We start from the raw sequence: 230686 nt of genomic DNA, 5'->3' as shown, positions 1-230686 counted from the left end.
TAATTCCAACTTTTTTAAAGGATAATTTCTTTGCAAAGACTTTCAAAGGATCAAATGCTATAAAAGTTTGGGGAGAAAATTTTTCTTCCTATGAATTAAAAGGACCTGGAGCAGGGAAATTAGAAACTGCCGATGCAATTATCCGTGACCTTTTAAGAATTCTTTCAGCTAGAGAAATAAAAACATTTTATGATGGTACCAATTCCTATGATCTGGAAAATAATTGTCTTGGAAAATATTATCTGAGAACTTCTAAAATTTCTTCAAAATTAGAAGATTTAATCGATCAAGATGAAATTTTAGCTGGTGACCACCATATAATTACAAAAAAAACTAGTCTTGATAAGCTAGAGGCTGCTATTTTAGATCTTAACGAGGTATTTATTGCGAAAATAGAGGAGGAAATATGAAATTTTCATCGACAAGAAATTCAAATTTAAAAATTTCCTCAAAAGAAGCCATTATTAAAGGAATTTCTGATGATGGAGGACTATTTGTACCTGAGTTTTTCCCGGAATTTGACATAATGAAGCACTTGGATTTATCTTACACCGACCTTGCTCTTGAGATTTTATCGCTTTATCTTACAGATTTTGACAAGGATGAGCTTTTAGAGCTTATAGAAAAATCATACAGAAGTTTTGAGGATGAGATCGTAAAAGTTTCCTATCACAAAGATTACTATCTTGAACTTTTCCATGGAAAAACCTCTGCCTTTAAAGATTTTGCCCTTTGCCTTTTACCAAATTTATTGTCATATGCCAAAAGAACTCTAGGAATTAAGGAAAAGACTATAATTTTGACAGCTACATCCGGCGATACTGGAAAGGCTGCTCTTGAAGGATTTCATAATACTGAGGGAATAGACATCTTGGTTATTTATCCAACAGAAGGTGTAAGTGCAATTCAAAAAATGCAGATGGATACAACAGCTTCGCTAAATTCCAAAGTTATTTCTATTGATGGAAATTTTGACGATGCTCAAAGAGCTGTAAAAAAAATATTTAATGATAAAAAAATCAATGAAGAATTAAAAAAAGAAAATATCTATCTTTCTTCTGCAAATTCAATTAATATCGGAAGATTGCTGCCACAAATAGTTTATTATTTTTATTCATATGCCGATTTACTCAAAAATAACAAAATATCTAGTGGAGAAAAGATAAGTTATTGTGTGCCAACGGGTAATTTTGGCGATATTTTGGCTGGCTATTACGCAAAAAAGATGGGCCTGCCAATAAAAAAACTTGTAATTGCATCAAATGCAAATAATGTTCTAACAGACTTTTTTACAAGCGGAACTTACGATGCCAATAGAGCGCTTAAAAAGACAATTTCTCCATCAATGGATATCCTAGTTTCTTCAAACCTCGAAAGATTAATTTATCATAAATCTTCCGATGATCTTGTTAAAGAAAAGATGAAAGAGCTAAAAAATTCGAATATCTTTTCCTTTGATGGTGATTTTGACGAATTTTTTTGTGGCTATGCCAATGATGAAGAAACAAAAAAAACCATAGGAAAAGTTTATAAAGAAGAAGGCTATTTGATCGATCCCCACACGGCAGTCGCAAAAAATATCGTAGATAAATTAGGTCTAGAAAAAACTGTAATTTTATCAACAGCAAGTCCATACAAGTTTTCATCTTCAGTACTAAAAGCCCTTGGTGAAGAGATTTCAGCTGACGAATTTGAAAATATAAACATACTCTACGAAAAGACTAAAGTAAAAATTCCAAGTGAAATAAAAAAATTAAAAGATAAAAAAATTATTCATAATAATAAAATTTCAAAAAATGAAATAGAAACAGAAGTCTTAAAATTTGCAAAACGTGGCAAGCGAATTTCTGTGCCAGCAAGTTCAGCAAATCTTGGGCCAGGCTTTGATACACTTGGTCTTGGTATAGGATTATATAATACCTGTGAAATTAACTTAACAACTGACAAAGAAAGATTTAAAGACAATCTAAAAGAAAATTTAATCTATAAGGCTTACAAATACGCCTTTGATTACTACAAAGAAAAGATAATTCCAATAGAAATTGACCTTGATACCAATATCCCCCAATCACGAGGACTTGGGTCTTCTGCAGCTTGCATAGTAATGGGAATAATTGCTGCCTTTTCTCTAATGCAAAGAGATTTGAACAAAAAAGAAATCCTAAAACTCGCCAGCAAAATAGAAGGCCACCCAGATAATGTATCTCCAGCAATATTTGGAGGAGCAAATGCTTCAATACTTGCAGATGATAAAGTTTATGTGGAAAAATTTGAAATTTCAAATAATTTTAAATTTTTGGCAATAATTCCAGAATTTAAACTTCAAACAAAAGATGCAAGAAGCGCACTTCCTACAAATTACTGCAAGGAAGATGCGGTTTTCAACATCTCAAGAGTTTCAATGTTGATCTTGTCATTAATTTCTGGCGATGAAGAAAATTTAAAAATCGCCCTAGAAGATAAGATCCACCAGCCTTACAGATACAAACTCATTCCAGAAATAGAAAAAATCGAAAAAATTATCGAAGAATCAAAAGCTTTAGGCCACTATCTAAGCGGCGCTGGATCGACAATTATGGTAATTTTAAAATCAAAAGATCAGTCTTCTGAAAAAGAAATAAGAGAAAAATTAAAAAATCTATCAAATTCTTACAAGGTCCGAGCACTTGAAATCGATAAAAAAGGAGCATTTATAATTTAAAATAAAAAAGGTCTATTCGATGACCTTTTTTTCTATTGCAAAAACCCAAAATCGTTGATAATACTAGAAACCAATATTTGATTTTCTATAAAAAATATTGATTAATATGTCAAAGAATACTATAATATTTATATAAAGTGGATACTTGTATATTTTTTTGAAATTATAATGAATTAATAAGAAATTGTAAATGTAATAAGGAAGTAAGTTTAAAAATTTAAGAAAAAATTTTTGATTTTAAAGCTTAAGGGAGATTCTGACTTGATATTCGACCTTTTTAGTCGGATTTTCATAGCTTATAAATCTTTTCGTACAATAAAATCCATAAGAGAAAAAATTAGAAATTATATAAGAAATGATCAAATCTAATAAAAAAGAAAGGAGAGAAAAGCAAACTGTACTTAAAGTATAATTTTTGATCAATTCTTGTAATTGCAAAGTTTTCTTGATAATAACATAAATATATTTATAAAAAATTACTTATGTATATGCTTTGTTAAGAAAATATAATTTGAAATTTTATAGGATAATACAAATTTTAACAACATATATAAGTGTTTTTAGTTAGCATGATATAAGTAATTTTTTTCAATTAAAATCTCAGAAAAGCTAAAATTAAAACTTCTACTAAAGATATTTCATATGGTACTAGTTGACATTTCAAAACTTTACTAATTATAAATATAAAAAACTAAATTATGGAGGGCAAAATGAAGAACTTTTTTAAAAAACTGTTAGTATGGAATCTAGTCCTAATGATGGTTTTTTCTACTCCAATTGAGATTTTTGCACAGGTTAATTATAACGACCTTACTAAAGATAAGTCAGAAATCATAAACAAATTGGATCCTGTAAAACCTGCAAAGCCTAAAGAAGGTCAAAGCGCAGCAGATTTAATCAAAAATCCTGAACAGCCAAATATTTACACCTTACGTAAAGATTATAAGGTACAAAATGGAGAAAAATATAGAATAAACTACCAACCTTATATTGCAAGCGTAGGAGAGGCTGCTACAAAAGCAGAAAAAGATAAGGTAAACAAGGAAATTACACTTCCAGAGCTTGCAGGCTACGATAAATCACATCTTGATGATACTTACACAATAGATTACGATACTGTAAAAAATGCAGCAAAAGGTAAGAATGAATCTGGCAATGATGCCAATGGAAAAAGATACCAAGCAGAAGAATACTACAAATACAAAGCTAAGGCAAATAAAATCAAAGTAAAGCATGTATTTCAAGATCTTGAAGATTTTTCTAAGTACACAAATCCTGATGGAACCATTACACATTCTGATGGTACTAAGGGAACTTTGATTAAAAAAGGTGAAGATACACCAGAAGAAGCAACCGATGAAGAAATAAAAAAGCATGAGTTTATTACTTCCCAAAACGGTAATACTGGTTCAACAATGGAAGTAACAGCTTTGGAAGAAAAAGATAGAAAGGGTTTTGTTCCAGAAGCTGATTCTATTATTATGCAAGTTCCAGAAAATGCTGAGAACTTTGTACTAGAGTACCGCTACAATCGTGCCCACTACGATGTTAACTTTGACACAAAAGGCGGCACAGCTCTTCCAAATCGTACACTTTATTATGAACAAACAATTCCAAAAATTGATCAAAAGAGTATCCCTAAAAAAACAGGATGCGACTTCCTTGGTTGGATGCCGTCTGTGACACTAACAACAACAGATGGAAAAACATTTAATGCAAATGAAATAATTAAAGATGGAAGTGGCGATCTTATTGAAAACTTAGACGTAAATATCAAAATGCCTGCAGAAAAGATTACTTTTACAGCAGTATGGAAGGACAAGGAAAAGGCAGACTATGCTATCCAATTCTGGGCAGAAAAATCAGACCATGCAGATGGTGCAAGTCTAATGGATAAATATGACTTCATGGGTACTCGTGTTTATAAAGACCAAGACACAGGTATGAGGCCAGACCTTGATAACGTGTCTGTAAAAGACATAGTCTTTCCAGACCTAAACCAAGCCCGTCTAAATAAGATATGGGCTGGCGATAGATTTAATCGTGGCAAAGATCTTTATCTAAACAAGTTCTTTGTCTACAACCAAGATTTAACTCATGACCAAAACAAGGACCCTGAAAATGTAAACTTAGTTAAGTCTGTTGATGCAACAGGCAAGACTGTCTACAACATCTACTACGACAGACAAGTCTACGACCTATACTTTACTAAGTCCAATGCACAACCTGAAAAAAACACCATCTATCCTGAAATTTGGGGATACGATACGAAAAAAGGAGAATCTGTCATGTTAGGCGGTCCTGGTAAGCCATACCACTACAAGGCAAGATTCAATGAGATGATGTATAAGTGGCCAAATGATGCTAAGCAAACCAAGGGCTTCACACCTGGCTACCAAAGCTTTGGTTGGGGTCCAAACTATGATGATGCAAATTGGCCTCTTCATTTAGACACACCTCCTTATAGATTAAATGCCGATGAATTCTTGGACATGACTAACTACACCAAATGGGGCGGCTATACTAAGCACATAGATAAGGGCGATGGCACAACAATCGATTTAAATTGGTTCGATTATAAAATTCTTTCCTTTGGTATAAAACAGGATCATCCTTCTATCCCTCACCACATGGACTTTTGGATGGACGGCTTTAAGCCAGGAGAAACTATCATACGTTACGATCTTGTTAGAACTAAGGCGGATACTGCTGGCTTGCAATATGGCCACAGGTACCCTAAAGTTACAGGCTTTACCCCTCATGATTACGACCCTAAAAAAGCTTGGCCAGTAATAGAAGAGGGTAGTGAGGAAAATGGCCGTGTGAATGAAGAAGAAATTAATGACCTAAACGACGAGCGTGATGAAATCACACCTAACAATTGTGGGTCATACTACAACAACCAAGGGATCAAATTACCTATAGGTCAGTTGGACTTTATCCCCGCTTTCTATAGCGATCAAGACGATTTTGGAGATGTAAAAGAAGGTGGTCAAGAATTTACAGAAAATGGCTACCTACAATTCCATTACAAACGTAACAAGTATCCACTAAGGTTTAACTACGACCCAACTAAGATTAAGGACGATAGTGAATTTAATTCTACAAATCAATTAGACACTTTCTATGAATTTCCTTTAAAGGTTCTAAGCCCTAATTTAATAGATAATGACACAGAAAGAGAAGATAGGGAGTATTTCAAAGAAGACCCGAAAAACCTATTGGATAATCCGGAAAATTTACAAAAATTAGGCCTTACTGACCTTGTTTTCACAGATCCTAAAGATGGCAAGTTAAAAGTTAAAAGACCAGAAGGTCTTTCAGACCAAATGGTATTCAAGGGCTGGGCACTAGACCCTGCTGGCACAAAACTTATCTGGGAAAATCCTAAGGAAACAATGCCTACTCACCCACTTAACCTTTATGCTAAGTGGGGCGAGCCAGACTACCAATGGAAGGTAACCTTCGATCCAAACGGTGGAAACCTAAGATCTATTAAAGAAGAAAATTTAACCACAAGCCGCAAGACCATTCAAGTAGGCGACATAGTACAAGACGAAACTAAAACATTCCCTATAAAAGAAACAAACGATGGCGACAAGCAAGTATTTACAGTTGTTCAAAGACAAAAACTTGTAGAACCAAAATTTAAACCTACTAAAAAAGGTTACGACTTTATGGGTTGGGAAGTAATCCAATACAAAAAAGATGATAAGGGCGACTATACAGATGAAATCGACAACTCTTATAGAGAAACCTATAAGGTTCCAGAACTTTACTCTTTCGGCAACGATGTTGTAAGCCCAATTTATCTAAAAGCAATTTGGGTTCCAAACCAAAGAGTAGATGTAAAAATCGAACATTATTTCTTAGACGATGATTACAAATTAGATGAAAATGAAAAGCCTAATCCAAAGAAAGATACCCTTGAGGATAAGCGTTCTGGATATCTAGTAGCAGCAACTGGAGATAGACAAGACGATAAATACTTACTTGCTCCACATGATGAACTAGAGAAAAAATTAACAGGCGATTTGAAGACAGAATACGAAGATTATAATAAGCGAGTTGGCTTAAATAACTCTTTCTTCCAAACATTCAAAGTAGAGCCTGAAAAGATTTTAAATACAGAAACTAACAAATTGGAAGATAATCCAAAACTTAAAAACAACGTCTTTAAATTCTTCTACAGACCATTTAGACATAGAGAATACAAGGTCAACTATATAGATGAAAGATTTAAAGGAAACGCAAACGAAAAAGATGGTAAAATAATCGACCAAGAAATAGTTAAAAATGGTAACCGTCATTATGATGCAAGAAACTACAGACCTATACCAGGTTGGGTGCTAACAAGTGCCCCACAACAACAACTATTCTTTGATGTTAACGAAGACACAAACGAATTTTTAGGCATCAATGGAACAGGCAAAGATGAAATTACCTTCTATTATAAAGACGTTAGAGTAATCGACGTACCGAATAAAGATGACCCAGTACCAGATGGATATGTAAGAGTAACCTTTAAGGCAGACAAGGGTGGAGCATTTACCGACAAAGATGGAAAGAAAGTTACAGAACTTAACTACGATGTAATTAAGGGACTAAAATCAGACCTACTTCCAGTTCCTAATGAACTAAAAGAAGGCGAAAGCAAAGAAGCTGACAAATATTACATCAGGCCAGAAAATGGTAAGAAATTTACTAAATGGGACAATAGAGCTTTATTAAATGATAATACAATTATCAACGAAGCTTACACATTCACAGCTTACTTTGATTGGTCAGGACTAAGCGCAAGTGGACTAGTAAGAACAGAAGCCTACAAAGATCCTAATGGTAAATGGACAAACGACTTTGCTCCAAAGATTGAGGACTTAAAGAAACAACTTGTTTGGAAAGAAAAAGACCAAGAAAAACCACTACCAGCTGGAACTGAAATAAAATTCTTTGACGAAGATGGAAAAGAATTAAAAACAGATGAAGATGTATTTAAACTAGTAAATGAACAAAACAAAGCTGACAAAGACGAACTTGTTCGTACAGTAAATATCAAGGTAAAAGCTACATTCAAAGATGGAACAGAAGCTCAAGAACTTGAAATACCAGTAAAAATTTACAAGAATGTTTACGAAGCCCTTACAGGAACAGCAAAACCACTATTCCTAAAAGATGCAGAATCAAGCGATCTAAAAGATATTACTGGAGAATATGTAAAAGTAACAGTAGCTCCTACTGGAGATATGAACTCCAAGGACAACAAGGTTTACTATGTAAATCCAAAAGCTTGGGTAAGTATTCCAGAAGTTAAAGCTGATGGCTCATCAAGTTTTATAAATTGGACAGCTGATATAGTAAAACAAAATGATGACGGTAAGGAAAATGGCAACTATGACTTTGGAAAACGTCATAAATTTACAGAAGAAACAGTCATTAAACCAGTTGACGCTAAAGATGTTGTAGAGCAAACAGATCCAAATAAGAAACCACCTGTACCAAATTCATATGTAAAGGTAATAGTAAAGACAACAGATAAGGCAACAGATATAACAGTCTTCGAAAAGACATTCTGGGTTAACCCAAATAGACAAGTAGCTATAGACGTTAAAAACCCAACTGGTAAAACAATAACAACTGATACTACAAAATACACTATGAATTTCTCTAAGTGGGAAAGTGAAGAAAAAGATAGAACTTGGGAAGATAAGATAGTAGGAAAATTTGTAAAAGATACAACAATCATTGCAAAATATTCTATAAAAGCTGAAACAATCAAAGAATTACTACCAACTACTGACAAAGTTCACACCCCACAAGGAAAAACTCCAACAGTAGATGAAATCAAAGAAAAGATCACTCCTCCAGAAGGAAAAACTATTGCAAAAATTACAATTGTTAAAAATCCAGATGTAAATAATCCGGGAGAGAGTAAGGCAAAAGTAATCATTGAATACACTGACGGTTCAAAAGTTGGAACAAATGAAAAACCAGTAGAAGTACCAGTAGAAGTTCACAAGAACATAATTCCAGAAGAAAAACCTGGTAAGAGACCAGATGGTGCTCTTGAAAATTATGTAAAAGTAATCTTCAAAGCAGGTGAAGGCGGAAGCCTATCAGGCAACCTAGTTTACTATGTATCCCCAGAAGTTGAAGTAGATATGAAAGAATCTGCTGATAGTATTACAAAAACTCCAAATATTGGATTTATCAACGGAGATTGGGATACAAGCGAAAGTAAAAAATTAAAAGCAAAATTCACTGCTAAAGAAACTGAATTTACATTTAACTTTAAAAAATCTGCTGACATAGTAGAAAAAACCGATGACCCTAACCAAGAAATACCAAAAGGTTATGTTAAGGTTACATTCAAAACAGAAGATGCAAATAAGGGCAAGCTTGAAGGAGATAAAGAAGTAATAATTTACTATGTAAATCCAAAAGCTGGCATTAAGCTAAAAGTGTTAGGTAAAAATGAAACGCCTGTCGAAAAAGAACTAAAAGTTCCAGAAACACTTCCTGCAGAAAACTATGTATTTGATAAATGGCAAGAAAGCATCGATGAAGAAAATCCAATCACAGATGAAAAAATCCATGTAGCTATGTTCCAAGCTGGTCAAGTAACATTGACTTATAACAAAGGCGGAGCAGATGTAACTGGAGATTTACCAGCAAATGTAACAGCAAAATATGGAGCAACAGTCAGACTAGCAGGAGCTGGAAATCTTAAAAAACCAAACGCGAGTTTTGCAGGCTGGAAGTTAGATGAAGATGAGAAAATTTACCAACCAGGCGATCAAGTTACACTTGAAAAAGCAAGAACAGCAACAGCTCAATGGACAACATCTAAACATAAAGTAATCTTCAACTCAATGGGCGGAAGCGATGTTGATAGCCAAGAAGTTGCTCACCAAGGTACATTAGCAGAATTTACACCACCAACAAAGGATGGAAAAGTCTTTATGGGTTGGAAAGAAAAGGGCAAAGAAAGTCAAGAAGCTTACTTTGACCTAACAAGTCCAATAACAGAAGATAAAACACTAATTGCATTCTGGCAAGACCCAGTTCAAGAGATAAACGAGGGCGACCCTGTTGAAGAACAATTTATCAAAGTAACATTCAGCAAAGGTGAGCATGGAGACCTTAACGGTCAAAGAACTTACAAAGTTGCAAAAGATCTAAGCTTTGAAGATGCAGTTAAGAAAGGATTAAATGTTCCAACAATAACTCCAGATAAATATTACAAAGCAAAAGATGCAAACTCTGGATGGGATAAAGAACTTAAACTTCAAGGAAAAGACATTGAATTTATAGCACAATACGAGCCAGAAGCAGATGTTATACCGGTAGATCCTGATGTGACAGATGATAATCAAATAGAAAAAGAAAAACCTGAGGGAATGGTTCTAGTAACCTTCAAAGTATCTGATGATGACAAGTTATACATTCCAAACAATGATAAATACTATGTCAAAAAGAATACAGAAGTAAGGATACCAACACCAGTTGTATTGGAAAAGACCATTGATGCAATATTTAATGGCTGGCAAAAAGTAACACTAGTAGAAGAAACTCTTGATCCAGATGATACAGATCCAAAAGCAGAAAAATTCATATGGGTAAAACAATCATTTGATAAAGATACAATTATTAGTGATGAAAATGCAGAAGAAATTAAACTTTTGATTAAAAAACCTTTTGCAGGTGATAAGAGGATTTACATCCAACAAATGTCAGCTGATTCAATAGGCAAATTAGAGCTTATAAGAGATGGTGAAGTTATCGAAACAGTAACCAATTCTAAGTTTAGACGAAAATATGAAGTATTTAATCTAAGTGAGCCTTTACAATCTGGAGATGTAATCAGATATTGGCAAGAAAGTTCATCTAGAATATCAGACTCAACGGAAGACCTCATTGATTAACAGAAAGGAGTAGGTTAACAATAATGAAGAAAAAACTATTGTCAGGGATTTTAGCACTTATCTTTGTCATACAGATTTTTGTATTTGGCACAGCATACGCTAAAGGCAATGATCCTAATAACCCCAATCTAATAAAGATTGGAGAGTTAACGGCAAAGGATTATCCAAAAATAGACCCTGCAGACCTAGCAAAGCTAGGGAAAGAAAAAAAACAAAAGACATTTGGGAAAAGAGGAGGAGGGGCAACCCTCTTCTCCACTAAGTCCCCATACATCCAAGGTCAACAACCAGCTGACCCAGACAAGCCAAAGTATTGGGCAAATGTACAGGGAACACTTACAACAAGAGGAATAGATGGTAGTCCCTTTGATTGGGATAAGGTCCTAGGCAAAGGACAAAAGGTTAAGCTTTTATTTACCCAAACAAATGGCTATGTAATGACAGGTGTAACATATACTCTATTAGTAGATAAAGATGGAACCTATACTTGGAAAGGTAGTGATGGCAAGCCAACCTACCTACCTTTGTATGATGTAGATGGAAATCCCTACACCTATAATGTCCAAATACAAAGAAATTATAGCAAAGATATACAACTTATTGTCCAAGAATCTAATGGTACACCAAAAGCTAAATTCAGACCAGAAGGGGACAAACAAGTTGCAACCATATCTTTCCTAGATATTGAGATACGACAACTTGCTTCTACAAAATTTGTTTCAGAATGGAACACTGCCTTAGCAGAAGCAGACAGACCTCAAATTGAAGGATATTTTAAGGTAGATGATGAGACATACAATACTTTTAATTTTCCTAAAAATGATACGACAAGAACAATATTAAGAGAGAGTTTTTTGGAAAACTTTGTTGAAGATGAAGAAAATGAGACATGGCCTTTCATATCTGCTGAACTTGAAATTACTCCGCAAACTGTAGAGGTTAAAACTACTACAGCAGGCTTAACTTTTGAAGAAGCAGACGGAGTTAAAACTGTTACATCAGGTGACCATAAGTTCAAATACGACTTTACCTACGATGTTATAAACGGCGGAAAACTTACTATGACGGAAGTCATTCCGATAAATTTTGATGCCAATGGTGGTAAGTTTGAAAACTTCACAGCTCCTGATACAGAAACAACAATTGTAAAAGATGTTGACTACAAGGAAGATCTAACCGAAAAAGCAGAAGACCCAACAAGAGAGGGAAAAACATTCAAGGGTTGGTCAACAACAGTAGATGGAAAAATTCCAGCAACTGATGATGACTTTAAAAATATCACAGAAAAAAAGACCTTCTACGCTATTTGGGAAAATAACGATATAAAAGCAGAAGAACTAACTGTATCCGAATCGTTTAACAATGGAACAGAATATGTAAACGACTTTATTCCAAGCCTTGAGACTTTAAAAGGACAAGTAAAGATTAAGGATGCTAATGGAGTTTATCAAAAATTAAAAGATAGCGACAGCCTTCAAATATTAGATGATAGTGGAAATCCAATTGCTGATGATAATCTAAAAGATAATTTATACCAAAAATTAAAAGAAGATTCATCAACAGAAATTTCACGAAATATTACTTTAAAAGCAAAAGTGAATTTTGCCGATGGCACAAGCCAAGAAATAGAAATCCCTATCAAGGTTATAAAAAACATTTATGAAGGAACTTCTACAGGTGGAAAACCTAGCTATGTTCCAGATGATTATGTAAAAGTAACTGTCGACCCAACAGATAAGGCGACAAATTCACAAAAAGCTTACTACTACGTAAATCCAGCTGCCAAAGTCCCAGTACCTGGAGAAAATCCAGTAGGAAAAGACGACAATATATTTACTAAGTGGTTAATTGATGGAACAGAAACTGAATATAAATTTGCCGATAGACATCAATTTAGTGACGCAACTACAATTAAAGCCCAATATGAAAAAGAACAACAAGGCATAATCAACATTAAATATGTTGATGGGAATGGTAAAGAAATTAGTAGTGACTATCATATAGATGGAGTAGACTACCCTGAGACAAAAGAAGGGAAACTAGGCGATTATGCGAAAGAGGAAGATTTTCCTAAAAAAGGACCTGACTTTAAGGGATATTACTTTGTAAGCAGAGATTCTATTAAGGGTAAACATTATTATGATCCAGCTACTGATACAGTAACTTATACTTACGATAAAATAGTAACAACAGATGATAAGTCAAAATCATGGGTTTACTATGCTGTTATTTTTGATGCTAATGGCGGAAAGCTAGGAGATAAGGATAAAGTAACTGTATATGTTCGCTTTGATGGTAATAGTAATAATGTTGCGAATGTAACTTTTGCTGATGTTAGGAAAGAAGCAGAAAAAGCTGGACTTGCAACTAAAGAAGGCGCTGAATTTATAGAATGGCAAGACAAAAAAGTAGCTGGTGCAAAAGTTGCTGATGATTATGAAATTAAGGTTCCAGATTGGGATTGGGATACTTATCCTGAAAATGGTTATGCACCAGAAGTGTTCTATGCATCTTGGAATGAAAAAATAGAATATTCTATAGCAAAGGTCTGGGAAAATTCTACAAATCTTACACTTGCTGATTCTGATTATCCTACAATGAAATTTGCTCTTTATAGACAAGTTGAAGGTGGAAAAGAAGAAAAAGTAGCAGATGTAGAAGAAAAAGAAATTACAAAAGATACACTTAATGCTAAGTGGGAAGGACTTCCAAAGTCAGATCCAGAAGGCAAAGAATACAAGTACTTTGTAAAAGAAACTTTCAAAGAAAATGACATCAAGAATTACAACTGGATTCTTGGAGATGTAAAAACTTCTACCAATGAAAGTGGAGAAACTGTAAATACAATTACCAACAAATTAAGAACTGTCCCTGGAGATGGTGAAACTACAGATCCTAAGGAAAATTTTGTTGGGAAATTAACCATCAAAAAAGTTCTTGAAAATGAACCAGTAGAAGCGAAAGCATCAATGTCAATGATGCGTGCACCTAAAGCATCTGAACCATTGAAATTCAAATTTAAAGTAACTGGACCTTATGGTTATGTAAGTGAAGAATTTGAACTAGGAGCAAATGAAACAAAAACTCTAGAAAATTTACCTTTTGGTCAATATAAAGTTGAAGAAATAGATTCTAAGGGTTATACTCCTGACTATTCAAAAGAATTTGAAACCCTTACAAAGGATAGTCCAAAAGGACAAATCACAGTTACCAACAAGAATGAAAAATCAGATACAAATGAAAATATCATAAAAGTAACCGTCAATAAAGTTTGGTTTGGTGGAGGAGAAAAACCTGCCACTACAATTGAGCTTTGGAGAAAGGGTTATGGCTTAAATGGCAAAGAATTTGAAGAATATGTAGATAAATTTGAAACCACAGGTGGTGGCGAAAATTCTCAAAGCAAAGAATTTAAAGAACTTGCCAAACATGACCCAAGTGGAAAAGAATTTGATTACTATGCTAAAGAAGCAAATGTACCAAATGGCTACACAGCAACATATAGCGAAGATGGCCTAACAGTTACCAATAGTCTTGACATAATCAAAGACGATACACCAGATGATCAAACTGATAAACCAGATGGTTATGTAACAGTTACCTTTAAACCAGGAACTAATGGTAAGATTGATGGTGATACAAAAGATATTGTTTATTATGTAAATCCAAAAGCAGATCCTGTAAAAACCATGGCAGAGATTGCAGAGCCAAGTATCACTGCAAATACTGGATACAAGGTTGCAGAACCAAAATGGAAAGATGCTAGTGGAAATGCTTTAGATAAGGCAACTGAAATCACAAAAGATTTAACCTACACTGCTCAATACGAAAAATCTGATGATATCATTAAAGATCCAACTCCAGAAGATGATTCTGACAAACCAGAAGGTTATGTAACAGTAACATTTAAAGCTGGAACAAATGGTAAGATTGATGGTAATACAAAGGATATTGTTTACTATGTAAATCCAAATGCTGATCCTGTAAAAGTCATGGAAAACATTACTCCACCAACTATTACAGCCAACCAAGGATACAAAGTGGCAGATCCAAGCTGGAAAGATGCTAACGGAGATGCTTTAGATAAGGCAACACAAATCACAAAAGATTTAACCTACACAGCCCAATACGAAAAATATGCTGATGTAATTCCTGGCAAAGATCCAGATACAAACAAAGATAACGAAAAACCAGATGGCTTTGTAACAGTCAGATTCTTAACTAATAAAAATGGAACATTAACTGGTGAAACTATCTACTATGTAAATCCAAAAGCTGGAAAGAAGATGACCGATAAGGACATCAAAGCACCTAGCATAACAGCAAATGACGGATATGAGGTAGGAAGTCCAAAATGGAAACCTGATTTCACTAATGATGACTCAGAAATAAAAGAAGATAGAAACTATGTTGCAAACTATGATTCTTTAGGCAAAGCTGAAATTAATTACATTTCTATGGATACAAATATGGGAACTGTAAGTCCTGCTTTTGAAGAATTAAAAGATGGCGTAGATGTTGTTGGTTCAACAGCAACAGCCAAAGATGGCTACAAATTTGTTAAATGGACAGACACAAAAGGTACTACAGTTTCAACCGATGCAAAATTCCTACCAAGCAAGAAAGAAAGTGCAACCTATATAGCAATTTTCGAGAAAGAAGATACTACAGCTGATAAGGTTAAAAAATTATTTGACCTAGAAGGAGTAGATCTTGCAGCATTCGTAGGTGATGAACTTACTAATGACTTCTGGAAAGATGGAGTTAAGTCAACAGAAAAAACTACATCTACATTTACAGAAGAAGAAAAAACAGCAATTAGAGACGCTTTGAATAAGGCGACAGTTTCTGACAAGTCAGAAAGAAATACAGACCATGAAGTTTTATCTCCATCAAAGGGAACTTTGGAGATTAAATTTGCTGACGGTTCAGTACTAACAGTTTTACAAAAACTTTATGTTTACAATAACGGTTCAGACAAACCAAAAGATCCAAATCAACCAACTCCAAAAGATAGCCTTGAAGTAACTTATAAGGCAGGAGAAGGCGTAAAAGAATTTGCTGACAAAACTGTCTTGGTTAAAAAAGGAACTAAGGAAAAAGATCTTCCTGGCAAACCAGAAACAAAAGCAAAAGAAGGATACAAAGACCTTAAATGGACAGCAGATCCAGCAATTGATGAAACAAATGGCATCCAAGTAAATACAACTGTTTCAGCAAGTGCAGTAGTTGATAATGACTATGCGAAGATAGACTTCACAGTTAATAAATCTTGGCAAGATGAAGTAAATGACATGCCAACAATGAACTTCACCCTTTATAGAAAAATTGCTGGTGGAGAAGAAGAAAAAGTTGATGGCGTAGAAGTAAAAGAAATTACTCAAGAAACTACAAGTGCAACTTGGAAAGAACTTCCAAAGACAGATTCAAATGGCCATGAATATATTTATTCTGTAAAAGAAACATTTAAAGATACTAGTGATGTTAGAAATGACAACTGGATTCTTGGAGAAATGGAAGCTGATGAATCTGAAAATTCTATCACTAATAGACTAAAAACAATTCCAGGTGAAGTTGAAACTCCAAGCGAAGAAAATAATAGACTTGGAAAACTTACAATTACTAAGAAGATTGAAAGCAAACCTTTAACAAGCGCAATGTCAATGGCAAAAGCTCCAGCAGCTCCATTAGAATTTACCTTTAAACTAATAGATCCTTATGGAGATGTTGTAAAAGTAGATGGAAAAGATACCTTCACATTAAAAGCAGGTGAAACAAAAGAATTTGAGAACCTATTCTATGGAGACTACACAGTTGAAGAAATAGATGCCAAAGGCTTGACACCATTTGTTAAAGTTGGCGAAAGTGCAGAAAAGAAGAGTTCTACAGCAAAAGTTACTCTAACAATGACTAACAAAGAAGGCACAGTATTATTTACCAACAAGAATGTAATTCCAGATCCAAATCCAAATATTATTGAAGTTAAGGCTACAAAAATTTGGGTAAATGGACCAAGAACAGACCATAAAGCAATCGACCTAAAACTTTACAGACAAGTTGACGGTGGATCTAAAGAAGAAGTTACAGATGCGAAGTTAGATAAATCAGCAGATGTAAATGATACATCTAAGTTCAACTATGTATGGAAGAATCTTCCAAAAATCAACGATGATGGCAAGGAATACACCTACACAGTAGAAGAAGCAAATGTTACAGATGGTAAAGTAAAAGTTAATGGCAACACTTACCTAGTAAGCCAAGAAGGCAACACCATCACCAACACTTTCGTAGTTGCAAAAGATGATGTAAAAGCTACAAAAGTTTGGGAAGGTGATTTAAAAGCAGGTGAAGAAAGACCAACAACCTACTTCAAACTTTACAGAAAAATTGATGATTGCAAAGAATGCCAACCAGTAGAAAGTGCTGAAGTAAAAGAACTTAAAGCTGGAACTACAGAAGCAACTTGGGAAGACCAAGACCTAACTGATGAAAATGGCAACAAGTATATCTATTCAGTAAAAGAAGTAGATAAAGATGGAAAAGAAGCTACTCCTGAAGGTTATGTAAAAGTTGAAAATGGACTAACAGTTACAAATACCAAGATAGCTAAAGATGGTAAGCTTACTATCACTAAAAAGCTTGAAAATGAGCCAAAAAGAATGATGATGAGAGCTCCAAGTAATAATGATCCTATTAAATTCAAGTTTACAATTACTAAGCCAGATGGAAATAGCGAAGAATTTGAACTTAAAGCTGGCGAATCTAAGAGCTTTGAAGACTTAACTTACGGTAAGTACATTGTTAAAGAAACACAAACACAAGGTTATACTCCATACTTTGCTATCGGAGAAGGCGAACAAACACAAACTGAAAAGTTTGAAGTAACTGTAAATAGCAAGGAAGAAGTAAACTTAATTGTAACAAACAAAAACGTCATCAATCCAAATGATCTTACAGTTAGAGCAACAAAGATTTGGGTTGGCGGACCAAAATCTGATCACACAGCTGTAACACTTCAACTTCTAAGAACAAGTGCAAAAGCTGGCAGTGAGGAAGAAGATGTAAGCAAAGACTACAAAGTTGAAGCAAACAAAGATGAAACTTCAGATACCATAACCTATGTATGGAAAAACCTTCCTAACCATGACGGCGAAGGTTACAAATACACTTACAAAGTTAAGGAATTAGGAGTTGGCGAAGATAAGATATATAGAGTTGGAGATAACAATTATGTATCCAAGGTAGAGGATGATACAGAAAATACTTCTAACGAAACTACATCCTTTAAGATTACCAACACCTACCAAGTTCCACAAACTGATGATATAATCGCTAAGAAAATGTGGAAAGGCCTTCCAGAAGGAACAACAAAACCAATTGTTAAGTTCCAACTATATAGAAAGGCACAAGGTTCTTCTCTTGAAGAAAAAGTTGGAGAAGCTAGAGATCTTCAAAACGACCAAGTAAACTTTGGCAAAGAAGATAAGACAAACCAAAATGGTGTTGAATATATTTACTTTGTAAAAGAATTGGATGAAAATGGAGCTGAGTTTAAGAAAGAAAATTACAAAACAAGCTATGATGGCTTGACAGTTACTAACACTTACCAACAAAAACCAACTCCAGATCCAGGCACACCAGGCGGTGAAGACCCAGGAAAACCAGGCGGTGAAGACCCAGGAAAACCAGGTGGCGAAGAGCCAGGAAAACCAGGTGGCGAAGACCCAGGCACACCAGGCGGTGAAGACCCAGGAAAACCAGGTGGCGAAGAGCCAGGAAAACCAGGTGGCGAAGACCCAGGCACACCAGGCGGTGAAGACCCAGGCACACCAGGTGGCGAAGAGCCAGGAAAACCAGGTGGCGAAGACCCAGGCACACCAGGCGGTGAAGACCCAGGCACACCAGGCGGTGAAGACCCAGGAAAACCAGGTGGCGAAGACCCAGGCACACCAGGCGGTGAAGACCCAGGAAAACCAGGTGGCGAAGACCCAGGCACACCAGGCGGTGAAGACCCAGGAAAACCAGGTGGCGAAGACCCAGGCACACCAGGTGGCGAAGACCCAGGAAAACCAGGTGGCGAAGACCCAGGAAAACCAGGTGGCGAAGAACCAGGAGATAAACCAGGAAATGAACCAGAAAATGGAAACAAAGTGGTAATTCCTGATAAAACTGGTGTTAAGGACAAAAATCATCTAACTGATGAAGAAAAGAAAAAGATTATTGATAAGATTAAAAAGGTAAATCCAGATGTAGTAGATGTTGTAGTTGACAAAAAAGGAAATGCAACTCTAATCTATGAAAATGGTAAAAAACACACAATACCTTCTGATAAGCTTATCTATCAAATAAAGAAAGATAACAAGAAAGTAAGTTCTTCAAAAACAAAGAAGATGAAAGGAAATCCAAGAACATCCGTTTCATCTATCAGTGGAGTAGTAGCAACCCTACTAGCAGCAACTACTGGTTTGTTTGTTAGCAAGAAAAAAGATGAAGAAAAATAATCTACAATAATCCAAAATCAAAAGACTCAAGCCATGACTTGGGTCTTTTTGCTTGACGATTTTTAGGGGAATATAAACAATCTAAAGAATATAGGTTAAAAGAAATTTAAGAAAAATTACTTTTTATAAATAAGCAAAAATTCAAGGCCTTTAAGATTCAAAATACTAATAATTGGCTTCACATTATTATGCTTGATTAATTTTTTAATAAATATTATAATATTTATATAAAGTAATATTTGTATATTTTTTTATTCATAAGTAAATATAAGGCTCGAAATAACCATAGGGAGCCAATAAGTTAGAAACTTCTGGAAAAAATTTCACTTTAAAAGTCGAAGACTTTATAAAATCTAGCTTGATTTTTGAATTGTTGGGTCTGTCCTTGTGGGCTGGTCCATTTTTTTATAAAAAGACTATAAAATCACATAATTAAAAAAACTTTTGTTAATCACAGAGGCAAATATATAATTTTATAATAGTATTTATTAGCTTAATAGATATATATGAGAAAGGGGAAAAAATGAAAGAAAATAGCATGTTTAAACGATTTATGGCAATATTTGTATCATTAGCTATGATTTTGGGAATGATTCCAGCAAATGTTTTTGCTGATAATGACTTTGAAATGAGCCCACTTGATGTCCCAATCTCTACAAGAGATGCAGAAGGGGATATTGAAAGTGGTAACATAGCTAACAATGCTAGAAATGCTGTTCACGCTTTTGTTGGAGTCCAAACAGGAGGCGATTTAAACTGGGTGCTTTCAGATGTAACAGGTGAACAATTTCAACCCTTAGCTGGAATAAAAGGCTATTTTCAATGGTTTGAAAGAGGAGGATATGTATCTCCAGTTTATTCAGCTATTTCTGATGCCAACGGTAGGCTAAATATAGATTGTAAGCCATACGTTGCATCAGATGGAAAATTAATTAAATTTGATGCTGATCCTACTGTATCAGCTGGTTTTGAAAGATATAAATTTTGGGTAGAAAAAGATACAATTCCTGAAGGATATCAACTTCAATATGTAACAGGAAACCAAGTTATATTTCCCAATTCCGATCTTACCATCACTCAAGGTGGATCTGGTTCTAATGTAGCTAAAAATACTCATGAAAATTGGAAGATACTATTGATGGAAAAACCAAAGTCTTTTATGCATAAAACACCTAGTGAAAATTCTCCACAACAAAGTGGTGGCTATCAGGAAGGAAAGGTATCATGGGATTTTCAATCACCTGTTGGTGGTGTTCACTTTTCTAACGTTGCTAACCATACAGTTGGAGCAGAAGGTGTAACTGTTCGTGCTTCTTATCTATCCGACTATGCTATGAAACAAATTTATAGTGGCGAAACAGCGGCCAAGTTAAGCGTATCAAGAGAAGGTATTCGTGGTAAAGGTTGGACTGCAGCCCTAGAACGTCAACTTCAGGAGTGGATAAAAGAGCAAGTTCAAGCTGATCCTGAAAACTGGATTGCAGAAACTGTTACCGCTCAAACTGATGCCAATGGTGAGTATGTAATTCAATTTAAAGGCATTTGGGGAGATTTGATTAATAGAGATGCTGGACTTAAAGATTACACTTACAAGGTAGGTGATAAAGCAGGTGGAATTGCTATTGGAAATAAGTGGACTCAGGAACAAATTGATCGATTAGGTAAGCTAGCAGATAGTGCATCTGATGGTGTTTTTGCCCTAGGCGAACCTAAAAAGAACCAGATTAAGCATATTAACTACGATTGGATGTTCGTATCAATTGATAACGCCGAAAACCTACGTGTAATGACCCCTTACAACAACAACACATACGCAGCAATGAATAGTGATTGGGGTATTAACGCAGGTTGGTCAGTAGGTGCTGTAAGAACAGGTGTAACTAATGCTTTAACTGCGAAATTAAGATCAGATTTTGCTATCGCTTCACCAGAAATAGATTTTCACATAACTAACTACGATAGCAAGGCGAACACTGCGATTCCTGGCGATATAGCACAGACATCTACCGATGGACTTCCTTATAGCTATAATGGAAATCTTAAATATAGAATTTCTTGGTATGATGATAATGACAAATTAGTAAAAACAGGAACACCACAAATACCAACAGATTTAGGTGAGATTGACTCAGAACCATTTGATACCACGGGTGTAGAAAGAACGACGGAATTTACAGCGAAACTTTACAGATTGGATGAAAATGGTAAAGACGCAGAACTTATTGCTGTGGACTCTTTTACAGTAGAGGTAAGTCATCTGTTTATTTCACGTTACGATGAGGTTAATATTCCAAATCCAAAAGCTGGTGATAAAGAAATGAAAAATGCAAGATATTATGCAACAGACTTACCTAAAGATCTTAATATTACTTTAACAGATGGTACAATTACCGGTAAGGCAAAAACTTCTGGTGTATTTAAAGTAAACTTTAGAACGGTTTTACCAGATGAGTCAGGAGATATTGAAGGAACTAGAAATCGTTATATTGCAGTAACAGACTCACCACTTGCAAAAGGTGAAGTGGGTGTAGCTTATAGCCAAAAAGTTATACCAGAACCAACAAAAGATCCAAAAGAAAAAGACTACGTTTATCATATTAAAAGCGTAAATTTTCTTGATGGTAAAGAAATTGCTGGATTAGCTATAAATGGAGATACTGAAAATGGTTTTACCATTTCTGGAACTCCAACAGAAATAGCAAATGCAACAGAAGATGTTTTAAATGGTGATCCAGGTCCAAATGTTGAAGTTATCTATGATATTTACAAAATAAATGATCAGAATGAGCAAGTTTTGATGGTAAAAAACCACAAAGACCTTGTACCATTACTTATTGAGCCAGAAAGACTAAGATCTGACCCGGTTCAAAAGTATGATGAAGATACCGATAAGCAATATATCGAAGGGACTTTGCCAGAAGGAAAAACTCTACCAAATGGATCAACTGTTGAACTTGTCAAAAAAGTTGGCGATGATTATGTAAAAGTTGACGTGCCAGTTTCAACAGACAATAACAAACTAACAGTTGATGTTAAAAACAACAACATTGTTGATGGAGAAGTATATTATTTTGCAATAACACAACCAGGAAGAGATCCAGCTTATTCAAATAATCCAGTAAAAATCGACAAAAAAATTCCGACTTTAGGAGAATCTGGGAATGAAATTACTTTAGTTCAAGATATATATACTTACAAGGTAAAAATTTCTGCAAGTGCTAGTGACGATTCAGGCATACTAAGACTTTATGCCGAGGAAGATAAAGATTCTGGCTACTATGATAGTCAATCAAAAGAAAAAAGTGCAAATCTTACAGAAAAAATAGAAGATCAGCTAGCAAAAGAAAAGGAGTATAAAGTAACGGCAGTAGATAAGTTTGGCAACAAAAACATAGTCACACAAAATCTCCAGCCAAAAACGCAAAGTCTTGTAATAAATGCAGATAGACCAATTAGCGGTAAGAATTACATCTATGTTAAAGCTAATCCGGGGACAAAACTTAAAATAGAAGTTATAAACTTCGATAAGAGCAAAGCATTAACCATGACTTACACTCAACAATATCAAAGAGATAAAATACAACTTAATTCACTTACTCTAGCTAAGGGACAAAAGGTAAAAATAAGTGCATCTAATGCTACTAATAAAACAACCTTGACAGTTAGAGTAAGATAGTGGGTAAAAATGATATGGTCTTGAAAAATCTTAAGACCTTGGACTTTTTCAAATATTGAAAATTATATGAACCTTCATATCTGGCATTAGTAGCTGGACTTGGAGGTTCATTTTTTAAAAAAAAATTAGGTATAAAAATATCATAGTGGAAAAACCAAGGTCCTATAAAAACGTTTCCATAAGTTTTTATTTTATTATATAATGGTAGGAGAAAGGATTTTTGATTATGGAAAAATATTTGTGGGCTAAGAAAAATAGAGTTAACAATGCTCCTATGTGGTTGCCTTTAACGATGCATTTACAAGATTGTAGTTTAGTATGTGGACTTTTGTATGATCATTGGCTTTCTGATGGAGTTAAGGATTTTTTGATGGAATCTGTCGTTAGCGATATAGAGGATAAGGATGAACTTGTCAAAAATCTATGCAAGTTTTTGGGTGCAAGTCATGATATTGGAAAGGCAACGCCAATTTTTCAGGTTAAAAAATCATTTGATGGCGATTTTGAACTTGATAATTTAATTTTAGATAATCTTAAAAATGCTGGTTTTAAAGATCTTGATACTTATGCCATAGATCAGAAGGAAAATATAGGCCACAATATTAGTGGGCAATATTTTTTGTCAAATTTTGGTGTGAATTTTTGCCTAGCAAACATAGTTGGTGCCCACCATGGTAAACCTATCTCTGATAGTGAGTCTAAAGAATCTTCTTATTTTTCATCTAGTCTTTATCAAGTAGATAATACTAATTCTGATATAGCCATATTTTGGCAAAATTTACAAAAAAATATTTTTGATTGGGCAATTTCAGTCTCTAATTTTTCTAAAGCAGAAGATTTGCCCTTAGTTTCTCAGCCTGGCCAAGTTATTTTGTCTGGGCTTTTAATTATGGCAGACTGGATTGTTAGTAACGAAAGTTATTTTCCTTTAATTCCCATAGATCAACTTGAAACAGATTCCAGTCGAGTTGAAGAAGGTTTTAAAAAATGGCTTTATCAAAGGACAAGAACTTGGCAAGCAGATCCTTATTTTGACGATATTTACCAAAAAAGGTTTGATTTTATAAAAAAACCAAGAGATGCACAAAAAAAGATTTCCGAAGAGATTTCAAAAATTAATGAACCAGGGATTATTATAGAAGCGCCTATGGGCATGGGAAAAACAGAGACGGCTCTTGTTGCAGTTGAAGAACTTGCTCAAAAGACCAATCGCACTGGTATGTTTTTTGCCTTGCCTACTCAAGCTAGCTCAAATGGAATTTTCTCCCGTGTTAAAGGTTGGCTTAATCATATAGAAGGCGAAAAATCGCTTAGATTAATTCACGGCAAAGCTCAGCTTAACGAAGAGTTTTTAGATTTGCCAATTAGTAGAAATATCCACGGAGAAGATGAAGTTTCCGTAAATGAGTGGTTTTCTGGAAGAAAAGTAGCTATACTTGATGATTTTACTGTGGGAACTGTCGATCAAATTTTACTTGCAGCCTTAAAGCAAAAACACCTTATGCTAAGACATTTGGGTTTAGCAAATAAGGTGGTAGTTATAGATGAAGCACATGCGTACGATTCTTACATGAACGTTTATTTAAGCCAAGCCATAAGATGGTTGGGTGCTTACAAGGTACCGGTTGTAATCCTTTCTGCAACCCTTCCAATTTCAAAAAGAAATGCACTTTTAGAAGCCTATATGATTGGCGCAGACCTAGGTTATAGGAGATTAGTAAAGCCAGAAGGCTTTGAAACCAATGAGTCTTACCCACTTCTAACCTACAATGATGGAAAGACTATCAAACAATTTGCTGATTTTAAGAAAGAAGAAGGCACGAATTATCAAATTATTAAGAAAGCAAAAGATCAAAGCCAAGATATAGTTGGCCTAATAAAAGAACTTGCTCCAAATGGAGGAATTGTAGGAGTTATAGTAAATACAGTTAGAAAGGCTCAAGATTTTGCCAAAAAATGTATAGAAGAATTTAAAGCGGAAAATGTAGAAATCTTGCACTCGTCTTTTATAGCAACTGACAGATATCAAAAAGAAAAAGATCTTATAAATTCTATTGGCAAAGATGGCAAGAGACCAAGTTTTAAAATTGTAATTGGTACCCAAGTTATTGAGCAATCTCTTGATATAGATTTCGATATCTTAATTACAGATCTTGCTCCAATGGACTTAATTCTTCAAAGAATGGGAAGGCTTCACAGACATGAGAAAGCCAAAAGGCCAGAAAATCTTAAAAATCCAATAGTTTATGTCTTAAATTGCGGAGGCTATGATTTTGATAAGGGAAGTAGTTTTGTCTATTCGGAATATATTTTATTTAGGAGCGAATATTATCTGCCAGATAAAATTAATTTGCCAAATGACATTTCCCACTTAGTCCAGCTTGTTTATTCCGATGAGGATTTGGATTTAGAAGGAGATTTAAGAGCAAAATATGAGGATTATAAAAATAAAAATTTTATAGAAATTTTAAGAAAAGAATCTGAGGCTGAAGTTTATAGACTTACAAAACCTTTAAAAAAGATAGATGAAAGCAAAAATCTTTCGGATTTTCTAAAAAACTCTAACAAAATTGCCGAATCGTCAGATGTTAGAGCCTCCGCTTATGTGCGTGATAGTAATGATTCTATTGAAGTTATTGCTCTAAAGGCTTGTCAAGGAGGCTATGAATTTTTTGATAGACCAGGACTTTTAGATCCAAGTGACAATAAAACTGCCATGGAAATTGCAAAAAGAACTATAAAACTACCAAATTCAGTATATTACAGTAATGGTGGGTATATAATTGATAAGATAATAGAAGAGCTTGAGGATTATTATCTAGCAAATTTGTCCAGTTGGGATGAGCAAAGCTGGCTAAAAAATTCTCTTGGTATAATTTTTGATGAAAACAATGAATTTAGAATTTTGGATAAAATATTAAGCTACGATAAAAAATTTGGATTAATAGTAAAAAAGGAGGGAGAAAATGAGCGAATTTAATCTAATAGATGAGCCTTGGATATCGGTTGTAACTGACTATAAAGGAAATACTAAGCTTGTTGGACTAAAAGAATTTTTTAAAAATGCCCACACTTACATAGACCTTGCTGGAGAGATGCCGACTCAAGATTTTGCAGTAATGAGGTTTTTACTTGCAATTCTTCACACGGTTTTTTCGAGATATGATTCAAGTGGCAATCCATATGAAATGGTCAAATTAAATGATAAAATGCAGCAGATAGAAAAAATTTACGATGAAGATGAGGAAGATTATGAAGATTTGCTTATGGATACTTGGAAAAATCTATGGCAAGTAGGCGAATTTCCAGAAATAGTAGAAAAATATTTAGAAACTTGGCACGATAGATTTTATCTTTTTGATGGTAAATATCCTTTTTATCAGGTGACGAAAGATGAAATTAATGTTTCAAAGATTAGTAAAGCTAATCCTAGCATGACTTCTGGAAGAAATATAAATAGACTTATATCTGAAAGTGGAAACAAAGTTGCGATTTTTTCACCAAAATATGACAAAGATAATAATAAAGATATTCTAGATTATGATGAGCTTGCAAGATGGCTTATAACTTTCCAATCTTACACAAGTCTATCAGATAAGGTTATATTTGGCAAGGGAAAATATAGAGCTTCTAAGGGTTGGCTTTTTGACTTAGGGGGAGTTTATCTCTCATCAGATAATTTATATAAAACTTTGCTTTTAAATTTACTGCTGGTTAATAGTGTAGATACACAATACAATACAAATATTCAAAAACCTTGCTGGGAATATAGTCCTTTGGAAATAATAGATAAATATTTCAAATCGCCAATTATTGATAATATATCAGAGCTTTATACAAATTGGAGCAGAGCTATTTATATAAATGACCATAATCCTAATAATCCATTTGCTATGGGAATTGTAAAATTACCAGATATTTCGCACGAAGATAATTTTTTGGAGCCAATGACAGTGTGGAGATACAACAATTCAGGTCCAAATAAAGAAAAATTCACCCCAAAAAAGCACCAGCTACAAAAGTCTTTATGGAGATCGTTTGGTTTGATAACAAAAACTGAAGATGCTAATGAAGGAAACTTAAATACAGGAAAAAGAAAGCCTGGCATAATTGAGTGGCTCAATCACATTGAAGATTATATAGGAGATGAGCTTATTAACATAAATGCAGTAAGCATGGAAGATGATGGTAATGCAACCTCATGGCTTCCTACAAATGAAGTAGTTGATAGCTTATCTATTGAAGCAGATATTATCAATGATTTAAAGGATTATGGATGGGTTGTAAGAATTAATCAAACAATAGATAAAACAAAAGAAGTAGTTGACAAAATTTTTAGGTCATTTGTAATTGACATAAAAAAAATTAGAAATATAGAATCTTCTGACTATGTATCAAATTATATAGAATCAATGTATTTTGAATTGGATAAAGCTTTTAGAGACTGGCTTGTAAGCATTGATTATGAGGATAATAAAGATGAAAAGATAGAAATGTGGGAGATAGAATTAAAAAAACTTGTAATTAATGAAGCTTATAAAATCGTAGAAAACGCTGGTCTTAGAGATTTTATGGGAATTATTGAAAATGATTCTATAAAAAATATAGCTACGGCATTTAATGGTTTTATGGTACGAATTAATAAAAATTTAAAAGGAGATATCGATGGAAAATTCCAAATTAAAGCTTTACAGTGAAACGTCGAGGATTTTAAGAATTCTTGATAATTCAAGGGATAAGCCAAGTACAAGAGCAATCTTAGCCAACATTAGAAATTCGATTAACCAAGATTCATTAGCAAATATTGAAGCATTAAGCTTTGTTTTTCAGAATATTTCTGAGGATTTTTTGGGAGATAAGAAACGGTTAAATGATTATGAAAGAGCGATTGTTACAGCTGTTCAGATGTATGCTCTTCATCAACAAGGAAAAATTGATTCGGTATTAAAACTTGATTACAAGGATGGAGAAATTAGAGAAAATCTAAGTCATGCTTTAAGATCATTGAGGGGTGAAGATAGTAAAGCTATCGATAGAAGATTTAATGCCATGATTACATCTAGCAATTTTAGTGAACTTACCAACCACCTTAGACAAATGATAAAGCTTTTGAAAGCAAAATCAGATGCCAAGGTCGATTATGCAAGTCTTGCTGACGACTTGTATTGGTTTTTAAAAAATCAAAAAGACGGAGTAAAGATTAAATGGTCAAGATCATATTACAAATATAGAAAAAATGAAGGAGAAAATCAAAATGCAAAAAACAATTAATCAAAGACTATTTCTAGACATTCACGCTATCCAAACTATGCCACCAGCAAATATCAATAGAGACGACACAGGAAGTCCAAAGACTGCTCAATATGGTGGAGTTACAAGAGCAAGAGTTAGCTCTCAAAGCTTTAAAAGAGCTATGAGAAAATATTTTAACGATAATGGAGATATAGGGAATGTTGGAATTCGTTCTCTTGAAATTGTAAAGTACATAGCAAATAAAATAATTGATAAAGATGAATCAATATCTTTAGAAAATGCTATGGATATGGCTGAAAAAACCTTAAATGCTGCTAAAATTTCAACCAAAGACCAAAAAGCAAAGGCACTGTTTTTTATAAGCGATAAGCAAGCAGACAAACTTGCAAAGGCAACCATTGACCAAATTAGTGATAGAAAAATTCTGCAAGGTATTTTAAATGAAGATTGCTCTATTGATATAGCTTTGTTTGGTCGAATGGTTGCAGATGATCCCTCACTTAATGAAGATGCTTCATCTCAAGTGGCTCATGCAATCTCTACTCATGCTATCCAAAGTGAATTTGATTTCTTTACTGCTGTTGATGACCTAGCACCAGAAGATAATCAAGGCGCAGGTATGCTTGGCACAGTTGAATATAATTCGTCAACTCTCTACCGTTATGCCAATATTGCAATCCATGATTTTTATAGACAACTAGCTGATAAAGAAAACACCGTAAATGCAACAAAACTTTTCCTAGAAGCTTTTGTAAAATCAATGCCTACTGGGAAAATTAACACTTTTGCCAACCAAACCCTACCTCAAGCTGTAGTTGTAAGTTTAAGAACTGATAGACCTTTAAATATGGTAAGTGCTTTTGAAGAGCCAATCAAATCAGAAAATGGTTATGTAGAAAAATCTATTGAAAGACTTTTTTCTGAATATACAAAATACGATAAAATTCTTGATAAACCAATATTTACAGGCTATTTACTAGTAAATGACCAAAGAGTAAATGAAATCGGAAAGGCAGAAGAAAATTTAAAGGAATTAATAGCTGACTTAGAAACAGAACTTAATAAAAATTTAGAAGATTAGGTGATAGTTTTGAAAACTATATTATTAAGACTTAAAGGTCCCATGCAATCATGGGGCACTTCATCGCGTTTTGAAACTAGAACTAGCGATTATTATCCGTCAAAATCTGCAGTAATAGGGATAATAGCGGCAAGCCTTGGATATAGGCGAGATGAAGATGAAAAAATTCAAAAGTTAAATGATTTGGACTTTGCAGTTCGCATAGACCAAGAAGGAATTTTGCAAAAAGATTATCATATTGCAAGAAGTTATAAGGCTAATGGCAATATTGATAGAACTTATGTAACTAAGCGTTATTACATGGAAGATGCTGTTTTTGTTGTAGCAATTTCTAATGAAGATGATATTTGGATTGATGAAATCCTTAATGGTCTAAAATATCCGTATTTTCAAGTTTTCATGGGTAGACGTTCTTGTCCAATTCCAGCTGATTTTATAATCAAAACAAGTGATGAAGATCCAATCAAAGCTTTAGAAAACTTAGAATGGCAGGCAGCAGCTTGGTATAAAAATAAACACAAAAATTACCGAGCAGATATTTATGCAGATAAAGATTTAATCGTTGATAAAGAAGCTTGCAAAAGAAATGACAGAGTGATTTCTTTCTCTCAAAAAGAACGTAAATTTGCGCCGAGATTTGAAGTAAGAAAAAGCATAGAAATGGCAAGTGGTGAAGAAAAATCACTGGACTTTTTTGAAAGTATATAGGGGCGAAAAATGTATTTATCAAAAGTAGAAATAGATATAAATAATCGCAAAAAAATGAGAGATTTAAAACACCTTGGCTGCTATCATGGTTGGATTGAAGATTCTTTTCTAGAAGAGAGAGAAAAATCAACAGATAAACGCTCTAGAAAATTATGGAGAATAGATAAAGTTGATCAAAAATATTTTCTTTTGATTCTTAGTGAAAAAAAACCTGACTATGAAAAGCTTGAAAAATATGGATTTAAAAATTCTGCTACCAGCAAAGATTATGACCAATTTCTAGACTCTTTAGAAGAAGGCTTGAGAGCAAGATTTAGAATAAAACTTAATACAGTAAAATCTCATTCGGATAGAAATAAATACAAAAAACGTGGCAGAATCTTACCAGTTGCCTTAGATGAACTCGATTCATTTTTCCTTGAAAAAGCTTTAAAAAATGGCTTTGCTGTAAAAGATGATGAATTTGCCATAACAAATAGAGATGAAGAATTTTTTATGCATGGCGATGAAAAAGATAAGAAAAAATCCAAGCAAACCATTGTAAGTGCAACTTACGAGGGAATTTTGACAATCACCGATTTAGAAAAATTTAAGCAAGGGCTTGTAAATGGAATCGGCAAGAAAAAAGCTTATGGTTGTGGATTTTTGACCATAATTCCAATAAAATGAAAAAAATATCGGGTGCAAAAAAGACCCAATTAAACGAACTTCCAAGAATTTCCGATAGGGTAAGTTTTATATATGTAGAACATTCAAAAATCAACAGAATTGATAGTGCAATAACTGTTAGCGACTATCGAGGAATGGTAAATATTCCTTGCTCGATAATAGGACTTCTAATGCTAGGACCAGGCACAGAAATAAGTCATAGAGCTATGGAAATTTTGGGAGATGTTGGTACATCGGTTATTTGGGTAGGAGAAAGAGGAGTAAGATATTATGCTCATGGCAGAAGTCTTGCCCATTCAACAAAATTACTTGAAAAACAAGCAAAACTAGTTTCAAATACTAGAAATAGGCTTGATGTTGCAAGAAAAATGTACGCCATGCGATTTAAAAATGAAGATGTAAGCAAACTAACCATGCAACAACTTCGTGGCAGAGAAGGATCAAGGATTAGAAAAATTTATCGAGACCTATCCAAAAAATACCAAGTCCAATGGGATGGTAGAGATTATAAAATTGATGATTTCGATGCATCAAATGATGTCAACAAAGCACTTTCCTCAGCAAATGTTTGCTTATATGGACTTTGTCATAGCATAATAGTTGCCCTAGGAATGTGTCCTGGACTTGGCTTTGTCCATACCGGTCATGACAAATCTTTCGTTTATGATATAGCAGATTTGTATAAGGCAGATTTAACCATACCACTAGCATTTGAATTAGCTGCAAAAGAAGAAAAAGAAGATGAAATTTCAAAGCTTGCAAGATTAAAATTGCGAGATAAATTGGTCGATGGGAAAATAATGCAACAAATTGTCAAAGACTTACAATATCTAATGGATATTTCCGAAGATGAGGAAATTTCTTTGGATATAATAGAACTTTGGGATGATAAAAATGAAAATGCAAAATATGGAATAAGTTATAGAGAGTAAAAAATGCCACTTACAGTAATCACTTTGAAAAATTGCCCTCTCTCCCTAAGAGGAGATTTGACAAAATGGATGCAAGAAATATCAACTGGTGTATACATTGGAAATTTCAACAGCAAAGTCAGAGAGAAACTTCGGGAGCGTGTCGTTGATAGTGTTGGAATAGGCGAAGCAACCATGAGCTATGCATATAGAAATGAGATAGGATACAATTTCCAAACTCACAATTGCTCAAAAATACCAATAAATTTTGACGGGATACCACTAGTATTAAGCCCCCAAAAAATTTCTAGTGATAAATTAGAAACTAAGCACGGATTTTCCAAAGCTTCCAAAATGAGAAAAGCAAAGAAATATAATACTAAGGAAAAAACATCTAAAGAAAACAAAGAGCCCTATGTAATAATTGACCTAGAAACAAGCGGTCTTGACTCAATTAATGATCGAATAATAGAAATAGCTGCAATCAAAGTTTCCAAAGAAACTAAGCAATATAGCTGTTTTGTGAAACAAGATATAAAATTATCACAAACAATAAAAAATTTGACAGGAATAGATGAAGATCAACTAAAAAATGGCAAAGAAGAATCAAAAGCCATAAATGAGCTAGTAGAATTTGTCGGAAATTACCCAATAATTGGCTATAATATAAACTTTGACCTTAAATTTATTAACGAAGCATTAAAACGCCAATCAAAAAATAAAATACCAAACAAAACTTATGATCTAATGAAATATGTAAAAAATGAAAAAATCTTTCTAAATAATTATAAATTAGAAACGGTCTTAAAAGAATATGGGATAGAAGAAAAAGTACCACATAGAGCCTTGGCAGATGCAAAAATAATACAAAAGCTTTTAGACAAAGTAGATGAGTTGGCAAGTAAATTAAATTCATAAAGTGAATAAAAATTAGAACAAGCAGATCGTAAAATAAGCTAATAAGAGGGATTTTTTACTGTAATACCCGCACACGCGGGGATGATCCTAATTAATTCTAGTTTTTGGCAATATGGTTTTGGTAATACCCGCACACGCGGGGATGATCCTAACTCAAGTTGATGTAAGGCGACTTGATCAAAGTAATACCCGCACACGCGGGGATGATCCTGCAAGTTGGAATGAAAACACTTGTAAACCGTAGTAATACCCGCACACGCGGGGATGATCCTGCCAACAATCACTATTTGGGCGGGTAAAATTGGTAATACCCGCACACGCGGGGATGATCCTTTCGGACAAAGAATTAAATCTGTAATGATTCCGTAATACCCGCACACGCGGGGATGATCCTGGGATTTTATACTTTCACAATCCGGAACAAATGTAATACCCGCACACGCGGGGATGATCCTTTGCCTATCAATTTGCCCATCATTTTGAGAAAGTAATACCCGCACACGCGGGGATGATCCTAAATCGGTGAATACCCCCTAATTTTGAATATTGTAATACCCGCACACGCGGGGATGATCCTCCATATTCTTTTTTCTTTATTCTCGCTAATTCGTAATACCCGCACACGCGGGGATGATCCTCAAAACTAATGTCTAAAGAATTAAAAGGTGAAGTAATACCCGCACACGCGGGGATGATCCTCCATCTTGCTTTTTAGTTGCAAAACAATACTGGTAATACCCGCACACGCGGGGATGATCCTACAATCCAGATACCGAGGGCAGGACAAGGCTTGTAATACCCGCACACGCGGGGATGATCCTGAGGCTTCACTTGCTAATGAACAAGTTTTTGAGTAATACCCGCACACGCGGGGATGATCCTAATTGATGAATAATTTTTGTAAAAAAGATGATGTAATACCCGCACACGCGGGGATGATCCCTTCGCTTGAATCAAGGTCTATTACTGCGTGTGGTAATACCCGCACACGCGGGGATGATCCTATGACTGAAAAAACAAAAGATCGTATTAAAGAGTAATACCCGCACACGCGGGGATGATCCTAAAAAAGTTGATGAGATTTATACAAAATTAAAGTAATACCCGCACACGCGGGGATGATCCCATTTCTTCCATCGCTTTTTTATAAAAACCCTTGTAATACCCGCACACGCGGGGATGATCCTGATCCATACGGTGGGATTAATAGGAACTGTTTGTAATACCCGCACACGCGGGGATGATCCTGCGGATAAGCAGTTTATGAAGTTTATTGAGGAGTAATACCCGCACACGCGGGGATGATCCTAAAGATTTGATCAAAGATTTGGAAGATAGGAAGTAATACCCGCACACGCGGGGATGATCCTAAGCCACCCTGTCGCAGCAAAAAACAATGTCAGTAATACCCGCACACATAGGGGAGTGAATCCTTAAACGAAAGCTACTATGATGATGCAATTAATCTTTATTCTTTAGAATTCTTTGATGGCACTTTAGTAGATGTAGATGCAAGGGTTTTTGATGGAAAAGAAATTGATGAGTACTTTTTCGATGATGAAGAAAATTTCAACCTTGCTATAGAAGAAGGGGAGATTAGAGAATAATAAAAGGAGATATAAGATGACAGAAAAAAAGACAAGCGAAGCACAAAGGAGAGCTACTAAAAAATGGGAGGAAAACAATCCTGAAAGAAAAAGATATTTAAGATATAGATCTAATGCAAGAACTTTTGTAAGGCATTGGGCAACGCAAGAAGATTTTGAAGAATTAGAAGAAATATTCAAAGATAATATTAAAAAAAGATAAAGGAGAGTTTTATGTCCTTCTAATTTTGTATGTTGGCAACTAAAGCTGTTTACAGCTATTTAGAGAGGCACAAAGCAGGTAAATTACAAGCCTTGTTGGGATTACAACATGTGGTAAGCATTTATGCCCGCACACGCGGGCTTTATTTTACTTTAACTAGTTTAATTTTGATAGTTAAAAATCACATATAATTGAATTATACAAATGTTTACTATAGAAAGTTTAAAATCAATTTAATTAATCTTTTGTATAATTATTTTAATATATTGCAAACCCATTTTAATATTGTATAATTATATATTAATAAATATATAAATAGGTGGATTCAATATGAAAAAAGTTAAAAATAAAGGAAAAGTTATTTTTATTATAGGACTTATTGTTTTAGTTTTTTTGCTTGCTATATTAGGTCCATATAAGAATAGAATTTTACGATCTAGAACTTTTAGAAAATTTTATGATAGAATCGATTTTGCACTTGACACAAAGGAGCTAAAAATCCCTGAGGATGCTCTTTCATTTTCGGTTTATGACATAAATAATGACAAATATTTATTTTATGAAGGTGCTGGACAATTGCCTACTGTTGCAAGTTTGTCTAAACTTTTTGCCATTGATTATGCTATGACTAAGGTAAAACTGGATGATACTATTGAAGTTAATCAAGATATCTTAGACCTTGTTCCTAGTGACTCATCTTTAGCTGATTTAAAAGTTGGCAAATACACAACTAAGCAAATAATGCAAGCTATGCTTGTCCCATCTGGCAATGATGCTGCTTATGCTTTGGCATATAATATTGGCAAAAATGACCTGGGAGATGGTTATAGTGCAAAAGAATATGTGGATTATTTTGTAAAAAATCTCAGCCAATATTTAGCAAATGAGGGTTATAGTAAAACTCATTTGTTTGATCCGAGTGGATTTTCAACCCAGGCTGATACCAATTTAGATGATATTAATAGAGTGACTCTTAAACTTATTGATTATGATTTTGTCAAAGAATGTATGGGAGAAAGTTCCTTTACCATAAAAACTGACCAAGGAGATATTACTTGGAAAAATACTAATGAATTTTTGGATAAAAAATCAGCATTTTACAATGAAGATATCAAGGGTGTCAAAACTGGAACTATGGCTTCATCCTATAATCTAATTGCCTTGTATGAGAAAAATGGCGAGAAATATTTAATAACTTGTTTGGCATCTCATACAAATGAGGATAGATATAAGGCTGTCCAAGCTGCTATTAATTCGATAATAAATAAATGATTTCCTAGCTTTAATGCTAGGATTTTTTATAATTTAATTTCTGAAGAGTCTTTTTTTACCAAGTTTATCTTTAATTTTTGACTGGAAAGATAAATAATTATAAATTATTTTGTAAATAAATTTGACATTTAATTTTTTTGTGGTTATAATACTATTATCAATTAAAAGCGATGAAGTGGAAGAGTAATTGAGTATTATTTTTATAGAGAGGTATCAGTTGGTGAAAGATACTAAAATAAATTCAATGAATATCCCCACCAAGCCAAACGTCGATATGTAGACGCTTTCGGGTACTCCCGTTACAGAGTTAATCATTAACTTGATCTAAGTGCATCAAACGATGAAAAAGAGTGGTACCGCGGATGGTATATTATTATTAAATTTACCCTTCGTCTCTTTAGCCAAAAGGCAGAAGAGACGGAGGTTTTTTTTCTGCCAATATTAATACATTTAGGAGGAAATAAAAATGTTAAAAAGAAAGTTATTGGCTCTAGCCTTTGCGACAATGTTTACTTTTACAGCTTGTGGTAATGATACAAATGATAAGGCAAAAGAAGAATCAGATGTAATAAAATTAGGAAATTCTGGTCCACTAACAGGTCCTTTGTCAATTTATGGTATAACTACAGAAAATGGAATAAAACTTGCCATCGATGAAATCAACGAAGCAGGCGGAATTGACGGCAAAAAAATCGAATGGACAGGTCTTGACGATAAGGGAGAGATAACAGAAGCTGTTACAAATTATAACAAACTTATGGAAGATGGAGCTAATGCAATTTTAGGTGGCGTTCCATCAAAGCCTGCTCTAGCTATGGCGGAATCCGCAGCAAAAGATGAAATTGTTTATATAACCCCTACTGGAACTCAAGCAAATATAACAGAGGGTAAAGATAATGTATTTAGAACTTGCTTTACAGATCCTTTCCAAGGGGAAGTTTTAGCAAATCTTGCAAAAAACAATTTGAAGGCAACTAAAGTTGCTATCCTAAAAAATCAATCTTCAGATTATTCTATGGGAATTGCCGATGTATTTAAGCAAAAAGCAGAAGAAGATGGCATGGAAATTGTAGCTGATGAAGCTTATGGAGATAACGACACAGATTTCAAGGCTCAACTTACAAAAATAAAATCTTCTAACCCAGATGTTTTATTAATCCCTGATTATTATGAAAAAGTAGCTCTAATAGCCTCACAAGTTAGAGATGCAGGTATTGAATCAACTCTTATAGGTGCTGATGGTTGGGATGGAGTGCTTTCTGTAATGGATAAGTCATCTTATAAAGACATAGAGGGATCATATTTTTCTAATCAATTTTCATTAGATGATCCATCTGAGAAAAACCAAAATTTCATCAAAGCTTACAAGGAAAAATACAAAGATGGCCCTACAACTTTTGCAGCTGAAGGTTATGACACTGTTTACTTGTATAAACAAGCCGTAGAAGAAGCCAAAACTAGCAAATGGGATGAGGTTGTAAAAACATTAAAAGCTATCAAGTTTGAAGGAATCACTGGATCTTTTACTTTTGATGAAAACAACAACCCAATTAAGACAGCCAAAATTATAAAGATAGATGAAGGAAAATATAAATTCGACTCAGAAGTAGAAAGTGATAAGTAAGCAAATTTTGCCGATTATAATAATAAAAATACAAATTTAGGTATTATTATAAAAAAATCATTGACAAAGCCTATTTATGATACTATAATACAAACAAAGCAATGAAGTGGAGTAAGTATAAGAAATTTATTTTACAGAGAGGTATCGTAAGCTGGAAGATACTAAATAGACTCTTAGAAACTAGCCATCAAGCCAATCGTTGAAATAGTAGTAGGCGTTTTCGGGAACTCCCGTTACAGAGTTATTCATTAAATTGATTAGAGAGCATCAAATGATGAAGAAGAGTGGTACCGCGGAGATGGTTTTAAATATGTATAATAATACCCTTCGTCTCTTCTACCTATGGTAGGAAAGACGGAGGGTTTTTTCTACCAAATTTGGAGGAAAAAAATGAAAAACAAAATGAAACTTTTATCAATCGTACTTGCAGCATTTACAATTTTTACAGCTTGTGCCAATGGAGAGAATCAAAAATCAGAAGACGATTCGACAATTAAAATCGGCTCAACATTTCCACTTACAGGCCAATACTCAAATTATGGGACTTCGACCCTTAATGGAATACAAATGGCAATTGATGAAATTAATAAAAATGGTGGAATTAAGGGCAAAGAAATTAGCCTTGAATCTATGGATGACAAGGGCGAAATTACCGATTCTGTAACAAGTTATAACAAATTAGTTGAAGATGGAGTTAGTGCTATTATTGGAACTAATACTTCAACTCCGTCAAATGCAATAGCAGAAGCTTCTCAAAAAGATGTAATTCCAGTTATAACTCCTACTGGTACAGAAGAAAGTATTACAGCTGGAAAAGCAAATGTCTTTAGAGCTTGCTTTACCAATCCTTATCAAGGAAATCTATTGGCGATTTTTGCTAAAGATACCCTAAAAGCAAAAACTGCAGCAATTTTAGTTAATACTTCATCAGATTATTCAACAGGAATTGCCCAAGCTTTTGAAGATAAGGCCAAAGAACTTGGAATAGAAGTTTTGGCTAAGGAAAATTATGGAGATAATGATACAGATTTTAAAGCTCAATTGACATCAATTGCCAAAGTCAAGGCTGATGTTTTGCTTTTGCCAGAATATTATGAGAAATTAGCACTTATTACCCCTCAAGCAAGAGATGCAGGAATTACTTCTTACTTTTTGGGAGGCGATGGTTGGGATGGAATTATCAAAACAATGGATAAATCAAGTATGGATGTGATAGAAAAATCATATTTTACCAACCATTTCTCAATAGAAGATAAAGATAAAAAAGTAGCTGAATTTGTCAAAAATTATAAGGAATTTTACAAAGAAGATCCTACAGCTTTTTCTGCACTTGGCTATGACACAGTTTATATGATAAAAGAAGCTTTTGAAAAAGCATCTAGTGATTCTAATGAAGATAGGATAAAAGCACTAAAAGAACTAAATTTTGACGGTATAACTGGCAAATTTAGCTTTGATGAAAATAACAACCCTCAAAAAGCTGCCTCAATAATGAGAATAGAAAATGGAGAATATAGATTTGATTCTATTGTAAATCCAAGATAGGAGAAAATATGGATTTTATAAGTCAATTGTTTAATGGCTTGCAGCTAGGTAGTATTTACGCCCTAGTTGCTCTAGGCTATACTATGGTTTATGGTATAGCCAAATTAGTTAATTTTGCACACGGAGATATTATTATGGTTGGCTCCTATGTAATATCAATTTTTATACAAGCTATGGCTATAAGCCTTGGCCTACCTTTGTGGCTTAGCTTTATACCAGCTGTAATAGTTTGTACTCTGCTTGGAGTTACTATAGAAAGAGTTGCTTACAGACCTTTGAGAAATTCTTCTCCAGTTTCCTTGCTAATAACGACAATAGGGGTGAGTTTGTTTTTGCAAAATCTATTTGTAAAAATTTTCACATCTTCTGCAAGACCAATTCCAGCAATTTTTGATAATAAATCATTGGATTTTGGATCAGTTCACTTATCATTTGCAACTATAATTACTATAGTTTCAACGATTGTTTTAACTTACATTTTGCATTTGTTTATAAATAATACCAAAGAAGGCAAGTCAATGATTGCTGTTAGTGAAGATTATGGAGCAAGCGAGCTTGTTGGAATTAATGTAAACAAAGTTATGTCCATGACCTTTGCTATTGGTTCAGCTCTTGCAGGAATTGCATCACTTCTTTATGTATCAAGCTATCCTCAAATTCAACCTTTTATGGGTTCTATGCTTGGAATTAAAGCCTTTACGGCAGCAGTTCTCGGTGGAATAGGTTCAATTCCTGGAGCGGTTATTGGTGGACTTATTCTTGGGATGATAGAAGTTTTGACAAGAGCTTATTTATCAAGTGCTTATGCTGATGCGATTGTATTTATGGTTTTAATTTTGGTTTTATTGATCCAACCTAATGGCCTACTTGGTAAGATGGATAAGGAGAAAGTTTGATATGTCAAGAGAAAAAAGACTTTCATATATAATCTCAACTCTTCTAGTCTTAGCCTTATTTTTGATATTAGAAGTTTTGATAAGAGGAAAAATAATAAGCAGATATTGGGAAAGTATCCTTATTTTAATTTGTATCAATATAATAATGGCAACAAGCCTTAACCTTACCGTTGGTGTTTTAGGGCAAGTAAACTTAGGCCATGCTGGTTTTATGGCAATTGGAGCTTACACAGCTGGAATTTTTTTGAAAAGCACAAATATGAGTGGATTTTTAGGATTTTTAATTAGCTTAGTTCTAGCAGCTCTTGCATCTGGAATTTTTGGGGTTTTGATTGGACTTCCAATTTTAAGGTTAAGAGGAGATTATCTAGCAATTGTAACTTTGGCCTTTGGAGAAATTATTAGAGTTGTAATTGAAAATGTCGATATAACTGGTGGAGCTCAGGGTATGGCAGGAATACCAACAATAAAAAGCTTTGCTATATTTTTCTTTGTAACAGTTTTAACAATTGCAATGATTTTTACCTACGCTGACAGTAGACATGGTAGAGCTGTTTTGTCGATTAGAGATAATGAATTGGCAGCTGAAGCTTGCGGAATAAACATAACAAAATACAAGACTTTTGCCTTTACCCTATCTGCAGTTTTTGCAGGCATTGCTGGAGCCTTGTATGCACAAAGTATAGGAGTAATAGCAGCAAATATTTTTAACTATAACAAAAGCTTTGACTACTTGGTAATGGTAGTTCTTGGTGGAATTGGTTCAATAACAGGGGCTATGATCTCATCAGTTGGACTTACGATTTTGCCAGAAATTTTAAGACCTTTGGCTGAATGGAGAATGGTAATATATGCTGTAATCCTTATACTTGTAATGATTTTTAGGCCGCAAGGTTTGCTTGGTAGAAAAGAATTTTCTATAAGAAAATTTTTAAAGATGGATAAGTACGAAAAAGGAGATGTAGAAAATGACTGAAAATTTATTAACAGTAAAAAATGTTGGCATTTCCTTTGGAGGACTAAAGGCTGTAAATGATATAAATTTTACCATGAAAAAAGGAGAGCTTCTTGGCTTAATTGGACCAAATGGAGCAGGAAAAACCACCTTATTTAATATGCTTTCAGGAGTTTATACCCCAACTGAAGGAGAGATATTTCTTGAAGATAAAAAAATCAACGGACTAAGACCTGATAAGCTTTCTAAGGAAGGAATTGCGAGAACTTTTCAAAATATCAGACTTTTTGACAATCTTACAGTTCTTGATAATGTAAAACTTGCCATGAACCAATATATGGATTATGGAGTTTTAACTGGAATGTTTAGACTTCCTAAATATTGGAGCGAGGAAAAATCAGCCAGTAAAAAAGCGAGAGAAATCCTTGAGATTTTTGATCTAGAAAAATATTTCAGGGCCTTTGCAGGATCTCTTCCTTATGGAGCACAAAGAAAACTTGAAATAGCAAGAGCTATGGCAACTCGTCCTAAACTTTTGCTTTTAGATGAGCCAGCTGCAGGTATGAATGATACAGAAACAAAAGATTTGATGGAATCAATAAAGATGATAAGAGATAAAACGAATATTGGAATCTTGTTGATAGAGCATGATATGAATTTAGTTCTTGGCATATCCGAAGAATTGATAGTCCTTAACCATGGAGAAATTTTAGCAAAGGGCAAACCTAGCGATGTCATAAATAAACAAGAAGTTATAAGAGCATATCTAGGTAGTGAAAGGAATTAGCCTATGAGTTTATTAAAAGTAGAAGATTTAAACGTTTATTATGGAAATATTCACGCTCTAAAGGGAATTTCTTTGGAAGTTGAAAAAGGCGAAGTGGTTTCTCTTATTGGAGCAAATGGAGCTGGAAAAACCACAACTTTGCAAGCAATTTCTGGACTATTGCCAGTAAAAGCAGGCGATATCATTTTTAAAAACAATTCTATATTAAAACAAAAAGCTTTCAAAAGAACGAGAATGGGCATAGCTCAAGTCCCAGAAGGCAGGAGAATTTTTCAAGGGATTTCAGTAGAAGACAATCTAAAAATAGGGGCGATATCAGTAGATGCTAGTAGCGAAGATGACAAAATTGAAATGGATAAAATTTTCGAACTTTTTCCAGTATTAAAAGAAAGAAAAAAGCAAAAAGCTGGTACTCTTTCTGGTGGAGAACAGCAAATGCTAGCCATGGGCAGAGCCTTGATGCTAAGGCCTGAAGTATTGCTATTAGATGAACCTTCAATGGGACTTTCGCCTATATTTGTTGATAAAATATTTAAAACTATTGAAATATTAAAAGAGCAAAAAAGAACCATACTTTTGGTAGAACAAAATGCCAACCTTGCTCTAGAAATAGCAGATAGGGGCTATGTTTTGGAAACAGGAAAAATCGTAAAAGAAGGATCTGCAAAAGATCTTAGAACTGATCCTGACGTAAAAGCTGCATATCTTGGAATATAAGAAAAGCTAATCCTTAAATTGGATTAGCTTTTTATGTTTTATTGGTAATATTTTGCTTGAGCTTGATACAATCTTCGGTAGATATTATCATATTTCATAAGATTTTCATGGCTATCAAAGGCCATTATTTTTGCGTCGTCAACTACCAAAACTTTGTCGGTAAATCTTGAAGAACTCATTCTGTGAGATATAAATATGGCGGTTTTTCCCTTTGTCATTTGGTTAAAATGCTCATAAATTTTAGCTTCTGAAAGTGGGTCTAGGCTTGCAGTTGGTTCATCAAGTATTATCAAATCTGGATTTTGGTAAAGACATCTGCCGATGGCAAGTTTTTGCTTTTGACCTAGAGAAAAATCTGTCGCATCTTCGAAAATATCCTTGTCCAAATAAGTGTCAATTCCAGAATCTAAGCTTTGAATTCTTTCTTTTAAATCAAGATCTTCTAAAATCTTATCCATTTTTTCTTTTTGGTAAGCTTTATTGGCGATTATATTTTCTTTTATGGTAAAAGGCATGATTGAAAAATCTTGAAGAACTGCTGAAATTTTATCATATAGAGAAGATTTTTTGTATTCTTTGATATTAATTCCATTGTAGAGGATTTCTCCGTTATCAATTTCAAAAAATCTTAGTATTAATTTTACCATTGTTGTTTTTCCAGCATTATTCACACCGACAATTGAAATTTTTTCTCCCTTATTTATCTTAAAAGAAATATCATCTAATATTAGTCTATCGTTTCCCGGATAGGCAAAGGAAACATTTTTAAATTCCAAAGATTGGAAATCTTCTGCTAATTTTAGGCTTTTTTCATCTTCAATATCTAAGATCATAAATTCATATAGGGGTTCTAGATTTTTAAGACTTATTAGAAAACCAGCTGTTTCAGAAAATATTTCCTGGAAAGATTTCATGAAATTTTCGTTAGCAGAAATTATCACTGAAAATTCTCCAAAAGTTATTTGACTTCCGTAATTAGCTGATAGAGTTCTCATTGCCACATAAGCGTAGGAAACTAATCTTATTATGGATTCTAGGAAAATTTTTATGGCGTTCATATTAGTTTCATAGGAAAATTTCTCATGATATCTTGCCATCATTTTGTCAAGATAAGATTGGGTTTTATCGTAAATTAAGCCTCCTAAGTCAAAAACTCTTATATCTTTTTGCTGTGGCTTACCTGCCATTAGCGAGAAATAATATGAAAATCTCCTGTTAACAGCAACATTTCCTTGGTCAAATTCTTGAGTATATGATGACATTTTTTTGTCGACTAGGATTATTAGTATCGATATTATCATGGAAAAAGCTACCAAATAAGGAGAAAAGTTTATTATAATTATGGCTGTTGCAAGAATTGTAGTAAAGCCTTTGATTATTTCTGATAGGCAAGCTAATAATTGGTGCAAGGATCCAAAATTCAAGGCAGCATTGGCTCTTTCTTTTAGGTCAAGAACATTAGGATTTTCAATATTTTGATAGGTTAAATCCATGGCTTTTTTGCCAATTTCAAAGGAAATTGAATTATTGATTGCCATGCGTCTTACAAATTCTTTCATAGAAAATATTCTACTAAGAGTTGTAAGGATAAATTTTGCCAAAACTATTATAATAATTAATTTTACAAAATAAGGAAATTCCCTTGGATTGGTTAGTTGGTTAATAAATATCATAGGAACAAATACATTAACTATAGTGTTTATTGCTGGTATTATCGCATTTAATATGATAAGAACAATATATAAGGGATCGTTTTTTGCTATGAGCTTTAGTAAAAGCATCATGGATTTGTATTTATTTTTCATCTTTTTCCTCCTTATAATATTTTTTCTGACTATCAAACATTTCTTTATATAGGCCATTTTTAGCTAGAAGTTCCTCGTGGCTGCCAAATTCTTTGATTTTTCCACCATCTAAAAGCAAAATTTGATCGCAAAATCTTGTTGATGCGAGTCTATGGGAGATAAAAACCAAAGTCTTATCAGTAGATATTTCTTCTATTTGCTTATAAATTTTCTCTTCTGCTAGAGCATCAAGGCTTGCTGTTGGCTCATCCATAATAAGAGCGCTGGAATTTTCCTTGTATAAGGCACGAGCTATGGCAAGTTTTTGATTTTCTCCGCCAGAAAAAAGCGTTCCAGAATCATCTATATTTTTTGTCATCGGCGTATCAATTCCTTTTGGAAGTTGGTCAAGTTTATAAGAAAGTCCTGCATCATCCAAGGCTTTGATTACCCTATCTCTGTCGATATTTGTAGAACTTGCTGCCACATTTTCTGCAATTGTTACAGCTAAAGGCTCAACATTTTGCAAAACTGTCGCAAAAGCAGCAAATCTTTCTTTAAGATCAATCTCTTCGCTATCGATTCCATTTATATAAATTTTTCCAAAGCTAGGCTTATAAAGACCAAGAATTAGTGAAACTATGGTGGATTTGCCAGCTCCATTTACTCCAACTATGGCAATTTTTTCGCCTGGTTTAATCTTAAAAGATAAATTTTGCAAAACTTTTTTATCTGATAGAGGATAGGAAAATGAAACATCATCAAATTCTATTGAAACTGGTCCAGATATTTTTTTATCACCAGTGGTACTTTTTAGGTCAGCTCTAATCATGTCAAAGCCATCAGCCACATATAAGAGATTTGATTTAGTTTTGGCTATATTTACGACCAAGGAATTTAATACTCCAGCATAAACAGTAAGTGAAGTTATCATTAAAGTTAAGTTTTTAAGGCTTATAGTCTGATTAAATATTCTTTGTCCTAGAAAATAGAAAGTCAAAGCTTCAATTCCTACAAGCAAAATTGCAAGAACTGGAGAAAAATAAATTTCTGGCCTTACATATTTCCCGCAAATCTCATAAATATCCCTAATTAAAGGCTTAAAACCTTCTATAAAAGTATCTTTAAAAGAAAAAAGTCTTATATCTTTAGCAAAAGAAAAATCAGAAGCTTTGGAATAATATGAATCAATTTTTCTAGAAACTTTGTTACGCTCGCCCTCACGGTCGTGTCTATAAGAAGTCGTGTAATTTCTAATTATTAGTTGTAAAACTATTGAAACTAGGGCAAAGGCTAAGATCAATGGAGAAAGCTTTGCCATAATCACAGAAATGATTATAAATGACAAAAGACTTGATAAGAGTGGATACATATCGTGATATATGCCTTCAAGACCTGTGACATTATTAGAAAAAGATTCAAAGCCTTTGGTAAATTCAGCCATAAAAATCGAATTTTCTCCAAGAGAATAATCCATATCCATAATCTTAGAAGCTGCTTTTTCAAGAAATTCAAGCCTAACTCCCATATATTTGGCGTAAGTTTTGTATTCTATTTGATTTGAAATCATAGATGAGATAAAAACTATAAGTCCATAGGCTAAAATCGTTAAAAGCATGGATTTAAGGCTGGTATTATTTTCTATCAAATCTACCAAATAATACATAATAAAAGCTTGCAAAACTGGGACAATTCCATTAAAAATTGGATAAATTATTAGAGATAGTTTTATTTTAAGGTCCTTTTTAAATGGAGCGTAAGCGTATTTTAAAAGCTCTATAATTGATAATTTGTCCTTACGAAGATAATTTTTTATTGTATCTTCATTTGTCAAATATTCTCCCAAATTATACTTATTGGTCGTATTCATGGTCATCCTCCTTAATGTTTTTGGAAAATTCTCTTAAATTTTCTATTATTTTATCAAAACCTGATTTTTTAAGCTGGTAATAATACCTGCGACCTTTTTTATAAACTCTCAAAAGTCCTGCCGCGTGTAGTTGGTTTATATGGTAGGACAAAGTTGCAGGGGTTATATAAAGTTTATCTGAAAGTTCTTTGGCATAATAATCTGATTTATTAAGCAAATCTAAAATATCTATCCTCGTTTGATCTGAGATTATTTTTAGCTCATTACTAATATTAGTAAGTTTATTTTTCTCATCTTGGTTTTCATACATTTTCATTAAAATTCCAAATTTCATAAATGGTGGCATATCATCTGAATCCCAAAAAGTGAATGTAGATGAAAATGGCAATAAAAGTAGAATTGAAATCTCAATTTCCTGTGAGATATTCAAACAATCTTCAAAACCAACTTGCCTTGCAAATTCAAAAGCTCTTTTATAAGAAGTCTCCTCAAAATCTTTTAAATTTTGATCAAAAACTTCCTTGATTAGATAAAATTTGCTCTCAATAATTTTTCCTAATTTATTTACAAGAGGCAAAAGTCTTTGGTAAAGGTCAAAAGTATCTTTATAAGCTCTTATTAGCGTCATCATGTCCCTATCGGAATATTTTGCCTTTGCTATATAGGCCATAATATCTAAATCTTTTACCTGATTTTTGATCTTTTCATAAGAATTTACTTCCTTTTCGTTTAGGTCGAAAAAATCAATGTCTATGAGTTTATAAAAAAATAAGTCATAGGCTTTCTTAAAAGAATCATAAGAAAAATCATCGTCTTTTTCATCATCTAAATTCATAAAAACAATTGTGAGTAAAGGTAAGCAAGATTTATCATTTTTTTCATAAATTGAAAAAAGATCCACAATATCTTTGTTTTTATCGTCAAAAAATTCCTTGATTATTCCGACTGACTCGGTCCTAACTTCTCTTAGAAAATTCATATATTGAGGAAAGTCTGATAATCTTTCCTCGATTCTTACAATAATATTTTCGCTACCAGAAGTTTTAATCCAAGAATCTTGCCAGCTTATTGAAGAATTTTTGCTAGCGCCTAGAAATTTTATATAATCATAAATAAGAAAACCAGCTTCGCTAATGAAATTTGCTTTATAATTCAAATAAAAAATATTTTTTTCCATAAATCAATCCTTTCTTAGATAATCATCTAACTCTTCGAAATATTATTAGATATATATCTTAGTAATCTCATTATATAATGATTTCTGTCTAAATGCAACAATCAACACTTAGATTTATATCTAACTAATTATAATATCCTAAAGCAAGTGCCTTAAAGCTCTTGTAAATCTAATAATAAAAGATTTATAATAAGAAAAAAGGAGAATTTGCCATGTTTCTTAGTAAAAATTTATCGAATAAAATAGGAAAAGTATCAAAATTATTTTTTGTTTTAGTTTTTATCTTTTCCTTATCATCTTGTGATGACCAAGCTGTGAAATTTACAAAAATTGAAGAAAAAGAAGATTCTTTAGAAGATAACAACATCTGTAAGTTAAGAATGGGCGATGAAAATTTAGAAGATGAAGAAGTTGTTTTTTCCCAGACTCCAGTTACCTACAAGATCAATAATCTACAAAAAGACAGCATATTAGAATTAAGTTTAAATGCTTTTAAGGATGGAAAAGTCGAAAATTTATTTATTATTAATCTAGATATTTCAAATTCTGACATATTGAATTTTGATTTTACAAACAAAAAGCTGGATATTTATAAGATAAAAACTGGAAGAGATATCAAAATTTGTGATTGCCTTTATACAAGCTCTGTAAATCCTAAAACATTATCCACAATTAATTGGGCTGAAGATTTTTCTTTAGATTATGATAAGGAACAACTTTTATTTACTTATCTTACAACTGATAAAAATGAGCTTGCTGGTGCAAATCTTAAAGATGGGTCTATGGAAGAATATTTAAAAGAAAATCATGGTGTAGATGGAATTTATTTAAAAATTGCACTTAGAGAAGCAAATAAAAACTAATTTTAATCTCTTTTGTAAAATTATTTTAAATATCAAAAAGATTAGTAAATTCGGGTGAAATATTTGAATTTACTGTTATAATATACTTATGACTAAATTTATTATTACAACAAGTTTTGGCCTGGAATCTTTGGTAAAATGGCAACTAAAGGATATGGGCTATTATGATTTTATTGTTGAAGATGGAAAGATAATTCTTAATGCAGCTTTGAAGGATGTTTGCAAACTTAATTTATATCTTAGAGAAGCTGATAGAGTTTTTTTGCAAATAAAATCTTTTAAGGCTTTAGATTTTGATGAGCTTTTTGAAAATGTAAAGGCAATAGATTTTGCCGATTTCTTAGATAAGGATGATAATTTTATAGTAAATGCTAGAAGCTATAAATCCAAGCTTTTTTCCATAAGAACCATTCAATCTGTAACAGAAAAAGCCATTGTTGAATCCTTAAAAAGAAAATATAAGATTAATCATTTCAAGAAAAGTGGACCTAGAGTTTTATTTGAAATTATGATAGATAAGGATATGGTAAGCCTTGCAATTGATACTTCTGGAGATGGCCTTCACAAAAGAGGCTACAGAGAAGGCACAGTAAAAGCTCCTCTTCGTGAGAACTTAGCGGCAGGGCTTGTTGATTTGTCTTTTTACAAGGCTGATAGATTTTTATTTGATGGATTTTGTGGATCAGGAACTATACTTATTGAAGCTGCAAGAAAGGCTAGAAATATAGCAAGTGGCTTGGATAGGTCATTTGATTTTGAAAATTTCAAATTTATCGATCCGAAATTTATGAAAGAAGCCAAAAAAGAAGCCTTAGAAGCTATTGATTATAAGGCAAAATTAAATATCTTAGGTTCTGATATTTCTGGAAAAGCCATAAGCCTAGCTAAGCAAAATGCAATTAATGCAGGTGTTGGTGAGGATATTTCTTTTATAACAAGAGACATAAAAAATGTAGCCCTAAAAGATGATTATGGGATTATGATTTCAAATCCTCCTTATGGTGAAAGATTATCTTTGATGGATACAAAGGAAATTTATCAAAAAATCAACGATAAGTTTAGTAATTTAAAGACTTGGTCTTTATATTTTATAACTAGCGATGAAAAATTCGACAAAACATTTAAAAGAAAATTATCAAAAAAACGTAAATTGTATAATGGTGGACAAAAGGTTGATTTTTACCAATATTTTGGTGAAAAACCTAAAGTAAAATAATTTGGAGGGAAATTTGACTTCTGCTAATGACAGTAAGAATAAAAACACAATAAGAATAGTTACACTGATAATAGTTTTATTATTAGCTATATATTTAATAGGAGCAGCTATATTTACCAACATAGCTTTACCAAATACCTTTTTAAATGGTAGAGACATTTCCTATGCATCTAAAGCTAGTGCCTTGGAAAATGTACCTAACGACTTTCACTTAAATATCAAAGGTAGAGATGATAGGTCTTTACAAATAAAACCTGAAGATATAGATTATAAGATCGAATTACCAAAAAATGCAAAATTAGATCAAAATCCATTTTATTGGCCAATGTCTTATATAATTGGCAGAAAAGAAGTTTTTGATTTTGAAATTAAAAGCTTCTACAATAGTGAAAAACTTGATAAAATCATCAAAGATTCTTCTTTAATGAATGGAATTACAGAGCCAGAAGATGCCAAGCTTGAAATCAAAGATAAGACCTATGAAATAAAAAAAGAGGTAGAGGGTAATAAAATCTATAAAGATAAATTAGAAAAGGTCATTATTGACGGGATTAATACTGGAAAAAAAGAAATTGACCTAGATGATAGTTTTTACTATGCTCCAAAGATTAGATCTAATTCCAAAGAAATTAAAGATATTTTAGCTGACATAGAAAAATTAGTAAATATGACTATAAAATTTAATTTTAATGGTTTTGATTTAAAATTGGCAGGCGATTCACTAATTGATTTGATGGATTTTACCGATAATGGTTATGAACTTAACTACGATAAAGTCTTAGAATATGTAAATTATTTGGCAGATCAAACTAATACCTACGGCAAAAATAGAACTTTTAATGCTACAGGAATTGGTCAAATTACTGTAGGACCTGGAGTTTATGGTTTTAAATTAAATATTGAGGCTATGATTGATAAAATTTACCAACAAGTAAACCAAAGAAAAAGTGGAGAAATTGAGCCTGTTTATAGTAAGGCTGGCTTAACCCGTACATCTACCGGTGGAGATATTGGAGATACCTATATAGAAGTAGACTTATCTCGCCAATATTTGTGGTTTTACAAAAATGGTCAAGTTATTTTAGAATCTAATATAGTTTCAGGAATCCCTAGGGGAAATTGGGCTACAAACAAAGGCGTTGGCGCAATTTTGGAGAAAAATTACAAGGTTACCCTAAAGGGAGTAAATTTTGATAGAGAAAGTAAATACGAAACACCAGTAAGCTATTGGATGCCAATTGGTTGGGATGGAGAAGGCTTCCACGATGCACCTTGGAGAGGAGCTTTTGGAGGAAATATTTATACCTACAGTGGTTCTCACGGATGTTTGAATCTTCCACCTAGTGTTGCGAAATTTATTTTTCAAAATGCAGATTTTATGACACCAGTTGTGGTATATGAATCATCAACAAATTATTCTCCAGCTATGCTTTATTAAGGGAAAAAATGATTAAGATAGAAAATTTAACTTATGCATATCCATCAAGTGATGAAGAAAATAAAAAATTTGCCCTTGATGGATTAAATATAGATATAAATAAGGGTGAATTTGTGGCAATCTTAGGCCACAATGGATCAGGAAAATCAACTTTGGGAAAATTAATCAACGCTCAAATTGTACCAACATCTGGAGATATTTACGTTGATGGGATTAATGCCAAAGATCACGACAAGATATGGGATGTAAGAAAAAAATGTTCCATGGTTTTTCAAAATCCTGATAACCAGATGGTTGCGACAACTGTTGAAGAAGAAGTTGCTTTTGGAGTTGAAAATCTAAAAATTCCTAATCCAGAGCTTAGAAATCGTGTAGACAGTGCACTTAAACAAGTTGGAATGATAGATTATAAAAAAAGAAGTCCAGCCACACTTTCCGGCGGACAAAAACAAAGAGTTTCAATAGCTGGAGTAATAGCCATGCTATCTGACTATATAGTTTTTGACGAACCGACGGCAATGCTTGACCCACAAGGTCGAAAAGATGTTATAAAATTAGTAGAAGATCTAAATAAGAATTATGGCAAAACAATAATTTATATAACTCATTATATGGAAGAAGCGATAATCGCAGATAAGATAATAGTTTTAGATAAGGGCAAAAAAGCCTTAGAGGGAAGTGCCAAAGAAGTATTTAGTCAAGTAAAACGCATGAAAGATTTGGGTTTGTCAGTTCCTCAAGTTACAGAAGTTGCTTATGAATTAAGACTAAGAGGGGTAGATTTTAAACATCTACCTCTTAATATTGAGGAGTTTTTGCAAAGCATATGAATATAGAAATTAAAAATGTAGATTATATTTATAATCAAGGCTCTCCTGGAGAAGTTTACGCTCTAAAAAATATCAATCTAAATATAAAAAGCCATGAAATCATAGGTTTGATAGGTCAAACAGGATCTGGAAAATCAACCCTAGTCCAACTACTAAATGGACTATTAATTCCAACAAATGGCGAGGTTATTGTTGATGGCATATCCACCAAGGATAAGGATAAAAGAAGAGACATAAGATTTAAGGTAGGCCTTGTATTTCAATATCCAGAACATCAACTATTTGAGGAAACAATAGAAAAAGACATAGGCTTTGGTCCTAAAAATATGAAACTTTCGGAAGATGAAATTCAAAAAAGAGTTGAACTTGCTATGAATAAAGTTGGTCTTAACTATGAGAAATACAAGGATATTTCTCCATTTGAAATTTCTGGAGGCCAACAAAGAAGAGTAGCTCTTGCAGGAATTATTTCCATGAATCCAAAAGTTCTTGTTCTTGATGAACTAACAGCAGGCCTTGATCCAGTTGGACGTAAGGAAATATTTGCTGAAATTATGAATATTTACAACAATGACCCAGAGCTTACCATAGTTTTGGTTAGCCATTCTATGGAAGATGTTGCAAATTACGTAGACAGGGTAATTGTTTTAAATAAAGGTGAACTTTATAGCGATAATTCTACCTACGATACTTTTAACAAAGTAGATCTTGAAAGAATTGGTCTAGACATACCGCAAATTACAAAATTTATGAGAGCTTACAAAAAAAAGGGTCATGAAATAGCAGATGATATTTACACAATCGACGGTGCAGTAGAAGAATTGTCCAGATATTTGGGAGTTGAAAATGAATAAAATAAGTATTGGTCAATATTTACCCTATGATACTTTTATTCATAGATTAGATCCCAGGGTAAAAATTATAGGCATATTCGCCTTTATTATAACAATATTTTTTGTAGATAATTTAATAAACTTCATTCCATTCGTAATACTTGTAGGCCTGATGGTTCACATTGGAAAAATTCCTATAAAAAGTGTGGTAAAATCCTTAAAACCCTTAATTTTTATTATAGTTATTACAGCTGTAATAAATTTATTTACAACACCAGGAAATGTTTTATTAAAAGTTGGGCCATTAAATATCACAGATGAGGGGATATATAGAACGGCTTTTACTATGCTAAGACTTATTCTAATTATAATTTCCACATCAATTTTAACCTATACGACAAGTCCAATGGAGTTAACTTATGGTTTGGAAAAATTATTTTCGCCTTTGAAACGCTTTGGTTTTCCAGCAGGAGAGCTAGCTATGATGATTTCTATATCTTTAAGATTTATACCAACTCTTTTTGATGAAGCTAACAAAATCAAAATGGCGCAAATGGCAAGAGGTGCTGATTTTGAATCTGGAAATATCATAAATAGGGCGGTATCAATGGTTCCTCTTTTAGTTCCTTTGTTTCTAAATTCTTTTAACAGATCTGATGAATTGGCAACTGCCATGGAAGCAAGACTTTATAGGATTGGTGAAGAAAGAACTAAGCTTAATGAAATATTTATGGACAAAACTGATTATTTGACATTATTCTTGTTTTTGGGATTTTGTCTTGTAATTATTGTTTTAAGATATATATGATAAAAAATATTTTGCTAGAAATAGCCTATGATGGGAGCAATTTTCACGGCTATCAATCACAAAATGACCACAGAAACGTTGAAGATGAACTAAAAAAAGCAATCCATAAGATAACAGGTGAAAATAATAGGATAATTGCAGCTGGAAGAACTGACAAAGGAGTTCACGCTTTTTGCCAATATGTAAATTTTCTAACTGCAAGTAAGATAAATCCATCTTCTTTTAATTTTCATTTAGATCCCTATCTTCCAGATGATATTCTTGCAATTTCTGCTAAAGAAGTCGATTTAAATTTTCACGCAAGATTTTCTGCAAAAGATAAGACTTACAAGTATGTTATATGTAGGGATAAGATAATGCATCCAATATATAGAAATTATATGGAGCATATAACCTACAAACTTGATTTAGAAAAAATCAAAGAAGGTCTTGAAATTATAAAAGGAGAACACGATTTTAAGGCTTTTATGAGATCTGATAAGGATTTAGAAATAAATACAATTAGAAGTGTCGATGATTGCTATTTAGAAGAAGAAGGGTCAAAATTAATATTTTATTTTATGGCCAATAGTTTTTTGCACAATCAAGTGAGAATAATGGCAGGAAGTCTGATAGAACTTGGAAGATCAAGGATTAGCCTTGATGAATTTAAGGAATATTTCCTGCCGACAAACAAAAAAAGAGCAAATCCTACTTTAAGTCCAAATGGACTTTATCTTTGGAGAATAAATTATGAGTGAGACTAGTGAAAATAAGGTCAATCTATTAAGTGAAATTAAGGCAATTTTGCTAATGTTTTCGACAATTTCCTTATATTTTTTCTCAAAGGGGTCAAAAATTCTTATTTTGACTGGCTTTGTAAGTCTTGTAATATTTCTTTTATCGATTTATATTAGAAAAGAAAATCTGAAGTTTGCAAAAACTATATTTTATCTAGGACTTGCATTTAATAATATCACTTCAATAGGATTTTTGTTAGAAAAATACATATTTAAGAGGAAAACAAGTCAAGTTTATACTTATATTTACAAGGTTTTTACCACAAATGATAAAATTAATGAAAGATATATAATTTGGATTTTTGCCCTAACAAGTTTTTTAATGATTATGGAATATCATGCCAGAAAAGCCCAGAGGTAAGTTATGGAAGATAATAAAAATAAAGAAATAATAGATGAAAATTTAGACAATAATGACGAAGAAAAAATAAGAATTCAAGCAAAAAATTATAAAAAATTTTTTAGTATAAGAAAAAAGAAAAATATTGCAATACTTGTGATTGTCGCAATTATCGCAATAGTTGGACTATTTTATTTTAATAAGCATGAAGCAGCAAAGAATAATAATCCTGCAACAAGCAAAATAATAGATGAAAATTCTTATAATGGTTCAAATATTATGAGAGTTGATTTAAGTCAGATTAAAAAAATTAATATCGATCTAAAAACTGCCGATTTAAGAATACAAAAATCAACAACAAATCCTTATGTGGAATACACTCACCTTTACAGAGGAGATGAAAACCAATATACTCTTGATGTTTCTTATGAAAAGGGAGAATTAAAGCTTAAAAGCAATATAGTTGGCAAAGAGCTTAATATGAAAAACAAAACTCAAATAGTTCGTATTTTCCTACCATCTGATAAGGCAATTGATGAAATCAAAGCAAATATTGGAGCTGGAGATGTGAAGATAACCGATCTTGAAGTTAGAGATTTGGATTTGAATGTAAAAAGTGGCAATATTAGTTTTGAAAATTCGTTTTTTGGCGGCAATGTTTCTAACCAAGCAGGCGATATTAGCCTTGTCAAAACAGAATTATTAAATACAAAACTTGCCACAAATGTTGGAGATATAATTATAGAAGATGGAAAACTTGGGCCAAGATCTGATTTTTCTACTCAAACTGGCAATATTATAATAAAATCAACTGATAGCCTTGATAATTACAATGTAAGAGCAAGCTTAGATATAGGTAATTTTATCTTTGGTAATGTTTCTTATAGAAATATAAAAGATGGTTTTACTAAGGATAATAAAGTTGAAAAAGATATTTCTCTAAAGACCAAGGTAGGAAACATAGTCTTTAACAAAGGCGAGGGAGCTATCTTGGAAAAAGAAGAATATATTACCAACAAACCAAAGAAAAAAGAAGAATCAAAATACGATTATATAAATGTCGAAGACGATGAAGAAAATCAAGATTCTAATGACTCTTTGACACCTTCAAATAATCAAGGCACAAATTAAAATGGAGAAGAAATAATTAGCTTCTAAGGAAGTTAATTATTTTTTTTAGCACTATGGAAAAAAACTTATTAAAAGAAAATTTAAAAAAATACTTTGGCTTTGACTCTTTTAGGTCTGGTCAAGAGGAAATAATAGAAAATATTTTGGCAAAAAAAGATGTATTGGGAGTTTTGCCAACTGGAGGAGGCAAATCTATTTGCTATCAATTGCCGGCACTTATGATGGAAGGGACTGCTCTTGTAATTTCCCCCTTAATTTCACTAATGAAAGATCAGGTTGATTCCCTTTGTCAAGATGGGATTAGGGCAAGCTTTATAAATTCCAGCCAATCTTTTGACCAATATGTAAATAGCCTAAAAGAATTGGAAAATGGACAAATTAAAATTTTATATATTTCACCAGAAAGATTAGAAAATGAATTTTTCAGAGAATTTATCAAAAAAATAAAAATTTCCTTTTTGGCAGTAGACGAAGCTCATTGCATAAGCCAATGGGGTCATGACTTTAGGCCTTCTTATAAATTAATACCAGAAATTTACGAATTTTTGCCAAATATTCCCAAAGCTGCTTTTACTGCAACTGCGACCAAAGAAGTTAGAGATGACATTATAAACAATCTAAAATTAGCAGATCCTTTTGTAAAAGTTACAGGCTTTGATAGGGAAAATCTTAGATTTATGGTAAAAAAACCCAAGGATAAATTAAGCTTTATCAAAGATTATTTAGAAAATCACGAAGATGATTCTGGGATAATTTATGCAGCAACAAGGAAAAAAGTAGATAGTATTTATAAATTTATAAAAAATTTGGGCTTTGATGTAAGCAAATACCATGCAGGTCTAAGTGAAAAAACTAGGAACAAAAGCCAAGATGATTTTATTTTTGAAAGAAAAAAGATAATTGTTGCAACCAACGCCTTTGGCATGGGCATTGATAAGAGCAATGTTAGATACGTAATCCATTTTAATATGCCAAAAGATATTGAATCCTACTACCAAGAAGCTGGTAGAGCAGGTAGGGATGGGGAAGCTAGCGATTGTATTTTGCTCTATAATTCTCAAGATATAATTTTAAACAAATTTCTCATAAATCAAACTAATAATCCGAAATTTAAAAAATACCAGCTGGAAAAATTGCAAATTATTATAAATTATGTCAATACAACTTCTTGTCTAAGGTCTTTTATTTTGGAATATTTTGGCGAGAAAGCCCCTAAAACTTGCAATAATTGTTCAAATTGCTTGGGAGATGTTGAAAAAGTCGATGCAAGTATCGATAGCCAAAAGATATTATCCACTATATATAGACTTGACCAAAGATATGGACAAAATACTATTATCGACTGTCTAAGAGGAAAAAACAACAAAAATTCAAGAGAAAAAAATTTGAAAGATATTTCAACTTTTGGCCTTATGAAGGAAAGTTCTGATAAGTATATCAAAGATCTGATAGGAGTATTGGTAGCTGATGGCTTTATAAAAGTTTCAGGAATGACTTATCCAATACTAAAACTTACAGAAAAATCCAAGGATATTTTATTTGACGGGGCGAAAATTTATATTAATAATGTAAAAGAAGATAGGCAAAAAGAAGAATTAGCTAATAGTAATAACTTGGAGAAAATTTACGACGATAAACTCTTTATTCATTTAAAAAAAGTGAGACTAGATCTTTCAAGAAAAAGAAATATCCCGCCTTTTATAATTTTTTCCGATGCTTCACTAAAAGAAATGGCTACAATAAAGCCAAAAAACAAGGAAGAATTTTTAAGAGTAAAAGGAGTTGGGGATAAAAAATTAATCCAGTACGGGGATATATTTATAAAAGAGATAAAAGAATTTTGAGTAAATAAAATTTACGTTAAAAATGGCCAAGCACCAACAAAGTGCTTAGCCATTTTATTTTACAACAAATATATACCTTTATTTGATAGTAATTTCCTATCCTCATCTGGCCAATAGGAAACTTGAACTTCGCCTATATGAGCTTTTTGTAAGAAAAACATACAAATTCTTGATTGGCCAATTCCTCCGCCGATTGTAAGTGGAAGCTCGCCATCCAAAAGCATTCTGTGATAATCGTATTTTAATCTTTCCAAATTTCCGGAAAGTTTTAGCTGTTCATTTAGCCTACTAGGATTTACTCTAATGCCCATGGAGGATAATTCTAATTGGTCATCTAAAACTTCATCATAGACGATAATATCTCCATTTAAAAGCCAATCGTCATAATCTGGAGCTCTATTATCGTGTTTTTCTCCGTTGCTTAAAGTTGTTCCAATTTGCATAAGGAAAATTGCTCCAAATTCCTTAACGGCAAGCCTTTCTCTTTCTTCTGGAGTTTTGTCTGGATATCTTTGCAGAAGTTCTTCGCTTGTAATAAAAGTAATTTGATCTTTTAATAGTTTTCTTCTAGTAGGAACTAGGGTCGATAAATACTCATCTAAAGATTTTAGCGTCCTATAAATAATATTAACTATTTTTTTTAGAAACTCCTCGTTTCTATCACTTTCGTCAATAATCAATTCCCAATCCCATTGGTCAACATAAAATGAGTGTGTATTATCGGGAATTTCACATCTTCTGATGGCGTTCATATCTGTATATAAACCTTCGTGCATCTTAAAATTATAATTTTTAAGGGCATAGCGTTTCCATTTTGCAAGAGAATGGACTATTTCTAACTCTTGGTTATTGGCGTTTGGAAGATCAAAAATAACCGGACCCTCATAGCCATTTAAATTATCATTTAGTCCAGAATTGTGGGAAACAAACAAGGGAGCAGAAACTCTCTTTAAGTTTAAATTGTTTGCCAAATTTATTTGAAAATAATCTTTTATTTCTTTTATCAATAATTGTGTAGTATACAAATCCTTATCAGATTTATATCCATTTGGAATTTTAATTCTTGTCATATAACCTCTTTAACTTTTATTTTACTAATAAATTATAATTTTATAATAGCTTATGTCAAGAATTAAGGACAAAAACAGCAAAAGTTACAATATATTTTTAAAATAGTCAATATATATAAAAAATATTTATCTCATTTGTATTAAAATGGAATTATGATTTCATTAAGAAATTAATATTTTATTTTAGGAGAAAAAATGGATAAATCTTATTCGAATTTATTTACTTATGATAAAGATGTTAGCTTAAAACAATCTTTACCACTTGCTTTTGAGCATTTGATAGCTATGATTGCAGGTTGTATTGCTCCAACCCTTATTTTTGCAGGAGCTGCAGGTCTTGATAATAGCGATTCAATTTTGTTAGTTCAAATGTCTTTGATAGGATCAGCACTTACAACCCTACTTATTTTGTATGGGCCAATTAAGCTTGTCGGTAGCAAACTTCCTATGATTTATGGAGTTAGTTTTTCTTATGTTTCGACAATGATAGCCTTATCAGGACAATTTCAAACTTTAGGACCTAGAAATATTGTTGCGATTGTTCTTGGAGCTCAGCTTATAGCTTCAATAGTTTCTTTAGTTTTTGGTTACGCTCTAAAATATGTTTTGCCATATTTTCCACCACTTGTAGCTGGAACGGTAGTTTTATCAATAGGACTCTCACTTTATCCAGTGGCTCTAAATTACATGGGCGGTGGAGGAGATCTAAGCATGGCTGGTTGGGGATCTTGGCAGTATTGGTTTATAGCTGCCGTTACACTATTGACCAATATTATTTTTACTCATTTTGGCAAAGGAATGATTTCTTTAGCATCTGTGCTATTGTCAATGGTAGTTGGCTATGTTTTAGCATTTTTTATGGGATATGTAGATTTATCTCCTGTAGCAAATGCGGGATGGTTTTCGATTGCAACACCACTACATTTTGGTATAAGGTTTGAAGGATCTGCCATAGCTGCTTTTATTATTATTTTTATAGTTACTTGTATAGAGGGAATTGGGGATATGAACTCAACAACTGTAGGTGGAATGAATAGACCTGCAACAAGCGATGAAATTCGTGGCGGAATAATTGGATTTTCTGTTGCAAATATTATTGGATCTTTCATAGGAACTTTGCCAACTGCAACTTTTTCACAAAATGCAGGAATTGTATCAATAAATAAAGTTATTAACAAAAAAGTCTTTATATCAGCATCAATAATGATTTTAATAGCAGGTCTTGTACCAAAATTTTCATCACTTTTACTTACAATTCCTTTCCCAGTTATAGGTGGAGCTACAATTTCTGTATTTGCAGCTATAACAATGAATGGAATTAGAATGATAACAAGCCAACCACTTTCTATGAGAAATACTTATATAGTAGGAGTTTCTGTTGCCATAGGCTTTGGTTTTACACAAGTAGTTACAGCAGCTCACAATGCTGGAGTAACTTTTATGCCACAATCCTTAGAAGTAGCAATAGGCTCATCACCAGTAGTTTTGACAACTATATTTGCATTTTTCATGAATCTATTAATTCCAGAAAAGGAAGAAGATAAGTAATTTTTACATGCCTAAGTCTAGAATAAAAAAAGATTAGATAATTTATGTAAATGTAAAATTTTACATAAACTTTACAAAAGCTTTAATCAATTTATATATATGAATTGTAAACTACAATAAGAAAGAAAAAAATAAATCAAACTATAAGGAGATTTTATGAAAATCAAAAATTCAAAAATTATTGTAGCAGCACTTTCATTAGGATTGATTCTTAGTGCTTGTGGAAACAACGATGCTAAAACAGAAAATAAAGAAGAAAAACCAGCAACAGAATCAACAGATACAACAACTGAAGATACAAAAGCTGACGATACTAAAACTGAAGATGCAAAAACTGAAGATGCAAAAACTGAAGATACAGCTAACGCAGAAGATTATGATTTTGCAGTAGTATCAAGAGAAGAAGGCTCAGGAACAAGAGGAGCTTTCATCGAATTAGTTGGTCTTGAAGAAAAGAAAGATGATGGAAGCAAAGAAGATCATACAACAGTTGATGCTATAGTACAAAATTCAACAAATGGTGTTATGACAGCAGTAGCTCAAGATTCAAAAGCAATAGGTTATATTTCTTTAGGTTCACTAAATGATACAATTAAAGCTGTTAAAGTTGAAGGCGTTGAAGCAACAGAAGAAAACATTGTAAAAGGTGATTACAAAATTTCTAGACCATTTAACCTTGCTTACAAAGAAGATAAGATTGATGATTTGGCAAAAGATTTCTTAGTATATTGCATGTCTACTGAAGCTCAAAAAATCGTAACAGATGAAGGATATATAGCAATTAAGGATGCTAAAGAATATAGCAAAACTGAAGGACTAAAAGGAACACTAACAGTAGCAGGTTCAACATCAGTAACTCCTCTAATGGAAAAATTCAAAGAAGCTTATGAAGCACTAAATCCAGATGTAACAATAGAAATTCAATCTAACGGTTCTTCTGCAGGTATTGAAGCTTGTATAGATGATGTAGCTCATATTGCTATGGCAAGTAGAGAATTAAAAGATGAAGAAAAAGAACAACTTAAAGCAGAAGTAATTGCTACAGATGGTATAGCAGTAGTAGTTAACAAAGAAAGCAAAGTTGAAGATCTAACAATGGATCAATTAAAACAAATCTTTGCTGGAGAAATTAAAAATACTGGAGAATTAAAATAAAAAAATGAAAAGTTTTAAGGAAAGATTTGGAGAAATCTTATTCCTTATATCAGCAGCAATGTCCGTAGTACTTATTGCCTTAATCATATTCTTCATCTTTAGAGCTGGATTTGATTTTATAAGTAAATACGGACTTGTTCCGTTTATAACAGGAGATAAATGGGCTCCCATAGCAAAGCCGGCAAGTTTCGGAATTTTGCCAATGATTGTAGGATCAATTATTGTAACAGTAGTATCAACCATCATAGCACTGCCTTTTGGTTTGGCTGTTTCAATATTTATGGCCTATTATGCTGATAAAAGTTATAAGTTTCTCAAAGCATTAGTAAATTTATTAGCAGCAATACCATCAGTAGTTTATGGATTTTTTGCTATGGTAGTATTAGCACCAATCGTTAGTAATGGTTTGCATATTAAAGATCAATACAATATGTTTACAGCTTCATTATTACTTAGCATAATGATCTTACCTACTATGGTAAATATATCAGAAAACTCTCTTCGTCAAGTACCAAAATCTTTTTATCATGGATCATTGGCCTTGGGAGCAACAAAAGAAGAAACCATCCATCACGTTATGGTACCTTATGCAAAAAGTGGAATTTTCTCATCAATAATTCTTGCCATAGGACGAGCTATTGGTGAAACAATGGCAGTATATTTAGTAGTTGGTAACCAACCAAGAATGCCTCTTTCAATCTTTCAAGGAGCTAGAACACTTACAACAAATATAGTCCTTGAAATGGGCTACGCATCAGGAATGCACAGACAATCCCTAATAGCAACTGGTATGGTTCTATTCTTCTTTATATTATTGATCAATATTATCTTTAATATCATAAGAGATAGAAGTAAGAAAAAATTATAATTAAACTAGGAGCATATTATGACAAAAGCTTATAAATTTTTTGTGTGGATTTTCACAATATTGGCATATACTTTTGCTGGGATAATTATAATTTATATCTTATTTGAAGGTATACCGAATATTTCACCGTCACTTTTTGAATGGAAATACACATCTACCAATGTTTCGGTAATGCCAGCATTAATATCAACCTTGTTTACAATTATATTAACTTTGCTAATAACTTTGCCTATAGGTATTTTTACAGCAATTTATCTATCTAACTATGCAAAAAATAAAATTTTTATAAAGGCAATTAGATTTGCAACCGAGATCTTATCTTCTATACCATCTATTGTATATGGACTATTTGGTTATTTATTCTTTGTGAAAACTCTTAGTTTAAATTACTCACTAATAGCTGGTTGTTTAACTTTGGCGATAATGATTTTGCCTACTATTATTAGAACGACAGAAGAAGCAATATTAACAGTTAATCCTTTACAAGCCCACGCTTCCTTAGCTTTAGGGGCAACCAAGATACAAACCATATTTAAAGTTGTAATACCAGAAGCAATGGATGGAATTTTAGGCGGTATATTTCTATCTACCGGTAGAATAGTTGGAGAATCCGCAGCCCTAATTTATACTATGGGCAGCCAACCTTCCATACCAAAGACAATAGGAAACTCTGCAAGAACACTAGCTGTACACATGTTTATGCTTTCTTCAGAAGGATTTCATGTAAATGAAGCTTATGCTACAGCGGTATTACTATTGGTATTTGTTATTCTAATTAACTGGATATCTAGTAAAATAACCAAGTCTTTAGTAAAATAGAAAATGATATAGGAGATAAAATGGAAAATAAAACTTTGAATACATCGACAGCAAACGTTGTTGATAAAACAAGTGAAAATAATAAAAAATCAGTCCATACTTTAGATAGGAAAAATGAGTTTTCAGATCTTGAAACTTCAATATTAGTAAAAGATTTAGATTTATTCTATGGAGATTTCCAAGCTCTAAAAAAAGTAAATATGGATATAAAAAAAGGTCAAGTAACAGCCTTTATAGGACCCTCAGGATGTGGTAAATCAACAACTTTAAAATGTTTTAATAGGATGAATGATCTTGTTGATGATTGCAAAATTGAAGGCCTTATAGAAATCAACGGCAATGATATATACAAAAAAGATGTAAATGTAGTTAAACTTCGTAGAAATGTGGGAATGGTTTTTCAATCTCCAAACCCTTTTTCAAAATCAGTCTATGATAACTTAACTTATGGACCAAAGCTTGACGGGATAAAGGATAAAGATACTTTAGATGAAATTGTTGAAACTTCCCTAAAGCAAGCATCTATTTGGGATGAAGTTAAAGATAAGTTAGATCAAAATGCCCTATCTTTTTCGGGAGGACAACAACAAAGAATTTGCATAGCAAGAACTCTTTCTGTAAAGCCACAAATCATACTAATGGATGAGCCAACTTCTGCCCTAGATCCTATATCTACAGCTGCAATTGAAGATTTGATGGATAGTTTAAAAAGCAAGTATACCATAGTTATAGTAACCCATAATATGCAACAAGCAGCTCGTATTTCTGATCAAACTGCATTTTTCTTAACTGGAGAAGTTATTGAAATGGATGCAACAAAAAAGATTTTTGAAGATCCAAGAGATAAAAGAACTGAAGATTATATTACAGGAAGGTTTGGTTGATACTATGAGAAATAGATACAATAACGATTTAAATTCACTAAAAGAGATGGATAAGGAGCTTATGGAGCTAATTATCCTATGCTATGACAAAATTGATCTATATTTGGAAAATAATAATAATAGAAATCTTAAAGAAGTCATCGATCTAGATAATGACATAACAATGAATGCTTCTGAAATAGAAAGATTTTGCTTTGAATTACTAGCCTTACAACAACCAGTTGCGAGCGATTTAAGATTTTTACAAATGAGTATAAAACTTGCCAGCACCTACAAAAGAATGGCAAGTCATCTTTCCCAAGCTTCTAATATAATGCTTGAGTACAAACTTGATGACAAAGAAGAAGATTTTATTAAAAGATTCTTAGCCAATCAAAAGAAAATGGCAAAAGATTCAATAACAAGTTTTGTTACTATAGACAATGATTTGGCCTTAAAATCCATAGAAGATGATGAAGTTAACAATCATTTGTTTGTTGAAGCTATAAATTATATAGCAGAATTAAATAAGCAAAACTCAATCGATGCGATTGAATTATCTGAGAAAGTCTTATTGTATAAATATTTTGAAAGACTAGGAGATCGCTTGGCAAGAGTTGGAGATTTGGCAACGAGGTTATAAATGATATATGTAGTAGAGGATGATAAGTCAATTAGAAATCTAATAGAATACGCATTAAGCGAAAAATCCTACCAGGTAAAAACTTTTGCTGATGGCCTAGATATAGTTGATGTTGTAAGAGAAAATGCTCCTGAGCTTATTATTCTTGATATAATGCTTCCTGGTAAAGATGGAATTGAAATTCTAAATGAAATTAGAGAATTTTCTGACATTCCAATAATTCTATTAACTGCAAGAACTGATGAATTTGATAAGGTAATGGGCCTAGAATCTGGTGCTGATGATTATATAACCAAGCCATTTTCGGTTCTTGAACTCTTATCAAGGGTAAAGGCGATTTTAAGACGTTCAGCAAAAAAAGACACTGATCATATTAACTACAACAACATAAGTTTAAACACCAAAAAAAGAACCGTAAAAGTTGACGGTAAGTTGATAGATTTAACATATAAAGAATTTGAAATGCTCTTGTTTTTGATGAATAATATAGGTAATGTAATAACACGAGAAGATTTTTTATTAAAAATCTGGGGCTATGATTACGAAGGTGAAACAAGAACAGTTGATGTTCATATAGCATCTTTAAGAAGCAAATTATTAGATGCTGGAAAATTAATCAAGACTGTTAGAAATTTAGGCTACAAATTTGGAGAAATATGAAAAATCTAGTAAGTAAAAAAATGAAAACTCTTTTAGTAATAGGGCTAATCTTTTCATTTTTGATCAGCAGTTTTTTTCAAGTAAAAAATAAAAAAGATGCTCAAAGTAATTTTTGTGAAAATACTTTGAGTTTTCTTTTACCTAGAGAAACTAGTGCTGATTTTATATCAACTTTAGAACAATTTAATAAAACTTCAAAGATCTATAAATTAGTTTATGTAAACGAAAACAAAAATATTTACTATAATCCTGAGAAATTAAATATGGGTAGGATAGTAAATAATTTTGAGGCAAAAAAAGAAGAATCTCCATACCAAAAACTAAAAACAAATCAAGGTTTTTTGACATATAGGCTTACTTATATAGGTAAAAACGAGGGCATATTAGCAATTACAAGAATTTATAATTTAAGCTTTTACTTTTCTTTGCCAATGTTTTTATGTTTTTTATTTCTTGGATTTGTAATGTTTATTTATATAGACGATAAGATTGATAGTGATATAGATAATTATTTTGAAGCTCTTAAAATCTATAATATTAGAAATAATATAAGTGATAAAAGATATACGGATCTTGTAGATATATTTAATCCCTACATTCAAAGAATTGATGATTTGAAAGAAGAAAAATCAAGTCTTTACGAAAGACTTAGTGGTTTTATAAATATTACTAGCAATATGAAAGAGGGCTTTATTCTCTTTGATGATTTGGGCAATATTGAACTTATCAATGATTCTGCAAAAAGATATTTATCTGTTGATAAAAATACTAAGCTTTATGACCTTATAGGAGATAGAGAATATGTCTTAGCCTTAAAAGAGTCACTAATACTAAAAAGAAGTAAGCATCTTGATATAAAAATAAATGGATATTATTTGCGTATTTATATAGATCCATTAATAAGTGCTAGAAAAAAATCTATATCTATGATAATTGTTGACAACAGTAAAGACAAGATGGCAGAACAAATGCGTAGAGAATTTTCAGCAAATGTTAGTCATGAGCTAAAAAGTCCTTTGGCATCTATAAATGGTTATGCAGAGCTTATAGGCAGTGGCTTGGCAAAAGATGAAGATATAAAAAAATTTGCCAATATCATTTATGAAGAGGGAAACAGGCTTTTACAAATAATAGATGATATACTTAAAATTTCAAAGCTTGATGAAGAAGATTTTGATAAAGATTATAAAGAAGTTGATATTTCAGAAGTTGTAACAGCAACAATAGAAAAATTTAAGAGCATAAGCAACAAAAAAAATATAGAAATAACAAATAAAATAAGTTCTTTTAGGATATTAACATCAAAATATTTATTCTATGACCTAGTATCAAATATATATGAAAATGCCATAAAATATAACAAATTTTCAGGAAAAATAATAGTATATTACAAACTAGAAGAAAATCACTATGATCTCATAATAGAAGATACGGGAATTGGAATTGAAGAAGCAGATAAAGAAAGAATTTTCGAAAGATTCTTTGTTGTGGATAAATCAAGAAAAAGAAATCAAAAATCAACCGGCCTTGGCCTATCTATTGTAAAGCACATTTGCTTACATTTAGGATATGAAATAAAAATTGTCTCTAAAATTGGCCAAGGGAGTAAGTTCATAATCCAAATTCCACTAAAAGAAAATGATTAATGTTTAGTCTATTAGCAAAAAATTATTTAATTGCTAGTAGGCTTTTTTTTTGATACAATTTAAAGAGAGTAGGAGGCGAAAATGAAAGTTACAATTTGTTCGTGTGCCAGATGCACTGCAGCAGGGAATGAATTTTTATACGATTCAGTTAATTTGGTAAAAGAAGATCTAAAAATTGCTTTTGAAATGGAAAATTTGGGGAATCCACCAGAAATTGACATAGAATATAAAAACATAATGAATGAGTGTGAGAATCCAGAAAGATCTGCACCTTTCGCAAAAATTGATGATACATATTACAAAAAAGCAAAACCTGAAGTTTTGATGGAACATATTTTTAATGAATGTAATCCTAAAAATAAGAAATAATTAATGAGGTTACTTTATGAAAGAATCCTATATAGACATACTAAATATTAGAAGAATGGCTTTTGAGCATATAGCAAAAATTGCTTATGAAAATAAGCCTATAACAGATATTGCCCTAGAAGTTTATAATATCTTGCCAGGAGAATCTGCAACATATAGGGAAAATATTTTTAGAGAAAGAGCAGTAATGGGCGAAAGACTTAGAATGGGAATAGGTCTTGATGCAAGAACTGCTGATAAAACAGACGCTGTTACAGAAGGACTTGATCAAATGGATGTAAATGAAAGAATTTATAATCCGCCTTTGGTAAGCGTAATAAAAATAGCTTGCGAGGCTTGTCCAGAAAACAAGGTAACAGTTACTGACCAATGCAAGGCCTGTATAGGACATCCTTGCGTAAATGTTTGTCCAAAAAACGCTGTAACTTTCACCGCTAAAGGCTCAATAATAGATCAAGAAAAATGTATCAAGTGTGGCAAATGCGTAGATGCTTGTCCATATAATGCTATAAATCATCAAAAAAGACCTTGTGCTGAAAGTTGTGGAGTAAAAGCTATAAAATCTGATGCTCTTGGCAGAGCAGATATAGATGAAGAAAAATGTGTTGCTTGTGGTAGATGCATAAGCACTTGTCCTTTTGGTGCAATTTCAGATAAATCAGAAATATATCAACTAATAAAGGCAATTCAAGCAGATAAACATATTTATGCGATTTTGGCACCTTCTTTTGTAGGCCAATTTGGTGTAAATGTTAGTCCTGAACAAATCAAAGAAGCTATAAAACTTTTAGGTTTTAGGGATGTTATAGAAGTCGGTCTTGGAGCTGATTTAACTACTATGAATGAAGCTCATGAATATCTTGAAAAAGTTCCAAGTGGAGAATTTCCTTTTATGGGAACTAGCTGTTGTTTTTCATGGAAAATGATGGTTAGAAATCAATTTCCAGAAATAAATGAATATATATCAGAATCATCAACTCCAATGATTTATACAGGTCTACAGCTAAAAAAACGAGATCCTGAATCAAAAGTTGTATTCATAGGTCCTTGTATTTCTAAAAAACTTGAAGCTTTAGAAAAAGAAGTAGCTGAAGTAATTGATTTTGTAATAACTTATGAAGAACTTTTAGGAATGTTTTTGGCAAAAGGCATAGAACCATCAGAAATAGAAATTTCTGATAAGATGATGGATGCATCAGAAACAGGAAGAGCTTATGCAGTAAGCGGTGGAGTTGCCGATGCTGTAGAAAAAAGAGCCAAAGAAATAAATCCAGATATCAAATTGGATATAGAAAAAGCTGAAGGCCTACATGAGTGTTTTAAGCTTGCACAAATGGCAAAATTTGGCAAAATGAACGGAAAATTAATAGAAGGAATGGCTTGTAGTGGTGGTTGTGTTGGAGGACCTGGAGTTGTTAGGTCAGAAACAAAAACTGCCAAAGAAGTAAGAGCCTTTGCTAAAAAATCTGATTTCAAATCTCCTGCTGATAATATAAATATTCCAGAAGCTGACAGACCAGATGATAAAAAACTTCAAAAAAATTAGATAAATAATAAGATAAATAAAGAAGGTGCCAAAAATGAAATTAAAAAATAAATCATTAATAATATTCCTATCTCTCGCTTTGATAGGATGCGCTAATCAAAATTCAAATAAAGCTGACCAAAGCAATAATGAAGTTAAACAAGAAGAAAGTAAAGAAGAAGAAAAAGTAGAGCAAAAAGAAACTGCTGATACTACAGAAGATCAAAAAGAGGAAACTACTGATCAAGAAGCTAAGCACTATGATGTAAACCTTGCCATGCTTGCTGGTCCAACAAGTGCTGGTGCCATAAATATGGTAGAAGAATCCAAAAATGGTGAAGGGACTTTTAGCTTTAACGAATCAGTAGATGGAGCACCAGATGCAGTAATTCCAAAAATAGTTTCTGGAGAAGTTGACAGTGCAATAATTCCTCCAAATTTAGCAGCAGCTCTTTATAACAAAACCCAAGGCAAAATCAAAGTTTTAGCTATCAATAATCTAGGTGTTTTGTATATTGTAGAAAGTCCTGATATGAACATAAATAGCCTTGATGATTTAGTAAAAAGTGGCGAAACTTTATATGCATCAGCAAAAGGTGCAACTCCAGATATAGCAATACAGGAAGTTTTAAAAGCAAATGGCTATGGTGAAGATGATCTTAAGATAGAATTTTTATCTGAAGCTAGTGAAGTTGCCCAAAAAATGATAGCAAAAGAAGCTAAAGTGGCTTTGCTTCCAGAACCAATGGTTACAAAGGTATTGATGAAATTAGAAGGTTCAAAAGTTGCAATTGATATAAATGATTTATATGAAAAAGCAACCGGTTCACCACTTATTTCTGCTGTATTAGTAGCAAGAAGCGAATATTTAGAAACTATAGATGCAGATAAATTGTTAGAAACTTATAAGGCATCAATTGAAAAAGCAAATTCCGATGTAGAAGCTACAGCAAAATTACTAGGCAAATATGACATAATGCCAGAAGAAGTTGCAAAAAATGCCTTACCAAAGCTTGCTTTAAAATATATAGCAGGCGAAGAAATGAAAACTATGATGGAAAAACACTTAAAAGATTTATATGATTTTAATCCTAAATTAGTGGGTGGATCTTTACCAGAAGATGACTTCTATTACACAAAATAAGTTAAAAAAAATTATAATAGCCATAATTTGGATAATAATTTGGCAAATACTTGCAAGTTTGATCAATGAGGAGATACTTTTACCATCTCCTCTTGTTGTATTTAATAGATTTTTGCAATTAATAAGAGAAAAAGAATTTTATATAAGTCTATTTAATTCGACAAGTAAAATCTTATTTGGATTTGTAATTTCAATAATAGGAGGAATTTTGCTAGCTTATTTTTCCTACAAAGTTAATTTTTTTTACGATTTTATAAATCCAATAATTAGAATTCTTAGGTCAACGCCGATAGCAAGTATAGTTTTGTTTCTACTTTTTTGGATAAATAAAAAATACTTATCAATTTATATAGGCTTTATAATGGCTATGCCAATTATTTTTCAAAATGTTTATACTGGATTAAATACTATAGACAAAAAACTTTTACAAATGGCTGATATCTATCAAATAGGAGAGCTTAAAAGAATTAAATATATCTATAAAGTAAAGATAAAACCATTTTTATCATCAAGTCTAATAACCATATCGGGCTTAATATTTAAGGCTGGAGTTTCAGCTGAACTAATAGCCCTAACCGATAACTCCATAGGTAAAAATCTTTACAATTCAAAAATTTATTTGGATATGCCATCTTTATTTGCTTGGACAATTTCAATTATTCTTATAGCAATTTTTGTAGAAAAATTATTAAGACACTTTTTGGAGGCAAAAGATGATTGAATTTGTAAATGTTAGCAAAAGTTACGATAAAAAAATCATCGAAAATCTTTCTTTTAAAATAAAGCAGGGCGAAAATTTTGGATTTTTTGGAAAATCTGGCATAGGAAAAACTACCATAATAAATATGATATTAGGAATTGCAAAGCCGGATTTTGGGGAAATTTATAACGATTATAAAAAAATGTCCGTAGTTTTTCAGGAAAATAGATTAGTAGATGAAATTTCTGCAATTGATAATCTAAAAATGCTTACAAATGATAAAAATTTGGCTATTGATGTTTTAGAAAAATTTGCTATAAAAGATTATAGACAAGTTGTCAAAAAATTAAGCGGAGGAACCCAAAGAAGGCTTAGCTTAGCAAGAGCCTTTCTTTACAAAGGAGAGATTTTGATCTTAGATGAGCCTTTTACAGGGATTGATGATACTAATAAAGCTAAAATCATTAAACTTTTTAAAGAAGAATTTAAGGGAAAATCTATAATTTTAGTTTCCCACAATAATGATGATTTTAAAACCTTTGAAATTTTTGATAAAAATATAATTTTTTTGTAAAATGTTGTAAATGAGAAATTAATAGATATAATAAAAAGACAAAACAAAAAGTGAGGTTTTTATGGGTCAAACGACGTTTATGTTGATGCTTATAACAATTATTTCCAAAATATTTGGTTTTGTTAGAGAAGCTGTTATGGCATCATATATTGGGGCAGGAGATCTAAAATCAATATATACAACAGCCAATACCCTACCAGTAGTTGTGGCAAATTTCATAGCTGTCGGCATAATTTCAGGATTTATTCCCATTTACAATAGAGCAAAAAACGAAGCTGGTATAAAAGAAGCTGAGGAATTTACTTCAAATATTTTTAATATTTTGATGTTATTTGGCACGATTGCTGTGATAATTGGTATTATTTTCGCCAGACCTTTTGCAAAAATTCTTTCTCTTGATCTTAGCGGTCAATGGCTAGATCTTGCAACAGATTATACTAGAATAATGATGCTTGCAGTTTATGCTTATCTTTATTCCGCAGTTTTTAGGGGATACTTAAACATTAAGGGTGATTTCTTTAATCCAGCCATAACCGGTATTATAATGAACATTATAATAATTATTTTTACAGTTCTAACGGGGATAACTGGCAATTATTATTTGTTAATTATCGGTGGTTTATTGGGAAATGTTCTTCAATATATTTTCTTTCCAAGAGCAGCAAGAAAGAGTGGTTACAAGCACAAAAAGATAATCGATTTTTCAAATAAATATGTAAGATATTTGATGATTATTGCAATTCCTGTAATAATTTCATCAGCTGCTGGAGAAATATCTATTATTGTAGATAATTCTATGGCGTCAGCTTTTTTTGGCAAAGCTTCTATAGCAAAAATATTTTATGCCAAAACCATGCTAACATTAATTACTGGAGTTATTACAGTTTCAATAACAACAGCTCTATTTCCAAAAATTGCCGAACTTGGTCAAGCTGGAAAAATTGAATCGATGAAAAAAACAATTTCATCAGCTGTTGTAACAACTATGCTTTTGGTAATTCCTGCAACTATTGGCATGATGGTTTTAGCAAATCCTATAATAGAATTGGTTTATCAAAGAAAAGCTTTTAGCGCAGAAGATACAATAGCAGTTGCAAGCCTAATGTTTTCTTATGCACCATTTGTTATTTTCCAATCACTAACGGATGTTGTGGATAGAGGATTTTACTCAGTAGGAGATTCCAAAACTCCAGTTATTATAGTAGTAATTCAACAAGTTATAAATATAGCCTTAAATATAATTTTGATACAATTTTTCGCTATTAACGGCCTAGCTTACGCAACAGTTATTTCAACAATAATTGGTTCGGCTCTTATGATCTATAAATTTAGGGATAATTTTGGAAGCTTTAAATTCAAAACTACAGTGATTTCTATTTTTAAGATTAGCCTTGCAACTTTTGTCATGGCTCTTGTTGCAAATAAAATGTATAACTTGCTTTCACCAATTATGGTCCATGTTCTTGCAATCCTAATATCTATAGCTCTTGCAGCCTTAGTTTATGCAATAATAATTGTGCTTGCAAGAATTAGCGAAGTTATGGATTTGATAAATGTAATTTACCATAAATATTTTAGAAAAAGAAAAGCGAGAAAACATTTATATTCAAACAATAAATCTGCAAAATCTCGAAAAAATAATAAAGAAAAATAAAAAGATGCTAGAAAATGAATTGACTTTTTTGATAAGAGGTCAGTTCATTTTTTTGCATCTTTAATTATTAAGAATCTCATTTTTTATAAAAATTGAAACTATTTTTGAAAAGTTTTCTAATTTTGTTATTCTCACAAAATCTTTGTTGTATATAAGCTTTGCATTTTTGACATCTTCATCTTCGCCTGTAAAGACTGCAAGTATTGAAATTCCATCATTTTTTAGATTTCTTATTTCAAAAGCCGTATCATCTACGGCGATTTTTCCCTGATATTGGTCTTTTTCCTTTAGTTTTTTGGTATTGATATTAGATCTCTTGTCGTTGGGTTTGCCATCTGAAAGAATTATTAGAATATTTTTTGTATCGCTTTCTTTTTTGATCAATTCATGGATAGTTTTAAAAGCAAATCCATCTCTGTTGGATCCTGCTGCATAGAAATTATAAATTTCTAAATTTTTATTTTTTTCCTTATAATCTCTATACAAATTAAAAACAGTATGATCTCTAAGACTTGAAAAGCCCATAATTCTAATTGGTATTCCAACTTTGTCCATTGATTTTCCTATTATGTAGGCTTGATTTGCAAGAATTTCCTGTCTTTGTATTTGACTGGCTGATGAGTCTATTAATAAATCGATTTTAAATTTATTTACCTTATCTAATTCTTGGTTCTTAAATACATCGTAGTCGTTAAGAATTGGGGCTTTCCAAACTTTGCTAGAATCAATTGCTCCATAATTTTTCCTAACATCAACAAAATCTTCATAAGTCATAAGAGAATTTTTGATGGCAAGGCTAAGTTCGTTGATATTTCTATTGTTGATGGCAAAATTATCTTCTATATAGCTTTTGTTTTTGTCAAATTGCTTCTTTCGATTTTTTTTGTAAAATTTTGCATTAGCTTTGTCGGAATATTCTCCCTTAGTAAAATATAATTTTTTGCCAGAATGTATGCCTTTTGCAACAGTTTTTTCAATGGCGTTAAGCTTTTCTTTGGCTAAAATTGATTTGCCAAAAAAATCTTCTATAAATTGATCTGAGGAATGGTAATTATCATCAGAAGAATTTAAAAACAAGAGATTTTTATCCAGATCTTTTTTCTTTTCTGCAAGATAAATATTTCCGGTAAATTCTGCTGAACCAATGGCAAATTGCTCTCTTATCAAATCTTCAGAAAATTCCTTGGATTTTTCGCTATCCTTAAAATCTTTAGCCTTATTTTCCTTTACCATCTCTTCAAAAAGGCCTTGGTCTTTTTTGCCTCTTTCAAATTTGAAATGACTTTTAAAAACCTTATTTAGCTTATCTATTAGGATATTTGTGTCGGTGGTATTTATTTTAAAAATTTCCCTATAAATTTCTCTAAATAAAGCTCCTTCAATAATCGGCTTTCCAAAAACTTTGCCATAATAAGCTTTTTCAATTTGTTCTTTTAGATTATTTGGCTGGTGGTAGCTATATTTTCTAAGTTTTTTTCTTGCATAATCTTTTTTAAAATCTTCAATTACCAAATTTTCTTTGGCTAATTCTTTGTAGGAAATTTCTTCTATTAGCAAATTTGTTATAAAGACAAAGTCCTCATAAAATGGATTATCTTTTTTTAGATATGCGAAAAAGGAATCTAGCATTTTGAGATCGAAAGTCTTAATAATAAAGCCCTGTATCATATTTTTGTAGACTTCGTTCATGGGATAAGTTTTTTGGGGAGTAAATTTATAATTGTGCGAAAAATCCCAAATTATATTAAATTCTCTTATTTTGTCCCTTTGGTCAGTCATTAAAAATGCTCTCTTTTATTTGACTTGGAATTTTTGTTTTTATGGTATCAATTACAATTTCTCTTTCAAATTCATCAAAAGATTTGTTGGCAATGCCCATAAGGATTGCATCATAAGGATTTAATCCTATTTGCATAGTTTCAATGGCAGAAATTAGTCCGCGAAGATCGACAGATTTTGTTGAAATTTCGTTGTTTTCACTTTTAAATTGTAGAGAAATAAACATATCTATAAAGGCTTTTCTGTATTCTTCTTTAAGATTTGTAAAAGTATCTGCCAAAAGTTTGTCAAGATTTTCTTTTGTTATATTTGGCATATGAATTATCATAAATCTTGATGCTAAAGCTTCGTTTACTTCGCGAGTTCCTACATAACCATAGTTCATAGTTGCAATAAATCTGGTATTTGGATCTAATTTTATTTTTTCATAGCCTGGCAAATCTATAATTCTTCTATGGTCAAGACTTGCGTGAAGAACAGAAATCGCTTCATTTTTTGCCATATTTATCTCATCTAAAACTGCAAAACCACCACGTGTGCTTGCTTCATAAATTGGACCTTTTCTAAAAGTAACTTGGTTATCTTTGAAAGTATCAGCTCCTATAAGTGATGAAAAATCTGTATTTACATGAAAAGATACATTCCATGAAGGTCTAGCAAAAAGATAGGATAAATTTTCTGCCAAAACATTTTTTCCAGTAGCCTTTGCCCCTGTTAGCAAAATATTTTTACCAGCAAGTAAAGCTGAAATAGATTCTTCTAAAACTTCTTTGCCATAATACTTAAACTCTGGTTTTATAACTCTAGGATCATCAAAAAGTCCATTTTCTTTTCTATATATTTCTAATTTTTCAATTAATTTATTATCGACATTTTGTTTTTGTAAATATTCAATCATCAGTACTCCTTTAAGCTTATATATTATACAATTTATAAAATATTTTTCGACTTGACAAAGTCCGTAAATAGACTATATTATTATAGTTATTATTTTGGAGGACCATTAATGAATGATAAATCATGTCAAATTTTTAATATATTTGCTCTTTTAAAAAAATTAGGAGCTTTAAATAAAGAAAGAGTCGGTCAATTTGGCTTAAACCATTATGAGGTTTTTATTTTATACGATATTTACGAAAATAAAGTCATTAGTCAAAAAGATTTGGTAGAAAAACTAAAGGCTCCCAAGCAAACTATAAACTCTATAGTTATGAGCCTAAAGGAAAGAGATCTTTTGACCATGGTTTCAGACGAAAATGACAAAAGACAAAAAAATATGACTCTGACTGATAAGGGTAAGGAAGAAATCAATAAAATTTCCTCATATTTATCAAAATCTGATAAGGAAATTTATAATTATTTGGGCAAAGATAAAATAAGAGAAATTGAAAATAACCTAAATGAACTTATAAAAGCATTAGAAACGAATATAAAAAAGGAGGGAATATGAACAGATTAATAGAATTTAATAAGGCTTTTTCCTATATTAATAATTATCTAGGCAAATATAGGAAAAATAGAAATATTTCTATGCTTATGACTGTATTAGAAACAGTTTTTGAATTGCTAATACCAGCAGTCATGGGAATTATTTTAAATAAAGTAATTTATCAAAAAGATCCAAAAGAAGCTATAAAATATGGACTTATAATAATTATCTTGTCAGCTCTTGCTATGTTTACCGGTATGCAGGCTTCAAAAAATGCTGGTTTGACTTCAACTGGACTTACAGATAATGTAAGAAAAGCAGAATTTAGAAAAATTCAAGAATTTTCCTTTGAAGATTTTGAATTTTTTGGGGTACATTCGCTCATCACAAGAATTACTAACGACATGCAACAAATAGCTCAATCATCTTTTATGACCACTCGTTTTGTTATAAAAACTCTAGTTATGGCGATAGTTTCCTTTAGTCTTGCCTTTAAGACTAGTAGAAAATTATCCATGATTTTCTTATTTATAATGCCAATTTTAGTTATTATCGTTATAACAATTGCATCAAAAGCTATTCCCAAATTTAGGAAATTTAGAAAGCAATACGATAAGCTAAATCAAGTTGTAGAAGAAAATCTAAATAATATGCGTGTTGTTAAAGCTTTTGTAAGAAAAAAATATGAGATAGAAAAATTTGGCATAGCCAACGAAGAAATGTTTAGATTGTCAGATTCTTCTCAAGGATTAATGAGTTTTATATTTCCATCCGCCAATTCTATTTTGTACCTAACTTTTATAGGCCTAACATATTTTGGTGGAATAGAAATCATCAAAGGCAATCTTGGCGTGGGAGATCTTGTAAGCTTTAATATGTATGCGATGATGCTTTTAGGCTCCTTAATCGGACTTTCTATGGTATTGACTATGCTTATGAGTGCATCTCCATCTGTAATACGAGTAAAGGAAGTTTTAACTCGTGAAATTTCTATGGATAATGATGATAAGATCGAGGGTCTTAGACTTGCTGATGGTTCTGTTGACTTTACAAATGTAAGTTTTAAATATGAAAAAGATAGCGAAACTTATCAGCTAAAAGATATTAATCTTCATATCAAATCGGGCGAAGTAATAGGAATTTTAGGTCCAACAGGTTCGTCAAAATCAACTCTTGTCCAACTAATCCCAAGACTTTATGATATAACAGAAGGAAATCTTAAAGTTGGAGGCAATGATATTAAGGATTATGACCTAAAAGTTTTGAGAGATGAAGTTTCGATAGTTTTACAAAAAAACACGCTTTTTAGCGGAACAATTGAAGATAATATTAGATGGGGAGATTCTGATGCTGATTTTGATGAGATTTTAGCAATGGCAAAAATTGCCCAAGCAGATGAATTTATTAAAGAAAGAGCCGATGGCTATCAATCAGTTTTGGGACAAAAGGGAACTGGAGTTTCTGGTGGACAAAAACAAAGACTTACAATAGCAAGATCTCTACTAAAAAAACCAAAAATTCTAATACTTGATAACTCAACTTCAGCTGTCGATACCAAAACTGAAGCAAAATTGTTGGAAGGCTTTAAGAATTTAGACCACAATATGACACAGATAATAATCTCCCAAAGATTATCTTCTTTTGAAAATGCAGATAGAATCGTGGTTATGGATGATGGAAGAATTTCTGATATAGGTAGTCACGATGAACTTTACCAAAGATCAGAGATTTACAAGATGACTTATGATATTCAACACAAAGGAGGGGAAGATGAGTAAAAAAATCGACGATGTTAAAGTAGATGAAATTCAAATTAGCAAAGATAAACATCAAAAAAATTTGGATATAAATGCTCTAAAAAGACTTTTTTCTTATCTTTTTGTTCATAAATGGCAATTAGCTCTTGTCTTTGTTTGTGTAATTGCATCTGCTATTACGCAAGTTATTGGAATTTCGATGATGCAGCCAATAATAGATAATTATATATTAAAATCTGATATTAGTGGACTTAAAACTGCTGTAATAAATATGGCCTTGGTGTATCTAATTTCAACCATAACAACCTTTATCTACACAAGACTTATGATAAGAATTGGCGAAAGATCCATTAGAAATTTGAGAAATGATCTTTTTATAAAAATTCAAAAAATGCCAATAAACTTTTTTGACACTAACCAGCACGGGCAAATAATGAGTAGATTTACCAACGATACGGATATTTTATCGCAATCCTTATCCTCAACTTTGCCAACTCTGATAAGATCGCTTTTGATGTTTATAGGAACTATAATTGTTATGGTTAAATTATCTTTAATCCTTACAATTGTAATGTTTGCTGGTCTTGTGATTATGATTTTTGTCTTAAAAAACATAGTAGGAAGAACTGGTAAATTATTTAACGAAGCTCAAAAAAATGTATCGATCCTAAACGGCTTTGACGAAGAAATGCTTTCAGGACAAAAAGTCATAAAAGTTTTTAACAAAGAAGAAGATGCAATAAAAGAATTTGATGAAAAAAGCGAAAATTTAAGATTTACAATGGCAGAGGCTATGATAAATGCAGGAAAACTTATGCCTTTTTTGGTAAATTCCATAAATATTATGTATGCAATAATAGCAATAGTTGGCGTAATTATGGCCATAAATGGAAATCTAACAATAGGAGTTTTGGCTACATTTTTAACTAACGCTCGCCAATTGCAAAATCCTATAGCTAACGTTTCTCAACAAGCAAATGCTGTATTTTCTGCAATGGCAGGAGCAAGTCGTATCTTTGAAATTATCGATATGCCAATTGAAAAAGATAGTGGTTATATAGAACTTGCCCATGTAAAAGTAGATGAAGATGGCAATGCAAGTCCTTGCTCTGCTGATAGATGCTATGCTTGGAAATGGGAAGAAGATGGAAAAACAATTTATAAAGAACTAGAAGGAAGAATAGATTTTGAGCACGTAGACTTTTCCTACAATGGCAAGGATAAGATCCTAAAAGATGTAACATTTTATGCAAATCCGGGCGAAAAAATTGCCTTTGTAGGATCTACCGGTGCTGGTAAAACCACAATTACAAACGTAATTACAAGATTTTATGAAATTGATAGTGGCTCTATAAAAATTGACGGAATTGATATAAGAAATATCAAAAAAGATCATCTAAGGAAAGCTTTTGGCATGGTACTTCAAGATGTAAATTTATTTACCGAAACCATCAGCGAAAATATAAGATATGGAAAACTCAGTGCAAGCGAAAATGAAATAAAAGATGCTGCAAAACTAGCTGGAGCAGATTCCTTTATCCATAGGCTACCAGAAACTTACCAAACAGAAATTTATGGAGATGGTTCGTCATTATCAGATGGACAAAATCAATTAATTTCCATATCAAGAGCTGCCATTGCAGATCCTCCAATGCTAATTTTGGATGAGGCAACTAGCTCAATTGATACATCAACAGAAATCAAAGTAACCAAGGCTATGGATAATTTGATGGAAGGTTCAACATCAATTGTAATTGCTCACAGACTTTCAACCATACAAAATGCCGATGTGATAATGGTTATGGAAGATGGAAGAATTATCGAAAGAGGAAGTCACGACCAACTTATAAAAGAAAAAGGAACTTACTACGGTCTATATACTGGTGCCTTAGAATTGGACTAAAATTGAATTTAACAAAAATAATGTATTATCGATTAAAAGATATTACATTATTTTTTTGTAAATAATAGTAAATAGTTTACCTTCTAAAGAGTAGAAAAAAGAAAAGTATCTAAAAAATATACATAGATATATTGAAATATCTCTATGTATATGATATAGTAATAAAGAGGTAATTTATGATGGCGAAAAATTATAATATTTATATAGATATTTCAAAAAAATTAAAAGTTTTATCAGATCCAAAACGTCTACAAATAGTAGATATGCTTTCTTGTGGAGAACTTTGTGCTTGTCAGATTCTAGAAAAATTTGATATTACACAGCCGACTTTATCAGCGGATATGAAAAAATTAGAAGATTGTCAAATAGTAATTAGTAGAAGAGATGGGAAGAATGTATTTTATTCTCTTAATCTTGACACATTAAATGAAATTGAAGCTTCTCTTGAAGAAATATTTAAAGATAGTCCTGATTGTATATGCCATGAGAAAGGTAAAATAAGGCTTTAAATCTTACAATACATATAGAAATATTTGTATATATCTATTTAAATAATTGTCATTAGTATAAAAATTAAAAGTAGGAGGAACTTATGAAAAAAATAAGACTTTATGAAAGAGCTATGTGTTGTCCGACTGGACTTTGTGGGCCTGTCCTTGATCCAGAATTAATAAGAATTTCTGTAGCTATAGATAATATGACTAAAAACAAGGTCGATATCGATAGATACAACCTATCAAGCTTTCCAGATAAATTTGCAAAAAACGAAAAAATCAAAGAGCAATTAAAAGAAAAAGGTAAATATGCACTTCCGATTACAACTGTTGACGATGAAATAGTTATGACTGGCAGATATTTGACAAATGAAGAATTTGCAGAAATTTCAGGAATTTCTGTGGATTTAATTTCCAAAAAAGATGAAGAAGATGCTTGTAAATGTGAAGATGGAGAAACTTGTGACTGCGAAGATGGCGAAACTTGTGACTGCGAGAATGGAGAAAGTAAAAATAGCTCTGATAGCAAGCCATCTTGTTGTTAAGTATTAGAAAGAGTAAGATAATGAATAATTTTAATCCTAGCGATATCAAACTAACTAAGTATTTATTTTTTACAGGAAAAGGAGGAGTTGGTAAAACTTCCATAGCATCAGCTACAGCAGCTAATCTTGCTGATAATGGTAAAAAAGTTCTTTTGATAAGTACTGACCCAGCTTCAAACTTAGAAGATATATTCAAAGTAAAATTAACTAGTAAAGCTAAAGAAATTGAAGAAATAAAGGGACTTTTTGTGGCAAATCTTGATCCAATAGAATCAGCAGCAGAATATAGGGAAAGTGTTATAGCTCCTTATCGTGGAGTATTGCCAGATTTTGCTGTAGAAAATATGAATGAGCAATTATCTGGATCTTGTACTGTTGAAATTGCAGCCTTTAATGAGTTTTCAAAATTTATAACAGATCTTGATATGCAAAAGGAATTTGATCATATAATTTTCGATACTGCACCAACAGGGCATACTTTAAGAATGCTACAATTACCATCTGCTTGGACTAACTTTATTAGCGAAAGCACCCATGGTGCATCTTGCCTTGGTCAACTTGCAGGTTTGGAAGATAAAAAAGAGATGTATAAAACCGCTGTAGATACTTTAGCTAACGGAGAAATGACAAGGCTAGTTCTAGTTACAAGACCTGAAATAGGCCCAATAAATGAGGCGGAAAGAGCATCAAAAGAGCTAAAAAATATTGGTATTAACAATCAAATTTTAATAATTAATGGAGTTTTAACATCCTTTGATGATGAAATTTCTAATTCACTTTACCAAAAGCAAAAGCAAGCTATGGAAAATATGTCTGATTACCTAAAAAGCATAGAAACATATAGCCTTGCCCTAAGATCATACAATATAAGTGGTATAGAAAAAATTAGAAATTTATTTACCAGGGATGATTACCAAGAAGACGAGCAAAAATTAGATGCAAAGTCTATCAAAAAATTAAAAGATGTTATTTCTGACCTATATTCGACCAATAAAAAGATAATATTTACTATGGGTAAGGGTGGCGTTGGAAAAACCACCGTTGCTGCAGCAATTGCTCTAGGCTTATCAGAAAAAGGAAAAAAAGTTCATTTATCCACAACAGACCCTGCTGATCATTTAAGATATGTAATTAAAGAAAATGAAAATATTTCCATGAGTCATATAGATGAACAGTTAGAACTTAAAAAATATCAAGAAGAAGTCCTCTCTAAGGCTAGAGAAACTATGTCCAAAGAAGATCTAGAATACGTAATGGAAGATTTAAGATCCCCGTGTACGCAAGAAATTGCTGTTTTTAGAGCATTTGCAGAAATTGTCGAAAAATCTGAAGATGAAATTGTAATCATTGATACAGCTCCAACTGGCCATACTCTTTTATTATTAGATTCAACAGATAGCTATAACAAAGAAATTGAAAGATCCAATGGAGAAGTTCCAGAAGCAACTAAGAAATTATTGCCAAAATTAAGAGATAAGAACTTAACTGAGGTAATAATTGTTACACTTGCAGAACCAACCCCATATTATGAAGCTTATAGGCTTGAAGAAGATCTAAAAAGAGCAAATATAAATAGCAAATGGTGGGTAATTAACTCATCCTTGTATCTAACAAATTCGACAAATAAAATATTATCATCAAAAGCCAACGAAGAAATCAAGTGGATAAACAAAATTGACCAACACACCAAGGGAAATTTTGCTGTTATTTCATGGCTAAAAGAAGAGATAAAAGATGATAATTTAAAAAAACTTATAGATTAAAAAACCCAAAAAAGTGGTTGAAGTAAAATCATTATTTTACTCTAGCCACTTTTTTAATAAAGTCAAATAAGTTGCTCCTGCTTATTAAAGAAATTTTTATAACCTAAATGCAAGAAAACAAAGACGCAAATACTGACAGAACTCAATATCGCTGTCATTATTGCTATTTGATATCTAATTGCAATTAGAGGTGAAACTCCACCTAAAATCTGCCCTGTCATCATTCCTGGCAAAGAAATTATGCCAATATTTTTTATGGAATTTAAGGTTGGAGTGATGGCAGTGTCAAAAGATTTTTGTATAAATTTATCCATGGCTATACGAGGACTTGCTCCAAGCATTAAAGATCCCTCAATTTTGGATTTATTATTTTCACTTGCATCTAAAAGACCGTTTAATGCCAAATTTATTCCTGTCATCGAATTTCCAATAATCATTCCACCAAGAGGAATTAGATATTGAGGATTATAAATTGGTTTTGGCCTAATAACAACTAATAGAAAAAATATTAGGGTAAAAACTGTTCCAGAAATTTGCGCAATAGCTATAGTTTTTTTAAGTTTACTATTTAACCTATCTTTCTTAGGTGAAATTATATTAAAAACAGCAAAACTTTCCATGAGTAAAATCAACAAAGTTGACAGAACTATAGAAGAACTGTCAAAGACATAAACAAGTATAAAACCTGCTATAAAAAGCTGAATAGTCATTCTTATTGTTCCAACTATGATATCCTTATTTCTATTGATGCCATTTAATGAAGTTAACAAAAGTGCGATTGCAGTAAATATATAAGTTAAAATTAATTGCTGGTTACTTAAATTTATTACAGAATTATTCATGGCTAACTTCTCCATCTACAATTTTTATTATCCTATCGGAATATTTTTTTGAAATTTCGCTAGAATGGGTTACATAAATGATAGTTTTATCTTCTCTTTTTGCCATATCAACCATGGTGGCAATTACAAAATCTTCAGTAATATCATCAAGAGCTGAAGATGGTTCATCAAGTAAATAAATTTGAGAATCTAAAAGCATAAGTCTTGCAATTGAGACTCTCTGACATTCGCCACCAGAAAGATTTTCCATATCGGTAGATAAACTTTTATCTAATTTTACAGAAGCCAAAGCCTTATTTAGAATTTCATCGCTTACTGGATCTTTATCTTGAAATTTTCTACCAATTAATAAATTATCTCTTATACTCCCTTTAAAAGTAAGAGGATTTTGGGCGAGCATTGGAACTCTACGCCTGTAAGAAACAGGATCGATATTTGCAATATCTTTGCCATTATAAGTTATATAACCTGAACTTGGGGATATGAGTTTATTTATAAGCTTTAGCATGGTAGACTTCCCAGAGCCACTAGGACCAATAATGCAAGTAACTTCATTTTGATTAATTCGTAAATTATCTATTTTAATGATGTCTTTAAAAGTGACATCATGAAATTCAAACATAAAAACCTCCAAAAAAATTATTTCACAATAAAAATATTATACCATATAATAAATTGTAGAATCTTAAAGAAAAGAATATTTGACAAAAAAGAAATATAGATTTAAAATATTAAAGTAATCGAAAAAAAACAAAGAATAAATTATAAAAAAACTTTACAAAACAATTTTTCTAATGTATAATAACAAATGTATTTGCGGATGTGGCTCAGTGGTAGAGCATCGCCTTGCCAAGGCGAGGGTCGCGAGTTCGAATCTCGTCATCCGCTCCAAGTCACTTGTAGTGTTTTAAATGCGAAGCATTTAAAATCTTCGAGATGAGCGAAGTGAATCCGAAGAACTAAGCGAAAGAAGCACGAGCTTCTTGAGCGCATTGTGTGCTGTGTTTTAAATGCGAAGCATTTAAAATCTGTAAGATGAGCGAAGCGAATCCGAAGAACTAAGCGAAAGAAGCACGGGCTTCTTGAGCGCATATTTTGCTATTAATTATTTAATGCGATACTAATCGCCAGATCCATGTATTGGTACTTGGTGATTTTTTTAATATCCGGCGCCATAGCCAAGTGGTAAGGCAGAGGTCTGCAACACCTTTACCCCCAGTTCAAATCTGGGTGGCGCCTCCAACCCTGCTCTCCTTTGGAGAGCTTTTTTTATAGGAGTTTTTATGCTTATTATCAGTCATAAATCAAGAGTTGAATTTGTGAAATTTTTAGAAGAAAACAATTTAACTTATATAAAGACAATAGATAATCCAAATTTAGATAAGAGGATAGCAGATCATCCAGATTTATCCATTTTTATTGTGAATAAAGATACAATTTTTATCGATAATAGTGTAAAATATGAATATAGAAAACGTTTGTTAGATAAAAATATCATTCCTGGGGAGTCCGTTTGCAAATCTTATCCAGAAGATGCTATTTACAACATTTATATGGCTGATAGCTATTATATTCACAATGATTTTACTGAAAAGAATATATCTTTGTATATGAAAGCTCATAATATCAAGCATTTATATGTCAAACAAGGCTACAGCAGATGTTCTATTATTCCTTTGGGTGAAAAAATTTTAACAAGTGATTTTGGAATTTATAAATCTTTGAAAGATAAAATAGAAGTTATTTTGCTTGAAAAAGAAAAAATTGAACTTGATGGTTTTGATCATGGATTTATCGGTGGATGCTGCGGATTTTTTGATAATACCTTAATTTTTAATGGGAATATTGAAAAGCTAAATAGTTTTGAAATTATTAAAAATGAGGCAGATAAATCAAAAATTAAGTTACTTTATCCAAAATCATGCGATTTGTTGGACACTGGATCTATATTATGTTGCTAAGCGTTATCTTAGCTATTCTATTAAGGAGTTTAAATTATGGAAGTTGTTATTGTTGGCTTTGCTCTTTTCTCTTTATTTTTTGGCGCTGGAAATTTGATATTTCCTCCATTTTTGGGAAAAATTTACGGTTCAAATTGGTTAATTGCAAGCCTTGGTTTTATTTTAACTGGAGTTGGTCTTGCATCAATTGCTATTTTTTCCATGGCTAAAAAATCTGGAGATATAAAAGTTTTTACTGAAGTTGCTGGCAAAAAATTAGGATATACAATAACCTTAATTATTGCTTTGACAATCGGACCATTGGGAGCAATACCAAGAACTGGCGCTACTAGTGGCGAGGTTATTATAGCAAGTGGCATTGATATTTCTTATGCTTTGTTTATACTTTTGTTCTTTGGATTAGCTTTAACTTTAATTTTAACTGATAGTAAAATTATCGATATCATCGGCAAATATTTAACTCCTAGTCTTTTAATGGTTCTTATGATTATGATTGTTGCAGGCATTATAAATCCTATAGGTTCTTTTATAAAATCTGATATAAGTAAGGCTAATACCTTTACAAATTCTGCTATCGAAGGTTACAACACCATGGATGCTCTTGCTTCTATTGCTTTTGCTCCAATTATAATAAAATCTTTAATTGATAAGGGCTGTAAGGAAAATATTTTAAGAAAGACAGTGCAAGCTACGCTAATAGCTGCTGCCAGTTTGATTTTAGTTTATATATCACTTACATATTTGGGAGCAAGTTGCTCTTTAGTTTATCAAGATATTGATTCTAGAGTTGAACTTTTAATAAAAATTGCTAATTCTACCTTGGGTTCTTTTGGCAAATATATCCTATCTGCTATAATCGTTTTGGCTTGTTTTACAACAGCTGTTGGACTAATAAGCTCCATTTCTGAAATATTACATAAGGATTTTTTAAAGATAAGTTATAAAACTTTTGCCATTACAATAACTTTAATATCCATAATTTTATCCTTGGTTGGAGTTGATAAGATAGTTAATTACACATCACCACTTTTGACTTTTATCTATCCAATTGTAATACTTATGATAATATTTAACTTAAGTAATCCAAAGATGACTGAGAAATACAGACATATGAATTTTGCTATTGTAGGAATTATATCGTTTATCCAATCCTTGATATCCTACATAGCTATGGCAAACGAAAATCTTGCTAAAAATTTTTCTAAGATTATTTCATTTTTACCTTTTTATGATTATGGATTTCCATGGATTGTGCCATTTTTGATAATCTTTGTAATTGGTCTATTTATGTCGTCAAATCAAAAGAAATGTGAATCTTTATAATGTTAGAAAAATTTTGTGTTATAATAAATTAAAGTATGGAGGATTAGATGGAAATTATAAAACCTACTACTATAGCTGGAATTATGGAACTTTTACCAGAAGAGCAAGTAGTCTTTGATCAAATAAAAAATACGATAGAAAACACCTTTGCGGAATTTGGATTTGCAAACATTGACACACCGCTTATAGAAAAAAACGAAATTCTTTTTGCTAAAGGCGGTGGCGAAACACAAAAACAAATATTTGAAATTGCAAGCGAATCAAAAGATATGAGCCTAAGATTTGACCTAACAGTTCCCTTAGCTCGTTATGTATCTGAACATTTTTCAGATCTTAATTTTCCATTTAAGCGCTATCAAATTGGAAAAGTTTATCGTGGAGAGCGCAACCAAAAGGGAAGATACAAGGAATTTTATCAAGCAGATATTGATATAATTGGCAACAACGACCTATCAATCTACAACGATGCTATGCTTGCAAAAGTAATATTTGAAGCCTTTAGCAGGCTAAACTTACCAGAAGTTACCTTTCACATAAACAACAGAAAATTATTAAATGGATTTTTTGAATCTTTAGAAATAGCTGATACAACTGAAATTTTACGAACAATAGATAAAAAAGATAAAATTGGACTAGAAAAAACTAAATCTTATCTTGAAGAAATAGTTGGAGAAGAAAAATCCACACAAATTTTAGAATTTCTAGAAAATAAATTAGAAGGTCTAGAATTGTTGGAAGATCTTGAAAAATTCGAAGCAAATGAAAAATATAAATTAGGTATATCTGAGATAATAACAGTTTACCAATATATGCTCTACCTAGATATCCCAAAAGAAAATATAAAAATCGACTTAAGCATCACTCGTGGCTTAGATTACTATACATCGACAGTTTATGAAACATTTATAAATGGCTATGAATCAATAGGTTCAGTTTGCTCTGGCGGAAGATATGAAAATTTGGCAAGCAATTTTTCAAAGCAAAATCTTCCGGGAGTTGGAATGTCAATTGGACTAACTAGACTCTTTTACCAACTTCAAGAACTAGGAATTGTCGATAAAAAAGCGAAAACTACTGAAAAAATAATCATCCTTCCAATGGATGAAAAATACAATTTTTACGCAATAGATCTTTTAAAAAAATTAAAAGCAGCAGGTAAAAACGCTGATATTTATTTTGAAAGTGGAAAATTTAAAAAGAAAATTGCATATGCCGATAAAATAAATGCCAAATATGCTCTTATAATCGGTGAAGATGAAGCAAATAATAAGGAAATCACAATAAAAGACTTATCAAAATCAGACCAACAAACAATAAAATTCGACCAAATAGAAGAATATTTTACCAATAACTAAAAATATGACTTTTTGTTAAACGATTAATGCTTAACAAGAAGTCTTTTTTTAACAAAAGTTTTCCTTATCATTCTATTTTATTATCCGTATTATAAAAAAATTCTTATAAAATGATTTACCAAAATAAATTAAATTGATAACAATCACTAATAACAATATATTATTGTAAATAGATTAACAATATAGAACTAAAAAAGATAAATAATTTTTTGACAAAGTCACTATTTTGCAATATAATAGATGTGAAAGTCGTAAAGATGAAAAGATTTTATGTAAGGAGATAGTATGGATTTTAGTGTAGACAATACTCACAAAATGCTAAGAGATATGTATAGAGACTTTGCAACTCGTGAAGTTGAACCTCTTGCAGCAACTATTGATGAAGAAGAAAGACCACCATATGAAAACATTCCCAAAATGCGCGATGCAGGCTTATTTGGAATTCCAATTTCTAAAGAAAATGGTGGAGAAGGTGGAGATTATTTAGGATATGTAATGGCTGTTGAAGAAATTTCAAAAGCTTGTGCATCTTCTGGTGTAATAATTTCAGCTCACACTTCTCTTTGTGCATGGCCAATCGAAACTTATGGAACAGAAGAACAAAAAGAAAAATATCTAAAGAAACTAGCTTCAGGAGAACACATTGGAGCTTTTGCTTTGACTGAACCAATGGCTGGTACTGATGCTTCAATGCAACAAACAACAGCTCACTTAACAGAAGATGGAAAAAGTTATATACTTAATGGTTCAAAGATATTTATAACCAACGCAACATTGGCTGATACTTTTATAATCATCGCAATGACCGACAAATCACAAGGAACTCACGGAATTTCAGCATTTATAGTTGAAAAAGATACTCCGGGATTTACAGTTGGTTTACCTGAGAAAAAAATGGGAATCCATGGTTCACTAACTTGCGAACTTATTTTTGAAGATTGCAAAATTCCTGCAGAAAACCTACTTGGCAAAGAAGGTAAAGGCTTTAAAATTGCCATGACAACACTTGATGGTGGACGTATTGGGGTTGCTGCACAAGCTCTTGGTATAGCTCAAGGTGCATTAGATAAGACAATTGAATATGTTAAGGAAAGAGAACAATTTGGTAGACCTTTGGCAAAATTCCAAAATACACAATTCCAACTTGCTAACTTAGCAAATCAAATTGAAGCAGCAAGACTATTAGTTTACAAAGCAGCAAATGACAAAGATTGTGGTAGACCTTACTCAGTAAGCGCAGCCCATGCTAAATTATTTGCAGCAGAAACTGCTATGAACGTAACAACAAAATGCGTACAACTTTATGGTGGATATGGTTATACTAGAGATTACCCAGTAGAACGTATGATGCGTGATGCAAAGATCACAGAAATTTACGAAGGAACATCAGAAGTTCAAAGAATGGTAATAAGTGGAAGCTTATTTAGATAATAGGAGTTTAAAGTGAATATTATAGTTTTAATTAAACAAGTACCAGATACCAATGAAGTAAAAATTGATCAAGAAACAGGAAGAATTATGAGAGAAGGTCTTCCTTCAATCATAAATCCTGATGACAAAGCTGGTATTGAAGAGGCATTAAAGATAAAAGAAGAAAACGGAGCACACATAACCGTTTTATCAATGGGACCTCCACAAGCAGCAGAAGCTCTAAAAGAAGCTTACGCTATGGGCGCAGATGATGTAATATTGTTAACTGATAGAGCTTTTGGTGGAGCTGACACATGGGCAACATCAACTGCACTTGCAGCAGCAATAAATTCTTTGGATTATGATTTGATAATTGCAGGTCGTCAAGCAATCGATGGAGATACAGCTCAAGTAGGACCACAAACTGCAGAACACCTTGGAATCCCATCTATTTCTTATGTAGAAGATGTAAAAGAAATAACAGAAGATAGCATAACAGTTCAAAGACAATTTGAAGATAGATATCAAATAATCAAAGCGAAATTCCCAGTACTAATCACAACTTTAGGTGAAATGAACAGCCCAAGATATATGAGAGTATCAAGAATTTATGATGTTAACAGAGAAGATTTAGTAAAAACTTGGACTGTTGATGACATAGAAGTTGATAGAACTAACATTGGTTTACAAGGTTCTCCAACAAGAGTTAAAAAATCATTTACCAAGGGAGCTAAACAAGCTGGTAAAGTATTTGATGTAAACGCACAAGATGGCGCTACTATCATAGTTGATAAGTTAGCCGAAGAATTTTTGATTTAAGGAGTTTTTAATGAGCGAATATAAAAATGTATTGGTAGTTTGCGAACAAAGAGATGGCAATCTACAAAGCGTGTCATTAGAACTAATCGGTAAAGCGCGCGAATTAGCAGATAAATTAAATGAAGAAGTAATAGCAGTAATAGCAGGCAGCAAGGTAGAAGGATTAACAAGAGATTTAATCGAACATGGTGCTGACAAGGTTTATTATGTAGAAGATAAAATTCTTGAAAAATATATAACAGAACCTTATGTAAAGACAATGAGCACAATAATCAAAGATTTAAAACCTCAAATCGTTTTATTTGGTGCATCATCAATAGGCCGTGACTTAGCTCCAAGAGTTTCAGCAAGAATTGGTTGTGGACTAACAGCAGACTGTACAAAACTAGAAATTGATGAAGAAACTGGTCTATTAAATATGACTCGTCCAACTTTTGGTGGTAATCTACTAGCTACAATTCAATCTCCAGAAGCTCGTCCTCAAATGTCAACAGTAAGACCAGGCGTTATGCCAAAACAAGAAGATGACAAAACTAGAACTGGTGAAGTTAAAAAATATGATATAACATTTGAAGATAAAGATATCAATGTCGATATAATCGAAGAAAAAGTTGCTGATAAGAAAAAAATCAAAATTGAAGATGCAGATGTACTAATCTCAGTAGGTCGTGGTATCGGTTCAGCAGAAAATATGAAACTTGCTTATGAATTAGCAGAAGTTTTAGAAGGCGAAGTTTCTTCATCAAGAGCTGTAGTTGATTCAGGATGGCTTGAAAAAGACCGTCAAGTAGGTCAAACTGGTAAGACTGTAAGACCAAATTTATATATTGCCTTAGGTATATCAGGAGCTATCCAACACTTAGCTGGTATGGAAGAATCAGATCTAATAGTAGCGATTAACAAAAACCCAGATGCAAACATCTTTAACGTAGCAGATGTCGGAATAATTGGCGATATAAACGAAGTTGTTCCAGAACTAATTAAGAAAATAAAAGCTGCAAAAGCTAAAAAATATTAATAAACAAGAGCGAGCATTATAAAATAATTTTATAATGCTCCTTGTCTAAAAACATTTTCATAATTTTTGATAAATTGGGTATTAGATTAATGGAGGAAAATATGAGCTATAAAACTATAAGCTATGAAGTTAACGAGAACATTGGTAAACTAACCATTAACAGACCAGAAGCTTTAAATGCACTAAATTCTGAAGTTTTAGATGAATTAGACCTTCTTTTAGAAGAAATCAAAAAAGATAAGGATCTAAGATGCTTAATAATTACAGGTGCAGGCAGAAGCTTTGTAGCAGGCGCTGACATTAAAGAAATGAGCGAATTAAGTCCAATAGAAGCTAACAAATTTGGCAAAAAGGGCATAGGAGTATTTAGAAAAATCGAAAAACTTCCAATGCCTGTAATAGCAGCAGTAAATGGATTTGCCCTAGGTGGTGGCTGTGAACTTGCAATGGCTTGCGATATAAGAATTGCATCCAAAAAAGCTTTATTTGGTCAACCAGAAGTTGGTCTTGGAATTATGCCAGGATTTGGCGGAAGTCAAAGACTTCAAAGACTAGTAGGCCAAGGATGGGCAAAATATCTAATCCTATCAGCAGAAAATATAAAAGCTGATAAGGCTTTAGAAATTGGTTTAGTACAAGATGTAGTAGAAGTAGAAGAATTAGAAGAAAGAGTAAATAGCTTAGCTAAAGCTATAGCTAGCAAAGCTCCAATAGCTGTAAAACTTGCAAAAGAAGCAATCAATACAGGAGCTCAAGTTGATATAGATTCTGCTTTAAGAATCGAAGAATTGGCTTTTGGATTAACATTTTCAACAGAAGATATGAAAAAAGGAACACAAGCTTTTATCAACAAAGAAAAATGCGAATTTGAAAATAAATAAGGAGATATTCATGAAAATTGGTGTAATCGGTGCAGGCACAATGGGTGCTGGAATTGCTGAAATAATGAGCAAAAAATATGAAGTAGTAGTAAGAGATATTTCTGATGAATTTATCGAAAAAGGTAAAAAAACTATAACAAAATCTTTAGAAAAATCAGTTGCAAAAGAAAGAATAACAGCTGAACAAAAAGACGAATACCTTGGAAGAATCAAATTTACAACAGATGTAAAAGATGTAGCAGATTGTGATTTAGTAGTTGAAGCAGCAAGCGAAAATCCAAAAATCAAAAAATCTATCTTTGAAGAATTATGTCAAATTTGCAAAGAAGATACAATTCTTGCTTCAAACACATCTTCAATTTCTATCACAGAAATAGCAGCAGCAACACACAGACCTGATAAAGTAATAGGAATGCATTTCTTTAACCCAGCTACAGTTATGAAACTTGTAGAAGTTATCAAAGGAATCACAACAAGCGAAGAAACAGTTAAAAAAGTTATAGAAATCACAGAAGAAATAGGCAAAACACCAGTAGAAGTAAATGAAGCTCCTGGATTTGTAGTAAATAGAATTCTAATTCCAATGATATCTGAAGGTATCTATTGCCTACAAGAAGGACTTGCAAGCCCTGAAGGTATTGATACAGCAATGAAACTTGGTGCAAACCACCCAATGGGACCTCTAGCACTAGCTGATTTAATCGGTCTAGATATAGTTTTAAACATCATGGACTATCTAAAAGATACAATTGGTTCAGATAAATACGCAGCTCCAGTTTTATTAAGACAAAAAGTAGCAGCAGGCGAACTTGGAAGAAAAACTGGTAAAGGTTTCTACGATTATAGTAAATAAAAATAAATAAAAGAAAGGATATCAAATGACAAGAAAAGTAGTAATAGCAAGTGCAGCAAGAACGCCAGTAGGTTCATACGGCGGAGCATTCAAAACAGTATCAGCTAGAGAACTAGGTGCAGTAGCAGCTAAAGAAGCAATCAAAAGAGCAGGCATCAAACCAGAAGATATAGACGAATCAATCCTAGGTTGTGTACTACAAGCAGGCAATGGCCAAAACATCGCTCGTCAAATCGCACTAGATGCAGGTATTCCAATAGAAAAACCAGCAATGACACTAAACATCGTTTGTGGTTCAGGACTAAGATCAGTATCACTAGCAGCACAAATGATTATAGCTGGCGATTGTGATGTAGTATTAGCAGGTGGTACAGAATCAATGTCACAAGCTCCATACCTACTAACAGACGAAAGATGGGGAGCAAGAATGGGAGACAAAAAAGTTGTCGATGAAATGATCAAAGACGGTCTTTGGGACGCATTCAATGACTACCACATGGGAGTAACAGCAGAAAACATCGCTGAAAAATTTGGCCTAACAAGAGAAGAACAAGACGAACTAGCTGCAACAAGCCAACAAAGAGCAGCAAAAGCTAGAGCAGAAGGAAGATTCAAAGACGAAATCGTTCCAGTAGAAGTTAAAGGTAGAAAAGGCAAAGTAACAGTTGTTGATACTGATGAATATATCAAAGAAGGTGTTACAACTGAAAGCATTTCAGGACTAAAACCTGCCTTCATCAAAGACGGTACAGTAACAGCAGCAAACGCATCAGGAATCAACGACGGTGCAGCAGCTCTAGTAGTAATGAGTGAAGAAAAAGCTAAAGAACTAGGAGTAACACCACTAGCAACAATCGTATCATACGCAACAGAAGGTGTTGATCCAAAAATCATGGGTACAGGCCCAATCCCAACAGTAAGAAAAGCTCTAGAAAAAGCTAATCTAACACTAGAAGACATTGACCTAATCGAAGCAAACGAAGCATTCGCAGCACAAGCCCTATCAGTAATCAAAGAACTAGGTCTAAACACAGACATAGTAAACGTAAACGGTGGAGCTATAGCAATCGGTCACCCAGTAGGAGCATCAGGAGCAAGAATCCTTACAACACTACTATACGAAATGCAAAAGAGAGACTCTAAAAAAGGTATCGCAACACTTTGTATAGGTGGCGGTATGGGAACTGCTGTAGTAGTAGAAAGAGAATAATAAAACACACAAAAAAAACTAACCCTTAAGTTAAAATTTAGCTTAAGGGTTAAATTTTTTTGCTAAATCCTAAGATTTTTCATAAGTAAAGTTAATAAGAAAATCAATTGGACTTACATTTCTTATAAAAAATACTGGAAATAAGGAAATTCTTAGAATTATTGATTTTCTTCAAAGTTTGTAGATAAAATTCTTGGGGTTTTTAAATTGTTTGCTAGAAATTCGATTATCTTTAAATCCTCATAGGCCTTTGGATTATTTTCCTTGATAAAATTAATAATGTCGATCATCCAAACCACTACATATTTTGAAAGGTAAAAGCCTTGTATCCCGTTGGTAAGAATTGATCTTCTACCATTTATTACAATATCATTTCTAATTTCTTTAAAATAATCTGTAAAATAGTAATTTGCCTTAGGATCAATAATTACATTTTCTATTATACTAGTTAGAGCATTTATATATTGATTATCCATTTGATTAATTATAAATTCTATGTTATTTTCCTTATTTAAAAAAACATCCTCAGCTGGATTATAGTTAGCATAATATTTTCTGTAATTTTCTATAGAAAAACCTTGAAAGAAATTCGGGTACAAAGCATAGGGAAATTTTGATTTTTCTATAGAATTTTTTAAAAATTCAAGCTCATAACGACCATTATCAAAAGAAGCTATTAGTATGGGTGATAAAGTAACAAGAAGCCTTAATCTCTTATATTCCAAATCATTTGGGAAAATCACCTTTACATAATCTTTGTTTTTTTCTATTTCTAATGTCATTGTATCACATCAAAAAAGCTTGCACCGTTAGCTTTTGCTAAGTCTTGGGCTTTAATTTTTAGACTGTGGCCAACTTTGCCAGCAGATACTTTTATAAAATCCATTTGCAATGCAGAATCATCAATTACAACTGGATAATCTTTTTTCATGGCAAGAGAAGTTGTTGCTCCTCTTTCATAACCAATTTTTGATTTTAAATCTTTAAGTGGGAGCATTTCAAGATTTTTCACCCCAACAGCCGCACTTGCTTTTTTAAAATCTATACTTTCTGCTCCCGGTATTACAAAAATATAAATTTCTCCATTATTTGCAATTGTCGCTAAAGTTTTAAAAATTGTTGAAATATCAGTATGAGTTTTTTCGGATAAATCCACTGATGATACAAAATCTCCTTGAAATTCATAGTCAATATGCTCATAGTTAATTTTTAATTTATCTAAGGCTCTCATAGCATTAGTTTTTAATTTTTTCATATAATCACTTCCTATTTTGTAATTATACTACTATTTTTATAATTTCTAATCTAGGATTTAGCTTAAAGAGCAATGAAAATTGATCGAAATTACTTTGTTAATAAATCTATAAAAGATAATTATATTATTTTTTTATGATTTTATGGTATAATACTATAATTAATGGGTCTATTCCAAAGGGGGTTTTATGGAAAAAATTGCGATACTAGTAGATAGTGCAAGTGATATAAGTCAAGAATTAGCAAAAAGACTTAATATATACACCCTATCCTTATATGTAAATTTGGATGGAGAATACCTAAAAGATAGAATTGACATATCTTCTGATGAATTTTACGAATGGATAAGAAGAAATAATTGTTTACCAAAAACATCAGCACCATCTCCAGGAGATGTTATCAATTTATACGAAAAGATCAAAGCAGATGGTTACGAAAAAGTCCTTGTAATTACAATAGGTTCGAAGTTTTCCAGTAGCCATAGCTTGTTAAGTACAAACAAGATTGAGGGCTTAGAAACCTATGTTTTTGATAGTGGAAATCTTACTATGGCAGAAGGCTTTTTTGCTATATATGCTGATAATTTAATAAAAAAAGGATTATCTTTTGAGGAAATAATTGCAAAACTAAATGAGAAAAAAGATAAATCTTTTGTATTTTTTACAATAGATTCTTTTAAATATATAGTTGAAGGTGGAAGAGTTCCAAAAACTTTTGGGAAAATTGGAGATGCACTTTCAGTTAAACCAATTATAAGTGTAAATCCTTTAGAATCCGCCTTTAAGCTTGTAAAAATTGCTCGTGGTGAAAAAAAGGTTCTTAATGAACTTAGAAAATTTGCCGAAAATGAAATCGAAAACGTCAAAGATTATTATATGTTTTTAGGTCATGGTGGCTATCAAGAAGGTATTAGTAAATTGGAAGAAAAATTATCAGATATTATTGCTGGTGCCAAAGAATGTTTTAAAGTTCAAATTTCTCCAACACTAGGAGCAAATACAGGTCCTGGTTTATATGGATTTGGTATATTTAAGATTGATTAGAGATTTAAGATTGTAATAAGCTTAGAAAATAAAAGAATAAAAAGCTTATGACTTGTTTTTTACTTGACAAGTTAAAGTTATAATAGTAATATATATTACGTAGACAACAAAGAAGTACCCAATACTCACCTGCCGATTAAGATTTGTAGGTTAATAAATTTTTATTTAAAATTTGAACGGGTACTTTGTGCCCGCTTTTTTTATGAAATTATACATGGAGGTATAACTATAAAAGATTTAAGAATAAATGATGAAATTAGAGCTGACCAAGTTAGGTTAATAGATGAAAATGGTAACCAGATTGGTATCACTTCTTTAAATGATGCCTTAGATAGAGCTGATGAAAAACGCTTGGATTTAGTTTTGATGAGCCCTAACGCAAAACCACCTGTTACCAGGATCATGGACTATGGTAAGTTTAAATATGATCAAGAGAAAAAAGAAAAAGAAAATAAGAAAAAACAAAAAAACGCTCAACTAAAAGAGACGAGATTTTCTTTAAACATTGAAGATAATGATTTGCAAACTAAAGCAAACCAATCAATAAAATTCTTAAACAACGGGGATAAAGTAAAAGTTTCTATTAGATTTAGAGGTCGTGAGCTTGGACGTAAAGAACCAGGCTATGAATTGATGGATAAATTTACCCAAATGATAGGTGATGTAGGTGTAGTTGACAAGAAACCTAAAATGGAAGGTAGATCTCTAGTAATGTTTTTAGAACCAAATACAGATAAGGAGTAAAAAATGGCTAACAAAAATAAAACAAAAAGAGCAGCTGCTAAAAGATTTAAAGTTACTGGAAGTGGAAAGATAGTAAGAATGAAAGCTTACAAAAGCCACAAGACAGCTCAAAAATCACCAGCTAGAAAAAGAAGACTAAGAAAAGCTACTACAGTATCTAGTGCTAATTTATCAAATGTTAAAAAATTACTTGGAATGTAATAGGAGGTTAAGAAAAAATGGCAAGAGTAAAAAGAGGAGTAAACGCTAAAAAAAGACACAAGAAAGTATTAAAACAAGCTAAGGGATATTACGGTTCCAAAAGCCTTCTATATAGAACAGCCAACCAAGCTGTAATGAAATCACTAAGCTATGCTTACATTGGTCGTAAACATAGAAAAAGAGATTTTAGAAAACTTTGGATTGCAAGAATCAATGCTGCTGCTAGAATAAATGGAACAAGCTATTCTAAACTTATGGGCAACCTTAAAAAAGCAAACATCGACATCAATAGAAAAATGCTTGCTGAATTAGCAGTTGAAAATCCAGCAGAATTTAGCAAATTAGTAGAATTAGCTAACAAAAACGCTTAATAAAATTAGATGATTATAACTTCAAGTGATAATCAAAAATATAAATATATATCAAAGCTAAAAAGCAAAAAGTTTAGAGATAAGGAAAATTCCTTTATCATAGAATCAAAAAAATTAGTGGAAGAGGCAATCTCTTCTGCTGATGTTGATTTTATTTTTTTAAGCGAAGACAATAAGGATTATGAAAGTAATTTAGAAAAAATAGTTTTCTCAAACAATCTTTTTAATAAATTAACAAATCTTGTAAATCCCGATGGTTTTGCAGCAGTGGTCAAAAAACCAAGGCAAAAAGATATAAAAAGCAAGAAAGTCCTAATGTTAGATCAAATTAACGATCCTGGAAATATGGGAACCATAATAAGATCGGCAGAAGCTTTTGGATTTTCTGATATAATTTTACTTGCTAATACTTGTGATATATACAATGAAAAAACTTTAAGAGCCTCAATGGGCTCTATATTTAGATTAAATTTTGTCTACAAAAATATAGATGAAATTAAAAGTTTAAAAGAAAAATATAAGATTGTATCTGCTGATATGAGTGGGTATGATATTAATGAATTTAAAAGTGATGAAGATTTGATTTTAGCTATTGGAAATGAAGCAAATGGCTTATCTGATGAAGTAAGAAATCTTACCGATATCTTTGTAAAAATTCCTATGCAAGGGAAAATTGAATCTTTAAATGCGGCAATAGCTGCAAGCATAATAATGAATAAATTAAGCTAATGATTCGAAAAAAAGTTTGGCTATCCTTATACAGAAAGAAGGGTTGATGAGAGCCTTTTAAGTAACGGTCAAATAATTCATCGATGAAGCAAGATGTGAAATTAAGTAGCTGAAACGTCTAGTCTGCGTTAAAAGACCAAAGAGCGGATTTTATTTAAAATCAATTAAGGTGGTACCGCAGATTAAATGTTTCTATATTCTGTCCTTTTAGGATGGAATTTTTTTATACAAAATTTTAGGAGGAAATTATGGAAGAAAACTTAAAAGAACTCATTGCTAAGGCAATCCATGAAATAGATTTAAGTTTAAATCTAAAAGAGCTTGAAAAACTTAGAGTAAAATACCTTGGAAAAAAAGGATTAATAACAGATTTAAAGAAAAATATAGCAAAATTGCCAAAAGAGGAAAAACCACAAGCAGGAAAACTAATCAACCAAGCTAGTGTAAAAATAGAAGAAGCTTTGGAAGATAAGACAAAGGCTATAAGAGAAAAACTACTTGAAGAAAAAATAGAAGAAGAAAAAATTGATGTTACAGCACATTTTGATAGAAAAACTAGTGGACACCTTGCTCTTATCAATCAAACCTTAGAAGACTTGGAAGCAATCTTTCAAAATATGGGTTTTGATGTAGTTGAGGGACCAGAAATTGATACAGTAAAAAACGTCTTTGATGACTTAAATTCACCTGCAGATCATCCTGCAAGATCAACTTCAGATACATTTTATATTACACATAATGTTCTCCTAAGACCACATACTTCTTCAATGCAAATTAGAGTAATGAATGAGGGCAAACTTCCAATAAAAATGGTATCAGCAGGAAGAGTTTTTAGAAACGACGAAGTTGATGCAACACATTCACCAATGTTTCACCAATTGGAATGTCTAGTTGTAGATGAAAATGTTTCAATGGCAAATCTTAAAGCTACTCTTGAAACTTTTATCAAAGAAATGTTTGGAGATGACATAAAATTAAGATATCGTCCTCATCATTTCCCATTTACAGAACCATCCTTGGAAGTAGATGCAACTTGTCCGATTTGTAAAGGTAAGGGCTGCCCTGCTTGTGGAAATACAGGTTGGTCAATGGAACTTTTGGGTGGAGGAATGGTTCATCCAAATGTTTTGGAAGCTTGCGGTATCGATAGCGAAAAATACACTGGCTTTGCCTTTGGACTTGGGGTAGATAGGATAGCTATGGTTAAATATGGACTTGATGATATCAGATTACTCTATGATAATGACAAGAGATTTTTAGAACAATTTTAGGAGAAATTATGTTAGTACCTTTAATTTGGCAAAATGATTATGTAAAAATTAGCGAAGATATAAAGACAATTACAGATAGACTTTCTGAAACTGGAAGTCACGTTGAAGAAGTTACAAGAAAAACAAGCGATTTAAAAGGCGTTGTTTTAGGAAAAATTATTAAACAAGAAAAACATCCAAATGCAGACAGGCTAAAAGTTTTAACTATTGATATAGGTGAAGAAAATCCGACAACAATAATAACTGCAGCAAAAAACACAAATGAGGGCGATAAAGTATTTGTAATAAAAAGTGGAACGACCCTAGATAATGGAAATCATATTGGCGATCATGATTTTTTTGGAATAAATTCATCTGGCATGCTAACAAGTTATGGGGAACTCGGCTATGACGATAGCGTAATTCCTAAAGAATTTAGAGATGGGGTAATTATAATTGATGATGATTACAAATTGGGAAGTTCTGTTAGTGAAGTATTATCTTCAAATTCTCCAGTTATAGAATATGAAATAACTCCAAATAGACCAGATTGTCTTTCAATTATAGGCATGGCAAGAGAAAGTGCGGCAAGTTTTGGAGAAAAAATAAGCCTTCCAGAAATTAATTACCAAAATAATGATGAAGATATAAAAGAATTTGCCAATGGTGTAGAAATATTAAGCAAATCATGCAATAGATTTACAGGAAGAGTCGTAAAAGATGTGAAAATTGGCAAATCTCCACAGTGGTTACAAAATTATCTAATCTTAGCAGGCATGCGCCCAATAAATAACATCGTAGATATTACAAATTTTGTAATGCTTGAAACTGGTCAACCACTTCACGCTTACGATTTGGACAAGCTTGCTGGCAAAAAAATCATCGTAAGAGATGCAAAAGATGGTGAAATCTTAAAAACCTTAGATGGAGAAGAAAGAAAACTTGATTCTTCGATGCTAGTTATTGCTGATGAAGATAAGGTAATTGGCTTAGCTGGAATCATGGGTGGATTTGATACAGAAGTAACTAATGAAAGTAAAAATATTTTGTTAGAAGCTGCAAATTTCAACTCTACAAATATCAGAGAAAGTTCAAAGAAATTAGGAATTCGTAGTGAAGCATCAAGCAGATTTGAAAAAGGCATTGCCATAGAAATGGCAGACTTTGCGTCAAGGCGAGCTATGAAACTAATTGAAGATCTTAAAATCGGCGAAATTATCGGTGGATCTTTTGATGAGGGTGATAAAAAAAGCAAAGAAAAAGAAGTAGAACTTAGAATTTCAAGACTTAACGCCCTAACTGGTGTAGACTTTACAATGGATCAAGCAATTAAAAATCTAGAACTTTTGGAATTTGAGGTAGAAAAAATCGATGAAGATAAAATTTTGGCAAAAGTTCCATATTTTAGATTGGATATTGATATAGAAGCAGACCTAATAGAAGAAGTTGTAAGACTTTATGGCATGGGAAAAATTGAATCAAAACCATTAAAATCAACCCTACAAAGAGGAATTCGCTGCAAGGCTCGTTTATTACGCGATGATCTAAAAAATGAACTAAAGGGCCAAAAATTCATGGAGATAACAACTTATTCATTTATTTCTCCAAAAGAATTTGATAGAATGCAAGTGGATGAAAATTCCAAATTAAGAGATTATATAAGCTTAATAAATCCTTTGGGCGAAGATTTTTCCGTAATGAGAACCACCCAAATACCAAATATGCTAGATGTAATTAGCAAAAATATCAACAGAGGTGCAAAAGATTTAAGCTTATTTGAATTAGGCAAAACTTTTGAAAAAACAGAAGAAAAATTGCCAAAAGAAAATGACACATTAACCATGGGACTTATTGGAGCTTATGATTTCTACGATATGAAAGATTACTTCGAAGAAGTTATGAAAAATGTGGGATTTGAAGGATTTTCTTACAAGAAAAATGAAAACTTAAAGAGTTTTCACAAAGGAAGATGTGCAGATATTTATTTTGATGGTGAAAAAATCGGCCTTATAGGAGAAATTTCTTATGATTTAAGAGATATCTATGGAATTAGCAAAGGTTGTTTAATCCTTGAAGTAAATCTTTCAATGATAGGGGATAAGAGAATTACAGATAGAAAGTATAAGCCTCTTCCAAAATATCCTGCTATAAGCCGTGATTATGCATTTGTAACAAATAGAGATATGGAAGTTGAATTTATCGAAGAAACTTTCAAAAACAAGGGCAGTGATTTGATTTCTCAAATAGAATTATTTGATATTTATACTGGAGATCAAATTGAAAAAGACAAAAAATCCGTTGCTTATAAGGTAACTTATAGGTCAAATGATAAAACTTTAAAAGAGGAAGATATAAAGGATATAGAAGAAGAAATTTTAGAAAATCTTTCTAAGTCTGATGTTATTTTACGTAGTTAGGAGCAAAAATGTCCGTAAATAAAATTATAGTAAAAATAGATGGTATAAGCTACACCCTATTAACAGAGGAAAATGAAGATCAAATTAAAAAGATAGCAAAATTTGTAGAAAAAAAGATAGAAGAAGTCAAATCTGATCGTTTAAGCCACGAAAGAGAGTTGGTCTTAGCATCTTTAAATATAGCAAATGATCTTTACAAACTTTATGACGATCAAAAAAACTTTGAAGAAGAAACAAAAGAAGCTAGAGAAAATTATCCAAAGCTAAAAGATGATTATAAAAATGTTATAGATAAAAATAATGATTTGCTCATAAAAATTAACGACCTTAATAAAGAAAATTTAGAACTTAAAGACAAGGTTGACAACCTAAAAAGAGAAATTAATTCTTTTGATCAAGCAGACAAAAATCTCGATAAATTAAGATCTGAAATAAAAAGACTCCAGAATGAATTAATAAGCTTAAAAGCTGAAAATGAGAAATTCAAGGAATCTCTTTAATGAAAAACCCTGAAATTTTGGCACCAGTTGGCAATTTGTCCATGCTTTATGGGGCGATTGCCGCTAACGCCGATAGTTTTTATCTTGGACTTGATGATTTTTCTGCCAGAGCTTATGCAGAAAATTTTACAATAGAAAATATTGAGGAAATAATTGATTACATCCATCTTTTTGGTAAAAAAATTTATATTACCATTAATACCTTGATTAAAGATTTTGAAATGGAAAAAGTAATTTCAAATATTGAAAAACTTTACCAATATGGTGTGGATGGACTTATAATTCAAGATATTGGACTTTTTTCTATAATAAAAGACAAATTTCCAAATCTAAAATTACACGCTTCAACACAGATGGCTGTAAGAGACTATTATGGCGCGAAATATCTTTCTTCTATTGGCTTTGATAGAATTGTAATTGCTCGTGAATGTCCCATAGAAGAAATTAAGAAAATCAAAAGTCTTCCCGTAGAAATTGAAGTTTTTGTTCATGGTTCTTTGTGCGTTTCATATTCTGGGGAATGCCTTATGAGTTCGTATTTTGGAGGGCGTTCTGCAAATAGAGGAAGATGCGCTGGTCCTTGTAGGCAAAAATACCAGCTGATTTCAGAAGGAAAAAAATTACCTTATGATTATTATTTGAATATGAAAGATCTAAACACTATCGATAAGTTAGATGAGCTTATAGAATTAGAAGTAGATTCCATAAAAATTGAAGGCAGAATGAAAACTCCTGAATATGTCCATAGTGTGGTAAAAAATTATAGATCAAAAATAGATGAAAATTTTTATAATGAAGATGAATTATCTGATTCTTCAAATAGGCAATTTACCCAAGGTTTTATTTTTGGTCAAAAAAATGATTATATAAGCTTAAAAGATAGTAATAAGCATAGAATAGTTGGCAAAGTCCAAAGTGATAAGGGGAAAAAATATTTTATAAGTAATTCAACTCTAGAAAAAGAAGATATCTTAGAAATTACAACTGATAAGGGGAAAAAACTACCCTTTACAACTACTAAAACTTATAAGAAAAACGAAAAAATCTTCCTTGAAAAATATAAGGATGCCCTAGTTGGATCAAATGTCTTTCTATTAAACTCGAAAAAATTGTCAAATACTTTAAAGGATGACTTAAATTCTTATAGAAATTTGCCAGTAAACATTTATTTTAAAGCAAATATTGGAGAATATCCACAAATTACATTAACTTATAAGGATATTAGTGCAAGCTACAAAGGCGATAGCAAAGTTGAAAAAGCAGAAAAAATCGCCGTAAATAAGGAAGATATAAAAGAAAATCTAGGAAAATTCACCGATGAAATTTTTTGTCCAACAAAGATTGCAATAGACATTGATGAAAATATTTTTATAAGAAAAAAAGATATCAACCAATGCCGTAGATCAGTCATAAAACTCTTAGAAAATGAGATTTTAAAAGCTTACAAAAGAAAACCTGTAAAAATTTCTTTACCAGACATAAAAAATGGAAATATAGGAAAAAGAGAGAGAAATATTGAATTATTAACCAACGATATCTCTCCAGAATTGTTAAAAGATTTTGATAATATATATCTAAGAACCTACGATAAAAAATACCAGGGAAATAATATATATTTAATTTTGGATTCACATGAGGATTATGAAATTGACAAACTTATTGATTATATCAAAGAAAATGAGATAAAAGGTGTAATTTTCAACAATTATAGAGATCTAAATTTCATAAAAGACTTTAGAGAAAATAATATAGAAATTAGAATTGGCAGATATTTAAACGTTTTTAATTCTTATAGCTTTGATTTTTATGGGAAATTTGCCCAAAGAATTTGTTCAAGTGTTGAAAATGATCTTACAAATATCAATAAAAATAGTAAAATTTTTCCAGTCGAAGCTCTTGTTTATGGGAGAATTGAGCTTATGACTATGAAACATTGTCCATTTTCTCTTATAAAAAAATGCCAACTAAAGGGCTGTGAAACTTGCAAATTTAACAATGCTTACATTAAATCTTTTGATGATCATTATCTAAAAGTCATACGCTATGGAAATTATTCCAAAATTTATCCAAAGGAAATTCAAAATTACAAGAGAGATAAATTTGCTAAAGAAGTGTCATTTTTATATTCTGTTATGAGTGATGAGGATATTTTAAATATAGAAAATACAAGGATAAAAAACTCTTATGAGAAAGGAGTTATTTAATGGATGATAGAACTTTAGAAGTGCTTGAATATTCTAAAATTTTACAAAGTCTATCCAACGAAGCTCGTTCACAAATAGTAAAAGAAAAAATATTAAAGCTAAAACCAATGACGGATTTTAGAGAAATTTCTAATGAATTAGAATATACTAGCCAAATGTTAAAAGTTATTAGTAGATTTGGCAATATCGATATATTTGGCCTTTACGATTTTACGGATCTTATAACTTATGTAAGGAAAAAAGGAATCTTAGAAACCTATGAATTACTAAGGGTAGGCGACTTATTGAGAGCTTGCGAGTATCTAAAAGAATATGGCAAAAATATTGAAGAGCCATATATAAAAGATCTTTTTTACAGAATTTCAACTAATGATTTTATCAGAAATGAAATAGAAAGATCTATTTTAAGCGAAGATGAGATTGCCGACAACGCCTCAGTGGATTTAAAAAACATTAGACGCCAAAAAGATAAAAAAGAAGCTGAAATCAAGGCAAAGCTTAATTCTTATATCACTAACCAAAGATATGATGATGTCTTGCAAGATAAAGTTGTATCAATTAGAGATGGCAGATATGTTGTTCCAGTAAAAACCAACAAAAAATCCATAATCGGTGGAATTATTCACGACAAATCATCAAGCGGAAACACCTTATTTGTAGAACCTCAAGCAATAGTTGAACTTAATAATAACCTTAGAGATTTAGAGCTAAAAGAAGAAGACGAAATTAGGAGAATTTTAGATAGACTTTCAAGATTTGTCGAAGGATTTGACTTAGAAATTTTGGAAAATCAAAAAATATTATCAAGAATAGATTTCTTATCAGCTAAAGTAAAATACGCCTTGCAAAATGAACATACAAGACCTAATATAAATGATAAAAAAATCATCAATTTAAAAGGAGCTCGCCACCCTTTGCTAAAAGGAAAAGTTGTACCTATTGATGTGGCAATTGGTGGAGATTATCACACCCTAATTATTACTGGTCCTAACACTGGGGGCAAAACAGTCTCCCTAAAAACAGTTGGATTAATTACTCTTATGGCACAATCGGGTTTTTTTATTCCTGCAGAAGAAGAATCTTTGGTAAATATTTTCGATGATATATTTGTTGATATTGGAGATACTCAATCAATAGAAATGAGCCTTTCAACTTTTTCGGCATCTCTTACAAATATCGTTAATATCCTAAAAAAAGTTAGTAAAAACTCTTTAGTTCTCCTTGATGAAATTGGATCTGGAACCGATCCAACAGAAGGAGCATCCCTTGCCATTTCTATTTTGGAAAGACTAAGAGAAGATGAAATCATGACTTTTGCAACAACCCATTATAGCGAGCTAAAATATTACGCTGTGGAAACTAAAGGAGTTATGAACGCATCAGTAGAATTTGATGTAAATACTCTTTCCCCAACTTTTAAACTAGTGATAGGAACTCCTGGAAAGTCAAATGCCTTTGAGATTTCAAAAAGACTTGGCTTAGATGAAAAAATCTTAAAAAACGCACAAAGCCTTCTTACAGAAGATACAAAAAATGTCAACAAAATGCTTGAAAGAATCGAAAAAGACAAAAGCTCTCTTGAAGAAAAAAATAGAGAGATTGACATTTACAAAGAACAAATTCAACAAACAAGGCTTAAACTAAAAGAAAAATCAGAAGAAATTGAAAAACAAAAAGAAGAAATAATCAGAAAAGCAGAAGATAGGGCAAATGAGATTTTAGAAAAAGCAAATAAAGAATCTCAAGAAATGCTAAAAGAAGCCAAAAAATCCAAAAATGCAAACACTTCAGATATAGACAGAACTTTAAATAATATTAGAAATAGATATAAAGATAATATCATCGAAAGAAAAGATAAGTCTTTAAAAATGAAAAAATCTAATAAAGTTCCAGATGATCTAAAGATAGGAGATATAGTAATAATAGCTGGCCTTGATGAAAAAGCAGAAGTCATAAGTTTACCAGACAATAAGGGTAATATAAAAGTGCAAATGGGCATTCTAAAAATGGATGCAAACATTAAAAATCTAACAAGAATTTCAAGGCCCGATTCAACTAGAAAAAATGTCAAGAAAGTGTATAATGCAAAGAAAGTAGCAAACTTTTCTCCTACACTAGATTTAAGGGGACAAAGACTTGAAGAAGCTTTAATAAATGTAGATAAATATCTTGACGATGCTATGTTAACTGGCCTAGATGAAGTAAAAATCATCCACGGCATGGGCACAGGTGCCCTTAGAAGCGGAGTTACCGATTATCTAAAAAATAGTAGGTCTATAAAATCATACAGAACGGGAAATGATAAAGAAGGTGGCTTTGGCGTTACCATAGTCAGTCTTAAATAAAAGGAGATAAATTTATGAAAGATCAAAAAGAATTAATTGCAAAAAAATTAGAAAGCTTAAACATAGGCTTATCTTATGATGAAATTTATAATTTAATTGAAATTCCACCACAAGATGATATGGGAGATTATTCTTTCCCATGCTTTTCACTTGCAAAAATCAAAAGAAAAAATCCAGCACAAATAGCAAGCGAACTAAAAGAAGAAATTGGCGAAATTGAAACTATTGAAAAAATTGAAGTTTTAAACGCTTATATTAACTTTTTTGCAGACAAAAGTTTTATCCAAAACCAAATACTAAATGAAGTTTTAGAAGAAAAAGAAAATTATGGTAAAAAACAAATTGGTACAGGCAAAAATGTTACAATAGACTTCTCTGCTCCAAATATTGCAAAGCCATTTCACATTGGTCATATAAGATCAACTGTAATTGGAGATGCTATCAGAAATATTTATAAAGCCCTAGGATATAACACAATTGGCATCAATTATATAGGAGATTATGGAACACAATTTGGTGTAATGATAGCAGCTTATAAACTTTGGGGAGATAAAGAAGCAATCGATGCTGATCCGATAAATGAATTATTAAAACTTTATGTAAGATACAACTCAGAAGCTGAAGATGATCCTTCTATGATGGATGCTGCTCGTGCTGAATTTAGAAACCTTGAAGAAGGACAAGAAGAAGCGGTAGAACTTTGGCAATGGTTTAAAGATTTATCATTAAAAGAATTTGATAGAGTATATGAAATACTCGATATAAAATTTGACAATTATCACGGTGAAAGCTACAACGCAAAGGCAGAACCAAGAGTAATAAAAGAACTTAAAGATAAGAAATTGTTAGTTGAGAGCGAAGGGGCTCAAATAATGGATCTTTCTGATGAAGATCTTCCACCAGCAATAATACTAAAATCCAACGGTTCAAGCGCTTATATTACAAGAGATATAGCAACAGCAGAAAACCGTGACATGGAATACGGTTATTACAAAAACCTATATGTAGTTGCAAGCCAACAAAACCTCCATTTTCAACAGTTAAGGAAAATATTAAAGAAAATGGGACATGATTATTGGGAAAAATGTATCCACATACCATTTGGATTAGTATCGATGAAAGATAAAACCTTATCAACACGTAGAGGCCATGTAATATTCCTAGAAGATGTTTTAAACAAGGCAATTGAAAAGACCAAAGAAATCATGGTTGAGCGTAATGCAGATATTGATGATATTGATAAAACAGCTCAAATAGTTGGAATTGGTGCTGTAAAATTCCAAGAATTATACAACAATAGAATCAAAGATTACGTATTTAACTGGGATAACCTACTAAACTTCAACGGTGAAACAGGACCTTATGTACAATACACATACGCTCGTGCAAAATCTGTTTTGAGAAAAGCTGGTAAAGAAGAATTTGAAAAAATGAATTTCTCCAAATTAAACACAGCTGAAGAAATGGCATTAATTAAATCAATAGGATTGTTTGAAGATGCTTTGATAAAAGCTCACGATAAATATGAACCATCAATGGTCTCAAGAGCAATTATGGATATTGCCAAAAACTTCAATAAATTCTATAACGCTCACCAAATAAATGTTGAAGATGAACAATTGCAAAATGAAAGATTAGCATTAACCTATGCAGCAGCCATAGTTATAAAAGAAGGATTGGCTCTACTTGGAATAAAGACTGTTGAGAAAATGTAATGAATGATAGATTTAAGGACTTTTTTGAAGTAACTGGCAAAGCTTTAAAAGAAAGCTTTGCTAAGTTAAATAAAGTTTATATAGCGTTTATTGTTATTTTGATTAGGGCCTTTTATCAAAATTATCGATTCACAGGTATGTTTTCTAGATCAATGGCTGGCGGTCTTTTAAATTATTTTATAGACGCAGCCATGCTTTGCTTTGTAGCTCAAGCGCTTAGATCCATAATTGTCTATGGAAATTCCGGGAAAAAATCCATAGGAAATTCCTTAAGCAATTTCTTAAATCCAATTTTAAGAACGGTTTTTTATACCTACCTTTTGCAAATGATGATAGGAACTTTCCAAAGTGGATTTTCATTTAGCTTATATATGTTATTGCTAGTTGGTTTTGAAATTTTATTTTCAGCTATGTTAGAAGAAGTTTACATAAATGGCAAAGCAGGTATTGATGCTATCAAATCATCAGCTAAGTTTGTATGTGATAACATAATTCCTTATGGTTTATTTTCACTAATATTTATAATTATAGAAGTTTATTTCTCCTATAATTTTACTTTTCAACTAGCTTTTGGTTTGGAAAAAGCAGCATATATTTTATTGTTTGCAATTATTCAGTTGTTTTTCTATGTTGTTAGAGGTCATATGTTTAAATATCTAAACGATCACCCATATCGTCAAAGAAAGTTTATGAGATCATAAGATGACTTTAGATAATTATTTTAAAAAATTTTCTAAGAATTTGGCTTATTTGGAACTTAAAGATTCGTCTAATTTCCAAATGTTAAAAGGCATTTCATTGCCCGTTTATATTGATGAAGTAAAAGAAGGTATTTTATCGGGATCTATGGAAGAAGAGATCAAAGTTCAAAATTTTTTTGATGGAATGATTATAAATTTAGCCATAGATCCTGATTTTATCTACAATGACAAATACAAGTTGATTTTAGACAAATATATCGATGATTTTGCCAAATATACGACTAATCAAGCTCTACAAGCAAAAGATAGGATAAAAGCAATACTTCTCTTAAGAGGTGGATTTTTATTAAATCCTCTAGATTCTTATAATTCTTATCTTTATGCTAGAAATCTTTGGCCACTAGCATTTGAAATAAGCGAAGATTACAAAGACGAATTTATAAAAAAATCCATAGAAATTCTTGAAGATATTATAAAAAGAAATGAAAATTTTGCCCCATCCTATTTTGAATTAGGAAATATTTATGCGAATTTAGGAAGATACATTAAAGCTAAAAGTTATTATAACAAAGCTTTGCAAAAAACTGACTCCATAGAAGCGATTGATGAAATTAGAGATAAAATAAGTGAAATTGAAGATAATGCTCAAATAGAAGAAGCCTTGTATTTCATAGGCAAAAGCAGATATGATGAAGCAATAAGGACACTTACTCACCTTTTATCAAATGCCAAAAGAGCAGATGCCTACTATTATTTGGGAGTTTCCTACCAAAACATTGGTCAATATGAAAACTCTATAATGGCTTTTGAAAATGCAATAGATCTTGGGGGAAATTTTAGAGAGCTTTATAATGATTATGCAATTTCTTTGTATCTAGAGCAGAACCTTCAACAAGCTTTAGAAGTGATAGATAAGGGATTAAAATTATATCCATCTGATCCAAGACTTAGCTATAACAAAATACAAATAAATTTGGTATTAGGAAATCTTAATCAAGCTCAAAAAGATATAGAAGAGCTTCTTAGCTTTGATGATCTAAGCGATGAAATAGGAGAAAATTTATCAATAATAAAAGAACAATTTAAAATTTAAAGACCTTGCGAGGTCTTTTTTAATGAGGAATTATGATAATAATAAGAAACATAATACAAGAAAGTGACGATCCCATAAAACTAAAGAAAAAAATAGGTAAACTTATAAAAAGAGATGACTTTTCCTATGAAATTTATAGAAAATCCATCGATTCAAGAAAAGGAATAAAATATAATTTTCAGGTTTTGGTTGATTTAAAGCTTTCAGAAAAAGAAGTAAAAAAAATAAAAAATTCTGAAATATACGAGGTCAAGGATTTAGAAATAAAGATTAATAATCCTCCAAAAGAAGTAAGTATCGTTGGCACTGGACCTGCTGGACTATTTTGTGCTTATGTTTTAGCGCAAAACAAGGTAAAAGTGAAAGTTTACGAAAGAGGAGAGGAAATAAAAGATAGGATAAAAACTATCGAAAATTTCAAAAATGGCGGAAAATTAAACACAGAAAGTAACATTCAATTTGGAGAAGGAGGAGCTGGGACCTATTCAGATGGGAAACTTACAGCAAGATCCAAAGATCCAAGAGTGAGATATGTTCTAGAAACTTTCCACAAAAATGGCGCACCGGATGAAATTCTAATCGACAATAAGGCTCATATAGGAACTGATCTGCTAAGAGATGTCATAACAAATATGAGAAAAGAAATAATAAAAAATGGTGGTGAATTTTACTTTTCCCATAGATTTGATGACATAAACATAAAATCAGATGAAGTAGAAAATATAATCATAAATGGAAAAGAAAAACAAAGCGAAGCCTATGTACTAGCTCTAGGAAACTCAGCAAGAGATACATTTGAAATGCTAAGTCAAAAAATTCAAATGGAAAATAAAAATTTTGCCGTTGGATTAAGAATTGAACACAAAAGACAAACAATAAATAAAGCTCAATATAATGGAAAAGAAACTGATAATCAGGGGAAATTACTACCTCAAGCTTCCTACAACTTAACCTACAATAACAAAGAAATGAACCTATCAGCCTATACATTTTGTATGTGTCCAGGGGGATATGTAGTAAACGCAAGTAGTGAAGAGGAAAAACTTTGCGTAAATGGCATGAGTTACCACGATAGAGATGGTGAAAATTCAAACTCCGCAATAATTGTTACAATAGATGAAAAAATCTATGGAAACAAAATTTTAGACGGTATGAAATTTCAAAGAGAAATAGAAAATAGAACCTACAAAATAGGAAATGGAAAAGTCCCAGTTCAAAGATTCGCTGATTACAAGAAAAATACTCCAACAGGAAAATTAGGTCAAATTAAGCCATCAGTACAAAGCCCATATACATTAGCAAATTTAAGAGGAATATATCCAAAAGAAATTGAAGAAATGATAATAGAAGCAATAGAATCAATGGGAGAAAAAATCAAAGGATTTAACGATGATGATGCAATTTTATCAGCAGCAGAAACCAGATCATCATCCCCAATAAGAATGCTTAGAGACGAAAACAACAAATCCTTGGGAATAAATAACTTATATGTAATCGGTGAGGGAAGTGGCTACTCTGGAGGAATAGTATCATCAGCAATTGATGGTATAAAAACAGCTCAATTTATATTAGAAAAAGAATAAAAAACCTTTGACATAATAGAAAATAAAGCGTATTATAATATAAGTCACTACAAAAATTTGTAAGCTAAGTAAAACTTTTGTAAAAAAATGCAAAAAAGATTTGACAAGCGAACAAAATAGTAGTAGACTATAAAAGTCGGTTCCCAAAGAACCGCAAAGAACCGGATATTAGAATATATCCAAAAACATAATATCAATGATTATAAAAAAATATAATCAACCTTAAATAAACAAATTTAAACCAAGTTGATTTCTAAAACAAAATCACGCATTGATTAAATCAGTGTAAATGAAAGAGCTTGAATCAAAAGCTCTCATATAAATTTTCATGAGAGTTTGATCCTGGCTCAGGATAAACGCTGGCGGCGTGCATAACACATGCAAGTCGAACGATGAAACTCATTTGAATTCTTCGGAATGAAAATAAGTGGATTAGTGGCGAACGGGTGAGTAACACGTGAGTAACCTGCCTTAGAGATGGGGATAGCCTTAGGAAACTGAGAATAATACCCAATAACATAAAGCGATCGCATGATAGCCTTATCAAAGAATCTCGCTCTAAGATGGACTTGCGTCTGATTAGCTAGTTGGTAAGATAAAAGCCTACCAAGGCAACGATCAGTAGCCGGCTTGAGAGAGTGTACGGCCACATTGGGACTGAGACACGGCCCAGACTCCTACGGGAGGCAGCAGTGGGGAATTTTGCACAATGGGGGAAACCCTGATGCAGCGACGCCGCGTGATTTAGAAGGCCTTCGGGTTGTAAAAATCTTTTGTATAGGAAGAAAATGACAGTACTATACGAATAAGGTCCGGCTAAATACGTGCCAGCAGCCGCGGTAATACGTATGGACCAAGCGTTGTCCGGAATCATTGGGCGTAAAGGGTACGTAGGCGGTTAAATAAGTTAGAAGTGAAATCCCATAGCTCAACTATAGTAAGCTTCTAAAACTGTATAACTTGAGAAATGAAAGGGAAAGTGGAATTCCTAGTGTAGCGGTGAAATGCGCAGATATTAGGAGGAATACCGGTGGCGAAGGCGACTTTCTGGTCATATTCTGACGCTGAGGTACGAAAGCGTGGGTAGCAAACAGGATTAGATACCCTGGTAGTCCACGCCGTAAACGATGAGTGTTAGGTGTCTGGAGTAAATCTGGGTGCCGCAGCTAACGCAATAAACACTCCGCCTGGGGAGTACGCACGCAAGTGTGAAACTCAAAGGAATTGACGGGGACCCGCACAAGCAGCGGAGCATGTGGTTTAATTCGAAGCAACGCGAAAAACCTTACCAAGTCTTGACATAATACGGAGGGTAATAGAGATATTATCTTATGGCTTCGGCCAACTGTATTACAGGTGGTGCATGGTTGTCGTCAGCTCGTGTCGTGAGATGTTGGGTTAAGTCCCATAACGAGCGCAACCCTTATGGCTAGTTACCATCATTAAGTTGGGGACTCTAGCAATACTGCCGGTGACAAACCGGAGGAAGGTGGGGATGACGTCAAATCATCATGCCCTATATGACTTGGGCTACACACGTGCTACAATGGCAGGAACAGAGAGCAGCGAAATTGCAAAATCAAGCGAACCTCAAAAAGCCTGTCCCAGTTCGGATTGATCTCTGCAACTCGAGATCATGAAGTTGGAGTTGCTAGTAATCGCGAATCAGCATGTCGCGGTGAATGCGTTCCCGGGTCTTGTACACACCGCCCGTCACACCATGGGAGTTGGCAATACCCGAAGCCTGTGAGCAAACCGTTAAGGATGCAGCAGTCGAAGGTAGGGTCAGTAACTGGGGTGAAGTCGTAACAAGGTAGCCGTATCGGAAGGTGCGGCTGGATCACCTCCTTTCTAAGGAAGAGCTAGCGGCAAGCCGCTAGCTTTCGAGAATGACAGGTTATTCTCAAAAATTAGAAAAGAAAAATAATCATTGATATTACATGGGGGTATAGCTCAGCTGGGAGAGCACCTGCCTTGCACGCAGGGGGTCAAGAGTTCGAATCTCTTTACCTCCACCAACTAGTTAAAAAGGAAACTAATTAACTAGAAAACCGAACCACTCAGAAATGAGAAAAAACTAAATAGCAAACAATATTTCCAGTCAAGAAACAAAGGGCTCAAGGTGGATGCCTTGGCACATGAAGGCGAAGAAGGACGTAAGTGAACGAAAACTAGGGAAAGCTCACAAAAAGCCATAACCCCTAGGTCTCCGAATGGGGAAACCCGTCTAATGAAGAATTAGACATCATAAGATAAACACATAGTCTTATGAAGCAAGACCCTGCGAACTGAAACATCTAAGTAGCAGGAGGAAAAGAAAGAAAACTCGATTTTCCAAGTAGCGGCGAGCGAAAAGAAAACAGCCCAACCCAATAAGAAATAAGTTTTTTAGTCAAATCATTTGGGAAAATGAACCAAAGAAAGTGAAAGTCTTGTAGACGAAAGAAAGCATATTTTTGGGAGCAAGTAGCAGTGAACACGAGGAATTTGCTGTGAAGATAGGGGGCCCATCCCCTAAGGCTAAATACTAACATGTGACCGATAGCGAACAAGTACCGTGAGGGAAAGGTGAAAAGAACCCCGCAAGGGGAGTGAAATAGAACCTGAAACCTTAAGCCTACAATCAGACAGAGATCAAAAGATTGATGTCGTACCTTTTGTAGAATGGGCCAGCGAGTTATCATATCAAGCAAGATTAAGCATTTAAGATGTGAAGTCAAAGCGAAAGCGAGTCTTAACAGGGCGAAAGTTTAATATGATAGACCCGAAACCGGGTGATCTAGCCATGGTCAGAGTGAAGGTGAAGTAAAATTCACTGGAGGCTCGAACCGGGTGCGGTTTAAAACGCATCGGATGAACTGTGGCTAGGGGCGAAAAACCAAACGAACCCGGAGATAGCTGGTTCTCCTCGAAATAGCTTTAGGGCTAGCCTATGATCAAAGATTTAAGGAGGTAGAGCACTGAATGGCCTAGGGCGGTTACCGTACCAAAGCCTATCAAACTCCGAATGCCAAAAAATCAAATCATGGAGTCAGACTTAGAGGGATAAGCTCCTAAGTCGAAAGGGAAACAGCCCAGACCGACAGCTAAGGTCCCAAAATCTGGATTAAGTGGAAAAGGATGTGAACCTACTAAGACAACCAGGACGTTGGCTTAGAAGCAGCCATACATTTAAAGAATGCGTAATAGCTCACTGGTCAAGTGGGTTTGCGCCGAAAATAAACGGGGCTAAAATCCAGTACCGAAGCTTCGGATTGATAGAGAATTTAAATCTATCTCATAAAAAGGAAACCATAAAAAAAGGCAAAAGAAAACTTAACTAGGAAATATAAAAAAACAATCAAGATAAACGAGTTATAAAAAAATACGCAAATATCAAACACAAAGATAAAGGTAAGTTGTAAACTCAATTATCACCGAAAAACAGACATACAAAAGTATGAACCTGGTAAAAGAATTCCAAAACCGAAAACATGGTTACTTATGAATAGATTTAAACTCTCTATCAGTGGTAGAGGAGCATTGTATAAGCGAAGAAGCCAAAGTGAAAACAAAAGTGGAGCCTATACAAGAGAGAATGCTGGCATGAGTAGCGAGAAGGAGAGTGAGAATCTCTCCCGTCGAAACCCTAAGGACTCCTGAGCAAGGCTCGTCCCCTCAGGGAAAGTCGGGACCTAAGGCAAGGCCGAAAGGCGTAGCCGATGGACAACAGGTTTAAAATCCTGTACCGCTTAAAGTCGTAAAAGAGATGTGATGACGCAAGAGGACACACTAGCTGCCTGATGGATGGCAGTCTAAACACAAAGGCTTTTCAGTAGGCAAATCCGCTGATCAGCAGCCAATGTGCGATAGGCATCGAAAACACAAGTAGAGAAATAGTTAAATTCAAATTGCCAAGAAAAGTCACTATCAAGACCAAAGCGCCCGTACCAAAACCGACACAGGTAGGGAGGTAGAGAATACCAAGACGCGCGGAAGAACCTTTGTTAAGGAACTCGGCAAAATATCCCCGTAAGTTCGCAAGAAGGGGAGCCAGAGCGATCTGGCCACAGAAACCAGGCCCAAGCGACTGTTTACCAAAAACACAAGTTTCTGCAAAATCGCAAGATGAAGTATAGGAGCTGACACCTGCCCGGTGCTGGAAGGTTAAGGGGAAGAGTTAGTCGTAAGACGAAGCTTAGAACTTAAGCCCCAGTAAACGGCGGCCGTAACTATAACGGTCCTAAGGTAGCGAAATTCCTTGTCGGGTAAGTTCCGACCCGCACGAAAGGTGTAACGATTTGGGCACTGTCTCAACAAAGGATCCGGTGAAATTGTAGTAGTCGTGAAGATGCGACTTACCCACGCTAGGACGGAAAGACCCCGTGGAGCTTTACTGTAGGCTGATATTGGATTTTGAGATTAGACGTACAGGATAGTTGGGAGACAATGAAACCTGCACGCCAGTGTAGGCGAAGTCACCCTTGGGATACCAACCCTCTAATATCAAAATTCTAACAATAACCCATGAAGCTGGGCATTGGACATTGTCAGTTGGGCAGTTTGACTGGGGCGGTCGCCTCCCAAAAAGTAACGGAGGCGTTCAAAGGTTCGCTCAGAATGGACGGAAACCATTCGCAGAGTACAAAGGCACAAGCGAGCTTAACTGCGAGATAAACAAATCAAGCAGAGTAGAAATACGGACTTAGTGATCCGGTGGTTCCGAATGGAAGGGCCATCGCTCAACGGATAAAAGCTACCCCGGGGATAACAGGCTTATCTCCCCCAAGAGTCCACATCGACGGGGAGGTTTGGCACCTCGATGTCGGCTCGTCTCATCCTGGGGCTGAAGTAGGTCCCAAGGGTTGGGCTGTTCGCCCATTAAAGAGGCACGCGAGCTGGGTTCAGAACGTCGTGAGACAGTTCGGTCCCTATCCAGCGTGGGCGTAAGAAATTTGCGAGGAGCTGTCCCTAGTACGAGAGGACCGGGATGGACATACCACTGGTGCACCAGTTGTTTCGCCAGAAGCATAGCTGGGTAGCTAAGTATGGAATTGATAAGTACTGAAAGCATCTAAGTACGAAGCAACCCTCAAGATAAGATTTCTCAAAGAAGGTAAAGAAAATACCTTAGATAGGTCCAAGGTGTAAGTACAGTAATGTATTAAGCTAAAGGATACTAACCATTAAAACTTGACTGGAAATATTGCTTGCTATCTAGAAGGTTCAAAAAACAAACCGAAACTAAAAGTTGACAGGTCGGAGCTTTGACAAATCAAAGATTTGAAACAGCTCGACATCTGACCTACCAGCAATTTACTTCGTAAATTGGGTTAGGGTCATGAATATAGTGGCGATAGCGCTGGGGATACACCTGTAACCATACCGAACACAGAAGTTAAGCCCAACAACGCCGATGGTACTCGGAGGGAAGCCTCCCGGTAGAGTAGGAAGCTGCTAAACAAATTAAACTGATACATGAGTATCAGTTTTTTTGTGTCTTTTTTTGCGGTTTGCATTTTCACATTGTAACTATTAAAATGTAAGTAATGCCATTTATAATTAGTTAATTTGTGAGGTGACAGGTAGTGAAATTTAATAAGAAAAAATTCATATTTATTTTAGCAATAATTACATTATTAGCTTTTATGATTGCTCGAAACTCTAGTAACTCAAATCTTCCTGATTCAAAGCATCAAATTTATCTTTACGGTGAGTTGCATGGCGAAAAGGAGATTATGGATAAAGAATTAGAGATTTGGAGTGATTATTACAAGAATTATGGTTTTAGGCATTTATTTATTGAAGATTCTTACGCAGGTGCAGCGTTTTTAAATATGTGGATGAAAGAAGATGATGATAGAATTCTTGATTTTATTTATGATAATTTAAAAGGAACTTTAGCTCATAATCCATATTATAAAAAGCATTTAAAAAAAATTAAGGAAAATTGTCCAGAGACTATTTTTCATGGAACTGACGTAGACCATCAATATATGACTACTGGTAATGCTTACCTTAGGTATCTTAGAGATAATGGTAAGCTAGACTCTTATGAGTACAAGATTTGTAAAGAAAATAATAATCAGGGGTTTAAATTTTACATGGAAAATGATGATGATTATAGGGAAAATATGATGGTTAAAAATTTTGTTAGGGAATATGAAAAATTAGATGATAAGAGAATTATGGGAATTTATGGTGGTTATCATTTAGGTCTTAATCAAAAAGCTCCTAATAGCAATGCTCCGCCAATGGCGATTCAATTAAAGGAAAAATATGGGGACATTATATATACTGAAAATTTGTATGATCCCAATTCCTTAGATTCTAATAGGAATTAATGGATTCTACTTTTGAAAATTTTATAATTTCAGAAAATAATCTTATAAACTTGCAAAATTTTAAAAATAAAGTTTAAATATAAGATATACAATAGAAAGGTAGATTATGAAAAAGCTTTATAGAAATATAATTGTGTTAGGATTAGTCGCAGGTTTTTTTTGTCCAAGTATTTCCTATGCTGACGATATTGTAAAATATGACGATAGCAATCTTGATGAAATTTTGGATAAATACGATATAGACTATGACAAAAGCGCAGTTAACGAAAGAATAAAAAATTATAAGCAAGATCCTAATAAGGATATTGTTCCTGATTATAAAGTTACTGATGTTAAGGTTGAGGAGAGAATTGTTGAAACTCCCGATGGTGGTATTAAAATTGTAAAAGAAGAAAAAGAAGAAATCAAAGATGTATCTCCATCTCCACTTTATTCAAAAAGTCCTGTTTATAAAAGAGTTGTAGATATTTCTGAGCATCAAAATCCTGGCCATATTAATTATGACAAATTTGCCAAAGATATCGATGGAGCAATTCTTAGGACTTCAATTATGGATGCAGAAACTCTTAGAATAAGAAGGGACTTGTATGTTGAAAAACATTACCAGGAACTTAATAAAAGAAATGTTCCTCTAGGTTTTTACCATTATTCAAGGGCGATTAATGCTGCTGAAGGTATTAGAGAAGCGGAATTTGTCTATGATGTTATAAAAGATAAAAATGTATCTATGCCTGTTTATATTGATATTGAAGATGACAAAAGACAAGTAAAGGCAAGTAAAGGTGAGATTTCAGAGGCAGCAGAAGCTTTTATCATGACCATGAAAAGGCATGGATTTGTGGCAGGAATTTATTCTTATCCTTGGTTTGCAGATAAGTATTTGACCAAAGATATAAGAAATAATAATGAATTTTGGGTGGCTGATCTTAGCTCAAAAGACTTTGCAAATTATAAATCAAGTGATTTTGATGCTTGGCAATTTTCCTACCAAAGTAGAGTAGACGGCTACAAATACGATGTCGATATGAGCGTTCACTACAAAGATTATCCATATATCATAAAAGGAAAATCTAGAAAACCTCTAAATATTTTAATCGATGAGATTTTGGCAGGCAAATGGGGCGTTGGAGCTGATAGACAAAAAAGATTGACTTATGCAGGTTACGATTATAAAGTGATTCAAGCTGCTGTAAATGATAGATTATTATTAGCAAAAAAATAGGAGGAAAAATGGCAGAGTTAAAGTTTGATATAGTAGAAAATTTGGGAGTACTTTCAACAAATGCAAAAGGTTGGACAAAAGAGCTAAATCTTGTAAGCTGGAATGAAAGGGCACCAAAATATGATATTCGCGATTGGAATGAAGATCATAGCAGAATGAGCAAGGGAGTTACTCTTACTAAGGAAGAAGCAGAAGTTTTAAAACATATACTAGCTGACGAGGAATTTAATTAATAGTTTAAAGAAAGCTTTTAGCCTTGCAAAAGACTGAACTTTCGACTAGCAATTTTTGATTATGGCTAGTAAAAAGAAATAGATTATAAATATGTCTCTGGAAATTTCCAGAGCTTATTTTTTTGTAAAATTTTTAAATAATAGAATAAACTGCTTAGAAATAGTATAATTTGACAAGATAGAAGGTGAATATGATTTATTTTGATTATGCAGCAACTGCAATAAAAAGAGAAGAAATTTTAAAATATATATGGGAAAATAAAGAAGAATTTGATGGAAATCCAGATAGCTTGCACGCAAAAGGCAGAGCCAGCAAAAAAATCTTAGAGGAATCTAGAGAAAAAATCGCCCAATCAATAGGAACAGATCCTAAGAACGTGATATTTACATCAGGAGCAAGCGAAAGCAATAACACAGTTTTAAGTCAATTTAAAAATTCAAAAATTATAACAAGTGCAATTGAGCACGATTCTATATTAAAGGCAATTGATAAAGAAAATTCAATTTTCTTAGCTGCTAATGAATATGGAATAATTTCACTTGAGGATTTAAAAAATAAAATTACAGAAGATACAAAGCTTGTTAGCATCATGTATGTCAATAATGAAAGTGGAGCTATTCAACCAGTTAAAGAAATTGGAGAATTCCTTAAAGATAAGGATATTTGTTTTCATGTAGATGCTGTCCAAGCTTATGGACATCTTGACATTGATGTAAATGAGATAGGATGTGATTTTCTATCGCTTTCAGGCCATAAAATTGGTGGCTTAAACGGTTTTGGCATACTTTATAGTAGAAAAAATATTAATCCTTTTATAAAAGGTGGCGAACAAGAGAAAAATCGCAGAGCTGGAACTTCTTTTGTGGCTGGAGCTTATGCAATGGCAGAAAGTTTTCCAAAGACAATCAAAGAAAGAGAAAAAATAAGAGAAGTTAAAACATATTTTATAGAAAAACTTGAAAAATCAAAGATTAATTATCAGATAAATGGATCTATGGAAAATTCATCTGACCATATTTTAAATATTTATTTTAAAGATTATAAGTCTGATTTTTTGTTAACGTATTTAGATATGCAAGGAATTTGTGCATCAGCCGGCTCTGCTTGTAGAGCGGGAAGCTTCTTGCCAAGCCATGTCATAACAAATATGTACGATGAAGATAGAGCAAGACATTCTATAAGATTTTCTTTTGGTTATACAAATACCAAAGAAGAAGTCGATAAGGCCATAGAAGTTTTGGAAGGATTAAATAATGAAGGATAAAAAAGATACAAAAGTTGTAGTTGGTATAAGCGGCGGAGTAGATTCATCTGTGGCTGCTCTATTGCTAAAAGAAGAAGGCTACGACGTTGTTGGAATTTTTATGAAAAATTGGGATGAAACAGATGAAAATGGAGTTTGTACAGCAGAAGAAGACTACGAAGATGCTGTAAAAATTGCCAATCAAATAGGAATTCCGTATTATGCAATAAATTTTGAAAAAGAATATTACGATAGAGTATTTACTTATTTTTTGGATGAATACAAAAAAGGCAGAACTCCAAATCCTGATATAATGTGCAATAAAGAAATAAAATTTAAGGCCTTTTTATCTTATGCAAAAAAATTGGGAGCAGATTATATAGCAACTGGCCACTATGCAAGAGTTGATAGGTCAACGGATGAAACTATAATGCTTAGAGGTCTTGATAATAACAAAGATCAGACATATTTTTTAAGCCAATTATCGCAAGATCAAATCAAAGATGTTCTATTTCCAGTAGGAAATCTTCAAAAGTCTGAAGTAAGAGATATTGCCCACAAATACAAATTAGCGACAGCTGATAAGAAAGATTCCACAGGAATTTGTTTTATAGGAGAAAGAAATTTCAACGAATTTTTATCCAATTATTTACCAGCCAAGCCTGGAAATATTGTGGATACAAAGGGAAATATTTTGGGCAAACACGATGGATTAATGTATCATACAATCGGTCAAAGAAGAGGACTTGGCATAGGTGGTGATGGAGAAGCTTGGTTTGTTTGTGGCAAGGATTTAGACAAAAACGAACTAATTGTCTGCCAAGGAGCAAATAATCCATTATTATTTTCAAATAGACTTCTAGCAAGCGAATTTTCAACCTTTAGCAATAAAAAACTTAAAGGAGAATTTGCCTGCACTGCCAAATTTAGATATAGGCAAAAAGATATAAATGCCAAAGTAAAAATTCTTGACAAAGATCATGTTGAAGTAACATACGACCCAACAAAAGCAGTAACTCCAGGTCAAGCAGCAGTTTTTTACCAAGGAGAAATTTGCCTAGGCTCTGCTATAATTGATGAAGTCTATAATGGTGAAAAGAAACTAAAAGTTTAATAAAATAAAAACAAGTAAAAACTATATGGTAATTATTAGAAATTTTAAAAAATTTAAAAAAATAATTATTATATAGTTTTTTTCAACAAAATTTATACAAATTTAACATCATCTTTGCTAATATATCATATAGGAGGATATTATGAACAAAAAATTAGTAATAACAAGCCTTGTCCTAGCATTAGCTATGACAAATTTAAGCCAAGCAATGGCAGATGATGTAAAAGATGACGCAAAAAAAGACACAAAAATAGAAGAAATAGTAAACAAAAAAGATGAAAAAGTCACAGAAACCTATGTTGTAAAAGAAATCAAAGATGATTATGTAATTCTTAATAAAAAAGGCTTAGACGATGACCTTTATCAAGTAGAAAAAAATAAATTTGATAAGATAAAACTAGAAAAAGGTAAAGAATTAGACATTACAAGTGATGGAAATATCTTGATGTCAAATCCTGCTCAATTTTCAAAAATTTACGAAATTAAAGAAGTAAAAAAAGAAGATGAAAAACTTCCAGAAGAAAAAATTACCGACCAATATCTAGTAAAAGAAGTTAATGAACAAGGAGTAATTGTAGAAAAAATTGGATCTGAATCAGAAAAATACATGGTGGAGAAAAAATATTTCAAAGGCGAAGTTAAAGTTGGAGAAAAATATAATATTACCCATAACGATATTGTAATGACTTCAAATCCTGCAATCTTTAACAAAATTTACGATGTAGAAAAAATTGAAGAAAAAATTAAAGAAACTGCAACAATTACAAATATTTATAAGGTTAAAGAAGTAAATGAACAAGGAGTAACACTATCTTACTACAGCAAGGAAGATGGCTCTGAACTTATGAAAAATAGTGAAGACCTATATACAGTAGCTAAAAAAGAATTCAAAGATCAAGTTAAAGTTGGCGATAAATATAAAATCACTCACTCTGATGAAATTCTAACAAGCGATCCTGCTCAATTTGCAAAAATCACTAAAATAGAAAAGGTAAAAGAAGCAAAAGCTCCTGAAAATAAAAAACCAGAAGAAAAGAACAAAAACAACAATAAAGAAAACAAAGAAAATAAGAAAAACTCAAAAGAAAACAAAGAAAACAAAAAGCCAGAACAAAAAACCAATGAAAAAGCAAAAACTGCAAATAAAAACCCTAAAACAGGTGTAGAATCAATGCTTTTACCATTAGGAATATTAATCTCATCAGCAGTAGCTTACAAGAAAAGTAAGAATAATTAAAAAAAAGACTAGCTAGGAAATTAAGGTGACCCCACAAAGTTGGACCTAATACCAGAGTTAGAACTAAACTAGCCCTGGTATTTCTTTGTCCTATCCTACCCCTAGGGGTAGGAAATTTTTATGCTGCATTCTTCTTTCTGTATTCTATTGGTGATAAGTATCCTAATTTTTCTTTTATTCTTTCTTCGTTGTAATATTTTATGAAATCTTCAATTGTTTGTTTTAAGTGCTCGTATGAATAGAATTTATTTCCGTAATATATTTCTTGTTTTAATATCCCAAAGAAATTTTCCATTGGTGAGTTGTCTAAGCAATTTCCTTTTCTTGACATGGATTGAGTGATGTCATTTTCTTCTAGTTTTGATGTGTATTGCTTTACTTGGTATGCCCAGCCTTGATCAGAGTGGAATATTCTTTTTTCTTTATTTTTATTAGTTACCTCTATTGCTTTGTCTAAGGCTTTTAAGATTGGTTCTATTGTTGGGTGTTTTGATATTTCATAGCTAAGTATTTCACTGTTGTACATATCTAGGTATGGGTTTAGATAGAGTTTCTTTATTTGATATGTTCCTGTTTTATCTTTTTCTAAATACTTAAATTCTGTTGTGTCTGTTGTTATTTGTGTGTATGGTGTTTCCACTTTAAAGTTTCTTTTTATTTTGTTGTCTGATATTTTTCCTACCTGTCCTTTGTAGGATGAGTATTTTCTTGTTTTTCTTGAATAGCTTTTTACTTGAAGTTTTAACTTTTGAACTAATCGTTGTACTTTCTTTTTGTTTATTATCAGTCCTGATCTTTTTAACATTGCTGTTATTCTTCTGTAGCCGTAGTTTGGATTGTCTTTTCTTATTTTAAGTATTTTCTTTTCTAATTCTAGATCTTTATTTGGTTTATTTAAGCGTTTTTGCCAATACATGTATGTTGATTTGGCAATGTTAAAGTATTTTAACAAGTCTTTTAGTTTGTATTTATCTCTTAAGACTTTGATTGTTTCAGCAATTGTCTTATTTCTGTATCTGTCATTTGAGACAATTCTATCTTTTTTTTTATTGCATCATTTTCTAATTGAAGCCAATAGTTTTCTTCTTCTAATTTCTTTATCTTTTCTTTTAGTTGTGCTTGTGTTAATGATTCATTTTCTAAATTAGTTATGTTTGCTGATGATTCTATTTTAGTGTCTTTTGATCTCTTTGGGGATTTTGGCATTTTTGAAGGTCTTCCTCTCTTTTTAGATCTAAGTCCTTCAATTCCTTTTTCTCTATATTCATTGACCCATCGGGTGATTATTGATGGATTATTGATTTTAAGATTGTTTGCTAGGCTTTGATAGGACATTTCTCCTGTTAAGTACAAGTTTACTACATTTAACTTGAATTCCAAAGTATATTGTGTATTTTTTCTTTTTACTTTTAGTCCTTCATAGCCTTGTGATTTGTATGCATTTACCCAGCTTTTCACTACGCTTTCTGATGGTATGCAATATTTGTCTGATAAAGATTTATATGAGATGTTTGATTCTAAATATTCTTTTACTACTTTCATTTTGAATTCTGTGCTATATTTTGCCATTAAAAAACTGACCTCCGTTAGTTAGTTTTTAGGTCTAACTTTTGGGGGTCAGTTCAAATTCTAGCTAGTTTTTTAATCCTAAAATGAAAAATATTAGATTTCAATTTCCAAAACTATTGGAGTATGATCTTGGCGATCTCCAGAATCTATCATATCAGATCTTTTTATTCTATCTTTGATTCTTTCGCTTACTAAGAAATAATCTATCCTCCAGCCAGAATTGTTGATTTTACTTGTCTTTACTCTTTGAGCCCACCAGGTGTATTTATCTTTAACATCTCCATTTACATATCTAAATGTATCGATAAAACCCTTTGCCAAAAGATTTGTAAATCCTTGTCTTTCCTCATCGGTAAAGCCTGCTGAAAAATGATTATTGTCAGGATGAGCAAGGTCAATTTCTCTATGAGCAACGTTAAAATCTCCAGCTGATATTACTGGCTTATTTTTATCCAAAGTTGAAAGATATTGTGCAAATTTCTCATCCCATATTTGCCTAAGGTCTAATCTTTTTAGCTCATTACCAGCATTTGGTGTATAGACTTGGTTAAAATAAAAATCTTCAAATTCTAAAGTTACAATTCTTCCTTCAAGGTCCATGGTATCAGGTGCATCGATTTCTGGAAAACTTTCCATGCACTTTAAATCTTTTTTATAAAGCGTCATACAACCCGCATAGGATTTGCGAGCGCCTTCTCTGCTTGTAACATGAACGTAATCGTAGGCTGGGAAAAATTCTTCAAGCTTTGCCTTATGTTTTTTGTTTAGGCCTGTTTGAGGAATTTTGGTTTCTTGTATAGCTATAAGATCTGGATCTTCATCTATTATTGTTTTTATGACATCACGAGTCATAATAGCCCTATTTGAATCGCTGGTAAGGGCAGCATTAAGCGAATCTATATTCCACGAAATAAATTTCAAATTAATCTCCTTTAAAATACTCTTTATAATAACTATAAAATTTTTATTTATAAATTCAAGCTAAGTCTTTCTTTGCTATAAAATTATGTAGAAATTATGGATTTTTTATCTAAATTTGTATAAATTTTGTCATAGCAGGGTATAATACTTGTAAGAAAGAGTTAAGGAGGATATTATGAACAAAAAAGTTTTAGCCTTAGGTCTTAGTATGGCATTTGTTCTATCAATTGGAAATAATGCTTATGCAAAAGAAAATAAAAATAATGTTGCTTTAACAAGTCAACAAAAAGAAGAAACTCATAAATATATTTATGAAGTAATAAAAATCAAAGATAAGGAAATTACTTTACTTTATCAAGGAGAGAAAAAAGATGACGAAATGATAATCGTTGAACTTGATAAAGATACTAATTTAACACTTGAAAAATCTTTCTTTGAAGATGACCTAGCAATCCATGATCAATACGAAATCACAAGCAAAAAAACTCTTTCTGATCTAGATGGCAAAGAAATTAAAAAAGAAGATCTTAAATTGGTAAAAAAATATGAAAAACCAACTAATATGGATATTTCAAAGCTACCTGCCAATACTGAAAAGATGGATTTTATAGCAAAAGAAGTAAAGGGAGATAAAGAATCAGGATTTTCTGTAATTATAGCAGAAATAGCAAATGATAAAAACCTATATTCTTTATCAAGCGATAACTTAAGAGATGAAAATGTAAAAGTTGGAGATAAATATAGAATTTATTGGGATGGAATAACACTTGAATCCTATCCAGCTCAATTTGGTACGATTTATAGGGTTGAGAAATTAGACAAAGAAGAAAATGAAGAAAAAACCACTTTGGAATTTGAAATTTCTGAAATAGATAAAGAAAATAAAGTTGCGACAATTTTTGAAGTTGGAAATAAATCAAATCTATTTTCAATTGAAGTTAAAGATTTAAAAGATGACAGTGCAAAAATTGGCAATAGATATAAAATAACCTGGGATGGTACAGCAACAAAATCAATTCCAGCACAATTTGGCAAAATTTTTGAAGTTACTAAAACTTTTGATAGTGTCAAGGAAAATATTGTAACAAGAGAATTTGAACTTGTAGATATTACTGAAAGTAAAGATGGCAAGGACGCAAATCTAAAAGATATCAAAGCGACTGGTAATATTTATCTATTAAGTTTAGATGAATTAAAAGATAAATATCCAAAAATCGGAGATAGATATCTGATAACTTTTAACGATGTTTATGATAAAACATTTGACGATATCAAAAAAATAGAAAAATGGATAAAGAAAGAATCAAACACAAATTTAGAAGAGCTTAACAAAGCAATTGAAAAAGCAGATAATATCCTTATTGGAGATGGAAGCTATACAAAAAAGAGCGTTGAGAGATTCCAAAATGCTTTTGAAAATGCCAAAGCTCTAGTAAAAAAATCTAATCTAAGTCAAGAAGAAGTAGATAAGGCTACAAAAGAATTAAATGATTCAATAAGTGGACTAAAAGAAAAATCAGGAGTAATAACTCGTGAATTTGTACTAAGCGAAATTTTTGATAAGAGTGGAAAAAAAGCTCGTCTAAGAGATATAGAATACAAAGATAAGGAATTTACAACTAATTTTGAAAGCTTAGGGGATAAAAACGCCAAAGTTGGCGACCATTTTATGGTAACCATAGGCAAGGTAGATCCAGATGAAGTTCCATATCAAATGGGTCAAATTACAAAAATAGAAAAGAAAGTTATCAAAAAAGAAGTTAAAAATAAAAAAGCAAAGAAACTAATTGGTTTTGGTAATCCAAAAACAGGAATATTCCCAGTAGCACCATTAGTACTTGTAATAGCAGGTGCAGGCTTAGCACTAAAAAAGAAAAAATAAAAAACTTGAGTATTTAAAAGTCAATTGACAAAATAATATAAATAAGTTTACTATCAGAGATAGGAATCCTATCTCTGATTTTTTTGGGAAATTTAAATAAAAATATTAAAATTTTTCTTAGAAAACCATTAATTGTTTCAAAACTAATTAGATTAAATGATGGTTTATATTTTTATCTTTATGGAATAATCAAATATTATAACTTTGTAATGAGATGGTAAAACTTATGTTAAATATTTGAAATTAACAGATTTTTCTATTAAAATTTATGTATTTTTGTTATAATTTATATTGAGGTTACAATGATAAGAAAATGTTACGCAAAAATAAATTTAACTTTAGATTCTTTGTATAAAAGAGATGATGGTTACCACGAAATTGATAGCATCATGACAAAGATTAATATATTTGATGAGTTGTTAATAAGTAAAAATTCTACAGGAGAATTTAACTATTCATCAAATATAGAAAATATTTGTCCCTTAGAAGAAAATTTAATTTACAAGGTCTGGGATTTATTAAAAGATAGGACAGACAATCCAGGAATTGACCTGATGCTATCAAAAAATATTCCTATTGCTGCGGGACTTGCAGGCGGATCTACTGACGCAGCTGAAATGATAAAAGCTTTAGATGAGCTTTGGGATCTAAATTTGTCTTTAGATTTTAAAAAAGAGCTCGCAAAAAAACTAGGAGCTGACATAAGTTTTTTCCTAACTAAGTCACCAGCAAGAGCAAGGGGAATTGGCGAAATTATTAGTCCTTTTACTAATAATTTACAAATGAAAGCTCTAATAATTAATGATGGGACTAAAATCTCTTCAAAGGATATTTACAAGAATATTTCAGATTATGGAATAATAGATAATGATAATATAGTAAAAAGATTAGAAGAAGGAGATGAGAAAGTCATAAAAGAATTTAAAAATGTCATGGAAGATGAGGTTTTTAGACTTTTCCCTCACTTATCTGAAATTAAAAATGAGCTTGGTAATTATGGAGCCTTAAATGCTCTTGTTTCAGGAAGTGGAGCAAGCATTTTTGGGATTTTTACTGATGATATGAAGCTTAACAATGCTTATTTAAAACTTAAAGATAAGTATGATTTTGTAGAAAAGGTGGAATTTATTAATGACTAATATAGGCATTTTTGATTCAGGACTTGGCGGACTTACTGTTCTAAAAGAATTAATAAAGCAAAAAAATGCAAATTATTTTTATTTTGGCGATAGTTTAAGAGCCCCTTATGGAAATAGAGATGAAAAGCAAATAATAGAATTTTCTGACCAAATTGTAAATTATTTGGAAAACTTCAATATAGATTATTATGTAATCGCTTGCAATACCATGTCTATTACTTCGACAAAATTTCTAACTGACAAGTACAAAAAAAAGTTTTATCCAATCACAGATGGTGGTATGATTGGTGCAAAAAATTTTGACGGAGATTTTCTAGTACTTGGCACGAAAAAAACTATAGATAGTCATTTTTATAAAAATAATATAGAAAAATTGACAGGATCTAAGGTTTATGAAGTAGCTGCAGTTAAGTTAGTAGATTTCATAGAAAATGGAATAATTTCTGGAGATGAATTAGATGATATTTTAAGAGAATATTTAGAAATTGCCAATGAGAAAAAAATAGCTAATATTATTCTTGCTTGCACTCATTATCCAATCATAGAAGATTCTATAAGAAAAAATTTGGCTTATAAGGCTAATATAATTAATCCAGCTAATCATTTTGCTTATATTTTGGACAAGGGTGAAAATTCTTCAAGCAAAATAAAAATAATTATGAGTAAAATTGATAAAAATACTAAAAATATGATAGATATGGTAATTGATAGAGATTACCAGTTGTTAATTAAGGAGTTATAAATGATATATGCAGTTATAGATATAGGTTCAAATACTGTTAGACTTTCAGTATATAAGGTAAATGGTGAAGAAGTTTTAAATCTTTTTAATGAAAAAGAACAAGCATCCCTTAGATCTTATGTAAAAAATGGAGCTTTAAGCGATAAGGGAATTGAGAGACTTTTGGGAGTATTAAAGAAATTTAAAACTGTTGTGGATCATTTTGGTGATATTGACGAGCTTCATCCTTTTGCCACCGCAACTATAAGAGATGCCACAAATAGAGTGGAAATCCTTAAAACTGTTAAGGATAAATTAGACCTTGATATAGAAATACTAAGCGAAGAAGAAGAGGCGAAATTTGCTTTTATTGGTGCAAGCTCTTCTGTTGGAGTTACAAGAGGAGTTCTTACAGACATAGGCGGTGGCTCATCTGAAATTGTAATAATAGACCAAAGCAAAGTCATAAAATCAAGTTCCATTTCAATTGGATCACTTTCAGGATTTAACGATTTTGTAAATGGCTTATTTATGAATAAGGATGAGAAAAAATTAATTGATGAGGAAATAAAATCTTTATTAGAAAAGAAAAAAGTATATAGAGAAAGTCATGATCTCTTATGTGCAGTAGGTGGATCTGCCAGAGCAAGTCTATTATTTTATAACGAATACTACAAGCTAGATCCCTACAATACTACCATGCAAAGCAACAAATTTTGCCAAATGTTAAAAGAAATCATAGAAAAAGAACCAAGAGAAATTTTGGATTTGATTCTTGAAATAAAACCTGACAGAGTCCATACACTTCTTCCAGGAATGGCAATTTTAAATAGAATTGCAAAATATTTTTCATGTAAAGAAATAAGCGTAAGTCAAACTGGTGTAAGAGAAGGGTATGTATATAACAAACTAATAGAAAGGAATAAATAAGAAGAATGAATGACATATCTTTTACGCAAAATCGAGAATTATCATGGCTAAAATTTAACCAAAGAGTTTTGGAAGAAGCCAGTGACAAAGATGTTCCAGTCCTTGAAAGATTAAAATTTTTTTCTATATTTGATACAAATCTAGAAGAATTTTTCATGGTTAGAGTAGGAAGCCTTACTCATTTTAGGAAATTAAAACAAAAACCAGTAGATAACAAGTCAGGCATGACAAGTGAAGAACAAATTGATGCCATACTAAGAGAATGTTTGGACTTATATAGAAAAAAAGACCAAGTTTTTGATCAAATTGTCGATGAATTAAAAGTAAATGGAATTAATTTACTAAAAGTTTCCGAATTAAGCGAAAAAGATAAGAAAAATGTTGAATTTTATTTCAAAAGCAAGATTGAACCTATATTAAATTTTCAAATAATTGATAGAGTTCATCCTTTCCCAAGACTTCCAAATCTTGCCTTAACGGTATTCTTTTCTTTAAGAAAAGTAAAAGATGAGGTTAGCAAAGAAATTGGAATAATCCATGTTCCAGATAAGATAAAAAGATATCTAAAAATAAATGATACATCTTTTGTTTTCATAGAAGATATCATAAAAGAATATGGCTATCAAGTCTTTGATGGTTACAAAGTTGAAAAAGAATATCTAATTTCACTAACTAGAAATACTGATATTGACTATGATGCCGATGATTATGAAATGGATCAAGACTTTAGAGAATATATGGAAAAGCAGCTTAAAAAAAGAAAAAGACTGCAACCAGTTCGACTTGAAGTTGATACAGACTTAGATGATCAATCAATTGAATTTTTGATGGAACAATTTAAACTAGATAAGAAAAATATTTTTGTAAACAAATCACCCATGCAAGCAGGATTTATCTTTTCCCTATTGAGCGATTTGCCAGAAAATATAGTAAAAAAATACTCATACAATCCATTTTCTCCAACAAATTCACCAATGGTAAATAAAAACGAAAAAATGATCGATCAAATCAACAAAAAAGATATCTTCTTGTCATTTCCATATGAATCAATGGAGCCTGTTATTAGACTTTTAAATGAAGCAGCTTGTGATGATTCAGTAGTATCTATAAAAATAACCTTATACAGAATCGCCCATGAAAGTGAAATTGCCAAGGCTTTGATAAAAGCAAGCGAAAATGGTAAAGATGTAACAGTCCTAATGGAATTAAGAGCAAGATTTGATGAAGATAACAACATTTTCTGGTCATCAAAATTAGAAGATGCGGGTTGTAAAATTCTTTACGGTTTTGATGCCTACAAAACTCATTCCAAAGTTTGCCTAATTACAAGAGTAGACAAAGATGGAAATATAAACTATATTACCCAGGCTGCAACTGGAAATTACAACGAAAAAACAGCAAAACTATATACGGATTTTTCTCTAATGACTGCAAGTGGTGCAATTGGACAAGACGCCAAAGAATTATTTGATAATATCGCTTTAGGGAATCTTGATGGGGATTACTCAAATCTTATGGTAAGTCCAAAAAGCATGCAAGAAGGATTGGCAAAGCTTATAGATGAGCAAATTGAAAATCAGAAAAATTTTTCCAACGGCTACATTAGAATAAAAGTAAACTCCATTTCTGATAGAAAAATCATAGATAAATTGTCAGCTGCATCAAACGAGGGTGTAAAAATCGATATGCTAGTAAGAGGAATTTGTTGTATATTACCAAATATCAAAAACAAGACTGAAAATATAAATATTTATCAAATAGTTGGAAGATTTTTAGAACATTCTAGAGTCTATCAGTTTGGTCAAGGAGAAGATTGTAAATTATTTATATCATCTGCGGATTTCATGACAAGAAATATAAGAAATAGGATGGAAGTAGCCTTGCCAGTTTACGACACTGAGATCAAGCAAAGAATTTTAAATTATTTAGATATAATGATTTCAGACGATGTAAAAATTAGAAAATTATTGGCAAATGGCTCTTATACCAAAGTTCAAAATATAAACAATATTAACGCTCAGGAAAAATTAATAAATATTGCCAAAAAACATGAAATCGAATCAAAAGAAAAAGAATTGGTAAAAAAAGTAGTCAGAAAAAGAGAAAATACATCAAAAATAAATTCTGATAGCAAAGAAATTAATAGTGAAGGTAAGAAAAATTTCTTGCAAAAATTATTAGATTTTTTCAAAAAATAAGATAAAAAAAAATAATATTAAAAAAATTAGCCTTTTTGGCTATTTTTTTTGTAAAAATGTTAGATTTTAGCCAAAAAAGCACTAGTATTCTTTATCAATTAATGTTATAATGTAAATAGCAAGTAAAGTAATTATTGAAAATAAAATTGAGATATATTTTATAATAATTATTTTCTTCTTTCCCACAGACTTACTGATATAAAAATGCAAAATCGAAATAATTGAAATAAATGAATAGGAATTTTATATGTCTAATATAGGTATCAGAGAAAAAAAGAGAAAAAACGAACGCAGAAGAAAAGCAAGAAACAAAAAGATTTTTAGTAGAAGTGTATTGGCTGCCTTAGCTATGGCTGGAATTTTCCATTTTGGCTTTAATAATCCTAAGGATCAATTTCAAATTGAAAGACCGGTGGAATATAGACAAGCATCTGGAAGCATTAATAATATAATTGAAGAAGCTCATGAAAATACAACAGAGATGGATGCTCATGTGGCAACTCAAATAGGCTTTGATGATGCAAAAGTAGATGAAAAATTACAAGTTGCTGATGATATGTATTCTGATAATTTAAAGGAATATTTATTATGTACAAAAACTCAATACGCTTACCAGTATCCAAATGATTACTCAAAAACAGAAAAGTTTATTAAAGAGGGTACTTATGTAGCAAGCTACGGCACAGAAAATGGTTTTACTAAAATCAAAATCAATGATGCCTATTATTATGTGAATAAATTTGGCCTATCTAAACTTGATAGTGGTAGGCAGATAAAAATCATTAACGGCTTAGTTTATGTTAGTGAAGAATATCCATTGCCTGAAGATTTTGATCCAGGGGTAGATAAGACAGCAAAAAGAGCTTTTGAAACCATGCGACAAGATATGGAAAGAGAAGGGCTTGATATAAAAATTGCATCTGATTATAGATCTTATGATCTTGAAAGAAAGATGTATGATGCAGGTGAAATAGAAAGTACAGTACCTGGATGCAATGAACACCAACTAGGTTGTGCCTTTGATTTCTTTACAGAAGGAACAAAATATAACGACAAATTTGAAAAAACCGCTGAATACAAATGGTTAAGTGAAAATGCCTACAAATATGGATTTATTGAAAGATATCCATCTGGAAAAGAAGATAAAACAAACCATGTTGCTTACTCATGGCATTTTAGATTTGTTGGAGTTGCAAATGCAAAAGAAATCTATGAAAATGATCTAACTTTAGAGGAGTATCTAAAAATTTATTAAATTAAAATATTAAATTTTGGATAAATAAAATTTTAAGGAGTTAAAATGAAAGAAATTAACACTAAAAAAGCACCAGCTGCAATAGGACCATACGTTCAAGCAATATCTACGGACAATTTAGTATTTACATCTGGTCAACTACCACTAAATCCAGAAACTGGAGAATTAGTAACAGAAATAAAATCAGCTACTAAGCAAGCTCTTGAAAATATAAAAGCTATACTAGAAGAAGCTGGAACAAGCATGGATAAAGTTATTAAATGTACAGTTTTTTTAGCTGATATTAATGATTTTGCAGCAGTAAATGAAGTTTATGGTCAATATTTTACTGATCACAAACCAGCAAGATCTGCTATACAAGTAGGAGCTTTGCCAAAAGGTGGAATTTTAGAAATCGAAGCTATAGCAAGTTTATAAGAAAAATAAATTATCGGCAGTGAAAATTCTTCATTGCCGTTTTTTTAATTTAGCAAGGAGGATTAATGGATTATAATTTTGATCAAGTAATTGACAGATCTAATACAAATGCCAAAAAATTTGAAGCTTACAAAGAAGGGGTCTTTCACGATTCTCAAATAAAATTACCTTTTAAGGATGAAGAGCTTATTCAATTTTGGATAGCAGATATGGAATTTGCCGTTGCACCAGAAATAAAAGAAGCTCTAGAAGACAGAATTGCAAAGAAAATTTTTGGTTATACTGTAAATAATGATACAAGACTTTATGACGCTTTAAGCAAATGGTGTAAAGAAAGATATGATTTTACTTTCCAAAAAGATGAATTAGTATTATCAAATGGCGTTGTCGATGCCTTGATAAAATTAGTAGGCTATATACTAAAAGATGATGAAAAAGTACTAATTACTAGTCCTTCTTATAGCCAATTTGCCAATGCCGCAAAGTTAAATGGCAAAGAATTTATCACAAGCCCTCTTCTAAAAGACGATAAGGGAAATTATTTCTTAGATTTTGATGATTTGGATAAAAAAATGGCAAGAGATGATGTGAGCTTATTTATTTTTTGTAATCCTCATAATCCTACTGGCAGAGCTTGGACAAATGATGAACTTACTAAACTAAAAGATTTAATAGAAAAATATGATATTTTTGTTATATCTGATGAAATTCATTGCGATCTAAGAAGAAAAGAAACCATAGCTCATATTCCTTTGGGAAAAGTTATGCCGACTTATGATAAGTTAGTAACTTGCATGTCAGCTTCAAAATCATTTAATATAGCTGGTTTAGCTGAATCTTGCATTATTATTAGGAACAAAGATTTACTTAAAAAATGGAATTTCTATAATAATAACAAAGTTAATCCATTAAGTCATGAAGCAATAATAGCAGCTTATAGCAAAGGCGGATCTTGGCTAAAGGCTTTGAATGCTTACTTGGATAAAAACTTTGAATTTCTTTACGAATTTTTTGATAAAAATATTTCTAAAGCTATTGTCACAAAAGCAGAAACAACTTATTTAGCTTGGGTAGATTTCAAAGAATATTTTGCTTATGACGAAAACTTAGAAGAATTTTTTGCCAAAGAAGCTGGAGTAATTATCGAAGCAGACAAGGCTTTTGTTAGCGATGCAAATAGAATGGTTAGAATTAATTTAGCTTGTCCAAAGTCCTATCTGGAAACTGGTTTAGAAAAAATGGCAGAGGCTTTAAAAAATAAAATCGACCAATAATTATAGGTAAAATTTAGCTAATAATTATTGGCAAGGAGTGTATGATGAATTTAGGGAAAATAGTTGATAATCAAAGAGAATATTTTTATTCTGGTCAGACAAAAACAAAAGACTTTAGGAAAGACAATCTATATAAATTAAAAGCGATAATCAAAAGATACGAAGAGATTATTTTGCAAGCTTTAAAAAATGATTTGGGCAAGTCTAATTTTGAAGCATACTCAACAGAGCTAATGATGGTCTATGGTGAAATAGATTTGGCCATAAAGAATTTAGATAAGTGGATGAGTCCAATCCATGAAAAAACTCCGATTTTTTCTATGCCTGCAAAATCATACACGCTTCATGAACCACTTGGAGTAACATTAATTTTATCTCCATGGAATTATCCATTTTCACTTGCTATCGACCCATTAGTTGAAGCGGTGGCTGCCGGAAATACTGTTATTTTAAAAACAAGTAGGAAATCCAAAGAAACTTCAAAAGTTATAAGGGAAATGATAAATAGTAATTTTAAGAATTCCTACATTTATGTAGTGGATAATGAAGAAGTGACTTATGATGAGCTTCTATCTTATAAATATGATCATATATTTTATACAGGTGGGAGCAAAGTTGGCAAGATAATTATGGAAAAAGCCAGCAAAAATCTTTCAAAAGTGACCTTGGAATTAGGAGGAAAATCTCCAGTAATAGTTGAAAAGGATGCTAATATCAATTTGGCGGCAAGATCAATTGCTTGGGGTAATACTGTAAATGCAGGTCAAACTTGCGTTTCTCCAGATTATATTTTAGTTCACGCAGCCGTTAAGGATAAATTTATCAGACAGCTTGAAGAAAGTTTAATTAATTTTTATGGAAATGATCCTTTAACTTGCGAAGATTATCCTAAGATAATAAATCAAGATCATCTAAAAAGGCTTCTAGAATTAATAGAAAATCAAGATGTAATTTTTGGTGGATCCTATAATTTGCAAAAGAGAAAACTTGCTCCAACCATAGTAGATAATGTAGATTTTGATAACAAACTTATGGAAGAAGAAATCTTCGGACCTATATTTCCTATAATTACCTACGAAAATCTCAATGAAATTTTATACAAAATAAAAAGACTTGCTAAACCACTTGCTTTTTACCTATTTACCAAAGATGATAGAATCAAAGAAAAAGTTATGTATAATATGGAATTTGGTAATGGAATGGTAAATGATACCTTAATGGTAGTTTCAAATCCTAATCTAGAATTTGGCGGAGTTGAATATAGCGGTCAGGGGGGATATCATGGATATTCAGGATTTACAAATTTCTCTAATAAAAAATCCATTATGATTGCATCAGATAATTTTGATAATAAAATTAAATATCCGCCATATAAAAACTCAAAAGTTAAGTTATTAAAAAAATTATAAAATAAAAAGATCTTTGATAAGGAATAAGGTGACCCCACAAAGTTGGACCTAATACCAGAGTTAGAACTAAACTAGCCCTGGTATTTCTTTGTCCTATCCTACCCCTAGGGGTAGGAAATTTTTATGCTGCATTCTTCTTTCTGTATTCTATTGGTGATAAGTATCCTAATTTTTCTTTTATTCTTTCTTCGTTGTAATATTTTATGAAATCTTCAATTGTTTGTTTTAAGTGCTCGTATGAATAGAATTTATTTCCGTAATATATTTCTTGTTTTAATATCCCAAAGAAATTTTCCATTGGTGAGTTGTCTAAGCAATTTCCTTTTCTTGACATGGATTGAGTGATGTCATTTTCTTCTAGTTTTGATGTGTATTGCTTTACTTGGTATGCCCAGCCTTGATCAGAGTGGAATATTCTTTTTTCTTTATTTTTATTAGTTACCTCTATTGCTTTGTCTAAGGCTTTTAAGATTGGTTCTATTGTTGGGTGTTTTGATATTTCATAGCTAAGTATTTCACTGTTGTACATATCTAGGTATGGGTTTAGATAGAGTTTCTTTATTTGATATGTTCCTGTTTTATCTTTTTCTAAATACTTAAATTCTGTTGTGTCTGTTGTTATTTGTGTGTATGGTGTTTCCACTTTAAAGTTTCTTTTTATTTTGTTGTCTGATATTTTTCCTACCTGTCCTTTGTAGGATGAGTATTTTCTTGTTTTTCTTGAATAGCTTTTTACTTGAAGTTTTAACTTTTGAACTAATCGTTGTACTTTCTTTTTGTTTATTATCAGTCCTGATCTTTTTAACATTGCTGTTATTCTTCTGTAGCCGTAGTTTGGATTGTCTTTTCTTATTTTAAGTATTTTCTTTTCTAATTCTAGATCTTTATTTGGTTTATTTAAGCGTTTTTGCCAATACATGTATGTTGATTTGGCAATGTTAAAGTATTTTAACAAGTCTTTTAGTTTGTATTTATCTCTTAAGACTTTGATTGTTTCAGCAATTGTCTTATTTCTGTATCTGTCATTTGAGACAATTCTATCTTTTTTTTTATTGCATCATTTTCTAATTGAAGCCAATAGTTTTCTTCTTCTAATTTCTTTATCTTTTCTTTTAGTTGTGCTTGTGTTAATGATTCATTTTCTAAATTAGTTATGTTTGCTGATGATTCTATTTTAGTGTCTTTTGATCTCTTTGGGGATTTTGGCATTTTTGAAGGTCTTCCTCTCTTTTTAGATCTAAGTCCTTCAATTCCTTTTTCTCTATATTCATTGACCCATCGGGTGATTATTGATGGATTATTGATTTTAAGATTGTTTGCTAGGCTTTGATAGGACATTTCTCCTGTTAAGTACAAGTTTACTACATTTAACTTGAATTCCAAAGTATATTGTGTATTTTTTCTTTTTACTTTTAGTCCTTCATAGCCTTGTGATTTGTATGCATTTACCCAGCTTTTCACTACGCTTTCTGATGGTATGCAATATTTGTCTGATAAAGATTTATATGAGATGTTTGATTCTAAATATTCTTTTACTACTTTCATTTTGAATTCTGTGCTATATTTTGCCATTAAAAAACTGACCTCCGTTAGTTAGTTTTTAGGTCTAACTTTTGGGGGTCAGTTCAGAAGTCTTATCAAAGATTTTTTTATATTAATTCATTTTAGATTCAAAAATTAAGAGTCCACAAATATTACATTCTGTGGACTCTTAATTTTATAAATTATGTTCCTACATTTTATCTAAATCTTCTTTTATAGCCTTGGCTAAATCTTTTATTTCTTCGACTTGTTGATCTTTAACAGATGAATTAATTAAAACATCTTCACCTATATAGGTGTGTTTGCCAGCTTCTAGAAGTTCTTTTGAAACTTTAAGGCTTGTACCGCCCCAAGACCAGTTGTTCAAGAAAGCTATGTGTCTATTTTTGTAACCAGTACCAACTAATTCTTCTAAGAAAGCTCCCATTTTATAATATAAACCAGAATTGTAATTTATTGGTGCGAAAACTGCATGGGAATATTTGTGGCAAGCAGAAATTATATATGAAGGATCTGTGTTTGAAACATCATAAATTTCTATTTCTTCATTTACTCCAAGCTCAGCCAACTCTTTGGCTAAAATGTCACAAGCTTGCTCTGTATCGCCATACATACTTGCAAAAACAATAACTACACCTTTTTCTTCTGGAGTAAAAGTTGACCATTTATTATATTTTTCCATGATAAAATCAATTGATTCTTTATCATCATAAACTGGACCATGGAGTGGTAAAATAGCACTAACTTCCAAATCGTGAACTTTTTTAAATAGAGCTTGAACTTGATTGCCAAATTTACCTACTATATTAACATAATATCTACGAGCTTCATCTAACCAATTTCCTCTGTGGATAATATTTTTTGCCTTCAAATGTCCATCAATCGCATTAAAAGCGCCAAAAGCATCAGCTGTAAATAATAATTTATCGGTTGATTCATAGCTCATCATAACCTCTGGCCAGTGAACCATAGGAGCAAAGACAAATTTAAGCTTGTGCTTACCTAGATCTATTTCATCGCCTTCTTTTACTTCATAATATCTATCTTTGAAAGCATCGTTGTAAAATTGTTCATAAAATTTAAAAGTTTTTGCATTGCCAACAAATTTTGCATTTGGATATTTATTCAAAACAAAGTCAATATTTCTGCAATGATCTGGTTCCATATGGTGTATTACTAGGTAGTCAAGATCTTCACCGTCAAGGGCTTTTTCAATATTTTCTAAATAAGCTCTGGTAAAGGCAGCTTCAACGCTATCTAGCAAAACATTTTTTTTATCCTTAATTAAATATGAGTTGTAAGCCACGCCTTTTGTAAGTGGAAACATATTTTCAAATCTATCTATTCGACGATCGTTAACACCTACATAAAAAACATTATCGGTAATTTCTCTAATATTGTTCATTTTTCCTCCCTAATTCAATTTGTATTTTTATTTATTATACTTCATTGCCTATTTATATTAAAGATTTTTGTTAACTTTATTTCAAATAAAAGCCTCTTAAAATATTTGTGGTAAAATCATCTTAAGAGGTGAGAATTTGAAAAAGAATTTAAAAATCAGATCAACTAACTTCAAAGTTGCTCTTGGAGATGTAAATAAAAATAAAGAAACTATAAAAGAAATAATAAAAAAAGCCGACCAAGATAAGGTTGATATCTTATCTTTGCCAGAATTAAGCCTTACTGGAGCAAGTTTATATGATGGATATTTAGATCTTGTAGACTCATGCGAAAAAGCGCTTATAGAATTGTTGGAATTTTCAAAAGACTATAAAATAATATTTACTTTGGGATTTCCTTTTTCTTACAATAACAAATTATATAATTCAATTGCCTTAATTTTAGCTGGCGAACTATTATATATTTATACCAAGAAAAATCTATCAGTTCTAGAAAAAAATATTTTTGCCAATGATTTGGAAGATGATGTAATTATAAATATTTTGGATAGTTGGCCAGATTTTAATCCTAGCTGGGCAACCATCAATCAATTGCCAATAGGAATTACAATTGGCGAAGATGAACTTTTACCAATTCCTAGAAGCTTAAGATATAAAGAAAAAGCAGAATGTTCAAGACAAATAATTCTTCATCCTTCAGCAGATCCTAAATTTGCCCTAAAAGATGAAAAAATTTCAAAGGCAGTTGAATTTTTGTCAAAAGATTTAACCTACATCCACACATCTCAAGGCCTAGGAGAAAGCTCAACAGATTTTGTTTATTCTGGCTTAAACATTATTGCAAATGATGGGGAAATAATCAAAAGCTCAAACAATAAAGAAGTTGATTATGTGGGAAGATTTAGCCTTGAAGTTGACGAAGAAAGTTTATTTTATAAAAAATTTGATAATCCAATAGAAAAAAAAGAAAAATTCCCTTATTTACCTGTCTATGAAAAAAGAGATCAATATATAAATGATGTTTTAGAAATTGGGGCAAGTGGATTATTAAGCAGGCTGAATCATATCGGTATAAAAGATGTATTTCTTGGTGTTTCTGGAGGATTAGATTCAACGATGGTACTTCTTACTATTGTCCACGCATTTAAAAAAGAAAATTTAGACTTTAAAGGAATACACTGTTATACCATGCCAGCTTTTGGAACAAGCCATAGAACTAAATCTAACGCCTACAGACTTTGCGAATCTCTTGGTCTAACTTTAAAGGAAATAGATATTAGCGAGGCTGTCAAAATTCACCTAAGAGATATTGGTCATGATGGAGTGACAGCTGACAGTGCTTATGAAAACGCTCAAGCAAGAGAGAGGACTCAAGTACTTTTTGATCTTGCCAATATGGGAAATGGAATTGTAATTGGAACTGGCGATTTATCTGAAAATATGCAAGGCTTTGCAACCTACAATGGAGATCATATGAGTAATTATTCATTAAATGCAAGTCTAATGAAAACAGAAATTAGATATATTATAGAAGCAATTGCAAATGACACCGAAAATATAAAACTAAAAGAAGTTTTGATGGATATTATCGATACTCCAGTTTCTCCAGAATTAATAAATGAAAGTAAAGATCAAATTAGCCAAAAAACAGAAGATATTATAGGACCTTATGAGCTAATAGACTTTTTTATCTATGAACATTTGACTTATCATTTAAGTGCAAAAGAAATTTTGGAAGATACTTATAGCGCTTTTTCGGACAAATACGACTTGGATACAATTAAAAAATGGTTAGATTCATATTTTAAAAGATTTACGACTAGTCAATTTAAACGCTCTGCTACTGTAGATGGCGCAAATATAACAGGTAGAAGTTTTAGTCCAAGAGCTGGATTTAAAATTCCATCAGATATGGCCTATAAATCTTATATAGAGGATTTAGATGAATAAAAATACAAAAAAGAAAATTGGACTTGGACTAGCGCTAGCTGGCCTAAGTCTAGCTTTATATATAGACAATCAATGTTTTGTCGCTAAGGAAAATAAAGTTCTCCTACAAAGTCCAAAAATTTCAAGCCCTATAAAAATCACACAAATTTCTGACTTTCATTCTAATGCTCTTAAAAATTTAGACGAAGTTATGGAAAAAATCGGAAAATTTGATCCGGATTTTATAGTTCTTACTGGGGATATTCTAGATTATGGAGAAGATAGGAAGATTGAAAGGTCTCTTTATTTTTTGAAAAATCTTTCAAAATTAAAGAAAAAAATCTTCTATATTACCGGCAATCACGAAGAAGCCGGTCCAAAACTTGATTTATTTATAAAAGAAATGGAAAAACTTGGAATTAAATATTTAGACAATGATGGAGAATATTTGGAAGTTTCAGGTCAAAAAATTTATCTTTATGGAACAAGTATGTTTAACTTTTCCTATGAAAATTACCAAGGAAATGAAAATTCTATAAATATTTTATTAACACATTTTTCCAAAAAATTCAGAGAAAATTATAAGGAGAATATTGATTTTGTATTTTCTGGTCACACTCATGGCGGTCAAGTAAGATTTCCAATAATCGGTGGAATTATTAGTCCTGGCGAGGGATTTTTGCCAAATTATGACAAGGGAGTTTACACTTACAAAAATTCGACCATCCATATAGATAGCGGTCTTGGAAACACATTTTTGCCACTAAGATTTTTAGATCAAATCCAGTATAGTAATATCATACTTGCGCCAGTAGTTTAATGGCAAAATAAAGGTGTCCGAAGCCAAAGATGGGGGTTCGATTCCCTCCTGGCGTGCCAATTCTTATAAATATGTATGATTATCCAAAAATCATATAATAATTTTTAAAGGAGATAGAATTTTGGATATAAAATACCAAGACATAAATATCAGAAATGCAAATCCAGATGATTCAAACCAATTGGCTAAATGGTGGAATGATGGCAAAGTTATGGCTCATGCTGGTTTCCCTTTGGGATTAAATACAAGTGCAGAAAAAATTTCGAAGCAACTTTTAAATGATAGTGATGAGAAAAAAAGAACTCTAATTATAGAATATAAAAATTTGCCAATAGGAGAAATGAATTATAAATATCAAGGTGATTTTGTTTATGACATAGGAATAAAAATATGTGAATTTCAATATCAGGATAAGGGTTTGGGAAGAATTATTTTAAGCCTATTTATTGATCAGTTATTTAAAATGGATGCAAGGCTTATTACTCTAGATACAAATTTAGTTAACAAAAGAGCCCAGCATGTCTATGAAAAGCTAGGTTTTAAAGAAAAATCTATTTCTTACAATTCTTTCAAAGATCAATTAGGAAAGCTAAATTCTGTAGTTTATTATGAACTAAGGAAAGATGATTTTTGCAATCTTGCTAGCAAATTAAACTTTAAAAGCAGATAATGAATCAATGCTTTACTGAATAAAAATACATAAATATTATAGTGAATTAATAATGCTTAGAAAATCATTTGAAAATATTATAATTTAATTATTTATGTTATAATATAAGAAGAATTAAGAAATTAAGCTTAATCTACTTAGAAAAAATATCGACTTATATATAAAGGAAGGAAAGCTTATGAAAAGCAAAAATAAAAGTACAAGTTATTTTAATGAAAAAAAGTCATCTATATTAAAAGAAGAAAGAAAATATAAGGGCAAAAAACTTTCAGTTTGCGTAATTTCCTTAGCGATTTTCTACTCTTTTTCATTTTTGCCTAAAGAAGCTTTTGCAAGTGATGAAATAAATCTAGAAGATAATCAAGTTTACTACAATGAAGATTTTAATGAAGAATTAAATGAAATTCTTGGAATAAATTTTCTTAAAAATTACTCAGAAGATGGGACATTAATGAAAAAAGAGTCTAAGAATTTAGAGGAAGAAACTAAAGATAATATAAAAAATGAAGAAGTAAAATCAGGAAAAAATGATAAGGAAGAAGCTGATAATCATGAAACTTCTGATGCATTAGAAAATGAAACAGAAGAAAAAAATACTACAGAAACTGATGAAGAAGAAAGCACTGAAAGCAAATCTTCTGATGAAAATAAGACTAAAGAAGAAAAATCTCCAAAAACACAAAAACTCACAAATAAAAATTATAAAAATAAGAATGTATTAAAAACAAAAGCAAAAGTTAAAAAAGTTCAGACAAAAACAAGTAAGAAAGATATTATAAGAACAGAAATACCGAAAACGGTAATAGCAGGTAAAAATGCCAAAACAGGAATATCTTCTCAAATAGCTAGCATAGTAACATTATTTTCAACAACAGCTGGCTTTGCGTTTTTAAGAAAAAAAGAAAAGTAATAGATTAGAATTAGACTGCGAATAATTATGCAGTCTTTTTTCTTGGAATTTTTAATAAATAAGCCTAAGATATACAAATATTGGAAAGACTTTTTACTAACTGCTATAATTATATTATGAAACTTAAAGCATATGAAAAAATTAGAGTTGATAAATATATTTCGGATGAATTTGAAGAAATTCCTCGTGAAAAAATAAAAAATTTTATCAAAGATAATAAAATAAAAGTAAATAATAAAAATATTAAGCCTTCTTACAAATTGGAAGAGGAAGATGAGATTGATATAGATGATGAGCTTTTTGAGGTTGTAGAAATAAAGCCTGAACCTATGGATATTAATGTCATTTATGAAAATGACGACTATGCAATTATCGATAAAAATACTAATGTCATTGTCCACCCTGCAGGAAATATCGTAAGTGGAACTTTGGTAAATGGCTTACTTTATAAATATGGCTATGAGGGGCTATCTCATATTGGTGGAGATGATAGGCCTGGCATAGTCCACAGACTTGATAAAGATACGACAGGGCTTATGGTTATTGCAAAAAATAATGAATCATATAAATATCTTAAAGATCTTTTTGAAAGAAGACAAGTTTACAAAGAATATTTGGCTATAGTTTTTGGAAATTTTGACAAAAAATCTGGAAGAATAGAAACTTTTATGGATAGGGATAAAAATAATCGCAGAAAAATGGCGGTTAGTAAATCTGGCCGAATTGCAATTTCCGAATATGAAGTTTTAAAAGAAGTGGATGGCTATTCCTTGGTAAAAATTCACCTTATAACAGGGCGCACTCATCAGATAAGAGTTCACATGACTTATCTAAATCATCCTTTATTGGGCGATCCAGTTTATGGAAATGTCAAGCACAATTTTAATCTAGACCATCAATTGCTTCATTGCAGAAAACTTGCCTTTACAGACAAAGATGGAAAAGAAGTTTCTTATAACGCTAAAGCTCATGATAGCTTTTTAAAATATCAAAATATTTTAGGACTTGGAGAATAATATGTATTCTAAATCAAACACCTGTAGTCTACTTGGACTAACGGGAAATCTTGTAGAAGTTGAAAGCGATATAACATCAGGCTTGCCGGCTTTTCTAATTGTTGGTTTGCCAGATTCATCGATAAAAGAATCCAAAGAAAGAGTTAGGGTTGCTATTGTCAACTCAGGTTATAAATTTCCACTTGGTAGAATTACGGTTAATCTCTCACCAGCAGACCTAAAAAAAGAAGGAACTCAATTGGATTTGCCAATTGCAATTTCACTTTTATCCTCAATGGGAGTTATTAATTACGATCACGATGAATATATATTCTTAGGAGAATTGGCCTTAGATGGTAGAATCGCCCCAATTAGAGGAGCCTTAGCTATGGTTATAGCTATGAGAGAACTTGGTTTTAGGAAATTTATAATTGCAGATGAAAACAAGGATGAATGCGCAATAATCAACGATGTTGAAATTTATCATTTCAAAAATTTAAACGATATTGTAAGTTTTTTAAACAAGGAAAAAGACCTTATCCCTCATAAACTAGATTTATCAAAAATCGACGATGATATCCACTTTGATTATGACTTTAAGGATATAAAAGGTCAAGAAAGCCTAAAAAGAGCCTTGCAAATAGCAGCAGCTGGCAACCACAATCTATTGATGATTGGGCCTCCTGGATCTGGCAAAACTTTTTCTGCAAAACATCTGCCGACGATTTTACCTGATATGAGTTTTGATGAAAAAGTAGAAGTAACTAAAATTTATTCGATAATGGGCTTATTAGATAGGGGCAAACTTGTAAATCAAAGACCCTTTAGGTCACCTCACCACAGCGCAAGCGAAGTTGCGCTAATAGGAGGAGGTCATTCAATCCCAAAGCCTGGAGAAATTTCTCTAGCTCATAGAGGAGTTTTATTTTTAGATGAATTTCCAGAATTTGATAAAAAAACCATAGAATCTTTAAGAGAGCCAATAGAAAATCACGAGATAAATATTTCCAGAGCTCAAGCAAGTCTAAAATATCCTTCAGATTTTATATTGATAGCCGCAATGAATCCTTGTCCTTGTGGCAATTTTGGCAATCCCTTAAAAGAATGTACTTGTTCACAAAATGAGATTAGACGTTATCTAAATAAGATTTCTGCGCCTATATTGGATAGAATTGATATTCATATAGAAGTTGATCCTGTAAAATACGAGGATTTGAAAGATACTTCTTATTCAAAATCATCAGATGAATTAAAAAAAGAAGTGGAAATTGCAAGAAACATTCAAAAAGATCGCTATAAAAATGAAAAGATAAATACAAATTCACAGCTTAGCACAGCTTTGATGAAAAAATACATAAAACTAAGTCCAGAAGTTGAAAAGCTAGCAAAGCTTGCCTTTAACAAATACAATTTTTCTGTAAGAAGTTTTAACAAAATTTTAAAAATGGCAAGGACTATCGCCGACCTTGACCAAGCCAAAGATATCAGCGAAAAACACCTTTTAGAAGCAGTTAGATACAGGTCGCTTGGTGGGAAATATTGGAGTAATTAATGCTAGATCAAAGAGAAATTCGTAATAATATTGATAAGTTTGTATATGATTTGATAGATTATACTTTAGCTAATGATGCAAGTGACATTCATATTGAACCAGAAGAATCTTATGCTAGAATTAGGCTTAGAATTGATGGAAGATTGGTTGAGATTTTAAGAATAAACAAAGAAAATTATCAAATGCTCATTACAAAGATCAAATTAATGGCAAATATGGACATAGCTGAGCATAGAAGGCCCCAAGATCAAAGTTTAAAGCTTAAAGGCTTTGACATGATAGATTTTAGAGTTTCTTCAATTGGGACAATAAATGGAGAAAAACTTGTAATAAGAGTTCTAAGCGTCTTTTCTTTTGAAAAAAGAGCAAACTTGTTGGGGTTTTCTGAAACTTCAAAAGAAATTTTGCAAAAAGCCATAAAAAATAAGTCTGGTATGATAATTTTTTCTGGACCAACAGGCTCTGGAAAATCTACTTCTCTTTATGCACTTTTAAATAAGCTAAATAATGATAATGACAATATAATTACCATTGAAGATCCAGTTGAATACAATATTTGTGGGATAAATCAAATAAATATCAACGAAAAAATCGATTTTACTTTTGCTAATGCTCTAAGGTCGATTCTTCGCCAAGATCCAGACATAATTATGGTTGGAGAAATAAGAGATAAAGAAACTGCTCAAATTGCTATAAGAGCTGCAATTACTGGACATTTGGTACTTACAACTCTACATACTAATAATGCTCTATCATCAATAATTAGGTTAAAGGACTTGGGAATTGCTGATTATCTCTTATCTTCAGCCATAAATGCACTAGCAAGTCAAAGGTTAGTAAGAAAACTTTGCTCTTGCAAGAAAGAAGATACAATGACAGACTTGGAATATCAAATAGCTAGAAAATACATGGATATTCCAAGAGATACAAAAATTTATAGACCAAATGGTTGTCCAAATTGTATGGACGGATACAAGGGAAGGGAAGCAATAGAAGAAGTTTTTTTAATAACAGATGAATTTCGAGATCTTATTAGAGAAGGCAAAATCGACTTGGTAAGTCTAAATACTTACGCAGAAAAAAATCAATTTAAAAGTATGGCTTACAATGGACTTGGCAAAGTTTTTGATGGTAGGACAAGCTTTGAAGAAATTATGAGAGTAATTTATGATCAGATATAAGGAAAATATATTAATCATAGTCAATAGAATTTTTATTATATAAGCTTATTATTGTATGTAAGAGTTTTTTACAAAAACAATAGTATTAGTGAACTCTGATCTTATTTATATTTGGGAATGTGGTTTAATGTATGGTTGCAAAAATTATGTTTTATGAAATTAGAAATAGAAAAGATTATGAATTACTTATACTTAACATAAAGACTAAAATTTTACAAAAAGATCAATCTGACCTTGATATATGTAGATAGCTATGAATATATATTAAAAAAATAATCTATTTTATTGTTAAAATGCAAAGATATAAAATAGACCATGTTGTAAAGTGATTTAACATATTAACTAGAAATAAATTATTGACAAAATACAAAGTTTGCTGTACAATTAAAATAAATAAATGGTTATTAGGCAATAATCATGGCAAACGTTTGCATAATAGTCCGTCGCTTTTTCACGTATTGTATTAAGTTACTATTTTTAAGATTTAATTTTAAAGGAGATAGTTATGAAAAAAGTGGTTAAGTTTGTATTTGGATTACTTATGATAGTAGTTATTTTTATGAAAGCTACAAAAGTAAACGCCGAAGACTTAAAGTCGGATAATATTAGATTTTCTATTGATAATTATGACGAAGATGAGGTTGACATTATCTATTATAATCAGGGGAACAAGAGAATATGTGATATAAAAGATAAGGAAAGTGGAAAATTAATTGAAACAGCTTCTTTAGAACCTGATTTTCTAAAAATGTTTATTCAAAGAAAAATGCCTAAAGAAGGTATGCTTTGGGTAGGACCTCATACTTTTAGAGAATCAAGATCTTTTGGAAGGACTACTGTACAGATAAGTATTCCTGTAGAATTATACAATGAAGGTTCATTTAGACAAATTAATTATATAGGAAATCCATATTTAGGAATAACTAACAGTATTACTACAACTAAGATAGAATCCAGTTCATGTTCAGCCTGGGGCAAAAATAATAGACTACCTGCGACTACAATGTTTTATGCTTATTATGGAACATTAGTTGCAGAAGTTAGTGGTTCTGCATCTACAGGAATTTCAGCAGAGTTACTAGGATCAGGTTTTTCATTTTCTCATACAATAGGAACAACGAAATATTATAGAAGACCAATAAATGATTCTGGAACATTTAATTTATACCAGACAAGTGCTATTGTAAGATAAAAAAAAGAGATCAATTATTGCAAATGTTACGGGCATACTTCTTGGCATGGTTTTTATATTATCAGGAATTTCTAAGAACTATGTCAAAGATAATGTAAATAAATTTTTTATAGTGCTTGGAATATTTGTTGTGCTAATCTATATAAAATTTTTTTACGATGATTGGAAAAATAATAAATATAAATGAAAGTTGATAAATTCATTAAGAGTAGATAATTCTGCTCTTATTTTTTGATTTATTATAAGTAATTTCAAAAAATGGTATAATATGCTTAGATTGTTTATTTTGAGGAAATTATGGAAGATAAAAATATACCAAAACATGTGGCGATAATTTTAGACGGCAATGGTCGCTGGGCAAAAAATAAAGGCAAACCTAGAACTTTTGGTCACAAACGTGGAGCAGAAAATGTAGTTGATATAGCAATTCATGCCAAAAATTGCGGAGTAAAATATTTAACCTTGTATGCTTTTTCTACTGAAAATTGGAAAAGACCAGCAAGCGAGGTTGATTATTTGATGAAACTTTTGATAAGCTTTGTCGAAAAAAAACTTGCTGAGCTTATGGATAATGACTGCAAGTTAAATTTCTTAGGAGATTTAGAAGCTTTACCAAGCCCAACAAAAAAAGCCTGCAAACTTGCTTTGGATAAAACAAAAAACAATAAATCTTTATTTATAAATATAGCCCTAAATTATGGGGGACAAGCTGAAATCGTTCATGCAGTAAAATCTATTATAGATAAGGGATATGAAAGCTTTGAAATTACAGAGGATTTGATAAAAGAAAATCTTTATACTAAGGATATTCCGGATCCAGATTTGTTAATTAGACCTGGTGGAGAGCTAAGAATTTCAAATTTTTTGATTTATCAAATAGCTTATAGTGAGCTTTATTTTACCGATTGCCTATGGCCAGATTTTACAAGTGATGAATTTGATAAGGCGATAGAAGCTTACAAAAAAAGAAATAGAAGATTTGGAGATATCAAATGAATCTTTTACTTAGAACTTTTGGTGGGGTAATTATACTTTTTATTATGCTTATAATTACCTTTTTTGGCCACAATACTCTTAGTTTGGGTGTTGCCATATTTTCTTTGATTGCCATAAAAGAAATGGCCAACGCTTTTAATAAAAAAGGAATATTTCCCCCATGGGGACTTCTAATGGTATGCGATTTGCTCATAATTTCTGGGGCTTATCTTCTAAGCACTGAAATTTACACACTTGCCATTATTTTCTCAATATTTTTGGTTTTGGTTTATATGATTTTTAATACCAAAAACACCATAGAAGATGTTTTTACAAGCTTATTTATCTTAATGTATGTCCCTGTGCTTATGGGAAATATTATAAGAATAGTTGATGATAGATATGTATGGCTTTTGTATCTAACCAGTTGGGGATCTGATACTTTCGCCTATCTTGTAGGATCTACAATCGGCAAACACAAAGTAAAATCAATCGCTCATATTAGCCCAAACAAAACCATCGAAGGAGCTGTTGGCGGAATTTTGGGAGCAGTTATTTTAAATTGTATCTATGTGAAATATTCTTCACTTAATATAGAATTAATATATGTTATTGTATTTTCAATTGTAGGATCTTTTTTATCAGAAATTGGAGATTTGATAGCATCCTTTATAAAAAGACAAACTGGAATAAAAGATTTTGGCGACCTAATACCAGGTCATGGTGGGATTATGGATAGATTTGATTCAATGATTTTCATAGCGCCACTTTTATATCTCTTTTCCATTATTTAAGGAGTTTAAATGAAAACAGTTATTATAGCCATAATTATGTTCTTGCTTTTGGTGACAATCCACGAGTTCGGGCATTTTATAGTGGCGAAATTATCAGGAATAAAAGTAAATGAATTTGCAGTTGGCATGGGGCCTGCGATTTATTCAAAAGAAAAAGGGGAAACCTTATATTCTCTAAGGATCTTGCCAATCGGAGGCTATTGTGCCATGGAAGGTGAAGATGAATCTTCATCAGATCCAAGAAGTTATGACAATGCGCCAGCTTTTAAGAGATTTCTAACAATCCTTGCAGGACCTTTTATGAATTTATTATTAGCAGCAATTATTTTTTCTGTAGTCATTTTTAATACAGGAACTGCAAGCACAAAAGTTGGAGGATTTTCTGAAAATTCAAAGGCAAAAGAAGCTGGAATTGAAATTGGCGATCAAATACTAAAAGTAAATGATGAAAAAATTTCTGAATTTGCCGATATTTCAAAAATTTTGTCCAAATTTTATGAAGAAAACGTCAAAGATTTGCCGGTAGAAGTTTTAGTAAAAAGAAATGATGAGGAAAAATCTTTTACCGTAAAACCTTATTTTGAAAAAAATACAGCCTTTCTTGGTGTAAGCTCCAAGCTAAGAGATGTGGGATTTTTTGAATCTATAGGCCTTGGCTTTAAGGAAATGAATAAGAATGTAAAAATGATTTTTTCTATTTTGGGCAATTTATTTACAGGAAAATTATCAGTTAAAGCTTTAAGCGGACCAGTAGGAGTTGTAAAAGAAATAGGAAATCAAGCCAATAATGGACTTATGAATCTCTTGTATTTTTTGGCATATATTAGTGTTAACCTTGGAGTTTTTAACCTAATACCATTTCCAGCTTTGGATGGTTCAAAACTTGTGACAAATCTTTATGAGATGATAACAAAGAAGAAAGTTAATAAGAAAATCGAAGAAAAAGTAACTATTGTTGGTTTTGTAATACTTTTAGGTCTAATATTATTAGTTACTATAAAAGATGTTTTTACACTTTTTTAAGGAGATGTAATGAGAAAAAAAACTAGACAAATTTTTGTAGGAGATGTTGGAATTGGAGCTAACTCTCCTATTTCTATCCAATCAATGACAACATTTAAAACAAGCGATATAGAAAATGTTGTAAAACAAATTAATGACTTAGAAAAAGCAGGCTGCGACATATCAAGATCTGCCATAAATGATATGGATGATGCTAAAGCAATTTCAAAAATAAAGGAGATGACAAATCTTCCTTTTGTGGCAGATATACAATTTGATTATAAATTAGCCTTGGCAGCAGTGGAAAATGGTTGCGACTGTTTAAGATATAATCCAGGAAACATCGGCTCTTCTGATAAGGTAAAAGAAATAGTAGAAGCTTGCAAAAATAGGAATATTCCAATAAGAATTGGGGTTAATTCCGGGTCAATTTCCAAAGAAATAATCGATAAATTTCATGGAGTAAATGCAGATAGCCTTGTGGCAAGTGCCATGGAAGAGATAAAAATTTTGGAAGATATGGACTTTTACGATATCAAAATTTCTGTAAAATCTTCTGATGTAAATACCATGATCGATGCTTACAGAAAATTATCAGCTCTTTGCGATTATCCTTTGCATTTGGGAGTAACAGAAGCTGGACCTTTGTACCAAGCTTTAGTCAAATCCTCAATCGGAATTGGATCTTTGTTAAAAGATGGAATTGGAGATACCATAAGAGTTTCAATAACAGGAGATCCAATAGAAGAAGTAAAAGCTGCAAAAGCAATCCTAAAAGCCCTAAATTTAAGAAGCGATGGACTTGATATAGTTTCTTGTCCAACTTGCTCTAGAACAAGTGTAGATTTGGAAAAAATCGTAGAAGAAGTTGAAAAAAAGACCGAAGACCTAAAAATAAATGCAAAAGTTGCAATAATGGGCTGTCCAGTCAACGGTCCAGGGGAATCAAAAGAAGCAGATTATGGGATATCTGCTGCAAATGGTATGGGATTCCTTTTTAAAAATGGCAAGACTATAAAAAAAGTAAAAGAAGAAGAAATTGTCGATACGCTTGTAGATGTATTAAAAGAAAGCAATCTAAATGAAAATTGATTTATATAAATTTATTGAAATAAAGGAAAATGAATATTTTATAAGCTCTGCTATTTATAATAAAAATAAAAACGAGCTTAAATTATCAATAGAATCAACAAATGAAAATCTTGATGATGAGCTTATAAAAAATCTAGAAGCTTATTTTTCTTATTTGACATTAATAATCGATTATAAAAATGAAGAAAATAATATTTCAAATAAAGAAAAAGAAGAAATTAGCTTAAATCCAGCTAAAAATCCTGATAGCTATGAAAAAAGCAAGGAAATTTCTCCTAAGGAAGATACTTATCAAAACTTCTTAGCAAGCAAAGAAGAAGATTTAAGAAATAGGATAAGTAAAGCCATTAATAAAAAGAAAAAAGAAGAAAAAAAAGAAGATTGCAAAAAAGATACTCTTAAATTTGGCAGAAAAATCAAAGACGATGTAATTTCAATATCAGATATTTATGATAAAAAAGGTCTAGGAGTTGTTCTTATAGGAAAAGTTTTTGCCCTTGATGTTTTTGAAACCAAAAATCATTCTTTTATCTACACTTTTGACCTTGAAGATGAAACTGATGCCATAAGTTGTAAGATTTTTGCAAGTGAGAAAACAAATTCCAAACTAAAAAATCTCAAAGAAGGAATTGGCGTAAAAGTTCAAGGGGTTCTTAATTACGATGACTATGCCCATGATGAAGTTTTTACCATAAATTCCTTAGAAGAAACACAATTAAGCAAAAAAATTGACACGGCAGATGAAAAAAGAATTGAACTTCAACTTCATAGCAAAATGACCAACTTAGATGGTTTTGTCGATAATGTTGATATTGTAAATGTATTAAAAGATTGGGATTGGGATGCTATTGGAATTACTGACACCGAAACTTTGCAAGGCTTACCAGATTTATATGAAGCTATCAAAAAAACTGGCAAAAAAATGCTTCCTGGCGCAGAATTGCTCTTAGTAGAAGATGAACTAAGAATTTTAACGAATTTATCGGAAAGAGAAGTCCCTGAAATTAATGACATAAAAGATCAAGAATTTATTGTTTTTGACTTAGAAACTACTGGTTTGTCAAGATTTGCTGATAAGATCACAGAAATTGGCGCTGTCAGAATAAAAAACGGAGAGATCACAGAAACTTTCAATGAATTAGTAAATCCAGAAAAATTAATTCCAGAAAAAGTCACAGAATTAACTGGCATAACTAACGAAATGGTTATGGACAAGGCAAAAATTGACCAAGCTTTGCCGAGATTTTTAGATTTTGCAAAAGATGCAATTTTAGTTGGACAAAATTCTGACTTTGATATTGGTTTTGTAAGAGAAAATGCCCACAATTTAGGAATAGAATTTAAACCAATATATATGGATACTTTGCCTATGGCTCGTTGTTTATTTGAAGACATGAGTAGATTTTCTCTTGATAAAATCGCCAGAAAATTAAATATTCCAGCCTTTAACCATCACAGAGCAAGCGATGATGCAAGAGCTACAGGTCAAATCTTTATAAAAATGTTTAAGATGATCGTAAAAGATGGAATTAATCTTTCTAATATTAATAGTTTTTCTACGAATTATCCAAAGGCAAAACATGAGAATTTTTCTGCTATAGTTTTTGCTAAAGATGAAATCGGTTTAAAAAACCTCTACAAACTTATTTCAAAATCAAGGATGGAAAACTTTGACAAAGAAGCAAGAACTCCAATTTCTCTTCTTAAAGAATTTAGAGAAGGATTGCTTGTAGGAAGTGGAGGCCATGAAGGGATTTTATTTAACTATTTATTAAATGATTATCCAAGAAGGAAAATCGAAGAGCTTTTTGAATTTTTTGACTTTTTCCAAGTCGAGCCTTTGGGAATATTTGCCGATGAAGTTAGCAAAGGGCATATAAGAAATTTTGAACAGGTAAAAGAAATCAATAAAAAAATAATAAATTTAGCTAAAAATAGCGGCAAATTAGCTGTGGCAACTGGAGGTGTAAGATACCTAAGAGCAGAGGATTACATGCTTAGAAATATCTTACATAAGGGTCAATACTTTAGATACCACGAAAATAAGCCTTTATATTATCTAAGAACAACTAAGGAAATGCTTGAGGGATTTTCTTATTTGGATGATGATTTGGCAAAAGAAATTGTCATCGACAACCCTAAAAAAATCGCAGGATCTATCAAGGACATAAGGCCAATTCCACCTGGAACTTTCCCACCAAAAATTGAAGGCTCTGAAGAAAAACTTAGGGAAACTTGTTTCAATAAGGCAAGGGAAATTTATGGAGATCCTCTGCCAAAAATTGTAGAAGAAAGATTAGAAAAAGAACTTAATTCGATTATTTCCAATGGTTATGCAGTTTTATATATCATCGCAAAAAAATTAGTTGGCAAATCCAATGAAGATGGATATTTGGTTGGATCGAGAGGTTCTGTAGGATCATCTTTTGCAGCAACTATGTCTGGAATTACTGAAGTAAATCCTTTATCTCCTCATTACGTTTGCCCAAAATGTAAATACAGCGAATTTTTTGAAGAAGATAGATTGGGAGCTGGAATTGATTATCCTGACAAAACTTGTCCAAAATGCGGTAGTCCACTAAACAAAGATGGTCACAACATTCCATTTGAAGTTTTCTTAGGCTTTGAGGGAGATAAGGAACCTGATATAGATCTTAATTTTGCAGGAGAATATCAACCTACAATTCATAAATATACCGAAGAATTATTTGGAGAGGGGAAAGTATTTAGGGCTGGAACAATTGGAGCTATCCAAGATAATACGGCCTTTGGTTATATAAAAAAATATAGCGAAGAATACAAGGAAGAATTTACCAACGCTCAAATAAGAAAACTTCAAAGAGGGCTAAAGGATGTAAAAAGAACCACAGGTCAGCATCCTGGAGGACTTATAATAGTGCCAAATGACATAGATATTTTTGACATAACGCCTATCCAATATCCAGCAGATGACCCAATTGGAGATATAAAAACAACACATTTTACCTACAATATGATGCATGAAACTTTGTTAAAACTTGACCTTCTAGGTCACGATGTTCCAAGTATAATTCGTGCCTTGCAAGATTTAACAGGAACAGATCCTTTAAAAATAAAAATGGGCGATCCAAAAGTTATGGACATATTTTCAAGCACCAAAGAGCTAAATATAAAGCATGATTTCTCAAATAACGAGATAGGAACTTTGGGAATACCAGAATTTGGAACAAATTTTGTAAGAGGAATGCTTAAAGAAACTTATCCAAGGAAATTTTCAGAAATGACCCGCATTTCTGGTCTATCCCACGGAACTGACGTGTGGAATAATAACGCAAAAGATTTGATAACAAGTCATACTGCAAATTTTGATGAAATCATCTCAACTCGTGATGATATTATGAACTCTCTTATTCAAAAAGGTCTTGATAAGAAAAAATCTTTCCAAATAATGGAAATAGTTAGAAAAGGTAGGTCTTTATCAGAAGAACAGCTTGATTATATGAGAGAAAATAAAGTGCCAGAATGGTATATAGAATCATGTCTAAAGATAAAATATCTTTTCCCGAAAGCTCATGCAGTTGCATATTGTCTAATGAGTTATCGTATAGCTTATTACAAAGTTTATTATCCAGAAGCTTTTTACGCAACATATTTTAACACAAAAGTTAATGACTTTGTATATTCTATTATAATAAATGGACTTCAATCTATCCAAAGCACGCTTAATAGCTACAAAGACAGATTTGATTTAACAGCTCGTGATGAAAATATTAGAAAAGTTTTAGAGGTTGCTGAAGAAATGTATGCAAGAGATATACAAATTGACAAGGCCGATTTGTACAAATCAGACAGCAGAAAATTCATCCTAAGCGACAAAAAAGGCCATATTTTGCCACCTTTATCTGCAGTAGATAATGTTTCAGAAGCCATGGCAATTGATATAGTAAATGAAAGAGAAAAAAGCGAATTTATTTCAGTTGAAGACTTAAATCAAAGAACTTCACTAAACAAAAATGCCATGGAATCATTAAAAACTTTCGGCATCATAGATGGTATGGGAGAAGAAAATCAAATGAGTTTATTTGATGGATTCTTTTAATAAATGAAACTACTAATTAAATATTAGTAGTTTTTTTATTTGTATATTGACTTTTATTATAATTGGTGTTATATTATACATATAACATATATAAATTAAAATTAGGAGCAAATTATGGAAAAAGATAAAAGAAAAGGTCTGATAATTACATTATTAATCATTCAATCTATAGTTTTTGCAATTTTGACAAGTTTTTATCTTGACTATAAATATAAAGAAAATTTTTCTAATATTGCCAAAGAATATAAGGAGATTTCTTTAAATAATATAGAATTTGATAAAAATAAGGCTGTTGGAGACTATTTGGAGCGATTTTTATCAGAAAAAAATGCTATTTTCTTAAAGCAAAAAGATGATTATGATTATGCGGGCAAAAAATTAGTGCACGTAACTTACATTAGCGGAGACTATGAAGGAAGAAAAGCTGATCTAAATTTATCGTTTTTGAACCAAAAATATGCAAGTGATCAAAGCTTTAAAAAATTAAAAGAAGAAGGTGGCACTATAGGATTGTTAAATAGCGATTATGCAATGATTGAGAAGACACCAAAATTTATTATGGGAGATTCTTACGGATTTGTAAATCTCATTGGAATGGGTAGAATACAAGGCTTTAATGGGAAATATAAAGCAATCGGCTTAGATGATGATGATGTCAAAGAATTTTACGAGAAAATTTCAGAAATTACTGGAAAATCTATAGATGATATCAAAAATCAAACAGGTGGCATGGCAGCAATGGGCGAGAATATTCCTTTTTCATTTTTGGCTATCTATCTTGTCGTAAGTCTTGTAATTTTGGCTATGTTAATAATTATTACAGTTTCTAAACTAGAAGACATGGGAGTTTATCTGCTTCAAGGCTGGTCAAAGAGCGAATACATAAAAAGCATTTATGGTCCGATAAATAAAATCGCCTACATTTTACCGATTTTATTTATTCCTTACGGATTTATATTGTGTATGGGGAGCTTTAAAACTTTAAAATACTATGGCATTTTCCTACTAGCAGGACTTTTAAATTTACTTATGTTTTTAATTTTTGAATTTTTGGTTTCTTTGATACTTAGGACAGTTAAACTAATTGCTGCCATGCATGGAAGAATTAGCAAAAAAGGGCTGCTTGCTTTTGGAATATTTTTGTATATTTTGGTAAATGTTTCAACAAGCTTCTTATCTTTAATGGGCATTGATAAATCAGTCTCAGAGCTATTTGACCAAATAGAAACGAAAAATAGCTGGGAAGAAGTTTCTGATTATTATGTAAATACAACGTTTTTTATTGGCAATGATTATATGAATCCTCAAAATGGAGAAACTCCAACTTTAGACAATGATTTTATAGATTTTTATAAATCAATTGCTGGCAAAGATGGAGTAAAAACTATTCACACTGAATTTTATAGGGGAGAAAATTATGAAATGTTTAAAAATGCGAATGTTTATAATTATCCACCAAATTTCTCCTTTGTAGAATTTAAGGCTGACAAAAATTATATAAGCGAAGATATGGGGATAGAAATTACAAATGAGATGACGGATTTTGCCAAAAATGGATATAGAGTGTATTTAATCCCAAAAACTTTTACAAAAGATCAAAAAGAACAATTAGAAAAATATTTTACCGAAGATGATATAAAGAAAAATCAAGAATTTGCTGACAAAGATTCCTATGACTTCCCTAAAATAAAAGGAGCAAAATTCTTTACTTATGAAAATGACAGAGAATATTTTGCCTTTCCAACTGATATTGAGGACGATAGATACGAGGATAAATTTCCACTAAAGACTAATGAAGCTGTTATTTCATTAATCACTCCAGAAAATATCCTTTATTTTGAGGCTAAGTCCTTGCTAGGAGGAGGCGAAACTAATTCGACAATTAAGCTAAATCAAAAAGCTTACGATAAGTATATAAATAAAGATTATTACAAAAAATTTAATTTAGACGATAATATGCCAGAATTTGTAAAGATTAAAGATCTTATTACTGGAATGATAAAAAGCCTTGCACAAAGTATTGGAACTTTCGTATTAATTGCCATGCTATTTTCTGCTATGTGCATATTGATTTTACTTACATTGATAAATCTTTATAGGGAAATTTATTTAGAAGAAGTAAATATCAAAAAATTCCTAGGCTATGACAACAAAAAAATCTATAAGCCACTTTGGCTGGTAATAATTATTGCAAGCTTGATAAATTTATCTATAGCCATAATAAGTCAATCTATTTTTGGCTTTATTCTAGCCCTAATAATTGGAGCTATGCAAATCATATTTATGACAAAACTAACAAAAAGAAATCAATTTAATCTATTAGTAGAATTTTTGAAATAGGAGCAAGTATGAAACATTTACAAATAAAAAATATATCAAAATCATTTGGCAAGAAAAAAATAATCGACAACTTATCTTTAGACCTAGAAAAAAACGAGATTCTTGCCATAGTTGGCAAAAGTGGTTCTGGCAAATCAACCTTATTAAATATGATTGGACTTTTAGAAGAATACGATAGCGGAGAAATTTTACTAAAAGGAAAACCACTTCCAAATATTAATAGCAAAGAAGCAACCCTTATAAGAAGAAATGAAATTAACTATGTATTTCAAACAAACGCTCTTGTTAGCTCAAAAAGTGTAAAAGATAATCTTTTAATTGCCATGGAATATGTTAAAAAATCCAAAGAAGAAAAAGATAAGGATATTAAAGAGATCTTAGAAAAACTAGAAATCTTAGATTTGTTAGATCAAAAAATTAATACCATATCCGGTGGAGAAGCCCAAAGGGTTGCCATAGCGAGATGCGTATTAAAGCCTGGAGATTTGATATTGGCAGATGAACCAACAGGATCCCTTGATCCAAAAATGAGCGATGAAGTCTTTAAATTACTTTTAAGTTTAAGAGATCTTTACGATAAAACCATAATAATTGTAAGCCACGATATGAAATTAGCAAATAATTGCGATAGGATAATCGACATTGACAAGTAAAATGAGGTTAAAATTCAAAAAGTTATTGAGATTTCAATTGAATTGTTAAAAAAAGACAAGTATAATAAATTTAGTTAAAAGAGTGGGAGATTTTCCGCTCTTTTATATTGTATTAGCAAGGGATGGTAAGATGGATTTAATTAACAAACTTAAAGAAAGCTTTGAAGAAGATATAAATACACTTGGATATGAACTTTGCGACATAGAATTTAAGGGTGGAAAAGATGGGAAAATCCTAACTTTTTATATCTATGATGAAGATGGAATAACTATTGAAGATTGTGAAAAAGTAAGTAATTTCATTGATGAGAAACTTGACGAGCTTGATTTAATCAAATCTAGCTACTATCTGGAGGTATCAAGTCAAGATTTGTCAAGACCACTAAAAACTGACAGAGATTTGATTAGAAATTACAAGGAATTACTGAGAGTTAAGCTAAAAAATGGGAATAGTTTTTTAGGACATATCGAAGAAATTAACGATGATGATTTACTTTTTAGCCTAGAAAAATCAAATGAAGAAAAAAAATCAGTGCCAAGAGAAGAAATTAAGCAAATAAACATTGAAATTGTTTTTTAAGGAGAATTGATGAATGAAGATTTCATGCTAGCCCTAGACGAGCTAGAGAAGGAAAAAAACATCGATAAAGAAATAATACTTGATGCCCTTGAAAAGGCTCTAGTTAAAAGTTATCAAAAAAACTACGACAACGCAGAAAATGTGGATGTAGTTATAGATAAAGAAACTGGAAATATAGAAGTATTTGCCCTAAAAGATGTTGTTGAGAACGTGGATAATAGAGTAAATGAGATTTCTTTAAAAGATGCTAAAGAAATTGATAAAAATTTAGAAATTGGAGATGTGGCAAGAATAAAAATTGCTCCTAAAAATTTCGGAAGAGTAGCAGCTCAAACTGCAAGAAATATAGTAATCCAAAAAATCAGAGATGCACAAAGAGATTCTGTCTATGGTGAATACGTGGATAGAGAAAATGAAATGATCACAGGAACAATCCAAAGAGAAGATAAATTCAATGTTTATGTAAATCTTGACAAAATTGAGGGAGTGGTTCCAGTAAAAGAACAAGTTGCAGGCGAAAAATATATAGCAAACGAAAGAATGAAATTTCTTATAAAAGATGTAAGAAGTTCCTCAAAAGAACCTCAAATAATTCTTTCACGTGCAAGTGAAAATCTAGTAACAAGACTTTTTGAACTTGAAGTTCCAGAAATTACAGATGGAATCATCGAAATATATTCCATAGCAAGAGAAGCTGGAAGCAGGACAAAAATAGCAGTATTTTCAAATGATGATGGCATAGACGCTGTTGGAGCTTGCATAGGATATAAAGGCATTCGTGTAAATTCTATTGTAGAAGAATTACAAAATGAAAAAATAGATATAATTAATTATGACAAGGACATCAAAAAATTCATTTCAAATGCCTTATCACCTGCGGATATAGTAGAAGTTTTGGTAAATGAAAACAAAAAACAATCCTTAGTAGTAGTAAACGAATATCAACTTTCCCTAGCTATAGGCAAGGAAGGTCAAAATGCAAGGCTCGCTGCAAGATTAACCGGTTGGAAAATAGACATAAAATCAAAAGAAGATTTTGATAAGATGAATAAAGATGAAATTGACCAACTACTAGGATTAGTAGAAAATTCTGATAGCAAAGATAAAGAAGAAATATTATCCGAAGAAGATGAATTTATATTAGAAAATAATGATGAAAATAGCTTGGGTAATGAGGAAGAAAACGAAGACCTTGATTTAGAGGAATTAGAATAAATGACAAAAACTAAAAAGATTCCACAAAGAAAATGTATTGCTTGTGGGAAGCTTTATGACAAAAAAGATCTCCTTAGAATAGTAAACAATAAGGAGCTTGGAATTGTAATAGATGAAACAGGAAAACTTAACGGTAGAGGAGCCTATATTTGCAAAGATAAGGCTTGTCTAGAAGATGTTAAGAAGAATAATAAGCTTAATCGAGTATTCAAACAAAAGATTGATGACAAACTTTATGAGGAGATAGAAGCTTATGAAATAAAGTAAGGGGTAGAATATGGCTAACAAAATGAGAGTGTACGAACTAGCAAAGAAACATGGTATGCCAGCAAAAGAAATGGTTAAATTTCTAAATGATGAGTTTGGACTTGATATCAAATCTCATATGTCAAGTGTAAGTGGCGAAAATTTAGAAATAATCAATGAATATTTCAAAGAAGAAAAAGAAGATAAAAATAAGAAAGATGACACAGCTAACAAAGATCTAGAAAAAGGCCATAAAAACGAGAAAAAAGCCAAAAAACCAAGTATGAAGAATAATAAAAAAATACAAGATTTTATAGACGATGTAGACGAATTAGATGATTACGACGATGAACTTGTCATAACCAAAGAAAAATTTACAAAGTCAAATAAAAACACCAAACAAAAAAAATCTGACCAAGCAAAAGGTTTTTTAAATGAGGACTTTAACAAGGTTAAGAAAAACAGGAAGAAAAAAACTAAGAAATCAAAAGGAACAAAAACTATAAATCAGTCAAATAACAACAAAGATAAAAATTCAAAAATAGAAATACCAGAAGTCATAAACGTAGGTCAATTTGCAGAAAAAATTGGTGAAAGCGCCAACGCCATAATTGGAAAACTAATTCAATTAGGAATAATGGCAGGATTAAATGATCCTATTGATTTTGAACAAGCTGAACTAGTAGCCATAGATTTTGGTAAAGAAATTAGCCTTGAGCAAGAATATTCAGCAGTTGAAGAGCAAGAGATAGATCTTGATTATGAAGATAAAGAAAGTGATCTTATAACAAGAGCACCAGTTGTTTCAGTAATGGGCCATGTTGACCATGGTAAAACATCAATACTTGATCGCATAAGAGATAGCCATGTCACAAGAGGTGAAGCTGGTGGAATAACCCAACATATAGGAGCTTATTGCGTAAATCTAGATGCAGGAGCTATAACATTTCTTGATACACCAGGCCATGAAGCCTTCACAGAAATGAGAATGAGAGGAGCTCAATCTACAGATATAGCTATTCTTGTAGTAGCAGCAGATGATGGAGTTATGCCTCAAACTGTCGAAGCAATAAACCATGCCAAAGCAGCAAATATTCCAATAGTTGTGGCAGTAAATAAATGCGATAAAGAAGAAGCTGATCCTAACAGAGTAAAACAAGAATTAATGGAATATGGATTAGTATCTGAAGATTGGGGCGGAGATACAATTACAGTAAATGTATCTGCTAAAACTGGTCAAGGCATTGATGAGCTATTAGAAATGGTCTTATTAGTAGCAGAAATGAAAGAGCTAAAGGCAAATCCTAATAGAAATGCAGTAGGACTAATAATTGAGGCTCAATTAGATAAGGCTCGTGGTCCAGTTGCAACAGTTCTAGTTCAAAAAGGAACTTTGCATGAAGGAGATTATGTTCTAACTGGATCATCTTCAGGAAGAATCCGTGCAATGTTTGACTCAAAAGGTGAACAAATCAAAGAAGCTGGTCCTTCAATCCCAGTTCAAATTTTAGGCTTATCCGATGTTGCAGAAGCTGGAGATAAATTATTTGCAGTTGAAGATGAAAAAATAGCTCGTTCTTATGCAGCAAAAGCTAGCGAACAAAAAAGAGAAGAAAGACTTATGGCAAAAGGCGCAAGCCTAGAAGAACTTTCTGGAGAAGCAACCGAAGGAAAACTTAAAGATCTAAATATAATAGTAAAAACAGATGTTAAAGGAACAGTTGATGCTGTAAGCCAATCATTAATCAAACTTTCAAACGATGAGGTCAAGGTAACAGTAGTAGCTGGAGCTGTAGGTGGAATTACAGAATCAGATGTATTATTAGCTCAAGCATCAAATGCTATAATTATAGGCTTTAACGTTCGTCCAACCCAAGGAGCAATGGAAAGAGCCAAAGATAATAACATTGAAATTAGAACCTATAGCGTAATATATGAAGCAATTGAAGATGTAGAAAAAGCTATCAAGGGAATGCTAGATCCAGAATTTAGCGAAGAAATTTTAGGTCGTGCTGAAGTTCGTGATACTTTCAAAGTTCCATCAGTAGGAACCATAGCAGGAGTTATGGTAACAAATGGAACAATTCCAAGAAGAGCAAAAATCAGACTACTTAGAGATAATGTAGTGATATTTGATGGCGATATTTCATCAATGAAAAGATTTAAAGATGACGCCAAAGAATTAGCTTCAGGCTATGAGGGCGGAATTGGACTAAATAGATTTAATGATATCAAAGTAGGAGATGAAATGGAAGCCTACGAGATAGTTGAAAAAGAGAGAATATAATGAAAAAAATTAGAACTGAAAGAATAGGAGCTGAAGTTCAAAAAGAATTATCCAAAATAATTCGTGATGACTTAAATGATCCAAGACTTTCTGACATAGCAAGTATTTCAGTAACAGAAGTTAATGTTACAAACGACCTATCCTATGCAGATTGTTATATATCAGTCCTTGGAGATAAGGATAAAAAAGATGATGTAATGGATGCCATAAACCAAGCCAAAGGTTACATCAAGATGCTAATAGGAGATCGTATGAGACTTAGATCAATGCCAGAATTTCGTTTTAAACTTGATAAATCCATAGAATATGGTGCATACATGGATAAACTAATAGCAGAAACAATCGAAAAAGACGAAAGGTCTCATAGAGAAGATGAAAATTAATAATGAAAAATTATTAAAATTAAAAGAATTAATCGATCAGGCAGAAACAATAGCTATAGCTTCTCACGTAAATCCTGATGGAGATAATATAGGCTCATCATTGGCATTTGCAAGATCTCTAAGAAATTATGGCAAAAAATGTGATGTCATTGGCCATGATGAGATAGACAATTATCTTAAATTTTTGCCTGATCTTAAATACTATTCAAAGGATTATAAAGATTCTTATGATTTATTTTTGATTTTGGATTGCTCAGAGATAAATAGGATAGGAAAGGCTGTTTCCATAGCAGAAAATTCTAAAAAAACAGCAGTTATTGACCACCACGTTGGAGGGAAAATCCAATCTGATCTAAACATAATAGTTGATGATTCACCAGCTACTTGCGAGCTAGTCTATGAAATAATTGATAGATTAGATTTTCCATTAGATGAAATAACAGCTACCTTATTATTTGCTGGCATAGTTACAGATACTGGAAGATTTATGTATGCCGATGTAAGTGAAAATACCTTCAATATTGCAGGCAAACTTTCAACAAAAGGTGCTGATATGCAATTTGTTTACAAAAATCTTTACCAATCAAAGCCAATAAATGTGATGAAATTTGAAAATGAAATGATTTCAAATGCTGAATTTTTTGACGATAAAGTTTTTTCCCTAGCTAGCATAGACCTTGTAGAAAAACACAAGGTTCAAATGGGAGATGCAGAAAATGTGGTAAATACTCTTCGTGATCTAGAAGGAATTGAAATATCAATGCTTTTGAAAGAATATGGAGAAAATGAATATAAAATCTCACTACGCTCAAAAGATGTAGATGTTTCTAAAACAGCTCGTGAAAACGGAGGCGGTGGTCACATTAGAGCAAGTGGATTTTCAATATTTGAAGAAAATTTAGAAAAAGCTAAGCAAAAAGCCTTGGAAATATTAAAAAATATAGATGATTAGTGGAATTTTAAATATAAATAAAGAAAAAGGAATATCATCAAATAAGTGTGTAAGTTTAGTAAAAAAAGCCCTCGATACAAAAAAAGTAGGACATACTGGCACACTTGATTTGGAAGCTAGTGGAGTTTTGCCAATTGTCATAGGCAAGGCCACAAGAGTTTCCGATTTTCTGATGGATGAGAAAAAAGAATACATCACTGAAGCAATTTTTGGCAAAAAAACTGATACTTTAGATTATTCCGGCAAAATTATTAATAAATCTCAAGTGGTTTTTGATAAAAATACCTTGCTAGAAAAAATGCAGGAATTCAAAGGGCAAATAAGGCAAATTCCTCCCATGTATTCGGCCATAAAAATAAATGGCGAAAAAATGTACGATTTGGCAAGAAAAGGCATAGAAGTTGAAAGAAAAGAAAGAATCGTTACAATTTACGATTTTATGCTAGAGGATTTTTCCTTTCCTCAAGCGACTTTTAAAATAACTTGCTCAAAGGGAACCTACATTAGAACCTTAATCGATGATTTGGGAGAAAGCCTTGGTTCTTTTGCCTATGTAAATAGCCTAATTCGCAGCAAAGTTGGGGATTTTTATATAGAAAATTCCATAAAATCAGAAGATTTGCTAAATATTGACAAAGAAGAAATAATTAAAAAAATAAAGCCAGTAGACTTTGCCCTAAAAGCTTACAAAGAAATAATTTTGGATAAAGCTTACCTCAGACAAGCGACAAATGGAATGACCATGAAGATTGATAAAATTTATTCTGACGATTTATTAAGAGTCTATGTTGAAGATGAATTTATTGGTCTTGGTAAAAATTTTAAGAGTAATAATCAGTATTTTCTAAAAATGGAGAAAGTATTTTATGAGAAATAATATAAAAGTAATTGACCTTGATAAGGGACTAACTGATGTAAACCCCAAAGTAGTATCACTTGGAAATTTTGATGGAATCCACAAGGGCCATCAAAAACTTATGAAAAAAAACATTGAAATTTCAAAAAAATATAAGCTAAATTCATCAGTTTTGCTATTTAAAGAAAATACTAGAAAAACCTTAAAAGATCAAGATGAATATCTTACAAGCCTTGATGATAAAATTGAAATCTTATCTAATATGGGCATCGATAATTTTTGCATAATCGAATTTAACGATATATTTAGGTCTCTTTCACCAAGAGAATTTGTAGAAGAAATTCTTTACAAAAAGCTTAATACCAAGGTTGTTGTAGTAGGCGATGACTATCATTTTGGCAAAAACGCCAAGGGCAATGTCGATACCTTAAAATCTTATGAAGATACATTTGATATCAAAACAGAAGTCATAGAATTTGCTTATGATAATGGCACAAAAATTTCATCAAGATCCATAAGAGAATTTATAAAAGCTGGAAATATCGAAAAAGCAAATAGCTATCTGGCAAGGCATTACCAAATTAGAGGCAGTGTAATTTATGGCCACCAAAGAGGTAGAAATATGAATTTTCCAACAGCTAATTTGAAATTATCCTATAATTACCTAATTCCTATTGATGGAGTTTACCTAACACAGGCAAATGTTAGAGGCAAAAAATACTTTGCATTGACAAATATTGGAACAAACCCTACTTTTGAAAACAAGGAAAGAAAAATAGAAACATATATATTGGATTTTAATGAAAATATCTATGGCGAAAATATTTCAATTGAGTTTTTGGAATTTTTCAGAGGAGATTTTAAATTTAATAGCGTAGATGAATTAATAAATCAAATGAATAAAGATAAAAAGATGGCCTATGAACGTATAAAAAATAAGTATTTGTAAACTTTACAAATGCTTTTTTTATTGGTATAATTACATAGGTACCTAGGCTTGGTAATTGAAACCTCGACTTTTGCAAGGCCTAAGGCAAATGTTAATTAGGAGGAAATTATGTTAACTACAGAAAAGAAACAAGAATTAATCAAAGAATACCAATTAGAAGAAGGAGATACAGGATCTCCAGAAGTACAAATAGCTATTTTAAGCTATAGAATCAAAGAACTAACTGAACACTTAAAAGCTAATCCAAAAGATCACTCATCAAGAAGAGGACTTTTCAAAATGATTAGACGTAGAAGAGGATTACTAAACTACTTAAAAGATAGAGATATCGACAGATATAGATTAATTATCGAAAGAGTAGGAATAAGAGGTTAATTATTGGCGGGGATTACCCGCCTTATTTTTTAGGGAGAAATTATGGAAAAAAATTATAAGTATAGTTCAAGCCATGGATTTAATCTTGACGTAACTATAGGAAAATTTGCAGAACAAGCCAATGGAGAATGTTATATTAGAAGTGGAGATACATCACTTTTAGTAACAGCAGTGGCAAGCGAAAAACCAAGAGAGGGAATAGACTTTTTCCCACTTATTTGTGATTTTCAAGAAAAGTTATATGCTGTAGGCAAAATCCCTGGAGGATTTTTGAAAAGAGAGGGCAAAGCAAGTGATGAAGCGACATTGATATCCCGTCAAATGGATAGACCACTTCGTCCACTTTTCCCTGAAAATTATTACAATGATGTTCAAGTTATAGCAACTGTTTTGTCAATGGATGAAGATAATCTTCCAGATTGCCTATCAACTATAGGTGCAAGCATTGCCCTTGGAATATCAGATATACCTTTTTATGGACCAGTAGCTGCAGTTTCTGTTGGATTTGTAGATGGTAAATTTATTATTAATCCAAATGAAAAAGAAAGAGAAAATTCAAAACTAGATCTTACAGTTGCAGGAAGCAAAGATGCTATAAATATGGTTGAAGCTGGAGCAAATGAACTTACAGAAGAGCAAATGCTTGAAGCTATGCTTTTAGCTCATGAAGAAATAGGTCATATTTGCGAATTTACTCAAAGCATAATAGATGAAATTGGCAAGGAAAAAAATCTTGTTGAAGTCATAGTACCATCTGAACTTGAAGAAAAAATCATAGCAGAATATCAAGAAGATGTGAAAAATTCCATTAGAACAACTGATAAAATGCAAAGGGAAGATGCGATTACTAATATAGAAAATCAAGCTAGGGAAAAATTCTTAGAAGAATATCCAGAAAGCGAAGATGAAATTCACAGAGTTATAGATGATATAATGAAAAAAGAAGTTCGTCGTATGATTTCAATTGATAAAATTAGACCTGATGGTAGAGCTATGAAAGAAATTAGACCACTTTCAGCTGAAGTAGGAACTTTACCAAGAGTTCACGGTTCAGGTTTATTTAAAAGAGGTCAAACTCAAGTTTTATCAGTAGTAACCTTAGGTTCCCCAGCAGATGTACAAGTAATTGATGGCTTAAACAGAAAAGAAATTACAAAAAGATATATGCATCAATATAATTTCCCACCATTTTCAGTTGGAGATATCAAACCTCTTAGAGCTCCAGGAAGAAGAGAAATTGGCCATGGTCGCCTTGCAGAAAGAGCATTAATTCCAGTATTGCCAGATGAAAGTGACTTCCCATATACAATAAGAGTTGTATCTGAAGTTTTATCTTCAAATGGTTCAAGTTCCCAAGCATCAATTTGTGGATCAACCTTATCACTTATGGATGCAGGAGTTCCAATCAAAAAACCAGTAGCAGGAATTGCCATGGGTCTTATAAAAGAAGAAAATTCAATTTCTATACTAACAGATATTCAAGGCCTTGAAGATCATTTGGGAGATATGGATTTCAAAGTTGCAGGAACTCGTGATGGAATCACAGCCCTACAAATGGATATGAAAATTTCTGGTATAAGCCGTGAAATTTTGCAAGAATCTTTAGCAAATGCCAAAGAAGCTAGAATGCAAATCCTAGATTTGATAGAAAATACCATAAAAGCACCCAGAGCTGACATATCAGAATATGCACCAAGATTATTTACCATAGATATAGATCCAGAAAAAGTTCGTGATGTAATCGGTTCTGGCGGAAAGACAATTAACAAAATCATCGATGAAACTGGAGTAACAATAGATACAGAAGATAATGGTCATATAACAGTTGCATCAACTGACGGAGCTAGTGGTAAAAGAGCAATCGAAATGATAAAATCAATCGTAACAGATCCAAAAGCAGGGGATATTTACACAGGTAAAGTTACAAGAATAATGAATTTTGGAGCCTTTGTAGAAATTGCAATTGGCAAAGAGGGTTTATTACACATTTCACAAATCGATCATAAGAGAGTTGATAAAGTTGAAGATGTCCTAAAAATTGGAGATGAAGTGACAGTAAAAGTTACAGAAATTGACAGACAAGGAAGAATAAACTTATCAAGAAAAGCTCTAATAGAAAATAAAGATAAAGAAGATTTCAAGGATAATAAAAGAAACAGGAAACAAGAAGCTTGGCCAGCAGATGAAGATCCAAGAAAACACGATAAATAAAAAATAAGTCGGTAAGAATATTAATTTCTTATCGATTTTTTTATTTGAAAGCTTATATTAAAGTATCTTTAAGTTCTTGTAAAATTTTTGTTAAGTCTAAAATATTGCAAAAAATCATGCTATAATTTTATTAGGAGGAGCCTATGGAAAATATAATTGAAGTTAGAGGACTTGTTAAATCTTATAAAAAACTAAAAGCTGTTGATAATTTAGATTTAGATGTAAAAAAAGGAAAAATTTTAGGTTTACTAGGCCCTAACGGTTCAGGAAAATCTACAACTATAAATTGTATGCTTGCTTTACTTAGTAAAGATAGTGGATCTATCAAGATTTATGGCAAGGAAATGACTCCAGAATCTTACGATATCAAGGAAAAAATCGGTGTAGTTTTTCAAGATGTGGGAGTTTATGATGAATTAAGTGTATATGAAAATATTGATTATTTTTGTGGTCTTTACATAAAAGATAAGAAAAAGAGAAAAGAGCTAATCGATGAAACTATTGATCTTGTGGGCCTTAATGATTTCCTAAAATTTAAACCAAAAGAACTTTCTGGTGGACTTTTAAGAAGGCTAAATATAGCTTGCGGCATAGCTCACAAACCTGAAATAATAATATTTGACGAGCCAACTGTAGCAGTTGATCCCCAATCAAGAAATAATATTTTGGAAGGCATAAAAAAATTAAACGAAAAGGGCGCAACAGTAATTTACACATCACATTACATGGATGAAGTTGAAGAACTTTGCGATGACATAGTTATAATCGATAGGGGAAAAGTTATAGCCAAAGGAACTTCTGAGAGCTTAAAGGATTTAATTGAAGTTAATGAGAAAGTTTCATTTGCTAGTGAAATTATAAATGAAGATGTTATTGAAAAAATTAGAGCCATCGATAGTCTGATAGGTATAGAAAAGAAAGACGAATTTTACCATTTAAGTTTTACTCATGGTAAGGATAATTTGATAAAACTTATAAACATCTTAAATGAAAATTCTATAAATTATGATAGCTTATCAAGCGAATCACCTTCTTTAAATGACGTATTTTTATCATTAACAGGCAAAGAATTGAGGGATTAATATGTTTTTTCATGAATTTAAAAAGACATTAAAAGTATTTTTGCGCCAAAAAGCAATGATTTTTTGGGCTCTAATCTTTCCTCTAGTTTTGGGAGTGTTTTTTAAACTTGCTTTAGGCAATGTTAAGGATTCCAATAATTTTGAAGCAATTAAAGTTGGAGTAAATGAAAGCTTGCTTGATGATGAGTATTTTAAAAATTTTACCGATCAAATGAAAGATGAGGACTTACTTGATCCAATATCAGCTAAAGATGAGAAAATCTTAGATCAAGATGATATAAGCGCCTACATTGATAAAAAAGATAAGGTCATTTTAAAGAAAAATGGCGTTAGAGAAAGTATTCTTGTAAATATTCTTAAATATTATAATATGAATGAAAATATGGTAAGAACCATTATGGAAAAAGACCCAACTACTGATCTTTCAAATCTTTTTACCGATAAGACACATATAGAAAGTGGAAATCCAAATAAAGACATGGATCCAACGATGACATTTTTCTTTGCACTAATTGGTTTTCAAATTATTTATGGATATGCTTGGGGACTTTCTATAATCTTCCAATATGAGGCAAATTTGACCACCATAGCAAAAAGAAATGCCATATCACCTCTAAACAAAAAGATAAGCCTTTTGTCATCAATGTGTGTGGGATTTTTATTAAACTTTTTTATTGCCCTATTTACAATGGTGGTTTTTAATAAGATTTTGGGCGTAGATTTTTCAAATAAATTACCCCAATTATTATTAATTGTAGCCATAGGATCTCTTACAGGTGTTAGCCTTGGTATGGTAATAGGTTCTTGCAATAAGGCAAATATTGATACAAAAATTGGTATAGGTTTAGCTATATCTTTACTATTGTCCTTTTTGGCTGGTATGATGGTCGCTGAAATTAAAATAATTATTTCTGAAAAAGCTCCTTTGATAAATAAACTTAATCCAGTAGCATTAATCAGTGATGGAATATATTCCTTGTATTATTACGATAATTTGGATAGGTACTACAACAACCTTATTTGGCTAATAGGAGTGACCATAGTACTTGTGCTATTAACTTATATATTTACTCGAGGTAAGCAATATGATAGTCTTTAAAAATTATTTTAAAATACTAAAAAGCCACAAGAAATCGTTAATAATTTACGCAATAATATTTTTCGTATTCATGTTCATATTTGCAGAATCTGGTGATCCAATAAGTAAATATACATCAACGAAATTACCTATATATGTAAAAGATGAGTCTAATACAGAAATCTCAAAAGCTGTGGTAAATTTTATTGACGAAAACCATACTTTAGTTGATGTAGACGAAGACTTACTTGATGACAAGCTATTTTTAGAACAGATAGTCTGCGCTATAAATATACCAAAGGATTTTGAAAAAAATCACAAGTTGAAATTTAAAGAAGTTTACAATGACTCATACACGCTTTTTGCAAAAAATGATTTAGATTCTTTTATTAATCAGATCGAAACTTTTGAGAAAGCAGGATTTTCCACAAGCGAAGCAATAAAAAATACAGAAGATAATTTTAAGAAAAATATCGATGTAAAAGTTAATAGCCTTAGCAAAAATTACAAAAAAGATAGTCCATTTTATTTCCAAATGATGGCCTATATTATTATGAGTCAGATAATTCTTATAGTTGGAACTATTAACCTAACTTATAATAAAGACCAAACAAAAAAGAGAAATTTAATTTCACCAATGAAAAAATCTACCCAGGATTTTCAGTTGATTTTAGGGCATATTGTATCAGGATTTGCAATATGGTTAATATATGTTTTACTGTATTGTTTCTATTTTAAAGATTTTTCTTTTTCTAGACAAATTGTACAAATGATGGCAAATGCTCTCCTTTTTACAGCCACCATAGTTTGCTTTGCCGTACTTGTTTCAAAACTTGCAAAAAATGAAAATACCATAACAGGAATTATGAACGTATTTTCATTGGGATCGTCATTTCTTACAGGAATATTTGTTCCTCAAGAACTTTTGGGTGACTTTGCCATAAAATTAGGAAAAATATTTCCGGCCTTTTATTATATTTCAAATATAAAAGACATCATGAGTAAAGGTGATTATTCATTTTTTAATATGAATAGCTTAGTATTATTCGGATTTTCCATTGTTTTCATAATACTAACGATTATAACTAAGCCTAATTTGGAAAAAGCTTAATATGATTTTCAAAGAGCAGCTGGAAGATCTGGCTGCTTTTTTCTTTAAAGGTTTCTTTTTTTGGCAGGATAATATATAATTTATAAGGAGGGACATATGACAAATAGTAAAAATAACAACAGAGTAAGAAAAAAATCAACGGGAAAACCTCCTAAGAATATGAAAAATAAGAAAAGACAATTTGTCTTTGACATTAACGTTCTATCGCTTATCATGATGGCCTTATCAATTTTCCTATTTATCTTTATATTATCAGCAAATACTGGAAAGCTTGGCCTAGCCATTAGTGGTGGATTTACGACGGCTTTTGGCAAATATTGCCTAGTGATACCAGTGGTTATTTTCATAAGCTTTTTATTTGCTTATAGGGATAGATATCTTTCTAATATCAAAGAATTTTTATTGCTATATTTTTTTATACTTATAATGTTTGCTTATCTATCTAAAGAATTTGTAAGATATGATTTGGGATGGACAATTGATTATAATAGGGTTCATGCTAGCGAAGGTGGAGGCATTGTCGGAGGATTCTTATCATTTTATCTGGTAAGTTTCATTGGTACTTTGGGAGTAAAGATCCTATTTTGGATAAGTTTATTTTTGTTTGTTGTTGGAATTAGTCCAATAACTTACAGGCAATTTTTCGTAAAATTGAGAGATTTTATTAAATTAATTGTAAATAAAATCAAAACATTTTCCGATAACAAAAAGCAAAAAAGAAGAGATAAAAAATCCAAAAAAGAAAAATCTAGTGAAAAACCAAAAACTATAGAAGATGATAAGATAAATCTGGATCAAATTATTGGAGAAAGCAAAAAACAAAAAAAAGATATATTTGCAGACGATAATTTTGATGACATCAATATCTTTAAACCAGTTCCAATGCTAGATTTAGACGATGACTCAAAAAATGAAATAGATATCAAAGATTATAAATCAAAGCAAATAGAAATCAAAGATATAGACCAAGCTACAAAAAAAGATTTCGACTCTTACAACTATCCTACTAGCAATTTATTAACTGACAGATCAAATGAGGGGGTTGTCGATAGAGATGAAATAAAAAACAAGGCAAGAGCTATTGAAGAAACTCTTGAAAGTTTTGGGATTTTAGCAAAAGTTGTTCAAATAGACGTTGGGCCAACTGTAACTTGCTATGAAATAAAACCTCAAAGAGGTGTAAAAGTTTCAAGAATCTTAAACCTATCAGATGATTTGGCACTTTCTTTGGCGACAAGTGGGATTAGAATACTTGCACCAATTCCTGGCAAAAGTCATGTGGGAATAGAAGTACCAAATCGCAGCAAGGAGGTAGTTGGATTTAAGGAGATTATTTCAAGCGCTGATTTTATAAATTCCAAAAGTGAAATTCCCTTTGCCATGGGTAAATCCATAGCAGGTGATCCAATTGTTTCAGCCATAGAAAAAATGCCCCATCTTTTGGTATCAGGAGCAACAGGCTCAGGAAAATCCGTTTGTATAAACACAATAATAATGAGTATACTCTACAAACATTCTCCAGAAGAAGTAAAACTTTTAATGATCGATCCAAAAGTTGTGGAATTATCTGTTTATAATGGCATTCCACATTTAATAATGCCAGTAATTACAGATCCTAAAAAAGCCAGCTCTTCATTATTTTGGGCAATTGGAGAAATGGAAAAAAGATACAAGGCTTTTCAAAAATATCATGTTAGAGATATCAAAGGTTATAAGGAAAAAGCTAAATTTGACGAATCCATGGAAAATTTGCCGTATATAGTCGTAATAATTGACGAGCTTGCAGACCTTATGATGACCGCAGCAAGTGAGGTTGAGGATTATATAATGCGTTTGGCACAAAAGTCTCGTGCTTGTGGAATACATTTGGTAATAGCAACTCAAAGACCAACAGTAGATGTTGTTACAGGAACTATTAAGGCCAATATTCCATCAAGAATTTCCTTTGCAGTTACAAGTCAAACCGATTCAAGGACAATTCTCGATCAGGCAGGTGCAGAAAAATTATTGGGCAAGGGCGATATGCTTTACCAATCAAGCGATTCTATGAGACCACTAAGAATTCAAGGAGCCTTTATTTCTGATAAAGAAGTTTTGAAAGTTGTACAATACATTAAAGAAGACAAAGAAGCTTCTTATAATAAAGAGGCAATTGAAACAGTTGAGGAAAATTCAAAAGTAAAAGAAATTGATGATGAAGATGAACTCTTAGATGAAGCTATACAAATCATAATAGATGAAAATACAGCATCTGTTTCACTTTTGCAAAGAAAGCTTAGAATTGGTTATGCCAGAGCTGGAAGAATCATCGATCAATTGGAAGCAAAGGGTCTTGTAGGCCCTTACGAAGGAAGCAAACCTCGTAAAGTTTTGGTAGATAGGAGTTATTTTGAAGGAGGAAAAAGATGAATATAGCAAATAAAGTTACTTTGATAAGATTGTTTTTGATCCCTGTTTTCTTGGTATTGTTTTATAGTTGTGGCAGAACTTATAATGTTGCTGCTTTAATTTTTATCATTGCATCTTTAACCGATGCTGTTGATGGACATCTTGCAAGAAGCCGTAATATTGTAACGACCTTTGGTAAATTTGTGGATCCTCTAGTAGATAAACTTTTGACCATGGCAGCCTTTGTAGTTTTGGTAGGAGATAATACTTTACCATCATGGGCAGTTATAGTAATAATCGCTCGTGAACTTGCAATTACAGGTTTTAGAACCCTTGCAGCTGACCAAGGAATAACAATTGCAGCAAGTAAATGGGGCAAATTAAAAACAACCAGCCAAATGATAGCTTTAGTTTTACTTTTATTAAATAATACTACATTAAATAGCATAGGTATCTACGTTTTCTACCTTGCAGTAGTACTTACAATAATTTCAGGTTACGATTATATAATTAAAAATAAACAAGTTTTGGACTTAGAAAATATATAGGAGATAAATGTGGCAAAAAAAGAAAAAAATTATTCAGATGATAAACAAAAAGCTTTAGATCAAGCCTTTACAGCCATAGAAAAAAAATATGGCAAAGGCGCAATAATGAAAATGGGCGATAGACCCCATGTTTCAGTTTCAGCAATTCCAACTGGAGCAATAAATTTAGATGTTGCCCTTGGAGTAGGTGGTATACCAAGGGGAAGAGTGATCGAAGTTTATGGTCCAGAATCTTCTGGTAAAACAACACTTGCTTTACACATAATAGCTGAAGATCAAAAAGAAGGCAATACTTGTGCCTTTATAGATGCAGAACACGCTATGGATGCAGAATACGCAAGAAATCTTGGAGTTGATATAGATAATCTAATCTTATCTCAACCAGACACTGGAGAGCAAGGTTTGGATATAGCAGAGCATTTAGTTCGCTCTCAAGCAGTGGATTTAATAGTTATTGACTCTGTTGCAGCCCTTGTTCCAAAAGCTGAAATAGAAGGAGAAATGGGAGCAAGTCATGTAGGACTTCAAGCTAGACTTATGAGTCAGGCTCTAAGAAGACTTACAGGTTCAATTTCAAAGACAAATACAACTGTATTATTTATAAACCAACTAAGAGATAAGGTTGGAGTATCATACGGTTCCCCAGAAACTACGACAGGTGGACGTGCCTTGAAATTTTATTCTTCAGTAAGACTTGATATAAGAAGAATTAAAACCATTACAGAAGGTGATAATTCTATAGGTTCACGCACTAGAGTAAAAATTGTAAAAAATAAAGTTGCACCACCATTTAAAGTTGTGGAATTTGACATAATGTATGGTCAAGGAATTTCAAAATCTGGAATTATCCTAGATACAGCAGTAGAAGAAGGAATTATCGATAAAGCTGGAAGCTGGTTTTCTTATGGGGATGAAAAACTAGGTCAAGGAAGAGAAAAAGTAAAAACCTACCTAGAGGAAAATACAGATATTATGAATGAAATTGAAGAAAAAATTAGAGCAAAATTAACAGAAGATCCAAGTGCTATCCATTCAGCAAGTGATGATGAAGAAGAGATACAAAGTTCTGATGACTAGTAGAATAAAACTGGAGTTTATAAAATAAACTTCAGTTTTTTAAATTGATTTTAAATTTAGAACATTAAGGATAATTTTTTAAAAATTATAATTGTTATTGGAGATTAGCGATTTATTTTACTATTATATAATTTGATAAAATTAAAATTGTAAATATTTATTTAATCTGTTAAAAATTTTCAAAATAGGTTATAATTTATAGTAAGTAGGAGGGGATTTTGCAAAAATTTAAAAGAATTGTATTAAAACTAAGTGGTGAAGCACTTGCTGGATCCAAAGGTTTTGGATTTGATGATGAAGTAATAGAAAAAATTTGCATAGCAATAAAGGAAACTTATATGCTAGGAGTTGAAATAGCAATAGTTGTAGGCGGTGGAAACTTTTGGCGTGGTAGAAGTGGAAATTTTATAGACAGAGCAAGTTCTGATAATATAGGAATGCTTGGAACTGTTATGAATGGACTTAGAATTCAAGGCACCTTAGAAGAAATGGGACTTGAAACAAGACTAATGACTGCTATTTCAATGACAGAAGTTGCAGAACCTTATATTAGAAGAAGAGCTGTAAGACACCTTGAAAAAGGAAGAATCGTTATCTTTTCTGCTGGAACTGGCCTTCCATATTTTTCAACCGACACAACAGCAAGTTTAAGAGCTTTAGAAATCAATGCTGATGTTATTTTGCTAGGAAAAACTGGCACCGATGGCATCTATGATAAGGACCCAAATGTCTATGACGATGCCATAAAATATGACAAATTGACATATAAAGAGATTTTACAAAAAGAAATCAAAATCATGGACACAACAGCTTCAAGTCTTGCTATGGACAATAGCATGCCACTTATAGCTTTTGGAATTGACGATCCAGAAAACTTGGTTAGAATATTTAAAGATGAAAAACCAATAGGAACAATTGTAAAGGAGAAATTTTAATGAATTACGATCAAATTAAAAAATTCGCTGAAAAAGAAATGCAAGCAGCAGTTTCATCTTTTGATGATAGAATTGCAACTATAAAAGCTGGTAGAGCTACTGACGCTATCTTAGATGGCATAACTTTTAATTATTTTGGAGTTGACACACCAATCAATCAAGCTGCAACAATATCTATTCCTGAAGCTAGATTATTAGTAATTAAGCCATGGGATAGAAAAAATATCGCACCAATAGAAAACGCTATCAATAAAGCAAATATAGGCATCAATCCACAAAATGATGGAGAAGTAATAAGACTTCCATTCCCAATTCTAACAGAAGAAAGACGTAAGGAATATACAAAAGAAGTTAATAAATATGCAGAAGAAGCAAAAATTTCTATAAGAAATAAAAGACGTGATGCTATGGATGAAGTCAAAAAAAGTGAAAAAGCTGATGAAATCACAGAAGATGATAAATTTTCATTAGAAGAAGAACTTCAAAAAATCACTGATAAATTTATTAAAGAAATAGAAACTTTAGCTGAAAAGAAAAATAAAGAACTTCTTTCTGTATAAAAGTGAAATCTTCAAAAAACAATAATTTAAAATCAATACTCAATAAGGATATTATTCCTGCCAGAATTGATGGCAGGATAATCTCCTTATTTTTAAAGCAGTTATCTATTTTAATTAGCTCAGGCATTGGTCTTGATAAAGCTCTAAAAATAATAGAAAATCAGCAAATTGACAAAAAATTAAGCCTTGCCCTAGATAAAATAAATAAAGATTTAGAAAGAGGCTTGACCATAGACCAAGCTTTTTCAAATAATGAAAATTATTTTAACCCCATGGTTGTCGCTTTTATCAAAAGTGGGGAAGAAAGTGGAAATTTTGCAAAAATACTTGACGAATTATCTTTTTACATGAACGAGGAGAGCAAAAACAAATCGATTATCAAACAAGCTATGGCTTATCCTATAATTCTTTTATTTGTAATGATTTTGATCGTAGCTATAGTTGTAAATTTTGTTTTGCCTACTTTTCAAAATGTATTTGAGAAAAATGGTCAACAATTACCAATAGCGACCAGAGCTTTAATAGATATTTCAAACTTTATCAAAAATTATGGATTTTTGATAGTACTTTTTCTGCTAATTTTGACTCTTTCTCTATTAATTCTTAGAAAAGATGAGCAAAGTAAGCTAAAATTGGATGAATTTGCCTATAAATTTTTAGCTTTTAAGAAATTAAGGCAAACAAAATTGGAATATCAAGTATCAAAACTACTTTACATACTCAGATCTGGGGATATTGAAATCAAAAAAAGCTTATTTATGATAGAAAAATCTTTCAAAAATGAATACGTAAAAGAAAATATTAGAAATATTACAAATGAAATAAGTCAAGGAAAGACTTTGTCAAAAAGTATTACTGACAAAGATATTTTTTCTTCCTTGTTTAAATCTATGGTTGAAATTGGAGAAAATAGCGGAAATTTGCTAGAAACTCTTAAAAAATCGAGCGAGTATTTTTCTAATGATTACATATATAAATTAAAAAAATTAGCAGATTTGGCTGAGCCTGTGATGGTTATAATAATGAGTATTTTGGTTGGCTTTGTGGTTTTTGCTATTGCCATACCAATATTTGATTCTATAAATACCATCGGTCTATAGGAGAGATTATGAAAAGTAAAAAGAAAAAAGGATTTACATTAATTGAACTTGTAATTGTTATAGCAATTATCGGAGTTTTGGCAGCAATTGCCATTCCAAGATATAATAACGTTAGGGAAAAAGCTGCAAATACAGCCCATAATGCCAATGTGCAAATGCTAAAATCAGCAGCTATTTTAAAGCAAAGTGAGATAAATGATGCCAGTACTTCTATCACATGGACAAAAGATAGTCACGATGGCAATACCTACCTAGAAAAATGGCCGGAAATTCCTGCCGGCGCTGATACACCTAAAGAAATTAAAGAATATACCGTAACAATAACCAAAGATACCATCGATGTAAAACCTGTCGAAGTACCAATAAAATGAGAAAAATAAAGTGTTAATTAATATTTTTATATTTGCCCTAGGAGCCATTTTTGGCTCTTTTTGCAATTGTTTTATAAGTAGAAAAATTAAAAATCAAAGTATAATCTATCCACCAAGTCATTGTGATTTTTGCAATCATAGGCTAAAAATCAGGGAGAAAATTCCCCTAATAAGTTTTCTTATATTAAAAGGAAGATGCAATTATTGTAAGAAAAAAATTCCTATCGACAATTTTATTATGGAAATAACTTGTGGAATTATCGGAATTTTATTTTTTGATGCAAATAATTTTCTAAGGTCGATTTTACTGATATTTGCCCTATATTTATCCTTAGTTATCGCCATAATAGATCTAAAAAGCTTTGATATTTACATAAATCAGATTGGAATTTTGGCACTTATAGGATTGGCTTATCGATTTTTATACCTAAAATTTGATTTGGATTTTATTCTCATAAGTCTAGCCTTTAGCGCAATTTACTTTGTAATTTATAAAATTTTTGACAAAAGTCTTGGAAATGGTGATATATATTTTTACCTTGCCTTGTTTTTATTTATAGAAAATATTGAAATTATTTATTTTATTCTCTACTCAATATGGCTTGGAGCAATTTTTGGCATAATTATCGGTATTAAATATAAAAATATGAAAATCAAAATTCCCTTTTGCATCTATATTTTTCTAGCTTTTTTAATCGTCATGGTAAAATTAAGGATATTTTCATGAAAAAGAAGGGCTTTACTTTAATAGAATTAATAGTGGTTTTATTTATAATGTCAATCATTATTGGGGTTGCAAGCATTAGATTTAATGTTATTGATAAAATTAAGGCAAATATGGAACTCCAAACACTTATTAATGATGTAGACTATGCTAAAATGAAGGCAATTGCAACAGGACAAACTACTTATATAAAATTTGGAAAAGATAGTTACATTGTAAAAATCCATGATACATTTATTGAGGATAAGATTTTTAGGCAACTAGATTATATTACTTTCTTACATTTTTCAACTAGCAACGATGGTAATTTGATAGAATTTAATTCAAATGGAAGTGTAACTTATCCTGGTACTGTAAGCATTAATGTTAGTGATAAAGCTGGTAATACGAAAAATTACGAGTTAGTCGTTATCGTAGGAGGTGGACATGCTAGAATTAGAGAAGAACAAAAAAGGATTCACACTTATTGAAATTATTGTTACCTTAGGATTTTTAGCTTTGATTGCAGCAATGCTATTACCATCTATAAATAATCTTATGACAGCGTCTAAAAAAGAAAAAGAAGCTAGCAAAATAATTTATTCCCTAGAAAGTGCTATAGAAAACGAAAAATCTAAAGATATAGAAGATAAGGAATATGGACACTCAATAAAAAATTATAATGGTTATGAAATAGATATCATCAGAAGTTATTATGGAGAAAATTTAGATAAAATTGAGGTTAAATATAAAAATTATAAACTTGATCTAATTGAGGTAGTTAATGAAGAAAAATGGCTTTACTCTAATTGAACTTTTGGCGAGCCTTGCGATAGTAAGTATAATCGCAATTGTTATCACATCAATATTTTCTATTAGTTTAAAGTCAATCGATAAAAGTTTTGAAGAAGAAATTACATATAAAGAATCAACTTTTTGTATGCTTTACTTAGAAAATATTGTTAGATCTGCCTATAGTCTTGAAATTATTGAAGGAAATGATGAAAATAATCTAAAAGCTTACGTGGTTAGTGATTCAGGAGAAATAATATCTAGTAAATTTAGAATAAAAAATCGAGATGGAATTAACTATCTTGAGGAATATCACGATAATTTATCTAACAAAAGTGAGAAAGGTTCTTGGATAAAAATTGGCATATGCCAAAATTTATATTTAAATTATAATCCTAACAAAAAATCAGTGCATATTATTTTAAATGATGATAGTGCAAGCGATAGGTATGAAAGCATCATTTATGTGGGTGATAGATTATGAAAAAAGGATTTATTTCTATAGTTACTCTGATGATTTTACTTATTCTTAGTTTAACGTTAAATTTTTTATACCAGCAAAATATAAGTACAAGTGAGTATTCAAAAGATTTATATAATAAGAAAAAAGCGCAATATTTAGCGGAATCTATAATAAATGTTTACCTAGAAAATAATCATGATAAAATTAATGGATTGATTGAAGAAGATTATAAAAATTTTGGAAAATCAGATATAGAAGGAAAGGATTATAAACCATATACATATACTAGAAAAATAATACCTTGCGAAGAAATTATTAATCCTTATGAACATTTAGGAATTGATAGATCAATAATCTATGATGATGAATTATATAATATCAAATTGACATTTGTAGATAGAATTGATAGTCAGAAGATTAAAAAACTTTATATGCTGAGTAACGATAGTTGGATTAAAGTGGGGAATAGTTCTGCATTGTCAGAAATTTACTTTAAAGTTTTGGAAAATAGCGAAATAGAGGATGATTATAAAATAGAAATCGCTTTTAGACGCACATATTAGTTTTTTATATAAAAAGTTTTGGTATAATAGATATAGAAAGTCAAATAAAAAGGAGTTTAAATGAAAATTTTAGTAATTAATTGTGGATCTTCATCACTAAAATATCAATTATTTGATATGGAAAATGAAGAAGTTTTAGTAAAAGGACTTGTTGAAAGAATTGGCATCGAAGGAAGTCGTCTTGTTCAAAAGAAAAATGGCGATGAATTTATAATAGAAGAGCCAATGGAAAATCATACTCAAGCTGTAGGACACGTATTTGATGCCCTTGTAGATAGCGAAAATGGTGTTTTATCAAGCCTAGATGAAATCGATGCTGTTGGACATAGATTCGTTCATGGTGGAGAAAAAATGACAAAATCTGCCCTAATTGACGATGAAGTTAAAGAAGCTATAAATGAAGCAGCAAAATTTGCTCCACTTCACAATCCTGCAAACTTAATGGGACTTAAAGCTTGTGAAGAATTGCTTCCAAATGTGCCAAATGTAGCAGTATTTGATACAGCTTTCCATCAAACTATGCCAGCAAAAACTTTCCTTTATGGAATCGACTACAAATACTATGAACAAGAAGCAATTAGAAAATACGGCTTCCATGGAACAAGCCACAATTATATAACAAAAAGAGCAGCTGATCTTTTAGGCAAAGATTTAAGCCAAACAAATATAATTTCAGCTCACTTAGGAAATGGTTCATCAATTACAGCTGTAAAAGAAGGAAAATCTTTTGATACAACAATGGGACTTACTCCACTTGAAGGACTTGTAATGGGAACAAGATCAGGGGACTTAGATCCAACAGTTGTAACATATATCGAAGAAAAAGAAAACTTATCTCCTTCACAAATGAATGATCTTTTAAACAAAAAATCTGGAGTTCTTGGAGTATCTGGAGTAAGCTCTGACTTTAGAGATCTAGAAGAAGCTGCTAATAATGGCAACCAAAGAGCTCAATATGCTCTAGATATGTTTACAACTCGTGCAAAAAGATATATAGCTGGATATATGGCAGAAATTGAAAGATGCGATGCCATAGTATTTACAGGTGGAATCGGAGAAAACTCAATAGAACTTAGAGAAGAAATGATGAAAGGCTTTGAACAATTTGGTATAAAAATTGATAAAGAAGCTAACGAAGTTCGTGGTGGTGAACATATAATTTCAACCGAGGATTCAAAAGTTAAAGTTATGGTTGTTGCTACAAACGAAGAGTTGATGATTGCAAGAGATACACAAAATTTAGTTAAATAAATTCCTTGACAATATTTGATATAGAATATATAATATTAAAGATTGCTAAAACTGATAAGAGGAGGTGTAAGGATGGCAGTACCAAAGAGAAGAACATCAAAAACAAGAAAAAATAAAAGAAGAGCCTCAGCTTATACTTTGAATAGATCAAATTTTGTTGAGTGTCCAAATTGTCATGAGCCAAAGCTTCAACACAGAGTTTGCCCAAACTGTGGAGAATACAAAGGCCAAGCAATATTTGACGAACAATAAGATAGTGTTTTACACTATCTTTTTTAGTACCTAAAAGAGGACTTATGAAAATACTAATTGATACATTTGGAGCAGATGCTGGATATAAGATAACAATTGATGGAGCCATAAAAGCTTTAGAAAAAAGGAAATTTACTCCAGTATTTGTAGGAAATGAAGAAAATATTAAAGAATATATAAATTCAAGGATTTCTGATTATGAAATAATTCATACAGATAATTTTATATCAAATAATGAAGATCCTGTAAGAGCCATTAGAAGCAAAAAAGACGCCTCAATTGTCATAGCCTATAACAAATTAAAAGAAGAAGGCTATGACGGACTTATTTCAGCTGGATCAACTGGAGGATTATTAGCTGGTGGTCTATTTATTGGAGGAAGAATTAAGGGCATAAAAAGAGCTTGTCTTGCAGTAAGCTTACCTTCACTAAAAGAGGAGATAACTTTGTTGATGGATTCTGGAGCAAATATGGATTGCAAAGCTGAGATGCTTTATGAATTTGCCTTAATGGGCAAAGTTTTCTTGGAAAATGTAATGAATGTTGATAATCCAAAGATTTCACTATTAAATGTTGGTCTTGAAGAACATAAAGGCAATAAGCTTACAAAAGAAACTTACGGACTATTAAAAGAATCCGACCTAAATTTCATAGGCAATATCGAATCCAGAGATTTATTTACATCAAAAAGCAATATTATTCTTGCAGATGGTTTTGATGGAAATATTGCGCTTAAAACTGCAGAAGGTGTTTTGAAATTATTTGGCAAAGAATTAAAAAATATACTATATAAATCTAGCAAAAACAAAATTGCCGGAGCTTTAATAAAAAACGACCTAAAAAATCTAACAGAGAAATTTAGTGCAGATGAAGTTGGTGGAGCACCTTTATTAGGGGTAAAATCCTATGTATACAAGGCTCATGGCAACGCCAACGAAACAGCCTTTTCCAATGGAATTTTGGGACTAATGGATTATATAGACAAGGATGTAATAAGTAAAATTGAAGGAGAATTAAATGATTAGAGATGAATTAATACAATTAGCAAATGAAAATTTAGATATTGATTTATCAGATGTTCAAATGAATACAAAATTATCTGATCTTGATATCGATTCAATAGATATGTTAGATTTCATTATGCTATTAGAAGAAAAATACAATATCGAATTTGCTGAAGATGAACTTGATGAAATTGAAACCCTAGGCGATATAGCCGAGCTAATAGAAAGCAAAAATTGATGGAATTATCAAAAGATAGACTTAAACAAATTAGTGAATTTGAAGAAAGGATCGGCTACACTTTCAATGATAAAAAATTGATTGATGTAGCCTTTACTCATTCTTCTTATATCAACGAGTCAAGAAAACAATCTTTGAGCAATGAAAGATTGGAATTTCTTGGAGATAGTATTTTAGATATGATAGTAAGCGAAGTTTTATTTACCCATTACAGCAACAAACCAGAAGGTTGGCTTACAAAAACTAGATCAAGACTTGTCTGTACAGATTCTTTTGCTAAAGCTTGTGAAAAATACGATCTAACAAAATATCTAAGATTCGGTAAAGGTGAGAAAAAACAAGGTGGCAAACTAAAAAAGCACGTCAAAGCTGATACATTTGAGGCTGTTTGTGCAGCAATTTACTTGGACTCTTCCTACGAATTTCTATTTAAATTTATAATAGAAAGATTTAAAGATGAGGCACTAGAAGTAATAGAAGATGAGAGTATCTTTAATGATTACAAGACTAAACTTCAAGAATATTACAATTCTCATGGCAAAAAGGCTCTAAATTATGAATTGGTAGATGAAAAGGGACCTGAACATGATAAAACTTTTACCATGGCAGTAAAAGATGGTAAAAAAGTTTTAGCCCTAGGCCTTGGCAAAAATAAGAAAAATGCCCAACAAGATGCCGCAAAAAACGCACTTGAGGTCATAAAAAATGTCTAAAAAAGAATATATAATCCCAATATTTATACCTTTTTTGGGTTGCCCTCACGATTGTGCCTTTTGTAATCAGATCAAAATTACCAATTACAAAGATACCATGGATAAAAGTAAGCTTAGATTGGAAATTGAAAAAAACTTATCATATTTTAAAGATGAGGAAAAATTAAAAGAGATTGCTTTTTTTGGTGGGTCATTTACAGGACTTAGCGAAGAAGTTATGGTTGGATATTTAGAAATTGCAAGCCAATACAAGAAGAAGGGAATTATTGATAGAATCAGACTTTCAACTAGGCCTGATTATATAAATAATTCAATTCTTGATTTATTAAAGAAATATTCTGTCGACATTATCGAACTTGGCATTCAATCGCTTGATCAAGAAGTTTTAGATAATAACGACAGAGGTCATAGTGTTGATGATAGTATTTATGCATCAAAATTAATAAAAGAATATGGTTTTTCTCTTGGCCATCAAATAATGCCAGGATTATTTACAGATACTTTTGAAAAGTCAATTGATACGGCTATCAAATCTATAAAATTAAAACCTGATATGGTAAGGATTTATCCAACTCTTGTAATAAAAGATACCAAGCTATCTAATCTTTATAAGGCTGGTATTTATCAGCCGCTTAGCCTTGATAGTGGTATTGAAATAGCAAGTGAACTTGCAATTTTATACAAATATTCAAAAATTCCAATAATTAGAATTGGTTTACAACCAACAGAAAACATCAACTACGGCAAAGATGTAATAGCAGGACCTTTTCATCCAGCCATTAGGCAATTAGTCGAGGCAAATATTTACAGAAAATATCTAGAATTTTTGATAGAAAAATATAAAATCTCAGATGAAATTCTTATAGCTTGTAAAGATCAAGATATTTCTTTGATAGCAGGCAATAAAAAAGCTAACAAAACATATTTTTATAAAAAATATGGAATTAATATCAAATTCCAATCCAAGGATGATGAAAAGTATTTATCCTTTGCAGGAAATAAAATTGATTTTGATATAGATAATTTTATAAATTCTTATGTACAAGAAAACTATGGTGGTGATTTACTATTAGATTAGAAAAAATTGAGCTAAAAGGATTCAAATCTTTTGCAGAAAAAACAACAATAACTTTTGACAATCAAATAACTGCTATAGTTGGACCAAATGGTTCTGGCAAATCAAACATTTCTGATGCAATAAGGTGGGTTTTGGGCGAACAATCTGCCAAATCACTTCGTGGCGGCAAGATGAATGATGTGATTTTTCAAGGAAGTGAGAACAAAAATCCTCTAAACTTAGCAGAAGTCAATCTTACATTTTCAAATTCCGACAAAGTTTTAGATATAGCTTATGACAAAGTGGTAATAGGCAGGAGAATTTATAGGGATGGAGAAAATGAATACAAAATAAATGGCAAAAAAGTTAGACTTAAAGATGTAAAGGAACTTTTTTTAGATACTGGAATTGGCAAAGAAGGTTACACCCTAATTGGCCAGGGCAGGATTGATGAAATAATAAGCTCATCAAATTTGGAAAGAAGAGCTATATTTGAAGAAGCAAGTGGAATTGCCAAGCACAAATATAGAAGAGATGAGGCAAGTAAGAAACTTATAAAAGTAAGTGAAGATTTGGAGCTTATTGAATATGAAAGATCCTATAAGGAAAAAGATCTAGAAAAACTGAAAAATGAGGCAGATAATTACAATCAGTGGGCTAAATTAAGCGAAGATTTAAATTTCAAATCCTACAATTATTTTTCAAACAAATCAATAAAATTAAAAGATCAAATTTCAAAAACAAAAAATCTTTCAGAAGATTTTGATAAAAAAATCCTGGCGAAAACCGCTCTTATTGAAGAAACAAGAGAAAAACTTGCTCCCTTTACTCAAACAAACGAAAAGAGCAAAAAAACCATAGAAGAATTAGAAAATTCTATAAAAATCAAAGAAAGAGAAATAGAAAAAAATAAAAATAAACTAGATTTAAATAAGCAAAAGCTTTCCTATACACAAAAAGATTTTGATAGACTAAGCCAAAGTAATGATCAAAATACTAATAAACTTTCAAACTTAGAAGCTCAGCTAGAAAAAGAAAAAGAAAATTTATCTGAGAAAAATTCTTACAGAGAAATTTTATCTAAAAATATCAAAGAAAACGAAGATCAATTAATAAAAATAAATAAGAATATAGAATCTTTAAAAGTAAAATCAAAAGATATTAATGATAAACTTGATTTAATTAATCCAAAAATTTATGATTATGAAATCAATATCAAGACTAAAGAAATTTTAGATGAGAAATTTAGTAAGGAAAAAGAAGAAAATCTTTTAAAACTTGCAAAATTAAATGAGATTTTAGAAGAAACAAATAGAGAAATTGACGATTTAAATAAGAAAAAAATAGACCTTGTAAATATTAATGAATCATTAAGCCAAAAAATTTTCAAATTAGACCAAGACCTTAAAACAAATGATGAAGATGTCAAAGATTGCGAAAATGATCTAAGCAAAAACGAAATCGATCTAAAAATTGCTATAAATAATTATAAATTTAATAAAAATCTTATAGATAGAAATGAGGGATATTTTTATTCAGTTAGCGAATTTTTAAATAAAACTAAGGCCAATAATCTTAATAATCTTTATGAAGATACACTTGCAAATCTTATCACCATAAAAAGTGGCTATGAAGATATACTAGATAAACTTTTGGGCAATGCCCTACAAAATGTAGTTAGTAGAACAAAAGATGAAACTCGTGATTTAATTAAATTTATCAACCAAAATCATTTAGGTCAGGTAACTTTTTTGCCCATAGATTCTATATTTGCTAGCAAAAAAGAAAAACCAAATCACAAAGAAGTAATAGCCATGGCCTATGAACTGGTAGATTATGAGAATAGATTATCAAATATAATAAATCATTTTTTGGGATCAACGGTAGTTGTAAAAAATATCGATGATGCGACAAGCCTATCAAAAAAAATTAAGGGCTATAGGATTATCACACTTGATTTGGATATTATAAATGCCTGGGGTTCAATGGCCTCTGGTTCAAATAAAAATAAAAAAAATCAAAATTCAATTATTAATAGAAATAAAAAGTTAGAAGATAGCAAAGATGAAGTAGTAAGTCTAAAAAGAGAAAGAATTGCTATTGAAAGTAAACTAAAAATAATCAAAGATAAAAAGTTAGAAAATGAAGATTCTCTAGAAAAAATCAAAAGCAAATTTTATAAAAACAAAGAAGAAATAAGTAAATTTACCAATGATATTTCCAATTTAAACTACAAAGTAGAAAATATCCTAGGACAAAAAAATGAATTAACTGATAAATTAGAAGAAAAAAGTTCTCAAATTAATCAAGACGAAATCAACTTATTATACCAAGAAAAAGATGAGTATAATAAAAATTTACTAGAAATAAATAATTCTTTGGAAAATTTAAGTCAAGAAAAAACTGACCTGGATAAAAATCTTATCAAAGAAAAAAATGACTTGGAAATAGCTAATAGAGATATTAATATGCTAAATAATACCATCGGCAAAATAAAAGATGATATTAACAATATTAATAATAGTCTAAAAATAGAAGAAAAGATAAGAGAAGAAAATAAAAAATTAATAGAAGATATCCATTTTGAAAATGAAAAAATTGCAAGTAGTTTAGAAAGTTCTAAAATCGATTTAGAAAAATTAAATGCAAATTTATCTGAGAAAAAATTAGTTTATGAAAAAGCCAAAAAAAATAACAAAGATCTACTAGATGAACTTAAAATAAACGAGGATGAGCTTTCACAAATTAATTTGGACAAGGTAAAAAACGACTATAAATTAGAAACTTATAGCAAAGATTACGAAAATTTGTTAGATGAAATTGAACCGTTTTTAACTAGTAATATAGATAAATTAGAAGAAAAATACAAAGATGAAGAAACTATTAAGGTAAATAAGACCGACTTAATAAATCTTCAAAAAGAAATTAATAAGATTGGGTATTTTACTGCGGATTCACTGGAAAATTATAAGAAATCAAAGGAGGATTTTGATTTTGTCGATAGGCAAGTTAGCGATTTGAAAAAGTCAAAAGCTAATATTGAAGAGATGATAAAATCTCTTGAAAGTGAAATGAAAGATGAATTCGTCAAAAATTTCAAAATAATAAATGAAAACTTTCAGAAGATATTTAAGATTTTGTTTATGGGAGGAAATGCAAGCCTAAAACTTGATAGCGACGATTCTCTAAATGCGGGAATAGACATAATTGCAAGACCTCCGTCAAAATCTTTAAAGACAATTTCACTTTTATCTGGAGGGGAAAAATCCCTTACAGCAGTAGCTTTGCTTTTTGCAATTTTTGAGACGAATCCAGCACCATTTGCAATTTTAGATGAAATTGATGCTGCTCTTGATGAAACAAATATTAAAAGATATATTGAGTATCTAAAAATGCTTGCCAAAAATTCCCAGTTTATAATGATAACTCATAGGCAAACAACTATGCAATTGGCAGAAAAAATCCATGGCATAACCATAGATGATCAAGGCGTTAGTAAGATTTATTCGCTTGACTTTGACAAAAATTGAAACATCTTTGATAAAAAGTAAAATATTAATAAGGAGAGTATATGGCAATAAGAAATATTAGAGTCGAAGGAGATCCGATACTAAGAAAAGTATCTAAGAAAGTTCCTAAGATTACAGATAGAATAAAAATATTACTTGATGATATGGCAGAAACTATGTACAAAGCTGAAGGCGTTGGTCTTGCAGCCCCTCAAGTAGGAATATTAAAGAGAATTATTGTTGTTGATCCCCATGATGACCAAACAGGCCTTGTAAAGTTGGTTAATCCTGAAATTATCGAAGCAGATGGAGAACAAATAGGAATTGAAGGTTGTCTTTCTATTCCTAATTTTAATGCAACAGTAAAAAGAGCTGAACATGTAAAAGTAAAATATCTAGATGAAAATGGTCAAGAGAAAATTTGGGATGCTCATGGATTCCCAGCAGTTATCCTTTCTCATGAAATCGACCATTTAGATGGTATTTTATTTAGAGATAAATCTATAGAAGAGGTTAAAAGCGAAGTTATAAATGCTTAATATATGTTTTATGGGCAATCCAAAGTTTGCTGTGCAGACTTTGGATGTTCTTTATAATAATGAAAATATAAATCTAAAGTTGGTAGTGACATCAAAAGATAAAAAAAGATCTAGAAATAAACTAACACCAACAGCAGTAAAAAAGTACGCTCTAGAAAATAATATAGAGGTTTCAAATCCTGATTCTGTAAATACTAAAGAATTTGTGGAATATTTAGAAAAACTTGAAATCGATTTTATAGTCGTGGTTGCCTTTGGACAAATCATAGGAGATTTGCTCTTAGAAAAATTTAAAGATAGGATAATTAATTTACATCCATCCCTACTTCCAAAATATAGGGGGGCAAGCCCAATGCAATTTACCCTATTAAATGGAGATACTAAAACAGCTCCTACAACTATGCTTATAGAAAAAGGAATGGATTCTGGAGATATATTAATTCAAGATGCAGTCGAAATTCCTAGTGATTTTAATTACTACCAACTTGAAGAAAAAATGTCCGATCTTGGATCAAAGGCGATTTTAAAAACTTTGTTAGATTTTGATAATATCTATGAAAATAGGACCAAACAAGATGATAGTCTTGCAACATATACAACAAAAATTAGCAAAGAAATGGGAAAAATTGATTGGACTAAAACAAGTTTTGAAATTTATAATCAAATAAGAGCCTTGATTGATTATCCAACGGCATTTTTTGAATATGACGGGATAAATGTAAAAGTCTTAGAAGCAGAAATATTAGATTCTTATAAGGCAAATCCAGGCTATGTTTATCAAGCAGATAGAAAAAATAATATTATCATAGGAACAGGAGATTGTGCAATAAGAATAAATAAATTGCAATTTCCAGGCAAAAAGCCAATGGAAACTAGTGTATTTTTCTTGGGCAACGACTTTAAAAAAGGAATTTATCTTTGAAAAACGATTATAAATTAAGTCTTAATATTTTAGATGAAGTTCTAAATTCTAATAAAAAATCCAATGATCAAATTAATAAATACGCAAATTATGCCAACAATTTAAGTTTTCTAACGAAAATTGTCTACGGTGTTTTAGAAAATAAAATATATTTAGACTATATGATTAGGAAACTTTCAAGTGTAAGACTTAAAAAAATCCACAAGAAAATTTTGATAATTCTTGAAATAGGCTTTTATGACATACATTTTTTAAACACTAAGGATTATGCCATCGTTAATGAGCTTGTAGAATTGACTAAAGAAATAAATCCTAGATCTGCTGGCTTTGTAAATGCAATTCTTAGAAATTTTATAAGAGATGAAAAAGAAATTGCAAAAATCAAAGAAAGTGATGATCTAAAATCACTATCCATAAGATATTCAATGCCAGAAGAAATAACAAATTATATTTTTGAAAATTATGGACTAGAATATACTAAAAATTTCCTAAGATATGTAAATTCAGAGCAATTGATAAGCATTAGAGTAAATAATTTAAAAACAAATGTTTCCGACCTAAAAAAGTTCTTGGAAGCTAAATCTTTTATAGTAAAAGAAAGTAATATTTCAAAAAATGCACTGATAATTTTAAATCCTTCTGGCTTAGCAAATAGCGAAGAATTTAAGGAAGGATTATTTACCATCCAACAAGAAGCTTCAATGAAGGCTATTGAAGTTTTAGATCCAAAAGAAAATACGAATATTTTAGATATTTGCGCAGCTCCGGGGACAAAAACTTCCTATATTGGAGAATATGTAAATAATAAGAGTAAAATTTTGGCAAATGATTTATTGGCTGATAAACTTAGTCTAATCAAAGAAAATATTGATAGATTATCGCTAAAAAATATTGAATTAACAAGTTTTGACGCAAGTATTTATCAAGAAAAATTAAAAGAAAAATTTGATTATATACTTGTAGATGCACCATGCTCAGGTCTTGGGGTTATAGGAAGAAAACCGGAAATACGTTATAATAGAACTATAGAAGATATAAAAAATCTTTCGCTTTTGCAAAGGCAAATTTTAGAAAATTCTATCTTGTACTTAAAAAGGGGCGGATATATTCTTTATTCAACTTGTACCATAGGAAATATTGAAAATATCGAAAATTTTAATTATCTAAAAAATAAAGAAAACTTAGAAGTTGTCCCAATTGATGGCAAGAAATATTTGGAATTTACGAATTTTATTGACCATACAGATGGATTTTTTATAAGTAAATTTAAGAAGATATAGTATGAAAGAAACTTTAAACGATAAAAAAATTGAAGAATTAGAGCAAATCTTTGTAGAAAATGGTTATCCAAAATTTAGAGCCAAGCAAGTTTTTAGGCAAATCCATGTTAATAAAGTAAATGATTTTAATTTGATGACTGATTTGCCAAATGATTTGAGAAATAAACTAAGTGAGAATTACTCCATAGATAGAGTTAGAAAGCTTGAAGTTTTTGAATCTAAAATAGATCAAACAAAAAAGTATTTGCTAGAGCTAGATGATAAAAATATTATAGAAGCTGTTTTTATGCAATATAATGACAGAAAAACTATTTGTATTTCTTCTCAAGTTGGATGTAGGATGGCTTGTAAATTTTGCGCTTCTACAAAAAATGGTCTTCAAAGAAATATGACAGCCTCAGAGCTTATAGAAGAAGTTTATGAACTAGAAAGATTAAATGGAAATATAAATAATATAGTTATAATGGGCATTGGCGAACCTCTTGATAACTTTTCAAACATTAAGAGATTTCTTGAAATCATTACAGATGAAAAAGGTAGAAATTTATCTCATAGATCTATAACTCTTTCTACATCTGGTCTTTGCGATAAAATTTATGAGCTTGCAAATAGCAATTTGGATGTGAATTTGGCAGTAAGCTTGCACTATGCGATTGATTCGAAAAGACAAAAATTTATGCCAATAGCAAAAAAATATTCCATCAAAGAGCTAATCAAAGCTTGTGATTATTATTTGGATAAAACAAAAAGAAGAGTTTCTTATGAGTATGTTGTAATTGATGGAGTTAATAACACTGATGAAGATTTAGATAGTCTTACAAAACTTCTAAAGGGCAAAAACGCCCATATTAATCTCATACCCCTCAATCCAATAAAAGAATTTGACCATGGGAAAACAAAGAAGAAAATAATAAACGAATTTAGGGATAAACTTACAAAAAATGGCATAAATGCGACTATAAGATATTCAATGGGCGAAGATATAAATGCTAGCTGTGGTCAGCTAAGAAATAATTATGCGAGGTGATTATGAAATTTAGCACAATTTCCAATATCGGAAAAGTTAGAGAAATAAATGAAGATTCATATGGGAATGTCTCCATCGATAATTATGATTTTTTCATAGTTGCTGATGGAATGGGTGGTCACAGCGATGGAGAACTTGCAAGTTCTTTGACCGTTGAAAGTTTTACAAATTTTATAAAAAATGCAAATATTAAAGATTATTCTAGTGTAAGTGATCTTCAAGAAGAAGCAATTATTTTTGCCAATAATGAAGTTGTTAAAGTTTCTAAAGAAAAACAAGAAAAAATGGGAACAACTGTTGTATGTCTTTGCATTGATTACATAGAAAATAAAATCCACATTTCCCACATAGGAGATTCTAGGATTTATCTTTTTAGAGATGATAATTTACAACAACTTACAAACGACCATTCTTTGGTAAATGAACTATTAAATAGTGGAGTTTTAAATGAAGAAGAGGCAGAAAATTTTTCAAATAAAGCAGCTGTTACAAGGGCAGTTGGAGTATCTTTGGATGTAAGAGCTGATAATAAGTCAATGGATTATCATAAAGATGACCTTGTATTTTTAGTAACAGATGGTTTGACCAACGAACTAAGTGCAGATGAGATAAAAAAGATAATCAAAGAATATGATGATGTCTATGATATTTCAAAATATTTAGTGGAAGCTGCAATAAGTAATGGTGGACGTGACAATGTAACTGTAACCACCATTAGGATATAAGAGGGAAATATGGAAAATGTAATTTTAGATCAAAGATATGAAATTATTGAGCAAATTGGCGTTGGAGGAATGGCAAAAGTTTATAAGGCCAAAGATAGACTTTTAGATAGATTTGTAGCCATCAAAATCCTCAAAGATCAATATGCAGAAGATGATGAATTTTTGAAAAAATTTAATATAGAAGCTCAATCAGCAGCCAAATTATCTCATGTAAATATAGTAAATGTATTTGATATTGGAGAAGATTTATACAAGGGCCAAAGAATTTATTACATAGTTATGGAATATGTAGATGGTCAAACATTAAAAGATTTTATAGTAGAAAAAGGCAAACTTTCAAATGAGGAAATAACAGATTATTCAACTCAAATCGCCCAGGCTCTAAAAACAGCCCATCAAGCTGGAATAATTCATAGAGATATCAAGCCACATAATATTTTAATAGATAAATATGGCCTATTAAAAGTAACGGATTTTGGAATAGCTAGAGTTTCTTCAAATGCGACAATTACTTATACAAGCTCTATCTTAGGAACTGTACATTACATATCTCCTGAACAAGCCAAGGGAAATATTGTAGATGAAAAAAGCGATTTATATTCCTTGGGAGCTGTAATGTATGAAATGGCAACTGGCCATGTTCCATTTGAAGCAGATAATTCTGTAGGTATAGCTTTAAAACACATCCAAGATAAGCCTACACCACCTAAGGACTTAAATCCAAATTTATCTAACAAATTAAACTCAATAATAATGAAGCTCTTAAACAAAGAGCCTCAAGAGAGATTTCTAAATGCCAAAGACTTGATTGATGCCTTAAATGACGAAAACTATGTTGACGAATATGAAGATTTTAATGAAACGGCAAAAATACCAATAGTTGTTCCAAGTGAATCTACTATTAGCAACCCGTACGAAAATCAAGAAGAAGATGACGAAGAAAAAGAAGTAGTCTATGTCTCAAAATCAGATAATAAAAAAACAAAAAAAGTAAAGGAATCCAATTTTAAAATATGGCCACTCTTTATTTTGGCTTTAATTTTACTTGGTGCAGTTTATTTTTTGAGAAATAGAACCAACAAAAATATGGTTGAAGTTCCAACTGTATTAAATCTTGATAAATCCCAAGCCTTTGATGAATTGGCAAGAAAAGGCCTTAGAGCAAATATATCAATGACAGAAGAAAGTGACGAATACGAAATTGGCAAAGTTATGAGCCAAGATCCTAATCCAAATACCAAAGTAGAAAGAGGTAGCCAAGTAAATCTAGTCATAAGTGGTGGCAGAGAAGTAGAAGTCCCAGATCTAAGAAATATGACGATATCTCAAGCTGAAGAAGTCTTAAAAGAAGCAGGTCTTAAACTTGGCAGATCCACTAGCCAAAAAAGCGATAGCGTAGAAAGAGATTTAATAATTAGCCAAGATCCAAGATCCAATAAAAGCATTCAATCAGGAACGGAAGTTGATGTTGTTGTAAGCTCAGGTTTAGATAAAAGAGTAGAAACAATTGAAGTTCCAAATCTTTTGGGACAAAGTGAGTCAAGTGCAAGAGCAATGATTCAAGAAGCAGGACTTAAACTTAGAAATGTAAATTATTACAATAGTGAAAGCACCCAAAAAGGACTTGTTATGAACCAATCAATAGCAAGTGGGACTCAAGTTGCTAAAGATTCGCAGATAGATATAAATATTAGTTTAGGATCTGAAAAAATACAAACAGATGAGAATAATAGGCTAAGAAATGTTGAGCTAAAAGTAACGATTACAGATCCAAAAGATGAATTTAGCGTTGTGGTTTATGATATTGTAAATGGCCAAAGATCAGAAAGCCTTATAAATCAAACTATGACAAGAGCTGATGTTGAAAATAACGGAGGTGTTTTAAGCTTAAATCTAAAAGCAAATCTTGGAGCAAGTCTTGAAGTTGTAGTTGATGGACAATCTTATGGGGTTTATAGTGTAAATCAATGAGAGGGAAAATAACAAAATCACAAAAGGAAATATATTTTGTAAAAAAAGATGATAAGACATATTTAGCAAAAGCTCGTGGGAATTTTAGGGTCAAGGGCATAAAACCTTTGGTCGGCGATGAAGTTATATTTGAAATGCAAAATGAAGAAAATGCCTATATAACAGAAATTCTTCCAAGGAAAAACGAAATAAAAAGACCAAATATTTCTAATATCGACCAAATTTTACTTTTTGTCACGATAAATAATCCACCCCTAAATTTGTACAATTTGGATAAATATCTTGCCATGTGCGAATATAAAAATATAGAAGTGGTTATTATAATTTCAAAAATAGACCTAGATAAAGAAAATAAAGCTCAAAATTTAGCAAAAACTTATGAAAATATTGGTTATAAAGTCTTAGCTATTGATAATTATAATGATTTACCAAAAGAGAAAATTAATACCATTCTCAAAAACAAAACTTCAGCAGTAACTGGATCTTCCGGTGTGGGTAAGAGTACTTTTCTTTCAAACCTTATGGGAAAAGACATAGAAATTGGAGAAATTTCAGAAAAATCTAAAAGAGGCAAAAATACAACTAGGCATACGGAAATTTTTGCAATAGATGATAAGACTTTTATCTTTGACACGCCAGGATTTGATAGCTTTGATTTTGACTTTATTACAGATGAAAATGATTTGAAAAATTTCTTTGTAGAAATGAGAAATAAGTCTTGCAAATTCAACAATTGCAACCACATAAATGAACCATCCTGCAAAGTCAAAGAAGAACTTGAAAATGGAAAAATTTCAGAAAGTCGTTATAAGAATTATATTTTGTTATATAACGATATAAAAAAAAGGAGAGAAAATAGATGGTAGAATTGGCACCTTCAATATTATCTTGTAATTTCTACGATTTAAAATCAGATATAGAAGATACTTATGGGACGGATTTAAAAATCTTGCACGTTGATGTGATGGATGGAATATTTGTTCCAAATATCTCATTTGGTTTTAAAGTTATAAACGATCTAAGAAAAAATTGCAATTATTTTTTGGATACGCATTTGATGATAGAAGAACCTATAAGATATATTGAAGAATTCAAAAAGGCAGGAGCCGATAGATTAACAGTTCACTATGAAGCTTGTAAAAATTTGGGAGAAACTTTAGATCTTATAAATAAATCTGGAATGAAAGCAGGCTTAACCTTTAAGCCAAAAACAGATAAAGAATCCATGCTTGATTATATGGACAAAATCGATTTAATTCTGATAATGAGCGTTGAGCCTGGTTTTGGCGGTCAAAGTTTTATGGAAGATTCTTTAGAAAAAATTAAATTTTTTAGAAAATACATTGATGACAATAATTTAGATGTAAAAATTGAAGTTGATGGTGGCATCAAAACTACAAATGTAAATAAAGTTATTGATGCTGGAGCAGATATAATTGTTGCAGGATCAGATGTATTTGCCAAAGACATAAAAAATCAAATAAATAATTATTATCAAATTTTTAAGCAAAAGTCACTATAAAAGTGGCTTTTTTTTTCTTATCAAATATGAATAGAACATAAAATTCACAATAAAATAAGGACTTTAGTAAAATGATCTTTACTCAAGTCCTTAAATTAAAAAAAGCATTATTATGCTTTTTCAACTCTTCCAGATTTTAAACATTTAGTACATACGTTGATTGTTTTTGGAGTTCCATCTACAATAGCTCTAATTTTATGCACATTTGGTTTAAAGGTTCTGTTAATATTTCTATGGGAGAAAGTAATAGTTTTTCCAGCTTTTGTACCTTTTCCACATACATCACATTCTTTTGCCATTTAAACACCTCCTAGCTTTTTTACAATTAATCTTTATTATTTTACCAAATTTTTTGGGAAATTACAAATTTTTAATCTGATATATTAAAAATCATTTATAAAATTTTCCAATAATTAAAATAATAACTAATAAGTCAATCGTGAAATAAAAAAATAAAAATTATTATCAAACATTTTACTTAAATTATACAACAAAATCAAACAATTACGGTATAATTAATAGGAAGAACTAAGATTTAATAATATTAAATCTAGGAGGTAAGATGGATTATAGATCATTATATAAAGATGAGGACTTTGGAGAGATCCTTTTTGATCAATTGCTAAAAGAATACACAACTTGGGGCATTGGTGGAGCTAGTGATGTTTTAGTCAAAGTCAAAAGCAAAGAACAATTACAAAACTTATTAAAATTTAATTATAAAAATAATATTCCAACAACAGTTATAGGAAGAGGGTCAAATCTCTTAGTAACTGATAAGGGAATTAGAGGATGCGTCTTATTATTGGCAGATAACTACAACTTTATAAGTGTAGATGGAAATAAATTGACAGCCTATGCAGGAAGTAAATTAAATTCTGCAGCCCTATTTGCCATAGAAAATTCTCTAACGGGTATGGAAGAGATATCTGGAATCCCTGGATCAGTTGGAGGAGCTGTGGCAATGAATGCTGGAGCTTATGGTAAGGAAATAAAAGATATTTGCCTAAGCGTTAATGCCTTTGATTACTTTGGAAATGAATATAATTTTACCAATGATCAGATGAATTTTTCTTATAGGCATTCAAAAATATTTGACGATAATTTGATAGTTTCCTCAGCAACTTTTAATTTAGCCTATGATGAGAATAATCAAGCAAAAGCAAAATACGAAGACTATACCAATAGAAGAGCATCTAAACAGCCTTTAGATAAAAAATCTGCTGGTTCTACTTTTAAAAGACCAGAGGGCTCTTATGCTTCAAAACTAATTGATGAGTGTGGACTACGTGGATATGCTGTTGGCGATTGTGCAGTAAGTGAGAAACATTGTGGCTTTATTATAAATAAAGGCAATGCAACAAGTGAAGAGATGTTAAAATTTATCGATCATGTAGCAAAAATTGTTTATGAGAAAACTGGTTTTAAATTAGAACGTGAGGTCAAATTAATTGGGGAAGAGTAATGAAGCTTAGAATAATTACTGGCTTAAGTGGATCTGGAAAAACCACAGCCCTAAGAGCCTTTGAGGATATGGGTTATTATGCTATGGACAATTGTCCAGCTTATTTGGTAAAAAAATTAATAGAATTAAATGAAATTCAAGAAAAACCAATTGAGAAAATGGCTGCGGTAATAGATTTTAGGTCGCACAATATAGATAGTGATTTGAAAAGTTCTTTTGAAAGCTTGAAAGAATTAAATCCTGATACAGAAATAATTTATTTATATTGCAACGATAGCGTAATTTTAAAAAGATACAATGAACATAGAAGACCTCACCCTTTGGGAGAATATGGCAGTGTAGCAGATGGAATATTAAAGGAAAAAGAATTATTAAAAGAAATCAGAAAAATATCCGATAGATTCATCGACACCAGCGACTATACGAGCAAAGAGCTAAAAAAGGTAATCGAAGATTTAACAATAAAAAGTAAAAAAATGATTATAAATCTCATATCTTTTGGATACAAAAATGGCATAAGCGAAAATTTTGATTATGTCTTTGATATGAGATTTTTGCCAAACCCTTATTATATTGAAGATTTAAAAAAACTAAATGGCAAAGATGATAAGTTAAAAAAATACCTTGATAGTTTTGAAATAGCAAATAAATTTAAGTCAATGGTCTATGAGCTTTTAAAAACTCTAATTCCAGAATTTGAAAAACAAGGAAAGAACACACTGACCATTGCTTTTGCTTGTACTGGTGGTAAACACAGATCCGTATACATGGTCGAAAGTATGTATGAGTTAATGAAAGACAGTGATTATATTTTAATAAAAAAACACAGAGATAGGGATAAGTGGTAGAATGCAGTTTTATAGAAGATTAGCAATAGATAATATAAAAAATGCTAGAGATCTGGGAGGATTTCCTACCTTAGATGGTAAAGTCACCAGTTGGGGGAAATTTCTAAGGACAGCTACTCTTGATGATGCCAAAGATTGTGATATAAAATTTTTAAAAGATTATGGAGTAAAATCTTTAATCGATTTAAGAAGAGAAAGTGAAATACCTTTTGAAAGCCAAAGTTATAAAAAATTACAGGCAAATTTTGATTACCATCAGATATCATTAGCTCCAGATAAGGGCCTTAGAGAAAAAGAAATACGACAAATTATCAATAGAGAAATTTCCATTGGATCAACTTACAGGACTTTGATAGATAATTATAAAAAAATTAGAGAAATAATGGAAGTTCTAAGCCAAGATAATGGTATAAGCTTATTTCATTGCCAAGAAGGCAAAGATAGGACGGGAATAATTTCTATGATACTATTAGGTCTTGCCAATGTTTCAAGATCTGATATCATAGCAGATTATGAAATTTCTTCGGCATATTTAGGATATGTAGAAAGATATGATGAAAATGAACCCTATTCTGTCTTTAGAATAACTAGTCCTTACAATATGAAAGAAGCCTATGAATATTTGATCAGAAAATACGAGAGCTTTGAAGCTTATCTAGCCTATGCAGGGGTAGATAAAAAGATTATAGAAAAACTAAAGGAAAAATTGTTAAACTAGGTGATTAGATGTCTTTTTCAAAAAGATGCAAAAAAGAAGTTTTAAAAAAAGAACCCATAAATGAGAAAGCAGAATTATTGTCAATATTTCAATATTTAGCTTCAATAAGAATATCAAAAAATATTTTTGCTGTTCTTTTTAAAACTGAATCAAATAGTCTTGCAAGATACATTTATAATTTAATCAAAGAAGTCTACGATTATTCGCCGATTTTTGAGATTAAGGATAAGCAAAAAGATAGGTTATTTACAATAATTATCGAAGAATCAACTATAACAGATGATTTAATAAATGAGTCTAGAAATTTCTTTTTTAATAAGGATTGCGATTTAGATGATGTTTCTTTGGACGCTATAAAATCATTACTTAAAATTGTTTTTATTATAAAGGGATCTATAAATGATCCTATGAGAGGTTATAATCTTGAAATTCCTGCAAATTCTTTAAAAGAAGCAGAGCTTATAAAATCTTTAATGGAAATTTTTGAACTTATGCCAAGGATCAATGATAAGAAGGATTCTTATGTAGTTTATTTGAAAGATAGCGATAAAATTTCAGATTTTTTGGCAATTATCGGTGCAAATAAATCTTTGTTTGAACTTGAAGATGTCAAAGCCATGAAATCTATTAGAAATGATATAAATAGACAAACAAATTTTGACAAAGCAAATATTGATAGAACTGTCAAAGCTTCACTTAAGCAAGTTGCTGCCATAAAACTACTTGATAAAAATGATAAACTAAAATCCTTATCAAAAGAAATGATAGAACTTGCAGAATTAAGAGTTGATAATCCTTATACATCCATAGAAGAACTTGGTCAAATGCTTAATCCACCAATGAGTAAATCAAAAGTAAACTACAGACTTCAAAAATTCATAAAAATGGCTGAAGATTTGGATTAAAATTTAGGAGAAAAAATGGAAAATAAATTTACGCATTTACATGTACATACTGAATATTCGCTTTTAGATGGATTTTCCAGAATAAATCTCCTTCTAGATAAGTGCAAAGAATTGGGCATGGATTCTTTGGCAATAACTGACCATGGACAAATGTATGGGGTTATTGAATTTTACAAGAAAGCCAAAGAAAAAGGTATCAAGCCAATTATTGGTTGCGAAGTTTATGTGGCAGAAAAAGATCATCTTATAAAAGATCCTACAAACAAAAAATATTATCATTTGATATTGCTTGCCAAAAATAACGAAGGTTACAAGAATTTACTAAAAATAGTTTCTGAAGCCTATGTCAAAGGATTTTATTACAAACCAAGAGTTGATTTTGAATTTATAGAAAAATATTCCAAGGGACTAATAGCCTTAAGTGCTTGTCTAAATGGGCAAGTAAATCAAAAAATTCTTGAAAATGATATCAAAGGAGCATATCAGACAGCAGAAAAATACCTAGAAGTTTTTGGTAAAGAAAATTATTATTTGGAATTGCAAAATCATGGGATTAAAGAGCAAATCAAAGTAAACGAAACTTTAAATAAGATTCATAAGGACTTAGGCATTGAGCTTGTAGCAACAAATGATGTTCATTACATAAATAGAGAAGATGCCTATTATCAAGATGTTTTGCTTTGCATTCAAACAGGCACCCTTTTAAAAGATGAAAATAGGATGAAGATGCCTTGTGATGAATTTTATCTAAAATCTCCTCAAGAAATGGATGCGATTTTTAAAGATTATGATAGAGCAATTGAAAATACCCAAAAAATAGTGGATATGTGCAATGTTGAAATAGAATTTCATCATCCGCACCTTCCTTTTTTCTCAAAACTTCCAGCAAAAACCACAAATTTAGAATATTTGACAAGGCTTGTAAATGATGGTCTTTATAAAAAATATGAGAAAATAACAGAAGATATTAGAAAAAGGGCTGAAAAAGAAATTACTGTAATAAATAATATGGGCTATGTGGATTATTTTTTAATAGTTTGGGATTTTGTAAAATACGCCAAAGATAATGACATAGCAGTAGGTCCAGGTCGTGGATCTGCAGCAGGTTCTTTAGTTTCTTACGCCCTAGATATTACACAAATTGATCCACTGAAATATAATCTGATTTTTGAGAGATTTCTAAATCCAGAAAGAGTTTCTATGCCCGATATAGACATAGACTTTGATTATGTAAGGCGTGATGAAGTTGTAGAATATGTAAATGAGCTTTATGGCAGAGATCATGTTTCTCAAATTGTAACTTTTGGTAGAATGCAAGCAAGAAATGCTATTAGAGATGTGGGAAGAGTTTTGGATATTTCCTATGGCAAGGTTGACAAGATAGCTAAACTTGTCCCTCAAGTTATAAATATGACACTTGATAGAGCTTTGGAAGAGTCAGATAAGTTTAGGCAAGCCTATGAAAATGATGTCCAATCCAAAAGGTTGATTGATACTGCAAGAAAAATCGAAGCCTTACCTCGCCATACTTCTATCCATGCGGCAGGAGTTGTGATGAGTAAAGAAATTTTAACGGATATAGTTCCTTTAGCTTTATCCAACGATCAAGTTGTAACTCAATTTAATATGATAGAAATTGAGGAATTGGGACTATTAAAAATGGATTTTCTTGGACTAAGAAACCTTACAGTTATCAAAGATACTATAAGAGATGTTAAGAATAATCGTGGCATTAAGATCGATATAGACAAAATCGATGAAAATGATCCAAATATCATCCATCAATTTAATAAGGCAAAAACCATAGGCCTATTTCAATTTGAATCTTCAGGAATGAGAAATTTCCTAAAAAATCTAAAACCCACAGTTTTTGACGATTTAGTTGCGGCAAATTCTTTGTTTAGACCAGGGCCAATGGATCAAATCCCAACTTATATCCACAATAAGAATAATCCAAATGATATAAAATACATTGACAAAAAACTTGAACCTATTTTAAAAGTCACCTACGGCATAATAGTTTACCAAGAGCAAGTTATGCAGATAGTTCAGCAATTGGGAGGATTTTCTCTAGGAGAAGCAGACAATCTTAGAAGAGCAATGAGCAAGAAAAAGATGGATGTTATGCAGGCAAATAGAGAAATTTTTGTCAATGGAAAACTTGATGAAAATGGTATTGTCCTAATACCAGGTTGTATTAGAAATGGCGTGAGCAAAGAAAATGCCAACAAAATTTATGATGAGATGATTTCTTTTGCCAAATACGCTTTTAATAAATCCCACTCAGCCGCCTATTCTTTGGTTGCAGTTCAAACTGCTTATTTGAAGTATTATTTCAAGGAAGAATATATGGCAAATTTAATATCATCAGTAATGGATAGTAGCTCAAAATTATATGCCTACATAAGCGAAGCAAAAGAATTGGGCATTGAAATAATTGCACCAGATGTAAATAGGTCATATAATAATTTCCATGTAAAAAACAAAAAAATAATTTTTGGTCTTTCAGCAATAAAAAATCTGGGCAGCAATTTTATAACTGCCATAGTAAATACTAGAGAAAAAGATGGGAAATTTAAAAATTTCAAGGATTTTCTAGAAAGAATTGAACAATACGATAGCAGAGCTTTAAATAAAAAGGGCTTAGAGTCGCTTATAAAGGCTGGAGCTTTTGATAGCATGGGATATTATAGAAGTAGATTGATGGCAATTTACGAATCTGCAATGACAAATATCCACGAAGGTCAAAAGATAAATCTTAAAGGTCAGATAAATCTTTTGGATTTAGCAGTTAGTAGCGAAGAGTCAGTAGATGATATAAGTATGCCAAAAATTAATGAATATCCCCAAAACATAAAATTATCTCTTGAAAAGGATGTTTTGGGATTTTATATAACAGATCATCCTTTAAGCGATGCAGGTGATAGACTCAAAGATTTAGTTACTTATCAAACAAATTTTAAAGATGAGCTTACAGAAAATGAATTGGCAAGATTAGATAATAAATTTGTAACTATGGCAGGAATTATCACAAATAAATCAGAAATAATGACCAAAAAGCGTGAGCTAATGTCATTTGCAAATCTAGAAGATTTGTATGGTAATGTAGAGATGATAATTTTTCCTGAAACTTACAGGAAATTTAGAAGTCTTGTAGAGGAAGATAAGTTAGTCCTTGTCAAAGGTAGGTTGCAAGTAGATGAAAATGATATAAAATTACTTGTATCGGAAATTTTTGATATAGAAAAAATGCAATTAAAGATTCTATATATGAAAATCAATTTTGATAAGTATAATGATTTAAAGGAAATAATTAACGAAAACTTGGGAAAGACTCCAGTTGTAATTTACTTTGCAGATAAGAAAAAAACAGTAAAATTAGATGAAAAATTATGGGTCGACACAAGTGAAGAAAAGTTAGAAAACTTTATTAATTTTTTAGGAAAAGAAAATGTTAAGTTAAATTAAGGAGTAAATATGAAAACAATCGGTATTTTGACAAGCGGTGGTGATGCCCCTGGTATGAACTCTGCCATAAGAGCAGCTGTTAGAACTGCTTTAAATAATGGTATGAGAATAAAGGGCATCAGAAATGGTTTTGATGGACTTATGAAAGGTGATATTTACGAGATGAATGTATCATCTGTGGCTGATATCATCCATAAGGGTGGAACGATTTTAGGAACTGCTAGAAGCAGTGAATTTAAGGAAAAAGAAGGACAAGAAAGAGCAGCTCAAATTCTCACTGATTATGGTATAGAAGGTTTGATTGTAATTGGTGGAGATGGATCATACAAGGGAGCTAAGGCTCTATCTGATTTGGGAATAAAAACTATAGGAATTCCAGGAACAATCGACAATGATATGGGATACACTGATTACACCATAGGATTCTTCACGGCAATTGAAACTGTAAGTGATGCTATAGGAAAACTACGTGATACATCAAGCTCTCATGGTCGTGCGGTTGTTGTAGAAGTTATGGGAAGGAATTGTGGGGATCTTGCTTTATTTTCAGGTCTTGCAGGTGGTAGCGAATCTATAATTGTACCAGAACATGAATTTTCAATTGATGAAATAATAGAAAAGATGGAACATGGTAGAAAAAGAGGAAAATTACACCATTTAATTACCCTAGCAGAAGGTGTTGGCGATGCTTATTCCATAGCAAGAGAACTTGAAGAAAAAACTGGAATCGAAACAAAAGTTACAGTTTTAGGTCATGTCCAAAGAGGTGGTTCTCCTTCAGCAGTTGATAGACTATTAGGATCAACCATGGGTGCTCATGCAGTAGAACTCTTGCAAGAAGAAAAAACAAACATTGCAATAGGATTTGTTAATGGCAAACTTATCGATGTAACAATTGACGAAGCTGTAAGTTGCAAATCTCAATTTAATGAAAATTTGTATGAATTAGCAAATAACCTTTCAAAATAAAAGGAGTTAGAATGAATCAATTACCAGAACATTTAAAGAAAACGAAGATAGTATGCACCATAGGTCCTTCTTCTGAAAAACCAGAAATTCTTGAAGAACTTATCAAAAATGGAATGAATGTTGCAAGACTAAACTTTTCTCATGGAACTCATGAAGAACATTTAGAAAAAATAAAAACTATAAGAAAAGTAAGACGCAAATTAAATGTACCTGTTGCAATTATGTTAGATACCAAAGGTCCAGAAATTAGAACAGGAAATTTTGATGTTGACGAAGTTTACCTAAAACCAAACGATACTTTTACCCTAACAACAAGAGACATAATTGGAAATTCAAACATCGTATCCGTATCATACAAGGGCTTGCCAAATGATGTAGAAGTTGGATCTATTATTTATATAGATGATGGTTTAGTTCAACTTAAAGTAACAGAAATAAAAGATGGAACTGAAGTGATTTGCAAAGCTTTAAACAATGGGATTCTTTCAAATCACAAGGGAGTTAATTTACCAGGTTCAAAAACAAATCTTCCATCAATTACACCAAAAGATGTTGACGATATAAAATTTGGTATTGAAAATGATATTGATTTTATTGCTGCATCCTTTGTCCGCAAAAAAGAAGATGTTTATGATATTAGACGTGTACTAGAAGATCACGGCGGTGAAAATATCAAAATCATCTCAAAAATAGAATCTCAAGAAGGTGTAGACAATCTTGATGAAATTATCGAAGCAAGCGATGGAATAATGGTAGCTCGTGGTGATTTGGGAGTTGAGATAAAAACAGAACTAATACCTATTGTTCAAAAACAAATTATAAGAAAAGTAAATATGGCTTCAAAACCTGTAATTACAGCTACACAAATGCTTGATTCTATGATAAGAAATCCAAGACCAACTCGTGCCGAAACAACAGATGTGGCAAATGCTATAATAGATGGTACAGATTGCGTAATGCTTTCAGGAGAAACTGCTGGAGGAAAATATCCAGTTGAAGCAGTTAATACTATGAGAAATATCTGTATAACTACAGAATTATCAGATGATTTTAACAAAAATGTTTATGAAACTGATATCTCAACTTTAAATAATATAACTAATGCCATTGCAAAAAATACCTGTGATATAGCCAAAGAATTGGATGCAAAAGCAATAATTTCTTGCACATCTTCTGGAAATACCTCAAGAGTTTTATCAAAATTCAAGCCAAAAACAAATATTGTTGCAGCAACAACCACAGAAAGAGTAGCTCGTCAATTATCAGTAGTTTGGGGAGTTTATCCAGTCGTAATCCAAGAAGCCAAAGAAACAGATGAACTAATCGAACGTGCAATATTTGCAGCTATAAATGGGAAATACGTTAATGAAGGAGATCTAACAGTAGTAACTGCAGGAATTCCTTTGGGTATATCTGGAAATTCAAACTTGATAAAAGTTCATGTAATAGGAGATATAATAACAAGTGGTACAGGAATTGGTACAAAATCTGTAGCAGGAAAAGTTTGCCTTGCATCAACAAAAAAAGAACTTGAAGAAAAATTTGAAGAAGGCGATATAATAGTAGCCAAATTCACCGATTCCGATATTACGGAATTTATAGAAAAAGCAAGTGCCCTAGTAACAGAAGAAGGAGGACTAACAAGTCATACAGCAATATCAGCGGTTCATTTTGGAATACCTGCTGTAGTAGGTGCTTTTAATATAAGAAATCTAGTCAAAAATGGAGAAATCATAACAGTAGATCCAATCGGTGGGGTTATATACAAAGGAGAGACAAAAGTTATCTAATGATAATAAAAGATATCAAGATAATTGATATAATCCAAGATGGCAGAGGAGTTGGCAAAAAAGATGGCAAAACTATATTTATAGAAAATGCAATCTTTGGCGAAGTCCTCGATGCCGAAATTCTAGATTTTAAGAAAAATTATTTGGAAGCTAGGAAAATTCAAACAAAAATTAAAAGTCAGTATTATAGAAAACCTCCATGTCCATATTTCGATGAATGTGGAGGTTGTTCTATAATGAATATCAATTATCAAAGGCAAATAGAATTAAAGAAGAATTTAATAGAAAATGCTTTAAAAAAATCGGCAAAAGTCGAAATTTCAGATTTAGAAATAATAGAATCCAAAGAATTTCATTATAGAAATAAAATCCGCTTAAAAGTAGACGAAAAAGGCAATTTAAACTACCTTAAAAACTACTCAGACCAGTATGTAGCAATAAAAAATTGTCTAATAGCAAACGAATTAATATCCAATAACTTTGCAGAAATTACAAAAATAACTAAGGATATAGATCAAAACTCATCTGCAAAAATTGATGAAATCACAATAAGAGCAAATAAAAGTGAGATCTTATTAAATTTACAAGGGAAGTTTGACCAAGAAAGCTTAAGTTATATAAAAGAAAATTACTCGGATAATAAATACAAGATTAATTTAATAGATGAGAAAAAACTTATAGTAATTACTGGAAATGGATACCTTGAATATAATATTTTAGGCAAAAATTTTAAAATAAGCGCCCTTGATTTTTATCAAGTAAATGACTTTCAAATAGAAAATTTGTACTCACAGGCAAAAGAATTTCTAGGTGACAATCAAAAAATCCTAGATCTTTATTGCGGATCGGCAACAAGTTCAATTGCCATAAATGGCGATAATGTAATAGGAGTAGAAATAAATAAAAATGCCATCAAAGATGCAAATGAAAATGCAAAAAGAAATGGACTTAAAAATTATAAATTCCTAGCCAAAAACGCCAAATACATAGACGAAAAATTCATAAAAAATGAAAAAATAGACGCCATAACACTAGACCCACCAAGAGCAGGTCTAGACAAAGACCTAATAAAAGCAATAACAGACTCAAAAATACAAAAAATAGTCTACATATCCTGCAACCCCCAAACTCTAGCAAGAGATATAAAAAGATTCACAGATAAAGCCTACACTCTAAAAAAAATAAAAGCAGTAGACATGTTCCCACAGACCATGCATGTGGAGAGTGTAGTATTGATGTCAAGAAATTAAGATAATAGGCTATAAAAGTGTTGAAATCAATGGCTTTTGGGGTTTTAGAAGAAATCCTAAAAGTCATTTTTCTTTTTGGAAAATACCTTGTGGGAACATATCAATAGTTAAAATCGTAGGGGTGTGTAGACAGAATAGATATTTATAGGGAGAGTGGACAGAATAGACATATAAAATATATTAAAAAAAAGCTAGCCAAAATAAATAGGCTAGTTCTTTTAGTTAGAAAGGAAGCTGATCATCACTTGGAAAATCAAATCCTGAATTAGAATCATCAGTAAAATCTTTATTGTATTCACTGTGGTCGCATAATATTCCATCTATAAAAAATCTTGTTTTAGCCCCACAAGTTTCGCAGTATCTGACATTACTTGGGTTATGATGTATTTCACCAATATCATCAAAACCATTAAAATTCTGAGTATGAATTCCTTCACAATCATTATATAAGTTCGTTCCACATATTTTGCAAAATAATGCATCATCACTAAATTCTTCATTTCCACATTTAGGACAAATTTTTACTTTCATTGTTGATTCATCAAATTCTACACCATCTTCATAAAGCATATTTCTTTCACCTCTTTTTTCTGTAATCTCTTTAATATAATCTTTCATTGTAGTGGGATTTCCACATGTTGAGCAGTAATAATCAGTTAGTCTAACTTCGTGATCCTTGTTATCAGAACAAGAGTTATATATAGGAACCCCACATATAGGACAAAATTTTGCATGACGGTTAAAGTTGTTATGACCACATATAATACAAGTACTATACTTAATAGAATTGTTACTATCAGATAAACGCTTATATTTAAATCCAAAAGCTAAAGATTTAGAACCACAATTAGCACAATAGTCTGTTCCTTTTTCGTGTTCAACACCACATTCAGGGCAATATATACTGAGAGGATTAAATGTGTTTTCAAAGAAAGAAAGCATTGAATTAGAAAAATCTCTTAAGTCTCTTGAAATATATTGTAATCTAACCTCAGCAGCTGGGACAGTTATGCTAAATAAATCAGATAGTGTGCTAGGATTTTTCTTTTTTTCAAACATAACAACTTGTTCAGCAAGAGGTGCAGGTGATAATAGATTCCTAGCAAAATTATTTGCTTCTTTTTCAAGTTCTTCGTATTTATGTTTACCAACACCCTTTCTGGATAGAACATCAACACCATGCATTTGGTGATGACCAATAAAAATATGTCCTAGTTCATGAGCTATGGTAAATCTAATCCAGTTATCAGTTTTATCTACGTCATTATAATAAATAATATACTTATTTGTATCGGGTCTATAACTACAAGCGCCTAAATCACTATCGAAAAAATCAATCACATCTTGTAAAGAACAGTTAGCATCATTCATATATTCAGAGTAAGTTTTTACACTGATTTCATTGCTAAAGCAATCAATAATTTTATTTAAATCAATAGGAATTTCAGAGATTTCGGCATCTTCCAATAATTCATATGATTTCTCTAGGGAAATCTTATAATCTGGAGCATACCTCACTATTACATATCTCCATTTGCATTGCCGAATTCTTCTTCAAAATGCTTCTTCAATACCTTTAACATCTCTTCTTTTTTTCCTTGATCCATGTTTCTTGCTGCTCTTTGAATAATACGAATTTCTGGTTCATCATCTATTTGCTTATTTAAGGCAAGCAGATAGTTATAGTCGACTTGTAGAACTTCAGATATAGCCTTAAGAGTGTTATTATCTGGAGTTATCTTATCGTCGTTTTCAATTCTTGAAACTGTAGAATTACTAATTTTTACTTTTTTTGCCAATTCACGCTGAGAGATTCCTAGTTCTTCACGTCTATTGGATATAACCTTTCCCAAAGTATCTTTCATAAAACTTCCTCCTTGTAATAAAATTATACCACAAGTGTTGCACGCAATCAACACTTGTGGTATAATTTATGTTGAATAGATGGAACGAGATAACTTCTATATTTTTTTAAGTTGAGCGTTCCATTAAATCAACAATAAGGAAGAAGTTATTTTATCACAAGCCAAAATATAAAGAAAGGAAGATGCCTATTAAAGAAATTCAAGAAGTAAAAGATGCAAATAATAAACTTATTTGTAAAATTGAAGCAGAAACTGGGATATTACAAAATATCTATAAAAAACAAGAAATTAAAGTTAGACTTGAAGTCGGACAAAGTATTCAACTAGCTAGAGGTGGATGTATCACCTTAGTTAAAAGAATAGATAAAACAGAGTACGACATAAAGAGTTACAAAAAATCAGCATAAATTTTTAAGAGCTGCAAGACGGCCTAATTTATCTTAACGGATGAATTAGGCTTTTTTTATTACAAATTATATCAAGCCTGATTAGCTATAAGGGCGTGAGATACACATATAAACTAATTTCAATCAATTTTGAAAGAAGTATATGGAGTACCTCTAGTTTCTTATAGCCTTTTTTAGGTGAAAGACAACTATGCTCCATAAACTGTAGGTAAAATTTGTATTTCTCGCTCCTTGCTATCTGGCAAGAAAGCGAGGAATATTTTGAAAATTAGAAAGACTAGATCGGACGAAAGAACCACGTATGTTTATAGGTTTGCAGATGAAACAAAAGTGGAACTAAAACCAGGAAAAGATGGGATAACAGAAGTGGACATCAAAAAACTACATGCTTTAGACGACAGTGAAGTTTACTATAACAACAAGAATCTAAGACCTGAACGAACTAAAGAAGAAAAAGCTGAAATAGATGCGTGGAAACAAGAATTTATAAGCGACTTTAAAAAGAGTCATGGATATGAACCTAATGAGGATTTCTTAAAAGGAGAAGTAGAGGAAAGATTCCCAAGAAACTATAATTTATCTATTGATTTCGATAACTATGGGGATATTGATCCAGATAAAAGATTAATAGCAACTATTAAATCCAAAGACATGAATGAAGAATTTGAATGGTCGGAGCATATGGAAGATATACTTTCTTTATTAACGGATAAACAGCGATTAGTAATCAAGTTGATGTTTGTGGATGGATACAAGCAGTCAGAAATTGCAGATTTAATGAATATATCTTCAGCTGCGGTTAAGAAACATTTGGATAAGGCAAAAGAAACAATCAAAAATAATTTTTAAATATTTTAGGATGAGGTTAAAAACTCGTCCTTTTTCTTTGCCTGTGATTTGTAAGGGAGATGACCCTTTCAGAAAGGAGGCAAACATGAGGCACAAAATAATCATCAATGTAACAAATGAGAAAGGACAAAAAACAAATGTCCTTAAAGGTGCAGTCGGGAAAATTCCAAACAGATTAATAAAATTTTTGTTTGGAGATTACAGACAAATTTATCTATTAGACCCTGGGATGACAGTTGATTCAGTGGATGTTAGAGAAATCGAGAAAGGAGAAAAAAGTGTCAAGAATAAAGCTACTGATGGAAATAAAAGAAGATGCAGAGAATCTTGCATCTAGTATAGGTGTCCTTCTAACAGCACTAGAAAGTGATGAGGAAGTTCCTAAAAAGGAAGAAAAAGTAAATCAGAATGAAGAGATTTATGAGATTGAAGATGTTAGAAAGATACTAGCCGATAAATCAAGATTAGGTCATACAGCTAAGATAAGAGAACTTTTAGAAAAGTATGGAGCTAAAAAGTTATCTGAGATTGAACCAAGTAACTATGAAGACTTGATAGCAGATGTGGAGAAACTCTGATGGGTGATCACGCAATATTATCTGCATCAAGTAGTTCACGCTGGATCCACTGTCCACCAAGCGTTAGGCTTTCTGAAAAATATGAAGATGAAGTTAGTCCTTATGCACTTGAAGGCACCTCAGCTCATGCCTTAGCAGAATATAAACTAAAGAAGTTATTAGGCTTGGATCTCAAAGATCCTACTGAAGATTTGGATTTTTATGATGAAGAAATGGATGAGTTAACTGAAGGATATGCCTCATATGTAACAGAAGTAATAAGTAGTTATGAAAGCCCAGCCGTATTTGTAGAAGAAAGGCTTGACCTATCAGAATATGTTAAGGAGTCCTTTGGCACAGCAGACTGTGTAGTTGTTGGAGGAAAAGAACTTCATGTAATAGATCTAAAGTATGGCCAAGGTGTTTTGGTAGACGCTAGAGAAAATACTCAACTCATGTTATATGGACTTGGTGCATTAAGTCTCCTTGATGGAATTTATGATATCGAAAATGTAATTCTTCACATCTATCAACCAAGAAGATGCAATATTTCAACTTATGAAATCAAAAAGATAGAACTTTATAAGTGGGGAGAATCCATACGAGAGATTGCAGAGAAAGCTTACAAAGGAGAAGGAGAATTTTCTTGTGGAGAATGGTGCATCTTCTGCAAAGCTAAGAATAAATGCAGGAAAAGAACAGAAGAAAACTTAAAACTAGCTCAAGAAGAATTTACCCTACCACCAGAACTATCTGACGATGAAATTGAAGAAATCTTGCCAAAACTAGACGAACTGGAACAATGGGTCAAAGACATCAAAACCTATGCTTTAGAAAGAGCCCTTAAAGGCCACAGTTGGAAAGACCTAAAACTCGTTGAGGGCAGGTCTAATCGAAGATACAGAGATGAAGATGAAGTTATAAACAAAGTAAAAGAACTGGGATTTAATCCCTTTGAAGAGAAGTTACTTGGCATCACAGCTATGACTAAGTTACTAGGTAAAAAAGTCTTTGATGAAAATATCACTGACTTATTAGAAAAACCAAAAGGAAAGTTAACCCTAGTTAGCATTGATGACAAGCGAGAAGAAGTAAAAATTGACAATGTTAAAGAAGAATTCGGAGGTAAATAATATGTCAAATATGAATAGAACAAAAGTAATTACAGGTGAAGTTAGATTATCTTATGCAAATGTGTGGGAACCAAAGTCAATCAATGGTGGTAAAGAAAGATACTCAGTATCTGTCATTATCCCAAAGAGCGACCAAAAAACAATCGAAAAAATTGAAAAAGCAGTAGATGCTGCTATTGATGAAGGACTTTCTAAATTCAATGGGAAAAAACCTAATAAGAAATCTATCAAACTTCCATTAAGAGATGGTGACACAGAAAAAGATGATGAGGCTTATGCAGATGCATACTTCTTAAATGCCAACTCTATGACAGCACCTCAAATTGTAGATAGAAACGTAGAACCAATCTTAGATAGGAGTGAAGTCTACTCAGGAGTTTATGCAAGGGTATCTCTTAACTTCTACGCCTACAATGTAAATGGCAATAAGGGCGTAGCGGTTGGGCTAGGAAATATTCAAAAGCTAAGAGATGGTCAACCTCTAGGAAATAGGTCTAATGCAGCAGATGACTTCGATGCTATGGACGATGATGAAGATTTCTTAGCATAGGAGGTAGAAATGGACTATTTAATTACAGCGATAGTTTTAGCTATTTGGTCCTTTTTATGGTATAAGCTTGGATTTTTACAAGCTCAGCTAAAAGAACTGGATAGAGATATCAGAAAAATAGAAAAACAAATAAAAGAAGATAGAAAAAATAATTTAGCAGAATTAACAAAGCTTAGTGATAGCTATGAAGAGATTGTCCATAGATCTTGAGACCTATTCTTCAGTTGATTTAGGCAAAAGCGGTGTATATAAATATGCCGAGAGTGAGGATTTTGAAATCCTCCTCTTTGCCTATTCTATTGATGATGGAGGAGTTAAGGTAATAGATTTATCAAATGGAGAGATTATTCCTGAAGAAATATTATCAGCACTTAGTGATAAAAGTATAGAAAAGTGGGCCTTTAACGCAAGCTTTGAAAGAGTGTGTCTATCTAGGTTTTTAGGTAAGAGATTAAAACCTCAAGGTTGGTACTGCACCATGATTTGGTCAGCCTATCTAGGGTTACCTCTATCCCTTGAAAAAGTCGGAGAGGTTTTGAAACTTGATAAGCAAAAGATGAATGAAGGCAAGGCTCTTATAAGATATTTTTCTATTCCTTGTAAGCCTACTAAGACCAATGGTATGAGGACAAGAAATCTACCACATCATGATTTAGAAAAGTGGTCTACCTTTAAAGAATATAACCAAAGAGATGTGGAAACAGAAATGGAGATAAAGAAAAAACTATCAGCCTTTCCTATGCCTCAATCAGAATGGGAAAACTACTGGATAGACCAAAACATCAATGACAGAGGAATCTTAATTGATGAAGTTTTAGTTGATTCAGCTATTAAATTTGATGAAATATTACGAGAAGAAAATATGGACAGAGCCATAGAATTAACTGGTCTTGAAAATCCAAATTCCCCCTTACAGCTAAAAGGATGGCTTAATAAAAAAGGCTTAGAGATAGACTCCTTAGCTAAAAAAGATGTAGAATCTGCTCTTAAAAATACTGAGGGAGATATAAAAGAAGTATTGGAACTTAGACAAGAATTATCTAAGTCTTCAGTTAGAAAATATGATGCTATGAAAAATGTAAAAGGAAAAGATAATCGAGCAAGGGGTCTGATCCAATTTTATGGAGCAAATAGAACTGGAAGGTATTCAGGAAGGCTTATTCAAGTTCAAAACTTAAGGAGAAACAATCTAAAAGATTTAGACCTTGCCAGAAGTCTTATAAAAAATAGAGATTACGAAACTATGGAAATTCTATATGAATCACCATCTGATATTTTATCCCAACTAATAAGGACAGCCTTTATAGCAAAAGAAGGCACTAGGTTTATTATTTCAGATTTTTCAGCAATTGAGGCTCGTGTCCTTGCATGGCTTGCAGGAGAACAATGGGTGCTGGATGCATTTGAAAATGGAGAAGATATCTATTGTAGAACAGCATCGAGGATGTTTGGAGTGCCAGTTGAAAAGCATGGAGTAAATGGTCATCTAAGGCAAAAAGGAAAGATAGCGACTTTAGCCTGTGGTTATCAAGGAGCCTTAGGTGCTCTTAAAGCAATGGGTGGAATTGAGATGGGTTTATCTGAAGACGAACTTCAATCAATAGTTGATTCCTGGCGAGAGGCTAATCCAAATATAGTAAGTCTTTGGTGGGACATAGATTCAGCCGTAAAAAGAGTTGTAAAGACTAGAAGTAAAGAAGAATATAAGAGCCTAGTTATTAGCTATGAAAAAGGCATTCTTTTTATACAACTACCCTCAAAAAGAAGACTTGCTTATCCAAAAGCAAAAATCGGGATGAATCGATTCGGTGGTGAATCAATAGTCTATGAGGGAATCGTAGTTGGAAATAAGTGGGACAAGATAGAATCCTACGGAGGAAAGTTTGTAGAAAATATTGTTCAAGCCATCGCAAGAGATGTTTTAGCTGAGTCTATGATGAGACTTGAGAAAAGAGGATTTAATATCGTCATGCATATTCATGATGAAGTTGTTATAGAAAGCGATTCATCTAGTATCGAGGAAGTAAATCAAATTATGTCCTTTGTTCCAGAATGGGCACCAGGACTTATCCTAGATGCAGATGGGTTTGAAAGTAAATTTTATAAAAAAGATTAAAGAGGGGGTTAAAAATCTCCTCTATTTCTTTGCCTGTGATTTAGGAGGGAAACCTCTTAAAAATTCACAGGAGGTAATTTAATGAAGGAATTAATACCAAAGAACGATTATGGAATATTTGCAGATCACAATGATGTTGCAAGAGTGGACAGTAGATTTGTAGCAGAGTTTTTTGAAAAGAGGCACTCTCATGTTATGAGAGATATACAAACAATCACTCAACCCAAATCTGGGCTGAGTGAAGAATTTATTGAACTCAATTTTGAGCTCAGCAGTTATAAGGATGTAACTGGAAGAAATCTACCATGTTATTTATTAACTAGAGATGGATTTACTATTTTAGCTATGGGTTACACGGGCAAAAAAGCCATGAAATTTAAAGAGCTCTATATTAAGAAATTTAACGAGATGGAAGAATTCATAAAGACTCTAGTATCAGCTAGAAAAGAATTCCCTCTTTTAACCGAGAATATAAGATTGCTTCATGACAATCCAAAAGCTTATCACTTTAGTAATGAGTGTAACATGCTGAATCGTATCGTTTTAGGTAAGAGTGCAAAAGAATTTAGATTAGAAAATGATATACCAAAAGGAAAAAGTATAAGACCATATCTGAATCAATCACAAATAGAGATGATTGAAACCTTGCAAAAGGTAGATATTGGTTTATTAGTAGCATTTCCTAATTATCAAGATAGAAAGAAACACCTTGAATGGTACAAGCAAAAATTGGAGGTACAAAATGTTTTATGTGAAAGAAAAAATCAATGATTCTATGGAAATAAGCATTGAAATAAATGATGAGAATGTCTTTTGCACCTGTCCAAAGTGTGGAAAAGAAGTTCGAGTAGAATTAAATAAAGTATTGGAAGATGGCGATTTATTTTCTACCCAAGTTTGCTGTAATACTTGTAGTGAGACAATGAGGAATATTTATGAATAAAGAATTATACAACAGGAGTGGGTGCAAGGATCCCACTCCTTATCAAGCAATTAAAAATGCAGAGAAGAGATACTATCCCCTGGTATATATCTGCAGTCCATTTTCTGGAGATGTAGAAAATAATGTAATCAAGGCACAGAAGTATTCTCGCTATGCCTTGGATAAAGGAAATATACCAATAGCACCGCATCTTTTATTTCCTCAGTTTATGAGTGATGAAAGTGAGAGAAGACTTGCCATGCATTTTAATTATGTCCTTCTTGGAAAATGTGAAGAAGTCTGGGTCTTTGGTGACAACATAAGTCCTGGAATGGCAGAAGAAATAAGAGTTGCTGAGAAGAGAAAAATGAAGATTCGATATATAAAGGAGGTATCCTAATTGAAGATATACACCTCAAATTTAATAGGAGTGGAGTCAAATTGTGTTTATCCAAATGAGGTTAATGCAGTAGATGTTAGGTCCTTTGAGAAAGCTGCAAGTTTTGACCATGTAATGGCAAAGTATAAAAACTCCTACAGGTCCAACGATAATTTTATAGAGTCAGAATGTGTTCCTATGGATATAGACAACGACCATTCAGAAAATCCAGATGACTGGATTTTAGCTAATGATTTAAAGAGAATATTTGACGGAGTTAAATTTACCATAGTTTATAGCAGAAACCATAGAAAAGAAAAAAATGGAAAAGCTGCAAGACCGAGAATGCACATATATTTTCCAATTCCTAAGGTTATAAATTTAGCTGAATATGTAGGGATAAAAGAAAGGTTATCAGAGACTTATACTTTCTTTGATGGGAATGCCTTAGATGGAGCGAGGTTTTTCTTTGGAGTTAAGAATCCTGCCGTTGAAATAGTTAGGGGAAGGAAATATATAACTGATATTTTAAAAGATGACTTTGAAAATTTTGATAACTCTCAAGACTTGATTCAGCAAGGCTCTAGAAACTCAACTATGAACCATTTTGCAGGTAGGGTTCTCATTCGATATGGAAATACAGATGAGGCAAGAGAATTATTCGATAAAAAAGCTAGTCTTTGCTCACCACCACTCCCAGATGATGAATTGGAACAAATCTGGAAGTCTGCTTGTAAATTCTATAAAAAAATAGCTGCAAGTGAAGATTATGTTCCACCTGAAGAATACACTGAAGGTATAAATTTAAGACCGTCAGAATTTTCAGACATAGGTCAAGCAGAAGTTTTTGTAAGAGAATATCAAGACAGAATTCGATTTTCTCCTTCTACAGGTTTTCTTGTTTACAACGACTCCTACTGGGAGGAATCTGAACTAAAAGCACAAGGATACTCTCAAGATTTAGTTTTAAAACAAATAGAAGAAATAGACAATGAACTTTTGAAAATGGATGAAGACATTAAGAAATCAGGAATTAGGGATATTATGTCTTCTATGAGTGAGAAAAAGGCAATGGAAGTTTTTGATAAAAATCAAAAATCTATATACTATAAATTAACTTCGCTTGAGGCATATAAGAAATATGCTATAAAACGAGGGGACACCAGAGCTATTCATGCAACTTTAAAAGAATCAAAGCCAATGTTAGAAATAGACCAAAGAGAACTTGATACGGATGAGTTCTTGCTTAATACACCATCTTTTACAGTAGATTTGAAAACTGGAGAGTGTAGAGACCATAAGGCAGAAGACTATATAACAAAAGAAGCATCTGTAGATCCAAGTGATGAAAATATGGATATATGGCTTGATGCCTTAGAGACATTTTTTGTAAAAGATAGTGAACTTATAGAATACGTTCAGAAAGTAGCAGGAATTTCTCTTATTGGAAAAGTATATATTGAGGCTCTCATTATAGCTTATGGTGATGGAAGAAATGGAAAGTCTACATTTTGGAATACTATCTCAAGAGTTCTTAATCTATATAGTGGGTCAATCTCAGCAGATATTCTTACAGTTAATTCTAAGAGAAATGCCAAGCCAGAACTCGCTGAAACAAGAGGTAAAAGGCTTTTAATTGCAGCTGAACTTCAAGAAGGATTAAGGTTAAATACTTCAAATGTTAAACAGCTTTGTTCTACAGATGAGATTGTAGCAGAGAAAAAATATCGAGATCCATTCAAGTTCATACCTTCTCACACCCTTGTCCTATATACTAACCACCTACCAAAGGTGAGTGCCTTAGATGAAGGAACCTGGAGGAGACTTATTGTAATTCCTTTTGAGGCAAAGATAGAGGGTAGTAGTGATATTAAAAACTACACTGATTATTTAGTAGATAAGGCTGGGGGAGCAGTTCTCAAGTGGTTAATCGAGGGTGCTAAAAAGGCTATTGATGAAGATTTTAAATTCAGCCTACCTAAAAAGGTGGCTGATGCCATCAATGAATATAAGGAATCAAATAACTGGTTCAAGCATTTCTTAAGTGAGTGTTGTGAGATTGATTCATCATTTGAAGAGAAGTCTGGAGAAGTCTATCAAGAATATAGAGCCTATTGTTTAAGAACTGGAGATTATGTAAGGTCTACAACAGATTTTTATTCTGCTCTTTCATCCAATGGATTTATGAGGAGAAAAACTAATCAAGGAATTGTGATAAATGGACTTAAATTAAAGTCAGACTTTGTGTAAAAATACAAGAAGTGCAGGTCGTGAATGTCATATATATAACTATTATATAGTAGGTAAATTAAATTTTAGTTATATATAAAGGTTATATAATAGAGTTTCACGACTTGCACAATGGCTAAAAATAGAGGTTTATATGTTAGAAAATGAAATAGAAAAAGCATTGGTAGATAAAGTGAAACTCCATGAAGGTCTTTGTCTTAAATTTACATCTCCTTCAATGACGGGAATACCAGACAGGATAATACTTCTACCTAAAGGAAAGATTGGATTTGTAGAAACAAAAAGACCTGGAGGAGAACCAAGACCAATTCAGAAAAAAAGAATAAGACAATTTAAAAATTTAGGTTTTAAAGTTTATGTTCTTGATACCAAAGAAAACATTGATGAAATAATAAAGAGAATCGGAGGTGACTAATTGGAATATACTCCACATAAGTATCAAAAATATGCTACTGAATTTATAAAAGAAAATAAAGAATCGGCGCTTCTACTGGATATGGGTCTCGGCAAGACGGTTATAAGCCTAACAGCTATAAAAGATTTACTCTTTGATTCTTTTGAAATTTCTAAAGTTTTAATTGTAGCACCATTAAGAGTTGCCAGGGATACTTGGAAAGAAGAGATAGAAAAGTGGTCTCACCTTGATTTCTTAAAATATTCAGTGGTCGTAGGAAGTGAAAAAGAAAGAATAAAAGCATTAAATAAACAAGCGGACATTTATCTAATCAATAGGGAGAATGTAGCCTGGCTAATAAATAAGAGCGAACTACCATTCAACTACGATATGATCGTAGTTGATGAATTATCATCTTTTAAATCTCATAGGTCAAAGAGGTTTAAAGCCTTGATGAAAGTTAGACCAAAGGTAAAAAGAATAGTTGGTCTTACTGGAACTCCATCATCTAACGGTCTAATGGATTTATGGGCTGAGTTTAGACTGCTTGATATGGGAGAGAGACTTGGAAGATTTATTGGTCAGTACAGAGAAATCTACTTCAAACCAGATAAGAGAAACGGACCAATCATTTATTCCTATAAGCCACTTCCTTTTGCTGAAGATGCAATCTATGAAAAGATATCAGATATCACAGTTTCTATGAAAGCTGAAGACTATCTAAAAATGCCAGAGAAGATAAACAATGAAGTCTTTGTAAATCTATCAGATAAAGAAAGAGATATCTACGAGACCTTAAAAAAAGACTTGGTTGTTAGTATTAAGGATAAAGATATAGATGCTGTTAATGCTGCAGCCCTTTCTAATAAGTTACTGCAAATGGCATCAGGCTCTGTTTATGATGAAGATAAAAATATGATTCATATTCATGATAGAAAGCTTGATGCTTTAGAAGATTTAATAGAAGGTGCAAATGGTAAACCTGTTCTAATAGCCTATTGGTATAAGTCAGATTTAAAAAGAATAAAAGACAAGTTTGATGTAATAGAACTTAAGACAAGTGAGGACTTTAAAGAATGGAATCAAGGTAAGATTCCAGTTGCCATTATCCATCCAGCATCTGCTGGTCATGGACTTAACCTACAAGCTGGAGGTTCAACACTTATTTGGTTTTCCCTTACATGGTCCTTAGAACTTTATGAACAAACCAATGCCAGACTTTATAGACAAGGACAGAAAGAAACAGTTGTGATTCATCATATACTGGCAAAAGGAACTATTGATGAAGATGTTATAAAAGCATTAGAAAATAAGAACAAAACACAAGCTGCACTTATAGATGCAGTAAAAGCAAATCTAGAGAGTTGATGTCATAGAATGTCACTATCAAAATTTGCTAAGATTAATACAAGAGTAGAAGTTATATGGATAACTTACCTCAAAAACTTATGGAGGTAAGAAATGAACGCAAAAGAATATTTAAAACAAGCTTTTTATTTAGACAAAAGAATTAACAGTAAGCTAGAGCAAGTTGAAAGTTTAAATGCACTAGCTACAAAAGCTACATCAACCTTATCCGATATGCCTAAGAGTCCTAATAGAGGACCATCAAAACTTGAAGATACTATTGTTAAGATTATTGACCTTCAAGAAGAAATTAATAGGGACATAGATAAGTTGGTGGATTTAAAGAAAGAAATCGTAAGAGCAATAAAAAAGATTGAAGATAAAGAACTTCAAGTCGTTTTAGAAAAAAGATATCTTTGTTTTGAATCTTGGGAGAAGATAGCAGTTGATATGAATTATGATATTAGACATATTCATAGACTTCACAATCTGGGGTTAAAAGAAACTTCAAAGCTAATTAAATCCTGTCATGAAATGTCATAGAATGTCACTATAGAGTTGTAGTATTATTAAAATAGCAAAAGAATAATTAAAAGAGCCTTGAAGATTTAATCTTCAGGGCTTTCTTTATGGAGTGATAAAGTGCCGAGAAAACCTAAGAGACCATGTTCACATCCAGGTTGTCCTGAATTAGTTGATGGACGATTCTGTAAGAAACATGAAAAAGAATACAATAAAAACTATGAAAAATATAAAAGAGATCCTAACACTCATAGGCGTTATGGAAAAGCATGGAGGGTTATAAGAAAAAGATATGTCAGTGAACATCCACTTTGTGAAATGTGTTTAAAAGAAAATAGAATGACAAAGGTAGAGGAAGTACATCACATACTTCCTCTTTCTCGTGGTGGAACTAATGACGAAGATAATCTTATGAGTCTTTGTAAATCTTGTCACTCAAAGATTCATGCTGAGCGTGGAGATAGATTTGGACGAGAAAAGTTTTGAGGGAGGGGGAGTCGTTATCTTAAAAGCTGATTTCCCTACCAACGGTGCCGCCCTCTCACGCACAAAAAAACGGGTTCAAAGGGGGTATTAAAGAATATCATTCGAAAAGTAAAATATTTATTCTAACCTATTGACAATAAAACTTGGCATGATATAATATAAATACCAAGTAAACTTGGCAAAAGGATAAAGGAGAATGAATATGAAGAGAGATGAAGTTATAGCAAGAAGTCGTGAGGAGTATAAATATCACGATGAGATGATGGTTGATATTTTTAAAAAAGCAGGTGAAATTTCCAGCCAAATCGGATTAGCTGTTGCTGCCATCCTATTTGGAATTGAAGCTTTTTTCTTCAATTCCTTTAATTATGGAATACTAAGTATTTATTTTAGTATTGAAGCAACTAAAGAACTTGTAAAGTATGCAAAACTAAAAGAGAGAAAGCAATTGTTAATGGGGATACTTATGGCGATTATAGGAATTGCCTTATTTGTAGCTAACCTTATAACATTGAAGTAGTGATGGATTATGGATGATAAACTAGTTCTCAAAAATCATTTAAAAGAAGTAAGAAAAGAAAAAGGCTATTCACAACAACAGTTAGCTGATGAGGTGGGTGTTTCAAGAAATACAATCAGCTCAATTGAAACTGGTCAATTTAACCCCACTGCTAAATTAGCTTTGATACTTTGCATTGCTTTAGAAAAGAAATTTGAGGATCTTTTCTATTTTTAGACAAACATAGTTAAATTAAAATCTCCCTACAGTAAACGATATTGTTTATTGAAGGGAGATTTTATATTTAAGTATTAGGAGGTGATACTATCGCTAAGGACGGAACATATAGAGGTGGAAGAAGAGTAAAAGCAGGAGGGAAACCACAGCCTGCTGCTGAAAAAATAGAAAAAGGTAAAAAAGTAGAAATACTAATGAATGATATTCCAACATTCACTCCAGAAGAAATAGATGCAGTTGACTTACCAGATGGAGCAGTTCTTGATGGAACAGATATGCCAACACCTAGTGACTATCTATCTGCAAAACAAAAGAATGGAATACCACTAGGTGCAGATGAAATATATAAAGAGACATGGTCTTGGTTAAAACAGAGGAACTGTGAAAACTTAGTAAATCCAAGATTATTAGAATCATACTCTCAGGCTTTTGCAAGATACATTCAATGTGAAGAGGCAATAAGTCAATTTGGACTTTTAGGTAAGCATCCTACTACAGGAGGAGTTATAGCATCCCCTTTTGTACAGATGTCTAGCCAGTTTCAAAAGACAGCTAATCTTTTATGGTATGAGATTTATGACATTGTAAAAGAAAACTGTACTGAAGTTTATGAAGACTATGGGGAAGATATGATGGAAAAATTACTAAGGCAAAGGAGGTAATTGTATTGTTTGAAAAAGTAAATCCAAAGCATCCAGATAAAATAGCAGATTGTATTGCTGGTGCAATTGTAGATTTAGCATATAAAGAAAAAGATAATCCTAAAATAGCAGTTGAAGTTTTGCTGGGACATGGAAATTGTCATGTGATTATAGAAACGGACTGTAATCTAAATAAAAAAGAAATTGAAACAGCAATTAAGAGGATAGCTGGAGAGATCATAGCAGATATTAAAATTGTAGAACAGGATATCCACCTATCAAATAATCAGAAAGATAATATAAGATGTGGAGACAATGGAATTTTTAAGGGAGTGCCTATATCTGAAGAAGAAAAGAAACTCTCAACTATAGCCAGAGAAATTTATAGGAACTACCCATATGATGGGAAATATATTCTCGATAGAGATAAACTTATTATTTGCCAGTCTAATGTATCTACGGAAATTTTAAAATCAATTTATCCAAGAGCAATAGTAAATCCATTGGGAGATTGGACTGGAGGGTTTAATGTTGATACTGGAGCGACCAATAGGAAACTCGGATCTGACATGGGAAGATCAGTAACTGGTGGGGGCCTTCATGGCAAAGACCTATCCAAGGCTGATGTATCAATTAATATTTATGCCCACCTAAAGGCACAAGAAGAAAATAGAGAGATTGAATTATTCTGTGCAATTGGAGATGAAACTGTTGATGGTAAAGCCTATGAAGAAATAGTAGAAATTGCCAAAGACTATGTAAAATCTATTGGTGGTTTTGAGGAATTTGCAAAGTGGGGGCTCATCTAATGAAAGAAGGACTATTACAATATGAATTAAAAAATGTAGATGAACTCATCCCATATATTAATAATGCTAGAACGCATACTGACGAACAAATAAATAAGGTAGCTGCATCAATAAAAGAATTTGGATTTTTAAACCCAATCCTAATTTCAGATGACAATGTAATCACAGCTGGGCATTGCAGACTTCTTGCAGCTAAGAAACTTGGACTTAAAAAAGTACCTTGCATATTAGAAAATTATCTTACAGAGGCACAAAGAAAAGCATATGTACTTGCTGATAATAAGCTAAGTCTTGATGCTGGTTGGGATGAAGAACTATTGAGAGTTGAAATTGAATCCCTAGAAGATTATGGATTTAATGTAGAGCTTACAGGATTTTCAACTGAAGAATTATCTTCGCTCTTTGACCTTGGTGTAGAGGCTGAAGAAGATGACTTTGATGTTGAAGAAGAACTTAAAAAGCCTATTTTTTCCAAGGAAGGAGATATTTGGACTCTAGGAAGACATAAAGTTATCTGTGGAGATTCTACTCTAGGGGATACTTTTGAAAAGTTACTAGGTGAAACTAAGGTCAATTTAGTATGTACTGATGCACCATATTTTGTTGAATTAAAAAATAAATCGGGAACAATCAAAAATGACAACTTAAATGATAAGGAAGCCTATGAATTTTTAATGAAGGTCTTTACAAACTTTAAAGACGCAATGGCTAAGGATGCATCAATTTATGAATTCTATGCAACTATGAAAGCTAGAGTTTTCTATGATGCTTTTGAAGATGCAGGCTTTAAAGTTGGTGCAGGGCTTATTTGGAAAAAACCAAGAGCTCCTTTCATGAGAACAGATTGGAAATTTAATATGGAGCCTATTATCTTTGGTTGGAGAAAAGATGGAAAACATAACTGGTATGGAGATCAAAAACAAACAGCAGTCTTTGAATTCGATGGAATTAAAGATTCAGAAAAAGAAGGATGTGGTCATCCATCATCAAAACCAGTACCACTTATTGCTTATTTAATAAAGCAATCAACTCAAACAAATGGCTTAGTCCTTGATGGATTTTTAGGAAGTGCATCTACATTAATTGCCTGTGAGGAGCTTAATCGAATCTGCTATGGAATAGAAATAGAACCTAAATTTGTTGATGTAGCAGTAAAAAGATATTTAAATTTAGTGGGTAGTGATAAAGATATAAGCCTTTTAAGAGATGGAAAAAAATATAAGTATGAAGATGCTATTAATATGACTTGATATAAATCCTAGATTGAGTGATATATGTATGTGGGGTGATTAGATGATTTCAAGGGAAATTATACAAAAATTGAAAGAGACGTATCCAGTAGGTACAAGAGTAAAACTAATCCAAATGGAAGATGGACAGGCTCCACCAGTTGGAACTTTAGGCACAGTTTATGGGGTAGATGCCCTTGGATCAATCTTAGTAAAATGGGATAATGGTTCGATGTTAAATGTAATTATTAGGGAGGATATTATTGAAAAATCTAAATAAATAACCATACATTGCTTGACTATTCCTCTATTGTACGGGAATATGTGTACAACAAAAGAGGAGGTACAAAAATGAAAAAGATTGAATTGTTAGAAAACATTAAAGAAAAAGAAGAATTCGAAGAAAATAAAATCAGTTACAGATTTTATTGGGCATATAGGGAATCCCAAAGGATAGGGCGATACATCATAAACTTTGATGACATTGGATTTGTAGATAATCACGAAGATATGATAGAGAATCTTGAAAGATTTGGAATACAAGAATTTACAATTTCAGACCAGTCAACAGGTCTTATGAAAGGGTTAAAAAGTTTTAAAAGAAAAGGGTACTTTCCTATAGACTTGATTGAAATAGATACAGGAAGGACTAATTGGAACTTTAAAGAAAACAAAGAAGAAAAAGAATATACACCTGCACTTCTTTTCAAGAGAAATTAAGAATAAAAATAGAGAGTTAAGCAAGATGATTGCTTGACTTATCTCTCGGTGTACGGGAATATGTGTACAACAAAAGAAAAGGAGAGCATTACCATGAAAAAAGACCTTTTAGAAAGATTAGAAGCAGAAGTTAAAGCTTGCAAAAGATACGCAGAAAACTCAATAAAAAAATCAAAAGAAGGCAAGATTGGAGCAGCTATTAACCTTTTAGACATAGCAGGAACAGCAAAGAAATGTGCAGACCAAGTTCATGAAGAACTTTGGAAAGAGTCACAAGGAAACCTAAACGAAGAAGAATTTGAATTATTTTGTGAATCAGAAACACTAGGAAGAGAACTTAAGAAAGCATACAAAGAATTAAACATAGCAAGACAAAGATAAAATAAAAATCCAAATAGAGTTTAGGCTCTATTTGTCGTAGTAGAAGTCACTAGCAAGTGGCTATTTTTTATGCCTATTTTTCAAGGAAGGAGGTCAAATGAAATATAAACCAACAAAATTTATGCTACCTACATCTCACTATGATAAAAACAAGGCAGACTATGCTGTTACTTTTATAGAATGCCTTAAACACACAAAAGGTAGATGGGCAGGTAAAGATTTCAAGCTTATTGACTGGCAAGAAGAAATCATAAGAGACTTATTTGGCATTGTAAAAGATACGGGATATAGACAATTTAATACAGCCTATGTTGAAATACCAAAGAAGATGGGGAAATCTGAACTTGCAGCTGCTGTAGCACTTCTTCTAACTTGTGGTGATGGAGAAGAAAGAGCAGAAGTTTATGGTTGTGCTGCTGATAGGCAACAAGCAACTATCGTCTTTGATGTTGCAGCTGATATGGTAAGGATGAGCCCAGCCTTATCTAAAAGAGTAAAAATTCTAGCATCTCAAAAGAGGATGATATATAAGCCGACTAATTCTTTTTACCAAGTTTTATCTGCAGAGGCTTATTCTAAACACGGATTTAATATTCATGGTGTAGTCTTTGACGAACTTCATACTCAACCTAACAGAAAGTTATTTGATGTTATGACAAAAGGGTCTGGTGATGCGAGAACTCAACCCCTATATTTTCTCATAACAACTGCAGGAACAGATACCAAATCAATCTGCTACGAAACACATCAAAAAGCAGTCGACATACTTGAAGGAAGAAAAACTGATTCAACTTTCTATCCCGTGATTTATGGAGCAGACAGAGAAGATGATTGGACAGATGAAAAAGTATGGCATAAAGCAAATCCTTCTCTTGGAATTACAGTTCCTATAGAAAAAGTAAGACAAGCCTGTGAATCGGCTAAGCAAAATCCAACTGAAGAAAATGCCTTCAGACAGTTAAGATTAAATCAGTGGGTCAAACAAGCAATCAGGTGGATGCCTATGGAAAAATGGGACCTCTGTAATTTTGCTGTTAATGAAGAAGAATTAAAAGGAAGAGTTTGTTATGGAGGTCTTGACCTATCATCTACAACAGATATTACAGCTTTTGTTTTAGTCTTTCCTCCAATAGACGAAGATGATAAGTATCAAATATTACCCTACTTTTGGTTGCCAGAAGACAATCTCGATCTAAGAGTAAAAAGAGACCATGTAAACTATGATCTATGGAAAAAACAAGGCCATATTATGACAACAGAAGGCAATGTAGTCCATTATGGTTTTATAGAAAAATTTATAGAAGACTTAGGTGAGATATATAACATTAGGGAAATTGCCTTTGACAGGTGGGGAGCAGTTCAGATGGTTCAAAACTTAGAAGGCATGGGTTTTACAGTCGTTCCTTTTGGTCAAGGATTTAAAGACATGTCTCCGCCAACAAAAGAATTAATGAAACTAACCCTTGAAAGAAAAATAGCCCATGGAGGTCATCCAGTTCTAAGGTGGATGATGGATAATATCTTCATACGAACTGATCCTGCTGGAAATATAAAAGCAGATAAGGAAAAATCTACAGAAAAAATAGATGGGGTTATTGCTACAATTATGGCTCTTGATAGGGCTATAAGGTGTGGCAATGATACGAGTGAATCTGTTTATGATGATAGGGGGTTGATTGTTTTTTAATATGGGTATATAAATAAAATAGAAACATTTTTGAGGTGATATTCATGAGGAATAGAGAAGATATTATTCGTTTATGGTTTGATATGTGGATAAAAAAACAAGACTTAGGAATTAAAGATATTTTTGCTAATGATATTGTGTATACAGAAAGTTGGGGGCCAAAGTATAATAATCGCAGTACACTCGAGTTATGGTTTAAAGAATGGAACAGTCGTGCAAAAGTTGAAACATGGGATATTGTACAATTTTTAGACTTTAAAGACCAATCAATTGTGGAATGGCATTTTAAATCAGTGATGAATAATGGGAAAATTGATGAATTTAATGGAATTTCTTTGGTTAAATGGGATTTTGATAATAAAATAATAGAATTAAAAGAATTTGGATGTAATATAGATAATTATAATCCATATGCTTATGGAGAGATTCCTAAATTTAGAAAAGAAAAGTCAAAGTGGTTTTAACATATATTTATTCATGATATTTTTTTTAGCATCTACATTAGTAGGTGCTTTTTTCATACCTACTTTTAGGAGGTGGTAATATAAACATTTTAAATTTAATATTTAAGTCGCGAGACAAACCTAAAGACGGGGAGAGGATATCTTCATCGTCTTTTTTATTTGGGAGAACAACAGCAGGAAGGAATGTCAA

The 230686-nt window shown here is 31.7% G+C and carries 197 protein-coding genes, 4 tRNA genes, 3 rRNA genes, 1 CRISPR repeat array and 2 other annotated features (1 of these 207 cut by a window edge); of the genes, 185 read left to right on the top strand and 19 right to left on the bottom strand.

Annotated features, from left to right (window positions below):
• The 21 genes from GAN53_RS01025 to GAN53_RS00925 form a co-directional block, all read left to right on the top strand.
• Window positions 1–410, top strand: partial view of a homoserine dehydrogenase gene (locus GAN53_RS01025; protein ID WP_151409191.1) — the final stretch only. 772 nt of this gene lie to the left of the window's left edge; only the last 410 of its 1182 coding nucleotides appear in the window; its start codon lies beyond the left edge, outside the window; its stop codon occupies window positions 408–410.
• Window positions 407–2701 (top strand): homoserine kinase, encoded by a 2295-nt coding sequence (thrB, locus tag GAN53_RS01020; protein ID WP_151409190.1) that lies wholly within the window; start codon window positions 407–409, stop codon window positions 2699–2701. The genes GAN53_RS01025 and thrB overlap by 4 nt, the downstream gene beginning before the upstream one ends.
• Before the next feature lie 710 nt (window positions 2702–3411).
• A complete protein-coding gene (locus tag GAN53_RS01015; protein WP_151409189.1) occupies window positions 3412–10623 on the top strand; it encodes an InlB B-repeat-containing protein in 7212 nt (2403 codons plus the stop codon).
• A 23-nt stretch (window positions 10624–10646) separates the two neighbouring features.
• Window positions 10647–19124, top strand: coding sequence for a Cna B-type domain-containing protein (locus GAN53_RS01010; protein ID WP_151409188.1), 8478 nt, complete (start codon window positions 10647–10649; stop codon window positions 19122–19124).
• A 523-nt stretch (window positions 19125–19647) separates the two neighbouring features.
• Complete coding sequence (locus GAN53_RS01005; protein ID WP_151409187.1) at window positions 19648–22800, top strand: hypothetical protein; 3153 nt, start codon at window positions 19648–19650, stop codon at window positions 22798–22800.
• 226 nt (window positions 22801–23026) lie between these two features.
• Window positions 23027–25780, top strand: a complete 2754-nt coding sequence (cas3, locus tag GAN53_RS01000; protein ID WP_151409186.1) for a CRISPR-associated helicase Cas3' — start codon at window positions 23027–23029, stop codon at window positions 25778–25780.
• Complete coding sequence (locus tag GAN53_RS00995) at window positions 25767–27497, top strand: type I-E CRISPR-associated protein Cse1/CasA (protein WP_151409185.1); 1731 nt, start codon at window positions 25767–25769, stop codon at window positions 27495–27497. Before cas3 ends, GAN53_RS00995 begins: the two co-directional genes overlap by 14 nt.
• The gene (gene casB / locus GAN53_RS00990; RefSeq protein ID WP_151409184.1) at window positions 27466–28071 is read left to right on the top strand and encodes a type I-E CRISPR-associated protein Cse2/CasB; all 606 of its coding nucleotides are present in this window, start codon (window positions 27466–27468) and stop codon (window positions 28069–28071) included. Before GAN53_RS00995 ends, casB begins: the two co-directional genes overlap by 32 nt.
• On the top strand, window positions 28055–29134 hold the full coding sequence (gene cas7e / locus GAN53_RS00985) for a type I-E CRISPR-associated protein Cas7/Cse4/CasC (protein ID WP_151409183.1): 1080 nt from the start codon (window positions 28055–28057) through the stop codon (window positions 29132–29134). The genes casB and cas7e overlap by 17 nt, the downstream gene beginning before the upstream one ends.
• Before the next feature lie 9 nt (window positions 29135–29143).
• The gene (gene cas5e / locus GAN53_RS00980; protein WP_151409182.1) at window positions 29144–29842 is read left to right on the top strand and encodes a type I-E CRISPR-associated protein Cas5/CasD; all 699 of its coding nucleotides are present in this window, start codon (window positions 29144–29146) and stop codon (window positions 29840–29842) included.
• A 9-nt stretch (window positions 29843–29851) separates the two neighbouring features.
• Window positions 29852–30511 (top strand): type I-E CRISPR-associated protein Cas6/Cse3/CasE, encoded by a 660-nt coding sequence (gene cas6e / locus GAN53_RS00975; protein WP_151409181.1) that lies wholly within the window; start codon window positions 29852–29854, stop codon window positions 30509–30511.
• On the top strand, window positions 30508–31443 hold the full coding sequence (gene cas1e / locus GAN53_RS00970) for a type I-E CRISPR-associated endonuclease Cas1e (protein WP_151409180.1): 936 nt from the start codon (window positions 30508–30510) through the stop codon (window positions 31441–31443). The genes cas6e and cas1e overlap by 4 nt, the downstream gene beginning before the upstream one ends.
• A gap of 3 nt (window positions 31444–31446) precedes the next feature.
• Window positions 31447–32340: a type I-E CRISPR-associated endoribonuclease Cas2e gene (cas2e, locus tag GAN53_RS00965; protein WP_151409179.1), complete on the top strand. Its 894-nt coding sequence runs from the start codon at window positions 31447–31449 to the stop codon at window positions 32338–32340.
• A gap of 60 nt (window positions 32341–32400) precedes the next feature.
• A CRISPR array of direct repeats spans window positions 32401–33710; the repeat unit is 29 nt; unit sequence GTAATACCCGCACACGCGGGGATGATCCT.
• 253 nt (window positions 33711–33963) lie between these two features.
• Entirely contained in the window at window positions 33964–34149 is a 186-nt protein-coding gene (locus GAN53_RS00960; protein WP_151409178.1) for a hypothetical protein, read from the top strand.
• 330 nt (window positions 34150–34479) lie between these two features.
• A complete protein-coding gene (locus tag GAN53_RS00955) occupies window positions 34480–35421 on the top strand; it encodes a serine hydrolase (RefSeq protein ID WP_151409177.1) in 942 nt (313 codons plus the stop codon).
• A 161-nt stretch (window positions 35422–35582) separates the two neighbouring features.
• Window positions 35583–35821: a binding site (T-box leader), on the top strand.
• A gap of 66 nt (window positions 35822–35887) precedes the next feature.
• Window positions 35888–37045 carry an ABC transporter substrate-binding protein gene (locus tag GAN53_RS00950; RefSeq protein WP_151409176.1) on the top strand — a complete coding sequence of 386 codons (1158 nt, stop codon included), beginning with the start codon at window positions 35888–35890 and terminating at the stop codon, window positions 37043–37045.
• A gap of 92 nt (window positions 37046–37137) precedes the next feature.
• Window positions 37138–37383: a binding site (T-box leader), on the top strand.
• A gap of 52 nt (window positions 37384–37435) precedes the next feature.
• Window positions 37436–38590: an ABC transporter substrate-binding protein gene (locus tag GAN53_RS00945; RefSeq protein ID WP_151409175.1), complete on the top strand. Its 1155-nt coding sequence runs from the start codon at window positions 37436–37438 to the stop codon at window positions 38588–38590.
• An 8-nt stretch (window positions 38591–38598) separates the two neighbouring features.
• Window positions 38599–39486: a branched-chain amino acid ABC transporter permease gene (locus GAN53_RS00940; RefSeq protein WP_099321689.1), complete on the top strand. Its 888-nt coding sequence runs from the start codon at window positions 38599–38601 to the stop codon at window positions 39484–39486.
• A 1-nt stretch (window position 39487) separates the two neighbouring features.
• Complete coding sequence (locus GAN53_RS00935) at window positions 39488–40462, top strand: branched-chain amino acid ABC transporter permease (protein ID WP_151409174.1); 975 nt, start codon at window positions 39488–39490, stop codon at window positions 40460–40462.
• Window positions 40455–41228, top strand: coding sequence for an ABC transporter ATP-binding protein (locus GAN53_RS00930; RefSeq protein ID WP_151409173.1), 774 nt, complete (start codon window positions 40455–40457; stop codon window positions 41226–41228). The genes GAN53_RS00935 and GAN53_RS00930 overlap by 8 nt, the downstream gene beginning before the upstream one ends.
• 3 nt (window positions 41229–41231) lie before the next feature.
• Window positions 41232–41945, top strand: a complete 714-nt coding sequence (locus tag GAN53_RS00925; RefSeq protein WP_151409172.1) for an ABC transporter ATP-binding protein — start codon at window positions 41232–41234, stop codon at window positions 41943–41945.
• Between the two features lie 38 nt (window positions 41946–41983).
• Here GAN53_RS00925 and GAN53_RS00920 read toward each other — a convergent pair whose 3' ends face one another.
• Genes GAN53_RS00920 through GAN53_RS00910 form a run of 3 tightly spaced genes read right to left on the bottom strand, consistent with a single transcriptional unit; the run spans window position 41984 to window position 46776 of the window.
• The gene (locus GAN53_RS00920) at window positions 41984–43750 is read right to left on the bottom strand and encodes an ABC transporter ATP-binding protein (protein ID WP_151409171.1); all 1767 of its coding nucleotides are present in this window, start codon (window positions 43748–43750) and stop codon (window positions 41984–41986) included.
• On the bottom strand, window positions 43740–45599 hold the full coding sequence (locus GAN53_RS00915; RefSeq protein WP_225791796.1) for an ABC transporter ATP-binding protein: 1860 nt from the start codon (window positions 45597–45599) through the stop codon (window positions 43740–43742). The genes GAN53_RS00920 and GAN53_RS00915 overlap by 11 nt, the downstream gene beginning before the upstream one ends.
• Complete coding sequence (locus GAN53_RS00910) at window positions 45583–46776, bottom strand: ArsR/SmtB family transcription factor (RefSeq protein ID WP_151409169.1); 1194 nt, start codon at window positions 46774–46776, stop codon at window positions 45583–45585. The genes GAN53_RS00915 and GAN53_RS00910 overlap by 17 nt, the downstream gene beginning before the upstream one ends.
• Window positions 46777–46988: 212 nt before the next feature.
• Here GAN53_RS00910 and GAN53_RS00905 point away from each other — a divergent pair, with 212 nt between their 5' ends.
• The 10 genes from GAN53_RS00905 (at window position 46989) to recQ (ending at window position 56858) form a co-directional block, all read left to right on the top strand.
• Window positions 46989–47639, top strand: coding sequence for a hypothetical protein (locus GAN53_RS00905; RefSeq protein ID WP_151409168.1), 651 nt, complete (start codon window positions 46989–46991; stop codon window positions 47637–47639).
• Window positions 47640–47727: 88 nt separating this feature from the next.
• Window positions 47728–48855, top strand: a complete 1128-nt coding sequence (locus GAN53_RS00900; protein ID WP_151409167.1) for a THUMP domain-containing class I SAM-dependent RNA methyltransferase — start codon at window positions 47728–47730, stop codon at window positions 48853–48855.
• Window positions 48856–48868: 13 nt separating this feature from the next.
• Entirely contained in the window at window positions 48869–50293 is a 1425-nt protein-coding gene (locus GAN53_RS00895) for a L,D-transpeptidase family protein (RefSeq protein WP_225791795.1), read from the top strand.
• A gap of 8 nt (window positions 50294–50301) precedes the next feature.
• Window positions 50302–51123, top strand: coding sequence for an energy-coupling factor transporter ATPase (locus GAN53_RS00890; RefSeq protein WP_099321699.1), 822 nt, complete (start codon window positions 50302–50304; stop codon window positions 51121–51123).
• Window positions 51120–51977, top strand: a complete 858-nt coding sequence (locus GAN53_RS00885) for an energy-coupling factor transporter ATPase (protein ID WP_151409166.1) — start codon at window positions 51120–51122, stop codon at window positions 51975–51977. The genes GAN53_RS00890 and GAN53_RS00885 overlap by 4 nt, the downstream gene beginning before the upstream one ends.
• A complete protein-coding gene (locus GAN53_RS00880) occupies window positions 51970–52764 on the top strand; it encodes an energy-coupling factor transporter transmembrane component T family protein (protein WP_151409165.1) in 795 nt (264 codons plus the stop codon). The genes GAN53_RS00885 and GAN53_RS00880 overlap by 8 nt, the downstream gene beginning before the upstream one ends.
• On the top strand, window positions 52761–53504 hold the full coding sequence (truA, locus tag GAN53_RS00875; RefSeq protein WP_151409164.1) for a tRNA pseudouridine(38-40) synthase TruA: 744 nt from the start codon (window positions 52761–52763) through the stop codon (window positions 53502–53504). Before GAN53_RS00880 ends, truA begins: the two co-directional genes overlap by 4 nt.
• On the top strand, window positions 53497–53904 hold the full coding sequence (locus tag GAN53_RS00870; protein WP_151409163.1) for a hypothetical protein: 408 nt from the start codon (window positions 53497–53499) through the stop codon (window positions 53902–53904). Before truA ends, GAN53_RS00870 begins: the two co-directional genes overlap by 8 nt.
• Before the next feature lie 3 nt (window positions 53905–53907).
• Window positions 53908–55014: a DUF4097 family beta strand repeat-containing protein gene (locus GAN53_RS00865; protein WP_151409162.1), complete on the top strand. Its 1107-nt coding sequence runs from the start codon at window positions 53908–53910 to the stop codon at window positions 55012–55014.
• Between the two features lie 53 nt (window positions 55015–55067).
• The gene (recQ, locus tag GAN53_RS00860) at window positions 55068–56858 is read left to right on the top strand and encodes a DNA helicase RecQ (protein ID WP_151409161.1); all 1791 of its coding nucleotides are present in this window, start codon (window positions 55068–55070) and stop codon (window positions 56856–56858) included.
• Between the two features lie 59 nt (window positions 56859–56917).
• Here recQ and asnA read toward each other — a convergent pair whose 3' ends face one another.
• Complete coding sequence (gene asnA, locus GAN53_RS00855) at window positions 56918–57928, bottom strand: aspartate--ammonia ligase (protein ID WP_151409160.1); 1011 nt, start codon at window positions 57926–57928, stop codon at window positions 56918–56920.
• 195 nt (window positions 57929–58123) lie between these two features.
• Here asnA and GAN53_RS00850 point away from each other — a divergent pair, with 195 nt between their 5' ends.
• The 14 genes from GAN53_RS00850 (at window position 58124) to murJ (ending at window position 72096) form a co-directional block, all read left to right on the top strand.
• Window positions 58124–59476: a uracil-xanthine permease family protein gene (locus GAN53_RS00850; RefSeq protein WP_151409159.1), complete on the top strand. Its 1353-nt coding sequence runs from the start codon at window positions 58124–58126 to the stop codon at window positions 59474–59476.
• 156 nt (window positions 59477–59632) lie between these two features.
• Entirely contained in the window at window positions 59633–60631 is a 999-nt protein-coding gene (locus GAN53_RS00845) for a substrate-binding domain-containing protein (protein WP_151409158.1), read from the top strand.
• Window positions 60632–60635: 4 nt separating this feature from the next.
• Window positions 60636–61499, top strand: coding sequence for a phosphate ABC transporter permease subunit PstC (pstC, locus tag GAN53_RS00840; protein ID WP_151409157.1), 864 nt, complete (start codon window positions 60636–60638; stop codon window positions 61497–61499).
• A gap of 18 nt (window positions 61500–61517) precedes the next feature.
• Window positions 61518–62318, top strand: a complete 801-nt coding sequence (gene pstA / locus GAN53_RS00835) for a phosphate ABC transporter permease PstA (protein ID WP_151409156.1) — start codon at window positions 61518–61520, stop codon at window positions 62316–62318.
• A gap of 20 nt (window positions 62319–62338) precedes the next feature.
• Window positions 62339–63202, top strand: coding sequence for a phosphate ABC transporter ATP-binding protein PstB (pstB, locus tag GAN53_RS00830; protein ID WP_151409155.1), 864 nt, complete (start codon window positions 62339–62341; stop codon window positions 63200–63202).
• A gap of 4 nt (window positions 63203–63206) precedes the next feature.
• Entirely contained in the window at window positions 63207–63824 is a 618-nt protein-coding gene (locus tag GAN53_RS00825; protein WP_151409154.1) for a PhoU domain-containing protein, read from the top strand.
• Window positions 63825–64484 carry a response regulator transcription factor gene (locus tag GAN53_RS00820; protein WP_151409153.1) on the top strand — a complete coding sequence of 220 codons (660 nt, stop codon included), beginning with the start codon at window positions 63825–63827 and terminating at the stop codon, window positions 64482–64484. It abuts the gene before it with no gap.
• Window positions 64481–66130, top strand: coding sequence for a sensor histidine kinase (locus GAN53_RS00815; protein WP_151409152.1), 1650 nt, complete (start codon window positions 64481–64483; stop codon window positions 66128–66130). Before GAN53_RS00820 ends, GAN53_RS00815 begins: the two co-directional genes overlap by 4 nt.
• A gap of 81 nt (window positions 66131–66211) precedes the next feature.
• Window positions 66212–66499: a hypothetical protein gene (locus GAN53_RS00810; RefSeq protein ID WP_151409151.1), complete on the top strand. Its 288-nt coding sequence runs from the start codon at window positions 66212–66214 to the stop codon at window positions 66497–66499.
• Window positions 66500–66515: 16 nt separating this feature from the next.
• On the top strand, window positions 66516–68045 hold the full coding sequence (locus GAN53_RS00805) for a 4Fe-4S dicluster domain-containing protein (RefSeq protein ID WP_151409150.1): 1530 nt from the start codon (window positions 66516–66518) through the stop codon (window positions 68043–68045).
• A 34-nt stretch (window positions 68046–68079) separates the two neighbouring features.
• Window positions 68080–69168, top strand: coding sequence for an ABC transporter substrate-binding protein (locus GAN53_RS00800; protein WP_151409149.1), 1089 nt, complete (start codon window positions 68080–68082; stop codon window positions 69166–69168).
• Window positions 69146–69889: an ABC transporter permease gene (locus tag GAN53_RS00795; protein WP_151409148.1), complete on the top strand. Its 744-nt coding sequence runs from the start codon at window positions 69146–69148 to the stop codon at window positions 69887–69889. Before GAN53_RS00800 ends, GAN53_RS00795 begins: the two co-directional genes overlap by 23 nt.
• Complete coding sequence (locus GAN53_RS00790) at window positions 69882–70442, top strand: ATP-binding cassette domain-containing protein (RefSeq protein WP_151409147.1); 561 nt, start codon at window positions 69882–69884, stop codon at window positions 70440–70442. The genes GAN53_RS00795 and GAN53_RS00790 overlap by 8 nt, the downstream gene beginning before the upstream one ends.
• A 61-nt stretch (window positions 70443–70503) precedes the next feature.
• On the top strand, window positions 70504–72096 hold the full coding sequence (gene murJ, locus GAN53_RS00785) for a murein biosynthesis integral membrane protein MurJ (RefSeq protein ID WP_151409146.1): 1593 nt from the start codon (window positions 70504–70506) through the stop codon (window positions 72094–72096).
• A gap of 60 nt (window positions 72097–72156) precedes the next feature.
• On the opposite strand, the gene GAN53_RS00780 is transcribed toward murJ, so the two are convergent.
• Both GAN53_RS00780 and GAN53_RS00775 read right to left on the bottom strand, forming a co-directional pair.
• Entirely contained in the window at window positions 72157–73875 is a 1719-nt protein-coding gene (locus tag GAN53_RS00780; protein ID WP_151409145.1) for a hypothetical protein, read from the bottom strand.
• Window positions 73868–74773, bottom strand: coding sequence for an AAA family ATPase (locus tag GAN53_RS00775; protein ID WP_151409144.1), 906 nt, complete (start codon window positions 74771–74773; stop codon window positions 73868–73870). The genes GAN53_RS00780 and GAN53_RS00775 overlap by 8 nt, the downstream gene beginning before the upstream one ends.
• A 108-nt stretch (window positions 74774–74881) precedes the next feature.
• On the opposite strand from GAN53_RS00775, the gene GAN53_RS00770 reads away from it, so the two are divergent.
• The 6 genes from GAN53_RS00770 (at window position 74882) to arsA (ending at window position 81766) form a co-directional block, all read left to right on the top strand.
• Complete coding sequence (locus GAN53_RS00770) at window positions 74882–75325, top strand: MarR family winged helix-turn-helix transcriptional regulator (protein WP_151409143.1); 444 nt, start codon at window positions 74882–74884, stop codon at window positions 75323–75325.
• Entirely contained in the window at window positions 75322–77082 is a 1761-nt protein-coding gene (locus tag GAN53_RS00765) for an ABC transporter ATP-binding protein (protein WP_151409142.1), read from the top strand. The genes GAN53_RS00770 and GAN53_RS00765 overlap by 4 nt, the downstream gene beginning before the upstream one ends.
• Window positions 77075–78964, top strand: coding sequence for an ABC transporter ATP-binding protein (locus GAN53_RS00760; protein ID WP_151409141.1), 1890 nt, complete (start codon window positions 77075–77077; stop codon window positions 78962–78964). The genes GAN53_RS00765 and GAN53_RS00760 overlap by 8 nt, the downstream gene beginning before the upstream one ends.
• Before the next feature lie 179 nt (window positions 78965–79143).
• The gene (locus GAN53_RS00755) at window positions 79144–79473 is read left to right on the top strand and encodes an ArsR/SmtB family transcription factor (protein ID WP_151409638.1); all 330 of its coding nucleotides are present in this window, start codon (window positions 79144–79146) and stop codon (window positions 79471–79473) included.
• Window positions 79474–79556: 83 nt separating this feature from the next.
• Window positions 79557–80003, top strand: a complete 447-nt coding sequence (gene arsD / locus GAN53_RS00750; protein ID WP_151409140.1) for an arsenite efflux transporter metallochaperone ArsD — start codon at window positions 79557–79559, stop codon at window positions 80001–80003.
• 20 nt (window positions 80004–80023) lie between these two features.
• Window positions 80024–81766, top strand: coding sequence for an arsenical pump-driving ATPase (arsA, locus tag GAN53_RS00745; protein ID WP_151409139.1), 1743 nt, complete (start codon window positions 80024–80026; stop codon window positions 81764–81766).
• A 62-nt stretch (window positions 81767–81828) separates the two neighbouring features.
• On the opposite strand, the gene GAN53_RS00740 is transcribed toward arsA, so the two are convergent.
• Both GAN53_RS00740 and GAN53_RS00735 read right to left on the bottom strand, forming a co-directional pair.
• Window positions 81829–82608, bottom strand: coding sequence for an ABC transporter permease (locus GAN53_RS00740; protein WP_151409138.1), 780 nt, complete (start codon window positions 82606–82608; stop codon window positions 81829–81831).
• Window positions 82601–83230 carry an ATP-binding cassette domain-containing protein gene (locus GAN53_RS00735; protein WP_151409137.1) on the bottom strand — a complete coding sequence of 210 codons (630 nt, stop codon included), beginning with the start codon at window positions 83228–83230 and terminating at the stop codon, window positions 82601–82603. Before GAN53_RS00735 ends, GAN53_RS00740 begins: the two co-directional genes overlap by 8 nt.
• Window positions 83231–83424: 194 nt before the next feature.
• Between GAN53_RS00735 and GAN53_RS00730 the strand changes: the two genes are divergently transcribed.
• From GAN53_RS00730 to GAN53_RS00680, 11 genes are all read left to right on the top strand, one after another.
• A tRNA-Gly gene (locus GAN53_RS00730) sits at window positions 83425–83499 on the top strand.
• A gap of 277 nt (window positions 83500–83776) precedes the next feature.
• Window positions 83777–83850 (top strand) — tRNA-Cys (locus GAN53_RS00725).
• Window positions 83851–83891: 41 nt separating this feature from the next.
• Complete coding sequence (locus GAN53_RS00720; RefSeq protein ID WP_151409136.1) at window positions 83892–84569, top strand: DUF6873 family GME fold protein; 678 nt, start codon at window positions 83892–83894, stop codon at window positions 84567–84569.
• Window positions 84570–84605: 36 nt separating this feature from the next.
• A complete protein-coding gene (gene brnQ, locus GAN53_RS00715) occupies window positions 84606–85892 on the top strand; it encodes a branched-chain amino acid transport system II carrier protein (RefSeq protein ID WP_151409135.1) in 1287 nt (428 codons plus the stop codon).
• Between the two features lie 47 nt (window positions 85893–85939).
• Window positions 85940–87247: a histidine--tRNA ligase gene (hisS, locus tag GAN53_RS00710; RefSeq protein ID WP_151409134.1), complete on the top strand. Its 1308-nt coding sequence runs from the start codon at window positions 85940–85942 to the stop codon at window positions 87245–87247.
• A 285-nt stretch (window positions 87248–87532) separates the two neighbouring features.
• Window positions 87533–88678, top strand: coding sequence for an acyl-CoA dehydrogenase (locus GAN53_RS00705; RefSeq protein ID WP_151409133.1), 1146 nt, complete (start codon window positions 87533–87535; stop codon window positions 88676–88678).
• Between the two features lie 12 nt (window positions 88679–88690).
• Window positions 88691–89476, top strand: coding sequence for an electron transfer flavoprotein subunit beta/FixA family protein (locus GAN53_RS00700; protein ID WP_099321734.1), 786 nt, complete (start codon window positions 88691–88693; stop codon window positions 89474–89476).
• 10 nt (window positions 89477–89486) lie between these two features.
• Entirely contained in the window at window positions 89487–90494 is a 1008-nt protein-coding gene (locus GAN53_RS00695) for an electron transfer flavoprotein subunit alpha/FixB family protein (RefSeq protein WP_151409132.1), read from the top strand.
• Between the two features lie 101 nt (window positions 90495–90595).
• Entirely contained in the window at window positions 90596–91375 is a 780-nt protein-coding gene (locus tag GAN53_RS00690) for an enoyl-CoA hydratase-related protein (RefSeq protein ID WP_151409131.1), read from the top strand.
• A 10-nt stretch (window positions 91376–91385) separates the two neighbouring features.
• Window positions 91386–92228 (top strand): 3-hydroxyacyl-CoA dehydrogenase family protein, encoded by an 843-nt coding sequence (locus tag GAN53_RS00685; RefSeq protein WP_151409130.1) that lies wholly within the window; start codon window positions 91386–91388, stop codon window positions 92226–92228.
• A gap of 25 nt (window positions 92229–92253) precedes the next feature.
• Window positions 92254–93438, top strand: coding sequence for an acetyl-CoA C-acetyltransferase (locus GAN53_RS00680; protein ID WP_151409129.1), 1185 nt, complete (start codon window positions 92254–92256; stop codon window positions 93436–93438).
• A gap of 158 nt (window positions 93439–93596) precedes the next feature.
• On the opposite strand, the gene GAN53_RS00675 is transcribed toward GAN53_RS00680, so the two are convergent.
• Complete coding sequence (locus tag GAN53_RS00675) at window positions 93597–94220, bottom strand: hypothetical protein (protein WP_151409128.1); 624 nt, start codon at window positions 94218–94220, stop codon at window positions 93597–93599.
• The gene (locus tag GAN53_RS00670) at window positions 94217–94693 is read right to left on the bottom strand and encodes an aminoacyl-tRNA deacylase (protein ID WP_151409127.1); all 477 of its coding nucleotides are present in this window, start codon (window positions 94691–94693) and stop codon (window positions 94217–94219) included. The genes GAN53_RS00675 and GAN53_RS00670 overlap by 4 nt, the downstream gene beginning before the upstream one ends.
• Before the next feature lie 187 nt (window positions 94694–94880).
• Here GAN53_RS00670 and GAN53_RS00665 point away from each other — a divergent pair, with 187 nt between their 5' ends.
• From GAN53_RS00665 to GAN53_RS00550, 24 genes are all read left to right on the top strand, one after another.
• A complete protein-coding gene (locus GAN53_RS00665; protein ID WP_151409126.1) occupies window positions 94881–95735 on the top strand; it encodes a DegV family protein in 855 nt (284 codons plus the stop codon).
• 210 nt (window positions 95736–95945) lie between these two features.
• Window positions 95946–96479 carry a translation initiation factor IF-3 gene (gene infC, locus GAN53_RS00660; protein WP_192574083.1) on the top strand — a complete coding sequence of 178 codons (534 nt, stop codon included), beginning with the start codon at window positions 95946–95948 and terminating at the stop codon, window positions 96477–96479.
• A gap of 3 nt (window positions 96480–96482) precedes the next feature.
• A complete protein-coding gene (gene rpmI / locus GAN53_RS00655) occupies window positions 96483–96680 on the top strand; it encodes a 50S ribosomal protein L35 (RefSeq protein ID WP_151409124.1) in 198 nt (65 codons plus the stop codon).
• Window positions 96681–96697: 17 nt separating this feature from the next.
• Window positions 96698–97051: a 50S ribosomal protein L20 gene (gene rplT, locus GAN53_RS00650; RefSeq protein WP_151409123.1), complete on the top strand. Its 354-nt coding sequence runs from the start codon at window positions 96698–96700 to the stop codon at window positions 97049–97051.
• Between the two features lie 9 nt (window positions 97052–97060).
• Window positions 97061–97780 (top strand): TrmH family RNA methyltransferase, encoded by a 720-nt coding sequence (locus tag GAN53_RS00645; RefSeq protein WP_151409122.1) that lies wholly within the window; start codon window positions 97061–97063, stop codon window positions 97778–97780.
• Window positions 97781–98028: 248 nt separating this feature from the next.
• Window positions 98029–99051: a phenylalanine--tRNA ligase subunit alpha gene (gene pheS, locus GAN53_RS00640; RefSeq protein WP_151409121.1), complete on the top strand. Its 1023-nt coding sequence runs from the start codon at window positions 98029–98031 to the stop codon at window positions 99049–99051.
• A gap of 8 nt (window positions 99052–99059) precedes the next feature.
• Complete coding sequence (gene pheT, locus GAN53_RS00635; RefSeq protein WP_151409120.1) at window positions 99060–101447, top strand: phenylalanine--tRNA ligase subunit beta; 2388 nt, start codon at window positions 99060–99062, stop codon at window positions 101445–101447.
• A gap of 8 nt (window positions 101448–101455) precedes the next feature.
• Complete coding sequence (gene zapA / locus GAN53_RS00630) at window positions 101456–101947, top strand: cell division protein ZapA (protein ID WP_151409119.1); 492 nt, start codon at window positions 101456–101458, stop codon at window positions 101945–101947.
• Window positions 101947–104151 (top strand): peptidase U32 family protein, encoded by a 2205-nt coding sequence (locus GAN53_RS00625; RefSeq protein WP_151409118.1) that lies wholly within the window; start codon window positions 101947–101949, stop codon window positions 104149–104151. Before zapA ends, GAN53_RS00625 begins: the two co-directional genes overlap by 1 nt.
• Window positions 104151–106496, top strand: coding sequence for an endonuclease MutS2 (locus GAN53_RS00620; RefSeq protein ID WP_151409117.1), 2346 nt, complete (start codon window positions 104151–104153; stop codon window positions 106494–106496). Before GAN53_RS00625 ends, GAN53_RS00620 begins: the two co-directional genes overlap by 1 nt.
• A gap of 14 nt (window positions 106497–106510) precedes the next feature.
• Window positions 106511–108211, top strand: a complete 1701-nt coding sequence (gene argS, locus GAN53_RS00615) for an arginine--tRNA ligase (RefSeq protein WP_151409116.1) — start codon at window positions 106511–106513, stop codon at window positions 108209–108211.
• Complete coding sequence (locus GAN53_RS00610; protein WP_151409115.1) at window positions 108211–108912, top strand: hypothetical protein; 702 nt, start codon at window positions 108211–108213, stop codon at window positions 108910–108912. Before argS ends, GAN53_RS00610 begins: the two co-directional genes overlap by 1 nt.
• Window position 108913: 1 nt before the next feature.
• Window positions 108914–110005 (top strand): tetratricopeptide repeat protein, encoded by a 1092-nt coding sequence (locus GAN53_RS00605; protein WP_151409114.1) that lies wholly within the window; start codon window positions 108914–108916, stop codon window positions 110003–110005.
• Between the two features lie 32 nt (window positions 110006–110037).
• Entirely contained in the window at window positions 110038–111588 is a 1551-nt protein-coding gene (locus tag GAN53_RS00600) for an NAD(P)/FAD-dependent oxidoreductase (RefSeq protein WP_151409113.1), read from the top strand.
• A gap of 324 nt (window positions 111589–111912) precedes the next feature.
• A 16S ribosomal RNA gene (locus tag GAN53_RS00595) occupies window positions 111913–113439 on the top strand.
• A gap of 91 nt (window positions 113440–113530) precedes the next feature.
• Window positions 113531–113606 (top strand) — tRNA-Ala (locus GAN53_RS00590).
• A gap of 81 nt (window positions 113607–113687) precedes the next feature.
• Window positions 113688–116768, top strand: a 23S ribosomal RNA gene (locus GAN53_RS00585).
• 145 nt (window positions 116769–116913) lie between these two features.
• Window positions 116914–117030 (top strand): 5S ribosomal RNA (rrf, locus tag GAN53_RS00580).
• The 16S, 23S and 5S rRNA genes sit together here with 1 tRNA gene alongside, the layout of an rRNA operon.
• 275 nt (window positions 117031–117305) lie before the next feature.
• The gene (locus GAN53_RS00575) at window positions 117306–117911 is read left to right on the top strand and encodes a hypothetical protein (RefSeq protein WP_151409112.1); all 606 of its coding nucleotides are present in this window, start codon (window positions 117306–117308) and stop codon (window positions 117909–117911) included.
• Between the two features lie 106 nt (window positions 117912–118017).
• Window positions 118018–119133: a GH25 family lysozyme gene (locus GAN53_RS00570; protein ID WP_151409111.1), complete on the top strand. Its 1116-nt coding sequence runs from the start codon at window positions 118018–118020 to the stop codon at window positions 119131–119133.
• Window positions 119134–119141: 8 nt separating this feature from the next.
• Window positions 119142–119366, top strand: a complete 225-nt coding sequence (locus GAN53_RS00565) for a YdbC family protein (RefSeq protein ID WP_151409110.1) — start codon at window positions 119142–119144, stop codon at window positions 119364–119366.
• Window positions 119367–119557: 191 nt separating this feature from the next.
• Window positions 119558–120631, top strand: a complete 1074-nt coding sequence (locus tag GAN53_RS00560; RefSeq protein ID WP_151409109.1) for a cysteine desulfurase family protein — start codon at window positions 119558–119560, stop codon at window positions 120629–120631.
• The gene (gene mnmA / locus GAN53_RS00555) at window positions 120621–121724 is read left to right on the top strand and encodes a tRNA 2-thiouridine(34) synthase MnmA (RefSeq protein ID WP_151409108.1); all 1104 of its coding nucleotides are present in this window, start codon (window positions 120621–120623) and stop codon (window positions 121722–121724) included. The genes GAN53_RS00560 and mnmA overlap by 11 nt, the downstream gene beginning before the upstream one ends.
• Before the next feature lie 142 nt (window positions 121725–121866).
• Entirely contained in the window at window positions 121867–122961 is a 1095-nt protein-coding gene (locus GAN53_RS00550) for a hypothetical protein (protein ID WP_151409107.1), read from the top strand.
• Between the two features lie 118 nt (window positions 122962–123079).
• Here the strand turns inward: GAN53_RS00550 and GAN53_RS00545 are convergent, their stop codons facing one another.
• The 3 genes from GAN53_RS00545 to GAN53_RS00535 all read right to left on the bottom strand — a co-directional run bounded on the left by GAN53_RS00545 (window position 123080) and on the right by GAN53_RS00535 (window position 125451).
• A complete protein-coding gene (locus GAN53_RS00545; protein ID WP_263969942.1) occupies window positions 123080–123949 on the bottom strand; it encodes an IS3 family transposase in 870 nt (289 codons plus the stop codon).
• Window positions 123937–124530 carry a helix-turn-helix domain-containing protein gene (locus tag GAN53_RS00540; RefSeq protein ID WP_151409095.1) on the bottom strand — a complete coding sequence of 198 codons (594 nt, stop codon included), beginning with the start codon at window positions 124528–124530 and terminating at the stop codon, window positions 123937–123939. The genes GAN53_RS00545 and GAN53_RS00540 overlap by 13 nt, the downstream gene beginning before the upstream one ends.
• Before the next feature lie 93 nt (window positions 124531–124623).
• Complete coding sequence (locus tag GAN53_RS00535; RefSeq protein ID WP_151409106.1) at window positions 124624–125451, bottom strand: exodeoxyribonuclease III; 828 nt, start codon at window positions 125449–125451, stop codon at window positions 124624–124626.
• Between the two features lie 175 nt (window positions 125452–125626).
• On the opposite strand from GAN53_RS00535, the gene GAN53_RS00530 reads away from it, so the two are divergent.
• The 9 genes from GAN53_RS00530 to GAN53_RS00490 all read left to right on the top strand — a co-directional run bounded on the left by GAN53_RS00530 (window position 125627) and on the right by GAN53_RS00490 (window position 136676).
• A complete protein-coding gene (locus tag GAN53_RS00530) occupies window positions 125627–127333 on the top strand; it encodes an FIVAR domain-containing protein (RefSeq protein WP_151409105.1) in 1707 nt (568 codons plus the stop codon).
• Between the two features lie 302 nt (window positions 127334–127635).
• Complete coding sequence (gene ispE, locus GAN53_RS00525; protein WP_151409104.1) at window positions 127636–128472, top strand: 4-(cytidine 5'-diphospho)-2-C-methyl-D-erythritol kinase; 837 nt, start codon at window positions 127636–127638, stop codon at window positions 128470–128472.
• Window positions 128465–129214, top strand: a complete 750-nt coding sequence (murI, locus tag GAN53_RS00520; RefSeq protein WP_151409103.1) for a glutamate racemase — start codon at window positions 128465–128467, stop codon at window positions 129212–129214. The genes ispE and murI overlap by 8 nt, the downstream gene beginning before the upstream one ends.
• Window positions 129215–130123 (top strand): rod shape-determining protein, encoded by a 909-nt coding sequence (locus tag GAN53_RS00515; protein ID WP_151409102.1) that lies wholly within the window; start codon window positions 129215–129217, stop codon window positions 130121–130123.
• Window positions 130124–130128: 5 nt separating this feature from the next.
• A complete protein-coding gene (locus GAN53_RS00510; RefSeq protein ID WP_151409101.1) occupies window positions 130129–132321 on the top strand; it encodes an RNA degradosome polyphosphate kinase in 2193 nt (730 codons plus the stop codon).
• Window positions 132322–132568: 247 nt separating this feature from the next.
• Complete coding sequence (locus tag GAN53_RS00505) at window positions 132569–133576, top strand: D-alanyl-D-alanine carboxypeptidase family protein (RefSeq protein ID WP_151409100.1); 1008 nt, start codon at window positions 132569–132571, stop codon at window positions 133574–133576.
• Between the two features lie 45 nt (window positions 133577–133621).
• Complete coding sequence (locus tag GAN53_RS00500) at window positions 133622–133993, top strand: RidA family protein (protein WP_151409099.1); 372 nt, start codon at window positions 133622–133624, stop codon at window positions 133991–133993.
• Between the two features lie 65 nt (window positions 133994–134058).
• Window positions 134059–135267, top strand: coding sequence for a MalY/PatB family protein (locus GAN53_RS00495; protein WP_151409098.1), 1209 nt, complete (start codon window positions 134059–134061; stop codon window positions 135265–135267).
• Between the two features lie 44 nt (window positions 135268–135311).
• Window positions 135312–136676: an aldehyde dehydrogenase family protein gene (locus GAN53_RS00490; RefSeq protein ID WP_318655656.1), complete on the top strand. Its 1365-nt coding sequence runs from the start codon at window positions 135312–135314 to the stop codon at window positions 136674–136676.
• Between the two features lie 121 nt (window positions 136677–136797).
• On the opposite strand, the gene GAN53_RS00485 is transcribed toward GAN53_RS00490, so the two are convergent.
• The 3 genes from GAN53_RS00485 to GAN53_RS00475 all read right to left on the bottom strand — a co-directional run bounded on the left by GAN53_RS00485 (window position 136798) and on the right by GAN53_RS00475 (window position 139623).
• On the bottom strand, window positions 136798–137667 hold the full coding sequence (locus GAN53_RS00485) for an IS3 family transposase (protein ID WP_263969942.1): 870 nt from the start codon (window positions 137665–137667) through the stop codon (window positions 136798–136800).
• Entirely contained in the window at window positions 137655–138248 is a 594-nt protein-coding gene (locus GAN53_RS00480; protein WP_151409095.1) for a helix-turn-helix domain-containing protein, read from the bottom strand. Before GAN53_RS00480 ends, GAN53_RS00485 begins: the two co-directional genes overlap by 13 nt.
• Before the next feature lie 160 nt (window positions 138249–138408).
• Window positions 138409–139623, bottom strand: coding sequence for an FprA family A-type flavoprotein (locus tag GAN53_RS00475; protein WP_151409094.1), 1215 nt, complete (start codon window positions 139621–139623; stop codon window positions 138409–138411).
• Window positions 139624–139759: 136 nt separating this feature from the next.
• Between GAN53_RS00475 and nadE the strand changes: the two genes are divergently transcribed.
• The 56 genes from nadE (at window position 139760) to rpe (ending at window position 198639) form a co-directional block, all read left to right on the top strand.
• A complete protein-coding gene (gene nadE, locus GAN53_RS00470) occupies window positions 139760–141571 on the top strand; it encodes an NAD(+) synthase (protein WP_151409093.1) in 1812 nt (603 codons plus the stop codon).
• Complete coding sequence (locus GAN53_RS00465) at window positions 141564–142370, top strand: metallophosphoesterase (RefSeq protein WP_151409092.1); 807 nt, start codon at window positions 141564–141566, stop codon at window positions 142368–142370. The genes nadE and GAN53_RS00465 overlap by 8 nt, the downstream gene beginning before the upstream one ends.
• Window positions 142356–142429: transfer RNA gene (locus GAN53_RS00460), tRNA-Arg, on the top strand. The genes GAN53_RS00465 and GAN53_RS00460 overlap by 15 nt, the downstream gene beginning before the upstream one ends.
• Before the next feature lie 62 nt (window positions 142430–142491).
• The gene (locus tag GAN53_RS00455; protein WP_151409091.1) at window positions 142492–143040 is read left to right on the top strand and encodes a GNAT family N-acetyltransferase; all 549 of its coding nucleotides are present in this window, start codon (window positions 142492–142494) and stop codon (window positions 143038–143040) included.
• A gap of 178 nt (window positions 143041–143218) precedes the next feature.
• A complete protein-coding gene (locus GAN53_RS00450) occupies window positions 143219–143950 on the top strand; it encodes a hypothetical protein (RefSeq protein ID WP_151409090.1) in 732 nt (243 codons plus the stop codon).
• A 116-nt stretch (window positions 143951–144066) separates the two neighbouring features.
• On the top strand, window positions 144067–144966 hold the full coding sequence (locus GAN53_RS00445) for an RluA family pseudouridine synthase (protein ID WP_151409089.1): 900 nt from the start codon (window positions 144067–144069) through the stop codon (window positions 144964–144966).
• 1 nt (window position 144967) lies between these two features.
• The gene (locus GAN53_RS00440; protein ID WP_151409088.1) at window positions 144968–146497 is read left to right on the top strand and encodes a YifB family Mg chelatase-like AAA ATPase; all 1530 of its coding nucleotides are present in this window, start codon (window positions 144968–144970) and stop codon (window positions 146495–146497) included.
• A complete protein-coding gene (locus GAN53_RS00435) occupies window positions 146497–147678 on the top strand; it encodes a GspE/PulE family protein (protein WP_151409087.1) in 1182 nt (393 codons plus the stop codon). Before GAN53_RS00440 ends, GAN53_RS00435 begins: the two co-directional genes overlap by 1 nt.
• Window positions 147679–148183: 505 nt before the next feature.
• Complete coding sequence (locus GAN53_RS00430; protein ID WP_151409086.1) at window positions 148184–148870, top strand: hypothetical protein; 687 nt, start codon at window positions 148184–148186, stop codon at window positions 148868–148870.
• Between the two features lie 297 nt (window positions 148871–149167).
• Window positions 149168–149866, top strand: coding sequence for an isoprenyl transferase (locus tag GAN53_RS00425; protein WP_151409085.1), 699 nt, complete (start codon window positions 149168–149170; stop codon window positions 149864–149866).
• Window positions 149863–150639 carry a phosphatidate cytidylyltransferase gene (locus tag GAN53_RS00420; RefSeq protein WP_151409084.1) on the top strand — a complete coding sequence of 259 codons (777 nt, stop codon included), beginning with the start codon at window positions 149863–149865 and terminating at the stop codon, window positions 150637–150639. The genes GAN53_RS00425 and GAN53_RS00420 overlap by 4 nt, the downstream gene beginning before the upstream one ends.
• Window positions 150640–150648: 9 nt before the next feature.
• Window positions 150649–151662, top strand: a complete 1014-nt coding sequence (gene rseP / locus GAN53_RS00415; protein WP_151409083.1) for an RIP metalloprotease RseP — start codon at window positions 150649–150651, stop codon at window positions 151660–151662.
• 9 nt (window positions 151663–151671) lie between these two features.
• Window positions 151672–152733: a flavodoxin-dependent (E)-4-hydroxy-3-methylbut-2-enyl-diphosphate synthase gene (gene ispG / locus GAN53_RS00410; RefSeq protein ID WP_151409082.1), complete on the top strand. Its 1062-nt coding sequence runs from the start codon at window positions 151672–151674 to the stop codon at window positions 152731–152733.
• Window positions 152723–156811 carry a PolC-type DNA polymerase III gene (locus GAN53_RS00405; protein ID WP_151409081.1) on the top strand — a complete coding sequence of 1363 codons (4089 nt, stop codon included), beginning with the start codon at window positions 152723–152725 and terminating at the stop codon, window positions 156809–156811. Before ispG ends, GAN53_RS00405 begins: the two co-directional genes overlap by 11 nt.
• Before the next feature lie 114 nt (window positions 156812–156925).
• The gene (locus tag GAN53_RS00400) at window positions 156926–159151 is read left to right on the top strand and encodes a hypothetical protein (protein ID WP_151409080.1); all 2226 of its coding nucleotides are present in this window, start codon (window positions 156926–156928) and stop codon (window positions 159149–159151) included.
• A gap of 8 nt (window positions 159152–159159) precedes the next feature.
• The gene (locus GAN53_RS00395) at window positions 159160–159804 is read left to right on the top strand and encodes an ABC transporter ATP-binding protein (RefSeq protein ID WP_151409079.1); all 645 of its coding nucleotides are present in this window, start codon (window positions 159160–159162) and stop codon (window positions 159802–159804) included.
• A gap of 130 nt (window positions 159805–159934) precedes the next feature.
• Entirely contained in the window at window positions 159935–160384 is a 450-nt protein-coding gene (gene rimP / locus GAN53_RS00390) for a ribosome maturation factor RimP (protein WP_151409078.1), read from the top strand.
• Between the two features lie 9 nt (window positions 160385–160393).
• Window positions 160394–161599 carry a transcription termination factor NusA gene (gene nusA, locus GAN53_RS00385; protein WP_151409077.1) on the top strand — a complete coding sequence of 402 codons (1206 nt, stop codon included), beginning with the start codon at window positions 160394–160396 and terminating at the stop codon, window positions 161597–161599.
• The gene (gene rnpM / locus GAN53_RS00380; protein WP_151409076.1) at window positions 161600–161866 is read left to right on the top strand and encodes an RNase P modulator RnpM; all 267 of its coding nucleotides are present in this window, start codon (window positions 161600–161602) and stop codon (window positions 161864–161866) included.
• A 10-nt stretch (window positions 161867–161876) separates the two neighbouring features.
• On the top strand, window positions 161877–164132 hold the full coding sequence (gene infB / locus GAN53_RS00375) for a translation initiation factor IF-2 (protein WP_151409075.1): 2256 nt from the start codon (window positions 161877–161879) through the stop codon (window positions 164130–164132).
• Window positions 164132–164515 carry a 30S ribosome-binding factor RbfA gene (rbfA, locus tag GAN53_RS00370; protein ID WP_099320335.1) on the top strand — a complete coding sequence of 128 codons (384 nt, stop codon included), beginning with the start codon at window positions 164132–164134 and terminating at the stop codon, window positions 164513–164515. Before infB ends, rbfA begins: the two co-directional genes overlap by 1 nt.
• On the top strand, window positions 164505–165467 hold the full coding sequence (locus GAN53_RS00365) for a DHH family phosphoesterase (RefSeq protein WP_151409074.1): 963 nt from the start codon (window positions 164505–164507) through the stop codon (window positions 165465–165467). Before rbfA ends, GAN53_RS00365 begins: the two co-directional genes overlap by 11 nt.
• On the top strand, window positions 165460–166344 hold the full coding sequence (gene truB, locus GAN53_RS00360; protein ID WP_151409073.1) for a tRNA pseudouridine(55) synthase TruB: 885 nt from the start codon (window positions 165460–165462) through the stop codon (window positions 166342–166344). The genes GAN53_RS00365 and truB overlap by 8 nt, the downstream gene beginning before the upstream one ends.
• Complete coding sequence (locus GAN53_RS00355; protein WP_151409072.1) at window positions 166334–167272, top strand: bifunctional riboflavin kinase/FAD synthetase; 939 nt, start codon at window positions 166334–166336, stop codon at window positions 167270–167272. Before truB ends, GAN53_RS00355 begins: the two co-directional genes overlap by 11 nt.
• A gap of 108 nt (window positions 167273–167380) precedes the next feature.
• Window positions 167381–167647, top strand: coding sequence for a 30S ribosomal protein S15 (gene rpsO / locus GAN53_RS00350; protein WP_151409071.1), 267 nt, complete (start codon window positions 167381–167383; stop codon window positions 167645–167647).
• Between the two features lie 42 nt (window positions 167648–167689).
• Window positions 167690–169858, top strand: coding sequence for a polyribonucleotide nucleotidyltransferase (gene pnp, locus GAN53_RS00345; RefSeq protein ID WP_151409070.1), 2169 nt, complete (start codon window positions 167690–167692; stop codon window positions 169856–169858).
• 143 nt (window positions 169859–170001) lie between these two features.
• Window positions 170002–170940 carry an ABC transporter ATP-binding protein gene (locus GAN53_RS00340; RefSeq protein ID WP_151409069.1) on the top strand — a complete coding sequence of 313 codons (939 nt, stop codon included), beginning with the start codon at window positions 170002–170004 and terminating at the stop codon, window positions 170938–170940.
• A gap of 1 nt (window position 170941) precedes the next feature.
• On the top strand, window positions 170942–172039 hold the full coding sequence (locus GAN53_RS00335) for an ABC transporter permease (RefSeq protein WP_151409068.1): 1098 nt from the start codon (window positions 170942–170944) through the stop codon (window positions 172037–172039).
• Window positions 172026–173129: an ABC transporter permease gene (locus GAN53_RS00330; protein ID WP_151409067.1), complete on the top strand. Its 1104-nt coding sequence runs from the start codon at window positions 172026–172028 to the stop codon at window positions 173127–173129. Before GAN53_RS00335 ends, GAN53_RS00330 begins: the two co-directional genes overlap by 14 nt.
• Before the next feature lie 96 nt (window positions 173130–173225).
• Window positions 173226–175538, top strand: coding sequence for an FtsK/SpoIIIE family DNA translocase (locus GAN53_RS00325; RefSeq protein WP_151409066.1), 2313 nt, complete (start codon window positions 173226–173228; stop codon window positions 175536–175538).
• Complete coding sequence (gene pgsA, locus GAN53_RS00320; protein WP_151409065.1) at window positions 175535–176065, top strand: CDP-diacylglycerol--glycerol-3-phosphate 3-phosphatidyltransferase; 531 nt, start codon at window positions 175535–175537, stop codon at window positions 176063–176065. The genes GAN53_RS00325 and pgsA overlap by 4 nt, the downstream gene beginning before the upstream one ends.
• Window positions 176066–176074: 9 nt before the next feature.
• The gene (recA, locus tag GAN53_RS00315; protein ID WP_151409064.1) at window positions 176075–177142 is read left to right on the top strand and encodes a recombinase RecA; all 1068 of its coding nucleotides are present in this window, start codon (window positions 176075–176077) and stop codon (window positions 177140–177142) included.
• A gap of 218 nt (window positions 177143–177360) precedes the next feature.
• The gene (gene pyrH / locus GAN53_RS00310) at window positions 177361–178077 is read left to right on the top strand and encodes a UMP kinase (protein WP_099320347.1); all 717 of its coding nucleotides are present in this window, start codon (window positions 177361–177363) and stop codon (window positions 178075–178077) included.
• On the top strand, window positions 178077–178637 hold the full coding sequence (gene frr / locus GAN53_RS00305) for a ribosome recycling factor (protein ID WP_151409063.1): 561 nt from the start codon (window positions 178077–178079) through the stop codon (window positions 178635–178637). The genes pyrH and frr overlap by 1 nt, the downstream gene beginning before the upstream one ends.
• A 2-nt stretch (window positions 178638–178639) precedes the next feature.
• A complete protein-coding gene (locus GAN53_RS00300; protein WP_151409062.1) occupies window positions 178640–179737 on the top strand; it encodes a type II secretion system F family protein in 1098 nt (365 codons plus the stop codon).
• An 8-nt stretch (window positions 179738–179745) separates the two neighbouring features.
• A complete protein-coding gene (locus GAN53_RS09945) occupies window positions 179746–180108 on the top strand; it encodes a type II secretion system protein (RefSeq protein ID WP_151409061.1) in 363 nt (120 codons plus the stop codon).
• A 10-nt stretch (window positions 180109–180118) separates the two neighbouring features.
• Window positions 180119–180835, top strand: coding sequence for a prepilin peptidase (locus GAN53_RS00290; RefSeq protein WP_151409060.1), 717 nt, complete (start codon window positions 180119–180121; stop codon window positions 180833–180835).
• Window positions 180832–181302, top strand: coding sequence for a prepilin-type N-terminal cleavage/methylation domain-containing protein (locus GAN53_RS00285; RefSeq protein ID WP_151409059.1), 471 nt, complete (start codon window positions 180832–180834; stop codon window positions 181300–181302). Before GAN53_RS00290 ends, GAN53_RS00285 begins: the two co-directional genes overlap by 4 nt.
• Window positions 181259–181624: a type II secretion system protein gene (locus GAN53_RS00280; RefSeq protein ID WP_151409058.1), complete on the top strand. Its 366-nt coding sequence runs from the start codon at window positions 181259–181261 to the stop codon at window positions 181622–181624. The genes GAN53_RS00285 and GAN53_RS00280 overlap by 44 nt, the downstream gene beginning before the upstream one ends.
• Window positions 181596–182087, top strand: a complete 492-nt coding sequence (locus tag GAN53_RS00275) for a prepilin-type N-terminal cleavage/methylation domain-containing protein (RefSeq protein ID WP_151409057.1) — start codon at window positions 181596–181598, stop codon at window positions 182085–182087. Before GAN53_RS00280 ends, GAN53_RS00275 begins: the two co-directional genes overlap by 29 nt.
• Window positions 182084–182629, top strand: a complete 546-nt coding sequence (locus GAN53_RS00270; protein ID WP_151409056.1) for a hypothetical protein — start codon at window positions 182084–182086, stop codon at window positions 182627–182629. The genes GAN53_RS00275 and GAN53_RS00270 overlap by 4 nt, the downstream gene beginning before the upstream one ends.
• Before the next feature lie 60 nt (window positions 182630–182689).
• The gene (locus tag GAN53_RS00265) at window positions 182690–183880 is read left to right on the top strand and encodes an acetate/propionate family kinase (RefSeq protein ID WP_151409055.1); all 1191 of its coding nucleotides are present in this window, start codon (window positions 182690–182692) and stop codon (window positions 183878–183880) included.
• A gap of 72 nt (window positions 183881–183952) precedes the next feature.
• Window positions 183953–184132, top strand: a complete 180-nt coding sequence (gene rpmF / locus GAN53_RS00260; protein WP_099320357.1) for a 50S ribosomal protein L32 — start codon at window positions 183953–183955, stop codon at window positions 184130–184132.
• A 44-nt stretch (window positions 184133–184176) separates the two neighbouring features.
• Entirely contained in the window at window positions 184177–185157 is a 981-nt protein-coding gene (gene plsX, locus GAN53_RS00255) for a phosphate acyltransferase PlsX (RefSeq protein ID WP_151409054.1), read from the top strand.
• Window positions 185150–185374 (top strand): acyl carrier protein, encoded by a 225-nt coding sequence (locus GAN53_RS00250; RefSeq protein WP_099320359.1) that lies wholly within the window; start codon window positions 185150–185152, stop codon window positions 185372–185374. Before plsX ends, GAN53_RS00250 begins: the two co-directional genes overlap by 8 nt.
• Window positions 185374–186087, top strand: coding sequence for a ribonuclease III (gene rnc, locus GAN53_RS00245; protein ID WP_151409053.1), 714 nt, complete (start codon window positions 185374–185376; stop codon window positions 186085–186087). The genes GAN53_RS00250 and rnc overlap by 1 nt, the downstream gene beginning before the upstream one ends.
• Window positions 186080–187165: an elongator complex protein 3 gene (locus GAN53_RS00240; protein ID WP_151409052.1), complete on the top strand. Its 1086-nt coding sequence runs from the start codon at window positions 186080–186082 to the stop codon at window positions 187163–187165. Before rnc ends, GAN53_RS00240 begins: the two co-directional genes overlap by 8 nt.
• Window positions 187156–190674 carry a chromosome segregation protein SMC gene (smc, locus tag GAN53_RS00235; RefSeq protein WP_151409051.1) on the top strand — a complete coding sequence of 1173 codons (3519 nt, stop codon included), beginning with the start codon at window positions 187156–187158 and terminating at the stop codon, window positions 190672–190674. Before GAN53_RS00240 ends, smc begins: the two co-directional genes overlap by 10 nt.
• A 41-nt stretch (window positions 190675–190715) precedes the next feature.
• Window positions 190716–191192, top strand: a complete 477-nt coding sequence (gene def / locus GAN53_RS00230; protein ID WP_151409050.1) for a peptide deformylase — start codon at window positions 190716–190718, stop codon at window positions 191190–191192.
• On the top strand, window positions 191185–192114 hold the full coding sequence (gene fmt, locus GAN53_RS00225) for a methionyl-tRNA formyltransferase (protein WP_151409049.1): 930 nt from the start codon (window positions 191185–191187) through the stop codon (window positions 192112–192114). Before def ends, fmt begins: the two co-directional genes overlap by 8 nt.
• Entirely contained in the window at window positions 192111–193394 is a 1284-nt protein-coding gene (gene rsmB, locus GAN53_RS00220) for a 16S rRNA (cytosine(967)-C(5))-methyltransferase RsmB (RefSeq protein ID WP_151409048.1), read from the top strand. Before fmt ends, rsmB begins: the two co-directional genes overlap by 4 nt.
• A gap of 1 nt (window position 193395) precedes the next feature.
• Complete coding sequence (rlmN, locus tag GAN53_RS00215) at window positions 193396–194421, top strand: 23S rRNA (adenine(2503)-C(2))-methyltransferase RlmN (protein ID WP_151409047.1); 1026 nt, start codon at window positions 193396–193398, stop codon at window positions 194419–194421.
• A gap of 2 nt (window positions 194422–194423) precedes the next feature.
• Window positions 194424–195146 carry a Stp1/IreP family PP2C-type Ser/Thr phosphatase gene (locus GAN53_RS00210; RefSeq protein WP_151409046.1) on the top strand — a complete coding sequence of 241 codons (723 nt, stop codon included), beginning with the start codon at window positions 194424–194426 and terminating at the stop codon, window positions 195144–195146.
• A gap of 9 nt (window positions 195147–195155) precedes the next feature.
• Window positions 195156–197117, top strand: a complete 1962-nt coding sequence (pknB, locus tag GAN53_RS00205) for a Stk1 family PASTA domain-containing Ser/Thr kinase (RefSeq protein ID WP_151409045.1) — start codon at window positions 195156–195158, stop codon at window positions 197115–197117.
• Window positions 197114–197983 (top strand): ribosome small subunit-dependent GTPase A, encoded by an 870-nt coding sequence (gene rsgA, locus GAN53_RS00200; RefSeq protein ID WP_151409044.1) that lies wholly within the window; start codon window positions 197114–197116, stop codon window positions 197981–197983. The genes pknB and rsgA overlap by 4 nt, the downstream gene beginning before the upstream one ends.
• Window positions 197977–198639 carry a ribulose-phosphate 3-epimerase gene (gene rpe / locus GAN53_RS00195; protein ID WP_151409043.1) on the top strand — a complete coding sequence of 221 codons (663 nt, stop codon included), beginning with the start codon at window positions 197977–197979 and terminating at the stop codon, window positions 198637–198639. The genes rsgA and rpe overlap by 7 nt, the downstream gene beginning before the upstream one ends.
• Window positions 198640–198749: 110 nt before the next feature.
• Here rpe and rpmB read toward each other — a convergent pair whose 3' ends face one another.
• The gene (gene rpmB / locus GAN53_RS00190) at window positions 198750–198938 is read right to left on the bottom strand and encodes a 50S ribosomal protein L28 (protein WP_151409042.1); all 189 of its coding nucleotides are present in this window, start codon (window positions 198936–198938) and stop codon (window positions 198750–198752) included.
• 263 nt (window positions 198939–199201) lie between these two features.
• On the opposite strand from rpmB, the gene murB reads away from it, so the two are divergent.
• Genes murB through rlmD form a run of 8 tightly spaced genes read left to right on the top strand, consistent with a single transcriptional unit; the run spans window position 199202 to window position 210052 of the window.
• The gene (gene murB / locus GAN53_RS00185) at window positions 199202–200104 is read left to right on the top strand and encodes a UDP-N-acetylmuramate dehydrogenase (protein ID WP_151409041.1); all 903 of its coding nucleotides are present in this window, start codon (window positions 199202–199204) and stop codon (window positions 200102–200104) included.
• Window positions 200104–200952: an RNase adapter RapZ gene (rapZ, locus tag GAN53_RS00180; RefSeq protein WP_151409040.1), complete on the top strand. Its 849-nt coding sequence runs from the start codon at window positions 200104–200106 to the stop codon at window positions 200950–200952. Before murB ends, rapZ begins: the two co-directional genes overlap by 1 nt.
• 1 nt (window position 200953) lies before the next feature.
• A complete protein-coding gene (locus GAN53_RS00175; protein ID WP_151409039.1) occupies window positions 200954–201670 on the top strand; it encodes a tyrosine-protein phosphatase in 717 nt (238 codons plus the stop codon).
• Between the two features lie 8 nt (window positions 201671–201678).
• On the top strand, window positions 201679–202575 hold the full coding sequence (gene whiA, locus GAN53_RS00170; protein WP_151409038.1) for a DNA-binding protein WhiA: 897 nt from the start codon (window positions 201679–201681) through the stop codon (window positions 202573–202575).
• 15 nt (window positions 202576–202590) lie between these two features.
• Entirely contained in the window at window positions 202591–206043 is a 3453-nt protein-coding gene (locus tag GAN53_RS00165) for a DNA polymerase III subunit alpha (RefSeq protein ID WP_151409037.1), read from the top strand.
• A 9-nt stretch (window positions 206044–206052) separates the two neighbouring features.
• A complete protein-coding gene (gene pfkA, locus GAN53_RS00160; protein ID WP_151409036.1) occupies window positions 206053–207012 on the top strand; it encodes a 6-phosphofructokinase in 960 nt (319 codons plus the stop codon).
• Window positions 207013–207023: 11 nt separating this feature from the next.
• A complete protein-coding gene (gene pyk / locus GAN53_RS00155; protein WP_151409035.1) occupies window positions 207024–208802 on the top strand; it encodes a pyruvate kinase in 1779 nt (592 codons plus the stop codon).
• Window positions 208802–210052 carry a 23S rRNA (uracil(1939)-C(5))-methyltransferase RlmD gene (gene rlmD / locus GAN53_RS00150; RefSeq protein ID WP_151409034.1) on the top strand — a complete coding sequence of 417 codons (1251 nt, stop codon included), beginning with the start codon at window positions 208802–208804 and terminating at the stop codon, window positions 210050–210052. Before pyk ends, rlmD begins: the two co-directional genes overlap by 1 nt.
• A 222-nt stretch (window positions 210053–210274) precedes the next feature.
• Here rlmD and GAN53_RS00145 read toward each other — a convergent pair whose 3' ends face one another.
• On the bottom strand, window positions 210275–211570 hold the full coding sequence (locus tag GAN53_RS00145) for an ImmA/IrrE family metallo-endopeptidase (RefSeq protein ID WP_151409033.1): 1296 nt from the start codon (window positions 211568–211570) through the stop codon (window positions 210275–210277).
• 2 nt (window positions 211571–211572) lie between these two features.
• Window positions 211573–211917, bottom strand: a complete 345-nt coding sequence (locus GAN53_RS00140) for a helix-turn-helix domain-containing protein (RefSeq protein ID WP_151409032.1) — start codon at window positions 211915–211917, stop codon at window positions 211573–211575.
• A gap of 182 nt (window positions 211918–212099) precedes the next feature.
• Here GAN53_RS00140 and GAN53_RS00135 point away from each other — a divergent pair, with 182 nt between their 5' ends.
• The 26 genes from GAN53_RS00135 (at window position 212100) to GAN53_RS00010 (ending at window position 230496) form a co-directional block, all read left to right on the top strand.
• Entirely contained in the window at window positions 212100–212324 is a 225-nt protein-coding gene (locus tag GAN53_RS00135; protein WP_049690752.1) for a hypothetical protein, read from the top strand.
• Between the two features lie 261 nt (window positions 212325–212585).
• Complete coding sequence (locus GAN53_RS00130) at window positions 212586–213173, top strand: sigma-70 family RNA polymerase sigma factor (RefSeq protein WP_151409031.1); 588 nt, start codon at window positions 212586–212588, stop codon at window positions 213171–213173.
• A gap of 85 nt (window positions 213174–213258) precedes the next feature.
• Window positions 213259–213510: a hypothetical protein gene (locus tag GAN53_RS00125; RefSeq protein WP_151409030.1), complete on the top strand. Its 252-nt coding sequence runs from the start codon at window positions 213259–213261 to the stop codon at window positions 213508–213510.
• A complete protein-coding gene (locus tag GAN53_RS00120) occupies window positions 213452–213751 on the top strand; it encodes a hypothetical protein (protein ID WP_151409029.1) in 300 nt (99 codons plus the stop codon). The genes GAN53_RS00125 and GAN53_RS00120 overlap by 59 nt, the downstream gene beginning before the upstream one ends.
• Window positions 213751–214863 carry a DUF2800 domain-containing protein gene (locus GAN53_RS00115; protein WP_151409028.1) on the top strand — a complete coding sequence of 371 codons (1113 nt, stop codon included), beginning with the start codon at window positions 213751–213753 and terminating at the stop codon, window positions 214861–214863. Before GAN53_RS00120 ends, GAN53_RS00115 begins: the two co-directional genes overlap by 1 nt.
• A gap of 1 nt (window position 214864) precedes the next feature.
• Window positions 214865–215413, top strand: a complete 549-nt coding sequence (locus GAN53_RS00110) for a DUF2815 family protein (protein ID WP_151409027.1) — start codon at window positions 214865–214867, stop codon at window positions 215411–215413.
• A gap of 9 nt (window positions 215414–215422) precedes the next feature.
• Window positions 215423–215623: a hypothetical protein gene (locus tag GAN53_RS00105; protein WP_002834902.1), complete on the top strand. Its 201-nt coding sequence runs from the start codon at window positions 215423–215425 to the stop codon at window positions 215621–215623.
• Complete coding sequence (locus tag GAN53_RS00100; RefSeq protein ID WP_151409026.1) at window positions 215598–217529, top strand: DNA polymerase; 1932 nt, start codon at window positions 215598–215600, stop codon at window positions 217527–217529. The genes GAN53_RS00105 and GAN53_RS00100 overlap by 26 nt, the downstream gene beginning before the upstream one ends.
• Window positions 217530–217610: 81 nt before the next feature.
• Window positions 217611–218300 (top strand): Rha family transcriptional regulator, encoded by a 690-nt coding sequence (locus GAN53_RS00095; RefSeq protein WP_151409025.1) that lies wholly within the window; start codon window positions 217611–217613, stop codon window positions 218298–218300.
• Window positions 218272–218472 carry a hypothetical protein gene (locus tag GAN53_RS00090; protein WP_151409024.1) on the top strand — a complete coding sequence of 67 codons (201 nt, stop codon included), beginning with the start codon at window positions 218272–218274 and terminating at the stop codon, window positions 218470–218472. The genes GAN53_RS00095 and GAN53_RS00090 overlap by 29 nt, the downstream gene beginning before the upstream one ends.
• Entirely contained in the window at window positions 218465–218851 is a 387-nt protein-coding gene (locus GAN53_RS00085) for a DUF4406 domain-containing protein (protein WP_151409023.1), read from the top strand. Before GAN53_RS00090 ends, GAN53_RS00085 begins: the two co-directional genes overlap by 8 nt.
• Window positions 218852–221080, top strand: a complete 2229-nt coding sequence (locus GAN53_RS00080; protein WP_151409022.1) for a phage/plasmid primase, P4 family — start codon at window positions 218852–218854, stop codon at window positions 221078–221080.
• 133 nt (window positions 221081–221213) lie between these two features.
• Window positions 221214–221495: a VRR-NUC domain-containing protein gene (locus tag GAN53_RS00075; RefSeq protein WP_151409021.1), complete on the top strand. Its 282-nt coding sequence runs from the start codon at window positions 221214–221216 to the stop codon at window positions 221493–221495.
• The gene (locus GAN53_RS00070) at window positions 221496–222842 is read left to right on the top strand and encodes a DEAD/DEAH box helicase (RefSeq protein ID WP_151409020.1); all 1347 of its coding nucleotides are present in this window, start codon (window positions 221496–221498) and stop codon (window positions 222840–222842) included.
• A 93-nt stretch (window positions 222843–222935) separates the two neighbouring features.
• Window positions 222936–223364, top strand: a complete 429-nt coding sequence (locus GAN53_RS00065; RefSeq protein WP_151409019.1) for a hypothetical protein — start codon at window positions 222936–222938, stop codon at window positions 223362–223364.
• 99 nt (window positions 223365–223463) lie between these two features.
• Window positions 223464–223829, top strand: coding sequence for an HNH endonuclease (locus GAN53_RS00060; RefSeq protein ID WP_151409018.1), 366 nt, complete (start codon window positions 223464–223466; stop codon window positions 223827–223829).
• A gap of 202 nt (window positions 223830–224031) precedes the next feature.
• On the top strand, window positions 224032–224349 hold the full coding sequence (locus GAN53_RS00055; RefSeq protein ID WP_151409017.1) for a DUF6442 family protein: 318 nt from the start codon (window positions 224032–224034) through the stop codon (window positions 224347–224349).
• Window positions 224350–224358: 9 nt separating this feature from the next.
• Window positions 224359–224565, top strand: coding sequence for a helix-turn-helix transcriptional regulator (locus GAN53_RS00050; protein ID WP_004816384.1), 207 nt, complete (start codon window positions 224359–224361; stop codon window positions 224563–224565).
• 89 nt (window positions 224566–224654) lie between these two features.
• Window positions 224655–225227: a P27 family phage terminase small subunit gene (locus GAN53_RS00045; protein ID WP_151409016.1), complete on the top strand. Its 573-nt coding sequence runs from the start codon at window positions 224655–224657 to the stop codon at window positions 225225–225227.
• Between the two features lie 5 nt (window positions 225228–225232).
• On the top strand, window positions 225233–226015 hold the full coding sequence (locus GAN53_RS00040; protein ID WP_151409015.1) for an S-adenosylmethionine synthetase N-terminal domain-containing protein: 783 nt from the start codon (window positions 225233–225235) through the stop codon (window positions 226013–226015).
• Window positions 226015–227265: a site-specific DNA-methyltransferase gene (locus GAN53_RS00035; RefSeq protein WP_151409014.1), complete on the top strand. Its 1251-nt coding sequence runs from the start codon at window positions 226015–226017 to the stop codon at window positions 227263–227265. The genes GAN53_RS00040 and GAN53_RS00035 overlap by 1 nt, the downstream gene beginning before the upstream one ends.
• A gap of 43 nt (window positions 227266–227308) precedes the next feature.
• Window positions 227309–227524: a DUF4314 domain-containing protein gene (locus GAN53_RS00030; protein ID WP_151409013.1), complete on the top strand. Its 216-nt coding sequence runs from the start codon at window positions 227309–227311 to the stop codon at window positions 227522–227524.
• Window positions 227525–227595: 71 nt separating this feature from the next.
• Window positions 227596–227964 carry a hypothetical protein gene (locus GAN53_RS00025; protein WP_151409012.1) on the top strand — a complete coding sequence of 123 codons (369 nt, stop codon included), beginning with the start codon at window positions 227596–227598 and terminating at the stop codon, window positions 227962–227964.
• A 93-nt stretch (window positions 227965–228057) separates the two neighbouring features.
• Window positions 228058–228345 carry a transcriptional regulator gene (locus GAN53_RS00020; protein WP_192574069.1) on the top strand — a complete coding sequence of 96 codons (288 nt, stop codon included), beginning with the start codon at window positions 228058–228060 and terminating at the stop codon, window positions 228343–228345.
• A 97-nt stretch (window positions 228346–228442) separates the two neighbouring features.
• Window positions 228443–230032: a terminase large subunit gene (locus tag GAN53_RS00015; RefSeq protein WP_151409010.1), complete on the top strand. Its 1590-nt coding sequence runs from the start codon at window positions 228443–228445 to the stop codon at window positions 230030–230032.
• A gap of 44 nt (window positions 230033–230076) precedes the next feature.
• The gene (locus GAN53_RS00010; protein WP_002834879.1) at window positions 230077–230496 is read left to right on the top strand and encodes a nuclear transport factor 2 family protein; all 420 of its coding nucleotides are present in this window, start codon (window positions 230077–230079) and stop codon (window positions 230494–230496) included.
• Window positions 230497–230686 lie beyond the last annotated feature (190 nt).

Source organism: Anaerococcus sp. Marseille-P9784 (genome assembly GCF_902500265.1).
Lineage (GTDB): Bacteria > Bacillota > Clostridia > Tissierellales > Peptoniphilaceae > Anaerococcus.
The sequence above is the reverse complement of the archived record's forward strand: the minus strand, read 5'-3'. Positions and strand labels throughout refer to the sequence as shown.

Bases quoted from the DNA above. Each gene is read 5' to 3' on its own strand.
- thrB (WP_151409190.1), top strand. From the start codon at position 407: ATGAAATTTTCATCGACAAGAAATTCAAATTTAAAAATTTCCTCAAAA.
- GAN53_RS01015 (WP_151409189.1), top strand. From the start codon at position 3,412: ATGAAGAACTTTTTTAAAAAACTGTTAGTATGGAATCTAGTCCTAATG.
- GAN53_RS01010 (WP_151409188.1), top strand. From the start codon at position 10,647: ATGAAGAAAAAACTATTGTCAGGGATTTTAGCACTTATCTTTGTCATA.
- GAN53_RS01005 (WP_151409187.1), top strand. From the start codon at position 19,648: ATGAAAGAAAATAGCATGTTTAAACGATTTATGGCAATATTTGTATCA.
- cas3 (WP_151409186.1), top strand. From the start codon at position 23,027: ATGGAAAAATATTTGTGGGCTAAGAAAAATAGAGTTAACAATGCTCCT.
- GAN53_RS00995 (WP_151409185.1), top strand. From the start codon at position 25,767: ATGAGCGAATTTAATCTAATAGATGAGCCTTGGATATCGGTTGTAACT.
- casB (WP_151409184.1), top strand. From the start codon at position 27,466: ATGGAAAATTCCAAATTAAAGCTTTACAGTGAAACGTCGAGGATTTTA.
- cas7e (WP_151409183.1), top strand. From the start codon at position 28,055: ATGCAAAAAACAATTAATCAAAGACTATTTCTAGACATTCACGCTATC.
- cas6e (WP_151409181.1), top strand. From the start codon at position 29,852: ATGTATTTATCAAAAGTAGAAATAGATATAAATAATCGCAAAAAAATG.
- cas1e (WP_151409180.1), top strand. From the start codon at position 30,508: ATGAAAAAAATATCGGGTGCAAAAAAGACCCAATTAAACGAACTTCCA.
- cas2e (WP_151409179.1), top strand. From the start codon at position 31,447: ATGCCACTTACAGTAATCACTTTGAAAAATTGCCCTCTCTCCCTAAGA.
- GAN53_RS00960 (WP_151409178.1), top strand. From the start codon at position 33,964: ATGACAGAAAAAAAGACAAGCGAAGCACAAAGGAGAGCTACTAAAAAA.
- GAN53_RS00955 (WP_151409177.1), top strand. From the start codon at position 34,480: ATGAAAAAAGTTAAAAATAAAGGAAAAGTTATTTTTATTATAGGACTT.
- GAN53_RS00950 (WP_151409176.1), top strand. From the start codon at position 35,888: ATGTTAAAAAGAAAGTTATTGGCTCTAGCCTTTGCGACAATGTTTACT.
- GAN53_RS00945 (WP_151409175.1), top strand. From the start codon at position 37,436: ATGAAAAACAAAATGAAACTTTTATCAATCGTACTTGCAGCATTTACA.
- GAN53_RS00940 (WP_099321689.1), top strand. From the start codon at position 38,599: ATGGATTTTATAAGTCAATTGTTTAATGGCTTGCAGCTAGGTAGTATT.
- GAN53_RS00935 (WP_151409174.1), top strand. From the start codon at position 39,488: ATGTCAAGAGAAAAAAGACTTTCATATATAATCTCAACTCTTCTAGTC.
- GAN53_RS00930 (WP_151409173.1), top strand. From the start codon at position 40,455: ATGACTGAAAATTTATTAACAGTAAAAAATGTTGGCATTTCCTTTGGA.
- GAN53_RS00925 (WP_151409172.1), top strand. From the start codon at position 41,232: ATGAGTTTATTAAAAGTAGAAGATTTAAACGTTTATTATGGAAATATT.
- GAN53_RS00920 (WP_151409171.1), bottom strand. From the start codon at position 43,750: ATGAAAAATAAATACAAATCCATGATGCTTTTACTAAAGCTCATAGCA.
- GAN53_RS00915 (WP_225791796.1), bottom strand. From the start codon at position 45,599: ATGAATACGACCAATAAGTATAATTTGGGAGAATATTTGACAAATGAA.
- GAN53_RS00910 (WP_151409169.1), bottom strand. From the start codon at position 46,776: ATGGAAAAAAATATTTTTTATTTGAATTATAAAGCAAATTTCATTAGC.
- GAN53_RS00905 (WP_151409168.1), top strand. From the start codon at position 46,989: ATGTTTCTTAGTAAAAATTTATCGAATAAAATAGGAAAAGTATCAAAA.
- GAN53_RS00900 (WP_151409167.1), top strand. From the start codon at position 47,728: ATGACTAAATTTATTATTACAACAAGTTTTGGCCTGGAATCTTTGGTA.
- GAN53_RS00890 (WP_099321699.1), top strand. From the start codon at position 50,302: ATGATTAAGATAGAAAATTTAACTTATGCATATCCATCAAGTGATGAA.
- GAN53_RS00885 (WP_151409166.1), top strand. From the start codon at position 51,120: ATGAATATAGAAATTAAAAATGTAGATTATATTTATAATCAAGGCTCT.
- GAN53_RS00880 (WP_151409165.1), top strand. From the start codon at position 51,970: ATGAATAAAATAAGTATTGGTCAATATTTACCCTATGATACTTTTATT.
- truA (WP_151409164.1), top strand. From the start codon at position 52,761: ATGATAAAAAATATTTTGCTAGAAATAGCCTATGATGGGAGCAATTTT.
- GAN53_RS00870 (WP_151409163.1), top strand. From the start codon at position 53,497: ATGAGTGAGACTAGTGAAAATAAGGTCAATCTATTAAGTGAAATTAAG.
- GAN53_RS00865 (WP_151409162.1), top strand. From the start codon at position 53,908: ATGGAAGATAATAAAAATAAAGAAATAATAGATGAAAATTTAGACAAT.
- recQ (WP_151409161.1), top strand. From the start codon at position 55,068: ATGGAAAAAAACTTATTAAAAGAAAATTTAAAAAAATACTTTGGCTTT.
- asnA (WP_151409160.1), bottom strand. From the start codon at position 57,928: ATGACAAGAATTAAAATTCCAAATGGATATAAATCTGATAAGGATTTG.
- GAN53_RS00850 (WP_151409159.1), top strand. From the start codon at position 58,124: ATGGATAAATCTTATTCGAATTTATTTACTTATGATAAAGATGTTAGC.
- GAN53_RS00845 (WP_151409158.1), top strand. From the start codon at position 59,633: ATGAAAATCAAAAATTCAAAAATTATTGTAGCAGCACTTTCATTAGGA.
- pstC (WP_151409157.1), top strand. From the start codon at position 60,636: ATGAAAAGTTTTAAGGAAAGATTTGGAGAAATCTTATTCCTTATATCA.
- pstA (WP_151409156.1), top strand. From the start codon at position 61,518: ATGACAAAAGCTTATAAATTTTTTGTGTGGATTTTCACAATATTGGCA.
- pstB (WP_151409155.1), top strand. From the start codon at position 62,339: ATGGAAAATAAAACTTTGAATACATCGACAGCAAACGTTGTTGATAAA.
- GAN53_RS00825 (WP_151409154.1), top strand. From the start codon at position 63,207: ATGAGAAATAGATACAATAACGATTTAAATTCACTAAAAGAGATGGAT.
- GAN53_RS00820 (WP_151409153.1), top strand. From the start codon at position 63,825: ATGATATATGTAGTAGAGGATGATAAGTCAATTAGAAATCTAATAGAA.
- GAN53_RS00815 (WP_151409152.1), top strand. From the start codon at position 64,481: ATGAAAAATCTAGTAAGTAAAAAAATGAAAACTCTTTTAGTAATAGGG.
- GAN53_RS00810 (WP_151409151.1), top strand. From the start codon at position 66,212: ATGAAAGTTACAATTTGTTCGTGTGCCAGATGCACTGCAGCAGGGAAT.
- GAN53_RS00805 (WP_151409150.1), top strand. From the start codon at position 66,516: ATGAAAGAATCCTATATAGACATACTAAATATTAGAAGAATGGCTTTT.
- GAN53_RS00800 (WP_151409149.1), top strand. From the start codon at position 68,080: ATGAAATTAAAAAATAAATCATTAATAATATTCCTATCTCTCGCTTTG.
- GAN53_RS00795 (WP_151409148.1), top strand. From the start codon at position 69,146: ATGACTTCTATTACACAAAATAAGTTAAAAAAAATTATAATAGCCATA.
- GAN53_RS00790 (WP_151409147.1), top strand. From the start codon at position 69,882: ATGATTGAATTTGTAAATGTTAGCAAAAGTTACGATAAAAAAATCATC.
- murJ (WP_151409146.1), top strand. From the start codon at position 70,504: ATGGGTCAAACGACGTTTATGTTGATGCTTATAACAATTATTTCCAAA.
- GAN53_RS00780 (WP_151409145.1), bottom strand. From the start codon at position 73,875: ATGACTGACCAAAGGGACAAAATAAGAGAATTTAATATAATTTGGGAT.
- GAN53_RS00775 (WP_151409144.1), bottom strand. From the start codon at position 74,773: ATGATTGAATATTTACAAAAACAAAATGTCGATAATAAATTAATTGAA.
- GAN53_RS00770 (WP_151409143.1), top strand. From the start codon at position 74,882: ATGAATGATAAATCATGTCAAATTTTTAATATATTTGCTCTTTTAAAA.
- GAN53_RS00765 (WP_151409142.1), top strand. From the start codon at position 75,322: ATGAACAGATTAATAGAATTTAATAAGGCTTTTTCCTATATTAATAAT.
- GAN53_RS00760 (WP_151409141.1), top strand. From the start codon at position 77,075: ATGAGTAAAAAAATCGACGATGTTAAAGTAGATGAAATTCAAATTAGC.
- GAN53_RS00755 (WP_151409638.1), top strand. From the start codon at position 79,144: ATGGCGAAAAATTATAATATTTATATAGATATTTCAAAAAAATTAAAA.
- arsD (WP_151409140.1), top strand. From the start codon at position 79,557: ATGAAAAAAATAAGACTTTATGAAAGAGCTATGTGTTGTCCGACTGGA.
- arsA (WP_151409139.1), top strand. From the start codon at position 80,024: ATGAATAATTTTAATCCTAGCGATATCAAACTAACTAAGTATTTATTT.
- GAN53_RS00740 (WP_151409138.1), bottom strand. From the start codon at position 82,608: ATGAATAATTCTGTAATAAATTTAAGTAACCAGCAATTAATTTTAACT.
- GAN53_RS00735 (WP_151409137.1), bottom strand. From the start codon at position 83,230: ATGTTTGAATTTCATGATGTCACTTTTAAAGACATCATTAAAATAGAT.
- GAN53_RS00720 (WP_151409136.1), top strand. From the start codon at position 83,892: ATGCTTATTATCAGTCATAAATCAAGAGTTGAATTTGTGAAATTTTTA.
- brnQ (WP_151409135.1), top strand. From the start codon at position 84,606: ATGGAAGTTGTTATTGTTGGCTTTGCTCTTTTCTCTTTATTTTTTGGC.
- hisS (WP_151409134.1), top strand. From the start codon at position 85,940: ATGGAAATTATAAAACCTACTACTATAGCTGGAATTATGGAACTTTTA.
- GAN53_RS00705 (WP_151409133.1), top strand. From the start codon at position 87,533: ATGGATTTTAGTGTAGACAATACTCACAAAATGCTAAGAGATATGTAT.
- GAN53_RS00695 (WP_151409132.1), top strand. From the start codon at position 89,487: ATGAGCGAATATAAAAATGTATTGGTAGTTTGCGAACAAAGAGATGGC.
- GAN53_RS00690 (WP_151409131.1), top strand. From the start codon at position 90,596: ATGAGCTATAAAACTATAAGCTATGAAGTTAACGAGAACATTGGTAAA.
- GAN53_RS00685 (WP_151409130.1), top strand. From the start codon at position 91,386: ATGAAAATTGGTGTAATCGGTGCAGGCACAATGGGTGCTGGAATTGCT.
- GAN53_RS00680 (WP_151409129.1), top strand. From the start codon at position 92,254: ATGACAAGAAAAGTAGTAATAGCAAGTGCAGCAAGAACGCCAGTAGGT.
- GAN53_RS00675 (WP_151409128.1), bottom strand. From the start codon at position 94,220: ATGACATTAGAAATAGAAAAAAACAAAGATTATGTAAAGGTGATTTTC.
- GAN53_RS00670 (WP_151409127.1), bottom strand. From the start codon at position 94,693: ATGAAAAAATTAAAAACTAATGCTATGAGAGCCTTAGATAAATTAAAA.
- GAN53_RS00665 (WP_151409126.1), top strand. From the start codon at position 94,881: ATGGAAAAAATTGCGATACTAGTAGATAGTGCAAGTGATATAAGTCAA.
- rpmI (WP_151409124.1), top strand. From the start codon at position 96,483: ATGGCTAACAAAAATAAAACAAAAAGAGCAGCTGCTAAAAGATTTAAA.
- rplT (WP_151409123.1), top strand. From the start codon at position 96,698: ATGGCAAGAGTAAAAAGAGGAGTAAACGCTAAAAAAAGACACAAGAAA.
- GAN53_RS00645 (WP_151409122.1), top strand. From the start codon at position 97,061: ATGATTATAACTTCAAGTGATAATCAAAAATATAAATATATATCAAAG.
- pheS (WP_151409121.1), top strand. From the start codon at position 98,029: ATGGAAGAAAACTTAAAAGAACTCATTGCTAAGGCAATCCATGAAATA.
- pheT (WP_151409120.1), top strand. From the start codon at position 99,060: ATGTTAGTACCTTTAATTTGGCAAAATGATTATGTAAAAATTAGCGAA.
- zapA (WP_151409119.1), top strand. From the start codon at position 101,456: ATGTCCGTAAATAAAATTATAGTAAAAATAGATGGTATAAGCTACACC.
- GAN53_RS00625 (WP_151409118.1), top strand. From the start codon at position 101,947: ATGAAAAACCCTGAAATTTTGGCACCAGTTGGCAATTTGTCCATGCTT.
- GAN53_RS00620 (WP_151409117.1), top strand. From the start codon at position 104,151: ATGGATGATAGAACTTTAGAAGTGCTTGAATATTCTAAAATTTTACAA.
- argS (WP_151409116.1), top strand. From the start codon at position 106,511: ATGAAAGATCAAAAAGAATTAATTGCAAAAAAATTAGAAAGCTTAAAC.
- GAN53_RS00610 (WP_151409115.1), top strand. From the start codon at position 108,211: ATGAATGATAGATTTAAGGACTTTTTTGAAGTAACTGGCAAAGCTTTA.
- GAN53_RS00605 (WP_151409114.1), top strand. From the start codon at position 108,914: ATGACTTTAGATAATTATTTTAAAAAATTTTCTAAGAATTTGGCTTAT.
- GAN53_RS00600 (WP_151409113.1), top strand. From the start codon at position 110,038: ATGATAATAATAAGAAACATAATACAAGAAAGTGACGATCCCATAAAA.
- GAN53_RS00575 (WP_151409112.1), top strand. From the start codon at position 117,306: ATGGATAAAGAATTAGAGATTTGGAGTGATTATTACAAGAATTATGGT.
- GAN53_RS00570 (WP_151409111.1), top strand. From the start codon at position 118,018: ATGAAAAAGCTTTATAGAAATATAATTGTGTTAGGATTAGTCGCAGGT.
- GAN53_RS00565 (WP_151409110.1), top strand. From the start codon at position 119,142: ATGGCAGAGTTAAAGTTTGATATAGTAGAAAATTTGGGAGTACTTTCA.
- GAN53_RS00560 (WP_151409109.1), top strand. From the start codon at position 119,558: ATGATTTATTTTGATTATGCAGCAACTGCAATAAAAAGAGAAGAAATT.
- mnmA (WP_151409108.1), top strand. From the start codon at position 120,621: ATGAAGGATAAAAAAGATACAAAAGTTGTAGTTGGTATAAGCGGCGGA.
- GAN53_RS00550 (WP_151409107.1), top strand. From the start codon at position 121,867: ATGAACAAAAAATTAGTAATAACAAGCCTTGTCCTAGCATTAGCTATG.
- GAN53_RS00540 (WP_151409095.1), bottom strand. From the start codon at position 124,530: ATGGCAAAATATAGCACAGAATTCAAAATGAAAGTAGTAAAAGAATAT.
- GAN53_RS00530 (WP_151409105.1), top strand. From the start codon at position 125,627: ATGAACAAAAAAGTTTTAGCCTTAGGTCTTAGTATGGCATTTGTTCTA.
- ispE (WP_151409104.1), top strand. From the start codon at position 127,636: ATGATAAGAAAATGTTACGCAAAAATAAATTTAACTTTAGATTCTTTG.
- murI (WP_151409103.1), top strand. From the start codon at position 128,465: ATGACTAATATAGGCATTTTTGATTCAGGACTTGGCGGACTTACTGTT.
- GAN53_RS00515 (WP_151409102.1), top strand. From the start codon at position 129,215: ATGATATATGCAGTTATAGATATAGGTTCAAATACTGTTAGACTTTCA.
- GAN53_RS00510 (WP_151409101.1), top strand. From the start codon at position 130,129: ATGAATGACATATCTTTTACGCAAAATCGAGAATTATCATGGCTAAAA.
- GAN53_RS00505 (WP_151409100.1), top strand. From the start codon at position 132,569: ATGTCTAATATAGGTATCAGAGAAAAAAAGAGAAAAAACGAACGCAGA.
- GAN53_RS00500 (WP_151409099.1), top strand. From the start codon at position 133,622: ATGAAAGAAATTAACACTAAAAAAGCACCAGCTGCAATAGGACCATAC.
- GAN53_RS00495 (WP_151409098.1), top strand. From the start codon at position 134,059: ATGGATTATAATTTTGATCAAGTAATTGACAGATCTAATACAAATGCC.
- GAN53_RS00490 (WP_318655656.1), top strand. From the start codon at position 135,312: ATGAATTTAGGGAAAATAGTTGATAATCAAAGAGAATATTTTTATTCT.
- GAN53_RS00480 (WP_151409095.1), bottom strand. From the start codon at position 138,248: ATGGCAAAATATAGCACAGAATTCAAAATGAAAGTAGTAAAAGAATAT.
- GAN53_RS00475 (WP_151409094.1), bottom strand. From the start codon at position 139,623: ATGAACAATATTAGAGAAATTACCGATAATGTTTTTTATGTAGGTGTT.
- GAN53_RS00465 (WP_151409092.1), top strand. From the start codon at position 141,564: ATGAATAAAAATACAAAAAAGAAAATTGGACTTGGACTAGCGCTAGCT.
- GAN53_RS00450 (WP_151409090.1), top strand. From the start codon at position 143,219: ATGAAAAGCAAAAATAAAAGTACAAGTTATTTTAATGAAAAAAAGTCA.
- GAN53_RS00445 (WP_151409089.1), top strand. From the start codon at position 144,067: ATGAAACTTAAAGCATATGAAAAAATTAGAGTTGATAAATATATTTCG.
- GAN53_RS00440 (WP_151409088.1), top strand. From the start codon at position 144,968: ATGTATTCTAAATCAAACACCTGTAGTCTACTTGGACTAACGGGAAAT.
- GAN53_RS00435 (WP_151409087.1), top strand. From the start codon at position 146,497: ATGCTAGATCAAAGAGAAATTCGTAATAATATTGATAAGTTTGTATAT.
- GAN53_RS00430 (WP_151409086.1), top strand. From the start codon at position 148,184: ATGAAAAAAGTGGTTAAGTTTGTATTTGGATTACTTATGATAGTAGTT.
- GAN53_RS00425 (WP_151409085.1), top strand. From the start codon at position 149,168: ATGGAAGATAAAAATATACCAAAACATGTGGCGATAATTTTAGACGGC.
- GAN53_RS00420 (WP_151409084.1), top strand. From the start codon at position 149,863: ATGAATCTTTTACTTAGAACTTTTGGTGGGGTAATTATACTTTTTATT.
- rseP (WP_151409083.1), top strand. From the start codon at position 150,649: ATGAAAACAGTTATTATAGCCATAATTATGTTCTTGCTTTTGGTGACA.
- ispG (WP_151409082.1), top strand. From the start codon at position 151,672: ATGAGAAAAAAAACTAGACAAATTTTTGTAGGAGATGTTGGAATTGGA.
- GAN53_RS00405 (WP_151409081.1), top strand. From the start codon at position 152,723: ATGAAAATTGATTTATATAAATTTATTGAAATAAAGGAAAATGAATAT.
- GAN53_RS00400 (WP_151409080.1), top strand. From the start codon at position 156,926: ATGGAAAAAGATAAAAGAAAAGGTCTGATAATTACATTATTAATCATT.
- GAN53_RS00395 (WP_151409079.1), top strand. From the start codon at position 159,160: ATGAAACATTTACAAATAAAAAATATATCAAAATCATTTGGCAAGAAA.
- rimP (WP_151409078.1), top strand. From the start codon at position 159,935: ATGGATTTAATTAACAAACTTAAAGAAAGCTTTGAAGAAGATATAAAT.
- nusA (WP_151409077.1), top strand. From the start codon at position 160,394: ATGAATGAAGATTTCATGCTAGCCCTAGACGAGCTAGAGAAGGAAAAA.
- rnpM (WP_151409076.1), top strand. From the start codon at position 161,600: ATGACAAAAACTAAAAAGATTCCACAAAGAAAATGTATTGCTTGTGGG.
- infB (WP_151409075.1), top strand. From the start codon at position 161,877: ATGGCTAACAAAATGAGAGTGTACGAACTAGCAAAGAAACATGGTATG.
- rbfA (WP_099320335.1), top strand. From the start codon at position 164,132: ATGAAAAAAATTAGAACTGAAAGAATAGGAGCTGAAGTTCAAAAAGAA.
- GAN53_RS00365 (WP_151409074.1), top strand. From the start codon at position 164,505: ATGAAAATTAATAATGAAAAATTATTAAAATTAAAAGAATTAATCGAT.
- truB (WP_151409073.1), top strand. From the start codon at position 165,460: ATGATTAGTGGAATTTTAAATATAAATAAAGAAAAAGGAATATCATCA.
- GAN53_RS00355 (WP_151409072.1), top strand. From the start codon at position 166,334: ATGAGAAATAATATAAAAGTAATTGACCTTGATAAGGGACTAACTGAT.
- rpsO (WP_151409071.1), top strand. From the start codon at position 167,381: ATGTTAACTACAGAAAAGAAACAAGAATTAATCAAAGAATACCAATTA.
- pnp (WP_151409070.1), top strand. From the start codon at position 167,690: ATGGAAAAAAATTATAAGTATAGTTCAAGCCATGGATTTAATCTTGAC.
- GAN53_RS00340 (WP_151409069.1), top strand. From the start codon at position 170,002: ATGGAAAATATAATTGAAGTTAGAGGACTTGTTAAATCTTATAAAAAA.
- GAN53_RS00335 (WP_151409068.1), top strand. From the start codon at position 170,942: ATGTTTTTTCATGAATTTAAAAAGACATTAAAAGTATTTTTGCGCCAA.
- GAN53_RS00330 (WP_151409067.1), top strand. From the start codon at position 172,026: ATGATAGTCTTTAAAAATTATTTTAAAATACTAAAAAGCCACAAGAAA.
- GAN53_RS00325 (WP_151409066.1), top strand. From the start codon at position 173,226: ATGACAAATAGTAAAAATAACAACAGAGTAAGAAAAAAATCAACGGGA.
- pgsA (WP_151409065.1), top strand. From the start codon at position 175,535: ATGAATATAGCAAATAAAGTTACTTTGATAAGATTGTTTTTGATCCCT.
- frr (WP_151409063.1), top strand. From the start codon at position 178,077: ATGAATTACGATCAAATTAAAAAATTCGCTGAAAAAGAAATGCAAGCA.
- GAN53_RS09945 (WP_151409061.1), top strand. From the start codon at position 179,746: ATGAAAAGTAAAAAGAAAAAAGGATTTACATTAATTGAACTTGTAATT.
- GAN53_RS00285 (WP_151409059.1), top strand. From the start codon at position 180,832: ATGAAAAAGAAGGGCTTTACTTTAATAGAATTAATAGTGGTTTTATTT.
- GAN53_RS00280 (WP_151409058.1), top strand. From the start codon at position 181,259: ATGCTAGAATTAGAGAAGAACAAAAAAGGATTCACACTTATTGAAATT.
- GAN53_RS00275 (WP_151409057.1), top strand. From the start codon at position 181,596: ATGAAGAAAAATGGCTTTACTCTAATTGAACTTTTGGCGAGCCTTGCG.
- GAN53_RS00270 (WP_151409056.1), top strand. From the start codon at position 182,084: ATGAAAAAAGGATTTATTTCTATAGTTACTCTGATGATTTTACTTATT.
- GAN53_RS00265 (WP_151409055.1), top strand. From the start codon at position 182,690: ATGAAAATTTTAGTAATTAATTGTGGATCTTCATCACTAAAATATCAA.
- rpmF (WP_099320357.1), top strand. From the start codon at position 183,953: ATGGCAGTACCAAAGAGAAGAACATCAAAAACAAGAAAAAATAAAAGA.
- plsX (WP_151409054.1), top strand. From the start codon at position 184,177: ATGAAAATACTAATTGATACATTTGGAGCAGATGCTGGATATAAGATA.
- GAN53_RS00250 (WP_099320359.1), top strand. From the start codon at position 185,150: ATGATTAGAGATGAATTAATACAATTAGCAAATGAAAATTTAGATATT.
- rnc (WP_151409053.1), top strand. From the start codon at position 185,374: ATGGAATTATCAAAAGATAGACTTAAACAAATTAGTGAATTTGAAGAA.
- GAN53_RS00240 (WP_151409052.1), top strand. From the start codon at position 186,080: ATGTCTAAAAAAGAATATATAATCCCAATATTTATACCTTTTTTGGGT.
- def (WP_151409050.1), top strand. From the start codon at position 190,716: ATGGCAATAAGAAATATTAGAGTCGAAGGAGATCCGATACTAAGAAAA.
- fmt (WP_151409049.1), top strand. From the start codon at position 191,185: ATGCTTAATATATGTTTTATGGGCAATCCAAAGTTTGCTGTGCAGACT.
- rlmN (WP_151409047.1), top strand. From the start codon at position 193,396: ATGAAAGAAACTTTAAACGATAAAAAAATTGAAGAATTAGAGCAAATC.
- GAN53_RS00210 (WP_151409046.1), top strand. From the start codon at position 194,424: ATGAAATTTAGCACAATTTCCAATATCGGAAAAGTTAGAGAAATAAAT.
- pknB (WP_151409045.1), top strand. From the start codon at position 195,156: ATGGAAAATGTAATTTTAGATCAAAGATATGAAATTATTGAGCAAATT.
- rsgA (WP_151409044.1), top strand. From the start codon at position 197,114: ATGAGAGGGAAAATAACAAAATCACAAAAGGAAATATATTTTGTAAAA.
- rpe (WP_151409043.1), top strand. From the start codon at position 197,977: ATGGTAGAATTGGCACCTTCAATATTATCTTGTAATTTCTACGATTTA.
- rpmB (WP_151409042.1), bottom strand. From the start codon at position 198,938: ATGGCAAAAGAATGTGATGTATGTGGAAAAGGTACAAAAGCTGGAAAA.
- murB (WP_151409041.1), top strand. From the start codon at position 199,202: ATGGATTATAGATCATTATATAAAGATGAGGACTTTGGAGAGATCCTT.
- rapZ (WP_151409040.1), top strand. From the start codon at position 200,104: ATGAAGCTTAGAATAATTACTGGCTTAAGTGGATCTGGAAAAACCACA.
- GAN53_RS00175 (WP_151409039.1), top strand. From the start codon at position 200,954: ATGCAGTTTTATAGAAGATTAGCAATAGATAATATAAAAAATGCTAGA.
- whiA (WP_151409038.1), top strand. From the start codon at position 201,679: ATGTCTTTTTCAAAAAGATGCAAAAAAGAAGTTTTAAAAAAAGAACCC.
- GAN53_RS00165 (WP_151409037.1), top strand. From the start codon at position 202,591: ATGGAAAATAAATTTACGCATTTACATGTACATACTGAATATTCGCTT.
- pfkA (WP_151409036.1), top strand. From the start codon at position 206,053: ATGAAAACAATCGGTATTTTGACAAGCGGTGGTGATGCCCCTGGTATG.
- pyk (WP_151409035.1), top strand. From the start codon at position 207,024: ATGAATCAATTACCAGAACATTTAAAGAAAACGAAGATAGTATGCACC.
- rlmD (WP_151409034.1), top strand. From the start codon at position 208,802: ATGATAATAAAAGATATCAAGATAATTGATATAATCCAAGATGGCAGA.
- GAN53_RS00140 (WP_151409032.1), bottom strand. From the start codon at position 211,917: ATGAAAGATACTTTGGGAAAGGTTATATCCAATAGACGTGAAGAACTA.
- GAN53_RS00135 (WP_049690752.1), top strand. From the start codon at position 212,100: ATGCCTATTAAAGAAATTCAAGAAGTAAAAGATGCAAATAATAAACTT.
- GAN53_RS00125 (WP_151409030.1), top strand. From the start codon at position 213,259: ATGAGGCACAAAATAATCATCAATGTAACAAATGAGAAAGGACAAAAA.
- GAN53_RS00115 (WP_151409028.1), top strand. From the start codon at position 213,751: ATGGGTGATCACGCAATATTATCTGCATCAAGTAGTTCACGCTGGATC.
- GAN53_RS00110 (WP_151409027.1), top strand. From the start codon at position 214,865: ATGTCAAATATGAATAGAACAAAAGTAATTACAGGTGAAGTTAGATTA.
- GAN53_RS00105 (WP_002834902.1), top strand. From the start codon at position 215,423: ATGGACTATTTAATTACAGCGATAGTTTTAGCTATTTGGTCCTTTTTA.
- GAN53_RS00100 (WP_151409026.1), top strand. From the start codon at position 215,598: ATGAAGAGATTGTCCATAGATCTTGAGACCTATTCTTCAGTTGATTTA.
- GAN53_RS00095 (WP_151409025.1), top strand. From the start codon at position 217,611: ATGAAGGAATTAATACCAAAGAACGATTATGGAATATTTGCAGATCAC.
- GAN53_RS00090 (WP_151409024.1), top strand. From the start codon at position 218,272: ATGTTTTATGTGAAAGAAAAAATCAATGATTCTATGGAAATAAGCATT.
- GAN53_RS00085 (WP_151409023.1), top strand. From the start codon at position 218,465: ATGAATAAAGAATTATACAACAGGAGTGGGTGCAAGGATCCCACTCCT.
- GAN53_RS00075 (WP_151409021.1), top strand. From the start codon at position 221,214: ATGTTAGAAAATGAAATAGAAAAAGCATTGGTAGATAAAGTGAAACTC.
- GAN53_RS00065 (WP_151409019.1), top strand. From the start codon at position 222,936: ATGAACGCAAAAGAATATTTAAAACAAGCTTTTTATTTAGACAAAAGA.
- GAN53_RS00055 (WP_151409017.1), top strand. From the start codon at position 224,032: ATGAAGAGAGATGAAGTTATAGCAAGAAGTCGTGAGGAGTATAAATAT.
- GAN53_RS00050 (WP_004816384.1), top strand. From the start codon at position 224,359: ATGGATGATAAACTAGTTCTCAAAAATCATTTAAAAGAAGTAAGAAAA.
- GAN53_RS00035 (WP_151409014.1), top strand. From the start codon at position 226,015: ATGAAAGAAGGACTATTACAATATGAATTAAAAAATGTAGATGAACTC.
- GAN53_RS00030 (WP_151409013.1), top strand. From the start codon at position 227,309: ATGATTTCAAGGGAAATTATACAAAAATTGAAAGAGACGTATCCAGTA.
- GAN53_RS00025 (WP_151409012.1), top strand. From the start codon at position 227,596: ATGAAAAAGATTGAATTGTTAGAAAACATTAAAGAAAAAGAAGAATTC.
- GAN53_RS00020 (WP_192574069.1), top strand. From the start codon at position 228,058: ATGAAAAAAGACCTTTTAGAAAGATTAGAAGCAGAAGTTAAAGCTTGC.
- GAN53_RS00015 (WP_151409010.1), top strand. From the start codon at position 228,443: ATGAAATATAAACCAACAAAATTTATGCTACCTACATCTCACTATGAT.
- GAN53_RS00010 (WP_002834879.1), top strand. From the start codon at position 230,077: ATGAGGAATAGAGAAGATATTATTCGTTTATGGTTTGATATGTGGATA.